The organism is Mycobacterium sp. NGS26 (assembly GCF_059813025.1).
Window position 1 is genome coordinate 959,878 of the sequence record NZ_JCALDU010000001.1, and the last position, 221,927, is coordinate 1,181,804.

Annotated in this window: 220 protein-coding genes, 3 tRNA genes, 1 other RNA gene and 4 pseudogenes (1 of these 228 running past the window's edge); 86 read left to right on the forward strand and 142 right to left on the reverse strand. The window is 69.6% G+C overall.

From position 1 onward, the window contains the following. Positions 1-232: the end of an SLC13 family permease gene (locus AC5Y6X_RS04655; RefSeq protein WP_499984886.1), read on the forward strand. It extends 1,010 nt beyond the left edge of the window; 232 of the gene's 1,242 nt are visible here — the last part of the coding sequence; its start codon lies off the left edge, out of view; its stop codon occupies positions 230-232. Positions 233-243: 11 nt separating this feature from the next. On the opposite strand, the gene AC5Y6X_RS04660 is transcribed toward AC5Y6X_RS04655, so the two are convergent. After that, entirely contained in the window at positions 244-2,865 is a 2,622-nt protein-coding gene (locus AC5Y6X_RS04660; protein ID WP_499984887.1) for a helix-turn-helix transcriptional regulator, read from the reverse strand. Positions 2,866-3,035: 170 nt separating this feature from the next. Here AC5Y6X_RS04660 and AC5Y6X_RS04665 point away from each other — a divergent pair, with 170 nt between their 5' ends. After that, entirely contained in the window at positions 3,036-4,421 is a 1,386-nt protein-coding gene (locus tag AC5Y6X_RS04665; RefSeq protein WP_499984889.1) for an FAD-dependent oxidoreductase, read from the forward strand. A gap of 186 nt (positions 4,422-4,607) precedes the next feature. Further along, positions 4,608-5,965 (forward strand): annotated as a pseudogene (locus AC5Y6X_RS04670) (HNH endonuclease signature motif containing protein). A 60-nt stretch (positions 5,966-6,025) separates the two neighbouring features. On the opposite strand, the gene AC5Y6X_RS04675 reads toward AC5Y6X_RS04670, so the two are convergent. The 6 genes from AC5Y6X_RS04675 to carD are packed head-to-tail and all read right to left on the reverse strand — an operon-like array spanning position 6,026 to position 11,003. Beyond that, complete coding sequence (locus AC5Y6X_RS04675; RefSeq protein ID WP_499984890.1) at positions 6,026-6,961, reverse strand: glycerophosphodiester phosphodiesterase; 936 nt, start codon at positions 6,959-6,961, stop codon at positions 6,026-6,028. Then, on the reverse strand, positions 6,962-7,891 hold the full coding sequence (gene rlmB / locus AC5Y6X_RS04680; protein ID WP_499984891.1) for a 23S rRNA (guanosine(2251)-2'-O)-methyltransferase RlmB: 930 nt from the start codon (positions 7,889-7,891) through the stop codon (positions 6,962-6,964). Further along, positions 7,892-9,298: a cysteine--tRNA ligase gene (gene cysS / locus AC5Y6X_RS04685; RefSeq protein WP_499984893.1), complete on the reverse strand. Its 1,407-nt coding sequence runs from the start codon at positions 9,296-9,298 to the stop codon at positions 7,892-7,894. Positions 9,299-9,338: 40 nt separating this feature from the next. Continuing rightward, positions 9,339-9,824, reverse strand: coding sequence for a 2-C-methyl-D-erythritol 2,4-cyclodiphosphate synthase (gene ispF / locus AC5Y6X_RS04690; RefSeq protein ID WP_499984894.1), 486 nt, complete (start codon positions 9,822-9,824; stop codon positions 9,339-9,341). After that, entirely contained in the window at positions 9,821-10,498 is a 678-nt protein-coding gene (gene ispD, locus AC5Y6X_RS04695) for a 2-C-methyl-D-erythritol 4-phosphate cytidylyltransferase (protein WP_499984895.1), read from the reverse strand. The genes ispF and ispD overlap by 4 nt, the downstream gene beginning before the upstream one ends. Before the next feature lie 16 nt (positions 10,499-10,514). After that, entirely contained in the window at positions 10,515-11,003 is a 489-nt protein-coding gene (carD, locus tag AC5Y6X_RS04700) for an RNA polymerase-binding transcription factor CarD (protein WP_003419482.1), read from the reverse strand. A 291-nt stretch (positions 11,004-11,294) separates the two neighbouring features. On the opposite strand from carD, the gene AC5Y6X_RS04705 reads away from it, so the two are divergent. Genes AC5Y6X_RS04705 through disA form a run of 3 tightly spaced genes read left to right on the forward strand, consistent with a single transcriptional unit; the run spans position 11,295 to position 14,403 of the window. Next, positions 11,295-11,825, forward strand: a complete 531-nt coding sequence (locus AC5Y6X_RS04705; protein WP_499984896.1) for a copper chaperone PCu(A)C domain-containing protein — start codon at positions 11,295-11,297, stop codon at positions 11,823-11,825. Positions 11,826-11,874: 49 nt separating this feature from the next. Beyond that, a complete protein-coding gene (gene radA / locus AC5Y6X_RS04710) occupies positions 11,875-13,266 on the forward strand; it encodes a DNA repair protein RadA (protein WP_499984898.1) in 1,392 nt (463 codons plus the stop codon). A gap of 54 nt (positions 13,267-13,320) precedes the next feature. After that, on the forward strand, positions 13,321-14,403 hold the full coding sequence (gene disA, locus AC5Y6X_RS04715; RefSeq protein ID WP_499984899.1) for a DNA integrity scanning diadenylate cyclase DisA: 1,083 nt from the start codon (positions 13,321-13,323) through the stop codon (positions 14,401-14,403). Between the two features lie 7 nt (positions 14,404-14,410). Here disA and AC5Y6X_RS04720 read toward each other — a convergent pair whose 3' ends face one another. From AC5Y6X_RS04720 to AC5Y6X_RS04730, 3 genes are all read right to left on the reverse strand, one after another. After that, positions 14,411-15,208: a hypothetical protein gene (locus AC5Y6X_RS04720; RefSeq protein WP_499984901.1), complete on the reverse strand. Its 798-nt coding sequence runs from the start codon at positions 15,206-15,208 to the stop codon at positions 14,411-14,413. A 107-nt stretch (positions 15,209-15,315) separates the two neighbouring features. Beyond that, positions 15,316-16,113 carry a hypothetical protein gene (locus AC5Y6X_RS04725; RefSeq protein WP_499984902.1) on the reverse strand — a complete coding sequence of 266 codons (798 nt, stop codon included), beginning with the start codon at positions 16,111-16,113 and terminating at the stop codon, positions 15,316-15,318. 68 nt (positions 16,114-16,181) lie between these two features. Next, a complete protein-coding gene (locus AC5Y6X_RS04730) occupies positions 16,182-16,799 on the reverse strand; it encodes a carbonic anhydrase (protein WP_499984903.1) in 618 nt (205 codons plus the stop codon). On the opposite strand from AC5Y6X_RS04730, the gene AC5Y6X_RS04735 reads away from it, so the two are divergent. Next, positions 16,798-17,709 carry an iron-sulfur binding domain-containing protein gene (locus AC5Y6X_RS04735; protein WP_499984905.1) on the forward strand — a complete coding sequence of 304 codons (912 nt, stop codon included), beginning with the start codon at positions 16,798-16,800 and terminating at the stop codon, positions 17,707-17,709. The two genes, AC5Y6X_RS04730 and AC5Y6X_RS04735, sit on opposite strands and share 2 nt — an antisense overlap. 9 nt (positions 17,710-17,718) lie before the next feature. Here AC5Y6X_RS04735 and AC5Y6X_RS04740 read toward each other — a convergent pair whose 3' ends face one another. From AC5Y6X_RS04740 to AC5Y6X_RS04775, 8 genes are all read right to left on the reverse strand, one after another. Then, positions 17,719-19,146 (reverse strand): hydrogenase large subunit, encoded by a 1,428-nt coding sequence (locus AC5Y6X_RS04740; RefSeq protein ID WP_499985247.1) that lies wholly within the window; start codon positions 19,144-19,146, stop codon positions 17,719-17,721. 47 nt (positions 19,147-19,193) lie between these two features. Further along, positions 19,194-20,663 carry a proton-conducting transporter transmembrane domain-containing protein gene (locus AC5Y6X_RS04745; protein ID WP_499984906.1) on the reverse strand — a complete coding sequence of 490 codons (1,470 nt, stop codon included), beginning with the start codon at positions 20,661-20,663 and terminating at the stop codon, positions 19,194-19,196. Next, entirely contained in the window at positions 20,663-21,325 is a 663-nt protein-coding gene (locus AC5Y6X_RS04750; protein ID WP_324679368.1) for a hypothetical protein, read from the reverse strand. Before AC5Y6X_RS04750 ends, AC5Y6X_RS04745 begins: the two co-directional genes overlap by 1 nt. Then, complete coding sequence (locus AC5Y6X_RS04755; protein ID WP_324679752.1) at positions 21,322-22,272, reverse strand: respiratory chain complex I subunit 1 family protein; 951 nt, start codon at positions 22,270-22,272, stop codon at positions 21,322-21,324. The genes AC5Y6X_RS04750 and AC5Y6X_RS04755 overlap by 4 nt, the downstream gene beginning before the upstream one ends. Positions 22,273-22,277: 5 nt before the next feature. Further along, positions 22,278-24,182, reverse strand: coding sequence for a proton-conducting transporter transmembrane domain-containing protein (locus AC5Y6X_RS04760; RefSeq protein WP_324679755.1), 1,905 nt, complete (start codon positions 24,180-24,182; stop codon positions 22,278-22,280). A 38-nt stretch (positions 24,183-24,220) separates the two neighbouring features. Beyond that, positions 24,221-24,700, reverse strand: coding sequence for an NADH-quinone oxidoreductase subunit B family protein (locus AC5Y6X_RS04765; RefSeq protein WP_324679370.1), 480 nt, complete (start codon positions 24,698-24,700; stop codon positions 24,221-24,223). A gap of 5 nt (positions 24,701-24,705) precedes the next feature. Beyond that, complete coding sequence (locus AC5Y6X_RS04770; RefSeq protein ID WP_324679371.1) at positions 24,706-25,041, reverse strand: lsr2/espR transcriptional regulator; 336 nt, start codon at positions 25,039-25,041, stop codon at positions 24,706-24,708. Positions 25,042-25,137: 96 nt separating this feature from the next. Further along, entirely contained in the window at positions 25,138-25,902 is a 765-nt protein-coding gene (locus AC5Y6X_RS04775) for an alpha/beta fold hydrolase (RefSeq protein ID WP_324679373.1), read from the reverse strand. Between the two features lie 21 nt (positions 25,903-25,923). Between AC5Y6X_RS04775 and mhuD the strand changes: the two genes are divergently transcribed. Next, positions 25,924-26,241 carry a mycobilin-forming heme oxygenase MhuD gene (gene mhuD, locus AC5Y6X_RS04780; RefSeq protein ID WP_076064116.1) on the forward strand — a complete coding sequence of 106 codons (318 nt, stop codon included), beginning with the start codon at positions 25,924-25,926 and terminating at the stop codon, positions 26,239-26,241. After that, on the forward strand, positions 26,204-27,571 hold the full coding sequence (locus AC5Y6X_RS04785) for a serine hydrolase (protein WP_499984909.1): 1,368 nt from the start codon (positions 26,204-26,206) through the stop codon (positions 27,569-27,571). The genes mhuD and AC5Y6X_RS04785 overlap by 38 nt, the downstream gene beginning before the upstream one ends. On the opposite strand, the gene AC5Y6X_RS04790 is transcribed toward AC5Y6X_RS04785, so the two are convergent. From AC5Y6X_RS04790 to AC5Y6X_RS04880, 19 genes and pseudogenes are all read right to left on the reverse strand, one after another. Then, positions 27,572-28,117, reverse strand: a complete 546-nt coding sequence (locus tag AC5Y6X_RS04790) for a histidine phosphatase family protein (RefSeq protein ID WP_499984911.1) — start codon at positions 28,115-28,117, stop codon at positions 27,572-27,574. Then, positions 28,114-28,899, reverse strand: a complete 786-nt coding sequence (locus tag AC5Y6X_RS04795) for a CbtA family protein (protein ID WP_324679379.1) — start codon at positions 28,897-28,899, stop codon at positions 28,114-28,116. Before AC5Y6X_RS04795 ends, AC5Y6X_RS04790 begins: the two co-directional genes overlap by 4 nt. 4 nt (positions 28,900-28,903) lie before the next feature. Then, positions 28,904-29,119 (reverse strand): CbtB domain-containing protein, encoded by a 216-nt coding sequence (locus tag AC5Y6X_RS04800; RefSeq protein ID WP_324679757.1) that lies wholly within the window; start codon positions 29,117-29,119, stop codon positions 28,904-28,906. 150 nt (positions 29,120-29,269) lie between these two features. Then, positions 29,270-29,650: a YbjQ family protein gene (locus AC5Y6X_RS04805; protein WP_324679381.1), complete on the reverse strand. Its 381-nt coding sequence runs from the start codon at positions 29,648-29,650 to the stop codon at positions 29,270-29,272. A 76-nt stretch (positions 29,651-29,726) separates the two neighbouring features. Then, positions 29,727-32,261 (reverse strand): ATP-dependent protease ATP-binding subunit ClpC, encoded by a 2,535-nt coding sequence (clpC1, locus tag AC5Y6X_RS04810; protein ID WP_324679383.1) that lies wholly within the window; start codon positions 32,259-32,261, stop codon positions 29,727-29,729. 312 nt (positions 32,262-32,573) lie between these two features. Further along, positions 32,574-32,909 carry a histone-like nucleoid-structuring protein Lsr2 gene (gene lsr2, locus AC5Y6X_RS04815; RefSeq protein WP_324679759.1) on the reverse strand — a complete coding sequence of 112 codons (336 nt, stop codon included), beginning with the start codon at positions 32,907-32,909 and terminating at the stop codon, positions 32,574-32,576. Between the two features lie 120 nt (positions 32,910-33,029). After that, the gene (gene lysS, locus AC5Y6X_RS04820; RefSeq protein ID WP_324679385.1) at positions 33,030-34,526 is read right to left on the reverse strand and encodes a lysine--tRNA ligase; all 1,497 of its coding nucleotides are present in this window, start codon (positions 34,524-34,526) and stop codon (positions 33,030-33,032) included. Positions 34,527-34,561: 35 nt separating this feature from the next. Beyond that, positions 34,562-35,386: a type III pantothenate kinase gene (locus tag AC5Y6X_RS04825; protein WP_324679388.1), complete on the reverse strand. Its 825-nt coding sequence runs from the start codon at positions 35,384-35,386 to the stop codon at positions 34,562-34,564. A gap of 2 nt (positions 35,387-35,388) precedes the next feature. Then, positions 35,389-35,808: an aspartate 1-decarboxylase gene (gene panD, locus AC5Y6X_RS04830; protein WP_324679390.1), complete on the reverse strand. Its 420-nt coding sequence runs from the start codon at positions 35,806-35,808 to the stop codon at positions 35,389-35,391. Then, positions 35,808-36,725 carry a pantoate--beta-alanine ligase gene (gene panC, locus AC5Y6X_RS04835; protein ID WP_324679391.1) on the reverse strand — a complete coding sequence of 306 codons (918 nt, stop codon included), beginning with the start codon at positions 36,723-36,725 and terminating at the stop codon, positions 35,808-35,810. Before panC ends, panD begins: the two co-directional genes overlap by 1 nt. Then, positions 36,722-37,633 (reverse strand): Rossmann-like and DUF2520 domain-containing protein, encoded by a 912-nt coding sequence (locus AC5Y6X_RS04840; protein WP_499984913.1) that lies wholly within the window; start codon positions 37,631-37,633, stop codon positions 36,722-36,724. The genes panC and AC5Y6X_RS04840 overlap by 4 nt, the downstream gene beginning before the upstream one ends. A 110-nt stretch (positions 37,634-37,743) precedes the next feature. After that, on the reverse strand, positions 37,744-39,108 hold the full coding sequence (locus AC5Y6X_RS04845; protein WP_499984915.1) for a DUF6779 domain-containing protein: 1,365 nt from the start codon (positions 39,106-39,108) through the stop codon (positions 37,744-37,746). Between the two features lie 65 nt (positions 39,109-39,173). Then, the gene (locus AC5Y6X_RS04850; RefSeq protein WP_499984916.1) at positions 39,174-39,659 is read right to left on the reverse strand and encodes a DUF3180 domain-containing protein; all 486 of its coding nucleotides are present in this window, start codon (positions 39,657-39,659) and stop codon (positions 39,174-39,176) included. Further along, positions 39,659-40,207, reverse strand: a complete 549-nt coding sequence (gene folK, locus AC5Y6X_RS04855) for a 2-amino-4-hydroxy-6-hydroxymethyldihydropteridine diphosphokinase (protein ID WP_499984917.1) — start codon at positions 40,205-40,207, stop codon at positions 39,659-39,661. Before folK ends, AC5Y6X_RS04850 begins: the two co-directional genes overlap by 1 nt. Continuing rightward, positions 40,204-40,554 carry a dihydroneopterin aldolase gene (folB, locus tag AC5Y6X_RS04860; RefSeq protein WP_499985250.1) on the reverse strand — a complete coding sequence of 117 codons (351 nt, stop codon included), beginning with the start codon at positions 40,552-40,554 and terminating at the stop codon, positions 40,204-40,206. Before folB ends, folK begins: the two co-directional genes overlap by 4 nt. Before the next feature lie 24 nt (positions 40,555-40,578). Next, positions 40,579-41,419: pseudogene (folP, locus tag AC5Y6X_RS04865) on the reverse strand (dihydropteroate synthase); the annotation flags it as partial. After that, on the reverse strand, positions 41,416-42,036 hold the full coding sequence (gene folE, locus AC5Y6X_RS04870; RefSeq protein ID WP_324679404.1) for a GTP cyclohydrolase I FolE: 621 nt from the start codon (positions 42,034-42,036) through the stop codon (positions 41,416-41,418). The pseudogene folP and the gene folE, both read right to left, overlap by 4 nt. A gap of 15 nt (positions 42,037-42,051) precedes the next feature. Further along, entirely contained in the window at positions 42,052-44,397 is a 2,346-nt protein-coding gene (gene ftsH / locus AC5Y6X_RS04875; protein ID WP_499984919.1) for an ATP-dependent zinc metalloprotease FtsH, read from the reverse strand. A gap of 204 nt (positions 44,398-44,601) precedes the next feature. Beyond that, positions 44,602-45,015, reverse strand: coding sequence for a VOC family protein (locus AC5Y6X_RS04880; RefSeq protein WP_324679408.1), 414 nt, complete (start codon positions 45,013-45,015; stop codon positions 44,602-44,604). An 80-nt stretch (positions 45,016-45,095) separates the two neighbouring features. Here AC5Y6X_RS04880 and AC5Y6X_RS04885 point away from each other — a divergent pair, with 80 nt between their 5' ends. The 3 genes from AC5Y6X_RS04885 to AC5Y6X_RS04895 are packed head-to-tail and all read left to right on the forward strand — an operon-like array spanning position 45,096 to position 48,264. Next, on the forward strand, positions 45,096-46,064 hold the full coding sequence (locus AC5Y6X_RS04885) for an alpha/beta fold hydrolase (protein WP_499984921.1): 969 nt from the start codon (positions 45,096-45,098) through the stop codon (positions 46,062-46,064). Next, the gene (locus tag AC5Y6X_RS04890) at positions 46,061-47,254 is read left to right on the forward strand and encodes an LLM class flavin-dependent oxidoreductase (RefSeq protein WP_324679412.1); all 1,194 of its coding nucleotides are present in this window, start codon (positions 46,061-46,063) and stop codon (positions 47,252-47,254) included. Before AC5Y6X_RS04885 ends, AC5Y6X_RS04890 begins: the two co-directional genes overlap by 4 nt. After that, a complete protein-coding gene (locus AC5Y6X_RS04895) occupies positions 47,254-48,264 on the forward strand; it encodes a zinc-binding dehydrogenase (RefSeq protein ID WP_499984923.1) in 1,011 nt (336 codons plus the stop codon). Before AC5Y6X_RS04890 ends, AC5Y6X_RS04895 begins: the two co-directional genes overlap by 1 nt. Positions 48,265-48,269: 5 nt before the next feature. Here the strand turns inward: AC5Y6X_RS04895 and AC5Y6X_RS04900 are convergent, their stop codons facing one another. Both AC5Y6X_RS04900 and AC5Y6X_RS04905 read right to left on the reverse strand, forming a co-directional pair. Continuing rightward, positions 48,270-49,448 (reverse strand): PPE family protein, encoded by a 1,179-nt coding sequence (locus tag AC5Y6X_RS04900; RefSeq protein ID WP_499984925.1) that lies wholly within the window; start codon positions 49,446-49,448, stop codon positions 48,270-48,272. Between the two features lie 13 nt (positions 49,449-49,461). Next, positions 49,462-49,761, reverse strand: coding sequence for a PE family protein (locus AC5Y6X_RS04905; RefSeq protein ID WP_499984926.1), 300 nt, complete (start codon positions 49,759-49,761; stop codon positions 49,462-49,464). 283 nt (positions 49,762-50,044) lie between these two features. Between AC5Y6X_RS04905 and AC5Y6X_RS04910 the strand changes: the two genes are divergently transcribed. Then, complete coding sequence (locus tag AC5Y6X_RS04910) at positions 50,045-50,779, forward strand: SIMPL domain-containing protein (protein WP_499984928.1); 735 nt, start codon at positions 50,045-50,047, stop codon at positions 50,777-50,779. A gap of 4 nt (positions 50,780-50,783) precedes the next feature. Here the strand turns inward: AC5Y6X_RS04910 and hpt are convergent, their stop codons facing one another. The 4 genes from hpt to dacB are packed head-to-tail and all read right to left on the reverse strand — an operon-like array spanning position 50,784 to position 54,803. After that, positions 50,784-51,392, reverse strand: coding sequence for a hypoxanthine phosphoribosyltransferase (gene hpt, locus AC5Y6X_RS04915; protein WP_324679423.1), 609 nt, complete (start codon positions 51,390-51,392; stop codon positions 50,784-50,786). Between the two features lie 44 nt (positions 51,393-51,436). After that, positions 51,437-52,396, reverse strand: coding sequence for a tRNA lysidine(34) synthetase TilS (gene tilS / locus AC5Y6X_RS04920; protein WP_499984930.1), 960 nt, complete (start codon positions 52,394-52,396; stop codon positions 51,437-51,439). Beyond that, positions 52,375-53,421 carry a zinc-dependent metalloprotease gene (locus tag AC5Y6X_RS04925; protein WP_499984931.1) on the reverse strand — a complete coding sequence of 349 codons (1,047 nt, stop codon included), beginning with the start codon at positions 53,419-53,421 and terminating at the stop codon, positions 52,375-52,377. Before AC5Y6X_RS04925 ends, tilS begins: the two co-directional genes overlap by 22 nt. Continuing rightward, positions 53,418-54,803 carry a D-alanyl-D-alanine carboxypeptidase/D-alanyl-D-alanine endopeptidase gene (dacB, locus tag AC5Y6X_RS04930; RefSeq protein ID WP_324679429.1) on the reverse strand — a complete coding sequence of 462 codons (1,386 nt, stop codon included), beginning with the start codon at positions 54,801-54,803 and terminating at the stop codon, positions 53,418-53,420. Before dacB ends, AC5Y6X_RS04925 begins: the two co-directional genes overlap by 4 nt. 105 nt (positions 54,804-54,908) lie before the next feature. Between dacB and AC5Y6X_RS04935 the strand changes: the two genes are divergently transcribed. Both AC5Y6X_RS04935 and AC5Y6X_RS04940 read left to right on the forward strand, forming a co-directional pair. After that, positions 54,909-55,397, forward strand: a complete 489-nt coding sequence (locus tag AC5Y6X_RS04935; protein WP_499984934.1) for an inorganic diphosphatase — start codon at positions 54,909-54,911, stop codon at positions 55,395-55,397. Positions 55,398-55,454: 57 nt separating this feature from the next. Beyond that, positions 55,455-56,147 (forward strand): hypothetical protein, encoded by a 693-nt coding sequence (locus AC5Y6X_RS04940; protein WP_499984936.1) that lies wholly within the window; start codon positions 55,455-55,457, stop codon positions 56,145-56,147. Positions 56,148-56,176: 29 nt separating this feature from the next. On the opposite strand, the gene AC5Y6X_RS04945 is transcribed toward AC5Y6X_RS04940, so the two are convergent. Continuing rightward, positions 56,177-57,250 carry a DUF475 domain-containing protein gene (locus tag AC5Y6X_RS04945; protein WP_499984938.1) on the reverse strand — a complete coding sequence of 358 codons (1,074 nt, stop codon included), beginning with the start codon at positions 57,248-57,250 and terminating at the stop codon, positions 56,177-56,179. A gap of 91 nt (positions 57,251-57,341) precedes the next feature. Here AC5Y6X_RS04945 and AC5Y6X_RS04950 point away from each other — a divergent pair, with 91 nt between their 5' ends. Genes AC5Y6X_RS04950 through AC5Y6X_RS04960 form a run of 3 tightly spaced genes read left to right on the forward strand, consistent with a single transcriptional unit; the run spans position 57,342 to position 59,697 of the window. Beyond that, complete coding sequence (locus AC5Y6X_RS04950) at positions 57,342-58,616, forward strand: polysaccharide biosynthesis protein (RefSeq protein ID WP_499984940.1); 1,275 nt, start codon at positions 57,342-57,344, stop codon at positions 58,614-58,616. A 24-nt stretch (positions 58,617-58,640) separates the two neighbouring features. Then, positions 58,641-59,342: a polyprenyl-phospho-N-acetylgalactosaminyl synthase PpgS gene (ppgS, locus tag AC5Y6X_RS04955; RefSeq protein ID WP_499984942.1), complete on the forward strand. Its 702-nt coding sequence runs from the start codon at positions 58,641-58,643 to the stop codon at positions 59,340-59,342. 13 nt (positions 59,343-59,355) lie between these two features. Beyond that, positions 59,356-59,697 carry a DUF2304 domain-containing protein gene (locus AC5Y6X_RS04960; RefSeq protein ID WP_324679440.1) on the forward strand — a complete coding sequence of 114 codons (342 nt, stop codon included), beginning with the start codon at positions 59,356-59,358 and terminating at the stop codon, positions 59,695-59,697. 4 nt (positions 59,698-59,701) lie between these two features. Here the strand turns inward: AC5Y6X_RS04960 and AC5Y6X_RS04965 are convergent, their stop codons facing one another. Continuing rightward, positions 59,702-60,646: an NAD-dependent epimerase/dehydratase family protein gene (locus AC5Y6X_RS04965; RefSeq protein ID WP_499984945.1), complete on the reverse strand. Its 945-nt coding sequence runs from the start codon at positions 60,644-60,646 to the stop codon at positions 59,702-59,704. Here AC5Y6X_RS04965 and AC5Y6X_RS04970 point away from each other — a divergent pair. Further along, a complete protein-coding gene (locus AC5Y6X_RS04970; RefSeq protein WP_499984947.1) occupies positions 60,612-62,423 on the forward strand; it encodes a hypothetical protein in 1,812 nt (603 codons plus the stop codon). The two genes, AC5Y6X_RS04965 and AC5Y6X_RS04970, sit on opposite strands and share 35 nt — an antisense overlap. Positions 62,424-62,937: 514 nt before the next feature. Next, positions 62,938-63,312 (forward strand): DUF732 domain-containing protein, encoded by a 375-nt coding sequence (locus tag AC5Y6X_RS04975; protein ID WP_499984949.1) that lies wholly within the window; start codon positions 62,938-62,940, stop codon positions 63,310-63,312. 4 nt (positions 63,313-63,316) lie between these two features. Here the strand turns inward: AC5Y6X_RS04975 and AC5Y6X_RS04980 are convergent. Together AC5Y6X_RS04980 and AC5Y6X_RS04985 are read right to left on the reverse strand one after the other, a co-directional pair. Then, positions 63,317-63,389: transfer RNA gene (locus AC5Y6X_RS04980), tRNA-Thr, on the reverse strand. Positions 63,390-63,450: 61 nt separating this feature from the next. Further along, positions 63,451-64,668, reverse strand: a complete 1,218-nt coding sequence (locus AC5Y6X_RS04985; RefSeq protein ID WP_499984951.1) for a DNA polymerase III subunit delta' — start codon at positions 64,666-64,668, stop codon at positions 63,451-63,453. A gap of 80 nt (positions 64,669-64,748) precedes the next feature. Here AC5Y6X_RS04985 and AC5Y6X_RS04990 point away from each other — a divergent pair, with 80 nt between their 5' ends. Next, positions 64,749-66,437 (forward strand): adenylate/guanylate cyclase domain-containing protein, encoded by a 1,689-nt coding sequence (locus AC5Y6X_RS04990; protein ID WP_324679447.1) that lies wholly within the window; start codon positions 64,749-64,751, stop codon positions 66,435-66,437. Between the two features lie 23 nt (positions 66,438-66,460). Here the strand turns inward: AC5Y6X_RS04990 and topA are convergent, their stop codons facing one another. The 3 genes from topA to cspA form a co-directional block, all read right to left on the reverse strand. Beyond that, positions 66,461-69,256: a type I DNA topoisomerase gene (gene topA / locus AC5Y6X_RS04995; RefSeq protein ID WP_499984953.1), complete on the reverse strand. Its 2,796-nt coding sequence runs from the start codon at positions 69,254-69,256 to the stop codon at positions 66,461-66,463. 193 nt (positions 69,257-69,449) lie between these two features. Further along, positions 69,450-70,049 carry a hypothetical protein gene (locus AC5Y6X_RS05000; protein ID WP_499984955.1) on the reverse strand — a complete coding sequence of 200 codons (600 nt, stop codon included), beginning with the start codon at positions 70,047-70,049 and terminating at the stop codon, positions 69,450-69,452. Positions 70,050-70,210: 161 nt separating this feature from the next. Beyond that, positions 70,211-70,414, reverse strand: a complete 204-nt coding sequence (cspA, locus tag AC5Y6X_RS05005) for a cold shock protein CspA (RefSeq protein WP_036363014.1) — start codon at positions 70,412-70,414, stop codon at positions 70,211-70,213. A 249-nt stretch (positions 70,415-70,663) separates the two neighbouring features. Between cspA and AC5Y6X_RS05010 the strand changes: the two genes are divergently transcribed. After that, positions 70,664-72,985, forward strand: coding sequence for a DEAD/DEAH box helicase (locus AC5Y6X_RS05010; RefSeq protein ID WP_499984957.1), 2,322 nt, complete (start codon positions 70,664-70,666; stop codon positions 72,983-72,985). Between the two features lie 278 nt (positions 72,986-73,263). After that, positions 73,264-74,286: a PAS domain-containing protein gene (locus AC5Y6X_RS05015; protein ID WP_499984958.1), complete on the forward strand. Its 1,023-nt coding sequence runs from the start codon at positions 73,264-73,266 to the stop codon at positions 74,284-74,286. Here AC5Y6X_RS05015 and AC5Y6X_RS05020 read toward each other — a convergent pair. The 7 genes from AC5Y6X_RS05020 to ssd form a co-directional block, all read right to left on the reverse strand. Beyond that, positions 74,283-74,576 (reverse strand): Rv3654c family TadE-like protein, encoded by a 294-nt coding sequence (locus tag AC5Y6X_RS05020; protein WP_499984959.1) that lies wholly within the window; start codon positions 74,574-74,576, stop codon positions 74,283-74,285. The genes AC5Y6X_RS05015 and AC5Y6X_RS05020 overlap by 4 nt on opposite strands. A gap of 34 nt (positions 74,577-74,610) precedes the next feature. Next, the gene (locus AC5Y6X_RS05025) at positions 74,611-74,898 is read right to left on the reverse strand and encodes a TadE family type IV pilus minor pilin (RefSeq protein ID WP_499984961.1); all 288 of its coding nucleotides are present in this window, start codon (positions 74,896-74,898) and stop codon (positions 74,611-74,613) included. Positions 74,899-74,933: 35 nt separating this feature from the next. Further along, positions 74,934-75,125 (reverse strand): DUF4244 domain-containing protein, encoded by a 192-nt coding sequence (locus AC5Y6X_RS05030; protein ID WP_324679765.1) that lies wholly within the window; start codon positions 75,123-75,125, stop codon positions 74,934-74,936. A gap of 39 nt (positions 75,126-75,164) precedes the next feature. Beyond that, a complete protein-coding gene (locus AC5Y6X_RS05035; RefSeq protein ID WP_324679461.1) occupies positions 75,165-75,755 on the reverse strand; it encodes a type II secretion system F family protein in 591 nt (196 codons plus the stop codon). Then, entirely contained in the window at positions 75,752-76,555 is an 804-nt protein-coding gene (locus AC5Y6X_RS05040; RefSeq protein WP_324679463.1) for a type II secretion system F family protein, read from the reverse strand. Before AC5Y6X_RS05040 ends, AC5Y6X_RS05035 begins: the two co-directional genes overlap by 4 nt. 149 nt (positions 76,556-76,704) lie before the next feature. Further along, positions 76,705-77,868 (reverse strand): TadA family conjugal transfer-associated ATPase, encoded by a 1,164-nt coding sequence (locus AC5Y6X_RS05045; protein ID WP_324679465.1) that lies wholly within the window; start codon positions 77,866-77,868, stop codon positions 76,705-76,707. Next, positions 77,865-78,911, reverse strand: a complete 1,047-nt coding sequence (gene ssd / locus AC5Y6X_RS05050; RefSeq protein WP_324679767.1) for a septum site-determining protein Ssd — start codon at positions 78,909-78,911, stop codon at positions 77,865-77,867. The genes AC5Y6X_RS05045 and ssd overlap by 4 nt, the downstream gene beginning before the upstream one ends. Positions 78,912-79,405: 494 nt before the next feature. On the opposite strand from ssd, the gene AC5Y6X_RS05055 reads away from it, so the two are divergent. Beyond that, positions 79,406-80,263 (forward strand): HAD-IB family hydrolase, encoded by an 858-nt coding sequence (locus tag AC5Y6X_RS05055; RefSeq protein WP_420715926.1) that lies wholly within the window; start codon positions 79,406-79,408, stop codon positions 80,261-80,263. A gap of 491 nt (positions 80,264-80,754) precedes the next feature. Here AC5Y6X_RS05055 and AC5Y6X_RS05060 read toward each other — a convergent pair whose 3' ends face one another. The 6 genes from AC5Y6X_RS05060 to AC5Y6X_RS05085 form a co-directional block, all read right to left on the reverse strand. Continuing rightward, positions 80,755-81,519 (reverse strand): oxidoreductase, encoded by a 765-nt coding sequence (locus AC5Y6X_RS05060; RefSeq protein WP_324679467.1) that lies wholly within the window; start codon positions 81,517-81,519, stop codon positions 80,755-80,757. An 11-nt stretch (positions 81,520-81,530) separates the two neighbouring features. Further along, on the reverse strand, positions 81,531-83,153 hold the full coding sequence (locus AC5Y6X_RS05065; RefSeq protein WP_324679469.1) for a dipeptide ABC transporter ATP-binding protein: 1,623 nt from the start codon (positions 83,151-83,153) through the stop codon (positions 81,531-81,533). Further along, positions 83,150-84,025 (reverse strand): ABC transporter permease, encoded by an 876-nt coding sequence (locus AC5Y6X_RS05070; protein ID WP_324679471.1) that lies wholly within the window; start codon positions 84,023-84,025, stop codon positions 83,150-83,152. Before AC5Y6X_RS05070 ends, AC5Y6X_RS05065 begins: the two co-directional genes overlap by 4 nt. After that, complete coding sequence (locus AC5Y6X_RS05075) at positions 84,018-84,944, reverse strand: ABC transporter permease (RefSeq protein ID WP_324679473.1); 927 nt, start codon at positions 84,942-84,944, stop codon at positions 84,018-84,020. The genes AC5Y6X_RS05070 and AC5Y6X_RS05075 overlap by 8 nt, the downstream gene beginning before the upstream one ends. Before the next feature lies 1 nt (position 84,945). Next, entirely contained in the window at positions 84,946-86,580 is a 1,635-nt protein-coding gene (locus tag AC5Y6X_RS05080) for a peptide ABC transporter substrate-binding protein (protein ID WP_324679475.1), read from the reverse strand. 221 nt (positions 86,581-86,801) lie between these two features. Then, a complete protein-coding gene (locus tag AC5Y6X_RS05085; protein WP_324679771.1) occupies positions 86,802-87,269 on the reverse strand; it encodes a DUF4232 domain-containing protein in 468 nt (155 codons plus the stop codon). Positions 87,270-87,435: 166 nt separating this feature from the next. On the opposite strand from AC5Y6X_RS05085, the gene acs reads away from it, so the two are divergent. Continuing rightward, positions 87,436-89,388, forward strand: a complete 1,953-nt coding sequence (gene acs, locus AC5Y6X_RS05090; RefSeq protein ID WP_324679477.1) for an acetate--CoA ligase — start codon at positions 87,436-87,438, stop codon at positions 89,386-89,388. Positions 89,389-89,404: 16 nt separating this feature from the next. Here the strand turns inward: acs and AC5Y6X_RS05095 are convergent, their stop codons facing one another. After that, complete coding sequence (locus AC5Y6X_RS05095; RefSeq protein WP_324679479.1) at positions 89,405-90,100, reverse strand: chymotrypsin family serine protease; 696 nt, start codon at positions 90,098-90,100, stop codon at positions 89,405-89,407. A 201-nt stretch (positions 90,101-90,301) separates the two neighbouring features. On the opposite strand from AC5Y6X_RS05095, the gene AC5Y6X_RS05100 reads away from it, so the two are divergent. Both AC5Y6X_RS05100 and AC5Y6X_RS05105 read left to right on the forward strand, forming a co-directional pair. Continuing rightward, a complete protein-coding gene (locus tag AC5Y6X_RS05100) occupies positions 90,302-90,811 on the forward strand; it encodes a phage holin family protein (protein WP_324679481.1) in 510 nt (169 codons plus the stop codon). Beyond that, entirely contained in the window at positions 90,812-91,777 is a 966-nt protein-coding gene (locus AC5Y6X_RS05105; RefSeq protein WP_324679483.1) for an alpha/beta fold hydrolase, read from the forward strand. Here the strand turns inward: AC5Y6X_RS05105 and marP are convergent. Genes marP through nth form a run of 4 tightly spaced genes read right to left on the reverse strand, consistent with a single transcriptional unit; the run spans position 91,770 to position 95,097 of the window. After that, a complete protein-coding gene (gene marP, locus AC5Y6X_RS05110; protein WP_324679773.1) occupies positions 91,770-92,963 on the reverse strand; it encodes an acid resistance serine protease MarP in 1,194 nt (397 codons plus the stop codon). The two genes, AC5Y6X_RS05105 and marP, sit on opposite strands and share 8 nt — an antisense overlap. Before the next feature lie 11 nt (positions 92,964-92,974). Continuing rightward, positions 92,975-93,727 (reverse strand): NUDIX hydrolase, encoded by a 753-nt coding sequence (locus AC5Y6X_RS05115; protein ID WP_324679775.1) that lies wholly within the window; start codon positions 93,725-93,727, stop codon positions 92,975-92,977. A gap of 37 nt (positions 93,728-93,764) precedes the next feature. Next, on the reverse strand, positions 93,765-94,400 hold the full coding sequence (locus tag AC5Y6X_RS05120) for a TlpA family protein disulfide reductase (RefSeq protein ID WP_324679484.1): 636 nt from the start codon (positions 94,398-94,400) through the stop codon (positions 93,765-93,767). Between the two features lie 16 nt (positions 94,401-94,416). Continuing rightward, positions 94,417-95,097: an endonuclease III gene (gene nth / locus AC5Y6X_RS05125; protein WP_324679486.1), complete on the reverse strand. Its 681-nt coding sequence runs from the start codon at positions 95,095-95,097 to the stop codon at positions 94,417-94,419. A 161-nt stretch (positions 95,098-95,258) separates the two neighbouring features. Here nth and AC5Y6X_RS05130 point away from each other — a divergent pair, with 161 nt between their 5' ends. Continuing rightward, positions 95,259-95,666: a hypothetical protein gene (locus AC5Y6X_RS05130; protein WP_324679488.1), complete on the forward strand. Its 408-nt coding sequence runs from the start codon at positions 95,259-95,261 to the stop codon at positions 95,664-95,666. 98 nt (positions 95,667-95,764) lie between these two features. Beyond that, positions 95,765-96,439: a cAMP-activated global transcriptional regulator CRP gene (gene crp / locus AC5Y6X_RS05135; RefSeq protein ID WP_036465140.1), complete on the forward strand. Its 675-nt coding sequence runs from the start codon at positions 95,765-95,767 to the stop codon at positions 96,437-96,439. A 70-nt stretch (positions 96,440-96,509) separates the two neighbouring features. Here crp and AC5Y6X_RS05140 read toward each other — a convergent pair whose 3' ends face one another. From AC5Y6X_RS05140 to sp36, 3 genes are read right to left on the reverse strand one after another with little or no spacing between them, the layout of a single operon-like run. Continuing rightward, entirely contained in the window at positions 96,510-97,304 is a 795-nt protein-coding gene (locus AC5Y6X_RS05140; protein WP_324679498.1) for an MBL fold metallo-hydrolase, read from the reverse strand. Positions 97,305-97,309: 5 nt separating this feature from the next. Further along, positions 97,310-97,765: a RidA family protein gene (locus AC5Y6X_RS05145; RefSeq protein WP_324679500.1), complete on the reverse strand. Its 456-nt coding sequence runs from the start codon at positions 97,763-97,765 to the stop codon at positions 97,310-97,312. A 14-nt stretch (positions 97,766-97,779) separates the two neighbouring features. Beyond that, positions 97,780-97,941, reverse strand: coding sequence for a Sp36 family protein (gene sp36 / locus AC5Y6X_RS05150; RefSeq protein WP_142272602.1), 162 nt, complete (start codon positions 97,939-97,941; stop codon positions 97,780-97,782). A gap of 74 nt (positions 97,942-98,015) precedes the next feature. Between sp36 and bagA the strand changes: the two genes are divergently transcribed. Both bagA and bagB read left to right on the forward strand, forming a co-directional pair. After that, complete coding sequence (gene bagA / locus AC5Y6X_RS05155) at positions 98,016-99,038, forward strand: ATPase BagA (RefSeq protein ID WP_324679503.1); 1,023 nt, start codon at positions 98,016-98,018, stop codon at positions 99,036-99,038. Beyond that, positions 99,035-100,186 (forward strand): ATPase BagB, encoded by a 1,152-nt coding sequence (gene bagB, locus AC5Y6X_RS05160; RefSeq protein ID WP_324679505.1) that lies wholly within the window; start codon positions 99,035-99,037, stop codon positions 100,184-100,186. Before bagA ends, bagB begins: the two co-directional genes overlap by 4 nt. Positions 100,187-100,401: 215 nt before the next feature. Here the strand turns inward: bagB and AC5Y6X_RS05165 are convergent, their stop codons facing one another. Then, positions 100,402-100,752 (reverse strand): WhiB family transcriptional regulator, encoded by a 351-nt coding sequence (locus tag AC5Y6X_RS05165; RefSeq protein ID WP_324679506.1) that lies wholly within the window; start codon positions 100,750-100,752, stop codon positions 100,402-100,404. A 362-nt stretch (positions 100,753-101,114) separates the two neighbouring features. Between AC5Y6X_RS05165 and ponA2 the strand changes: the two genes are divergently transcribed. From ponA2 to AC5Y6X_RS05185, 4 genes are all read left to right on the forward strand, one after another. Then, on the forward strand, positions 101,115-103,547 hold the full coding sequence (gene ponA2 / locus AC5Y6X_RS05170) for a transglycosylase/D,D-transpeptidase PonA2 (protein WP_324679508.1): 2,433 nt from the start codon (positions 101,115-101,117) through the stop codon (positions 103,545-103,547). Positions 103,548-103,617: 70 nt separating this feature from the next. Beyond that, positions 103,618-104,577 carry a metallophosphoesterase gene (locus AC5Y6X_RS05175; protein ID WP_324679510.1) on the forward strand — a complete coding sequence of 320 codons (960 nt, stop codon included), beginning with the start codon at positions 103,618-103,620 and terminating at the stop codon, positions 104,575-104,577. After that, positions 104,574-105,680 (forward strand): L-cysteine desulfhydrase Cds1, encoded by a 1,107-nt coding sequence (gene cds1 / locus AC5Y6X_RS05180; RefSeq protein ID WP_324679512.1) that lies wholly within the window; start codon positions 104,574-104,576, stop codon positions 105,678-105,680. The genes AC5Y6X_RS05175 and cds1 overlap by 4 nt, the downstream gene beginning before the upstream one ends. A gap of 55 nt (positions 105,681-105,735) precedes the next feature. Beyond that, positions 105,736-105,809, forward strand: a tRNA-Pro gene (locus AC5Y6X_RS05185). Between the two features lie 28 nt (positions 105,810-105,837). Here AC5Y6X_RS05185 and AC5Y6X_RS05190 read toward each other — a convergent pair. From AC5Y6X_RS05190 to AC5Y6X_RS05200, 3 genes are all read right to left on the reverse strand, one after another. Continuing rightward, a complete protein-coding gene (locus AC5Y6X_RS05190; protein ID WP_324679514.1) occupies positions 105,838-106,440 on the reverse strand; it encodes a restriction endonuclease in 603 nt (200 codons plus the stop codon). A gap of 66 nt (positions 106,441-106,506) precedes the next feature. After that, positions 106,507-106,884 (reverse strand): thiol-disulfide oxidoreductase DCC family protein, encoded by a 378-nt coding sequence (locus tag AC5Y6X_RS05195; protein ID WP_324679516.1) that lies wholly within the window; start codon positions 106,882-106,884, stop codon positions 106,507-106,509. A gap of 42 nt (positions 106,885-106,926) precedes the next feature. Then, the gene (locus AC5Y6X_RS05200) at positions 106,927-107,229 is read right to left on the reverse strand and encodes a DUF4193 domain-containing protein (protein ID WP_324679518.1); all 303 of its coding nucleotides are present in this window, start codon (positions 107,227-107,229) and stop codon (positions 106,927-106,929) included. 366 nt (positions 107,230-107,595) lie between these two features. Between AC5Y6X_RS05200 and AC5Y6X_RS05205 the strand changes: the two genes are divergently transcribed. Further along, complete coding sequence (locus tag AC5Y6X_RS05205) at positions 107,596-108,291, forward strand: HAD family hydrolase (protein ID WP_324679520.1); 696 nt, start codon at positions 107,596-107,598, stop codon at positions 108,289-108,291. A gap of 6 nt (positions 108,292-108,297) precedes the next feature. Here AC5Y6X_RS05205 and AC5Y6X_RS05210 read toward each other — a convergent pair whose 3' ends face one another. After that, on the reverse strand, positions 108,298-108,798 hold the full coding sequence (locus AC5Y6X_RS05210; protein ID WP_324679522.1) for a DUF6328 family protein: 501 nt from the start codon (positions 108,796-108,798) through the stop codon (positions 108,298-108,300). 136 nt (positions 108,799-108,934) lie between these two features. On the opposite strand from AC5Y6X_RS05210, the gene AC5Y6X_RS05215 reads away from it, so the two are divergent. Genes AC5Y6X_RS05215 through AC5Y6X_RS05225 form a run of 3 tightly spaced genes read left to right on the forward strand, consistent with a single transcriptional unit; the run spans position 108,935 to position 111,832 of the window. Then, positions 108,935-109,495, forward strand: a complete 561-nt coding sequence (locus AC5Y6X_RS05215; protein ID WP_324679524.1) for a hypothetical protein — start codon at positions 108,935-108,937, stop codon at positions 109,493-109,495. A 10-nt stretch (positions 109,496-109,505) separates the two neighbouring features. Further along, entirely contained in the window at positions 109,506-110,822 is a 1,317-nt protein-coding gene (locus tag AC5Y6X_RS05220) for a Dyp-type peroxidase (protein ID WP_324679526.1), read from the forward strand. Beyond that, positions 110,819-111,832 (forward strand): hypothetical protein, encoded by a 1,014-nt coding sequence (locus AC5Y6X_RS05225; protein WP_324679528.1) that lies wholly within the window; start codon positions 110,819-110,821, stop codon positions 111,830-111,832. Before AC5Y6X_RS05220 ends, AC5Y6X_RS05225 begins: the two co-directional genes overlap by 4 nt. Before the next feature lie 45 nt (positions 111,833-111,877). Here AC5Y6X_RS05225 and AC5Y6X_RS05230 read toward each other — a convergent pair whose 3' ends face one another. Further along, complete coding sequence (locus AC5Y6X_RS05230; RefSeq protein WP_324679529.1) at positions 111,878-112,240, reverse strand: STAS domain-containing protein; 363 nt, start codon at positions 112,238-112,240, stop codon at positions 111,878-111,880. Positions 112,241-112,404: 164 nt separating this feature from the next. Between AC5Y6X_RS05230 and AC5Y6X_RS05235 the strand changes: the two genes are divergently transcribed. The 6 genes from AC5Y6X_RS05235 to AC5Y6X_RS05260 are packed head-to-tail and all read left to right on the forward strand — an operon-like array spanning position 112,405 to position 118,017. Further along, a complete protein-coding gene (locus AC5Y6X_RS05235) occupies positions 112,405-113,307 on the forward strand; it encodes an STAS domain-containing protein (protein ID WP_324679531.1) in 903 nt (300 codons plus the stop codon). Between the two features lie 21 nt (positions 113,308-113,328). Beyond that, the gene (locus AC5Y6X_RS05240; RefSeq protein ID WP_324679533.1) at positions 113,329-113,703 is read left to right on the forward strand and encodes an STAS domain-containing protein; all 375 of its coding nucleotides are present in this window, start codon (positions 113,329-113,331) and stop codon (positions 113,701-113,703) included. Then, on the forward strand, positions 113,693-114,103 hold the full coding sequence (locus AC5Y6X_RS05245) for an anti-sigma regulatory factor (protein ID WP_324679778.1): 411 nt from the start codon (positions 113,693-113,695) through the stop codon (positions 114,101-114,103). Before AC5Y6X_RS05240 ends, AC5Y6X_RS05245 begins: the two co-directional genes overlap by 11 nt. Continuing rightward, the gene (locus AC5Y6X_RS05250; RefSeq protein ID WP_324679534.1) at positions 114,096-114,722 is read left to right on the forward strand and encodes a SpoIIE family protein phosphatase; all 627 of its coding nucleotides are present in this window, start codon (positions 114,096-114,098) and stop codon (positions 114,720-114,722) included. Before AC5Y6X_RS05245 ends, AC5Y6X_RS05250 begins: the two co-directional genes overlap by 8 nt. Continuing rightward, positions 114,719-116,950, forward strand: a complete 2,232-nt coding sequence (locus AC5Y6X_RS05255; RefSeq protein ID WP_324679536.1) for a SpoIIE family protein phosphatase — start codon at positions 114,719-114,721, stop codon at positions 116,948-116,950. Before AC5Y6X_RS05250 ends, AC5Y6X_RS05255 begins: the two co-directional genes overlap by 4 nt. Positions 116,951-116,997: 47 nt before the next feature. Beyond that, on the forward strand, positions 116,998-118,017 hold the full coding sequence (locus tag AC5Y6X_RS05260) for an iron-containing redox enzyme family protein (protein WP_499984970.1): 1,020 nt from the start codon (positions 116,998-117,000) through the stop codon (positions 118,015-118,017). Positions 118,018-118,023: 6 nt separating this feature from the next. Here AC5Y6X_RS05260 and AC5Y6X_RS05265 read toward each other — a convergent pair whose 3' ends face one another. The 5 genes from AC5Y6X_RS05265 to AC5Y6X_RS05285 all read right to left on the reverse strand — a co-directional run bounded on the left by AC5Y6X_RS05265 (position 118,024) and on the right by AC5Y6X_RS05285 (position 121,093). Next, a complete protein-coding gene (locus AC5Y6X_RS05265; RefSeq protein WP_324679540.1) occupies positions 118,024-118,209 on the reverse strand; it encodes a CDGSH iron-sulfur domain-containing protein in 186 nt (61 codons plus the stop codon). Beyond that, positions 118,206-118,916 carry a HemK2/MTQ2 family protein methyltransferase gene (locus AC5Y6X_RS05270; protein WP_324679542.1) on the reverse strand — a complete coding sequence of 237 codons (711 nt, stop codon included), beginning with the start codon at positions 118,914-118,916 and terminating at the stop codon, positions 118,206-118,208. The genes AC5Y6X_RS05265 and AC5Y6X_RS05270 overlap by 4 nt, the downstream gene beginning before the upstream one ends. A gap of 13 nt (positions 118,917-118,929) precedes the next feature. After that, positions 118,930-119,487: a type 1 glutamine amidotransferase domain-containing protein gene (locus AC5Y6X_RS05275; RefSeq protein WP_324679544.1), complete on the reverse strand. Its 558-nt coding sequence runs from the start codon at positions 119,485-119,487 to the stop codon at positions 118,930-118,932. Positions 119,488-119,584: 97 nt separating this feature from the next. Then, positions 119,585-120,571 carry an LLM class F420-dependent oxidoreductase gene (locus tag AC5Y6X_RS05280; protein WP_324679546.1) on the reverse strand — a complete coding sequence of 329 codons (987 nt, stop codon included), beginning with the start codon at positions 120,569-120,571 and terminating at the stop codon, positions 119,585-119,587. A gap of 57 nt (positions 120,572-120,628) precedes the next feature. After that, positions 120,629-121,093: a GatB/YqeY domain-containing protein gene (locus AC5Y6X_RS05285; RefSeq protein ID WP_324679547.1), complete on the reverse strand. Its 465-nt coding sequence runs from the start codon at positions 121,091-121,093 to the stop codon at positions 120,629-120,631. A 33-nt stretch (positions 121,094-121,126) separates the two neighbouring features. Here AC5Y6X_RS05285 and AC5Y6X_RS05290 point away from each other — a divergent pair, with 33 nt between their 5' ends. From AC5Y6X_RS05290 to AC5Y6X_RS05310, 5 genes are read left to right on the forward strand one after another with little or no spacing between them, the layout of a single operon-like run. Then, positions 121,127-122,398 (forward strand): DUF7847 domain-containing protein, encoded by a 1,272-nt coding sequence (locus AC5Y6X_RS05290; RefSeq protein WP_420715935.1) that lies wholly within the window; start codon positions 121,127-121,129, stop codon positions 122,396-122,398. A 24-nt stretch (positions 122,399-122,422) separates the two neighbouring features. Then, the gene (locus tag AC5Y6X_RS05295) at positions 122,423-123,076 is read left to right on the forward strand and encodes a DUF4129 domain-containing protein (RefSeq protein ID WP_324679552.1); all 654 of its coding nucleotides are present in this window, start codon (positions 122,423-122,425) and stop codon (positions 123,074-123,076) included. Then, positions 123,058-124,206: a DUF4350 domain-containing protein gene (locus tag AC5Y6X_RS05300; RefSeq protein WP_499984973.1), complete on the forward strand. Its 1,149-nt coding sequence runs from the start codon at positions 123,058-123,060 to the stop codon at positions 124,204-124,206. Before AC5Y6X_RS05295 ends, AC5Y6X_RS05300 begins: the two co-directional genes overlap by 19 nt. Further along, positions 124,203-125,192, forward strand: a complete 990-nt coding sequence (locus AC5Y6X_RS05305) for an AAA family ATPase (protein ID WP_324679556.1) — start codon at positions 124,203-124,205, stop codon at positions 125,190-125,192. The genes AC5Y6X_RS05300 and AC5Y6X_RS05305 overlap by 4 nt, the downstream gene beginning before the upstream one ends. Then, positions 125,192-126,514: a DUF58 domain-containing protein gene (locus AC5Y6X_RS05310; RefSeq protein ID WP_499984974.1), complete on the forward strand. Its 1,323-nt coding sequence runs from the start codon at positions 125,192-125,194 to the stop codon at positions 126,512-126,514. The genes AC5Y6X_RS05305 and AC5Y6X_RS05310 overlap by 1 nt, the downstream gene beginning before the upstream one ends. Positions 126,515-126,527: 13 nt before the next feature. Here AC5Y6X_RS05310 and AC5Y6X_RS05315 read toward each other — a convergent pair whose 3' ends face one another. Continuing rightward, entirely contained in the window at positions 126,528-127,520 is a 993-nt protein-coding gene (locus AC5Y6X_RS05315; RefSeq protein ID WP_499984976.1) for a stage II sporulation protein M, read from the reverse strand. Between the two features lie 38 nt (positions 127,521-127,558). On the opposite strand from AC5Y6X_RS05315, the gene AC5Y6X_RS05320 reads away from it, so the two are divergent. Continuing rightward, positions 127,559-128,392 (forward strand): RDD family protein, encoded by an 834-nt coding sequence (locus AC5Y6X_RS05320; RefSeq protein ID WP_499984978.1) that lies wholly within the window; start codon positions 127,559-127,561, stop codon positions 128,390-128,392. On the opposite strand, the gene AC5Y6X_RS05325 is transcribed toward AC5Y6X_RS05320, so the two are convergent. After that, positions 128,389-128,778, reverse strand: coding sequence for a hypothetical protein (locus AC5Y6X_RS05325; protein ID WP_499984980.1), 390 nt, complete (start codon positions 128,776-128,778; stop codon positions 128,389-128,391). The genes AC5Y6X_RS05320 and AC5Y6X_RS05325 overlap by 4 nt on opposite strands. A 153-nt stretch (positions 128,779-128,931) precedes the next feature. Between AC5Y6X_RS05325 and AC5Y6X_RS05330 the strand changes: the two genes are divergently transcribed. Next, positions 128,932-129,624, forward strand: a complete 693-nt coding sequence (locus tag AC5Y6X_RS05330) for a PadR family transcriptional regulator (protein ID WP_499984982.1) — start codon at positions 128,932-128,934, stop codon at positions 129,622-129,624. A 75-nt stretch (positions 129,625-129,699) separates the two neighbouring features. Here the strand turns inward: AC5Y6X_RS05330 and glpK are convergent, their stop codons facing one another. Continuing rightward, positions 129,700-131,247, reverse strand: a complete 1,548-nt coding sequence (gene glpK, locus AC5Y6X_RS05335) for a glycerol kinase GlpK (RefSeq protein ID WP_499984983.1) — start codon at positions 131,245-131,247, stop codon at positions 129,700-129,702. 65 nt (positions 131,248-131,312) lie between these two features. Between glpK and AC5Y6X_RS05340 the strand changes: the two genes are divergently transcribed. Both AC5Y6X_RS05340 and AC5Y6X_RS05345 read left to right on the forward strand, forming a co-directional pair. Further along, positions 131,313-132,785, forward strand: coding sequence for a glutamate-cysteine ligase family protein (locus AC5Y6X_RS05340; RefSeq protein ID WP_499984985.1), 1,473 nt, complete (start codon positions 131,313-131,315; stop codon positions 132,783-132,785). 20 nt (positions 132,786-132,805) lie between these two features. Next, on the forward strand, positions 132,806-133,489 hold the full coding sequence (locus AC5Y6X_RS05345) for a class I SAM-dependent methyltransferase (RefSeq protein ID WP_499984987.1): 684 nt from the start codon (positions 132,806-132,808) through the stop codon (positions 133,487-133,489). 3 nt (positions 133,490-133,492) lie between these two features. Here AC5Y6X_RS05345 and egtE read toward each other — a convergent pair whose 3' ends face one another. The 13 genes from egtE to AC5Y6X_RS05410 all read right to left on the reverse strand — a co-directional run bounded on the left by egtE (position 133,493) and on the right by AC5Y6X_RS05410 (position 145,666). Next, positions 133,493-134,629, reverse strand: a complete 1,137-nt coding sequence (gene egtE, locus AC5Y6X_RS05350; protein ID WP_499984988.1) for an ergothioneine biosynthesis PLP-dependent enzyme EgtE — start codon at positions 134,627-134,629, stop codon at positions 133,493-133,495. Next, on the reverse strand, positions 134,626-135,591 hold the full coding sequence (gene egtD, locus AC5Y6X_RS05355; RefSeq protein ID WP_499984989.1) for an L-histidine N(alpha)-methyltransferase: 966 nt from the start codon (positions 135,589-135,591) through the stop codon (positions 134,626-134,628). Before egtD ends, egtE begins: the two co-directional genes overlap by 4 nt. After that, entirely contained in the window at positions 135,588-136,292 is a 705-nt protein-coding gene (gene egtC, locus AC5Y6X_RS05360; RefSeq protein ID WP_499984991.1) for an ergothioneine biosynthesis protein EgtC, read from the reverse strand. Before egtC ends, egtD begins: the two co-directional genes overlap by 4 nt. Further along, positions 136,292-137,584 (reverse strand): ergothioneine biosynthesis protein EgtB, encoded by a 1,293-nt coding sequence (gene egtB / locus AC5Y6X_RS05365; RefSeq protein ID WP_499984992.1) that lies wholly within the window; start codon positions 137,582-137,584, stop codon positions 136,292-136,294. Before egtB ends, egtC begins: the two co-directional genes overlap by 1 nt. After that, positions 137,581-138,843 (reverse strand): ergothioneine biosynthesis glutamate--cysteine ligase EgtA, encoded by a 1,263-nt coding sequence (gene egtA, locus AC5Y6X_RS05370; RefSeq protein WP_499984993.1) that lies wholly within the window; start codon positions 138,841-138,843, stop codon positions 137,581-137,583. The genes egtB and egtA overlap by 4 nt, the downstream gene beginning before the upstream one ends. 113 nt (positions 138,844-138,956) lie before the next feature. After that, entirely contained in the window at positions 138,957-139,616 is a 660-nt protein-coding gene (locus AC5Y6X_RS05375; protein WP_499984995.1) for a sensor domain-containing protein, read from the reverse strand. A 19-nt stretch (positions 139,617-139,635) separates the two neighbouring features. Beyond that, a complete protein-coding gene (locus AC5Y6X_RS05380) occupies positions 139,636-140,064 on the reverse strand; it encodes an organic hydroperoxide resistance protein (protein WP_499984996.1) in 429 nt (142 codons plus the stop codon). 58 nt (positions 140,065-140,122) lie between these two features. Beyond that, positions 140,123-140,590, reverse strand: coding sequence for a hypothetical protein (locus AC5Y6X_RS05385; protein ID WP_499984998.1), 468 nt, complete (start codon positions 140,588-140,590; stop codon positions 140,123-140,125). 104 nt (positions 140,591-140,694) lie between these two features. After that, positions 140,695-141,069 carry a hypothetical protein gene (locus AC5Y6X_RS05390; RefSeq protein ID WP_499984999.1) on the reverse strand — a complete coding sequence of 125 codons (375 nt, stop codon included), beginning with the start codon at positions 141,067-141,069 and terminating at the stop codon, positions 140,695-140,697. A 94-nt stretch (positions 141,070-141,163) separates the two neighbouring features. Beyond that, positions 141,164-142,120 (reverse strand): carbon-nitrogen hydrolase family protein, encoded by a 957-nt coding sequence (locus AC5Y6X_RS05395; protein ID WP_499985000.1) that lies wholly within the window; start codon positions 142,118-142,120, stop codon positions 141,164-141,166. Between the two features lie 89 nt (positions 142,121-142,209). Next, positions 142,210-143,304, reverse strand: a complete 1,095-nt coding sequence (locus tag AC5Y6X_RS05400; RefSeq protein ID WP_499985253.1) for a DUF4185 domain-containing protein — start codon at positions 143,302-143,304, stop codon at positions 142,210-142,212. Positions 143,305-143,365: 61 nt separating this feature from the next. After that, positions 143,366-144,400: an aspartate-semialdehyde dehydrogenase gene (locus AC5Y6X_RS05405; RefSeq protein ID WP_499985002.1), complete on the reverse strand. Its 1,035-nt coding sequence runs from the start codon at positions 144,398-144,400 to the stop codon at positions 143,366-143,368. Further along, the gene (locus AC5Y6X_RS05410) at positions 144,401-145,666 is read right to left on the reverse strand and encodes an aspartate kinase (protein WP_499985003.1); all 1,266 of its coding nucleotides are present in this window, start codon (positions 145,664-145,666) and stop codon (positions 144,401-144,403) included. 105 nt (positions 145,667-145,771) lie between these two features. Between AC5Y6X_RS05410 and AC5Y6X_RS05415 the strand changes: the two genes are divergently transcribed. Next, complete coding sequence (locus tag AC5Y6X_RS05415; RefSeq protein WP_499985004.1) at positions 145,772-146,938, forward strand: DUF4185 domain-containing protein; 1,167 nt, start codon at positions 145,772-145,774, stop codon at positions 146,936-146,938. A 200-nt stretch (positions 146,939-147,138) separates the two neighbouring features. Beyond that, positions 147,139-148,962, forward strand: coding sequence for a 2-isopropylmalate synthase (gene leuA / locus AC5Y6X_RS05420; protein WP_499985005.1), 1,824 nt, complete (start codon positions 147,139-147,141; stop codon positions 148,960-148,962). A 6-nt stretch (positions 148,963-148,968) separates the two neighbouring features. Here leuA and AC5Y6X_RS05425 read toward each other — a convergent pair whose 3' ends face one another. Next, positions 148,969-149,970, reverse strand: a complete 1,002-nt coding sequence (locus AC5Y6X_RS05425) for a DEDDh family exonuclease (protein ID WP_499985007.1) — start codon at positions 149,968-149,970, stop codon at positions 148,969-148,971. Between the two features lie 76 nt (positions 149,971-150,046). Between AC5Y6X_RS05425 and AC5Y6X_RS05430 the strand changes: the two genes are divergently transcribed. From AC5Y6X_RS05430 to AC5Y6X_RS05440, 3 genes are read left to right on the forward strand one after another with little or no spacing between them, the layout of a single operon-like run. After that, positions 150,047-151,285, forward strand: coding sequence for a Mur ligase family protein (locus AC5Y6X_RS05430; RefSeq protein WP_499985009.1), 1,239 nt, complete (start codon positions 150,047-150,049; stop codon positions 151,283-151,285). Further along, positions 151,278-151,985, forward strand: a complete 708-nt coding sequence (locus AC5Y6X_RS05435) for a type 1 glutamine amidotransferase (RefSeq protein WP_499985010.1) — start codon at positions 151,278-151,280, stop codon at positions 151,983-151,985. Before AC5Y6X_RS05430 ends, AC5Y6X_RS05435 begins: the two co-directional genes overlap by 8 nt. Before the next feature lie 29 nt (positions 151,986-152,014). Next, positions 152,015-153,325, forward strand: coding sequence for an MFS transporter (locus AC5Y6X_RS05440; RefSeq protein ID WP_499985254.1), 1,311 nt, complete (start codon positions 152,015-152,017; stop codon positions 153,323-153,325). A 17-nt stretch (positions 153,326-153,342) separates the two neighbouring features. Here AC5Y6X_RS05440 and recR read toward each other — a convergent pair whose 3' ends face one another. Continuing rightward, positions 153,343-153,954 carry a recombination mediator RecR gene (gene recR, locus AC5Y6X_RS05445; RefSeq protein WP_499985012.1) on the reverse strand — a complete coding sequence of 204 codons (612 nt, stop codon included), beginning with the start codon at positions 153,952-153,954 and terminating at the stop codon, positions 153,343-153,345. Positions 153,955-153,967: 13 nt separating this feature from the next. Continuing rightward, positions 153,968-154,321 (reverse strand): YbaB/EbfC family nucleoid-associated protein, encoded by a 354-nt coding sequence (locus AC5Y6X_RS05450; protein ID WP_499985013.1) that lies wholly within the window; start codon positions 154,319-154,321, stop codon positions 153,968-153,970. A 98-nt stretch (positions 154,322-154,419) separates the two neighbouring features. On the opposite strand from AC5Y6X_RS05450, the gene AC5Y6X_RS05455 reads away from it, so the two are divergent. Next, positions 154,420-155,193 carry an Rv3717 family N-acetylmuramoyl-L-alanine amidase gene (locus tag AC5Y6X_RS05455; RefSeq protein WP_499985015.1) on the forward strand — a complete coding sequence of 258 codons (774 nt, stop codon included), beginning with the start codon at positions 154,420-154,422 and terminating at the stop codon, positions 155,191-155,193. Here the strand turns inward: AC5Y6X_RS05455 and AC5Y6X_RS05460 are convergent. Continuing rightward, on the reverse strand, positions 155,190-155,627 hold the full coding sequence (locus AC5Y6X_RS05460) for an SRPBCC family protein (protein WP_499985255.1): 438 nt from the start codon (positions 155,625-155,627) through the stop codon (positions 155,190-155,192). The genes AC5Y6X_RS05455 and AC5Y6X_RS05460 overlap by 4 nt on opposite strands. 126 nt (positions 155,628-155,753) lie before the next feature. On the opposite strand from AC5Y6X_RS05460, the gene AC5Y6X_RS05465 reads away from it, so the two are divergent. Together AC5Y6X_RS05465 and AC5Y6X_RS05470 are read left to right on the forward strand one after the other, a co-directional pair. Next, positions 155,754-157,100 carry an FAD-binding oxidoreductase gene (locus AC5Y6X_RS05465; protein ID WP_499985017.1) on the forward strand — a complete coding sequence of 449 codons (1,347 nt, stop codon included), beginning with the start codon at positions 155,754-155,756 and terminating at the stop codon, positions 157,098-157,100. After that, positions 157,097-158,410 (forward strand): class I SAM-dependent methyltransferase, encoded by a 1,314-nt coding sequence (locus tag AC5Y6X_RS05470; RefSeq protein WP_499985018.1) that lies wholly within the window; start codon positions 157,097-157,099, stop codon positions 158,408-158,410. The genes AC5Y6X_RS05465 and AC5Y6X_RS05470 overlap by 4 nt, the downstream gene beginning before the upstream one ends. On the opposite strand, the gene AC5Y6X_RS05475 is transcribed toward AC5Y6X_RS05470, so the two are convergent. From AC5Y6X_RS05475 to ffs, 3 genes are all read right to left on the reverse strand, one after another. Further along, on the reverse strand, positions 158,407-160,170 hold the full coding sequence (locus AC5Y6X_RS05475) for a DNA polymerase III subunits gamma/tau (RefSeq protein WP_499985020.1): 1,764 nt from the start codon (positions 160,168-160,170) through the stop codon (positions 158,407-158,409). The two genes, AC5Y6X_RS05470 and AC5Y6X_RS05475, sit on opposite strands and share 4 nt — an antisense overlap. 99 nt (positions 160,171-160,269) lie before the next feature. Next, complete coding sequence (locus AC5Y6X_RS05480; RefSeq protein ID WP_499985022.1) at positions 160,270-161,562, reverse strand: aspartate aminotransferase type Ic; 1,293 nt, start codon at positions 161,560-161,562, stop codon at positions 160,270-160,272. A gap of 56 nt (positions 161,563-161,618) precedes the next feature. Beyond that, positions 161,619-161,713: signal recognition particle sRNA small type (gene ffs / locus AC5Y6X_RS05485), an RNA gene on the reverse strand. Positions 161,714-161,778: 65 nt separating this feature from the next. Here ffs and AC5Y6X_RS05490 point away from each other — a divergent pair. Both AC5Y6X_RS05490 and lucA read left to right on the forward strand, forming a co-directional pair. Next, a tRNA-Ser gene (locus AC5Y6X_RS05490) sits at positions 161,779-161,864 on the forward strand. 93 nt (positions 161,865-161,957) lie between these two features. Continuing rightward, positions 161,958-162,788 (forward strand): lipid uptake coordinator LucA, encoded by an 831-nt coding sequence (gene lucA, locus AC5Y6X_RS05495; RefSeq protein WP_499985023.1) that lies wholly within the window; start codon positions 161,958-161,960, stop codon positions 162,786-162,788. A gap of 7 nt (positions 162,789-162,795) precedes the next feature. Here lucA and AC5Y6X_RS05500 read toward each other — a convergent pair whose 3' ends face one another. After that, on the reverse strand, positions 162,796-163,539 hold the full coding sequence (locus AC5Y6X_RS05500; RefSeq protein WP_499985025.1) for an enoyl-CoA hydratase/isomerase family protein: 744 nt from the start codon (positions 163,537-163,539) through the stop codon (positions 162,796-162,798). Next, a complete protein-coding gene (locus AC5Y6X_RS05505) occupies positions 163,536-163,916 on the reverse strand; it encodes a hypothetical protein (protein ID WP_499985026.1) in 381 nt (126 codons plus the stop codon). The genes AC5Y6X_RS05500 and AC5Y6X_RS05505 overlap by 4 nt, the downstream gene beginning before the upstream one ends. A gap of 139 nt (positions 163,917-164,055) precedes the next feature. Between AC5Y6X_RS05505 and AC5Y6X_RS05510 the strand changes: the two genes are divergently transcribed. The 3 genes from AC5Y6X_RS05510 (at position 164,056) to AC5Y6X_RS05520 (ending at position 167,719) form a co-directional block, all read left to right on the forward strand. After that, on the forward strand, positions 164,056-164,538 hold the full coding sequence (locus AC5Y6X_RS05510; RefSeq protein ID WP_499985027.1) for a lipoprotein LpqH: 483 nt from the start codon (positions 164,056-164,058) through the stop codon (positions 164,536-164,538). 83 nt (positions 164,539-164,621) lie between these two features. Beyond that, entirely contained in the window at positions 164,622-166,358 is a 1,737-nt protein-coding gene (locus AC5Y6X_RS05515; RefSeq protein ID WP_499985029.1) for a hypothetical protein, read from the forward strand. Continuing rightward, complete coding sequence (locus AC5Y6X_RS05520) at positions 166,355-167,719, forward strand: CHAT domain-containing protein (protein WP_499985030.1); 1,365 nt, start codon at positions 166,355-166,357, stop codon at positions 167,717-167,719. The genes AC5Y6X_RS05515 and AC5Y6X_RS05520 overlap by 4 nt, the downstream gene beginning before the upstream one ends. On the opposite strand, the gene AC5Y6X_RS05525 is transcribed toward AC5Y6X_RS05520, so the two are convergent. After that, on the reverse strand, positions 167,674-167,964 hold the full coding sequence (locus AC5Y6X_RS05525) for a hypothetical protein (protein WP_324679785.1): 291 nt from the start codon (positions 167,962-167,964) through the stop codon (positions 167,674-167,676). The two genes, AC5Y6X_RS05520 and AC5Y6X_RS05525, sit on opposite strands and share 46 nt — an antisense overlap. 227 nt (positions 167,965-168,191) lie before the next feature. On the opposite strand from AC5Y6X_RS05525, the gene AC5Y6X_RS05530 reads away from it, so the two are divergent. From AC5Y6X_RS05530 to AC5Y6X_RS05540, 3 genes are read left to right on the forward strand one after another with little or no spacing between them, the layout of a single operon-like run. Beyond that, positions 168,192-169,514, forward strand: a complete 1,323-nt coding sequence (locus AC5Y6X_RS05530) for a hypothetical protein (protein ID WP_499985031.1) — start codon at positions 168,192-168,194, stop codon at positions 169,512-169,514. Continuing rightward, positions 169,511-170,665, forward strand: a complete 1,155-nt coding sequence (locus AC5Y6X_RS05535; RefSeq protein WP_499985033.1) for a hypothetical protein — start codon at positions 169,511-169,513, stop codon at positions 170,663-170,665. The genes AC5Y6X_RS05530 and AC5Y6X_RS05535 overlap by 4 nt, the downstream gene beginning before the upstream one ends. A gap of 30 nt (positions 170,666-170,695) precedes the next feature. Beyond that, a complete protein-coding gene (locus AC5Y6X_RS05540; protein WP_499985035.1) occupies positions 170,696-171,751 on the forward strand; it encodes an NAD(P)H-dependent amine dehydrogenase family protein in 1,056 nt (351 codons plus the stop codon). Here the strand turns inward: AC5Y6X_RS05540 and lipL are convergent. Continuing rightward, positions 171,748-173,040, reverse strand: a complete 1,293-nt coding sequence (gene lipL / locus AC5Y6X_RS05545) for an esterase/beta-lactamase LipL (RefSeq protein ID WP_499985037.1) — start codon at positions 173,038-173,040, stop codon at positions 171,748-171,750. The genes AC5Y6X_RS05540 and lipL overlap by 4 nt on opposite strands. Before the next feature lie 88 nt (positions 173,041-173,128). After that, the gene (locus AC5Y6X_RS05550) at positions 173,129-173,281 is read right to left on the reverse strand and encodes a hypothetical protein (RefSeq protein WP_499985271.1); all 153 of its coding nucleotides are present in this window, start codon (positions 173,279-173,281) and stop codon (positions 173,129-173,131) included. A 122-nt stretch (positions 173,282-173,403) separates the two neighbouring features. On the opposite strand from AC5Y6X_RS05550, the gene AC5Y6X_RS05555 reads away from it, so the two are divergent. From AC5Y6X_RS05555 to AC5Y6X_RS05565, 3 genes are all read left to right on the forward strand, one after another. Beyond that, a complete protein-coding gene (locus AC5Y6X_RS05555) occupies positions 173,404-174,117 on the forward strand; it encodes a cutinase family protein (protein WP_499985257.1) in 714 nt (237 codons plus the stop codon). Positions 174,118-174,161: 44 nt separating this feature from the next. Beyond that, complete coding sequence (locus tag AC5Y6X_RS05560; protein WP_499985039.1) at positions 174,162-175,133, forward strand: SDR family NAD(P)-dependent oxidoreductase; 972 nt, start codon at positions 174,162-174,164, stop codon at positions 175,131-175,133. A gap of 89 nt (positions 175,134-175,222) precedes the next feature. Further along, positions 175,223-176,392 (forward strand): zinc-binding dehydrogenase, encoded by a 1,170-nt coding sequence (locus AC5Y6X_RS05565; RefSeq protein WP_499985040.1) that lies wholly within the window; start codon positions 175,223-175,225, stop codon positions 176,390-176,392. 76 nt (positions 176,393-176,468) lie between these two features. On the opposite strand, the gene AC5Y6X_RS05570 is transcribed toward AC5Y6X_RS05565, so the two are convergent. After that, positions 176,469-177,914 carry an aldehyde dehydrogenase gene (locus AC5Y6X_RS05570; protein ID WP_499985041.1) on the reverse strand — a complete coding sequence of 482 codons (1,446 nt, stop codon included), beginning with the start codon at positions 177,912-177,914 and terminating at the stop codon, positions 176,469-176,471. 10 nt (positions 177,915-177,924) lie between these two features. After that, positions 177,925-178,635, reverse strand: a complete 711-nt coding sequence (locus AC5Y6X_RS05575; protein ID WP_499985043.1) for an SDR family NAD(P)-dependent oxidoreductase — start codon at positions 178,633-178,635, stop codon at positions 177,925-177,927. Positions 178,636-178,801: 166 nt separating this feature from the next. Here AC5Y6X_RS05575 and AC5Y6X_RS05580 point away from each other — a divergent pair, with 166 nt between their 5' ends. Next, the gene (locus AC5Y6X_RS05580) at positions 178,802-179,410 is read left to right on the forward strand and encodes a TetR/AcrR family transcriptional regulator (protein WP_499985045.1); all 609 of its coding nucleotides are present in this window, start codon (positions 178,802-178,804) and stop codon (positions 179,408-179,410) included. 46 nt (positions 179,411-179,456) lie between these two features. Here the strand turns inward: AC5Y6X_RS05580 and AC5Y6X_RS05585 are convergent, their stop codons facing one another. The 4 genes and pseudogenes from AC5Y6X_RS05585 to AC5Y6X_RS05600 form a co-directional block, all read right to left on the reverse strand. After that, positions 179,457-180,659: a cytochrome P450 gene (locus tag AC5Y6X_RS05585; protein WP_499985047.1), complete on the reverse strand. Its 1,203-nt coding sequence runs from the start codon at positions 180,657-180,659 to the stop codon at positions 179,457-179,459. Between the two features lie 10 nt (positions 180,660-180,669). Beyond that, on the reverse strand, positions 180,670-181,503 hold the full coding sequence (locus AC5Y6X_RS05590; RefSeq protein WP_499985049.1) for a mycofactocin-coupled SDR family oxidoreductase: 834 nt from the start codon (positions 181,501-181,503) through the stop codon (positions 180,670-180,672). A 101-nt stretch (positions 181,504-181,604) separates the two neighbouring features. Then, entirely contained in the window at positions 181,605-183,533 is a 1,929-nt protein-coding gene (locus AC5Y6X_RS05595; RefSeq protein ID WP_499985258.1) for a helix-turn-helix transcriptional regulator, read from the reverse strand. A 390-nt stretch (positions 183,534-183,923) separates the two neighbouring features. Next, positions 183,924-184,931: pseudogene (locus AC5Y6X_RS05600) on the reverse strand (ATP-binding protein); the annotation flags it as partial. Positions 184,932-185,074: 143 nt separating this feature from the next. Between AC5Y6X_RS05600 and AC5Y6X_RS05605 the strand changes: the two are divergent. Beyond that, entirely contained in the window at positions 185,075-185,881 is an 807-nt protein-coding gene (locus AC5Y6X_RS05605) for a rhomboid-like protein (protein WP_499985051.1), read from the forward strand. A gap of 30 nt (positions 185,882-185,911) precedes the next feature. Here the strand turns inward: AC5Y6X_RS05605 and AC5Y6X_RS05610 are convergent, their stop codons facing one another. Both AC5Y6X_RS05610 and AC5Y6X_RS05615 read right to left on the reverse strand, forming a co-directional pair. Further along, positions 185,912-187,288 carry a sensor histidine kinase gene (locus tag AC5Y6X_RS05610; RefSeq protein WP_499985260.1) on the reverse strand — a complete coding sequence of 459 codons (1,377 nt, stop codon included), beginning with the start codon at positions 187,286-187,288 and terminating at the stop codon, positions 185,912-185,914. A 65-nt stretch (positions 187,289-187,353) separates the two neighbouring features. Then, the gene (locus tag AC5Y6X_RS05615) at positions 187,354-188,091 is read right to left on the reverse strand and encodes a response regulator transcription factor (RefSeq protein ID WP_499985053.1); all 738 of its coding nucleotides are present in this window, start codon (positions 188,089-188,091) and stop codon (positions 187,354-187,356) included. A gap of 569 nt (positions 188,092-188,660) precedes the next feature. On the opposite strand from AC5Y6X_RS05615, the gene AC5Y6X_RS05620 reads away from it, so the two are divergent. Then, positions 188,661-188,828 carry a hypothetical protein gene (locus tag AC5Y6X_RS05620; RefSeq protein ID WP_499985054.1) on the forward strand — a complete coding sequence of 56 codons (168 nt, stop codon included), beginning with the start codon at positions 188,661-188,663 and terminating at the stop codon, positions 188,826-188,828. A 44-nt stretch (positions 188,829-188,872) separates the two neighbouring features. On the opposite strand, the gene AC5Y6X_RS05625 is transcribed toward AC5Y6X_RS05620, so the two are convergent. Further along, entirely contained in the window at positions 188,873-190,018 is a 1,146-nt protein-coding gene (locus AC5Y6X_RS05625; protein WP_499985056.1) for a glycosyltransferase, read from the reverse strand. 124 nt (positions 190,019-190,142) lie between these two features. Between AC5Y6X_RS05625 and AC5Y6X_RS05630 the strand changes: the two genes are divergently transcribed. Next, positions 190,143-190,928, forward strand: a complete 786-nt coding sequence (locus AC5Y6X_RS05630; protein WP_499985057.1) for a class I SAM-dependent methyltransferase — start codon at positions 190,143-190,145, stop codon at positions 190,926-190,928. 20 nt (positions 190,929-190,948) lie between these two features. Here AC5Y6X_RS05630 and AC5Y6X_RS05635 read toward each other — a convergent pair whose 3' ends face one another. After that, positions 190,949-191,305 (reverse strand): hypothetical protein, encoded by a 357-nt coding sequence (locus AC5Y6X_RS05635; RefSeq protein ID WP_499985059.1) that lies wholly within the window; start codon positions 191,303-191,305, stop codon positions 190,949-190,951. Beyond that, a complete protein-coding gene (ligD, locus tag AC5Y6X_RS05640) occupies positions 191,305-192,336 on the reverse strand; it encodes a non-homologous end-joining DNA ligase (protein WP_499985060.1) in 1,032 nt (343 codons plus the stop codon). Before ligD ends, AC5Y6X_RS05635 begins: the two co-directional genes overlap by 1 nt. 37 nt (positions 192,337-192,373) lie before the next feature. Between ligD and AC5Y6X_RS05645 the strand changes: the two genes are divergently transcribed. Continuing rightward, a complete protein-coding gene (locus tag AC5Y6X_RS05645) occupies positions 192,374-193,438 on the forward strand; it encodes an ATP-dependent DNA ligase (protein WP_499985061.1) in 1,065 nt (354 codons plus the stop codon). A gap of 1 nt (position 193,439) precedes the next feature. Here the strand turns inward: AC5Y6X_RS05645 and AC5Y6X_RS05650 are convergent, their stop codons facing one another. Genes AC5Y6X_RS05650 through AC5Y6X_RS05665 form a run of 4 tightly spaced genes read right to left on the reverse strand, consistent with a single transcriptional unit; the run spans position 193,440 to position 197,516 of the window. Beyond that, positions 193,440-194,717, reverse strand: a complete 1,278-nt coding sequence (locus tag AC5Y6X_RS05650) for a cytochrome P450 (RefSeq protein WP_499985063.1) — start codon at positions 194,715-194,717, stop codon at positions 193,440-193,442. A gap of 31 nt (positions 194,718-194,748) precedes the next feature. Continuing rightward, positions 194,749-195,654, reverse strand: coding sequence for a haloalkane dehalogenase (locus AC5Y6X_RS05655; protein ID WP_499985064.1), 906 nt, complete (start codon positions 195,652-195,654; stop codon positions 194,749-194,751). A 1-nt stretch (position 195,655) separates the two neighbouring features. Then, a complete protein-coding gene (locus AC5Y6X_RS05660) occupies positions 195,656-196,153 on the reverse strand; it encodes an NUDIX hydrolase (protein ID WP_499985066.1) in 498 nt (165 codons plus the stop codon). 7 nt (positions 196,154-196,160) lie between these two features. Next, on the reverse strand, positions 196,161-197,516 hold the full coding sequence (locus AC5Y6X_RS05665) for a WS/DGAT/MGAT family O-acyltransferase (protein WP_499985068.1): 1,356 nt from the start codon (positions 197,514-197,516) through the stop codon (positions 196,161-196,163). A gap of 209 nt (positions 197,517-197,725) precedes the next feature. Here AC5Y6X_RS05665 and AC5Y6X_RS05670 point away from each other — a divergent pair, with 209 nt between their 5' ends. Both AC5Y6X_RS05670 and AC5Y6X_RS05675 read left to right on the forward strand, forming a co-directional pair. Beyond that, positions 197,726-198,502 carry a lysophospholipid acyltransferase family protein gene (locus AC5Y6X_RS05670; RefSeq protein WP_499985261.1) on the forward strand — a complete coding sequence of 259 codons (777 nt, stop codon included), beginning with the start codon at positions 197,726-197,728 and terminating at the stop codon, positions 198,500-198,502. A gap of 5 nt (positions 198,503-198,507) precedes the next feature. After that, a pseudogene (locus tag AC5Y6X_RS05675) lies at positions 198,508-198,826 on the forward strand (adenosine-specific kinase). A gap of 16 nt (positions 198,827-198,842) precedes the next feature. On the opposite strand, the gene AC5Y6X_RS05680 reads toward AC5Y6X_RS05675, so the two are convergent. Then, on the reverse strand, positions 198,843-199,700 hold the full coding sequence (locus AC5Y6X_RS05680) for an SDR family NAD(P)-dependent oxidoreductase (protein WP_499985069.1): 858 nt from the start codon (positions 199,698-199,700) through the stop codon (positions 198,843-198,845). An 88-nt stretch (positions 199,701-199,788) separates the two neighbouring features. Here AC5Y6X_RS05680 and AC5Y6X_RS05685 point away from each other — a divergent pair, with 88 nt between their 5' ends. From AC5Y6X_RS05685 to AC5Y6X_RS05695, 3 genes are read left to right on the forward strand one after another with little or no spacing between them, the layout of a single operon-like run. Next, the gene (locus tag AC5Y6X_RS05685) at positions 199,789-200,862 is read left to right on the forward strand and encodes an NAD(P)H-dependent amine dehydrogenase family protein (protein WP_499985071.1); all 1,074 of its coding nucleotides are present in this window, start codon (positions 199,789-199,791) and stop codon (positions 200,860-200,862) included. Beyond that, positions 200,859-201,632 (forward strand): SDR family NAD(P)-dependent oxidoreductase, encoded by a 774-nt coding sequence (locus tag AC5Y6X_RS05690; RefSeq protein WP_499985073.1) that lies wholly within the window; start codon positions 200,859-200,861, stop codon positions 201,630-201,632. Before AC5Y6X_RS05685 ends, AC5Y6X_RS05690 begins: the two co-directional genes overlap by 4 nt. Then, a complete protein-coding gene (locus tag AC5Y6X_RS05695) occupies positions 201,629-202,225 on the forward strand; it encodes a TetR/AcrR family transcriptional regulator (protein WP_499985075.1) in 597 nt (198 codons plus the stop codon). Before AC5Y6X_RS05690 ends, AC5Y6X_RS05695 begins: the two co-directional genes overlap by 4 nt. Before the next feature lie 5 nt (positions 202,226-202,230). Here AC5Y6X_RS05695 and AC5Y6X_RS05700 read toward each other — a convergent pair whose 3' ends face one another. The 15 genes from AC5Y6X_RS05700 to AC5Y6X_RS05770 form a co-directional block, all read right to left on the reverse strand. After that, the gene (locus AC5Y6X_RS05700; protein WP_499985076.1) at positions 202,231-203,076 is read right to left on the reverse strand and encodes a TauD/TfdA dioxygenase family protein; all 846 of its coding nucleotides are present in this window, start codon (positions 203,074-203,076) and stop codon (positions 202,231-202,233) included. Positions 203,077-203,100: 24 nt separating this feature from the next. Then, positions 203,101-203,436 (reverse strand): hypothetical protein, encoded by a 336-nt coding sequence (locus AC5Y6X_RS05705; RefSeq protein ID WP_499985078.1) that lies wholly within the window; start codon positions 203,434-203,436, stop codon positions 203,101-203,103. 2 nt (positions 203,437-203,438) lie between these two features. Beyond that, complete coding sequence (locus tag AC5Y6X_RS05710) at positions 203,439-204,707, reverse strand: aromatic ring-hydroxylating oxygenase subunit alpha (RefSeq protein WP_499985080.1); 1,269 nt, start codon at positions 204,705-204,707, stop codon at positions 203,439-203,441. Positions 204,708-204,729: 22 nt separating this feature from the next. Continuing rightward, complete coding sequence (locus AC5Y6X_RS05715; protein ID WP_499985081.1) at positions 204,730-205,473, reverse strand: SDR family NAD(P)-dependent oxidoreductase; 744 nt, start codon at positions 205,471-205,473, stop codon at positions 204,730-204,732. Beyond that, on the reverse strand, positions 205,470-205,916 hold the full coding sequence (locus tag AC5Y6X_RS05720) for a MarR family winged helix-turn-helix transcriptional regulator (RefSeq protein ID WP_499985083.1): 447 nt from the start codon (positions 205,914-205,916) through the stop codon (positions 205,470-205,472). The genes AC5Y6X_RS05715 and AC5Y6X_RS05720 overlap by 4 nt, the downstream gene beginning before the upstream one ends. Positions 205,917-205,931: 15 nt before the next feature. Continuing rightward, positions 205,932-207,179, reverse strand: a complete 1,248-nt coding sequence (locus AC5Y6X_RS05725; RefSeq protein ID WP_499985084.1) for a metal-dependent hydrolase family protein — start codon at positions 207,177-207,179, stop codon at positions 205,932-205,934. Then, positions 207,176-207,505 carry a hypothetical protein gene (locus AC5Y6X_RS05730; RefSeq protein WP_499985085.1) on the reverse strand — a complete coding sequence of 110 codons (330 nt, stop codon included), beginning with the start codon at positions 207,503-207,505 and terminating at the stop codon, positions 207,176-207,178. Before AC5Y6X_RS05730 ends, AC5Y6X_RS05725 begins: the two co-directional genes overlap by 4 nt. Before the next feature lie 8 nt (positions 207,506-207,513). Further along, positions 207,514-208,782: an aromatic ring-hydroxylating oxygenase subunit alpha gene (locus AC5Y6X_RS05735; RefSeq protein WP_499985087.1), complete on the reverse strand. Its 1,269-nt coding sequence runs from the start codon at positions 208,780-208,782 to the stop codon at positions 207,514-207,516. A 103-nt stretch (positions 208,783-208,885) separates the two neighbouring features. Next, complete coding sequence (locus tag AC5Y6X_RS05740) at positions 208,886-212,179, reverse strand: LuxR C-terminal-related transcriptional regulator (protein WP_499985089.1); 3,294 nt, start codon at positions 212,177-212,179, stop codon at positions 208,886-208,888. 376 nt (positions 212,180-212,555) lie between these two features. Further along, complete coding sequence (locus AC5Y6X_RS05745; protein WP_499985091.1) at positions 212,556-213,503, reverse strand: LLM class flavin-dependent oxidoreductase; 948 nt, start codon at positions 213,501-213,503, stop codon at positions 212,556-212,558. Continuing rightward, complete coding sequence (locus tag AC5Y6X_RS05750; protein WP_499985093.1) at positions 213,504-213,971, reverse strand: VOC family protein; 468 nt, start codon at positions 213,969-213,971, stop codon at positions 213,504-213,506. Positions 213,972-213,990: 19 nt separating this feature from the next. Next, entirely contained in the window at positions 213,991-214,740 is a 750-nt protein-coding gene (locus AC5Y6X_RS05755; protein ID WP_499985095.1) for an SDR family NAD(P)-dependent oxidoreductase, read from the reverse strand. Beyond that, positions 214,737-215,975, reverse strand: a complete 1,239-nt coding sequence (locus AC5Y6X_RS05760) for an MBL fold metallo-hydrolase (RefSeq protein ID WP_499985096.1) — start codon at positions 215,973-215,975, stop codon at positions 214,737-214,739. The genes AC5Y6X_RS05755 and AC5Y6X_RS05760 overlap by 4 nt, the downstream gene beginning before the upstream one ends. A gap of 14 nt (positions 215,976-215,989) precedes the next feature. Next, positions 215,990-217,282, reverse strand: coding sequence for a sulfotransferase family protein (locus AC5Y6X_RS05765; RefSeq protein ID WP_499985098.1), 1,293 nt, complete (start codon positions 217,280-217,282; stop codon positions 215,990-215,992). Between the two features lie 24 nt (positions 217,283-217,306). Continuing rightward, on the reverse strand, positions 217,307-217,693 hold the full coding sequence (locus AC5Y6X_RS05770; RefSeq protein WP_324679682.1) for a DUF2237 family protein: 387 nt from the start codon (positions 217,691-217,693) through the stop codon (positions 217,307-217,309). 146 nt (positions 217,694-217,839) lie between these two features. On the opposite strand from AC5Y6X_RS05770, the gene AC5Y6X_RS05775 reads away from it, so the two are divergent. Further along, positions 217,840-218,304 carry a TM2 domain-containing protein gene (locus AC5Y6X_RS05775; RefSeq protein ID WP_499985100.1) on the forward strand — a complete coding sequence of 155 codons (465 nt, stop codon included), beginning with the start codon at positions 217,840-217,842 and terminating at the stop codon, positions 218,302-218,304. 121 nt (positions 218,305-218,425) lie between these two features. Continuing rightward, positions 218,426-219,580: a glycoside hydrolase 5 family protein gene (locus tag AC5Y6X_RS05780; RefSeq protein WP_324679687.1), complete on the forward strand. Its 1,155-nt coding sequence runs from the start codon at positions 218,426-218,428 to the stop codon at positions 219,578-219,580. On the opposite strand, the gene AC5Y6X_RS05785 is transcribed toward AC5Y6X_RS05780, so the two are convergent. Then, positions 219,577-221,043 (reverse strand): serine hydrolase domain-containing protein, encoded by a 1,467-nt coding sequence (locus AC5Y6X_RS05785; protein WP_499985263.1) that lies wholly within the window; start codon positions 221,041-221,043, stop codon positions 219,577-219,579. The two genes, AC5Y6X_RS05780 and AC5Y6X_RS05785, sit on opposite strands and share 4 nt — an antisense overlap. Positions 221,044-221,197: 154 nt before the next feature. On the opposite strand from AC5Y6X_RS05785, the gene AC5Y6X_RS05790 reads away from it, so the two are divergent. Further along, a complete protein-coding gene (locus AC5Y6X_RS05790; RefSeq protein WP_499985102.1) occupies positions 221,198-221,818 on the forward strand; it encodes a M15 family metallopeptidase in 621 nt (206 codons plus the stop codon). The last annotated feature ends 109 nt before the right edge of the window (positions 221,819-221,927 follow it).

Sequence of the window (221,927 nt, forward strand, 5' to 3'; positions counted from 1 at the left end):
CGCCCCCGGCGGCCCGGTGGCCATCCTGGCGGTGTTGATCGGGGTCAACATCGGACCCAACCTGACCTACGTCGGATCACTGTCGAACCTGTTGTGGCGCAGGGTATTACGACTGCACGGCGTCGAGGCCGGCGTCGGCGAGTACACCCGGCTGGGACTGTGCACCGTCCCCACCGCCCTGGTGGTGGCGGTGGTTGCCCTGTGGGCGTCGGCGCGGCTGCTGGGCGTTTAGGCGCACGGGCCTTACCCGACTTGCCCCGGCCCCGATCGGATGATCGACGCCAGTTCGCCGCGCGACTGGGCGCCCACCCGCTGGCAGGCCCGGTACACGTGGCCCTCCACGGTGCGCACCGACATCACCAGCTTCTCGGCGATCTCGCGGTTGGACAGGCCCGCCACCACGAGTTCGACGACGTCGCGCTGGCGACCCAACAACTTCAGCCCCGCCGGGGTCCGCAGCGCCGGCGTGCACAAACCACCGCAGTCGTCGGCCAGTTCCCTGGCCAGCGCGGCGGCATACAGTCCACGCTTGTGTCGCTGGCCTCCGGTGAACGCGACGGACGCCTGCGCCGCCGCGTCGGCGGCCGCGGCGCGATCGCCGATGCGCCGGTACGCGGCGGAGGCCGCCAGCAGCCCCTCGCCGTCGCCGGCCAGCAGGGCCTCCGCATGCGCGGCAACGGCATCGGCCAGCGGCAGCGACAACGCGTCGGCCAGCTCCCGCGCCCGCGCCGCCTGCGAGGCATCGCCCCATTGCGCCGCGGCCTGAAGGCAGGCCAGCTCGTAGGTGGGCTGGCCGCGGTCGCGGGCGATCAGGGCCGCCGGTAGCGCGCTTGCCACCGCCTCGCTCAAGCGGCCGCTCGCCGCCATCGCCCACCCGTCGGCCAGCGACAAGGCGGTCTGCATGAACAGAAATTCGGCCGGCACACATGACCTGGCCTCGGCCACCGCATCATTGGCCTCGGCGGGCTGCCCGAGCTTTGCGTGCGCCTCGGCCAGCGCGAAGTAGCTCGCCGGGCGCAAACCCGTAGTGATGGAGTGCATTTGAACCCCGGCAAGAGCTTCGTGCACCAGCCGGGCCGCTTCGGCGGCCGCGCCGCGAACCAGGTTGGCGTTCCCCAGCAGGAGGGCCAGGTTCGCGTAGGCGAGGCCGGGGATGTCGCGGGACGAGTCGGCCAGTTGCTCCGCGGTCCTGACGAATTCGTCGATACGCCCGGTCAACCGGCAGGCGCGGCCGTACACGGCGCCGAACCAGAACCGCATGTGGGACGCCTGAAAGGATGTCGTCGCGCGCCGCAGCGCCTGCTCGGCCACGCCAGCGAGGTCATCGACCTGCCCCAGCGCGCCCATGGCCATGATCAACGCGAGCGAGGCCATCATCGCGTGGAAGTCCGGCAGGTCAACCGAATCCAATGCGGCCCGGGCCTTTTCGGCCGCCGGTTCGCAGCGTGCGAGCACCGCGTCCACGCAGGCCTGCACCGCCAACCGCTCCGCCACCTGCGTCGGGGTCTCTCCGGCCGCGGCAAGCCCGTCGAGGATCGCCGACGCCTCCCGGGTTTTGCCGAGCATCCACACCAGGTTGGCCGCCCGCACGGTGGCCCAGTGGTGGCCGTCGGGCAGGTCGGCTTCGGCCATGTCGCGCAGCGCCGCCTCGGCCTGCTCGCCGCGCCCGAGCAACACCAGGTTCATCGCCCGCACACCGGCCGCCCCGGGCGCCCCGGATTGCGCGGCGGCGGTGGCGAAGCGGTCGGCCAGGTCCAGATCGAGCAGCGTCATGGCGTGGCGCGCCGATTCGAGATACAGCTCGGGGTCGGGATCGAGGTCGGACTCGAGGCGGAGCAACGCCCGACGCACGGTGGCCTGCATGTCGGCGTCGCCGTCTTGGGCCAGCCGCGTCGCCAACCTGCCCCTGATCGTCGCCAGATGCAACTCGCCGGCGCTCGCGCGGCGAAGCTCACCGAACAGCGGGTGAGCCAGCCGGGCCATCAACCCGCCGCGGGTGCGTTCGACGCTCACCAGGCCCAGTCTCTCGGCGGCAGTCAGATCGCAGCGCGGCACCAAGTCGCACAGCACCTCGACGGCCAGCGGCTCGCATTGCGACAGCATGTCGACCACCGTCGCCACCGGCGGGTCGAGCCGACCCATCTGACGCCCCACCGTGTCGGACAGGCTCGCCGAGACCGCGACGTCGCCGTCCCACATCCACACGCCGGCCGATTGCCGCATCCGCCCCGCCGCAACCTGATCGGCCAGCAACTGCCGAAGGAACAGCGTGTTCCCGCCGGTCAACTTCCGGAACCGGGCCGCGGTGCGGGCGTCGACCTGACCGCCCAGCGTCGTCTCGATCACCTCGCGAGTCGCCGCGGCGGAAAGCGGTTCGAGGTCGAGGCGAACCAGCAGCCCGTCCTTCCACAACGCCGTCACCGCATCGGGCGCCTCGCTACCGGTGCGCACCGTGACCAACAGCCGCGCCCCGCCCGACTGCGCCAGCTCGTGCACGACAAGGGCGGACAACCCGTCGAGCAGGTGGGCGTCGTCGATCCCCACCACGACCCGGGCCCTGCGTTGTCGCGCTACGAACGAGTTGATGACGCGCCGCACATTGGTCAGCGGGTCCGACATCGCCTCGCCCAGCAAGCCGATGAACGCCCCCAGCGGCAAACCACGCGCCGATTCCGTACCGACGATCCATTGGGTGCGCTCGCCCGAGGCTTCGGCGCACCGCAACGCTTCGCGGGCCAACCATGTCTTGCCCACTCCCGCGGCTCCGGCGATCACCACGCCGGAGTGGTTGCCAGCCCTGTTGAGGGCGCGGCGAATGGTCTCCAATTCAGCCTTGCGCCCGGTCAGCGGCTCAGCGCCGATCACGCGGCGACTATAACCGTGCGCCCGCGTCCAGCGGGTGGATTTGTCGACGTTTCGCTGCGGCGGTGTGTAGTCCGCCCGACAAAGTGACGTACCCGACTACCCTATCGACGCCCACCGTGCCGCGTGAGCATGGCTTTTGTCAGCTAACAACTCGGCGCAGGCGGTGGGCTATGGCGAAGGTCGGCAATCACGCGGTGGTATTGGGAGCGAGCATGGCCGGGCTGTTGGCCGCGCGGTCGCTGAGCGAGTTCTTCGACGCGGTGACGGTGGTGGAGCGCGACCCGCTGCCCGACTCTGGCGCAGCCCGCCGGGGTGTGCCGCAGGGCCGGCACCTCCATGGCCTGCTGGCCCGCGGCGCACAGGTGCTCGAGGAGCTGTTCCCCGGCATCCTCGATCAGATGGTCCTCGACGGTGCGCACTACATGGACGGCAGTGATCTGTCGCGGCTGCACTACGAAATCGGCGGCCACCTGATGGTGCGCGACGGCAGCGCCACCTCGGTCACGGCTTATCTCGCGACCCGGCCCTTCCTCGAGGAACACGTCCGCGCGCGCCTGCGCACCATCCCCAACGTCACGCTGCTCGACGAGCACGACATCGTGGAGTTGACCGCGACGCCCGACAACCACCGCGTCACCGGCGCACGAGTAGTCAACCGGCGCAACGGCGATCACGCCACGCTGAGCGCCGACTTGGTGGTCGACGCCACCGGGCGCGCCGCCCGCACCCCGACATGGCTGAACGGCCTGGGCTACGACCGCCCGCGCGAGGATCACGTCGCGGTGCGCCTGACCTACACAAGCCAGTTGCTGCGCATGGCGCCGGACGCGCTGCACGAACTGGGTTTCGTCGTCGGAGTCGTGCCGGGCCGCCCGCACGGGCTGGGCATTCTCCATTGCGAGAACGACCTCTGGATGTTCACCGTGTTCGGCGTAGCGGGTCACGAGCCACCCCTTGGCCTTTCGGCCATGTGCGAGTTCGTCGAGGGATATGCACCTGCGCGGATGCTGGCCGCGGTGCGGGCTGCCGAACCCGTCGGAGAACCCACGCGGCACCGTCAGCCGTCCAGTCAGTGGCGCCGCTACGACAAGATGCGGCGATTCCCGGAGGGCCTGCTGGTCGTCGGCGACGCGATCTGCAGCTTCGACCCGATCTACGGCCAGGGGATGACGGTGGCCGCGCTGGAAGCGCTGGCGCTGCGCGACTGTTTATTTTGGGGCACAAGGGGTTTGGCGCGGCACTTCTTCCGCGCCGCGGCGGTACCGATCCGCCAGGCGTGGGAGCTGTCGGCCAATCCCGATCTCTGCCTACCCGAAATCGACGGCACACCACCACTGCTCACCCGGCTGCTCAACGTGTACGTCGATCGGGTGCTCACCGCGGCCGAATATGACGCCGCGGCAGCCGAGCAATTCTTCCGAGTGACCTCATTGGTCGACCCCGCTACCCGGCTGCTTCGCCCGGGCATGGTTTGGCGCGCCGCCCGCGCCAACCACCGCAGGCGCCGGCATGAGCCCGACCACGTTCGCGTCCTGACCGAAAGCATGCCTCGCTAGCCTTGCGATCGAGCGGTTAGCGGCCGCGCGAGCGGATGACGGCTTGGCTGTACGCGACATCTGGCTCCTGCGGTTGCGGATCGGCGCATTCGGGTTCCCTGCCCGCCGGTGATCCCTTGTGTCACTTTGTTTTCTCGGGTCACATTTCGGGGGTTCTTGTCGGTGGCCCTTCGTAGAGTCTCCGGTATGGGTACGCGTGAGGAGATCGTCGAAGGTTTCGACGCCCTCGACGCCGCCACGGATGGGTTGTGCGCGTTGACGTTTGACGCGCTCACCACCCCCGAGCGCTTACGGGCCCTGGAACGCTTGGAAACGGTGACGCGACGGTTGCGGGCGCCGCAGCATGCGTTGATCAACCAGATCGGTGAGCAGGCTAGCGCCGCGGAGTTGGGCGGCAGCCTGCGCGGCGCGCTCGCGGACCGGCTGCACATCACCCGTGGGGAGGCCGGCCGACGCATCGAGGACGCCGACGACCTCGGCCAGCGCCGCGCCCTATCCGGGGAGCCGTTGGCGCCGCGGTTGTCGGCGACGGCGGCCGCCCAACGCGACGGCCTGATCGGTGACGGCCATGTGAAGGTGATTCGGGATTTCCTGGCGCATTTGCCCGACGCGGTGGACCTCTGGACCCGCCAGACCGCGGAAAGCGTGTTGGCCCGCCAGGCGTGTGCACAGCGACCCGACGAGCTTGCCCGCATCGCCCAGCAGTTGCTGGACTGGCTGCACCCCGACGGGGACTTCAGCGACGCCCAGCGCGCCCGTAAACGCGGCATCACCCTGGGCAGACAAGAACATGACGGCATGTCCCGGCTCAGCGGGCAGATCACCCCGGAATTGCGGGCGCTGATCGAGCCCCTACTGGCCAAACTCGCCGCGCCGGGAGCCTGCAATCCCGAGGACGAGACGCCGTGTGTTGATGAGGCGCCCGATGAGGAGGCGGTACGCCGCGACACCCGCACCCCCGCCCAGAGAAACCATGACGCCTTCGTGGCCGGGCTGCGCGCGCTGCTGGCCTGCGGAAAACTAGGTAAGCATCACGGGTTGCCGGTGTCAGTGGTGGCCATGACCACCCTCCAGGAGTTGGAGGCCGCCGCGGGCAGGGCGCTCACCGCCGGCGGCAGCCTGCTGCCGATGTCGGACGTGATCCGCATGACCCAGCATGCGCACCACTATTTGGCCATTTTCGACGACGGCAAGCCGCTGGCGCTGTACCACGCCAAGCGGTTGGCATCCGGGGCGCAGTGGATCATGTTGTGCGCCAAGGACGGTGGCTGCACCCGGCCGGGTTGTGATGCCCCGGCCTACCACAGCCAAGTCCACCACGTGTCCGGGTTCCAATCCACACGGCGCACCGACATCGACGACCTCACCCTCGCCTGTGGACCGGACAACAGACTGGTCGAGAAGGGCTGGACCACCCGCATCAACGCCAAAGGCGAACCGAATGGATACCCCCGCCGCATCTGGATCACGGGCGGCCCAGAACGAACTACTACCACCGACCCGACAAGCTGCTACGGGACGGCGACGACGACGAACCCGAATGACACCGCTACAGCAAACACAGTGTGGCACAGGACCTTATCGTTCTCGCGACCAAGCACCGATTAGCTTCGGTGGTACGACGGGGGCAGCGGCGTGCCGAGTCCGGCCAGCACGTCGCGCAGCAGCGTGGGGAAGTCGGTGATGAGGCCGTCGACGCCGTAGCCGATCTGCGCGCGCATGGCGTAGGCGTCGTTGACCGTCCAGGGAATGACCTTGAGCCCCAACGCATGCGCGCGATCGACATACGGTTTGCCCGAGACGAGCCCATATCGCGGCGACACCGCATTGGCACCCACCATCAAGGCGCCGACCATCGGGTCGCCGGAATCCGGCGGCCACGTCTCCCCGTTGTACAGCGCCACCAAGGGAATCGACGGCTCGGCCCGGCGCACCATCGGCAAGGTGCGCCAGTCGAAGCTCTGAATCTCCACGCGGTCGACCTTGCCCGCGGCCCGGACCGCGGCCAGTATCACGTCGACGAATTCCTGCGGCTCCGCCGAGGCGCCCGGGTGATCGGCCTCGACCTTGGTTTCGATGTTGTAGCGCACGTCGGCGCGATACGAGTCGGCGAGCGCGAAAACCTCCGGCAGCGTCGCTATCCTGTTGCCCCGCACGACTTCCGCATCGGGAAACTCGTCGAGCCGGCGGCCGCAGTCCAGCGTGCGGATCTGCACCAGGGTGAGCTCGTGCACCAGCCTGCCGACGTAGGGATAGGCCGGGTCACCGGCGAAGGCGGGCGCGGTGTCCGAGCACTTCTCGGCCTCGATCGTCGGGTCGTGCCACACCAGGGGCTGGCCGTCCTTGGTGATGGCGATGTCGAGTTCCAAAGTGCTGACGCCCAATTCGAGCGATTTGGCGAAGGCCCGCAGCGATTCCTCCGTCGTCTCGCCGCGCCCGCCGCGGTGCGCCTGCAGGTCGAACTCGGATCCTTGCGCAGAAGCCGGCCCGGCCAGAAGCACCGCCAGCGCCAGCAGCACAGCGATTAGCCGGGCGCTCACCTAATGCCGCCGCTGGCGGGCGATTTCGGCGAGCACCACCCCGGCGGCCACCGAAGCGTTCAGCGATTCGGTCGGACCGGCCATCGGGATGGACACCACCTCGTCGCAGTTCTGCCGCACCAGCCGCGACAGGCCCTTGCCCTCCGATCCGACGACCACCACCATCGGGTCGGTGCCGTCCAGCTCGTCGAGCGCGGTGTCGCCGCCGGCGTCCAACCCGACGACGCGCAACCCGCTGTCTGCCCAACCCTTTAGCGCCCTGGTGAGATTGGTCGCTCGCGCCACCGGGATGCGGGCGGCCGCACCCGCGCTGGTGCGCCAGGCCACCGCCGTCACCGACGCCGAGCGTCGCTGCGGTATCAGCACCCCGTGACCGCCGAAGGCCGCCACCGAACGAACGATCGCCCCCAAGTTGCGGGGGTCGGAGATGTTGTCCAGCGCGACCAGCAGCGCCGGTGGGCTATCGAGAGCGGCCGCGAGCAGGTCGTCGGGGTGGGCGTAGCGGTACGGCGGCACCTGCAACGCGATGCCCTGGTGCAGGTGGTTGGCGGTCATCCGGTCCAGGTCGGTGCGCGGCACCTCGAGGATCGCGATGCCCAAATCGGCCGCCCGCGCTACGGATTCGGTGAGCCGCTCGTCGGCCTCGGTCCCGAGCGCGACGTACAGGGCGGTCGCCGGCACACCGGCGCGCAGGCATTCCAGCACCGGGTTACGGCCCAGCACCGTTTCGGTTTCGTCGCCCCGTTTGGCCGTTCGCCGCGGCTGCGACTGGGCGCGCTTCGCGGCCGGATGATGGGGGCGCATGTGCGCGGGCGGTGTGGGACCGCGCCCCTCCAGCGCGCGGCGCCGCCGGCCGCCCGAGCCCACGGTGGGGCCCTTCTTGGTGCCGGGTTTGCGTACCGCCCCCCGGCGCCGCGAGTTACCGGCCATCTACTTGCCGTCTCCGCCCAACGTCCACTGCGGCCCGTCGGCGGTGTCGGTGACCTCGATGCCGGCCTTCTTGAGGCGGTCCCGGATCTGGTCGGCCAGCGCCCAGTTGCGCTGCTCGCGCGCCTTCTCCCGGTTTTCCAGCTCGGCCTCCACCAGCACGCCGACGGCCGCGAGCGCCGCCGACGTCTCGTCGCGCGACTCCCAGCGCTCGTCGAGCGGGTCGCAGCCCAGGATGCCCATCATGGCCCGGATCGAGCCGGCGTGCTTCAGCGCGCCCTCGTGGTCGCCGGCGTCGAGCGCCCGGTTGCCCTCCGCGCGGGCGTGATGCACCTCGGCCAGCGCGACCGGGACCGCCAGGTCGTCGTCGAGCGCCGCGGCGAACCGCGGTGTCCATTCGCCGGGCACCACCGCGCCGGCCCGAATGCGGACGCGGTGCAGGAAATCCTCAACGCCGACATAGGCTTTCACCGCATCCTGCAGCGCGGTCTCGGAGAACTCCAGCATCGACCGGTAATGCGCGCTGCCCAGGTAGTAGCGCAGCTCGGCGGGCCGCACCCGCTGCAACATCGCCGGGATGGACAACACATTGCCCAGCGACTTGCTCATCTTCTCCCCGCCCATCGTCACCCAGCCGTTGTGCAGCCAGTAGCGGGCGAACGCATCGCCGGCGGCACGGCTCTGCGCGATTTCGTTCTCGTGGTGCGGGAACACCAAATCCATTCCACCGCAATGGATGTCGAACTCGGGACCCAGGTACTCGTGGGCCATCGCGACGCACTCGGTGTGCCAGCCGGGCCGCCCGCGCCCCCACGGCGTGGGCCACGACGGCTCGCCGGGCTTGGCGCCCTTCCACAGCGTGAAGTCGCGCTGGTCGCGCTTGCCGCTGGCCACTCCCTCGCCCTGGTGCACGTCGTCGATCTTGTGCCCGGACAGCTGGCCGTACTCCGGGTAGCTGAGCACGTCGAAGTAGACGTCGCCGTTGCCCGTATACGCGTGGCCCTTTTCGATCAGGCGCTCGATCAACTCGACCATCTGCGTGATGTGCCCGGTCGCGCGGGGTTCCGCCGACGGCGGCAGCACGTCCAGGGCGTCATAGGCCGCGCTGAAGGCCCGCTCGTAGGTGGCCGCCCACTCCCACCACGGCCGGCACGCCGACGCGGCCTTGGTGAGGATCTTGTCGTCGATATCGGTCACGTTGCGGATGAACGCGACGTCGTAGCCGCGCGCGATCAGCCAGCGACGCAAGATGTCGAAGGCCACCCCGCTGCGGACATGGCCGATGTGCGGCAGCCCCTGCACCGTGGCGCCGCACAGGTAGATGGAGACGTGCCCCGGGCGCAGCGGAACGAAGTCACGCACGGCTCCAGCCGCGGTGTCGTGTAGCCGCATGCGGGCGCTATCGGTCACGACGTGCCAGCTTACCTGCTGGTTCCGATTTCCCCGGCCGTCAGGGCGCGTGCCCGGCGGGCACCAACAGCGCCGTGGCGATCGCGGCCAGACCCTCGCCGCGCCCGGTCAGGCCCAGCCCGTCGGTGGTCGTCCCCGACACCGACACCGGGGCCCGCAGCAGACCCGACAGCACCTCCTGCGCCTCGGCGCGGCGCGGCCCGATTTTCGGCCGGTTGCCGATCACCTGCACCGCGGCGTTGCCGACCCGGTAGCCCTCGCTGGCGAGCAGATCGACGACGTGGCGCAGCATGTCGGCGCCGCTGACGCCTTGCCAGCGCGGATCGTCGACGCCGAACACCGCGCCGATATCGCCCAGCCCCGCGGCCGACAGCACGGCGTCGCACAGCGCGTGGACCCCGACGTCGCCGTCGGAATGCCCCGCGCAGCCGTCGGCGCCGTCGAACAGCAGCCCGACGAGCCAGCACGGCCGGCCGGGTTCGATCGGGTGCACGTCGGCGCCCACACCGACCCGCGGCTCGCTCACCGGCGCACAATCGCTTGGGCCAGCACCAGATCCAGCTGGGTGGTGATCTTGAACGCCAGCGGGTCGCCGTCGACCACCTGGACCTGGCCGCCGACGTGCTCGACGAGCGACGCGTCGTCGGTGAAATCGGCGGCGCCGGCCCGCTCGTAGGCCCGCAGCAGCAGTTCGGTGGCAAATCCCTGCGGCGTCTGCACCGCCCGCAGGCCGGCGCGCTCCGGCGTGCCCAGCACCACCCCGTTGGCATCCACGGCCTTGATGGTGTCAGACAGCGGCAGCGCGGGCACGACGGCGCGGTGCCCGGCCCGCAGCGCGTCGACCACCCGCACGATCAGCCCCGGCGGCGTCAGCGCCCGGGCGGCGTCGTGCACCAGCACGAACTCCGCGGTCGCGGGCAGCGCCGACAGGGCCAGGCGCACGGATTCGGTGCGGTCGGCTCCCCCGGCGACGACGGTGGCCCGCCCGCCCAGCGCCCGCTCGGCCTGGTCGATGCGGTCGGTGGGGACGGCGACCACCACGCCGCCGACGACGCCGGACTCCAGCAGGCCGCCGACGGCGCGTTCCAGCAGGGTGCGCCCGTCGAGCTCACAGAATGCTTTCGGGATCCCCGCAGCCAGTCGCTCGCCCGACCCCGCCGCCGGGACTACCGCTACTACGCCGCCCGCCGCCCCGACCACCAGAGCCTCTGGGGTTTCAGGAAGCGGCGGCCAGAACCTCGTCGAGGATGGTCTCCGCCTTGGCGTCGTCGGTGCTTTCGGCCAGCGCCAACTCACCGACCAGAATCTGCCGCGCCTTGGCCAGCATGCGCTTCTCCCCGGCGGACAGTCCGCGCTCCTGGTCGCGACGCCATAGGTCGCGCACGACCTCGGCCACCTTGTTGACGTCGCCGGAGGCGAGCTTTTCCAGGTTGGCCTTGTAGCGGCGCGACCAGTTGGTGGGCTCTTCGGTGTGCGGAGCGCGCAGTACCTGGAAAACCTTGTCGAGGCCTTCCTGGCCGACGACGTCACGGACACCGACGTATTCAGCGTTTTCGGCGGGTACTCGAACGGTCAGGTCGCCCTGCGCCACTTTCAAGACGAGATACTCTTTTTGTTCCCCTTTGATGGTGCGGGTTTCGATCGCCTCGACTAACGCAGCACCGTGGTGTGGATAGACAACGGTGTCGCCGACCTTGAAGATCATCTGATTCGAGCCCCTTTCGTTACTTCAGTCTAACACGGCGGCCCGACGCGTGCGGAACAACGTTGCAGGTCAGGGGCACAACACGTGCACATTAGGGGTTGACAGGCGGAGCGGAACATGCAAGGCAACAGAGTACCAATGCCCTCATCCGACCTGTACGGCGGCCCCATCCGGACCCTGCCGCGCAGGTCTGGTGCCCTGCGCTACCGTCGCGAGGGCCTTCCTACTACTGTGCATAGTTGCACGATCGGACGGCCGTCAGACGGCGCGAGGCCCAGCAGGAGGCAATGAGTGAACCGCTTGAAGACCAGCCTCCCGATCCTGCCCGTGCTCGCCCTGATCGCCGCCGTGCTCACCGGTTGCGGCGCCGGCCAGATCTCGCAGATGGCCACCCAGGAGCCCGCCGTCAACGGCAACAAGGTCACGATCAACAACGTGGCGCTGCGCGATGTCCGCATGCAGGCCGTGCAGACCGGCGACTACCTTCAGCCGGGCCGAACGGTGGACCTGGTGCTGGTCGCCGTCAACCAGTCGCCGGACGTTCCCGACAGGCTGGTGAGCGTCACCAGTGACATCGGGACGGTGACGATCAACGGGGACGCGCGCCTGCCCGCCGGCGGGATGCTGTTCATCGGCACGCCCGAAGGCGCGAAGGTGGCGCCGGGGCCCATCGGCTCCAACACCGCGGCCAAGGCGACCGTCAACCTGGCCAAGCCGATCACCAACGGCCTCACCTACAACTTCACCTTCGACTTCGAGAAGGCCGGGAAGGCCAGCGTGATGGTGCCGATCTCGGCCGGGCTGGGGCCACAGGCCGGCTGAGCTGTCCGCGGCACCGGGACTTGTCGGACCGGCCCGATACCGTCACGGAGTGGCACACGCACGCTCGCAATACCGCTGCTCGGAATGCCGTCATGTCACCCCCAAGTGGGTGGGCCGCTGCCTGGAGTGCGGCACCTGGGGCACCGTCGACGAGGTGGCCGTGCTGAGCTCGGTCGGCGGCAACGCCCGCCGGCGGGCCCCGGCTTCGCGGGCCGTTCCCATCTCTTCCATCGCGCCCAACGTCAGCGAGCACCGGTCGACGGGCGTGGACGAACTCGACCGGGTGCTCGGCGGCGGTGTGGTGCCCGGCTCGGTGACGCTGCTGGCGGGCGACCCGGGCGTGGGCAAGTCGACGCTGCTGCTCAAGGTCGCCCACCGCTGGGCGCAGTCGGGCAGGCGCGCGCTGTACATCTCCGGTGAGGAGTCCGCCGGTCAGATCCGGCTGCGCGCCGACCGGACCGGCTGCGGCGGCGACGAGCTCTACCTGGCCGCCGAATCCGACCTGCACGCCGTGCTCGACCACATCGCGACGGTCGGGCCCGCGCTGGTCATCGTCGACTCGGTGCAGACCATGTCCACCACCGAGGCCGACGGCGTCGCCGGCGGGGTCACGCAGGTGCGGGCGGTCACCGCCCGGCTGACCGCCGCCGCGAAGGCCAGCGACGTCGCGCTGATCCTCGTCGGCCACGTCACCAAGGACGGGGCCATCGCCGGACCGCGCTCGCTGGAACATCTCGTCGACGTGGTGCTGCATTTCGAGGGCGACCGCAACGGCGCGCTGCGAATGGTCCGCGGCATCAAGAACCGGTTCGGCGCGGCCGACGAGGTCGGGTGTTTCCTGTTGCACGACAACGGCATTGAAGGCGTGGCCGATCCGTCGAACCTCTTTCTGGATCAACGGCACACGCCGGTGCCCGGCACCGCGATCACGGTCACCCTGGACGGCAAGCGACCGCTCATCGGCGAGGTTCAGGCGCTGCTGGCGACACCGTCGAGCGGCTCGCCGCGCCGCGCCGTCAGCGGCATCGACCACGCCAGGTCCGCGATGATCGGCGCGGTGCTGGAAAAGCACGGCAGGCTCTCCATCGCCGTCAACGACGTCTACCTGTCCACCGTGGGCGGCATGCGGCTGACCGACCCGTCGTCCGACCTGGCCGTCGCGATGGCGCTGGCCTCGGCGTACGCGAACCTGCCGCTGCCCACGACGGCGGTGATGATCGGCGAGGTGGGCCTGGCGGGCGACCTGCGCCGCGTCAGCGGCATGGAACGACGGCTGAGCGAAGCCGTGCGCCAGGGGTTCAACATCGCGCTGATCCCGGACGGCGACGACCCGCGGCGAGAGATCGTGCCGAGCGGGATGCGCGCGCTGCGCGCGCCGACCATCGTCGCGGCGCTGGAGCACATGATCGACATCGCCGATCACCACGCCAGCACCCCCTGAGGGCGGCGGCGGCCGGGCGCTTCCCTTTTGCGCGCCAACGGCGCGTGGCAGAGAATGCACGCTGTGACCCGTCCCACGCTGCGCGAGACCATCGCCCGCCTGGCGCCCGGCACCGGGCTGCGCGACGGCCTGGAGCGCATCCTGCGCGGGCGCACCGGCGCGCTGATCGTGCTGGGCAACGACGAGAACGTCGAGGCCATCTGCGACGGCGGATTCGCGCTCGACGTGCGGTACGCCCCGACCCGGTTGCGCGAGCTGGCCAAGATGGACGGCGCCGTCGTGCTGTCCACCGACGGCAGCCGCATCGTGCGGGCCAACGTGCAGTTGGTCCCCGACCCGTCCATTCCCACCGACGAATCGGGAACCCGCCACCGCTCCGCCGAGCGGGCCGCGATCCAGACCGGCCACCCGGTTATCTCGGTCAGCCACTCGATGAACATCGTCACCGTCTACGTCGGCGGGGAGCGGCACGTGGTGGCGGACTCGGCGACCATCCTGTCGCGGGCCAATCAGGCCATCGCGACCCTGGAGCGGTACAAGATGCGGCTCGACGAGGTCAGCCGGCAGCTCTCGCGAGCCGAGATCGAGGACTTCGTCACGCTGCGCGACGTGATGACGGTGGTGCAGCGGCTGGAGCTGGTCCGGCGCATCGGGCTGGCGATCGACTACGACTGCGTCGAACTCGGCACCGACGGGCGCCAGCTGCGGCTGCAGCTCGAGGAGTTGCTCGGCGGCAACGACATCGCGCGGGAGCTGATCGTGCGCGACTATCACGCCAGCCCCGAACCGCTGTCCGAATCGCAGATGACCGCCACCCTGGAAGAGCTGGACGCCCTGTCGGACACCGAGCTGCTCGACTTCACTTCGCTGGCAAAGGTTTTCGGCTACCCGACGACCGCGGAGGCGCAGGACTCGGCGTTGAGCCCGCGTGGCTACCGCGCGATGGCCGGCATCCCGCGGCTGCAGTTCGCCCACGTGGATCTGCTGGTCAGGTCGTTCGGGACGCTGCAGGGCCTGCTGGCGGCCAGCGCCAACGACCTGCAGTCGGTCGACGGCATCGGCGCCATGTGGGCCCGCCACGTGCGGGAAGGGCTCTCACAGCTGGCGGAGTCGACGATCGCCGACCCGCTGAGCTGACTGCGAGCTACCCCGTCGGGGCCGGCGGCGCCTCGGGCGGCGGGGCGAGCGCCGGCTGACCCGGCGCGGGCGCCGGACCGGGCGGCGGTGGCGGCTGATTCAGGATGAACGGAACCGGCTGCGAGCGCAGGTTGCCCAGCTGCACGACGAGGTTGTAGGTGCCCGGCCCGATCGCGGGCCGCGGCAGCGGGCAATGCGGCGCCGACCCCATCCCGGTCCAGGTGACCGCCGTCGTCACCTGTTCGCCCGGGGTGAAGGCCTTGACCAGGGTCTCGTTGGAGGGAGCGCAGTCCAGGTTGGACCACAGCCGCTTGTTGTCCAGCGAGTAGACGTAGGCGGCCAGCACCGCGGCGCCGACGTCACGCTTGCAGGTCACCAGCCCGATGTTGGTGACGACCATGGTGAATTTCGGCTGGTCGCCGATGAAGTACTGGGGCGCGTTGGTCAGGCCCTTGACGGCCAGGGTCGAGTCGGGGCAGTCGTCGCCCTCCTTGAGCACCGGCGGCGGCTGCACGGCCGCGGTGGGGGTGGCGGTCTCCGGGTTTTGTCCCTGCGCCGGCGGCACCGGGGCCGGCGCCTCCTGCCCGGCGGGCGGGGGCGCCTGGGGTGCGGGCGCCGCCGGCTTGGCCTGCGCGGAGTTGGCCTTGTCGGCGTTGGCGGGTTTGGCGCCCGCGTTGTTGCTCATGAAGGCGATGACCGTGGCGACCACGATCCCGACCACTACTACCGCGATACCGAGGGCCAGGCCCCGGCGCCGCCAGTAGATCTCGGTCGGTAGCGGGCCACGCGGTTCCAGATCCAGCACATTCACACCGTAGGGCCAGGTCACGTGGTTTTGCCCGACCCGGCCCGGCGTGTCGCGATGTTAGCTGGCCAACCGGCGTGTGAGAGACCGCCCGGGGCGACGGACAGCTACGGCACCGGAACACCGTGGCCAGGCGCGTCGTGATAGACCTCGACGATCCACTCGTCGGCGTGTTCCAGGGCGTCAATCCGGACGGACCGCCGTGCGGCGGCGTCGAGCAGTGCCCGCAGCCCGGGCTGCTCGGCGGCGAGCTCTGCGGCGGCGCGTTCGGACGGGACGCCTTCGTAGGCGGCCTGATCCAGCTTCGCCGTCAAAAACGTCACCCAACGCTGTTCCAGCGACAGCAGCAGGCCTTCCGCACCGCCGAACAGCCGTCCCACGTCGGGCAGGCTGCAGCCGTAATCCAGTGCCGCGTCGGGATCCTCGGAGGCCCGGTCGATCAACTCGGCGATGACGGCCATCCGCTGATGTTGCTGTGACCACGCCGGGTCGGCGACGGCAGCAGGCTTGCGCGGTCGCGGCGGCGCTACCGTGGCCGTACCTGTTCCGGTCGCGCTGCCGTAGACCTTGATGATCCACTCGTCGTCTCGCTCCTGAGACCGGACGCGATCCGACCGCCGTGCGGCGGCGTCGAGCAGTGCCCGCAGCCCGGGCTGCTCGGCGGCGAGCTCAGCGGCGGCGCGTTCGGACGGGACGCCTTCGTAGGCGGCCTGATCCAGCTTCGCCGTCAAAAACGTCACCCAACGCTGCTCCAGCGACAGCAGCAGGCCTTCCGCACCGCCGAACAGCCGTCCCACGTCGGGCAGGCTGCAGCCGTAATCCAGTGCCGCGTCGGGATCCTCGGAGGCCCGGTCGATCAACTCGGCCATCAGGACCATCCGCTCGTGCAATTGTATCCATGTCATATAAACCACGATACGAGCCTCTGGCAGGTTCGTCATCGCAGCTTGGGCACCAGAATCAGCTCTGCGGCTCACTCCCCGATGTCGCCCACGTGGTCGACCAAAGCGGCCTTCCCGTCGGCGAGGTGATAGGTGACGCCCGCGATGGCCAGCGTGCCGGCGGCCACCCGCTCCGCGATCGCCGAGGAACGCGCCATGAGCTGCGCCAGCGTCTCGCTGACGTGCCGCTCCTCGAACTCGTCGACGCGGGTCAGGCCGTCGCGGCGGCCCATCAGGATCGACGGCGCGACCCGCTCCACCAGGTCGCGCACCCAACCCGCCGGTATCGCGCCGTCCTCGATCGCCGCCAACGCCGCCTTGACGGCGCCGCAGCTGTCGTGGCCGAGGATGACGATGAGCGGCACGTCGAGCACCGTCACCGCGAACTCGATGGAGCCCAGCACCGCCGAGTCGATGACCTGCCCGGCGGTGCGAACCACGAACATGTCGCCCAGACCCTGGTCGAAGATCAGCTCGGCGGCGACCCGGCTGTCCGCGCAGCCGAACACAACCGCGGTGGGCTTCTGGCCCGCGGCCAGGTTGGCCCGATGCTCGACGCTCTGGCTGGGATGCTGCGGCTTACCGGCGACGAACCGCTCGTTACCCTCTTTGAGTGCTTTCCACGCGGTTACCGGGCTGGTGTTGGGCATGCCACACATCATGCCGCAGCCGCGCATGAACGGCAGGCCACTCATATCGGTTACCGATCTTCTCGATTGGTACGACCGGTCGCGCCGCGACCTGCCGTGGCGGGAGCCGGATGTGAGCGCGTGGCAGATCCTGGTCAGCGAGTTCATGCTGCAGCAGACGCCGGTGGCGCGGGTGCTGCCCGTCTGGCAGGACTGGGTGCGGCGCTGGCCCACCCCGTCGGCCACCGCGGCGACCAGCGCCGCCGACGTGCTGCGCGCCTGGGGCAAGCTGGGCTATCCGCGGCGGGCCAAGCGCCTGCACGAGTGCGCCACCGTCATCGCCCGTGAGCACGGCGACGTGGTGCCCGACGACGTCGAGACGCTGCTGGGGTTACCGGGAGTGGGCGGCTACACCGCGCGGGCCGTGGCCTGCTTCGCCTACCGCAAGCCGGTGCCGGTGGTCGACACCAACGTGCGACGGGTGGTGGCGCGGGCCGTGCACGGCCTGGCCGACGCCGGTGCGCCGTCCGCGGCGCGCGACCACGCCGACGTCGCCGCGTTGTTGCCGGACGACGAACGGGCGCCGCGGTTTTCGGTGGCCCTGATGGAACTGGGCGCGATCGTGTGCACCGCGCGGGCTCCGCGATGCGGGCTGTGCCCGGTCAGCGAGTGCGCCTGGCGGCGCGCCGGCTTTCCGCCGGCGCACGGGCCGGCCCGGCGCGCGCAGACCTACGCCGGGACCGACCGGCAGGTCCGCGGGAGGCTGCTGGATGTGTTGCGCGACAACACATCCCCGGTCACCCGCGCCGACCTGGACGTGGCGTGGCTGACCGATACCGCGCAGCGAGACCGCGCCCTGTATTCGTTGCTCGCCGACGGCCTGGTCACCCAGACCGCCGACGGCAGGTTCGCCCTGGCCGGCGAAGGGTAGCCGCGCCGATTAAAGATCGTTGCCGGCGTACGACTGGTTGAAGCTCTTGTTGACCAATGGGAAGTCGGGGACGATGGTGTCGGCCATCGCGACGGGCAGCGCAGGCCAGTTGAACCAGGATGGGTCGACGATCTTCGCGCGCGTGATCCGGTTGGCGGCGTCGATCTCGACGCGATGGACGACGGTGCCGCGCCATCCCTCGACGATGCCGACACCACTGCACGACGCATGCAGTGCGGGTATGTCTTCAGCGTATTCGATTGGGCCGGTGTGTGATTCGATCAGGTGGCATGCCAACGCGGTGGACGCGGCGAACTCGTCGCGCCGCACGGTGTAGCGGGCCAGCACGTCCCCCTCGACTGCGCCGACCTCGGTTACGGGAAGCGCGGTGGTGGGGTGCTGCAGCCGGGCGTCGGTGCGCAGGCCGCTCGCCCGCGCCACATAGCCCAGGCAGCCGAGGGCGTGGGCATCTTCCTTGTCCAGCACCGCCGTGCCGGCGAACCTGTCGTACACCAGGGAGTTGCGAAGGGTCAGTTCGGCGATCTCGGCGACGTCGTCCGCAATGGACCGCAGCTCGGTGGCCTCGGGCAGCGCCCGCAGCGCGACCGAGCCGGGCCGGATGGCGCCACGCAGCAGCCGGTGTCCGGTGACATTCGCGTTGAGTCGCAGCAGTTGTTCGCGGACCCGTTGGGCGTGCGCATTGGCGAGGGCGAACCCGGCATCGTTGGCCAGCGCGCCCAGGTCCGCGACGTGGTTGTAAAGGCGTTCGAGTTCGACGAGCAGTGCGCGCAGCCGGTGTGCCTCGTCGGGAAGTCGAATCCCGAGCGCGTCTTCTATTGCGAGGCTGTGGGCGAGCGCGTGCGCAGCGGAGGTGTCGCCGCTGACGCGTTCGGCCAGGTCGACCGCGCCTCCTGCCGGCCGGCCCTCGAAGAGCTTTTCCACGCCGCGGTGGACGAACCACAGCCGGGCCTTGAGGCGCAGCACGGTTTCGCCGGCGACCGAGAAGCGGAAATGGCCGGGCTCGATCAACCCCGCGTGGACCGGACCTACCGGGATCTCGTACACCCCGGGCCCCTCGACGGTGAGGAACGGGAAGTGGCCGCTGCCATCAAGTTTGGGCGCAGGTGGGGCTGTGCGCCGCATGGGATACCATTCCTCGGGCCAATGGGCATGCCGCACCAGCCGGCGCGCCTTGGGATGCCCGACGGGTCGGATCCCGTACAGGTCCGCCATCTCGCGCTCGAAGCGACTGGCCGGGAACGAAAGATATGCCAGTGAACGCACGGCTGGATCAGCCGCGGGCACAACGCATTCGAGTTCGACGCGGCGATCGGGGTCGCCCGCGAGGAACAGGTAGATCACGCGGTATGCATCGTCGTCGTCGTGAGCGGCCACCAGTCCCAGGTGAAAGCCATTGCCCAGCAGGTCTTCCGCCATCTCGGCCAGCGAATCCTGAGACAGCCTGTGCCGCAACCGGTCACGGTTCACGGCGATGCACCGACGCTACTGGCCGCGGCGGTGAACAGGCCGGTGAGCGGACCCGCCGTCACGCCGAGGGCGATCGACACGGCAACACCGGCGACCAAGGCCGCCGCCACCGTCAGCGGCACCGTGATCTCTGGTGTGTCAACGGGGCTGGCGCCCAACAGGATGCGGCCCCAGTTGCGCGCCAGCGCGGCGAAGGCGATCGCGACCAACAGAAGGCCAACCCCGATGGCCCAGGTGAGCCGGGCGTCGACCAGCGAGCGGACGATGGCCAACTCGCTGGCGAACATCGCGAACGGTGGCAGCCCGAGTAGCACTATCACACCGACGGCCAGCGACACACCGATAACGCGGGAGCGCCGCAGCACGGCGCTGATGTCGGCGATCGCGGTGGAGCGGTGCGCCGCCTGCAACTGACCACTCGCCAGGAACAAGACCGTCTTGCCGATCCCGTGGGCCAGGACGTGGAGCAGTAGCGCGGCGACGGCCAGCGTGGTTCCGGCGGCCGCGGCGATCGCGATCAGGCCCATGTTCTCCATGGAGGAGTACGCGAGCATGCGTTTGATGTCGGGTGTCACCGCCAGCATCAGCGCCGCGACCACCAGCGTCGCCAACCCGATGACCAGCAGCCAAGACCGCATGAAGGTGGGCCCGGCGGCCGCGTCGATGATCGGCTTGATGCGCACCAGGACCGAGAATGCCACCGCCAGGAGCACCCCGCTCATCAGCGCCGAAACCGGTGCCGGGGCCTGGCTGTGGGCGTCGGCCAACCACGTGTGGAACGGAAACAGCCCGACCTTCGCGCCGTAGCCGATCAGCAGCAATCCGCCTGCCAGCCGGGCGATGTCGGGTTGCAGCCCTCCTGCGTGCGCCGCCAGCACGTCGAGGTTCAGCGCGGCAGCGGCCGGCGCGCCGGCGTGCTCGGCGGCGTAGTAGAGCAGCACCGTGCCAAGGAAGGCGATCGCGATGCCGACGGAGCAGATCACGACGTATTTCCAGGTCGCTTCGAGCGCGCCACGGGTGCGGCGGTGTCCGACCAGGAAGGCGGTGATCACCGTGGTGGCTTCGACGGCGATCCAGATGACGCCGATGTTGTTGGCGCACACCGCGACAACCATCGCGGCCAGGAATGCCGCGGTCAGCGCACCGTAGACCCGGGCGCCGCGCATGTCGGTTTCGCCGTGCACAAGTTCGGCGTCGATGTAGCCGATGCTGGCCCAGGTGGCCAGTGCGGCAACGATTCCGATGACGATGAGCATCGTGACGGTGAGCGCGTCGACCCGCAGCAGCCCGCCCAACGCGAACCTCGTCCCCGATCCGACGCGGAAGCGGAGCACCACGCCGCACCCGAGCACCGCCACCGCCGACAAGACCACCAGGGTCGCCGTCGCCCTGCGCCATCCGGCGACCAGTATGGCGATCGACGCGCCGACGGGCGCGAGGATCGCGGTGAGCAGCAGGCCGGTCATCAGTCGTGCAGCTCCCGTAACGCGTCCAGGTCGGCGCCCCCGAAGGTGCGCGACAGCCGGCCGGTCAGGACGCCGATCACGATGACGGCGAACAGCACGTCCAGCGAGGCGCCGAGTTCGACGATCAGCGGCACCCCGGCGGTGAGCAAGAATGCGGTGGCGGCGATTCCGTTGTCCAGCATGAGAAATCCCGCGGCCTGCGACACCGCGTGACGCCGCGTGACCATGACGAGCAACGCGATGAGCACCGCGGCGGTGGCCGCCGGGACGGCGGTGGTCGTCGCCCCGGGCTGCAGATTCACCAGGGGCCGGGTTGCCGCGAAGGCCGCCAGGGTCAGGGCGGCGGTGATGAGCAGCGAAGTGGCGGTGTTGACCAGGGGAGTGGCTTCGCGGTGCGATTGCGGCCCGGACCCGACCGCGCGGGCGAGCAGCCGCGGCAGCACCGCCGCGCGCAACACCAGCACGGCGACGCCGACACCGATGAGCGCGGCGTCGCCGTCGTACACACCGCGCAGCACGGGGATGGCCGTCAGGGCGACGCCCTGCCATGCCAGCAGCCGGACGATGGCAGCCAGGTTCCGGCGCCACACGATCAGCACCGCGGCCAGGAGCAGCCCGCCGGCGGCGAGGTCGACCAGTACCGAAAAGGCGTTGTACGTCATGCCGGCACCGCGAAGAAGTTGGCCGCGACGACCGCGAGCAGCGCCAGCAGAAACGATCCGGCCAGCAGTTCGGGAACCCGGAACAGCCGCAGCTTGGCGACGAACACCTCGACGGTCGCCAGCAGTCCGGCCAGCATGGCGACCTTCGCCGCCACCGCCGCCACGCCGACGACGAGGTCCAGCGCGCTGGGCCGCCCGCCGGCGATCCCCCACGGCGCGAACAGGTTTGCCAACAGCGCCAGTAGCACCGTCAGCCTCATCCCGGCCGCCCATTCGACCAATGCCAGCCGCGGACCGGCGTATTCGAGAACCATCGCCTCGTGGACCATCGTCAGCTCGAGATGGGTGGAAGGGTTGTCCACGGGTAGCCGCCCGGTTTCGGCGACGATCACGATCACCAGCGCGGCGCACGCCAGCACCGTCGCCAGCGACACCACCTGCCCGGGATGAGCGACGGTGTGCGCCACCAGGGCACCGAGGTTGGCCGACCCGGCCGGCATCGACACCGCGAACACCGCCAGCAAAATGGTGGGTTCGACCAGCGCGGCGATGGTGATCTCGCGGCTGGCGCCCATGCCGCCGAACGAGGTGCCCGTGTCGATGCCGGCCAGGGTCAGAGCGACGGTGCCCAGGAACAGCAGGCCGACGACGGCGAACAAGTCGGCGCTGTCATCTAGCGGCGATCCGGTCGCGACCAGCGGTGCGATCGCGGCGATCAGCAACGTCGAACCGGCGACGACGGTGGGTGCGGCCGTGAACACCACCGTCGTGCCACGCGGCGTGATCTTTTGTTTGCCAAGCTGTTTGACGAGGTCGCGCCACGGCTGCAGGACTCCACCACCCACCCGGCCCTCCCAGCGTGCGCGCACCTGGCGGGTAAGGCCCACCACCAACGGCGCCCCGGCCATCACGCCGGCGATTTGCGCCGCGCCCGCGACGTAGGACAGGAAGGTCATCGGGCGACCACCAACACGGTCAGAACGCCGAGCGCACCATAGGCCAGGTAGAGGTGCACGCTGCCGGTGTGAGCCCGCCGGACCAACCCCGCCGCATCCGAGATCGCCCGAAGCACCGGCGTGTAGAAGCGCTCCTCGATCGCGTCCGCGATCCTGGTGCGGTAGGTGATCTTGTCGGCCAGATACCGCGACTCGGAGGTGTGGGTGACTTCGATGTCGGTGTCGGGACGCAGGACATCGTCGAAGACCCGTTGCAGCGGCTCCGCGAACGACGTGGCCGTGTATTGCATGCGTGCAGTGAGATCCTCTGCGCCGCAAGCCCATAACGGCGCCGTCACGGGCGCCGGGCGCAGCCTGCGGCGCCATCTCGCCAGCACGGCGACGGTCAGGGCGGCCACCGCAACGCCGGCAGCGATCACGCCCGGTGCGATCGACCCCTGCAGGCCCGGCAACCGCACCAAGGCGCCGAGGTCGGTGAATTCCACTGTGCGCGCTGCGGGTAACGCGGCGACCGCCCGACGCAGCGCGGGTGCGACGACCGAGGGCGCCACGGCCAGCACCATGCACGCGGCCGCCGCCGTTGCCATGCCGGCCAGCATGCTGCCCGGCGCCTCGCGAGCCCGGGCGGCCTGCTCGGATCGCGGCCGCGCCAGGAATCCGATCCCGAACGCCTTGACCATCGCCGCCACGCCCAGACCCGTGGTGAGCGCGACCGCGCCCACCGCCAGCGGCGTGGTCAGCGCCAGGGCCGCGACATGTTCCGGGGCCGTGTGGATCAGTGACTGGATCAGCAGCCACTCGCTGACGAACCCGGCGCCCAGCGGCAGCCCGCACGCGCCGAGCGCCGCCACCCCGAACAGGGTGGTGGTCGCCGGCATCCGGGGGGCCAAGCCGCCCAACCGGTCGAGGTCACGCAGCCCCGTTGCGGCCAGCACCGAACCCGCCGCCAGGAATCCGAGGCTTTTGAAGGCCGCGTGCGCGATCAGGTGCAGCATCGCCGCGACCGCGGCGATTGTTGCCGGCGCGTGCGCACCGGAGGCCGCGAACAGGGTCGCTGCTCCCAACGCCAGCACGATCAGCCCCATGTTCTCCGTCGTCGAATAGGCAAGCAGCCGTTTGAGATCCGTGGCCACCGACGCCTGCACCACGCCATAGAGCGCCGACACCGCGCCGGCGGCCATCAAGGCGAGCCCCCACCACCGCGGACCCGGGCCGAGCAGCTGCAGGTCGATCCGGCATATGCCATAGACGCCGAGGTTGACCATCGCAGCGCTCATCAGCGCCGACACCGGGCTGGGCGCCTCGGGGTGGGCGCGCGGCAACCAGGCGTGCAGCGGCACCAGCCCGGCCTTCGATCCGAACCCGGCAACCGTCAACAGGAACACCGCGGTGCGTGCGCCCTGCGGTATCCGGTGCAGGTCGGCAAGGCGGTCGGTGCCACCTGCCGTCGACAACACCATCAGCCCGACCAGGATCGCGACGAACCCCAACTGGGTCATCACCGCGTACACCAACGCGGCGGAACGAACCTGCGGTCGAGTGTGCTCGGCCAGCACCAACACCAACGACGCGAGGGCCATCAACTCCCACGCGAGCAGGAAGGTGGTGACCGAGGCAGCGGCCGGCACCAGCAGCATCGCCGCGACGAACAACGGCAACACCGCCAGTGCCACCCGACTTAGATGACCGCGCCGGGCGTACCCGATCGCGTAGAGCCCGACCCCGACCGCGACGGCGCCCGTCAGGGCCATGAAGAATCCGCCCAGCGGGTCGAGGCCCAGCTGCACCCCCGACAGGGGAAGCAACCATCCGATGCGCACCGTGCGTGCAGAGCCGAACATGCCCAGCGCCCCCGCCCATACGCCGGCCCCACCGAGCAGCGACGTCAGCGCGCCGGGCAGTGCGGGTCCGAAGTCCTTGCGGGCCACCGATTCCGCGGTCACTTGCCCGTCACCGATCTGAGAGCCTCGATGATCTGGCTCGGCGTCGGGGGGCAGCCCGGGATCTCCACGTCGACGGGAACCACGTCACCCACCGGGCCGACCACGCCGTAGGCGTCCTGGAACGCCCCTCCGTTCAGGGCGCAGTCGCCGCACGCGATCACCCGCCGGGGCCGCGGGGTGGCGTCGACGGTGGTGCGCAACGGGCCGGCCATGTTGTGTGTCACGACGCCGGTCACCAGCAGCGCGTCCGCGTGGCGGGGGGAGGCCACCAGCCGCGCGCCGAACCGTTCGGCGTCATACACCGGCCCGAACGCGCCCGCGATCTCGACCTCGCACCCATTGCACGAACCCGCGTCAACGTGGCGGACCTGAAGCGAACCACGCACTCCGGCAGGCGGTTTCACTGTCTGCCGGGGTGCAGGCCCCGCCCGTTCGGTGATCCGACCAACACCGAAGGCTTTACGAAACCAGCCCATCAACGCTACTGCCCGCTGCCGGCGCGCAGATCCTCCAACACCGCCACGCGGTCACTCAACACCCCGGTGAGCACCTTGCGCGCAACCACGAGCAGTTCGGCGATGTCCCGTGAGGCGATCGAGTAGACCATCGTGTTGCCGTCTCGCTGCGCGTCGACCACGCCGGCCCGGCGTAGCACGCCCAGCTGTTGGGACAGGTTCGACGATTCGAGTCCGACCTCGGGCAACAGTTCGGCCACCGACTTGTTCCCGGTGACGAGCAGCTCGAGGATCCTGATCCGCGCCGGATGCCCCAGCGTCTTGAAGAATTCCGCCTTGACCTTGTACAGCGGTTCCGACACGAGGGCTCCTGAAGACTACAAACTTTCTATATTCGAACGATTGAAGAATTTATCAGATAGTCTTTCCCGGCGCGCGCCGAGCGACCCGGCGCGGGGTCAGGAGGCGAGCCCGGCGAGGAATGACTCGACAGCCTGGCGGTAGACCTCGGGCGCCTCGTCGTGGACCAGGTGACCCGCCTGCGGGACCGCCAAATATGTTGTCGGAGAATCGGTCTGGGTCATCGCGCGCATCTGGCCCGGCGGGGTGACCGAGTCGCCGGCCTCGATCAGCAGCGCCGGCGCCTGCACGGCCTGCCACTGCGCCCAGTAGTCCCGGGTGCCCCACTCGGCGGCGATCTCGATCCAGCGCGAGGTGTGGCCGTGCAACCGCCAGCCGGAGGGGGTGCGATCGAAGGCGTCCAGGAAGTACTGCCCGGCGATCGGCCCGAATTCGTCGAATACCTGCTGCGCGGAGGCGAATTCGACCGGAAGCGCATGCAGCCAGGGCTCCCACGGGCCGGTGGTGCGGCCGCGGAAGTCCGGGGCCATGTCCTCGACCACCAACGCCGACACCAGATCGGGCCGCTCGGCGGCCAGACACCACGAGTGCAGGGCGCCCATCGAGTGCCCGACCAGCCGGGCCGGTTCCCCCAGGTCGCTCACCGCGTCGGTGAGGTCGGCCACGAACCGTTCGGTGCTGATCGGGTGCGGGTCCGGCACGTCGCGGCCGCGGTGCCACGGCGCGTCGTAGGTGTACACGGTGCCCAACCGGGTCAGCCACGGCAGCTGCCGCGACCAGGTGCTGCCCCGGCCCATCAGGCCGTGCACCAACACCAACGGCGCCCCCTCGCCGCCGTGGCAGGTCAACAGATCGCCGGGCATACGACGCGGTAGCCTAGCGGAATGCCAGTGGTGAAGATCAACGCAATCGAGGTGCCCGCCGACGCTGGCCCCGAGCTGGAGAAGCGGTTCGCCCACCGCGCGCACGCGGTGGAGAACCAGCCCGGTTTCCTCGGCTTTCAGCTGCTGCGGCCGGTCAAGGGTGAGGACCGCTACTTCGTGGTGACACACTGGGAGTCCGATGAAGCATTCCAGGCGTGGGCGAAGGGGCCTGCCATCGAGGCCCATGCCGGTCACCGGGCCAACCCGGTGGCGACCGGCGCGACGCTGCTGGAATTCGAGGTTGTGCTGGACGTTGCAGCCAACGACAAGACCGGCTAGCAAGCAGCGCCGGGTGGCCGCGCTCAGCGCCGCCGCAGCACTCGTGGTGACCATGGCGCCCGGTTGCGCACCCTCACCTTCCCCGCAGGCGAATGCGGCGAACCCGGGGCGACAGATCGACACCCGCACTCCTCCCGGTATCCGGGCACAGCAGACGTTGGACATGCTGAACTCCGACTGGCCCATCGGCCCGGTCGGTGTGCGCACCCTGGCCGCACCCGACAAGGTCGAGTCGGTGGAAACGACGATGGAGGGGTTGTGGTGGGACCGCCCCTTCACCCTCGGCGGGGTGGACATCGGCGCCAGCGTGGCCACACTGCACCTCGTCTCCTCCTACGGTGCGCGGCAGGAGATCCGGATCCACACCGACGACGACGGGCGAGTCGACCGGTTCGACCTCGACACACCACCGCCGACGATCAGCTCGTGGCGCGACGTCGACGCCGTGCTGGCCAAGACCGGTGCCCGCTACTCCTACCAGGTGGCCAAGGTCGACAACGGTCGCTGCGATCCGGTGCAGGGCACCAACACCGGCGAATCCCTGCCGCTGGCATCGATTTTCAAGCTGTATGTGCTGCACGCCCTGGCGGGTGCGGTGAAGAGCGGCGCGGTGTCCTGGGATGACCAGTTGACGGTCACCGAGAAGAGCAGGGCCGTCGGCTCCTCGGGCCTGGAACTGCCTGCCGGAGCGCATGTTTCGGTTCGCACGGCCGCCGAGAAGATGATTGCCACCAGCGACAACATGGCCACCGACCTGCTGATCGAGCGGATGGGCACGCACGCGATCGAGGAAGCGCTCGCCACGGCCGGCCACCACGACCCGGCGAGCATGACGCCGTTCCCCACGATGTACGAGCTGTTCTCGGTCGGCTGGGGCCGACCCGATCTGCGCGACCAGTGGAAGCGGGGCTCCCAGCAAGTGCGGGCCCGGCTGTTGGCGCAGGCGAATTCCACTCCGTATCAACCCGATCCGGTCCGCGCCCACACCCCGGCCTCCAGCTACGGCGCGGAGTGGTACGGCAACGCCGAGGACATCTGCCGCGTCCATGCGGCGCTGCAGGCCGACGCCGTCGGCGCGGCCGCCCCGGTGCGACAGATCCTTTCCGCCGTGTCGGGCATCCAGCTGGACCGCAACGTCTGGCCGTACATCGGCGCGAAGGCCGGCGGCCTGCCGGGCGACCTGACGTTCAGCTGGTACGCCGTCGACAAGACGCAGCAGCCGTGGGTGGTCAGCTTCCAGTTGAACTGGCCGCGCGATCACGGTCCGACCGCGACCGGGTGGATGTTGCAGCTCGCCAAGCAGGTCTTCGCGCTGATCGCACCGCAGTAACTAGAGCCGCAGCGTCCAGCGCCCGTCCCGGAAGTTCATCGCGGTGCGGCTGAGCGGCGCAATGTCGATGCGCCAGAACGACTTCGGCGGGGCGTCGAGGGTCAGCAGGACGACCGCCCGGATCACCGCGGGATGCGTCACCGCGACCGTGCGCGACGCCTCGCCGGTCAGCGAGCCCAGCCACCCGTCCACCCGTTCGATCAGGCCGGCTACCGAGTCGCCGCCGTGCGGGGCTTCGGCGGGTTCGGTCAGCCACGCCTGCAGATCAGCGGGATCGATGTCGGCGAGCGCCTGCCCGCGCCACCGTCCGCAGTCGAGGTCGGCCAGCCGCGGCTCCGTCGCGGCCTCCAGGCCCAGCAACTGCGCGGTCTGGCGGGCCCGCCGCTCGGGCGCGGTGAGCTGCCGAACGTCGCCGCGGACCTCGAGTGCGGCAACGGTTTCCACCAGGCGGCGGCCGGTGTCGTTGAGCGGCTCGTCGGCGGGAAAACGCCCGGCCGTCATCGCGTCGGTCATCGCGTGCGACACCAGCGTCAGCCGGACGGTCACGCCGCGGTGCTCGATGACGGCTCGGCCCGCTCCCCCAGCAGCCGCCCCGCCAGCGTCGCGAACACCACGCCGATGGTCGCCCACAGCACCAGCTGCGTGCCCAGGGAAACCAGCCTGAACTCGTAGAGATCGTCGGCGGGAAAGCCCGGATAGACGATCGCGCCGGACGCGTCACGCAGGGGCGCCGGCGTCTCGTCCACCGTCGGCAGCAACACCAGCACCACCGCGATCGCCGCCAGGTAGGCCCCGGCCGCCAGCAGCCAGCCGTTGGGTGTGCCCAGCCGGGCGGCGAGCCGGCGGGCCAGCCACACCCCGGCGATCGCCACCAGCACCGACGCGCCCACCATCACCAGATACCAGCCGGTGCGGCCCCCGATCGTGTCCGCCTGCCCGACGGCCGGCGGGTTGGGGGGGTACTTCAGGAACGGCACCAGGTACACCGCGCCGAAGGCGGCCGTCGCAAGCAGCACCGAAAGCGCCTGCGGCCCAATGCTTCTCACGCGTGTGGCGACGACGCAGAACAGCGCGGCGAACAACGCGCCCATCGCGACGCCGAAAATCAGCACACCGAAACCCAACCCGGCGTTCGCCTGCACCCCACGGGTGAACAGCTCCGCGCCGTGCTCGTGCACGCCGTGCGCGTTCTCGGCGTCGGCCCGGCCCTCCTCGAAGGCGATCGCACGGCCGATGACGGGCTCGGCGCACAGGCGGGCGAACGCGAACGCCACCACCGCGGCGACCGCGCCGGCCACCAGACCGCGCGCGATCAGACGCTTCTCCACGGGGTCAGTGGCAGGGGAAGCCGAGCAGATGCCGGGCGTCGTGCAGGAATTCGTGCACGTGGGAATCGCTGCCGAACAGCGACACCGCGCCCTGATCGATACCGACGAAGTAGAGCGCCAGCAGCGCCAGGAAGACGGTTCCCGCCAGCCAGAGCGCCGCGCTCGCCGCCGACAGATCGATCGAGCGGGTGCGGGGGCCGGTCAGCTGGGGATTGGACATGGACACCTTGGACACCATCGGGCTCCTTCCGGGGATAACGCGTCCCCGCTGGTGATGACGGGCTACGGGTCTGACTTTGGACAGTGGCGCGACCGCTCTGGAGTTTCACCAGATTCCGTTACCCATCAGGACAGGGGTCAGTGTAGACCGTCACTGCTGCGGCGGCGCGACCCCGTAGCCGAGTTGATTGGCCGTGTACTTCGCCGCATCGGTGACGGGCACCGCCTGGACCGCCGTGCCGTAGGCGCAGATCTCGGTCCACACGTCGCCGATCTCGGTGGTGTCGAACCGCATCGCGACGATCGCGTTGCCGCCGCGATTGCGCGCCTCGGCGATCAGCCGGCCCATCGCCTCGTTGCGGCTCTCGGCCAGATTCTTCGTCATCCCGGCCAGCTCGCCGCCGAACATCGACTTCAACCCGGCGCCGAATTGGGAGAACGCGTTTCGGGAGCGAACTGTCAGCCCGAAGACCTCGCCGCACACCCGCTGGATCTCCCAGCCCGGAAGGTCGTTGGTGGTGACGATCAGCACGGCGGGCCCTTCCCTCGAGCAAACGAAAACGGGCGGCTAGTCCCGTCAGAGAGTAGCCGCCCGTTTCCTGCGATCGCTACTGCGTCTCGGGCGCGCTGTGCGCCCCGGCCTTCGCCAGATCCGGCTCGGCCGGCGGCTTGCGGGTTCCGGTGAACGTGAACGTCGCGTCCTCGCCGGGGCCCTCGCCGTCCCAGTTGTCCACATCGACCGTGACGACCTGACCGGGACCGACCTCCTCGAAGAGGATCTTCTCGGACAGCTGGTCCTCGATCTCGCGCTGGATGGTGCGCCGCAGCGGGCGAGCACCCAGCACCGGGTCGAAGCCGCGCTTGGCCAGCAATGCCTTGGCCTTGTCGGTCAGCTCCAGGGCCATGTCCTTGCTCTTGAGCTGCCCGGCGACCCTGGTGATCATCAGGTCCACCATCCGGATGATCTCCTCGCGGGTCAGCTGGTGGAACACGATGATGTCGTCGATGCGGTTCAGGAACTCCGGGCGGAAGTGCTTCTTGAGCTCGTCGTTGACCTTCTGCTTCATCCGCTCGTAGTCGTTCTCCCCGCCGCCCTGGGTGAAGCCCAGGCCCACCGGCTTGGAGATGTCGGAGGTGCCGAGGTTGGACGTGAAGATCAGCACGGTGTTCTTGAAGTCCACCGTGCGGCCCTGCCCGTCGGTGAGCCGACCGTCCTCGAGGACCTGCAACAGGCTGTTGTAGATCTCCTGGTGCGCCTTCTCGATCTCGTCGAACAGCACCACGGAGAACGGCTTGCGGCGCACCTTCTCGGTGAGCTGGCCGCCCTCCTCGTAGCCGACGTACCCCGGCGGGGCGCCGAACAGCCGCGACGCGGTGAACCGGTCGTGGAACTCGCCCATGTCGATCTGGATGAGCGCGTCGTCGTCGCCGAACAGGAAGTTGGCCAGCGCCTTGGACAGCTCGGTCTTACCGACGCCGGACGGGCCGGCGAAGATGAACGAGCCCGACGGGCGCTTCGGGTCCTTCAGCCCGGCGCGGGTGCGGCGGATGGCCTTGGACACGGCCTTGACCGCATCCTCCTGCCCGATGATCCGCTTGTGGATCTCGTCCTCCATGCGCAGCAGCCGCGTGGTCTCGGCCTCGGTGAGCTTGAACACCGGGATGCCGGTCCAGTTGCCCAGCACCTCGGCGATCTGCTCGTCGTCGACCTCGGCGACGACGTCGAGATCACCTGAGCGCCACTGCTTTTCGCGCTCGGCACGCTGCGCGACGAGCGTCTTCTCGCGGTCGCGCAGGCTGGCCGCCTTCTCGAAGTCCTGGGCGTCGATCGCCGATTCCTTCTCGCGGCGGGCCTCGGCGATCTTCTCGTCGAACTCGCGCAGGTCCGGCGGCGCCGTCATCCGGCGGATGCGCATGCGCGCCCCGGCCTCGTCGATCAGGTCGATCGCCTTGTCCGGCAGGAACCGGTCGTTGATGTAGCGGTCGGCCAGCGTCGCCGCGGCCACCATCGCGCTGTCGGTGATGGACACCCGGTGGTGGGCCTCGTAGCGGTCGCGCAGACCCTTGAGGATCTCGATGGTGTGCTCCACCGTCGGCTCACCCACCTGCACCGGCTGGAACCGGCGCTCCAGCGCGGCGTCCTTCTCGATGTACTTGCGGTACTCGTCGAGCGTGGTGGCGCCGATCGTCTGCAGCTCGCCGCGGGCCAGCTTCGGTTTGAGGATGCTCGCCGCGTCGATCGCGCCCTCGGCGGCGCCCGCCCCGACCAGCGTGTGCAGCTCGTCGATGAACAGGATGATGTCGCCGCGGGTGTTGATCTCCTTGAGCACCTTCTTCAGGCGCTCCTCGAAGTCACCGCGGTACCTCGACCCCGCGACCAGCGACCCCAGGTCCAGCGTGTAGAGCTGCTTGTCCTTCAGCGTCTCGGGAACCTCGCCGTGCACGATGGCCTGCGCCAGGCCCTCGACGACGGCGGTCTTGCCGACGCCGGGCTCCCCGATCAGCACCGGGTTGTTCTTGGTGCGCCGGGACAGCACCTGCATCACCCGCTCGATCTCCTTCTCGCGGCCGATGACGGGGTCCAGCTTGCCCTCCATCGCGGCGGCCGTCAGGTTGCGGCCGAACTGGTCGAGGACCAGCGAGGTGGACGGGCTCCCGGATTCGCCGCCGCGGCCACCGGTGCCGGCCTCGGCCGCCTCCTTGCCCTGGTAGCCGCTCAGCAGCTGGATCACCTGCTGACGGACCCGGGTCAGCTCGGCGCCGAGCTTGACCAGGACCTGGGCGGCCACGCCCTCGCCCTCACGGATCAGGCCCAGCAAAATGTGCTCGGTGCCGATGTAGTTGTGGCCGAGCTGCAGCGCCTCGCGCAGGCTCAGCTCCAGGACCTTCTTGGCGCGCGGGGTGAACGGGATGTGCCCGGACGGCGCCTGCTGGCCCTGGCCGATGATCTCCTCGACCTGGCTGCGGACGCCCTCCAGCGAGATTCCCAGCGATTCCAGCGACTTCGCCGCGACGCCCTCGCCTTCGTGGATCAAACCCAACAGGATGTGCTCGGTGCCGATGTAGTTGTGGTTGAGCATCCGGGCCTCTTCTTGCGCCAGGACGACGACCCTGCGGGCACGGTCGGTAAATCTTTCGAACATCGGGTTACCTGCTCTCCCTCACCATCGGTACAGCTGCGTTTCCGGCCAGTGGGGCCGGACTCGCGTACCTGCCATCCACTGTAATGGTCGGCCTTCGGGGTTCCTAACCTTGCGGTTCCTTGTCCTTGGGGGTCGTTGGGGACTCGTTCGGCCGATCCGGGCGGTCTTCTCGCCGCCAACACGGCGGTCACTGAGAAAACGCGGCGCGCCATCGATTCGTTTCCCCATTCGCCGCCGATCGTTTCGCCGCCAGCGAAAGACAAAGAACCGGCGCCCGGGGCCGTCGCGGCCCGGGCGCCGGCCAGGATGTCTCTAGGTCGCCGCGTGGAAGGCGTCGATGACGTCGGCCGGGATGCGGCCCCGGGTGGACACGTTGTGCCCGTTTCGGCGGGCCCACTCGCGGATCGCCGCGCTCTGCTCGCGGTCCATCGCGCCGCGGCCGCGCCCGGAGCCTCGGCCGCGGCGTCGGCCACCGACCCGACGGCCGGCCGCTATCCACTGCTTCAGATCGTTGCGAAGTTTTGTCGCATTCTTGGAAGAAAGGTCAATCTCATACGTCACCCCGTCAAGCCCGAATTCGACGGTTTCGTCGGCCGCGCCCGAACCGTCGAAATCGTCGACCAAGGTGACGGTCACTTTCTTCGCCATCAGATTACCCTCGCATTTCTTCCTGAGCAGTTGCTTTGCAGATTGGATAGGCTCCCCGGCCACCAATCTGCCATAGAAACGCAGCATACTCAATCCGGAAGCACGCCGCACAGTTGAACTTCAGTGCGGGCGAACAATCGGGAACAAAACTGTGTCCCTAATTGACAGCCCGGTCAAAGTCATCAGCAACCGATCGATACCCATTCCGGTTCCGGTGCACGGCGGCATCCCGTACTCGAGGGCGGCCAGGAAATCTTCGTCGAGCACCATCGCCTCGTCGTCGCCGGCGGCCGCGGCGCGAGCCTGTTCGGCGAAGCGCTCGCGCTGCACCACCGGGTCGTTCAATTCGGAATACCCGGTCGCCAGTTCGACGCCGCCCAAGTAGAGGTCCCACTTCTCGGTGACGCCGGGAATGCTGCGGTGCTGACGCGTCAAAGGCGTTGTCTCGACCGGGAAATCCTTGACGAACGTGGGCGCGGTCAGGGTGCTTCCCACCGCGTGCTCCCACAGCTCCTCGACCAGCTTGCCGTGCCCGTAGCCACGATTGGCGGGGATCTCGATGCCAAGCCGGTCCGCGATGGCGCTCAGCCGCTCGACGGTCGTCTCGGGCGTGATCTCCTCGCCGAGTGCCGCCGACAGCGACGGATACATTTGTATCGACGCCCATTCTCCGTCTATGTCGTAGACGCCACCGTCAGGCAACGGTAGTTGTCGGGTGCCGATCGCCTCGTCGGCCACCTCTTGAATAAGCTCGCGGGTGACTACTGCCGAATCGTCATACGTTCCGTAGGTCTGATAGGTCTCCAACATGGAGAATTCCGGAGAATGCGTGGAATCGGACCCTTCGTTTCGGAACACGCGATTTAGTTCGAAAACCTTGTCGAATCCACCGACGATGCAGCGCTTGAGGAACAGTTCCGGCGCGATCCGCAGGTACAGATCGATGTCAAGAGCATTGGAATGCGTGACGAACGGCCGGGCCGCCGCCCCACCCGCCAGCGTCTGCAACATAGGCGTTTCGACTTCGAGAAACCCGCGCCGCTCCAATGCACCGCGTATTGCGCGGACGACGGCGATGCGCTGCCGGGCCACCGAGCGAGCCTGCGGGCGGACGATCAGATCGACGTAGCGCTGCCGCACCCGGGCCTCTTCGCTCATCTCCTTGTGCGCGACGGGCAGCGGCCGCAGCGACTTGGACGTCATCCGCCAGGAGTCGGCCAGGACGGACAGTTCGCCGCGCCGCGAGCTGATCACGTTGCCGTGCACGTAGACGATGTCGCCGAGGTCGACGTCGGCCTTCCAGGCGTCCAGCGCCTCCCGGCCCACCTTGTCCAGGCTGATCATCACCTGCAGGCTGGTGCCGTCGCCGTCCTGCAGTGTCGCGAAGCACAATTTGCCCGAGTTGCGCGCGAAGATGACTCGGCCGGCGACGCCGACGACGTCGTCGGTCGCGGTGTCGACCGGCAGGTCGGGGTGGGCGGCGCGAACCTGGGCCAGAGTGTGGGTGCGCTCGATGGCAACCGGGTAGGGCTCGCGGCCCTCGGCCAGTAGGCGAGCGCGCTTGTCCCGGCGAATCCGGAACTGCTCGGGAAGGTCTGCTGCGTCGGCAGAGTTCACGACGTGCCAGCTTAGTGACACGGCTTGGCGCGAGGTCAGCGCGCCGTCTTGAGCCGGCCGCGCTGGGCGTCCCGGTTGCGCTCGAAGACCAGTCGCAGGCCGTTCAGGGTCAGGTGCTCGTCGTGGTGGGTGACGGTGCGCAGCTGGGGCAGCAGCAGCGGCGCGGTGTGTCCGGTCGCCACCACGACGACGTCGTCGCCCAGGTCGTCGGAGAAGCCGTCCACGTCCTCGCGGATGCGCTGGACCAGGCCGTCGACGAGCCCGGCGAAGCCGAACACCGCGCCGGCCTGCATGCATTCCACGGTGTTCTTGCCGACCACCGACCGGGGCCGCGCCAGCTCGACCCGGCGCAGGGCGGCCGACCGGGCCGCGGCGGCGTCGGAGGAAACCTGCACCCCGGGCGCGATCGCGCCGCCGAGGAACTCGCCCTTGGCCGACACCACGTCCACGCAGATCGACGATCCGAAGTCCACGACGATGGCGGCCTTGCCGAACTTGTGAAAGGCCGCCAGGCAGTTGACGATCCGGTCGGCGCCGACCTCCTTGGGATTGTCGACCAGCAGCGGGATGCCGGTGCGCACCCCCGGCTCGATCAGCACGTGCGGCACCGACGGCCAGTACTGGTCGAGCATGATCCGCACCTCGTGCAGCACCGACGGGACGGTGGACAGGGCGACGGCCCCGGTGAGCCGCTCGGAATCCTCGCCGATCAGGCCGTCGATGGTCAGCGCCAACTCGTCCGCGGTGATCTCGGATTCGGTGCGAATGCGCCACTGCTGCACGACCTTTGCGTGCTCCTTGGAGCCGGACAGCAGCCCGACGACGGTGTGCGTGTTGCGGACGTCGATGGCCAGCAGCACGGTTATCGCGCACCCATCCGGGGGTCGAGCAACTCGGCCGCGTCATCGGGCACGAAGGCCGGATCGTGCCCCAGGTCGATCGGCCTGTTGTCGGCGTCGACGAAGACGATCCGCGGCCGGTAGGCGCGGGCCTCGGCGTCCTCCATCGTCCCGTAGGCGATCAGGATCACCAGATCTCCGGGGTGCACCAGATGCGCTGCGGCCCCGTTGATTCCGATCACCCCGGAGCCGCGCTCGCCGGTGATGGCGTAGGTGACCAGCCGGGCGCCGTTGTCGATGTCGACGATGGTCACCTGTTCGCCCTCGAGCAGGTCGGCGGCGTCCATCAGGTCGGCGTCGATGGTCACCGAGCCGACGTAGTGCAGGTCGGCCTGCGTGACGGTGGCGCGGTGAATCTTCGATTTCAGCATCGTCCGCAACATCAGTTCCTCCAATGTGATTGGGCGAGTTCGTCCGGCCCGTTGGTGCCGGCGAGGTTTGCGACTTCGATCGCGATGTTGTCCAGCAGTCGGGTGCCGCCCAGCCGGGCGGCGATCAGCAGGCGCCCGGGCCGGCCGGCCTGCGGCGGTCCCAGCTCCGCGTCGCGCAGCTCCAGGTAGTCGACCTCGATCGCGGGCGCGGCATCGAGCACCGAGCGGGCCGCGTCCAGCGCCGCCCGGGCGCCGGCCGGCGCGGCGTGCGCGGCGGCCACCAACGCCGCCGACAGCGTCGCGGCCAGTTCGCGCTGTACCGGGCCCAGGTAGCGGTTGCGCGACGACATCGCCAGCCCGTCGGCCTCGCGCACCGTCGGCACCCCGACCACCGTGACGTCGAGGTTCAGGTCGGCGACCAGCTGCCGGATCAGCACCAGCTGCTGGTAGTCCTTCTCGCCGAAGAACACCCGATCGGGCCGCACGATCTGCAGCAGCTTGCACACGACGGTCAGCACACCGGTGAAATGCGTTGGCCGCGAGGCGCCCTCGAGTTCGGCGGCCAGCGGCCCGGGCTGCACGGTGGTGCGCAGGCCGTCGGGATACATCGCCGCGGCGGTCGGCGCGAACACGATCTCGACGCCCTCGCCGCGCAGCAGCGCTAGGTCGTCGTCGAGGGTGCGCGGGTAGGCGTCGAGGTCTTCGCCGGCGCCGAACTGCAGCGGGTTGACGAAGATCGACACCACCACCACCGAGCCGGGCACCCGCTTGGCGGCGCGCACCAGGGCGAGGTGCCCGTCGTGCAGCGCGCCCATGGTGGGCACCAGCAGCACCCGGCGGCCGGTGTGGCGCAGCGCGCGGCTGACCTCGGTGACGTCGCGCGGCGCCGAGTACAGGTTGAGTTCGCCCGCCGCGAAGGCCGATTTCATGCTGTCAGCACCTCGACGACGGCGTCGGGGGCGTGGGCGCGCTGGGCGGTGCGCAGGGCGTTGACCCGATACGCCTGGGCCAGCTCGGGGTCCACCCGATCCAGTGCGGCCAGGTGCTCGGCGACGGCGGCCGCGTCGCCGCGCGCGACCGGCCCGGTGAGCGCGGCCTGGCCGCGTTGCAGGGTGTTCTCCAGCGCCGCCCGGGCCAGCGGGCCGACGATGCGTTCGGCGATGCCGCCCGGCTGGTCGTCGACAGTTTGTTGGCCGAGCAGTTCGCTGCCGCGCAGCGCGGCCCGCAGCGCGTCGAGCGCGTCGGCGAGCACCGCCACGATGTGGTTGCCCGCGTGGGCCAGCGCGGCGTGGTACAGGACGCGGGCGTCCTCGCGCACGCAGAACGGCTCACCGCCCATCTCCAGGACCAGCGACTGCGCGATCGCATACCCGACGTCGTCGGCCGCGGTGAGCCCGAAGCAGGTGTCCGGCAGCCGGGAGATGTCCTCGTCGGAGCCGGTGAACGTCATCGCCGGGTGGATCGCCAGCGGTATGCAGCCGTCGCCGGCCAGCGGCGCGAGAATGCCGACCCCGTTGGCGCCGGAGGTGTGCGCCACGATCGTGCCGGGCCGCACCGCCGAGGTGGCCGCCAGGCCGGACACCAGGCCGGCCAGTTCGCTGTCCGGGACCGCGAGCAGCAGCAGCTCGGCGCCGGCCGCCACGTCCTGCGGCGCGACCACCGGGGTGTCGGGCAGCCGGCGCTGCGCCAGCTGCCGCGATGCGTGGGAAATGGCGCTGCACGCCACCACGACGTGGTCAGCGCGCTCCAGCGCGACGCCCAGCGCGGTGCCCACCCGGCCGGCCGAGATGATCCCCACCTTGAGCCTGGCCGGGCGCAAACCGTCGAACTGCACCATCGCAGACGACCTCACTGATTTCTGTCGTTCCAGTCCCAGGCGGGTACCGGACGGTCATTAAGACTGTAGTCGATCGGTCAGGCCGCACCCAATGTGACGATGCCCTCAGCTCAGCCTTCCCGACGGCGCCGACGGCCCCCGCCGGACGGCTCGACCTGCAGCCGCGCCAGCAGGTCGGCCACCGACTGACCACCCGATGGGCCCTCACCCGCGCCGTCGGGCGCCTCGGCGCCACGGTGCCGGGGCGCGTGCTCGGGCGGCGGCGGCGGTGCCATCTGCGGTGCCGTGTGCGGGGGTGGTGGCGGTGGCGTTGCCTGCGGCTCGGCGGCGGGCGGCGGCGGTGTTGCCTGCGGCTCGCTGGGCGCCGCGAAGCTCCCGTAGTCGCGGTACTCCGCCGAGTGCCGCGACCCCGCCCGGCGACCGGGCTCGTCGTACGGCCGGGACGGCTCGGGCTCGATGTGTGCGCCGTCCAGGGGCTCGTCCGGGGTGGAATGCCGGGCGCGCCGACCGCCGCCCGGCGCCGCCCACGGGCTGGGCGTTTCGCCGCCGGCCCAGCTGCTGCCCGGCGTTCCCGGCGGCAGCCACAGCCCCTCGGCGCCGACCGGCTGCCAATCCTGCGCCTGCGGCTGGGATTGCGGTTGCGGTTCCGGTTGCGGAGGCGGCGCGGGCGGTGGCTCGGCCGGCTGCGGTGGCGGCCACTGAAACTGCTCGAACCGCGGCTCGGGCTCGGGCGGCGGCGCCATGTAGGGGGCCTCCTGCGAGACCTGGTACGGCGCCTCCGGCGGGACGGCGTAGTGGCCCCGGCGGCGTTCCCGCGGGGGCGGCGGCTGCCGGGGCGGCAACAGCGGCTCCTCGGGCACGTCGATGATCGCCTGTTCGTCGGTGCGCGGGCTCTCGGCGCCGCCGAGCGAGTCGTCCAGATGCGCCGACGTGACCCGATCGCTGGACACCCAGTCGGCGCTCTCGCCGGTTCGCTCCCAGTCGCTGTAGGCGCGGGCGCGCGGCGCCTCGGTCTCGAGGTTCTCCAGCGCCGGGCGGTGTTGGAGGTCGGTGTCGAACAGGATCTCCAGGCTCGTCCGCAGCGCGGCCAGTTCGGCGCGCAGCGCGGCCACGTCGTCGGCGGCCTGCGCGCGCAGCTCCGACGCCAGCTCGCGGCGCAGCTGGGACTCCACGGTGAGCTCGTACTCGCGGCGGGCCGAAATCTCCCGGTCCAGCTGCAGGTCGTACACCAGCTTCAGGTCACGCACCCGGGACTGATCGGCATCGCTTTGCCGGCGGTAGAGCACCGACACGAATGCGCCGGCGACTGCGGCCCACAGCGCCAGGATCACAGCGAGCTTGAGGAGCTCCACCCGGTTGGTGAACACCAACGCGGAACTGGCCCCCATCGCGAGGACCAGCAACGCCGTCAAGAGCACCCACCCCGGCCTGCGGCCGCCGCGCCGGACCCGGGCGCCGCGGGACAGAACGGTCATGGCCTGACTGTACCTGTGCGAGGTCACTCCGCGTGTCGCCCGAGTCCGGCGATTCTCACCCGCGTTTACTGGGGCGAGCTTTCCGCCCCCTCGCCGTGATCGGTCGAATCCGGCGGAGATTTGCAGCAATGCTGCAGCCACAGCGCGGCCACCACCAGCGCCAGGGCGCTGACGGCCGCGACCACCGTGCCGGTGGTGTCCTCGGCGGCGGCCTTCAGCCATGACCGGCGCGGCAGGAAGTACACCAGCAGCCCCACCCACCAGCCCAGCATCAACGCCCCCACCCACGCCGACGCCTTGGCCACCACCACGCTGCGGGCGACGGCCAGCGGATGCAGCCACCCGGGCCCGTCGCCGATCTCGCCGTCGGCGATCTTGCCCCGCACGTGGCGCGCCCACAGCGCCTCGGCGATGGCGACCGCCAGCAGCGACAGCCCGGTCCACACCGTGATCGGCGGGAACCACCGGTACAGCTGGATCACCAGGAGGTAGCCCAGCACCGCAGCGCCCACCACCGCGGCCGTCAGGTCACGTTTCCTGGTGGGCCCCATCAGCGGCGCGATTCCCGGTTCGCGGCGGACTTTCCGGCCTCGAGCGTCAGCGGCGACAACCGGACGCTGTCCCGGTCGGCCGGTTCCAGCTCGGCCAGCAGCCGGGCCACCGGCCGCGCCCCGCCGGCGACGGTGAGCCGGGCATCGGGGTCGACGGCCAGCCACGGCACCAGCACGAAGGCCCGCAGGTGGGCCAGCGGGTGCGGCAGCGTCAGGTTGGGCTCGCGGGCGATCAGCTCGCGGCCGTCGTCGTAGCAGGCGATCAGGTCGACGTCGAGCGTGCGCGGCCCCCAACGCTCGCCGCGCACCCGGCCCGCCGCCCGCTCGAAGTCCTGCGCCCGCCGCAGCCAGCCCTGCCCGTCGCGGCCGGGGTCGTCGGCCATCACCACCGCGTTGAGGAAGGGCGTCTGCTCGACGCCGCCCCAGGGGGCGGTCTCGTACACCGGGGAGACGGCGAGCACCGCGTCGCCGAGCCCGTCGACGACGGACTGCAGCCGCGCCAGCCGGTCGCCCAGGTTGGAGCCGATGGACAGCACGACGCGGGTCATAGCGTCCCCCCCGCCGGAACCACCGAGCCGCGGCCGCCGCGCCGCGACCGCCGGACCACCACCGCGACGTCGGCGAAGTCCCGCGGGATCGGCGCCTGCGGCTTGTGCACCACCACCTCGACGGCGTGCACGCGTTCGTCGTCCATTATCTTCTCGGCGATCTCGCCACCGACGGCCTCGATGAGGTTGCGCGGCGGGCCGGCCACCACGTCGGCGGCGAGGTCGGCCAGCGCGGCGTAGTCGTAGGTGTCGGCCAGCTCGTCGCTCGTCGCGGCGGCGGCCAGGTCGATCCACACCGTGATGTCGACGACGAAGTCCTGGCCGTTGGCGCGCTCGTGTTCCAGCACCCCGTGCCGGCCGCGAACCGTCAAGCCGCGCAACTCGATTCGATCAGCCATGCGTCCACGCCTCGACGACTTTGACGGCGTCGACCGAGGCCCGCACGTCGTGCACGCGCACACCCCAGGCCCCATGCAGGGCGGCCAGCGCCGAGATCACCGCGGTCGCCGTCTCGCGCCCGTCGGGCGGGCGGAGCGTCCCGTCGGGGCCGGCCAGCAACGTGCCCAGGAACCGCTTGCGCGAGGCGCCCAGAAGCACCGGCACGCCGGTCGCGACCAACTGCGGCAGTGCGCGCAGCAGCGCCCAATTGTGTTGCGCCGTCTTGGCGAATCCCAGCCCGGGATCGATCACCAGCTTCGCGGGGTCGACGCCGGCGGCCACCGCGGCGTCGACGCCGGCGAGCAACTCGGAGCGCACCTCGGCCACCACGTCGCCGTACTGCGGGACCCGATGCGGCCGGTCCGACGACACCGACCGCCAGTGCATCAAAACCCACGGCACCCCGGCCTCGGCCAGCAGCGGCGCCATCGCGGCGTCGGCGCGCCCGCCGGAGACGTCGTTGACCATCCGCGCGCCGGCCTGCAGCGCCGCCCGCGCGACGTCGGCGTGCATGGTGTCGATGCTCACCGTGACACCTTGTGCCGCAAGCTGTTTGACGACAGGAACCACCCGCGACGCCTCGACCCGGGAGTCGATCCGGGCGGCGCCGGGCCGGGTCGACTCGCCCCCGACGTCGACGATGCTCGCGCCCTCGGCCACCAGCGCCAGGCCGTGCGCGACGGCGCTGTCCGCATCGAGGTACCGCCCGCCATCCGAGAACGAATCGTCGGTGACGTTCAGAACCCCCATAACCTGCACAGGCGCCGGGCTCACTTACGCAGGATCAGGTCGAGCGCCTCGGCTCGAGAAGCGGCATTGGTCTTGAACAGGCCGCGCACCGCCGACGTCGTGGTGACGGCGCCGGGCTTGCGGACGCCGCGCATCGCCATGCACAGGTGCTCGGCCTCGACGACGACGATCACCCCGGACGGGTCGAGCTGCCGGACCAACGCGTCGGCGATCTGGCTGGTGAGCCGTTCCTGCACCTGCGGCCGCTTGGCGTACAGGTCGACCATGCGGGCGATCTTCGACAGCCCGGTCACCCTGCCGTCCTTGCCGGGGATGTAGCCGACGTGGGCCACGCCGTGAAACGACACCAGGTGATGCTCGCAGGTGGAGTACATCGGGATCTCCTTGACGATCACCAGCTCGTCGTGGTCCTCGTCGAACATCGTGTTCAGCACGCTGTCGGGGTCGGTGTAGAGACCGGAGAACATCTCCTTGTAGGCGCGCGCGACGCGGGCCGGGGTGTCCCGCAGGCCATCTCGCTCGGGGTCCTCGCCGATCGCGTACAGCAGCTCGCGGATGGCGGCCTCCGCGCGCGACTGGTCGAACACCCGTATGCGACTGGTGGCGGCGCGGGAATCCGGCCCCAAATGCGGCAAGGCCATCGAATCCTCCGTTCGTCAGCCGTGGGCCGGCGGGTTGGACGGGCTCACATCCTCGTCCGGCTGGTCGGGGGTCTTCTGGGCGTCCGGGGTGGGTTGACCCGGCGGCGAATACGGCGGATACGGCGGGTAGGGCTGATGACCCTGGCCCGGGTAGCTCGGCGCCGGCTGCGGCCAGTAGGGCTGCTGCGGCGGCGCGGGCGGATACCAGTAGCCCTGCTGTTGCTGCGGCGGCGGCCATCCCGGCGCGTGCCAGCCGGCCGGGGCGCCGTAGTCCGGCCGGGTGGGGCCGTGCGGCGCGCCCTGACGATCTCCCTGACCGCCGTGAGAACCATTGGGGCCGTGGGCGTTTCGGTCGGCCTCGGCGCGCGCGGCCTCGGCGGCCTCGCTGGCCCGCGCGATGGCCGCCTTGAAGGCCGGCTCGGCGACCGGCGGGGGCCAGGGCTCGCCGCGCTCGATGGCCAGTTCGCCCGGCGTCTTGATCGGCGGCTTGTCCGACGGGATCCGGCCGCCGAAGTCGTCGAACATGGTGAGCCGGGGCCGCTTTTCGACGCCGGCGAAGATCGCCTCCAGCTCGGCCCGGTGCAGGGTTTCCTTTTCCAGCAGCTCGCCGGCCAACGTGTCGAGGATGTCGCGGTACTCGGTGAGGATCTCCCACGCCTCGGTGTGCGCCGCCTCGATCAGCTTGCGGACCTCGTCGTCGATGTCGCGGGCGACCTCGTGCGAGTAGTCGGCCTGGGTTCCCATGGTGCGGCCCAGGAATGGGTCGCCGTGTTCGGTGCCGTACTTGACCGCACCCAGCTTGGAGCTCATGCCGAACTCGGTGACCATCGCGCGGGCGACCTTGGTGGCCTGCTCGATGTCCGACACCGCGCCCGTCGTCGGCTCGCGGAACACCAGCTCCTCGGCGGCGCGCCCGCCCATCGCGAACACCAGCTGCGCGATCATCTCCGAGCGGGTCCGCAGGCTCTTGTCCTCCTCGGGCACCGCGACCGCGTGCCCGCCGGTGCGGCCGCGGGCCAGGATCGTCACCTTGTAGACCGGGTCGATGTCCGGCATCGCCCAGGCTGCAAGGGTGTGCCCGCCCTCGTGGTAGGCGGTGATCTTCTTCTCCTGCTCGCTGATGATCCGGCCCTTGCGGCGCGGCCCGCCGATCACCCGGTCCACCGCCTCCTCGAGCGCCGGGCCGGTGATCACGGTGCCGTTCTCGCGCGCGGTCAGCAGCGCCGCCTCGTTGATGACGTTGGCCAGGTCGGCGCCGGTCATGCCGACGGTGCGCTTGGCCAGCCCGTCCAGGTCGGCGTCGTCGGCGATCGGCTTGCCCCTGGAATGCACCCGCAGGACGGCCCGTCGCCCGGCCAGGTCGGGGTTGGTCACCGGGATCTGGCGGTCGAAGCGGCCCGGCCGCAGCAGCGCCGGGTCGAGGATGTCGGGCCGGTTGGTGGCGGCGATCAGGATGACGCCGGCGCGGTCGCCGAACCCGTCCATCTCGACCAGCAACTGGTTCAGCGTCTGCTCGCGCTCGTCGTGGCCGCCGCCGAGCCCGGCGCCACGCTGGCGGCCCACCGCGTCGATCTCGTCGACGAAGATGATGCACGGGCTGTTCTGCTTGGCCTGCTCGAACAGGTCCCTGACGCGGGAGGCGCCGACGCCGACGAACATCTCGACGAAGTCGGAACCGGAGATGGTGAAGAACGGCACGCCGGCCTCGCCCGCCACCGCGCGGGCCAGCAGCGTCTTGCCGGTTCCCGGCGGGCCGTAGAGCAGCACGCCCTTGGGGATCTTGGCGCCCAGCGCCTGGTAGCGGCTGGGGTTCTGCAGGAAGTCCTTGATCTCGTAGAGCTCCTCGACCGCCTCGTCGACGCCGGCGACGTCGGCGAAGGTGGTCTTGGGCATGTCCTTCGAGAGCTGCTTGGCGCGCGATTTGCCGAACCCGAAGCCCATCCGGGCGCCGCCCTGCATGCGCGAGAACATGACGAACAGGCCCACCAGCAACAGCAGCGGCAGCACGTAGACCAGCAGCTCGCCCAGGATGCTGCCCTCGTTGACGACGGTGCTGACCTTGGCGTTCTTGGCGCTGAGCGCCTTGAACAGGTCGACGGCGTAGCCGCTGGGGTACTTGGTGATGACCTTGTCGGAGTTCTCGGTGTCGTTGTTGCCCTTCTTCAGGGTCAACCGCAGCTGCTGCTCGCGGTCATCGATCTGCGCGCTCTTGACGTTGTCGCCGTTGATCTGTGCCATCGCCACCGAGGTGTCGACGGGCTTGTACCCGCGGGTGTCGTCGCTGAAATAGAAGAACGACCAGCCGAGCAGCACCACGACGGCCATCGCCGTCACGGTGCGAATCACGTTTTTCCGGTTCATCGATCATCGGCCTTGCGGCCAAGTCCTTCCTTCCACGCAGCTGGAAAAGTCCAGGCTACCGCTAGTGGGGATCGCCAGCGCCGGTGGAGCCGGGGCGCGGCTGTCCCCGCTATGGCAACGACCGGGGGTTCCCGCGGTTCACTCTGCGCTCACGCAGACGAAGTGCGAGTGGAGCCCGCCGTCAGCGCAGACTCAACGCGGCGATCACTCGTAGTAGCGGGCCTCGACGACGTTGCCGTCCGGGTCGCGAAAGTAATAGCCCTGCGGCGCCCAGCCCCGGGCTCCGTAGGTGCGCTTCAGCCGCGCGCCGGTGTCCACGCCCTCGGCCTGCAAACGCCGGTCCAGGGCGTCGTATTCGGACTTCGACAGCGCCAGGCAGACGTGATTGACCGGGTGGCCCGCGCTGCCCTCGACCCCGGTGAGCGACTCGGTGGCACCGGCGCCGTCGATCGGCGACAGGTCGATGATCGAGTCCTCGCACACCCGCACACTCGGGAACGGCGCCTCCCCGGCCTCGAACTCCGCAAACCGAACCGGCGCGAGCCCGACCACCCTGGTGTAGAAGTCCATCGCCGCGCGCGGGTCCCTCGTCCACAGGACTACGTGGTCCAATCGCATGCCCAAATTATGGTGCGCCCGCAACGGCCCGTAACGAAGAAGCTCTTCTCAGCCCACCGGCGTTGTGCTTTGGTGAGACCGTGCCCTTATCAACCGAACGGTTAGTGGATACCAATGGTGTGCGGTTGCGGGTGGTCGAGGCGGGGGACCGCGGCGCGCCCGTCGTCGTCCTGGCCCACGGGTTTCCCGAATTGGCCTACTCGTGGCGGCACCAGATCCCGGCGCTCGCCGAGGCCGGCTACCACGTGCTGGCGCCGGATCAGCGCGGTTACGGCGGCTCGTCGCGTCCGGATCCGGTGGAGGCCTACGACATCCACGAGTTGACCGCGGACATCGTCGGGCTCCTCGACGACGTCGGCGCCGAACGCGCGGTCTGGGTGGGCCACGACTGGGGCGCCGCGGTGGTGTGGAACGCGCCGCTGCTGCATCCCGACCGGGTCGCCGCCGTCGCCGCACTCAGCGTCCCGGCGCTGCCCCGCTCGCACGTGGCGCCGACGAGGGCGTGGCGCAAGACATTCGGCGAGCACTTCTTCTACATCCTGTATTTCCAGGAACCGGGCGTCGCCGACGCCGAACTCAATGCCGACCCCGCGCGGGTGATCCGGCGCATGATGGGCGGCCTGCGGACATCCGATGACAAGGCCGCGGCGCTGCGGATGGCGGCCCCCGGTCCGGAGGGCTTCATCGACCGCCTGCCCGAACCCGACGGGCTGCCGGACTGGATAACCCAGGACGAGCTCGACCACTACATCGGCGAGTTCGCCCGCACCGGATTCACCGGCGGGCTGAACTGGTATCGCAATTTCGACCGCAACTGGGAGACCACCCCGCAACTCGCCGGCGCGAAAATCCCGGTGCCGTGCCTGTTCATCGGCGGGACGGCCGATCCCGTGCTGTCCTTCACCCGGGCCGACCGCGCGTCCGAGGTGATCTCCGGGCCCTACCGCCAGGTGATGCTCGACGGCGCCGGACACTGGCTGCAACAAGAACGACCCGACGAGGTGAACGCCGCCCTGTTCGACTTCCTCAACGGATTGGAGCTGCGATGAACGCCCCCCTGCGTTTCGGCGTCTTTATCACCCCCTTTCATCCGATCGGCCAATCCCCAACGGTGGCATTGGAATACGACATGGAGCGCGTCGTGGCGCTCGACCGCCTTGGCTTCGACGAGGCGTGGTTCGGCGAGCACCACTCCGGCGGTTACGAGCTGATCGCCTGCCCGGAGGTGTTCATCGCGGCGGCCGCGGAGCGGACCAAGCACATCCGGCTGGGCACCGGCGTGGTCTCGCTGCCCTATCACCATCCGCTGATGGTGGCCGACCGCTGGGTGCTGCTGGACCACCTGACCCGCGGAAGGGTGATGTTCGGCACCGGCCCGGGCGCGCTGCCGTCCGACGCCTACATGATGGGTATCGACCCGATCGAGCAGCGCCCGATGATGCAGGAGTCCCTCGAGGCGATCCTCGCGCTGTTCCGCGCCGCGCCCGACGAGCGAATCGACCGTCACACCGACTGGTTCACGCTGCGCGACGCCCAGCTGCACATCCGCCCGTACACCTGGCCGTATCCGGAGATCGCCACGGCCGCAATGATTTCGCCGTCCGGGCCGCGGCTGGCCGGCACCCTGGGCACGTCGCTGCTGTCGCTGTCGATGTCGGTGCCGGGCGGGTACGCCGCGCTGGAGAACACCTGGGACGTCGTGCGCGAACAGGCCGACAAGGTCGGCCGGGACGAGCCGGACCGGGCCAATTGGCGGGTGCTGAGCATCATGCACCTCGCGGACAGCCGCGACCAGGCGATCGACGACTGCACCTACGGGCTGCAGGATTTCGCCAACTATTTCGGCGCGGCCGGGTTCGTTCCGCTGGCCAACGCCGTCGACGGCGCGCAGACACCGCACGAGTTCGTCGAAGACTATGCGGCCAAGGGCAATTGCTGCATCGGCACGCCCGACGACGCGATCGCGCACATCGAGGACCTGCTCGAACGGTCGGGCGGCTTCGGGACGCTGCTCATGCTCGGTCACGACTGGGCGTCGCCCGAGGCCACCTACCACTGCTATGACCTGATGGCCCGCAAGGTGATTCCCCACTTCAAGGGACAGCTGCAGGCCTCGCGGTCGTCGCACGAGTGGGCCAAGGGCCACCGCGACCAGTTGATCGGCCGCGCCGGCGAGGCCGTGGTGAAGGCGATCACCGAGCACGTCGACGAGCACAAGCTGGAAAGCGAGAAAAGCTGATGCGTGCCTCGGTGTTGCGCGACGGCCGGATGGTCTACCGCGACGACGTCCCCGACCCGGTTCCCGAATCCGGCCAGGTGCTGGTCGCGGTCCGATCGTGCGGAATCTGCGGCTCCGACCTGCATTTCGCGGCGCACGGCTCCGAGGTGATGGCGCTGACCGACAGGATGGGCGGCGGCGGTCCGATGAGCCTCGACCTGGCCCGCGACATCTTCATGGGTCACGAATTCAGCGCCGAGGTGCTCGAGGCCGGGCCGGACACCGACACGCACCCACCGGGAACCCTGGTGACGTCGATCCCGGTGTTGCTGTCCGCCAAGGGCGTCGAGCCGATCGTCTACAGCAACAGCACGATCGGCGGCTACGCCGAGCGGATGCTGCTGTCGGCCCCGCTGCTGATGCCGATCCCCAACGGCCTGGATTTCAAGCATGCGGCGCTGACCGAACCGATGGCGGTGGGGCTGCACGCCGTCAACAAGTCCAACATCGCACAAGGGGAGACCGCCCTGGTGCTCGGTTGCGGCCCGATCGGCATCGCGATCATCGCCGCCCTGAAGGCACGCGGCGTCGAAACCATTGTGGCATCGGACTTTTCGCCGAAGCGCCGCGAGCTGGCCACCGCGATGGGCGCGCATCAGACGCTGGACGCCGCCCAGGGTTCGCCGTTCGACAGCGTCAAACCCGCGGTGGTGTTCGAGGCGGTCGGGGTGCCGGGAATCATCGACGACGTGCTGTTGCGGGCGCGCCCGGGCACCCGGCTGGTCGTCGCCGGGGTGTGCATGCAGCCCGACACCGTGCACCCCTTCTTCGCGATCGCCAAGGAGATCAACGTCCAGTTCTGCCTCGCCTACACCCCCGAGGAATTCGCCGATTCGCTGCGGGCGCTGGCCGAGGGCGACATCGACGTCACCCCGCTGATCACCGGCGAGGTGGGCCTGGACGGCGTCGGCGCGGCCTTCGACGACCTCGCCGACCCCGAGCGGCACTGCAAGATCCTGGTCACCCCGTAGCTTCGTCAACCCCCGACGGGCGGCTGCGCCATGACGGTCGGCTTGAATCCGTAACGGGGAGGCGGAAAGTGGGCCAGGCCCCGCCCACCCCCGGCGCCCGCCACCGGGACGCCACCCATCGCGTTGGTGGCGGGTTGGGCGGCCGCGGCGGCCCCGAGGCCGTTGAGCGTCACGGCTGGGCTTGCCGCGGGGGCCGCGCCGGCCCACGACGCCGGAACCGACAACCCGCCGACGGACGCCGCCCTGCCGACCGTCCCGGCCGCTCCAGCGCCCGCCGCCCCTGCGGCACCGGAAACGGCGCGCGGCAACGCCTCGACGGCCTTGGCGGCGCCCTCGGCCGCCTTCGCGGCCTGCGGCATCATCCCCTGGGCGAGGCCCTGGATGTCCTTGAACGTGGTGGTGAACAGCCGGGTGGGCGAGACGAGCCGGATGAACGCGTCGAACGGCGTGCTGCCATCCAAGGTTGCCGAACCGGTCAGGCCCTCCAGCACGTCGCCGAGGAACCCGTCCACGACGATGCCGTCGCCTAGATTCGGCGAGTTCGTCAACCCGGCCAGACCCAGCAGCGCGGCCGGAATCGCCTGCGGCCCCTGCGTGCCTGCCGAGCCGCCGGCCGCCTGGGCCACCGCGGCGGCCTGGCCGGCCAGCCCGGCCGGGTTGGTGATCGGCGCCGCCGGGGTGAACGGCGGCAGCGCCGACGCCGCGGCCGACGCGCCGGCATAGCCGTACATCGCGGCCGCATCCTGGGCCCACATCTCGGCGTAGTGCGCCTCGGTGGCCGCGATCGCCGCGGTGTTCTGGCCGAGGAAGTTCGTCGCGAGCAACGCCGTCAACAGCGCCCGGTTGGCCGCGATCTCCGGCGGCGGCACCGTCGCCGCGAACGCCGCCTCGTAGGCGCCGACGGCCATGGCGGCCTGGCCGGCGGCCCGTTCGGCCTGGCCGGCGGTGCCGCTCAGCCATGCCACGTGGGGCGCGGCCGCGGCCACCATGGACGCCGCGGCCGGACCGCGCCACGGCCCGTCCGTCAGGCCGGTGAGCAGCGACCCGTAGGCCGACGCGGTGGTTCGCAGCTCGGCGGCCAGCCCGTCCCAGGCCGCCGCGGCGGCCAGCAGCGGCCCCGGGCCGGGACCCGAATACATCAGCGCCGAGTTGATCTCCGGCGGCAACTGCGCGAAATCCAGCATCGCGGCCGCTCGCTCAGACGACCGCGCCGGCGTTGGCGGCCTCGGTGGCCGCATACGAACCGGAGCTGAGGCCCAGCGCGGCCGCCAACTGCTCGCGGACGGCCGCCGCCTGGGCGCTGATCTCCTGGTAACTCCGTGCGTGCGAGGCGAACTGCGCGGCGGTCAGCATCGACACCACGTCGGCGGCGGCGGGGACCACCCCGATCGTGGGCGCCGCCGCGGCCGCGTTTCCGGCGACCACCGCGGCGTTGATGGCGTTCAGCTCCGCGGCGGCCGCGGCCAGCATCTCGGGTTGCGCGAGCACAAAAGACATGGCTTCTCCTCAAAAGCATTTCGGTTCAACAGCTTTCACTTGATTCGATACGTTAGGACAGGCCTAGCGGGAAATGCGGCCGCCGCAATGCCTATTCATTACGGGGTAGAAAACTGTTCATTCACCTGGGCGAATATGCTGCGACAATTTGGTGGTGGCATGAAATTTGTTGGAAACCAATATGTTTAGAGTTGGATATGAATTTCGGGGTTATCGCCACGATCCGCGCTATGCTTTGCCGGTTGTCGCCCATCGTCGCCCCGGAGCGATTAGGGTGCCACTCATGTCGATCGCAAGAAGCGCCCCGAAATTTGTTCGCCGGTCGATCGCCGTGGCCGCCGCCGGATTGGCCGTCGCCGCGCTGTCGGCGTGCGATGAGCACAGCGCCGCGCCCGCACCGGGCGCAAATCCACGTCAGGTGACCGTTGTGGGATCGGGCCAGGTTCAAGGCGTCCCGGACACCCTGACCGCCGGGGTCGGCATCGAGTTCACCGCGCCCGACGTCACCACCGCGATGAACCAGACCAACGACCGTCAGCAGGCGGTCATCAACGCGCTCGTCGGCGCCGGCGTCGACCGCAAGGACATCAGCACCACCGAGGTCACCCTGGAGCCCCAATACAGCGGTGGCAGCGCGACCATCACCGGCTACCGCGCCACCAACGCGATCCGGGTCAAGATCCACCCGACCGACGCCGCGTCACGGCTGCTGGCCCTGATCGTGAACACCGGCGGCGACGCCACCCGGATCAGCTCGGTCAGTTACTCCATCGCCGACGACTCGCAGCTGGTAAAGGATGCTCGCGCAAGGGCTTTCAACGACGCCAAGAACCGCGCCGACCAGTACGCCCAGCTGTCCGGGCTCCGGCTGGGCAGGGTGCTGTCCATCTCCGAAGCGACCGGCGGCACACCCGGGGGACCGCCGCCGGCGCCGCCGCGCAGCATGGCCGCCGTCCCGCTGGAGCCGGGCCAGCAGACGGTCAGCTTCTCGGTGACCGCGGCGTGGGAACTCGACTGAGGCCCTACTGGTAGACGCGGGGATCCAGCGTCCCGATGTACGACAGGTCGCGGTAGCGCTCGTCGTAGTCCAGGCCGTAGCCCACCACGAACTCGTTGGGAATGTCGAAGCCGACGTAGGCGATGTCGACGTTGGCGTGCATCGCGTCGGGCTTGCGCAGCAGCGTGCACACGCGGAGCGAGCGCGGATGCCGGGTGCTCAGGTTGCGCGACAGCCAGGACAGGGTCAGGCCCGAGTCGACGACGTCCTCGACGATCAGCACGTCGCGATCGTTGATGTCGCGGTCCAGGTCCTTGAGGATCCGCACCACGCCCGACGACGACGTCGAGGTGCCGTAGGAGCTGACGGCCATGAATTCGAACTGCGTCGGCACCGGGATCACGCGGGCCAGATCGGTGACGAAGATCACGGCGCCCTTGAGCACGGTGATCAACAGCAGATCCTGCCCGGTCTCGGCGACGACGTCGCGGTAGTCGTTGCCGATCTGCTCCCCGAGCTCGAGGGTGCGGGCCTGAATCTGCTCCCGGGTGAGCAGCACGGACTTGATGTCCCCCGGGTACAGGTCGACCGGCTGCGCGGGGGTGATCGCCGAGGAGATCTGGGCCACGCCCACAGCGTGCCACGCCGGCGGGCGAACAACCAACGCAAGCCCCCGTTTTACACAGGCTCGCGGCGCAACGTCAGGACGCCGTCGTGCCGTCCCGCGAACAACCGCTCACCGCGCGACGGGGACCCGACCGCCACCCCGCCCTGCCCCCGCCAGGCGGTGACGAGGGCGTCCACGCCGCGGATCTGCTTGTCCGTGAGCCCCGTTGCGCCGCCGGCCAGCAGCCAGCCCCGGATCACCCGGCGGCGAACCGGGTCCGGCAGCGCGGCCAGCGCCGCGGCCTGCAGCCCGGCGCCCACCCTCACCCCGGGCAGCGCCTGCGCGGCAAGGGCATCGATCAGGTCGGTGTCCGCGCGCAGCGCCGTCGCGGTGCGGGCCAGCGCCTCGGCCACCCCGCCGCCCAGCACGTCCTCCAGCAGCGGCAGCACCTCCACGCGCAGCCGGGTCCGGGTGAAGCGCCGGTCGCTGTTGTGCGGATCCTGCCACGCGGTCAGGCCCAGCTCCGCGCAGGCGGCGTGCGTCACGGCGCGCCGCACCCCCAGCAGCGGCCGGCACCACGGCGGATCGTAGGGACGCATGCCGGCGATCGAGCGCGGCCCCGATCCGCGGCCAAGGCCCAGCAGCACCGTCTCGGCCTGGTCGTCGAGCGTGTGGGCCAACAGCACCGGCCCCTCGCGGTAGGCGGCCAGCGCGGCGTAACGGGCGGCGCGCGCCGCCGCCTCGGGACCGCCGTCGTTGCCCACGCGCACGCAAATCACCTGTGCGTCAACGCATCCCAGCGAAACCGCCTGCGCCCGCGCGGTTTCGGCGACGGCGGCCGAATCGGGCTGCAGGCCGTGGTCCACCACCAGCGCGGTGGTGGGCCGCAGCCGGGCCGCGACGGCGGTCAGCGCCAGTGAGTCCGGACCGCCGGACAGCGCCACGCCCCATTCGTCCCCGGTGACCGGATGGGTCTTGGCGAACGCCTCGACGGCAGCGCGCAGCTGCCCTACAGCACCCTGTCGATCCATCGCTGGGGATCTTCGACTTCGGCGGGCAGCGGCAGCGTGTCGGGGCCCGACCAGACGGCGTTGAACCGGTCCATTCCCACCGCTCCCACCACATGGTCGACGAACGCCTTGCCGCGCGCGTACTGGCTGAGTTTGGCGTCGATGCCCAGCAGGGCGCGCAGCAGCCGCTGCAACGGCGGTTGCCTGCGACGGCGACGCTCGTCGAACCGGCGGCGGATGGTGGCCACCGACGGCACCACCATCGGTCCGACGGCGTCCATGACGTGTTCGGCGTGGCCCTCCAGCAGGGTGCCGAGCACCAGCAGCTGGTCCAGGGCCTGGCGCTGCGCCTCGGACTGGACGGCGCGCACCAGGCCGAGGATGCCCGACGAGTTCGGGTCGGGATCCCCGGCGGCCCGGTTGCGGACGAAGTCGGCGAGCCGGCCGGCCACCTGCCCGATGTCCTCGCCGGGGTCCCGGGTCAGCAGCGCCAGCGCCCGCGTCATGTATTCGGCCAGCCACGGGTTGGCGGTGAACTGCACCCGGTGGGTCACCTCGTGCAGGCACACCCACAGCCGGAAGTCGGAGGGCTCGACCTGCAGCTGGCGCTCGACGGCGATGACGTTCGGGTACACCAGCAGCAGGCCGCCCTGCTTGGCGGCCGCGAACGGGTCGTACTGGCCGAGGATCCCGGACGACACGAACGCCAGCACCGCGCCCGTCTGCGCCCCGGTGATCCGGCCGGTGAGAAACCCCCGCGGCTGCTCGCTCCCGTTCGTCATCACCCGCATCGACTCGGCCGCCGCCCGCACCCACTCCGGGCGGTCGACGATGCGCGCCGCCGGCACCACGCCGTCGGTGACCAGGCCGGTGACGTCGCGCACCGGCGGTTCGGCTTTGGCGGCCGCGCCGGTGAGCTCGTCGATCGCCTGGCGGCGGGTGTATTCGCTGGACGGCGGGCCCGGCCGGGCCAGCCGGACGCCCACGGTGGCGGCGAACCGCCAGTCGACGGCGGTCCCGAGCGTCAACTCAGACGGTGGGCTCATGCGCACCCGCAGGTCCACAGCTTGCCGGCCAGCGCGTCCATCACGTTGCGGCCGTTGGGGCCGGCGTTGTTGGACAGGAACGCGAAGGTGAGCACCCGGCCGCTGCGGTCGGTGAGCACCCCGGCCAGGGCGTTGATGGCGGTCAGCGAGCCGGTCTTGGCCCGCAGCCAGCCGGCCGGGCCCTGGTTGGTGGCCGTGTCGAGGAAGCGGTCGGCCAGCGTGCCGCTGCCGCCGGCGATGGGAAGCAGGTCCAGCAGCGCCCGCAGCGCCGGCTGGTCCGGGCCCGCGGCCGCCTGCACGGTGCCGTCGAGCGTCTTGGCGGTCAACCGGTCGTCGACCGAAAGCCCGCTGGCGTCCATCAGGGCGGCGCCGGTGGTGTCGATGTGGGCGGTGCTCAACCGGTTGGTGATCGCGTCGACCGCGCCGGCGAAGCTGCGCGGCCGATTGATCGCGGCCGCCACCTCGCGGCCGATGCATTCGGCCAGCACGTTGTCGGAGTGGTCCATCATCAACGACAGCCGCTCGATCAGCGGCGCGGACTGCACCACGGCCAGCTGCCGCGCCCCGGACGGCGCCGAGCCCGTCGTCACCGCGCCGGGATCCAGGCCGAGGGCCTTGGCCAGCTCCCGCCCGGCGTCCAGCGCCGGGGTCCGCGATCGCCGGGAATTGACCGTGCTGGGCTGGATGCGCCCGGCGTCGATCATCACCGACTCGATGGGCGCGATGTCACCGTTGTCGACGTCCGCGGGATCCCAGCCCTGCGCCATCGTCGGTCCGGTGAACGCCGAGTTGTCCACCTGCACGGCCGTCGGCGTCACGCCGCTGCGACGGACCTGCTCGACGAGGTCGGCGATGCGCGGCGAGCCGCGGTACCAGGTGGGGACGTCCGGCGGCGCCGCCGACAGCGTCGGGTCCCCGGCGCCCACCAGCACGATGGGTCCCTGCGCGTTCGGGCCGCCGGCGACCACCCGGGTGCTGATCCGGGCCTGACGATCCAGCGTCAGCAGCGCCGCGGCGGCCGTGAGGATCTTGTTGGTCGACGCCGGCACCAGCGGCACGTCGTCGGCCACCTGCCACAGCTCCTTGCCGGTCATGGCATCGGTGATGCGGCCGCCCAGCCTGCCCAGGTTGGGGTCGGCCGCGACCGGCGCCAGCGCCGCCGCCACCCCGGGGGGGCTGGGCGTTTCGGCGGTGTCGCTGACCGGGACCATTCCCGGCTTGACGATCGGCGGCCGCGGGGGCGGCACGGGCACCCGGGCGCCGCTGCTGCCGTGCCCACCCGTGGTGAAGAACGTCGCCGCCGCCACCACGGCGGCAACGAACGCCAGCACGGCCAACCCAACGAGCACGGGGGTGGATTTCCGCCAGCGAGTAGGACCCATCACTCTCCTGACTGTCTGGTCCCATTCTGCCGAATCGGCCGCAATCCGCTCGACTAGGGTGGATCCGCAACGCACTGACCTACCCAGACGCAAGGAGCCGAGACGGTGCAATTCGACGTGATCATCGAGATCCCGAAGGGCCAGCGCAACAAGTACGAGGTCGACCACGAGACGGGCCGGGTGCGTCTGGACCGCTACCTCTACACGTCGATGGCCTACCCGACCGATTACGGCTTCATCGAGGACACCCTCGGCGAGGACGGCGACCCGCTGGACGCGATGGTGCTGCTGCCGGAGCCGCTGTTCCCGGGCGTGACGGTGGAGGCGCGTCCGGTCGGAATGTTCCAGATGACCGACGAGGCCGGCGGCGACGACAAGGTGCTGTGCGTTCCGGCCGGCGACCACCGGTGGGATCAGATCCAGGACATCGGGGACGTTCCGTCCTTCGAACTGGACGTGATCAAGCACTTCTTCTCGCAGTACAAGGCGCTCGAGCCGGGCAAGTTCGTCAAGACGGCCAACTGGGTCGGCCGCGCCGAGGCGGAGGCCGAGGTGCAGCGCTCGGTGGAGCGGTTCAAGGCCTCCGATCACTAAGGGGCACCGAGGCGCACCGAACCGCACGGCGCCCGTTCGCGGTGGCATCCTGGCCATGTGACGCCGGTTCTGCATTTCGCCGCGAACTTCTGGTGGCTGGTCTTCCCGCTGGGCGGCGCGATCGGCGGGGGCCTGCGGGCGATCGCCGCCGCCAGCGAGCGCCGCGCCGATCGCCGGCTGGAGCGGTACCGGCTCAAGCAGCAGGCCAAGATCGCGGCGGCCGAGGCGTCCGGCCGGTCACGCAACAACGCGGAAAGCTACCGCCGCGAGCTCGCCAAAGTCATTGCGGCACATGACCGTACCGACGCGCGGTGGCTGGAATACGAGGTCGACGTCGCCAAACTTCTCGACTTCCCGATGATGACCGACATGCGGGCCCCGCTGACGATCGCGTTCCACAAGGCCAAGCGGCGCGCGGACCTGCTGCGGCCGGAACGGCCCGAGGACCTGGTCGGCGATCGGGACGCGCAGCTGGAATACCGCGACGCGGTGCACGAGTACATCAGCGCGTTCGAGATCGCCGAGGCCGAGGCGATCCGCCGCCGCCGCAGCGACTTCTCCGAGGACGAACAGCAACGGCTGGCGCGCGCCCAGCACCTGCTGGACCTGGCGCAGGACGAGGGTGCCACGCGTGAGGAGCGGCAGAACGCCTACGCGCGGGCGAGCAAGGAGCTCGACGGCCTGATCGTGCTGCCGGCCCCGGCGCGGGCCGCCATCGAGAGCCGGGTCGCCGGGCAGATCGAGGCCTGATCGCTCAGCCGCTTCTGCCGATCAGGCGTTCAGGCCCTGGCGGCGCGCCGGTTGCGCAGCATGCTCCACCCCAGGGCCGCGCCGATGAAGACCACGCCCACCGACGCGGTGAAGACCTCGGGGATCTGAAAGCGCGGCTCGATGGAAAACAGCATGATCACGGCCAGCGCGCCGATCGCCCAGTGCGCGCCGTGTTCCAGGTAGACGTAGCGGTCCAGCGTCTCCTGGTGGACCAGGTAGATGGTGATGGACCGGACGAACATCGAGCCCACCACCCCGAGGCCGAGCGCGATCACGATCGGGTCCGACGTGATGGCGAACGCGCCGGTGACGCCGTCGAAGGAGAACGCCGCGTCGAGCACCTCCAGGTACAGGAACAGCATCAGCCCGGCCCTGCCGGTCGCCGTGCCCGGCGCGGTGTCGATGGCGTCGATGCGCGACGGCCGGAACGCCCGGCTCAAACCGTTGACGACGAGATAGGTGACCAGGCCCAGCAGCCCGGCCGTCAGCACCGTCGCGCGCTCGTCGGCGGAGTGGGTCAGCAGCGTGCCGACGAGGACCAGCGCGACGCCGGTCACCACCACCGACACCTGCCCGAGCCGCCCGATGCGGGCGAACGGGACCTCGATCCACTTGAGCCACTTGATGTCTCGATCGTGAAAGACGAAATCCAGAAACAGCATCAGCAGGAACGTCCCACCGAAGGCCGCGATCTGCGGGTGGGCCGAGATGATCAGCTTCTCGTAGCTGGGCGAGCCGTCGGGAAACTCCAGCGCGCCGTGCGGCGGCGGATGAAGCGCCAGCTCCATCGCCCGCACCGGGTCGATGCGCGCGGTCGCCCAGACGATGAGCAGCGGGAAGACCAGGCGCATGCCGAAGACGGCGATCAGGATGCCCAGCGTCAGGAACATCTGCCGCCAAAACGAGCTCATCCGCTTGAGGACCGCGGCGTTGATGATCGCGTTGTCGAACGACAGCGACACCTCGAGCATCGCCAGGACCAGCAACAGGAACAGCGCGTTCGGCCCGCCGTGCGCGTACCCGAGCGCAAGGGCCGCCGCGGTCAGCAACACCGAGAAGCCGAAGATGCGAAAGGCGGCCATGGGTCCTTCCTGACAGGCGCCCACCTTAGCGAAGCGCAACGCCGCCGCCGCCCGGCGGCATCGACGCACTTACTATTTTCAGATTGTGGCGATGCCCGAGGTCGGCGGTACCCAAGCCTCCACCGGGGCCGGACCGATCGCGCGTGGCAGCGTGGCCCGGGTCGGCGCCGCCACCGTGGTGACCGCGTTGTGCGGCTACGCGGTGGTCTACCTGGCCGCTCGTGACCTGGCTCCGAGCGGTTTCTCGGTCTTCGGGGTGTTCTGGGGGGCGTTCGGGCTGGTGTCCGGCGCCACCAGCGGCCTGCTGCAGGAGACCACCCGGGAGATCCGCTCGACGCGCTACGTCGACGTGCTGCCCGGTGACGGCGGGGCGCGCATCCATCCGGTGCGCGTCGCCGCGCTGGTCGGGCTGGGGGCCGCCGTCGTGATCGCGGGCAGCTCGCCGCTGTGGGGTGGTCGCGTGTTCGTCGAGGCGCGCTGGTTGTCGGTGCTGCTGCTGAGCGTCGGGCTGGCCTGTTTCTGCCTGCACGCCACCCTGCTGGGCATGCTGGCCGGCACCGACCAGTGGACCCACTACGGGGCGCTGATGGTGACCGACGCGGTCATCCGGGTCGCGGTCGCCGCGGCGGCGTTCGTGGTCGGGTGGGGGCTGCGCGGATTCCTGTGGGCCACCGTCGCCGGCGCGGTGGCGTGGCTGATCATGCTGGTGGCGTCGCCCGCCGCGCGCGCGACGGCGCGCATGATGACGCCCGGCAGCACCGCGACGTTCCTGCGGGGCGCCGCCCATTCGATCACCGCGGCCGGCGCCAGCGCGATCCTGGTGATGGGTTTCCCGGTGCTGCTGAAGCTGACCTCGAATCAGCTTGGGGCGCAAGGCGGAGTGATCATCCTGGCGGTGACGCTGACCCGGGCGCCGCTGCTGGTGCCGCTGACCGCGATGCAGGGCAACCTCATCGCCCATTTCGTCGACGAGCGCACCGACCGGCTGCGGGCGCTGGTGGCGCCGGCGGCGATCGTCGGGGGCATCGGCGCGGTCGGGGTGCTGGCCGCGGGTGTCGTGGGCCCGTGGCTGCTGCGGGTGGCGTTCGGGCCGCAGTACGACGCCGGCGGCGCGCTGCTGGCGTGGCTGACCGGGGCCGCCGTGGCGATCGCGATGCTCACGCTCACCGGCGCGGCCACCGTGGCCGCGGCGCTGCATCGGGCGTACTCGCTGGGCTGGGTCGGCGCGACGGTGGCGGCGGGACTGCTGCTGGCGTTGCCGCTGCCGCTTCAGACCCGCACCGTGGTCGGCCTGCTGTGTGGCCCGCTGGTGGGAATCGGCGTCCATCTGGTGGCGCTGGGGCGCGCCGGGCGCTCAACCGGCTGATCCTGGCTAGCCTGGTGAGCCTAGATGGTTACTGAAAAGCATTACCCCGGCGTCTGGATCGTCATCCCCGCCTTCAACGAGGCCGCCGTCATCGGTGAGGTGATAGCCGATGTGCGCTCGGTCTTCGACCACGTCGTGTGCGTGGACGACGGCAGCACCGACGGCACCGGCGAGATCGCGCGGCGGGCGGGGGCGCATCTGGTACGCCATCCGATCAACCTGGGGCAGGGGGCGGCCATCCAGACCGGCGTCGAGTACGCGCGCAAGCAGCCCGGCGCACGGGTTTTCGCCACGTTCGACGCCGACGGCCAGCATCGCGTCAAGGATGTGGCGGCGATGGTCGAGCGGCTGTGCGCCGGCGACGTCGACGTCGTCATCGGGACGCGGTTCGCCGCGCCGCACGGCAGCCGGCCGCCGCTCGTCAAGCGGATCGTGCTGCGCACCGCGGCGCGGCTGAGCCGACGCGGTCGCCGCCTCGGCCTGACCGACACCAACAACGGGCTGCGGGTGTTCAACAAGAAGGTGGCCGACGGGCTGAACCTCACCATGAGCGGCATGAGCCATGCCAACGAGTTCGTCATGCTGATCGCCGAAAACCATTGGCGCGTGGCCGAAGTGCCGGTCGAGGTGCTCTACACCGAATACTCGAAGTCGAAGGGGCAGCCGCTGCTCAACGGCGTCAACATCATCTTCGACGGGTTGTTGCGGGGCAGGATTCCGAGATGAAAGGGACCGAACGATGAACTGGATTCAGGTGCTGCTGATCTCCTCGATCGTCGCGCTGCTGGTCTACCTGCTGCGGTCGCGGCGCAACGCGCGATCCCGGGCGTGGGTCAAGGTCGGCTACATCCTGTTCGTGCTCGGCGGCATCTACGCGGTGCTGCGGCCCGACGACACCACCGTGGTCGCGCACTGGTTCGGGGTGCGCCGCGGCACCGACCTGATGCTCTACGCGCTGATCATGGCCTTCAGCTTCACCACGCTGAGCACCTACATGCGGTTCAAGGATTTGGAGTTGCGCTATGCGCGGCTGGCCCGGGCAATGGCGCTGCAGGGGGCGCAGGCACCCGAGGAGGGTTAGCCGGCTAGCCCGTGTGCGCGTGCCGGAAGTAGTCGACCGTGCGACGGATGCCGTCGTCCAGCCGCACCCGCGGGCGCCAGCCCAAAACCCTTTCGGCCAAACCGATGTCGAGGCAGGACCGCCTCAGGTCGCCCAGGCGATCCGGGACGAACTCCGGGTCGTCGGGCCCCCCGACGGCGGCGGCCACCGCCGAATGCAGTTGGCGGTCCGAGGTTTCGATGCCGGTGCCGATGTTGAAGCGCTGCCCGCCGCCCGCGTCGCCGGCGGCCTTGACGAAGGCGTCCACCACGTCGTCGACGAACACGTAGTCGCGGGTCTTGCCGCCGTCGCCGAACACCCTGGTGGGCTTGCCCGACAGCAGCGCCTGCGCGAAGATCGCCACCACGCCCGCCTCGCCGTGCGGGTCCTGCCGCGGGCCGTAGACGTTGGCGGGCGCGATGTGCGAGCAATCCAGGCCGTAGAGATGGCGAAAGGTGTTCAGGTAGATCTCCCCGGCCACCTTGCCCGCGGCGTAGGGCGACGCCGGATCGGTGGGCACCGTCTCGCGGGTGGGGTACTGCGTCGGGGTGCCGTAGATGGATCCCCCCGACGAGGTGTGCACGATCTTGCGCACCCCGCTGCGCCGTGCCGCCTCGGCCAGCCGCACCGTGCCGACGACGTTGACCGAGCAGTCGAACTGCGGGTCGGCCACCGAGTGCCGCACGTCGATCTGCGCCGCCAGGTGGAACACCACCTCGGGCCGGTGCTCGTCGAGGATGGCGTTCAGGTCGGCGGTCACGATGTCCGCCTCGACGAACTGGTGCGACGGGTTGTCGGCGAGGTGCTCGAGGTTGGTCGCGCGGCCGGTGGCGAAGTTGTCCAGCCCCACCACCGCGTGGCCGTCGGCCAGCAGACGGTCGACTAGCGTCGAGCCGATGAATCCGGCTGCCCCGGTAACCAGTGCGCGCACCGGCCCACCATACATATGGGTGGCGGCGGCCGCGCTGATCGCGGTGCAGCTGGCGGTCCGCGGCGTGCTGGCGTTCGGCGGCTACTTCTATTGGGACGACCTGATTCTCGTCGGGAAGGCGGGCACCCACAATCTGCTGTCGCCGTCGTACCTGTTCGACGATCACGACGGCCACGTCATGCCGGCCGCCTTCCTGCTCGGCGGCGCGATCACCCGGCTGGCGCCGCTGGACTGGACGTGGCCGGCGATCAGCCTGGTGGTGCTGCAGCTGCTGGCGTCGCTGGCCCTGTTGCGCGCGCTGTACGTCATCCTCGGCCCGCGCCGGGTGCTGCTGATCCCGCTGACCTTCGCGCTGTTCACGCCGCTGGGCCTGCCCGGGTTCGCGTGGTGGGCGGCGGCGCTGAACTCGCTGCCGATGCTGGCGGCGCTGGCCTGGGTGTGCGCCGACGCGATCCTGCTGGTCCGCACCGGCAGCCCGCGCTACGCGGTGACCGGCGCGCTGGTCTACCTCGGCGGGCTGCTGTTCTTCGAGAAGTCCGCGGTGATCCCGTTCGTGGCGTTCGCGGTGGCCGCCCTGCTGTGCCATGTGCGGGGCGATCCGGCGGCGGTGCGCACGGTGTGGCGGGCCGGGCTGCGGTTGTGGGTTCCGTCGCTGATCCTGACCCTCGGCTGGGTCGCGCTGTATCTGGCGGTGGTCAACCAGCGCCGCTGGAGTTCCGACCTCGCGATGACGGGGGACCTGCTGTCCCGATCGGTCACGCACGGAATCGTGCCGGGGCTGGCCGGCGGGCCGTGGCACTGGGACCGCTGGGCCCCGGCCTCGCCGTGGGCCACGCCGCCGCCGCTGGTGATGGCGCTGGGCTGGCTGGTGCTGGCCGGGCTGCTCGCGGTGTCGCTGCTGCGCAAGCAGCGCGTCGGGCCGGTGTGGTTGACCGCCGCGGGTTACGCCGTCGCCTGCCAGATACCGATCTACCTGATGCGGTCGTCGCGGCAGACCGCGCTGGAGCTCGCCCAGACCCTGCGGTACCTGCCGGATCTCGTCGTCGTGCTGGCGCTGCTGGCCGCGGTCGCATTGTGCGCCCCGAACCGGACCGGGCGCGCGCCGCGGTGGCTGGACGCGTCGCGGCCGCGCGCGGTCGCGGTGACGAGTTTGGCGGGGCTGTTCGTGACCAGCAGCCTGTACTCGACGGCGACGTTTCTGACCAGCTGGCGCGACAACCCCGCCCAGCCGTACCTGCAAAACGCCCGGGCCGGCCTGGCCGCCGCGCGCGCGGCCTCCGACGCGCCGCTGCTGGACCAGGAGGTCGATCCGCTGGTGCTGCAACGCGTCGCCGCGCCGGAGAACCTGGCCAGCCACATGTTCGCGCTGTTGCGCGACCGGCCCGAATTCGCCTCGGCGACAACGCAATTGCGCATGCTGGACAGCTCGGGCCGGCTGATCGGCGCGCGGGTGACCTGGGTGCGGACCATCGTGGTCGGGCCGATGCCGCGGTGCGGCTATTTCGCGCAGCCCGACCGGCCGGCGCGCCTGATCCTCGACGGGCCGCTGCTGCCCGCCGACTGGACGGTCGAGCTGAACTACCTGGCCAACAGCGACGGGTCGATGACGCTGTCGCTCACGCAGGGGCCCGACGTCAAGGTTCCGGTGCATCCGGGGCTCAACCGCGTCTTCGCCCGGCTGCCGGGCGCCGGCGACGCGATCACCGTGCGCGCCAACACCACCGCGCTCTCGCTGTGCATCGCGTCGGGACCGGTGGGTTTCGTCGCGCCGGCATGAGAGTCATGTTGTGCCGCAATAACTTACAGCGTTCTTGGCTCACGGTGCGAGCTGGACATGGCCCCGCGGGGGCGGCGGGGAAGGCGGCGGAGGCTGCGGTGGGGGTGCCTCGGGTTGCGGCGCGGGTGCCTCGGGTTGCGGCGCGGGTGCCTCGGGTTGTGGCGCGGGTGCCGCCGGCTGTCGCGGGGACAGCGGCTGTTGTGCGCGAGGTGGCGGTGCCGCGACCGGCGGCGCGATCTGCTCTACCGTCGGCGCCGGGATCTGTGGATCAGGCGTAATCTCCCCCACCGGGGCAGGCCCGGTCGCATTGAATGTCGTTGGTAGCGGCCGCAAATCGTTCGCCGCGCCATGAGCCCACGCAGCGGCGCCTATCAGGGCGGTGATCACCGCATACGTGCATGCCCGTCGCGCCGCGGCCCGAAAGTCCAGTGGTGATGCACGCCCACAAGCAGTTACGATCTCCATCATTGCAGGCGCCAGACGCCGCCACTGTTAAAGAAATGGAAATCCTGCCGTGCGCACCGGGAGCATCCGCCTCGCAGCCGCTCTGCTCGGTGGCTCGGCGGCGCTGACGGCCGCAATTGTTTGCGCTGGTGGGGCAGGCGCCGACACTCAGCAGGATCAGTTCCTGGCGAGGCTGCAACAACTGCAGATTCCCGCCATCGACAACGTGCCGGGGCTCGTCTACCACGCCCATGAAATTTGTGGCCAGCTCGACAGCGGCACCCCGGCCGACGCCGTGGTGACAGATGTGATGAACAAGGCGTATGACGACAATCCGTCCTTACGCGCTTTGGCCGCGCGCGCTAGAAGGACCGCGGTCAGATTCGTCACCGCGTCGGTGGACGTTTACTGCCCCAGCCATCAAGGCGAGCTTCCGCTCTCGTAATCGGAGCCACCTAACGGAATCGAACCGTTGACCTGCTCATTACGAGTGAGCCGCTCTACCGACTGAGCTAAGGTGGCGTGCCCTGACGGGCGGCACGAGTCTACGGCAGGCGGGCGGGCGCACCCAACTCGCGAGAAATCAATCGCGCAGCTCCTGGCCGATGGTGGCGACCATGGCGTCGACGGCGAACTTGGGTTTGACGTTGACCGCCAGCGCCTCACGGCATTCCAGCACGGCCTCGATGCAACGCAGCAGCCGCTCGGGCGCGGCGTGGGCGGCCAGCGCGGCCACCCGCTCGGCCATGTCGGGATGGTTGGCCGGCACGGCGCCGGCCTGTCCCCGCAGGGCCGAGACCACCAGCGCGTCGCGGAAATAGGTCGCCAGGTCGATCAGCGCCCGGTCCAGCGCATCGCGGGACGCCCGGGTCTGCCGCGACTTCTGCCGCCGCTCGAGATCCTTGAGCGCCCCGGTGGCCCCGCGCATCGTCGACGCGGTGCCCTTGCCCGAGCCGCCGGCCCCCAACGCGGTCCGCAGCTCCTCGGTCTCGGCCTCGGCGCGATCGGCGGTCAGCACGACGGCCTCGGTTTCGGCCGCGGCCACCAGCTCCTCGGCGGCCTCGTAGGCCCGCGACGGGTTCACGGCGTCGCGCACCAGGCCGAGCGCCCGCTCCCGTCGCTGCCGGGCCTCGGGATCGGTGGCCAGCCGCCGCGCCCGTCCCACGTGGCCGCCGCTGACCGCCGCCGCCCAGTTCGCCGTGTCGGGGTCCAGGCCGTCGCGCTCGACCAGCACCCGCGCGATCGCCTCGGTCGACGGCGTCACCAGCGCGACGTGCCGGCACCGGGACCGCAGCGTGACCGCGATGTCCTCGGGATCCACCGACGGCGCGCACAGCAGGAACACCGTCGACGGCGGCGGCTCCTCGACGACCTTCAGCAGCGCGTTCGCCGCGCCCTCGGTCAGCCGGTCGGCGTCCTCGATGATGACGATCTGCCGGTGGCCGGTGGTGGGGCGGCGCGACGCGATCTGCACGATGGCGCGCATCTCGTCCACGCCGATGGACAGGCCCTCGGGGATCACCCGCCGCACGTCGGCGTGGGTGCCGGCCATCGTCGTCGTGCAAGCCCGGCAGGCGCCGCAACCGGGCTCACCATCGGAGGTGCACTGCAGCGCGGCGGCGAAACACAGCGCCGCGACCGACCGCCCCGAACCCGGTGGCCCGGTGATCAGCCACGCGTGTGTCATAGTCCCGTCGTCGGAGCGGCTGTGGTCCAGCTCACCGCGCGCGGCCCGGGCGGCGGCGAGCAGCGCTGCCTCCACCGCTTCCTGGCCCACCAGCCGCGCAAATACCCCGGACATCACTGGCAACAGTAACGACACCGGCCGACGGAGACCGATCGGCGACCATACCGCGACAATTCCGTTATCTTTCGCGGCGTTTGGCCAGGACCGGCCGACTTGCCGGGCGGCTTTTAGGTTTCCAACAAGTCCGTGCCGACCGATACGGTGGTTTCGTGGCAACCGCGGCAGCACTGCCCGGGCGGATCAGCGCGTTCGTCCGGTGGGTGGTGCGCACCCCGTGGCCGCTGTTCGCGTTGAGCATGTTGCAGGCCGACATCATCGGGTCGCTGTTCGTGTTGGGCTTCCTGCGGTATGGCCTGCCGCCGCAGGATCGCGTTCAACTGCAGGACCTGCCGCCGGTCAACCTGGCGATCTTCGCGAGCACGTTGGTGGTGTTGTTCCTCGTCGGTGTCGTGGTCAACCTGCGGCTGCTGATGCCGGTCTTCCGCTGGCAGCGCCGCGACAACATGCTCGCCGAGGCCGATCCGGCCGCCACCGAGCTGGCCCGCAGCCGTGCGCTGCGCATGCCCTACTACCGCACGCTGAGCACGATCGTTTATTGGTGCATCGGCAGCGTGGTGTTCATCGTCGCCAGCTGGTCGGTGGCCCGCTACGCCGCGCCCGTGGTGGCGGTCGCGACGGCGCTGGGCGCGGCGGCCACCGCGATCATCGGCTACCTGCAGTCCGAGCGGGTGCTGCGGCCGGTGGCCGTCGCCGCCCTGCGCAGCGGGGTGCCGGAGAACGTCAAGGCCCCCGGCGTCATCCTGCGGCAGATCCTGACGTGGATGCTGTCCACCGCGGTGCCGCTGCTGGCGATCGTCCTCGCCGTGGTGGCCGACAAGGTCTCGCTGCTGCACGCCGCGCCGGAGAGCCTGTTCAACCCGATCCTGTTGCTGGCGCTGGCGGCGCTGGGCGTCGGCCTGGTCAGCACCCTGCTGGTGGCGATGTCGATCGCCGACCCGCTGCGCCAGCTCCGCTGGGCGCTGAGCGAGGTGCAGCGCGGCAACTACAACGCGCACATGCAGATCTACGACGCCAGCGAATTGGGCCTGCTGCAGGCCGGTTTCAACGACATGGTGCGCGACCTGTCCGAGCGGCAGCGGCTGCGCGACCTGTTCGGCCGCTACGTCGGCGAGGACGTGGCCCGCCGGGCCCTGGAGCGCGGCACCGAGCTGGGCGGGCAGGAGCGCGACGTCGCGGTGCTGTTCGTGGACCTGGTCGGCTCCACCCAGCTGGCCGCAACGCGCCCGCCCGCCGAGGTGGTCCACCTGCTCAACGAGTTCTTCCGGGTGGTGGTGGACACCGTCGGTCGGCACGGCGGGTTCGTCAACAAGTTCCAGGGCGACGCCGCGCTGGCGATCTTCGGCGCGCCGATCGAGCACCCCGACGCGTCCGGCGGCGCGCTGGCGGCCGCCCGCGAGCTGCACGACGAACTCCTCCCGGTGATCGGTTCCGCGGAGTTCGGCATCGGGGTGTCGGCCGGCCGCGCGATCGCCGGCCACATCGGCGCGCAGGCCCGTTTCGAGTACACGGTGATCGGCGACCCGGTCAACGAGGCCGCCCGGCTCACCGAGCTGGCCAAGCTCGAGGCCGGGCACGTGCTGGCGTCGGCGATCGCGGTCAGCGGCGCCCTGGACGCCGAGGCCCTGTGCTGGGACGTCGGCGAGGTCGTCGAGCTGCGCGGCCGCGCCGCGCCGACTCAGCTGGCCCGGCCGCAGCAGCTGGCCGCGCCGGCGGAGGAGACCCCCCAGCGCGCGGCCGAAGAGGTGTCCAGCGAAATCATGTGAGCCGCCCGGCTAGCTCCGCCGGGCTAGCTGCGCCGGGCGGCCTTGCGGCCCGGCGACTTTCGTGCCCGCGACGTTTTTCTGGCGGGCCGCTTGGCCGGGCCCCGGGCCCGCCGGTCGGCCAGCAGCTCGGCCGCGCGCTCGTCGGTGATCGACATGACGTCGTCGCCCTTGCGCAGGCTGGCGTTGGTCTCGCCGTCGGTGACGTAGGGCCCGAATCGGCCGTCCTTGACCACCATTGGCTTGCCCGACGCGGGGTCGGTCCCCAGCTCGCGCAGCGGCGGCGCCGAAGCGCTTTGCCGCCCGGAGCGTTTCGGCTCGGAGTAGATCTTCAGCGCCTCGTCCAGCGTGATGCTGAACAGCTGCTCCTCGCTCGTCAGCGACCGGGAATCGCTGCCGCGCTTCAGGTATGGGCCATAGCGCCCGTTCTGTGCGGTGATCTCCTCGCCCGTCTCGGGGTCCACGCCGACGACGCGGGGCAGCGACAGCAGCTTCAGCGCGTCCTCCAGCGTGACCGTCTGCAGGTCCATGCTGCGCAGCAGCGAACCCGTCCGGGGTTTGGGCCCGGCGACCTTCTTGCCCTTCTTCGGCGCCTCGCCGTTCGCGTCGGCGGCGGGCTCCGGCTGCGGCAGGATCTCGGTCACGTACGGCCCGTAGCGGCCGTCCTTGGCGACGATCTCGTGGCCGGTTTCCGGGTCCATCCCCAGCACGCGCCCCTCCTGCGGGGTGGCGAACAGCTCCTCGGCGACCTCCAGCGTCAGCTCGTCGGGCGTCAACGAGTCGCTCAGGTTGGCCCGCTGCGGAGTGGGCTCGCCGTCGTCGCCGGTTATCGTGCGCTCCAGGTAGGGCCCGTTCTTTCCGACCCGGACGTAGACCGGGCGGCCCTGCGCGTCGTCAAACAGCTTGATGGAGTTGACTTCTCGAGCGTCGATGCCTTCCAGGTTGACGCCGACGAGCTTCTTGAGGCCACCGGAGCGGGCTATCGACTCCGGCACGCCGTGGTCGCCGCCGAAGTAGAAGTGGTTCAGCCAGGTGGTGCGCTGCTCGTTGCCGTTGGCGATCTCGTCGAGCTCGTCCTCCATCGCCGCGGTGAAGCCGTAGTCGACGAGCCGGCCGAAGTGTTGCTCCAGCAGGCCGGTGACGGCGAACGCAACCCACGACGGCACCAGGGCGCTGCCCTTCTTGTGCACATAGCCGCGGTCCTGGATGGTCTTGATGATCGACGAGTACGTCGACGGGCGGCCGATGCCCAGCTCCTCGAGCGCCTTGACCAGCGACGCCTCGGTGTAGCGCGCCGGTGGGTTGGTGGCGTGGCCGTCGGGGGTGAGCTCCAGGGCGTCCAGCCGCTGCCCCTCGGTGAGGTGCGGCAGCCGCCGCTCGGCGTCGTCGGCCTCGCCGCCGGCCAGCTCGTCCACGGTTTCCACGTAGGCCTTGAGGAAGCCGGCGAAGGTGATGGTGCGCCCGGTCGCGGAGAAGGTGACGTCCCGTTCCCCGGAGCGGCCCGCGATGCGCAGGCTCAGCGTGGTGCCGCGCGCGTCGGCCATCTGCGAGGCCACCGTGCGCTGCCAGATCAGCTCGTAGAGCCGGAAGTCGTCGCCGTTGAGTTCGCGGCGCACCGCGTCGGGGGTGGCGAACGTCTCCCCGGCGGGCCGGATCCCCTCGTGCGCCTCCTGCGCGTTCTTCACCTTGCGGGTGTATTGGCGCGGCGACGGGGAGACGTACTCCTCGCCGTAGAGCTGGCGGGCCTGGGTGCGTGCCGCGTTGATCGCCGACTCCGACAGCGTCGTCGAGTCGGTGCGCATATAAGTGATGTAGCCGTTTTCGTAGAGCCGCTGGGCGATGCTCATCGTGCGCTCCGCGGAGAACCGCAACTTGCGGCCGGCCTCCTGCTGCAGCGTGGACGTCATGAACGGCGGATACGGGCGCCGCGTGTAGGGCTTTTCCTCGACCGACGCCACCGTGAGCTGTCCGCCCCGCAGCCCGGCGGCCAGCGCGGTCGCCGCGGCCTCGTCCAGCACGGTGACCTCGTCGGCCTTGCGCAGCTGGCCCAGCGAGTCGAAGTCGCGGCCGGTGGCCACGCGCTGGCCGTCGACGCTCGTCAGCCGGGCGATGAAGGTGGGCGGCTGGGCCTGCGGGTCGGACACGCTGGCGTCCAGCTTGGCGATGACGTCCCAGTACGCAGCGCTGCGGAACGCCATCCGGTCGCGCTCGCGCTGGACGATGATGCGGGTGGCCACCGACTGGACCCGGCCCGCCGACAGCTTGGGCGCGACCTTCTTCCACAGCACGGGGCTGACCTCGTAGCCGTACAGCCGGTCCAGGATGCGGCGGGTCTCCTGCGCGTCGACCAGGTCGGTGTCCAGGTCGCGGGGGTTTTCGGCGGCCTCCAGGATGGCCGGCTCGGTGATCTCGTGGAACACCATCCGCTTGACCGGGATGCGGGGCTTGAGGGTTTCCAGCAGGTGCCAGGCGATGGCCTCGCCCTCGCGGTCGCCATCCGTGGCCAGATAGAGCTCGTCGACGTCCTTGAGCAGGCCCTTCAGCTCGGAGACGGTGCTCTTCTTCTCCGGGCTGATGATGTAGAGCGGTTCGAAGTCGGCGTCGACGTTGACCCCGAGCCGCGCCCACGGCTCGGACTTGTACTTGGCGGGGACGTCGGCGGCGGCCCGGGGCAGGTCGCGGATGTGGCCGCGCGAGGACTCCACGATGTACCTGGAGCCCAGGTAGCCGGCCAGCTTGCGCGCCTTGGTCGGCGACTCGACGATGACGAGTCGCCGGCGGCTGCCATTGCCGCTGGTGCCGTGGTCTTCTGCCTCAGCCAACTCCGCTTACGCTCCATCTCTTGTCCCGGCCTCATTCGAGACCGCCCTGCAGGAAGAATGACAGGCGAGCTTCCGAAATTCCGGGGAAATTCAGATACGCCAGCGTTCCTTGGCCTTCGGGCACCTGACAATTTCGCACCCTTGGGTGGGCCGATGCAAACCGACTCCCCGATAGGCGGGCCGAATCAAACGGCTAAACCCGGGGCCACTGCGACAACGCCTCGGCGTCGTCGGGGGGTTCCCCCACGTTTTCTACCAGCCGCGACAGCCGGCGGCGGCCGCTGATCCGCAGCGCGGGCCGGCCGCGGCGGGTGCCGATCAGGGTGGGTGCGATCCCGACCCGCATCAACGCCGACGCGAGCGGCGAATGCGTGTCCGGCGCGTGCGGATCGAGGCCGAGCAGATAGTGGTCGCCCTCCGGCGAGCCGGCCGCCAGGGTCCATGCCCGCAGCTCGCGCGGTCCGGGCAGCCAGCGCGGCGGCACCGTCTTGACCGCGCCCCGCGTCCAATCGGCGGCCATGGACGTCAACGAGGGGTTGACGGACGTGCGCACCAGCGGGGTGTCCTCGTCGGTGCGGCCGATCTCGGGGACCAGGCCCGCCTCCCGGATCATCTCGGCCAGCGCCGTGGCGCGCCAGAGCCGATCCACGACCACCGAGAGCCGCGCGCCCTGGACGCCGCCGTGGGAGGGGGCGCCGACCATCACGATCTGGCCGGAGGCTGCCAGCACCCCGGAGAGATCGGCGACCGCGGGCGGCACCGACTCCGCTGTGAAGAAGGAAAGCTGGCTCACGCCAACGACAGTAGGCCAGGTCGCCGGTCCACGGGTTGAGGTTGACGGTGCGCCGGGCATGTGGCCGGCGGCCGGGCGGACAACGAAAACCCCCCGCGTGGCCCGCTAAGCGGGACTTACGGGGGGTTCCGTGGAGAATCTGCTCTCTTATCTATACCGATCTATACCGAGCGGACTCCGGTGGCCTGGGGGCCCTTAGGGCTGTGGCCGATCTCGAACTCGACCTTCTGGTTTTCTTCAAGGGTGCGGAAGCCCGTTCCCTGGATCTCCGTGTAGTGGACAAAAACATCTGCGGAACCATCTTCGGGCGCAATGAACCCGAAGCCCTTTTCCGCGTTGAACCACTTCACAGTTCCCTGTGGCATCTCTCGATCTTTCCTTTTCTTCTGGGTGCGGTGCACCGCCCTTCGGTGCCCCGGGCCTGGTAACGACCGCCATACCTAGCTCAGTCGCCGGAACTTCACCCGACCGATTAACCTCGCAGGAACCGCGGCCGCAACGTCGATCCTGCGAAAGTTTGACACAAGCACAGAAGCTGCGACCGCAATCAGTCAACCATGTTCGTCGCGTCGGCGACAGACTTGTGTCGCGTAGCGATCCTCGGAGGGCATGACGTGGCGAGTTTCGGCGCCGAGCTGCTGGCCGCGGCGCTGGCCGGCACCGCGGCGGGCGAGCGCCCGCTGCGGCACGTCGCGGAGCTGCCCGCGCGGGGCGGAAAGGCGCGCGACTGGCCGGAGTGGGCCGAGCCCGACGTGGTGCGCGCGTTCGCCGAGCGCGGCGTCGATTCCCCCTGGTCACACCAGGTGCGCGCCGCGGAACTGGCCCACTCCGGGCGTCACGTGGTGGTCAGCACCGGCACGGCGTCGGGCAAGTCGCTGGCCTATCAGCTTCCCGTCCTCAACGCGCTGGCGACCGACCCGCGGGCCCGGGTGCTCTACCTGTCGCCGACCAAGGCGCTGGGCCACGACCAGTTGCGCGCCGCGCACGCCCTGACCGCGGCCATCCCGCGGCTGCGCGACGTTGGTTTTGCGGTCGCCCCCACCGCCTACGACGGCGACAGCCCCGCCGAGGTGCGCCGCTTCGCCCGCGAGCGGTCGCGGTGGCTGTTCTCCAACCCCGACATGATCCACCTGTCGATATTGCGCAACCACGCCCGCTGGGCCGTCCTGCTGCGCGGCCTTCGCTTCGTCGTCGTCGACGAATGTCACTATTACCGCGGTGTTTTCGGCTCGAACGTGGCCATGGTGCTGCGCCGGCTGCTGCGGCTGTGCGAGCGCTACTCGTCGGCGCCGACCGTGGTCTTCGCCAGCGCGACGACGGACTCGCCGGGGGCGACGGCCGCCGAGCTCATCGGCCGTCCCGTCGAGGAGGTGACCGAGGACGGTTCGCCCCAGGGGGCGCGCACGGTGGCGCTGTGGGAGCCCGCGCTGCGCGCCGACCTGACCGGAGAGAACGGCGCGCCGGTGCGCCGCTCCGCCGGGGCCGAGGCCGCCCGCGTGATGGCCGACCTGATCGCCGAGGGCGCCCAGACCCTGACGTTCGTGCGGTCGCGCCGCGCCGCGGAGCTGACGGCGCTGGGCGCCCGGGGGCGACTGGACGACATCGCCCCGGAACTGTCCCCCACCGTGGCGTCGTATCGGGCCGGTTACCTCGCCGAGGACCGCAACGCGCTGGAGCGCGCCCTGGCCGAGGGCCGGCTGCGGGGCCTGGCCACCACCAACGCGTTGGAGCTGGGCGTCGACATCGCCGGTCTGGACGCGGTGGTGCTCGCCGGTTTTCCCGGGACGGTGGCCTCGTTCTGGCAGCAGGCCGGCCGGTCGGGCCGGCGCGGCCAGGGTGCGCTGGTGGTGTTGATCGCCCGCGACGATCCGCTGGACACCTACCTGGTCCACAACCCGGCCGCGCTGCTGGACAAGCCGGTCGAGCGCGTGGTGATCGATCCGGCCAATCCCTACATTGTCGGGCCCCAACTCCTTTGTGCGGCAACCGAACTGCCGCTCGACGACGCCGAGGTCTCCGATTTCGGCGCCACCGAGGTGGCCGAGGGCCTGGTCGACGACGGGCTGCTGCGCCGGCGCAACGGCAAGTACTTCCCGGTGCCCGGGCTGGAACCCCATGGCGCGGTGGACATCCGGGGCTCCGCGGGTGGGCAGATCGTGATCGTGGAGGCCGACACGGGGCGGCTGCTGGGCAGCGTCGGGGTGGGCCAGGCGCCGGCTTCGGTGCACCCGGGGGCGGTGTACCTGCACCAGGGCGACAGCTTCGTCGTCGACTCGCTGGACACCGAGGACGGCATCGCGTTCGTGCACGCCGAGGACCCCGGCTATGCGACGTTCGCGCGCGAACTCACCGACATCGTCGTCACCGGCGGCGGGGAGCGGCTCGACTTCGGTTGTGTCGCTTTGGGTTTGGTGCCGGTCAGGGTCACCCACCGGGTCGTGGGTTACCTGCGCCGCCGGCTTTCCGGGGAGGTCATCGACTTCGTCGAGCTGGACATGCCGGAGCACACGCTGGAGACCGTCGCGGCGATGTACACCATCACGCCGGATGCCTTGGATCGCAACGGTATCGACGCGCCGCGGATTCCCGGATCGTTGCACGCGGCCGAGCATGCGGCGATCGGGCTGCTGCCCCTGGTGGCCAGCTGCGACCGCGGCGACATCGGCGGCATGTCCACGGCGGTCGGCCCCGATCCGCTCGGGCTGCCCAGCGTGTTCGTCTATGACGGATATCCGGGCGGGGCGGGATTCGCCGAACGCGGCTTCCGCCGGGCCAGGACGTGGCTGGGCGCTACCGCCGCCGCGATCGAGGCGTGTGAGTGCGCGGCGGGATGCCCGTCATGCGTGCAGTCCCCCAAGTGCGGCAACGGCAACGACCCGCTGGACAAGGCGGGTGCCGTCCAGGTGCTGCGCCTAGTGCTGGCGGAATTGGCCTGAGCGTCACGCTGGGCGATCCGCGGACGGGCGACCGACCCCTCAAAACGGTCGACCTCCACGGATGGCATCCTGACGGCCGCGCCGAGGGCACATTTCCTTCTTGCTGAAGAAATGCCTACCGCCATTACACAGCGCAGCGCATGCCTGGACATCGTTTTCGCCCAATCCCGACTGGGCGAGCGCAGGTGAAGCTACCAAGGCCGCGGTCGGATTTGCAAACTCGCCGTCCCGCGGCTCGGCCCCCGCTGGACCCTGCGCACCGCCGTAAACTTGGGCGCATGGCCCACGACTGGTTGCTCGTGGAGACGCTGGGGGACGAACCCGCCGTGGTGGCGCAGGGGCGGCAACTCAAAAACCTCGTCCCGATCACGACGTTCCTGCGTCGCAGCCCCGCCCTCGCCGCGGTTCGAACGGCGATAACGGAGTCGGTGCAGACCGGTCAGAGCCTCACCAGCATCACCCCCAAGGCCGATCGGATCATCCGCACGGAACCGGTGCTGATGTCCGATGGCCGCGTCCACGGTGTGCACGTGTGGACCGGTCCCGCCGACATCGAGCCGCCCGAGCGGCCGACCCCGGGTCCGCTGAAGTGGGACCTGACCCTCGGCGTGGCGACCGACACCAGGGAGTCGTTGGCCAACAGCGGCAAGAACCCCGACGTCGAGGTCACCTTAGGCAGGGCCTTCGCCGAAGACCTCCCGTCGCGGGAACTCAACCCTAACGAAACCAAGGTGCTTGCCATGGCGGTGCGGGCGCAGCCGGGTCAGACGCTGTGCAGCACATGGGATCTCACCGATTGGCGGGGCGATCCCATTCGGATAGGTTTCGTGGTGCGCACCGCTTTGGAGCCGGGTTCGGGCGGTCGTGAGCATCTGGTCGCGCGGTCGATGAACTGGCGCGCCGAACTCAAGGGCCCGGTGATGTCCATGAGTGACCTGGCGCAGCGGATCCTCAACGGGCTGGCGCAGGCCGGGGTCCACCGCGCGCTCGTCGACCCGCACAACTGGACGCTGCTGAAGTGGCTCGACGAGCCCTGCACCTTCTACGACTGGCGGGGCGACAACACTGACAGGCCCAAGGTTCATCCCGACGATCAACCCGTGATGTCCGCCATGACCAAGGAATTCGCCGCGGGCCCGACCAGCCGCGTGCTGCGGATGCGGGGTCAGGACGTCGATTGGGTGCCGGTGCACGTCACCGTCAACCGGGTGGAGCTCGAGCCCGATACCTTCGCCGGGCTGGTTTCACTGCGGCTGCCCTCCGACGAGGAACTCGCCGCCGCCGGGCTGCCCGGGGCCTAACCGTCCGACACCGGCCCGGCCCGCGCGGCCGCCCGCGCCGTGCCGGCGATGGCGATCACCCGCACGGTGACGACGACGTCGAGGTCGTCGGCCTCGCATTGCACACCGTCGACCCGCATTTCGCGGGCCACCGCCGTCGCCCGCGCGCAGGCGGCCGAAACCCCCGACGGCAACCGCGCCGCGGCGGCCAGCGCCGCGAGATCGGCCGCGGCCTGCGCGCGGTGACGGGCCACCACCGCCGCGCCGACGTATGCGCCGGCGCCCGCGACACACAGCAGCACCGCCACCATCGCGGCCGCGAGGATGGTGGCCGAGCCGCGGTCGTCACCGCGGCTCGGCCACCGCGACGGCCTGGGCGGCGATGTCCAGGCCGGGCAGCAGCTTCGAGTGAGCGACGACCGTGGCGACCAGAAAATCGCCGTCTCGCCGCACCTGGACCCGCGAGGCGGCCGGCGCGATGCGCCGGGCGGTGTCGACCGCCGTGCGGTCGTCACCGCGCGCGGCCAGCCGCGCCGCCTCGCGGGCCGCGTCGACACAGCGCACCTGCATCGAAACGGCGGAGACGCCCGCCAGGCACAACACCAGCACCGCGACCAGCGAGGCGATCGCCAAGGCCGCCTCGACGGTGCTCGCACCGGCACACCCGGCTAGACCTTGGTGCTGAGCGCCCGGCCGATGATCTTGGTCAGCGCCGACACGATGGAATCGCCGGTGACGACGGTGTACAGGATCGCACCGAACGCGGCCGCCGCGATCGTCCCGATGGCGTACTCCACCGTCGACATGCCCGACTCGTCGGTCGCCAGGACCGCCATGCGCGCCGCCAGCACGCGAAACATGTTGACCACCAATGCATCCTCTCTTCTGCGTTACCCGTTTCACAGCAGGCCCGATTGCAAGACGTCAGCGGCCAGCCCGGCCACCACCGGGACGATGCCGAGGCACACGAACGCCGGCAGGAAGCACAGGCCGAGCGGTCCCGCGATCAGCACCCCGGCCCGCTCGGCGGCGGCGGTGGCCGCGTGCCCGGCGTCCTGCCGACACTGATCGGCCAGGTCTTCGACGCCGTCGGCCAGGGCGGCGCCGGAGGACGCGGAACGGCGCGCCAGCCGCAGCAGCGCATCGGCCTGCGCGTCGACCTCGCCGGCCGGCACGCCCGGCGGGATCGACCACGCCACAAGGGGATCGGCGCCCAGCACCAGCAGGTCGGCGGCCCGGCGCAACACGCGGGCCAGTTTCGGCGGGGCGGATGCGGCGGTGGCCGCCGCGGCGGTCGACACCGCCATGCCCGCCGCGAGGCAGGCGGCCAGCACGTCGAGGCTGGACGCGACGGCCAGCGGGTCCGGCCCGCGCTGCGGGCCCGGGCGCGCGCGATGTGCGCGCGCCCGCGTCCCGGCCCGCGCCCGCACCACCGACGGGCCCGGGCCGATGCACAGCGCCAGGGCGAGCAGCACCGCCGCGGCGCTCACGCCGCGACCCGGCCGATGATCCGGTCCGACCACAGCAGCCCGACGCAGGCCGCCGTCACCCCGACCACCAGCAGCCATCCGCCCGTCCGCCCGCCCAGCAGGAAGTCGAGCGGGCGCGCCCCGATCAGCTGGCCGAGCAGCACGCCCAGCAGCGGCAGTCCCGCCAGGATGGCGGCGGTGGCCCGCGCCCCGGCCAGGCCCGATGCCACCCGCGCCGAGAACCGTTGCCGCTCGGCGATATCGCGCTGCGCCGTCCGCATCAGGGTGGCTATCGCCAGCCCGTGGTCGGCGGCCAGTTGCCAGCACACCGCGAGCCGGTCCCAGTGGGTGGGCAGGGCCGACGATCGCGCCGCCGCGCGCAGGCCCGCCGCGACGTCGGCGCCCAGCCTGGCCCGCGCCGCCACCGCGCGCAGCGAATCGGCGACGGCGCCGCAGGTCTCGTCGGCGGCCACGCAAAACGCATGCACCGGATGGGAGCCGACCCGCAGCTCGCCGACCAGCACGTCGAGGGCGGCCTCGATCGTGCGGCCCTCGTCCATTGCCCGCCGCGTGCGGCGGTGGCGGCGGTAGCGCACGGTCGCGGTCGCGCCGGCCACCGCGATGGCCAGGACCGTCGTGGGCGGCAGCAGGACGGCGGCGGCGACGGCGCCGGCGCACGCGGTCGCGATGCCGGCCCCACCCGTGGCGACCCTGACCCGGTGGCGGGGTGGCGCCGCGGGGCCGAGCCGGCACCGCGGCGATGCCGGAAACACCAAGAGCGCCAGCGACATCGGCAGCGCGGCCGCCATCGGGCTATTCATTCGCGCCGCTCCTCCTCATCGCTTCGCTCTGCATCGTCGCCGGCGCGTCATTCGCGCCGCTCCTCCTCATCGCTTCGCTCTGCATCGTCGCCGGCGCGTCATTCGCGCCGCTCCTCCTCATCGCTTCGCTCTGCATCGTCGCCGGCGCGTCATTCCGGCATCCGGTCGCGCAGCATGCGGTGCAGATCCTCGGCGTCGTCGGTCATTCCCCGGTCCGCGTGCCACACCGTGACCGCGTGGACCCGGCCGTCGCAGTGGCGCAGCGTGGCGATCTCGGCGAGCCGGCGCCGGCCGGCACGATCCCGCGCGACGTGCAGCAGCACCTGGACCGCCGCGGCGAGCTGGCTGTGCAGCGCGGCCCGGTCCAGGCCGCCGAGCGCGCCCAGCGCCTCCAGCCGGGCGGGAACCTCGCCCGGGTTGTTGGCGTGTACGGTGCCCGCGCCGCCGTCGTGGCCGGTGTTCAGCGCGGCCAGCAGGTCCACCACCTCGGCGCCCCTGACTTCGCCTACCACGATGCGGTCGGGCCGCATCCGCAGCGCCTGCCGGACGAGTTGGCGCACCGGAACCTCGCCCACCCCTTCGACGTTGGCGCACCGCGCGACCAGCTTCACCAGGTGCGGATGGCGGGGCGCCAGCTCGGCGGCGTCCTCGACGCACACGATCCGCTCGGTGGGCGCCACGGCGCTCAGCATCGCCGCCAGGAGGGTCGTCTTTCCCGCGCCCGTTCCCCCGCACACCAGGAACGCCAGCCTGGCGGCGATGATGTCGGCCACCAGCGCGGCGGCCCGGGGCGCGATCGCGCCCGCCGCGGCCAGCGCCGCCAAATCCTGTGTGGCCGGGCGCAATACCCGCAGCGACAAGCAGGTGCCCCCGGCGGCCACCGGCGGCAGCACCGCATGCAGCCGCACCGCGAACCCGCCGGCGCCGATGCCGGTCAGCTGCCCGTCCACCCAGGGCTGCGCGTCGTCGAGGCGGCGTCCCGCTGCCAGCGCCAGCCGCTGCGCCAGCCGCCGCACCGCCGCCTCGTCGGCAAACCGAATCTCGCTGCGCCGCAGACCGTTTCCGTCGTCGACCCAGACCGCGTCGGGCGCAGTGACCAAGACGTCGGTCGTGCCGTCCGCGCACAGCAGCGGCTCGAGGATGCCGACACCGGTCAGCTCGGTCTGCAGCACGCGCAGATTGGCGAGGACCTCGGTGTCGCCAAGCACCCCGTTCGACTCGGCCCGTATCGCGGCGGCCACCACGTTGGGCCGCAGCGGGGCAGACTCGGCCGCCAGCCGTTCGCGCACCCGCTCGATCAGCGAGCCGCTCACGCCGCCCTGCCCTGCCGGCCCGAGCCCGCGCGGGGCAACACCTCGAGCACCCGGCCCGCGGCGGCCGCCAGCGCGGATCGCCGCCCCAGGCGCAGCCCACCGCGCTCCACCTGCTCGGCGAGTTGGGGCTGCGCCCGCACGGCCGCCAGCAGCGGCAGGGCGGCGATGTCGGCCACCTCGGCCGCCCGCAATCCGCCCGGCGACGGCCCCCGCACGACCAACCCGACGTTGGGATTGATGCCGGCCAGCACCGGCGCCATCGCCGCGGTCGCCGCGCAGGCCCGCACATCACAGGGGCTGACCACGACGACGAGGTCGGCGGCGTCGAGCGCGGCGTGGGCGGCGTCGGTGAGGCGGCGGGGAAGGTCGCAGACCACGGTGACACCCCCGCGGCGACCGGCGTCGACGACGGCGTCCACCGGCGCGGCGGTCAGCTCGCAGGCGCGCCGGGTCCCGGACAGGATGCTGATCCCCCGATGCCGCGGCAGGGCGTCGCGCACCGCCGGCCAGTTGAGCCGTCCACCCTGCAGCGCCAGATCCGGCCACCGCAGCCCCGGCGTCGTCTCGCCGCCCACCAGCAAATCGATGCCGCCGCCCCACGGGTCGAGGTCGACCAACAGCGCGTCGCCCGCGACCCGCGCCAGGGCGACGGCCAGCAAAGACGCTCCAGCGCCGCCGCAGCCGCCGATGACGGCCACGACGTCGCCGCGCGGACCGTCGTCGCGCGCCGATTCGGCGGCCTCGGCGAGCTCGCGGATCAATTCGTCTTCCTGCCCGGGCACCCTCAGCACGTGCTGGGCGCCGACGGAGATGGCCGCCGTCCACGTCGCCGGCGTGGGTTCGCCGGCGGTCAACACGCTGACGTGAGCGCGCCGCGGTAGCGCCGCCTTCCGGCACCGGTCGGCCGCCGCCGCGTCGAGCACCACGGCCGCGGCCGCCGACCACGTTTTCCTGCTCACGGCGGAAGCGCCGACATGGACCACCCGAACACCGACGGCGGCGGCCACCCGGTCGAGTTCGTCGCGCAGCTGAGCGTCCTCCAGCGCCGCCAGCACGCCCGCGGGACCCGGCGTCGCAACGCGGGAATTCGTAGTCACCCATCCACCCTGCGGGGCCGTGACCTTGGCACACCAGTGCCAAACACGGATTTGTGGAGAGAGACGCGAGTGTGCACAAAGGCGTCGTCCGCGGCGCGCTCAGCTTACGGATCGCGCGATCCCCGCAACGCGCACAACGGCGCGCCGAGCGCCGCGAGACCACCGAAACTTGCCCCAGAAAAGGGACGACCCCCGCCAGGGGGGGAGGAGGCGAGGGTCGTCGTGTATCAGCCCCGGGGGGTCGGGCTGATACACCCTCGGCTCAGGCCGAGTACTGCTTACTATACACATGACAGTACTAATCAGCGCAATAGCTTGTTTCACCGAAAAAAACACCGTGAGCCGCAAAAACACCGGCGGTCCCGCCCGCCACACCGCTGCCGGGCGGCGATTCGGGTGCGAGCACGCAGCCCGTCGGAGCCCCGACATATGCTAGGTCGGTGACCGTCTTCGGCCCGGCCGCGCACCAGCAAACTCCTTCGCAAACGGGGGCAACGATCCCTCCGCACGCACGCACGGCGGCCTTCTTCGACCTCGACAAGACGATCATCGCCAAGTCCAGCACCTTGGCGTTCAGCAAACCGTTCTTCGCCCAGGGTCTGCTCAACCGTCGCGCCGTGCTCAAGTCCAGCTACGCCCAGTTCATCTTTCTGCTCTCCGGTGCCGATCATGACCAGATGGACCGGATGCGCGCCCACATGACCAATATGTGCACCGGCTGGGACGTGGCACAGGTCAAGTCGATCGTCAACGAAACGCTGCACGACATCGTGACCCCCCTGGTGTTCGCGGAGGCCGCGGACCTGATCGCCGCCCACAAGCTGTGCGGTCGCGACGTGGTGGTGGTCTCGGCGTCCGGCGAAGAAATCGTGGCGCCGATCGCCCGGGCGCTGGGCGCCACCCACGCGATGGCGACCCGCATGGTCGTCGAGGACGGCAGGTACACCGGCGAGGTGGCGTTCTACTGCTACGGCGAGGGCAAGGTGCAGGCGATCCGCGAGCTGGCGGCCCGCGAGGGCTACCCGCTGGAACACTGCTACGCCTACTCCGACTCCATCACCGACCTGCCGATGCTCGAGGTCGTCGGTCACCCGAGCGTGGTCAACCCCGACCGCGCGCTGCGGCGAGAAGCCGCCGAGCGCGGCTGGCCGGTGCTGGCGTTTTCCCGGCCGGTGTCCCTGCGGGACCGGATCCCGGCGCCGTCGGGCGCCGCGATCGCAACCACCGCCGCGGTGGGTATCAGTGCGCTGGCGGCCGGCGCAGTTACCTACTCGTTGTTGCGCCGTTTCGCCTTCTAGCCCCGGGCCGGCCGGGCCGCGATGCACGTCGGCGGTCCGCCAGCAAACTAATTGACCACGCAATCCGCGACCGCTTCGCAACGTTCACAGAATTGGGCCTTGCTGTGCTAAGGCTCCAGTAGTACAAATGGAAACACGGAAGCCCGGTGAGGCCTAGGTCGAGCCGGAAGAGAAGGTTCGATCTCCCGATCCGGGCGCCCAGCACGGTACCCGGCACCCACGCGGAGTCATAGCCGCGATAATGGCAGAAGTGTTGCGGGCCTGCGTAATTGCGAAAAGTGGACGGTTTCGACGGCCCTTTGGGTGGGGCTGCAGCCGGAAGCGTCGCAAGATCGCCGAGGCCAACCCACGCAGCCCAGAGATGCACGCTTGGTAACCGAGTTCCGTGCTAGCGGGCGGTGGACCGAATTTTTCGGGACGCCGCCCGCTCTACATTTTTCCGAACGAATTTTCGGTGCCGTTCCGGGTCCCGCTGGCTACCGACCCGTGCGCTAGCGGTCCGGCAGCGATTCGGCGATCGACAACGCCTCCTGCGCGCCCGCCCGCAGCGCCCGGCAACACAGCACCAACCAGGCGCCCACCCCGTCCGGCGTGCCGCCGGCGAATCCGCGCGCGGCTTCGCGATAGTCGGCGGGGTGGCGCATCCAGCTCACCTCGGGCACACCGAGCCCGTGCGGATCCAGCCCGCTGGCGATGGTCACCAGCCGCGACACCGCACGCGCCACCACGCCGTCCGCGCTCCCAAAAGGCTTCAGCGTCAGCAACTCCCCGTGTGCGACCGCGGCAACCACCGGCGCCGGCGCCCGGGTGCGACTGGTCACCAGGTCCGCGAGCAATTCCAGCCGCGGTCCGACCTCGCCGTCGGCCCGCGGGCGGCCCAACCGATCGTCGTCGACCAGGTCGGCGGCGGCCAGCATGTGCAGCCGGGCCAGCGCCTGCAGCGGCGCCCGCTGCCAGACGCCGACCAGCGCGCCCCCGCCACCCTCCAGCGCCTGGGCCACCCGCAGCGCCCCGGCGAACACCGGGTCGCCGGCCGCCGGGTTTTCCGGCGCGGCCAAATCCTCCAGCCGCACGGGCCCGCCGTCGAGCACCGACGAGGCGCGCGCCGCGCGCAACGCCGCCTCGGCGGCCGTCACCGGCCAGCGCCGCAGGTTCGCCCGGTGCCGGTGGGCCCGGCCCAGCGCCTCGCGGGCCCGGTCGCTCGCCTCGGCGACGCCGGGCAGCTCCAGCAGCGGGGCCAGCGGGTCAGCCGTCACAGGTTGCCAACCTATCGGGGCGGCGCCGGCGCGCGGGGGATGGCGTCCAGCAACTGGCGGGTGTAGTCGTGACCGGGCCGGGTGAACAGCTGCTCGGTCGGGGCCATTTCCACCACCCGGCCCGCCTTCATCACCAGCACGTCGTCGGCGATCTGGCGGATCACGGCCAGGTCGTGGCTGATGAACAGGTAGGCCAGGCCCAGCTCGGCCTGCAGGTCGGCCAGCAGCTCGAGTATCTGAGCCTGCACCAGGACGTCGAGCGCCGACACCGCCTCGTCGCACACCAGTACCTCGGGCCGCAGCGCCAGCGCCCGCGCGATCGCGACGCGTTGCCGCTGCCCGCCGGACAGCTCGCGGGGCAGCCGCCCCAGCACCGACGACGGCAGGGCCACGTGGTCGATGAGCTCGCGGACCGCCCGCCGCCGCTGGCCGCGGTCGCCCACCCGGTGGATCCGCAGCGGCTCCTCGATGGTGCGAAACACCGAATACATGGGATCGAGGCTGCTGTAGGGGTTCTGGAACACCGGCTGCACCCGCCGGCGAAAGGCCATCGCCTCGTCGCGGTCCAGGGTGGCGTCGATCGGTGTGCCGTCGAAAACCACCGAGCCCGACGTGGGTTGCAGCAGGCCGAGCGCCATGCGCGCCACCGTCGATTTCCCCGAGCCCGACTCGCCGACGATCGCCAGGGTGCTGGCCCGGCGCAGCCGGAACGACACGGCGTCGACGGCGCGGAATTCGGCCCACCGCCAGGGTGCGCCGCGCGACTCCCGGTAGACCTTGGTCAGCTCGGACGCGACCAGGATGTCGTCTCCGTCCGGGTGCTGCGGTCGCGGGCTTCGGGGGCCGCGGGCGGCGAGCGACGGGGCCGCGGCCACCAGCCGCCGGGTGTACTCGTGCCGCGGCTCGCGCAGGATCGACTGTGCGGCACCGGATTCCACCACCGCGCCGCGATGGACGACGACGACGGTCTCGGCGCGTTCGGCGGCCATCGCCAGGTCGTGGGTGATCAGCAGCAGCGCGGTGCCCAGCTCGTCGGTCAGCCGCTGCAGATGGTCGAGCACCTGCCGCTGCACGGTCACGTCCAGGGCCGAGGTCGGCTCGTCGGCGATGAGCAGCTGCGGCCGGCCCGCCAAACCGATGGCGATCAGCGCGCGCTGACACATGCCGCCGGAGAGCTGGTGCGGGTAGCGGCCGGCCTGCTTTGCCGGGTCCGGCATCCCCGCCTCGGCGAGCAGCTCCATCGCGCGCCGCCGCGCACCGCGTCCGTTCGCGTTGGCGCGCAACGCCTCCCGGATCTGGAAGCCCACCTTCCACACCGGGTTGAGGTTGGTCATCGGGTCCTGGGGCACGTATCCGATTGCGCGCCCGCGCAGCGAGCGGAGCGCGCGGCGATCGGCGGCGGTGATGTCGTGCCCGTCGAACACGATGCGCCCGGCCGTGATTCGCCCACCGGGCGGCAGCAGGCCGAGGACGGCGGCGGCCGTGGTGGACTTCCCCGACCCCGATTCGCCCACCACCGCGACGGTCTGCCCGCGCTGCACCGTCAGGTCGACGCCGCAGACGACGGGATGGTCGCCGAACGTGACCGCCAGGCCCTCGACCGTCAACAGCGGCGATCGCTCGGTGCCGCTCATGCGCGCACCGCCCGCGAGGCCGGATCCAGGGCGTCGCGCAGCGCGTCGCCCATCATCATGAAGGCCAGCACCGTAATCGCCAGTGCGCCGGCGGGATAGAACAGTATCGGCGAGCCCGACCGCAGCCGGCTCTGCGCCAGGTTGATGTCGCCGCCCCAGGAGATCACCGAGGTCGGCAAGCCGACGCCGAGGTAGGACAGCGAGGCCTCGGTGACGATGAACACGCCGAAGGCCAGGGTGGCCACCGCGAAGACGGGACCCAACGCGTTGGGCAGCGCGTGCCGAACCAGGATCTGGAAATCGCTGAGCCCCAGGGCTTTCGCCGCGAGAACGTAGTCGCTGGCGCGCGCCTGCAGCACCGCGCTGCGGGCGATCCTGGCCACCTGCGGCCAGCCGAACACGGCCAGGATGACGATCACCGTCCACACCCGGCGGTGGTGCAGGACGCCCATCAGCACGATGGCGGCCAGCAGCAGGGGCAACCCGAAGAAGATGTCGCTGACCCGGGACACCACCGCGTCGATCCAGCCGCCGTAGAAGCCGGCCAGCGCGCCCAGCGCGCCGCCGACGAGGAACACCAGCAGGGTCGCCCCCAGCCCCACCATCACCGAAGCCCGCGCCCCGTAAACCGTGCGCGCGTAGATGTCGTGGCCCTGCAGGTCGGTGCCGAACCAGTGCGCGCCCGACGGCGGCAACAGGCTCCGGCTGGGATCGGCATAGGTGGGATCGATTCCGGTGAACCACTCGGGGAATGCCGCGACGACGACGATGAACACGATCAGCGTGGCCGCGACGACGAACTTCGGGCGCCGGCGCAGCTTGCGCCACGTGTCGCGCCAGAAGCCGTGGTGGACTGGAATATGTTCAGCCATAACGGATCCGGGGGTCGAGGGCGGCGTACAGCAAGTCCACCACCAGGTTGGTTATCAGATAGACCAGCACCAGCACCGTGACGATGGACACCACCGTCGGCGCCTCCTGCCGGGTGACGGCCTGGAACAGCACGCCGCCGACGCCGTGGATGTTGAAGATGCCCTCGGTCACGACGGCCCCGCCCATCAGCGAGCCCAGGTCGGCGCCGAGAAAGGTCACCACCGGGATCAGCGAGTTGCGCAGGATGTGCACCGTCACCACCCGCGGTCGCGACAGCCCCTTGGCGGTGGCGGTGCGCACGTAGTCGGCGTGCGCGTTGGCGGCCACCGCGGACCGGGTCAGGCGCACCACATACGCGAACGACACCGAGCCCAGCACGATCCCGGGCAGTAGCAGCCGCGCGAAGGTGGCCCGTTCGCCCACCGTCACGGGCGCGATGCCCAGCCGGACGCCGAACACGAACTGCGCCAGGAAGCCCAGAACGAATATGGGGATCGCCACGATCACCAGCCCGGCGAGCAGCACCGAGGCGTCGAAGATCCCGCCCTGGCGCAGGCCGGCGATGACGCCGAACCCGATCCCCAGCACCGCCTCCACCGCCACCGCGATCAGGGCCAGCCTGACGGTGATCGGAAACGCGTGCGCCAGAACGGCACTCACCGGCAGCCCCGAAAACGAGCGGCCCAGGTCGCCGTGCAGGACACCGCCCAGGTAGCGCAGGTACTGCACAATGAACGGATCGTCGAGGTGGTAACGGGCCCGCAGCGCCGCGGCCACCGCGGGAGTCAGCGGGCGGTCTCCGGCCATCGCCGCCACCGGGTCGCCGGGCAGCAGGAAGACCATGCCGTAGATCAGCAGCGTGGCGCCGATGAAGACCGGCACCATGATGCCGATTCGGCGCGCGATGTACCAGCCCATCTCAGCCCTTCACGATGTTCTCGTAGTCGGGCATGCCGTTCCAGGTGACCCCGACGCTCTTCACCTCCATCGACCAGCCGACCACGCTGACGTTGTCCCACAGTGGGACAACTGGCATGTCGTGGAACAGGATTCGCTGCGCGTCGTTGGTCAGGGCGTTGGACTGCGGCAGGGTGGCCGCGGCCTCGGCGGTCGCCAGCGCCGCGTCGAAGTCGCGGTTGGAGTAGCCGACGTCGTTGGACCCGGCCCCGGTGGCGAACAGCGGCCCGAGGAACTCGATCATCGACGGGTAGTCGCCCTGCCAGGCGGCGCGGAACGCGGTCCCGATGGTGTGATTGGTGATCTTGGTGCGGAACCCGGCGAACGTGGGCTGCGGCGCGCCGACCGCGTCGATGCCGAGGACATTCTTGATGCTGTTGGCCACCGCGTCCACCCATTCCTGGTTTCCGGCGTCGGCGTTGTAGGCGATGACGTACTGCCCGCTCCACTGCGAGATGGCGTTGGCCTGTGCCCAAAGCTGCCGCGCGCGAACGGGATCGAAGTTCAGCACGTCGTTGCCCGGCAGGTTCGCGTCGAAACCCGGCAACGACCTTGCGGTGAAGTCGCGCGACGGAATGCGGGTGCCCATGAAGATCTGCTGACAGATGTGCTCACGGTCGACGGCGGCCGACAGCGCAAGCCGGCGCAGCCGGCCCTCCTCGCCGCCGAAATGCGGCAACCGCAGCGGGGTGTCGAGACTGTGCTTGACCGCGACGGGGCCGCTGGTGAAGTTGTTGCCCAGGTCGCGCTTGTAGACCGGCAGCGCGCTCGGCGGAATCGTGTCCAGGACATCGAGATTGCCCGACAGCAGGTCGGCGTAGGCGGTATCCAGGTTGGCGTAGAAGTCGAACCGCAGCCCCTTGTTGCGGGGCTTGCGGTTGCCGTGATAGTCGGGGTTGGGCCGCAGGTCGATCTTGACGTCGTGCTCCCACGCCGGCCCGTCCGGGCTGTCGGCGAGCTTGTACGGGCCGTTGCCGATGGGGTTGCGCCCGAACGCCGTCATGTCGCGAAACGCGACATCGGGCAGCGGATAAAAGGCGCTGTGGCCCAGCCGCAGGGTGAAGTCGATGGTCGGCGCCTTCAGTCGCACGGTGAACTCGAGATCACCGACCACTTGCAGCCCGGACATGGTGGTGCGCCCCGTTTTCGGGGCCGGCTTGTTGTCGCCGGTCATGCCCGAGACCTCGTCGAACCCGTCGATCGGGCTGAAAAAGCTTTGCTGCAGTTGAGCATTGGTGCTCAGCGCTCCGTAGTTCCACGCGTCGACGAACGAGTGGGCCGTCACCGCCGAGCCGTCGGTGAACTTCCATCCCGGCTTGAGGACGATGCGGTAGTTGACGTTGTCGGTGGTGTCGATCGACTGGGCAACCTCGTTCGAGGGGTGTCCGGCGGCGTCATAGGACACCAGGCCGGCGAAGAGCCGGTCGATGATCCTGCCGCCGTTGCTGTCGTTGGTGCTGGTCGGGATTAACGGGTAGGGCGGTTCCCCACCGTTCACCACTACCAGATCGGGGCTCAGCACGCCGCCGCCGCACCCGGCCACGGACGCGACCAGCAGCACCGCGGCCACCAACGCGGCCATCGCGGGTCGACGCATGACCGCGACCCCTGTCGACCGCGGCATCTGTCGCCTCGCGTGAAACGCGAGTTCGGGCTGGGTATTCGACAGCGCTGATCCCCTTGCAATCGGATTGGTCACTGGTCATCGACCTGCGGGAACGTTCGCGTGCCTACCCGCAGACCAGTCGCACGCTGAGGGGTCACGACACGATAGTGCGCCCGCGACCGATACGTCAAAGCGGGGGAAGGCTTTTCAAGCTATTGACTCGCGGTGACGGGATGCACCTGCAGCGCGCAGGCGTCGATAGTGGCCGGGACGGTGACCACCTGGACGATGCCGGGCGGGCTGACGGCGAGGTCGGTGTAGGTGGGACATTGGTTGCCGCCCGCGTCGATGGCGGTGCCCTCCAGGATCGCCTGCGCCTGCTGCGACAGCGACAGCGTGACGGTCGGCGGCACGTCGACGCCGGCCGGCAACCCGCCCATGTATCCGCGGGGCGTGGGCTCGGCGTGGACCGGCGGCCCACCGGTGCCGGAGTCGACGACGGGGTAGCCGGTGAGCGTGCACGGCTCCCCGCCGCCGGCGAGGGTGAATAGCAGCGTCACCGCGCGGTGGCCCACGGCGCCCTGCGTCGGGGACGCGCTCACGGCGACCTGGTCTGACCAGCAGGGCGTGGGCTCGTCGGATATCTCTTCCGGTGCCGCCCACGCGGGTGGCGCCAGCAGCGCGGCGGCCACGCAGCCAGCGGCCACGCAGCTGGCTGCAGGTCCCGGCACACCGGTGATTATGCGCCACCCGGCCCGCGGCGGGGCCGGTTCGGAGCGCGCCGGTCCAACTCGCCGGGCTAGGCTCGACAACGGTTGACGAGCCGAAATCATAGGAGACAAGCCAGTGACCGCCACCCACACCGAAGGGCCCTCCTCCTATCCGCCGCCGGCGGAGTTCGCCGAACAGGCCAACGCCCGTGAGGACCTGTACCGGGAGGCCGAGCGGGACCGGCTGGCCTTCTGGGCCAAGCAGGCCGACCGGCTGACCTGGGCGACGCCCTTCACCGAGGTGCTGGACTGGTCGGAGGCGCCGTTCGCCAAGTGGTTCGTCGGCGGCAAGCTCAACGTCGCCTACAACTGCGTGGACCGCCACGTCGAGGCCGGCCACGGCGACCGCGTCGCCATCCACTGGGTCGGCGAGCCCGTCGACGACAGCCGCAGCCTGACCTACTCCGACCTGCAGACCGAGGTGTGCAAGGCCGCCAACGCGTTGACCGGGCTGGGCCTGGTGGCCGGCGACCGGGTCGCCATCTACATGCCGATGATCCCCGAGGCCGTGATCGCGATGCTGGCCTGCGCGCGCCTGGGCATCATGCACAGCGTGGTGTTTGGCGGTTTCACCGCCAAGGCGCTGCAAGCCCGGATCTCCGACGCGCAGGCCAAGCTGCTGATCACCTGCGACGGGCAGTTCCGCCGCGGCAAGCCCGCGCCGCTCAAGGACGCGGCCGACGAGGCCGTCGGGCAGCCCGACAGCCCCGTCGAGAAGGTTCTGGTGGTGCGGCGCACCGGAATTGACGTGCCCTGGAACGACGAGCGCGACGTGTGGTGGCACGACGTCGTCGACTCCGCGTCGCCCGAACACACCGCCGAGCCGTTCGACTCCGAGCAGCCGCTGTTCCTGCTGTACACCTCGGGCACCACGGGCCAGCCCAAGGGCATCGTGCACACCAGCGGCGGGTATCTGACCCAGTGCTGCTACACGCACTACTACGTCTTCGACGTCAAGCCCGAAAGCGACGTGTTCTGGTGCACCGCCGACATCGGCTGGGTCACCGGACACACCTACGGCGTCTACGGTCCGCTGTCCAACGGCGTCACCGAGGTTCTCTACGAGGGCACCCCCGCCAGCCCGGACCAGCACCGGCATTTCCAGATCATCGAAAAGTACGGCGTGACAATCTATTACACGGCTCCCACGCTCATCCGGACGTTCATGAAGTGGGGCCGTGAGATCCCCGACGCCCACGACCTGTCCAGCCTGCGGCTGCTGGGATCGGTCGGCGAACCGATCAACCCGGAGGCCTGGCGCTGGTATCGCGAGGTGTTCGGCGCCGATCGCATACCGGTCGTGGACACCTGGTGGCAGACGGAGACGGGCGCGGCGATGATCTCGCCGCTGCCGGGAATCGCTGCGGCCAAACCCGGTTCGGCGATGAGGCCGCTGCCGGGGATCTCGGCCAAGATCGTCGACGACCACGGCCAGGACTTGACACCGGTCGTCCACACGGAGGAACACATCACCGGCTACCTGGTCCTGGACCAGCCGTGGCCCGCCATGCTGCGCGGCATCTGGGGCGATCCGGAACGCTACGTCGAGACCTACTGGTCCAGGTTCGCCGAGCGGGGCTGGTACTTCGCCGGCGACAGCGCCTATTTCGACCGCGACGGCGCCATCTGGGTGGTGGGCCGCATCGACGACGTGATGAACGTGTCGGGGCACCGGCTGTCCACCGCCGAGGTGGAGTCGGCCCTGGTGGGCCACTCCGGGGTGGCCGAGGCGGCGGTGGTCGGGGTCACCGACGACACCACCGGCCAGGCGATCTGCGCGTTCGTGGTGTTGTGCGACAGTGACGACGCGCACCACGGCACGCTCGGCGAGCTGCGCGCCCAGGTCGCGCAGGAGATCTCGCCGATCGCCAAGCCGCGCGAGATCCATGTGGTGCCGGAGCTGCCGAAGACCCGCAGCGGCAAGATTATGCGCCGGCTGCTGCGCGACGTCGCCGAGAACCGCGAGCTGGGCGACACGTCGACGCTGCTCGACCCCAACGTGTTCGACGCGATCAGGGCGGCCCAATAGACCAGAGCCCGGTAGGTCAGGCCGGCACCGGGACGAATCCCGCGCCCGGCCGGTGCCGGTTGTTGATGTCGGCCAGGACGGCGTTGAACGACATCACGATGGCCGGGGTGTGCAGCGGGATGTACTTGATGATGCAGGTCGGCAGGTTGTCGCTGAACGCGCCGTGGATCATCCCGACCAGCAGGTTGTCGACGGTCACCGGCGCCCCGGAGTCGCCCGGCCGGCCGCACACCTGCATCACGATGGTGCCGGGAGTCTGGCCCATCCCCCAGGTGACGCCGCACGAGTTTCCCGTCGTGCGGCCCTGTTTGCACGCGACCTGGCCGAAGGACGGGTCCGGGCCGATCCCGTTGATCGCAAACCCGTTGTACACGGCCACCGGCGCCACCTTGGCCGGATCGAATTTGATCACCGCGTAATCCAGGTTGTCGTTGCCGGAGACCATCGTCCCCAGCGTGCCCCGGCCCTCGGCGGCCTCGGCGGCGACCACCGCGCCGGGCCCACCGCAGTGCGCGGAGGTGAAGCCGATCAGCTCGCCGGCCGCGTCGGTGCCGATGGTGGTCAGCGTGCACATCGTGTCCCCGTTGACCACGATGCCCGCACCGCCGCCCAACGGGACCCTGTCGTCGGCGCTCGCGGGCCGGGCAGGCAAACCCGGCAGGGCCACCAGAACGGCCACCATCGCGGCCACGAAGCACCGTGCCGTCCGCAATCGAAACTCCCGTCAGCCGATCGCAACGTCGGCTGCGTAAGTCTAGTGGATCGCCGGGCCCGCGCCGGTGCTGCGCGAATAGCTGTCGCCGTCAATTAGCCGGCCCGGTCGGCGGGCGGTCGCCGTCGTCGGCTGGCCTCGTCTGCCACCGCGGCGCATGGCAACATAAGCCGCGACGACAGCGAACCGAGAGGACCGTCTGTGAGCAACGATCGCAAGAACGGTGTGCCCAGCACGCTGACCACGATTCCGCTGGCCGACCCGCACGCCAGGCCCGCCGAGCCGTCGATCGGCGACCTGATCAAGGACGCCACAACGCAGATGTCCACGCTGGTGCGCGCGGAGGTCGAACTGGCCCGCGCCGAGATCACCCGCGACGTCAAGAAGGGATTGACCGGCAGCGTCTACTTCATCGCCGCGCTGGTGGTGTTGTTCTACTCCACGTTCTTTTTCTTCTTCTTCCTCGCCGAGCTGCTCGACGACTGGCTGTGGCGCTGGGTGGCCTTCCTGATCGTGTTCGCCATCATGGTCGTCGTCGGCGCGGCGCTGGCCCTGCTCGGTTTCCTCAAGGTGCGCAGGATCCGTGGGCCGCGGGAGACCATCGAATCGGTCAAGGAGACGCGCACCGCGCTGACCCCCGGCCACGACAAGTCCGCGCCGGCCAAGCTCACCGGGCCGGAGGGCAGCCCGGCCGATACCTCGGGCTGGTAAATGCCGGCACCCGATCCGTCGGTGACCCGCATCGACGGGCCGTGGCGTCATTTGGACGTGCACGCCAACGGCATCCGCTTCCACGTCGTGGAGGCGCTGCCGGCGAACTCGGACATGGCCGCGCCGGCCTCGGCGCGGCCGCTGGTGATGCTGCTGCACGGCTTCGGTTCGTTCTGGTGGTCCTGGCGCCACCAGTTGCGCGGCCTGTCCGGCGCCCGGGTGGTCGCGGTCGACCTGCGCGGCTACGGCGGAAGCGACAAACCGCCGCGCGGCTACGACGGCTGGACGCTGGCCGGCGACACGGCGGGACTCATTCGCGCGCTTGGGCATTCGTCGGCGACGCTGGTCGGTCACGCCGACGGCGGCCTGGCCTGCTGGACCACCGCCCTGCTGCACTCGCGGCTGGTGCGCGCCATCGCGCTGATCAGCTCGCCGCATCCGGGCGCGTTGCGGCGATCCACCCTGACGCGCCGCGACCAGGGCCACGCGCTGCTGCAGACCCTGCTGCGCTACCAGCTGCCCGTCTGGCCCGAGCGGCTGCTGACCCGGGACGACGGGGCGGAGATCGAGCGACTGGTCCGCAGCCGCAGCAGCGCCAAATGGGTTGCGTCCGAAGACTTCTCGCAAACCATTGGTTATCTGAGGACGGCCATCCAGATTCCCGGGGCCGCGCACTGCGCGTTGGAGTATCAGCGCTGGGCGGTGCGCAGCCAGCTGCGCGGCGAGGGCCGGCGATTCATGAGGTCGATGGCCCGACAACTCGGGATGCCGCTGCTACACCTGCGCGGCGACGCCGATCCGTACGTGCTGGCCGACCCCGTCGACCGCAGCCGGCGCTACGCGCCGCAGGGACGCTACGTATCCATAAGCGGCGCAGGGCATTTCAGTCACGAAGAGGCGCCCGAGGAGGTCAACCGGCATCTGATGAGGTTTCTCGAGCAGGTGCACGGGCCCCGGGTCAGCTGACGCAGGAGCCGGTGCCGACCTGGCTGGTGTCGCCGATCCGGGACAGCTGACCGCGCACCTCGTCGGCGGTCAGGACAAAGCCGGTGTCGGGGTCGTCGACGGCCGCGCCGAACACCACGCCGAGCACGTGACCGTCGAGGTCGATCAGGGGGCCACCCGAATTCCCTTGCTCCACATTGGCTCTGATGGTGTACACGTCGCGGGTGACCGGTTTGGGGTCGCGGTAGATGTCGGGGCCGCTGAGTTTGATGTTCTCGCGAATCCTGGCCGGGGTGGCGGTGAAGTTGCCGCCGCCGGGATAGCCCATCACCACCACGTTGGCGCCGGTCTTCGCCTCGGTCTCGGCGAACGCCAGCGGTGGCGGCGGCAGGTTGGGGACGGACAGGATCGCGATGTCGACCGACGGATCGTAGGACACCACGGTGGCGTCCAGCGGGTTACCGCTCGCGTACACCTGCACGCTGCTGGACCCGGCCACCACGTGTGCGTTCGTCATCACCCGATCGGGCGATATCACGAATCCGCTGCCCTCCAACACCTTTTGGCAGCTGGGCGCCAGGCTGCGCACCTTGACCACGCTCGGCGCCGTCGCCAGCACCACCGGGTTGTTGGCCAGCGCCGGGTCCGGCGACGCGACCGGAATCACCGGGGTGCGGCTGAACGGCTCCAGCACCGCGGGCAGCCCGGAGGTGTTCAGCAGCGCCGAGAGCCGCTTTGGCACCGTCTTGAGCCAGGGCGGGGCGACCTCGTTGACCTTGGCGAGCACCCGCGAACCCCGCACCGCGGCGGCCAGCTCGGGCTGGTCCTTGGACTGGGTCAGCGGCGTCGCCAGCAGCCAGGCCGCCGTCAGCACCACCACGAGCTGCACCCCCACCCCGATGACCGAGTCGACGGATCGGATTGCGCGGCTGCGGATCGCGCCGCGAACGGCCCGCCCCAGCACCACCCCGGCGACCTCGCCGACGACCACCAGCGCGAGGATCAAGAACAGCGCGGTGAACAGTTTCGCGCGGGGGGCGGCGATGTGGCTGACAATGTGCGGCGCGAGCAGCACGCCCGCGATGGCACCGAGCAGCACACCGACGAACGACAGCAGCGAGCCCAGCGCGCCCGAACGCCAGCCCGAGATGGCCGCGATGAAGGCGACCGCCAGCACCGCGATGTCCAGCCACTGCGAGGGCGTCATCGAATTCAAATTCATCGCGAGGCGCCCTCCTCGCCGACCAGGATCATCGCCTCGTCCAGCTCGCGGATGTCGGTGGTGTCCCAGGGCCGGGCCCAGCCGGCGACGTCGAGCACCGCGGAGATCACCTGGCCAGTGAAGCCCCACACCAGCATCTGGTTCAACAGAAACGCCGGGCCGGCCCACCGGCGGCCGAGGGTGCCGCGATAGACCATCAGCCGGTTCTCCGGATTGATGAAGGCGCGCACCGGAACCCGCGACACGATCGCCGTCTCGGTGTGGTCGACGACGGACACCGGGCCGGGATCCGGCGAGTAGGCCAGCACCGGGACGACGTGGTACCGCGACGGCGCGATGAACGTCCGCTCCAACGTGGCCAGCGGATGCAGCCTGCCGACGTCGATCCCGGTCTCTTCGCGCGCCTCGCGCAGGGCCGTGGCCACCGGGCCGTCGTCGGTGGGATCCGCTGCGCCACCGGGGAATGCGGCCTGGCCGGCGTGGTGCCGCAGCGTCGAGGCCCGCACTGTCAGCAGCAGATCGGCGTCGTCGGGGACGCCGCCGCCGGGCGGGCCGGAATCCGGGCCGGAGAACAGCACCAGGACAGCGGCCTCGCGGCCGCGGCCGTGCAGCGATGCCACCGAAGACGCGGCCTTGGCAGCGGTCACCATCGCCAGCACGTCGGCCGGCAGCCGGTGCCGGTACGCCTCGGGGATCTCGTGGACGTTGTCGACCAGCGGGCGCAACCAGGATGGGCAGGTGTCGGGCATCAGCGGAAGCGCAGAATTCACCGGCGCCTCCTTGCCCTCATCCCGCGTCGTTTCCGACCGCAGCCGCGATCTCATCGGCACTCGCGAACGCGCGCGGCAGCGTCTGCGCAACGCTACCGTCCGACCGCAGCACTACAGTCGCGGGCATCACATTTACCACCCGCAGCGCCGCGGCCACCCGGCGTCGACCGTCCTGCAGGGTCGGCAGCCGAACGCCCAGCTCCGCCAGCCGCAGCAGCGCGGCGGTCTCGTTCTCGTCCTGATGCACGGTCACCACCGTCACGCCGGCCCCGGCGCGCCGCTGATATTCGGCCATCGCGGGCAGTTCGGCCGCGCACGGCGCGCACCAATACGCCCACAGGTTGAGCACGACCCGGCGTCCGGCCAGCGCCCGGGCCACGTCGACGGCCGAGCCGTCGGCGGCGCATTCCACCGTCACGCCGCGCAGCGCCGCCGGGCCCGGGCCGCCGCCCGCGGCGGGACAGGGCGGCAGGGCGGCGCGGCCCCGGGGTCCCGCCAGCGCGGCGGCCGTGTCGGCGTCGCGATGCTCCCTCGCGGCCGGCGGGCCGCCGGATTCGGTCGTGGGGGACCCGTCGCGCAGCTGGGCCAGCAGCGCCACCACCAGCGCCACCACCACCGCCAGGATCGCGATGGTCCAACGGGTGCGGGTCACCGGCGCCGGCCCCGTTTTACAGCCCGGCCAGCGCCAGCAGATGCTCGGTTTCCGGGCCCTGCACCAGGGGCGCGGCGAGCAGCGGTTCGGTGGGGCCGAGGCCGAAGGAGGGGCAGTCCTTGGCGAGGATGCACACCCCGCACGCCGGTTTGCGGGAGTGACACACCCGCCGGCCGTGGAAGATCACCCGATGGCTCAGCATGGTCCACTGGCTGCGCGGGATCAGCTCGCCGACCGCGTGCTCGATCTTGACCGGGTCCTTTTCGGTCGTCCAGCGCCACCTGCCGACCAGCCGCGCGAAGTGGGTGTCGACGGTGATGCCCGGGATGCCGAACGCGTTTCCCAGGATCACGTTGGCGGTTTTGCGACCCACGCCGGGCAGCGTCACCAGCTCGGCCAGGGTCGAGGGCACCTCGCCGTCGAACCGTTCCACCAACGCCTGCCCGAGGCCGATCAGCGACGACGCCTTGTTGCGGAAGAAGCCGGTGGGGCGGATGAGGTTCTCCAGTTCGGCGCGGTCGGCCTGCGCATAGTCCAGCGCGGTGCGGTACCGCTTGAACAACGCCGGCGTCGTCAGGTTCACCCGCTTGTCGGTGCTTTGCGCCGAGAGGATGGTGGCCACCGTCAACTCCAGCGGGGACGTGAAGTCCAGTTCGCAGTGCGCGTTCGGAAACGCTTGCGCCAGTGCGCGATTCATCCGGCGAGCCCGTCGCACCAACCCCGTTCGGGTTTCGTCAGACCAGCGGCGGGCGACGACGGCGCCGGATGCGGGCTGCGTTGACTTCGAACGCCCCGACGGCTTGGCCACTGTCACCTACGACAGAGTACTGATTTCGTGATCTCGCTGAGACCTTGGACATGTTTACTCTCCTTGTGTCGTGGTTGCTGGTGGCCTGCGTTCCAGGGCTATTGATGCTGGTGACGCTCGGTTTGGGGCGGCTGGAGGACGAGGTCGCCCAGCGCACGGTCACGACGTCGGACGTCGACGAATTCCTCGAGTACGCGGAGGCCGTGGACGTGCACACGCTGGCCCGCGAAGGCATGCCGGAGGCGCTGGACTATCTGCACCGCCGCCAGGCCCTGCAACTCGCCCAATCTCCCTCTGCGGCATCGCACGTCGGACGGCATCGCGCCGAGACGATCCATGGCAGGGAGCTCCAAAACGCCGGCGAGGCCCGGCTGCCGACACGAATACCGACACAAATACGGACCCATTCGCGCGTCAATCCGCAATTTGGGGGGACTAGACACATCAATCGTGTGTAGCGTTGGCACGTTGGACACATGGGCCGACCTCTAGACTCGTCACACGGGCATGCGGTTGGCCTGCCCATATCACATCGTTGGAAAGCTGAAGAGGCAACGTGGACGAGATCCTGGCAAGGGCAGGAATCTTCCAAGGGGTTGAGCCCGGCGCAGTCACCGCACTGACCAAGCAGCTGCAGCCCGTCGACTTCCCCCGTGGACACACGGTTTTCGCGGAGGGGGAGCCCGGCGACCGGCTGTACATCATCGTTTCGGGGAAGGTCAAGATCGGGCGCCGCTCGCCGGACGGCCGGGAGAACCTGCTGACGATCATGGGCCCCTCGGACATGTTCGGCGAGCTGTCGATCTTCGACCCGGGGCCGCGGACTTCCAGCGCGACGACGATCACCGAGGTGCGCGCGGTGTCGATGGACCGCGACGCGCTGCGGGCCTGGATCGCCGATCGCCCCGAGATCGCCGAGCAGCTATTGCGGGTGCTCGCCCGGCGGCTGCGCCGCACCAACAACAACCTGGCCGACCTGATCTTCACCGACGTGCCCGGCCGGGTGGCCAAGCAGCTGCTGCAGCTGGCCCAGCGTTTCGGCACCCAGGAGGGTGGCGCGATGCGCGTCACGCATGACCTGACGCAGGAGGAGATCGCCCAGCTGGTCGGCGCCTCGCGGGAAACGGTGAACAAGGCCCTGGCCGATTTCGCCCACCGCGGCTGGATCCGGCTGGAGGGCAAGAGCGTGCTGATCTCGGACTCCGAGCGGCTGGCCCGCCGCGCCCGGTAAATTTCCTCGCCGAACAGACACAAAAGCACCCCAATCGGGGCTGAATCAGGGGCTTTTCCGTCTGCTCGCGCTACCGAGTCCGCAGATAGTCCAGTTGCGCCTGGACGGACCATTCGGCCGCGTCCCAGAGCTTCTCGTCGACGTCGACGTAGACGTACTCGACGATCTCGCGCGTCGTGGCTTCCTCGCCCAGGTCCCACAGCGCGGCGCGGACCTGCTCCAGACGTTCGTGGCGGTGCATCAGGTAGCCGTAGGCGACGGCCTCCAGGTCGGCCAGATTCGGCCCGTGTCCCGGCAACACCGCACGCCGGCCCAGGCCGCGCAGCCGCCGCAGTGACTCCAAATAATCGGCCAGGCTGCCGTCCTCCTTGTCGATGACGGTGGTGCCGCGGCCCAACACGGTGTCCGCCGTCAGCACGGCATCGTCGAGCAGGAACGACACCGAATCGGCGGTGTGGCCGGGCGTCGCCATAACGGTGATCTTCAGGCCGGCCGCGTCGATCACCTCGCCGTCGGTCAGCTCACCACCGAGGCCGCGCAGGAACCCGCTGCCCGCCGACCGCACCGTCGCCCCGGTCCGCTCGACCAGCTTGTCGATGCCGTCGGTGTGGTCGCCGTGCCGATGGCTGATCAGCACCAGCGCGACGCGGCCCAGCGCGGCGATCCGGTCGATGTGCTCGTCGTCGTCGGGCCCGGGGTCGACGATCACCAGCTCGTCGCTGCGCGGTCCGCGCAGCACCCAGGTGTTCGTGCCGTCCAGCGTCAGCAGGCCGGGGTTGTCGGCCAGCAGGACCGAGGCCGTGTCGGTGACCGCCCGCAACCTGCCGTATGCGGGATGGTTCAGCGACTCGGCAACCCCGGTCACGGCCGTCAGCCGACCTCCACGATCAGCTCGACCTCCACCGGCGCACCCAGCGGTAGCTCGGCGACGCCGACCGCCGAGCGCGCGTGGGCGCCCTTGTCGCCGAACACCTCGGCGAGCAGTTCCGAGGCGCCGTTGATCACGCCGGGCTGCCCGTGGAAATCCGGGGCGGACGCGACGAACCCGACGACCTTGACCACCCGGGTGACCGCGTCGATGCCGACCAGCGAGTCCACAGCCGCCAGCGCGTTGAGCGCGCAGATGCGCGCCATCGCCCTGCCCTCGTCGGGGCTGATCTCCGCGCCGACCTTGCCCTCGCGCGCCAGCTTTCCGTCCTCCATCGGCAGCTGGCCCGCGGTGTAGACCAGGTTGCCGGTGCGCACGGCCGGGACATAGGAGGCCAGCGGCGCCACCACTTCGGGAAGCCTGACGCCGAGCTCGCCCAGCCGAACCGATGCGTTCATGAACGCAATGCCCCTTACTTGGGACGCTTCAGGTACGCGACGTGCTGTTCACCCGTGGGCCCCGGCAGCACCGCCACCAACTCCCAGCCGTCGGCGCCCCACTGGTCGAGGATCTGTTTGGTGGCGTGCGTGAGCAGCGGAACCGTCACGTACTCCCATGCTGTCGGTTGGCTCATGACGCGAGCTTATCGGTCGGGCATCGACGGCTCCGGGCAGCCCGAGCGCCGTGCGGCCGTCGGGCTAGCATGCGATGGTGGCAACCACTCCTAGCGGCCGCCCCGCCGTCGGCTGGCCCGCGCGCCTGTCGAAGGTCCGCCTGCATTTCGTGACCGGCAAGGGCGGCACGGGCAAGTCGACGATCGCGGCTGCGCTGGCGCTGACCCTAGCGGCCGGGGGCCGAAAGGTCCTCCTCGTGGAAGTCGAAGGGCGCCAAGGGATTGCGCAACTCTTCGACGTCCCGCCCCTGCCCTATCAGGAGCTCAAGATCGCGAGCGCCGAGCGCGGCGGCCAGGTCAACGCCCTGGCCATCGACATCGAGGCCGCGTTCCTGGAATACCTCGACATGTTCTACAACCTGGGCATCGCGGGCCGCGCGATGCGGCGCATCGGCGCGATCGAGTTCGCGACGACGATCGCGCCTGGGCTGCGCGACGTGCTGCTCACCGGCAAGATCAAGGAGGCGGTCGTCCGCGTCGACCAGAACCGGCTCCCGGTCTATGACGCCGTCGTCGTCGACGCGCCACCCACCGGACGCATCGCGCGTTTCCTCGACGTCACCAAGGCGCTGTCGGATTTGGCCAAGGGGGGGCCCGTGCACTCGCAGAGCGAGGGCGTGGTCCAGCTGCTGCACTCCGACCTAACCGCCATCCACCTGGTCACCCTGCTGGAGGCGCTGCCGGTGCAGGAGACCATGGAGGCCATCGACGAGCTCGCGGAGATGAAGCTGCCGATCGGCAGCGTGATCGTCAATCGCAACATCCCGTCCTACCTCGAGCCTCGCGATCTGGCGAAGGCCGCCGAGGGTGATGTCGACGCGGACTCGGTGCGAGCCGGGCTTCAGATGGCCGGAATCCAGCTCGACGACGCCGATTTCGCCGGGTTGCTGACCGAAACCATTCAGCATGCGACACGAATCGCGGCGCGGGCCGAGACCGCGCAACAGCTCGATGCGCTGCATGTGCCCCGGCTGGAGCTGCCGACGATCTCCGACGGCGTCGACCTGGGCAGCCTGTATGAGCTTTCGGAATCGCTTGCGCAACAGGGGGTCCGATGAGCGTCACGCCGAAAACCCTTGACATGGCCGCGATACTGGCCGATACCGCCAACCGGGTGGTGGTGTGCTGTGGGGCCGGTGGCGTCGGCAAGACCACCACCGCGGCCGCGATGGCCTTGCGTGCGGCCGAATATGGCCGCACCGTATGCGTTTTGACGATCGACCCGGCCAAGCGGCTGGCGCAGGCGTTGGGGGTCGACGACCTGGGCAACACCCCGCAGCGGGTTCCGTTGGCCCCCGAAGTCAGCGGTGAGCTGCACGCGATGATGCTCGACATGCGCCGCACGTTCGACGAGATGGTGGTCCAATACTCCGGACCCGATCGGGCACAGGCGATTCTGGACAACCAGTTCTACCAGACGGTCGCCACGTCGCTCGCCGGGACGCAGGAGTACATGGCGATGGAGAAACTCGGTCAGCTGCTGAGCCAGGACCGCTGGGATCTGGTCGTGGTCGACACCCCGCCGTCGCGCAACGCGCTGGACTTCTTGGACGCGCCGAAGCGATTGGGCAGCTTCATGGACAGCCGGTTGTGGCGACTGCTGCTGGCGCCCGGCCGGGGCATCGGGCGGCTGGTGACCGGGGCGATGAGCCTGGCGATGAGGGCGTTGTCGACCGTGCTCGGTTCGCAGATGCTGGCCGACGCGGCGGCGTTCGTGCAGTCGCTGGACGCCACCTTCGGCGGTTTCCGCGAGAAGGCGGATCGCACGTATGCGCTGCTGAAGCGGCGTGGCACGCAGTTCGTCGTGGTGTCCGCGGCCGAGCCCGACGCGCTGCGGGAGGCGTCCTTCTTCGTCGACCGGCTGTCCCAGGATGGGATGCCGCTGGCGGGGCTGGTCTTGAACCGCACCCACCCGATGCTTTGCGCCCTGCCGGCCGAACGCGCGATCGACGGGCACGAGACGCTTGTGGCGGCGGCGGACTCCGAGGCCGCCTCGCTGGCCGCGGCCGTCCTGCAGATCCATGCCGACCGGGCCCAGACCGCCAAGCGCGAGATCCGGTTGCTGTCCCGGTTCACCGGCGCCAACCCGCATGTGCCGGTGATCGGGGTCCCGTCGCTGCCGTTCGACGTCTCGGACCTGGAGGCGCTGCGCGCGCTCGCCGATCAGATCACCGCGGCCGGCGACGGTCGCGCGGCCGCCGGATAGGCGCCGGCCGGCTCGCCCCGCTTATTTGACACAAGCCAGTAGTTGCTGCCCAATTTCGCTCGGGCACAAGCCAGTTGCTATTAGACACGCATCAGTAAGTGGCCCGGCCCGATTTAGGCTGTAACACGACCGTAATGACGAACGACACGCCCGAGGCCGCGGCCGCCGCGTGGCGGCCCGAGGGGCTCAATGGCCTATAATGCGCTGCCCGAGGGTCAGCTGACGCCGCGGTTTCTGCGCTTGTCGAAGAAGTCCGACCAGGACACGACCTCGGGGTGTTGCTTGAGCAGCGCCCGGCGCTGACGCTCGGTCATGCCGCCCCACACCCCGAACTCGACCTTGTTGTCCAACGCGTCGGCTCCGCACTCCTGCATCACCGGGCAGTGGCGGCAGATCACAGCGGCCTTGCGCTGGGCGGCGCCGCGAACGAACAGTTCGTCCGGGTCGGTCGTCCGACACAGCGCCTTGGACACCCACGCGATCCGCTCTTCCGCATCGACGCTGCGTAATACCCCCTGTGCGGCCGCAATGTTCGTCCTACGCGGGGCCGGTCGTGAAACTGACACGAGCTTTCCCTTCCTCCCGGTCGCAATCCGCGACCGCCTCCCTCGGGTGCAGACCCCTTGCTGCGATCTACGCCACACTGTGAGTTTCGGTGTTACCTGTAGCTCACCGTGTGTCTAAGTTAGGTGGTCAGGTGCCAATTGCGCAACAGTCCGATAACACTTTTTTGGGACGGGCGTGCCGTCTCGTCCGAAATCATAGGTCCGCACGTAGCATCGCGTACCCACTTTGGGCGTCCAATCTTTGACGTGAGCGCAAATATTTTCTGGGCAGCGCGATCAAGTTCGCTGGTCACAGGCCCCTTCAGAGTGTGTTGAAGATCACCCGCCAGGAGGGCCGATTAGGGGCCGCTACCCTAGTACGCATGCCAGAGCGCGCCCCGGTGGCACTCACGATTCTCAAGCTTGCTGGGTGCTGTTTGTTAGCCGGCGTCGTCGCGACCGCGCTGATGTTCCCCTTCGCGGGCGGGGTCGGGCTGATGTCCAACCGGGCGTCCGAGGTGGTCGCCAACGGCTCGGCCCAGCTTCTCGAGGGTCAGGTGCCCGCCGTGTCGACAATGGTCGACGCGAAGGGCAACGTGATCGCGTGGCTGTACTCGCAGCGCCGTTTCGAGGTGCCCGGCGACAAGATCGCCAACACCATGAAGCTGGCGATCGTCTCGATCGAGGACAAGCGGTTTGCCGACCACAACGGGGTGGACTGGAAGGGCACGCTGACCGGGCTGGCCGGCTATGCGCGCGGCGACGTGGACACCCGCGGCGGCTCGACGATCGAGCAGCAGTACATCAAGAACTACCAGCTGCTGGTGACCGCCCAAACCGACGCCGAAAAGCGCGCCGCGGTCGAGACCACCCCGGCGCGCAAGCTGCGCGAAATCCGGATGGCCCTCACGCTGGACAAGACGTTCACCAAGCCCGAGATCCTTACCCGTTACCTCAACCTCGTCTCGTTCGGCAACAACTCGTTCGGCGTGCAGGACGCGGCGCAGACCTACTTCGGCATCAACGCGTCGGACCTGAACTGGCAGCAGGCGGCGCTGCTGGCGGGCATGGTGCAGTCCACCAGCACGCTGAACCCGTACACCAACCCGGACGGCGCGCTGGCCCGGCGGAACCTGGTGCTGGACACCATGATCGAGAACATCCCGCAGGAGGCCGACGCCCTGCGCGCCGCCAAGGCGCAGCCGCTGGGCATATTGCCGCAGCCCAACGAGCTGCCCCGGGGCTGCATCGCGGCCGGCGACCGGGCGTTCTTCTGCGACTACGTCCAGGAGTATCTGTCCCGCGCCGGGATCAGCAAGGAACAGATCGCCAGGGGCGGCTACCTGATCCGCACGACGCTGAACCCGGACGTGCAGATCCCGGTCAAGGCGGCCATCGACAAGTTCGCCAGCCCGACGCTGCCGGGCATCTCGAGCGTGATGAGCGTGATCGCCCCGGGCAAGACCTCCCACCACGTGATGGCGATGGCCAGCAACCGCACCTACGGCCTGAACCTCGACGCCGGCGAGACGATGCGGCCCCAGCCGTTCTCGCTGGTCGGCGACGGCGCCGGGTCGGTGTTCAAGATCTTCACGACGGCCGCCGCGCTGGACATGGGCATGGGCATCAACGCCACGCTCGAGGCGCCGGCCCGATTCCAGGCCAAGGGCATGGGCAGCGGCGGGGCCAAGGGGTGTCCCAAGGACACCTGGTGCGTGGTCAACGCCGGCAACTACCGCGGCTCGATGAACGTGACCGACGCGCTCGCCACCTCCCCCAACACCGCGTTCGCCAAGCTGATCCAGCAGGTCGGGGTGACGCGGACGGTGGACATGGCGATCAAGCTGGGCCTGCGCTCCTACGCCGACCCCGGCACCGCCCGCGACTACAACCCCGACAGCAACGAGAGCCTGGCCGACTTCGTCAAGCGGCAGAACATCGGCTCGTTCACCCTCGGCCCGATCGAGGTGAACGCCCTGGAGCTGTCCAACGTCGCGGCGACGCTGGCCTCGGGCGGCGTCTGGTGCCCGCCGAACCCGATCGACAAGCTGATCGACCGCAACGGCAACGAGGTCGCCGTCACCACCGAACCCTGCGATCAGGTGGTGCCCGAGGGCCTGGCGAACACCATGGCCAACGCGATGAGCAAGGACGCGGTGGGCAGTGGCACGGCCGCCGGTTCGGCGGCCGCCGCGGGCTGGAACCTGCCGATGTCCGGCAAGACCGGCACCACCGAGGCCCACCGCTCGTCCGGCTTCGTCGGCTTCACCAGCCATTACGCGGCTGCAAATTACATCTACGATGACTCGACCACGCCGACGGACCTGTGCTCTAATCCGCTCCGCCACTGCGGCGAGGGCGACCTGTACGGCGGTAACGAGCCGGCCCGCACCTGGTTCACCGCGATGAAGCCGATCGCCGACAGCTTCGGCGAGGTGAAGCTGCCGCCCACCGACCCCCGCTACGTCGACGGGGCACCCGGGTCGCGGGTGCCCAGCGTCGCCGGGTTGGACATCGACGCGGCGCGCCAGCGGATCAAGGAGGCGGGCTTCCAGGTAGCCGACCAGAACAACTTCGTCAACAGCAGCGCCAAGCAGGGCGAGGTCGTCGGGACAACCCCGAGCGGCGCAACGATTCCAGGGTCGATCATCACGATCCAGGTCAGCAACGGCATCCCGCCGGCCCCGCCCCCGCCGCCGGAGGGCGCGCCGCCGCCGGTGGGATCGCAGGTGGTCGAGATTCCGGGGCTGCCGCCAATCACCATCCCGTTGCTGGCGCCACCGCCGCCGGCGCCGCCCGGGCAGCCGCCCCCGTAGTCGATATTCGGTCGACCTTGTCGCGCAGCGGATACGGTCTGGGTCCGCGAGCCGCAGTATCCTGCCTTGCATGGCTGATGTTCTGCGCGCCCTGACACGCACCGGCGCCGTCGCGCTCGGATCCACCGTCGCCGGCGTCGGTTACGCCGCGATCGTCGAGCGCAACGCGTTCGTCCTCCGCGAGATCACCATGCCCGTGTTGTCGCCCGGCTCCACACCGCTGCGCGTGCTGCACATCAGCGATCTCCACATGCTTCCCAACCAGCGCCGCAAGCAGGCCTGGCTGCGCGAGCTGGCCAGCTGGGAGCCCGACCTGGTGGTCAACACCGGCGACAACCTGGCGCACCCCAAGGCGGTGCCCGCGGTGGTGCAGACCCTGGGCGACCTGCTGTCACGTCCGGGCGTCTTCGTCTTCGGCAGCAACGACTACTTCGGGCCGCGACTGAAGAACCCGCTGAACTACGTGACCAACCCGTCGCACCGGGTGCGGGGTGAGCCGCTGCCCTGGCAGGATCTGCGGGCGGCGTTCACCGAGCGCGGCTGGCTGGACCTCACCCACACCCGCCGTGAGTTCGAGGTGGCCGGCCTGCACATCGCCGCGGCCGGGGTGGACGACCCGCACATCGACCGGGACCGCTACGACACGATCGCGGGCCCGGCCAGTCCGGTGGCCAACCTGCGGCTGGGCCTGACCCATTCCCCCGAGCCGCGCGTGCTGGATCGTTTCGCCGCCGACGGCTATCAGCTGGTGATGGCCGGACATACCCACGGCGGCCAGGTGTGCCTGCCGTTCTACGGCGCCGTGGTGACCAACTGCGGGCTGGATCGGTCCCGGGCCAAGGGGCCGTCGCGCTGGGGCGCCAACATGCAGTTGCACGTCTCGGCCGGGATAGGCACTTCGCCGTACGCGCCGGTGCGGTTCTGCTGCAGGCCCGAGGCGACGCTGCTGACGCTGATCGCCACCCCGATGGGCGGCCGGGATTCCAGCAGCGACCTGGGCCGTTCGCAGCCGGCAGTCTCGGTGCGTTGAGCCAACGGACCCGGATCGCGGTCCGCAGCCAGTCACGCAGCTGGACGGACAACGCGATCCGGCTGATCGAGGCCGACGCCCGCCGCAGCGCCGACACCCACCTGCTGCGGTACCCGCTGCCCTCGGCATGGAGCGCGGACGTCGACATCGCCCTGTATCTCAAGGACGAGACGACTCACATCACCGGCAGCCTCAAGCACCGGTTGGCGCGCTCGCTGTTCCTGTATGCACTGTGCAACGGCTGGATCGGCGAGGGCACCACGGTGGTCGAGGCGTCGTCGGGCTCGACGGCGGTGTCGGAGGCCTACTTCGCGGCGCTGCTGGGCCTGCCGTTCGTCGCGGTGATGCCGGCCGCCACCAGCTCCGCCAAGGTCGCCCTGATCGAATCACAAGGCGGCCGTTGCCATTTCGTGCAGAACTCCGGCGAGGTTTACGCCGAGGCGCAGCGCGTCGCCGACGAGACCGGCGGGCACTACCTGGATCAGTTCACCAACGCCGAGCGCGCCACCGACTGGCGTGGCAACAACAACATCGCCGAGTCGATCTACGAGCAGATGCGCGACGAGGAGTATCCCGTCCCGGAGTGGATCGTGGTGGGCGCGGGCACCGGCGGGACCAGCGCGACGATCGGCCGCTACATCCGCTACCGGCGCCACGCGACCCGGTTGTGCGTCGTCGACCCGGAGAACTCGGCGTTCTTTCCCGCCTACGCCGAGGGCCGGTACGACATCGTGATGTCCGCGTCGTCGCGCATCGAGGGGATCGGCCGGCCGCGCGTCGAGCCGTCGTTTCTGCCCGGCGTCGTCGATCGCATGGTCTCCGTGCCCGACGCGGCGTCGATCGCCGCGGCCCGCCACGTCAGCGCCGTGCTGGGACGGCGGGTGGGACCGTCGACGGGCACCAACCTGTGGGGCGCCTTCGGCGTGCTCGCGGAGATGGTCGCCGAGGGCCGCAGCGGGTCGGTGGTCACGCTGCTGGCCGACAGCGGCGACCGTTATGCCGACACGTATTTCAGCGACGACTGGGTCCGTGCGCAGGGACTCGATCCGACCGGCCCCGCGGCGGCGCTGGTCGAATTCGAGCGCTCCTGCCGATGGAACTGACCTGCGCGGTTTGGCGAGCCGATGCGACGGTGCGATAGGCTGTCGTGGCTTCAAGCGGGGTGTGGCGCAGCTTGGTAGCGCGCTTCGTTCGGGACGAAGAGGCCGTGGGTTCAAATCCCGCCACCCCGACTCATTGCAAGGCGGCCAACGCCTCCGCCTACGCTTCCAGCTCCGGAATCAATCGGCGCTCGGCGCGTTCGGCCGCGCCCGCCCAGATGCGCAACTGCTCCCGCCCGACGAGCCGGCAGCGATGCGTGGTGGCCAGCTGGCGGGCCGCCTTGGTAAACGTTTGATTTGTCACCACGACCGCTTGATTGCAGCCGTGATGCCGCGCGCCGGACACCACCTGCTGGACCGCGGCGACGCCGACGGCCCGTGCCAGCCTCTTGCATTGGACCGCCATGCAGGTGCCGTCCTTTCTGGCGATGAGATCCACCCCGTAGTCACCACTGCCGGCGGTGGGAGTGACCCGCCAGCCCCGGGTACGAAGTTGTGCCGCAACGAATTCCTCGAACTCGAGGCCCGACATTCGGTCGACGTCCACCATCCCCGACGCCGCGCGCTTGAGGTCGCGCCTTCGCTGTAATCCGGCTCGGAAGCGGTCCCGTCGAGCCGAGAGCCACAGGAGGACGAGCACCGCCACGACCAGACCGCCCAGCCCGGCGCAGAATCCGGCCGCCACGCTGCCGGTGGCCTTTTGCGTGAAATACCAAGGGAGAGCTAGCCCGATCGGCAGGAGCGTTCCGAGTAGCTTCTCCATGGCCTCAAGCTAATCGGTGGCTACGACAATTCGGCGCAAGCGGCGGCGCGCCGCGCGCTCAAGGATCTACCCGCACCGTTCGGGCTCGGCCTCGCACAGCGGCGTCGCGCCGGGGAAGCGATAGCGGTGTGCCGCCACCCAGCGATAGATGACTTCTTGCAGCGCGCCGACTCCGGGAATTCGGTAGATCCACAACGGCAGCGGCGTGCCGAGCGCGGCGGAAAGGGCCGCGTTCATTGCGTGCGCGCCGGCGAAGACCGCGCCGGACGAGTCCAGCCACCACGCCGACTCCGTCAACCGGTCGCCGGCACCGACCCGCTCGGCCACCGCCGGGTCCTGCCACGGTTCGATGCGCAGCCGGCCCGTTCGGTTCCAGCGAGCCAGTAAGTTGACCGCGCGGGTGCACACCCCACATCGGCCGTCGAACGCCAAAGTGCCGTCCATATCCCCGAGTCTAAGCCCGCGCGGCCACGGCCCGCGGCGGCGTCACGCGCAGTCGGCGCAGATCGGCAGGCCCGAACTCGAGGTGCGCAGCCGGCTGCGGTGCTGCACCAAAAAGCAGCTCGAGCAGGTGAACTCGTCGGCGCGTTGCGGAATCACGGTCACCGAGAGCTCTTCACCGGACAGGTCCGCGCCGGGCAGCTCGAAGAAGGGCACCTCGTTGGGGTCGTCGTCCACGAGTGTCGTGGACGGGCCCGGCAGGGTGGGGGCGAGCTCGCGTAGAGCCGTCCGATCCTGGGGGTCGACGTCGGACACGCGGCGTGCGTCGTAATCGCTTGCGGTTGCCATGGGGTGCTCCTTCCTGCGGAGGGCCGGGTTGACGCACTTGCCTGTACTCACCCGTGGCTCAGGCGATACCCCGTTCAGGAGCCGTTCACACCCGACGAACCGAAGAAATTGCGCGCGCGACAATTGGCACCCCCGGCCCGCCATTGCCGCAGCTCGGCCGGGCGGACCCGGCGATGGGTGTACACCAGCCAGCCGGTGCCCGCCGCGGCGCACGTTGCCTGCCAACGGCTTTCGTGGTGGCACACGGTGGCGTCGGCCGTCGCCGGACGGCCGCCCCGGAATCCGCTGACAGGCCTACCCGCTCCGGCGGCCGTGAAACCGCCCACGGCCCGTGTCGGCGGGGCGGAACGCGGGTATGCCGCACCGATGACACCCGCCCGGCCCCCCGCGGTTCTGTTCGACGTGGACGGAACCCTCGTCGATTCCAACTACCTGCACGTCTACGCCTGGCAGCGGGCATTCGACAGCGAGGGCATAGCGGTCGCGGCCTGGCAGATCCACCGCTGCATCGGCATGGACGGCTCGCGGCTGGTGCGCAGCCTGTCCGACACCCCGACCGGGGAAGCCCCGCCCGACGTGCAAGACCGGATCAGCGAGGCACACAGCCGGTTCTACCGCGAAACGGCGCCCCTGCTCGCACCGTTGCCCGGCGCGCAGGCGCTGCTGCGCCGGGTCGCGGGGCTCGGGCTCCAAGTGGTGCTGGCCAGTTCGGCGCCCGACGACGAGCTCGAGATGCTACGCAAGGCGCTCGGCTGCGACGACGTCATCGCCGAGACGACGTCGTCACGCGACGTGGACACCGCCAAACCCGAACCGGGCATCGTGCAGGTTGCGCTCGATCGGGCCGGCGTGAACCCCGACCGGGCCGTGTTCGTCGGGGACGCCGTGTGGGACGCCCACGCCGCGGCGGGCGCGGGGTTGGCGTGCATCGGGATGCGCAGCGGCGGCATCGCCGACGCGGAACTGCAGGCCGCCGGGGCCGCGCCGATCTTCGCGGACCCGCAGGATCTCCTCGACCATCTGGAATCCACCCGCATCGCGGAGCTGGCGGCCCGCCGCTGATATCGGCTACCTCTCGCGGGTACGCAGCAGCAGCGGCAACACCCACCAGAAAAGCGCGAACATGACGAGCGCGCACGCCCCCGCAACGAAGCCCACATCGCGACCGGACACCGCGGCGAAAATGATGACGGTCACCCCGGTCAGCGCGGCGCCCAGCAGCGCCAGCCCGGCGTAGGCGCAGCGGTGCGCCGCCGACACCAACACCCGCAAGCGATGCCGCCTGAACAGCATCCGGTGCATGGCGACCGGGGAGATGAGCAACAGGGTCGAGGCCACCGAGAACCCCACCGTCGCCAGATACACCATCCGCATGGGCTCGCCGAGCACGTCAAAGCGCTGCTGAAAAGGCAGCGTGAGCAGAAATCCGGTGAGCAGCTGCACCCCGGTCTGCACCACCCGCAACTCCTGCAGCAGGCTGTTCCAATTGCGGTCGAGCCGTTGGATTTCGGTCTCGCCGCGTTCCCGGCGATCCCAGCGCTGGTCGTCCTCCGGGTGATCGACGTCCATGGCCGTGATCATCGCACCGCTCGCCGCGTTTGGGGAGCGCCCCGCTCGCGCGTCCGGGTAAAAGACGGCCCGGGAGCCAGACTCGCGTAGTAGCGTCCCGCCCAGCGGGGGGCGAATCGAGGAGACGGGAGAGGCGATGCCGCCGATCGAGCACGAGTGGACCAAGCCCGCGGCGATGGCCATCCCCGCGGAGGGTTACTTCGAGCTGCAGCGCGGCAGATACGGGCCCGTCTTCCCGAGAACCCCCGCCTGCTACGGGTTCTCGATCATCGCGAAGGTCAAGCCGGGGCGCGAGGAGGCGATCCGCGAGTACGGCAGGGTGATCCAGGCGGCAATCGAGGCGCAGCCGGACCTACTGGCCCCGCTGCGGCTGCATTACCTGCGCTGGGTTCTGTTCGACGTCGGCTTCGGACTGCATTTCCAATACCAGGGGATTTTCGACACCGACTTCGACAAGTACACCGAAGACGCGATCAAGCTGTTTTCGCAGTCGGGCGTCACCACGGTGTTCACCAACCTGGAAGGCTTCCCCGAGGACTGGCAGACCAACCCGGAGGCATTCATCAAGTTCGTGCGCGAGCACCAATTCCCCAGCTTCCTGGAGTACGGGGAGTATCCCTATGTCACGGCCGACGAGATCAAGAAGGCGCTTCGCCTCAAGGCCGCGTTCTCCGACATGCTCGACCAGATGCAGTAGATGCTCGCGCATGCTTGAGTTGGACAACATCCAGCACATCCTGGTGACGCGCACCCCGGCGATGACGGGGCGCTACGAATTCCTGTCGTTCGACAACCCGGCGGGAGGGCGAGCCTGGCTGGGCGAGCTGGTGGACAAGGCCCAATCGGCGGCCGACGTGCGCAGGACGATGGACAGCAGCGACCGCTGGGTCACGCTGGCGTTCACCTGGAATGGCCTGCGGGCGTTGGGCGTTCCCGAGGACTCGCTCGCCACGTTCCCGGACGAATTCCGTGAGGGCATGGCCGCGCGCGCGGACATCCTGGGCGACACCGGTGCGAACCACCCCGACAACTGGGGCGGCGGGTTGGCCGGCGACGACCTGCACGCGATCGCGATCCTGTTCGCCCGCAACGATGCCGAGCACCGCCGCTGCACGACGGTTCACGATGATCTGGTCGCACGCTGTCCCGGGGTGCGGGTGCTGTCCTACCTCGACCTGAACGCGACGCCACCGTTCGACTACGCCCACGATCACTTCGGGTTCCGGGACCGATTGTCCCAACCGGTGATCGAGGGCAGCGGCGAAGAGCCGACACCGGGTTCCGGCGGGGCGCTGAAGCCCGGCGAATTCATCCTCGGCTACCCCGACGAGGAAGGCAACATACCGAATCTTCCTCAACCCGAGGAATTGTCGCGCAACGGCAGCTACATGGCCTACCGGCGGCTGCGGGAGCACGTCGGGCTGTTCCGCGACTACCTGAAGGAACAGGCCGACACGCCGGACGGGCAGGACCTCCTTGCCGCGAAACTGATGGGCCGGTGGCGAAGCGGTGCACCGCTGGTCCTCGCACCCGAGCACGACGACCCCGAGCTCGGCGCGGATCCCATGCGTAACAACGACTTCAACTACAAGGAACCGGACCCGTTCGGGTACGCGGTGCCGCTGGGTTCCCACATCCGCCGGCTGAACCCGCGCGACACGACGGTCAACATGAACCGGCGCCGGATGATCCGCCGCGGCGCGACGTACGGCGAGGCGCTTCCCGAGGGCGCCGACGACGACGGCGCGGACCGCGGCATCGCCGCGTTCATCATCTGCGCCAGCCTGGTGCGCCAATTCGAGTTCGCGCAAAACGTGTGGATCAACGACCGCAACTTTCACGAGCTGGGCAACGAGCGCGATCCGATCTGCGGAACACAGGACGGCACACTCGAATACAAGATTCCCAAGCGCCCGATCCGCAAGGTCCTCAAGGGATTGCCGGCGTTCACCACGCTCACCGGCGGCGCGTACTTCTTCCTTCCCGGTATCAACGGCCTCAAGTACCTTGCGAGGACACCATGAGCGCACCCGCGCGCACCTACAACCAGGCGCACCTTCCCCGTCAGCACACGCCAGGCCGCCGGCGTATCAGCATCTACTGGACGTGGAGCTATCCGTGGGAGGCCCAACGCGATCCCGCCGCGATGGACAACCGGTTCTCCACCATGACGGAGGTCCGCCGGGTGGCCTGGCCGAACTACGAGACGCCGGAGTGGGACGAGGCGCACTTTCTGCAGGGCATCGCCGGGACCCTGGAGTTGTTCCACCGCTCGACACTGCATTTCCAGGAACTCGCCGGCGAGGTGACCGGTCACCCGGTCGCGGTCTTCCAGCGGATCGACCAGGCGGGATACCAGCTGCCGATCGACGAGCGGGTGCTGGCCGACGCCGACACCCTCATGGTTTTCGGGCTGGATCACGTTCTCGGACAAGAAGAGTCGCGACCGGAGGAGGCCGAAGCGATTCGGGCGTGGCTGCAGCGCGAAGGCACCTGCCTGCTGATGGCCCCGCACCACGACGTGGGCTTCACCCACGACCCCGAGCAGCGCCAGGTCGAGTACCTACACCACGGCGACCCGCTGGTGCCGCGCCAGCAGCGCTTCAGCCAATACACCCGGTCGCTGATGAAGGCCCTCGACGTTCCCGTCTACAACAGGTGGGGGCTAAGGCCCGCCGTTGTCCCAGGCGGCAATGAGATCGCTCCGCTGACCGCGTTCGCCGATCTTGACGCGCCCGGACTTCTCGACGGCGTAACCACTTTCAACTTCCACCCGCACCTGCCGCACTACGAGCTCACGGCGCCGGAAAGCGACACGCTGCGGGTGCTCGGCCGGCAACGAATCGATCCCACCCGGCCCCATCCGTTCACCGAGGCGGGCAACACCGAGTTCAACGCGCTCATCTGGATGCCGCCCGCCGGCCGGCGCGCCGGCGACATCGTGCTGGTCGACTCCACGAATTTCACGACGCTTTTCGGGGGCACCGAGAGCCTGGCCCGCTTCTGGCGCAATGTCGCCCTGATGTCGCCCTGATGAGGTGACGCGGCCCCGGCGAGCCGGACTCGACGAGACCGAACGTCAGCCGTTGACTTCCCGTACCGCGGTCAACGCGTCGTCGAGGGTCGGGTACAGCGGGAAGGTCTTGTCCAAACCGGTCAGGTGGATCGGCCGCCTGGTCGCCGGACCCCGCGCGACCACCCCGAACTCGACGGACTTGCCCAGCTTCTCGTAGGTGGCCGCGAGGATCTTCAGCCCCACCGAGCCGAGGAACTCCACCGCGGAAAGATCGATGACCAGTGCCGTCGGGCCGTCCGCGACTACCGCGCCGATGGCTTGTTCCAGGGCCGGGGCGGTGACCAGGTCGATTTCACCGCTCACGCTGACCACGGACACCCCATCGTGGTCCGCAACCAACGTGGTAATCGAATCAGGAGCTGACAATGGCGATCCTTTGTCCCGGGCCTTAAGTGCCTTAAGTGTGGTGCAAGCCTAACCTGCTTTGCGAACTGCGAGAAAGAAGAAGACCTCAACACCTGCCCCGCGACGATCCAGGCTAGTCTCCCCATAGAACGTGCGCACTGCGACGCGGCACATGGGGAGGTCAGATGTCAGACTTGCCGTCGGATTTCAGCAGTACCAGCACCGCCGCACAGACGGTCAGCATCTCCAGCGAGGGCCTGCTACCGCAGCTAGTGCAGCATTTGCGGCAGAACCGGACGGTTTTGCGTGAGGAATGGGCGCGCAGGATCACCGAGGCGCAGTTGCTCACCGCCATGACCCCCGAAGAGCTGTTCTCCGAAGCCACCGCCGTCTACGACAACTACGTCGAGGTGCTCGAGACCGGTAGCGTCGAGGCGCTGCAGGCCTATGCGCGCGACCTGTCGGAACGCATCATCCCCCGGGGCGTGGAGACCGACGAGGTGCTCGGCATCGTCTTGCTGCTGCGCGACGTGCTGGCCCGCTCCCTGTTCGAGAAGTACCAGACAGACTTCGAGATGCTCAACCGCGTGCTGGACGCCTACGAGCCGGCGGCCAACCGCATCGCCAACACCGTGGGCGTGTCCTTCGTGCAGGAGCGCGAGCGCATCATTCGCCAGCAGCAGGAGGCGATCCGCGAGCTGTCGACCCCGGTGCTGCAGGTGCGCGAGCAGCTGCTGATTCTGCCGATCATCGGCGTGCTGGACAGCCAGCGCGCCCGTCAGGTCACCGAACAGCTGCTGCGGGCCATCCGCGCCAACCGCGCGAAGGTCGTCGTCATCGACATCACCGGTGTGCCCACCATCGACTCCACGGTGGCGAACCACCTGGTGCAGACCGTCGACGCGTCGGGGCTGATGGGCGCGAGCGTCATCATCACCGGCCTGTCCTCCGAGATCGCCCTGACGCTGGTGACGATCGGGCTGGACCTGTCGAAGATGAACGCCGTCGGCGACCTGCAGGGCGGTATCGAAGAGGCCGAACGCCTGCTGGGCTACGAAGTCACACGCACCGGCGACACCACCGGGTAGACCCAATCAGCAGAGTTCCCGATGCCAGTCCCCATCCTGAAACAGGGCGCGATTCTGATCGCGACGGTGCAGGCCGCACTCACCGACTCCGAGACCGAACGGCTCCGGTACGACCTGATGGAGCGGGTCAGCCGGTTCCGCGCGCAGGGCATCATCGTCGATGTCACCGCCATCGACGTGATGGATTCGTTCGCCGCCCGGTCGCTGCGGACGATCGCGCACATGACGCGACTGCGCGGTGCGGACACCGTGATCGTGGGTTTGCAGCCAGAGGTGGCCTTCGCCATGGTCCAACTGGGTCTGGCGTTCGATGACATGAACACGGCCCTGGACCTCGAAGAGGGCCTTGCCCTGCTGAGTCGCAAATCGACGATCGGGCGCGATGGTGGAGGCTGACATCGTCGTCGACATCGATAACCCCGACGACATCGTCGAAGCCCGCAAAGCCGGCCACCAGCTCGCACTCGACCTCGGATTCTCGCTGACCGACGTCACCATGATCGCGACCGCGATCTCCGAGATCGCGCGAAACATCACCAGCTATGCAGGTCGCGGTGCGGTGCGGGTCGCGGTCGAGGACCGGGAGGGCCGCAAGGCCCTGGTGGTGCGCGCCGAGGACGACGGGCCCGGCATCGCCGACATCGAGCGCGCCATGGAGGACGGATACTCCACCGGCCGCGGGTTGGGCATGGGCCTGCCCGGGGCCCGCCGCCTGATGGATCGGTTGATCGTGGAATCCGCGCGCGGCCGCGGGACGGTCATCGAAATGTGGAAATGGGTTCCCGGCCGTGCATGAACACGGCCGGCTGGGGCCAATGGAATGGGCAAGGGCGGGCCGCCCGGTGCCCGGCGAGTACACGTCCGGCGACCGCGGCCTAGCGATCGACATCGACGGTGCTGCCGCCCTGTTCGGGGTGCTGGACGGACTCGGCCACGGCCCCGCCGCCGCCGCCGCGGCGCTGCGCGCCGTCGACGCGCTCACGCACGCCCGCAACGAGCGGGTCGAGGTTTTGGTCCAGCTGTGCCACCGCGTGTTGGCCGGCACCAGAGGAGCCGCGATGACCCTGGCGCGGGTCGATTTTGCGGCCGGCACGCTGACGTGGACCGGGGTTGGCAACGTCACGGCCAACCTGCTGGCCAAGGATGCGGCCGGCGTCCACGTCCGCTCCAGCGCGCGGCTGGCCGCGGGCATCGTCGGCTACCGCATCCCGGAAATCAGGCCCGCGCAAGTGATTCCGCTGCGCGCCGGCGACCTGCTCGTCATCGCGACCGACGGCATCACCGAGGAGCACTTGGACCACCTCGACTTCGCGGGCACGGCCACAGCGATCGCCGAGGAGATCTTGGGCAAGTACGCCAAGGAATCCGATGATGCGATGGTGCTCGCCGCGCGCCACCGGGGAGCAACCACATGACCAACGCAAACCTTGACGACTTTCACGCCCAGTACGTCACCGCGCTGCGGGCCTACCTGGACACCCGCGACGAGGACAGCCTGGCCGTCGCCCACGAGCTGGGCCGCCGGGCCCTGGAAGAGCAGATCAGCATGCTCGACATCATCGAGCACCACGTCGAGCTGGTCCTCGAACTCGCGAAGGACATCCGGGTTGACGGGCCGGTCGCGCTGGATTTCTTGCTGCAGACGCTGGCCCCGCTCGACGTCGCAACCCGCGGATTCCTCGACGGCACCAAGCGCTACGCCGAACAACGCGCCCGCGCCGAGGGGCTCGCCGACCGCGACAAATTCCGCACCGCACTGGTGAATTCGCTGCAGGAGGGGTTCTTCGTCGCCGATCACGAGGGCGCGGTGATCGAGATCAACCACGCGTTCGCCGACATCCTGGGCTACCCCGCCGAAGGTTTGCCGTATCGCTGGCCCCATCCGTGGCTGGTCGACAAGAAGACGGCGCGTCAACAAATCGAAAAAGTGATGAGCAGCGGCAGCGCCGAGTACGAGACACCGATTCGGCATCGAGACGGCCGCCTCGCCTGGGTGGCGGTGAGCATCAACGCCGTCAAGGAAACCGGCAGCGACCGGGACGTTTTCGTGGGCACCATCCGGGACATCACCGCAGAGCGCGCGTTCGCGGCGCGGGAAAGCGCGGTGCTGCGCCTGGCCACGGCCGTGGCCGTGGCCAAGAGCGTGGCCGAGCTGCTGGCCATCACGCTCGACGAGTGCCGGACGTCGATCGACATCCAACGCGTGGTCGCCGTGTCGTGGCCGAACGGCGACGGGGAGCCGACCGTCCAGATCGCCGGGGAGTCCGGCGAGTCGTCGTGGCGCGACCTTGATCCGTGGCTGCGCAGCACGTTTCAGGATGCGCGTCACCAGCTGCCGCTGACCGCCAAGACGGTCGACCGGCCGGACACCCCCGGGAAGGCGCAGGGGCTGGTCGCGGTGCTGTCCGGTGCGGGCGACGTCGCGTTGTGGCTGGAGCTGGGCTCCCCCCGCTGGATCAGCGCCGAGGATCGGCTGCTGGTGACGGTGCTCATCGGCCATCTCAGCCTGGCCATCCAGCATGTCCGCCAGTTCGAGAGCGCCCGCGAGACGTCGCTAACCCTGCAGCGCGCGATGCTGCCGCCGGTGAAGCCGCCGCCGGGGTTTGCCGTGCGCTACGAACCCGCCGTCCCGCCGCTCGAGATCGGCGGCGATTGGTATGACGTGCTGCCGCTGGGCGATCACCGCATCGGCATCGTCGTCGGCGACTGCGTGGGCCGCGGCTTGCCCGCCGCGGCGATCATGGGCCAGCTGCGCAGCTCGGCGCGGGCGCTGTTGATCAACGGCGCCCAGCCGGCGCTGCTGCTCGAGCAACTCGACTCGGCGGCGTCGCTCATTCCGAACGCCTACTGCACAACGGTTTTCGTGGCCGTCCTGGACACCGAATCCGGTCTGCTGCAGTACAGCAACGCCGGCCACATGCCGGCCGTGGTCGCCGGGGCCGGGTCCGGTTCCGAGCCCGAGAAGGCCGTACTGACCGACGCCACCTCGGTGCCGCTGGCCGTCCGCCGGGACGAGCCCCGCCCACAGGCGTCGACGGTGCTGCCGTCGGGCTCGACGCTGATGCTGTTCACCGACGGCCTGGTCGAGCGCAAGCACGAGTCGATCGACGACGGAATCGCCCGCGCCGCAGACGTTTTGGTCGAGACGATGACGCTGCCGCTGGATGCCGTCGCGGATGCGATGCTGCGCGAACTGGCCCCGGCGGCCGGATATGACGACGACGTCGCGATGGTGATCTACCGGCACGGTGGGGCACCGTTGCGCATCGAAAGCATCGCCACCGCAGACCAATTGGTCGATATCCGGCATCGGCTGGGCGGCTGGCTGCGGGGCGCCGACGTGCCGGAGGAGTTAGCCGCCGACATCGTGCTGGTGATCAACGAGGCGTGCACCAACTGCGTCGAGCACGCGTACCGCGGACATCCCGTCGGGTCGATGCTGCTCGAGGCCAAGGCCACCGACGGCGAGATCCGGGCGCGAGTCACCGACACCGGTTCCTGGAAGAAACCGGCCGCCGACCCGGGCAACAGCGGGCGGGGCCTGGTGCTGATGAGGGCCCTGAGCAACGCGATGGAAATCGACACTTCCCCAACCGGAACGACGGTCGACATCAGCTTCCGTCTGCACCCGGCGGGGGTTTGACGGCGGCGCACCGTTTGCCCCGTCCCGATCGTGGTATCCACACAGGCGTGACCCGCGCATCGATCACCGTCGAACCCGCCCTCCCGGCGGCCCATGGGCCGTTGTCGATGGCGGTGCGCCGCACGTTGACGGGACCGCCGTCGAACGACCACCTCGCCCGCATCGGCACATCCGTGCGCGATTCCGATCCCTACGGCCTGGACCTGCAGCTGGCCCTGTGCATGTGCTACGAGCTGCATTACCGCGGGTTTGCCGGCGTGGATCCCACCTGGGAGTGGAATCCCCCCCTCCTGCACCTGCGCGCCGAACTCGAGCGGGCCTTCCTGGCGGGGGTGCGCCGCGACGTCGGACCGATCGACCCCGGCCGCACGGCGGCGGAGGAAATGGACGCGATCTCCGTCGAGCCCATCGACGGGACCGGCCCGTCGTATCACCTGCGCGACAGCGGGACCTGGCAGCAGATGCGCGAATACTTCGTGCACAGGTCGCTGTATCACCTCAAGGAGGGCGACCCGCACGCGTGGGCGATCCCGCGGCTGATGGGCGGCGCCAAGGCGGCGTTCGTGGCGGTCGAATTTGACGAGTACGGCGCCGGCCGGGGTCCGCGGCTGCATCAGCAGCTCTTCGCGGACCTGCTGGTTGCCGCCGATCTGGATCCGACCTATCTGGGCTACCTTGACGCCGTCGGTGCCGAAGCGCTCGCGGTGGTGAACCTGATGTCGCTGTTCGGGTTGCACCGCCGATTGCGTGGCGCCGCGATCGGGCATTTCGCGGCGACGGAGATCACCTCGCCGCCCGGCTCCCGGCGGATGGTCCAGGCGCTGGAACGGATGGACGCGCCGCCACAGTGCATCGCCTTCTACCGCGAGCACGTCGTGGCCGACGCGGTGCACGAACAGGTGGTGCGCCTCGACGTCGTCGGCGACCTCGTCGCCCGCGAACCGAGACTGGACCCCGACGTCGTCTTCGGCATGCGCGCGCACGCCGTGGTCGAAAATCGGTTGGCGGACAACATCATGGCGCGCTGGAAGCGGGACGAGGCGTCGCTGCGGCGACCGCTCGATTAGCATCGATTAGCCGCGCCGGCATCTCCGGTGGCTGGTGTCGCACAACGGGTACTCCCTGCTGCGCCCGCAGGCACAGATCGCCACCATGAACCGGTCGGATTCGACGACGCGGCCGTCGGGCGTCTCGATGCGCACCGGCCCGGAGACCAGCACCGGGCCTTTCGGCACCACTTGCACCCGGGTGGCGGTCATGGCTTGTCCGCCCGGATGACCACCAGCTCCTCGTGCCGGCAGCCGCGCCGCAACCGGCCCGTCTCCTCCAGCCAGGCCGCCCGCGCCGACAGCACCGGTCCGAATGGAATCCACTGGGAGGCAATGACTTCGGCCTCCAGCCCGGTTGCCCGCAGCGAGTCCAGCGACTGGCCGACACCGGCCAGTGCCGAGTGGACGAGCAGCAGGGATCCGCCGCGGCACAACAGGTTTGACGCCGACTCGCACAGCGGATCCAGCACCAGCCGCCCGTCGAGGCCGGCGTTCCATGCCCACGACGGCCCGGCGCTCGGCGAGATCGCCGCGGTGTCGTCGTCGGGCGGTGCCGGCACATAGGGCGGATTGGACACCACCACCTCGAAGGGCTCGCAGCTCAGCGCCCCGATCCAGGAGCCCTCGCGGACGTCGATCTCCACCCCCGCGACGGCCGCGTTGCCCCGGGAGCTGCGCACCGCGCGCGGGCAGATGTCGAAGGCGGTGACGCTGGCACAACCCATTTCGGCCGCCGCTATCGCGACGAAGCCGCTGCCGGCACACAGGTCGAGCACCCGCCGGCGCGGGATCAGCCCGCTGCGGTGCATCGTGTCGACGAGCAGCCGGGAGTCCTCTTGCGGCGGGTACACGTCATCCGGCCGGCCGGTCTCGGCGACGAGCAACTCCGGCCGCAGATCCGGATAGGTGGCGGTCAACGCTGCGCCCGATTCACGCGTGCGCCGAGGTTCTGGCGAGCTGTTCGACCACCGTCGAGCAGAACGCGGGCAGGTCGGCGGGCGACCGGCTCGTTATCAGGTTTTCGTCGACCACGACCTCTTCGTCCACCACGTGAGCACCCGCATTGCGAAGGTCGGTGCGAATGCTCGGATACGACGTGAGTGTTCGCCCGACCGCCACCCCGGCCTCCACCAGGGTCCACGGACCGTGACAGATCGCGCCGACCGGCCTTCCCGAGTTGACGAAGTCCCGCACAAACGACACCGCCGAGCGGTCCAGGCGCAACTTGTCGGGATTCACCGTGCCGCCGGGCAGCACCAGGCCGTCGAACTCGTCGACCGAAACATCCGAGACAGCCCGGTCCACGGGGAAGGTTCCCGCGGGCTCCAGGTCGTGGTTACGCGCCTGAATATCACCGGGTTTCAGGGACAGCAGCTGCACCTCCGCGCCCGCCTCCTCGAGCGCGGCGCGCGGCTGCTCGAGTTCCACCTTCTCCACCCCGTCGGCCGCCAGGATGGCAATTCTCTTGCCCTGCAATTCGTTTGACATCATGTATCCCTTCGTGCTCACGCGGAGCCGTCACGCGTCCCGCCCCGCGTCCGCGTTGGCATCCGAATACCCTTGCCGAAGCGCACCAAACTTGCGCTCAGCTCGAGGCGGCCCGCAGCGCCTCGAGCAACGGTTCCGCCGCTTCCTTCAGAAACAGCTCCTGCGTGTCGCCGCCGATCTGGACCAGCGCCACGTCGGTGAACCCCGCCTCCCAGTACGGGCGGACGGCGTCCACGATCGCGTCCAGGTCGGGTCCGCAGGGAATGCTCTCGGCGACGTCGTCGGGGCGCACGAATTGGGTGGCGCCGGCGAAGCCGGCCGGCGTCGGCAGGTCGGCGTTGACCGCCCAGCCGCCGGCGAACCACCGGAATTGGTCGTGGGCGCGTTCGATCGCCACGTCGCGGTCGGGATCCCAGCTCACCGGTAGCTGCCCCACCACCCGACCGCCCTCGGCGCCGTTGGCGGCCTGACGCGCGGCGTGCCACGCACCCACCAGGTCCGCATCGGGTTGCACCGCGACCAGGTGGTCGGCGAGCTTGGCGAATTTCTCGACGCCGTTGGCGCCGCTGGCCGCCACCCCGATTTGGACCGGCACCTCGGGCACATCCCACAGCCGCGCGGAGTCCACCTGGAAGTACTCGCCGCGCCAGTTCACCAGCCGGCCGCCGAACAGCTCACGGATGATTTTGATGGCCTCGCGCAGCATGTCCTGCCTGCGCTCGACGGTCGGCCAGGCCTTGCCGACGACGTGTTCGTTGAGGTTCTCGCCGCTGCCCAACCCCAGGGTGAACCGCCCGTCGGCAAGGATCTGCACGGTGGCCGCCTGCTGCGCGACGATCGCCGGGTGATACCGCATGGTCGGGCAGGTCACGTAGCTGTACAGGTCCACCCGGTGGGTGGCGTGCGCCACCGCGCCCAGCACCGCCCACGCATTCGGTGCGTGCCCCTGAGACATCAGCCACGGCGAGAAGTGGTCGCTGCAGACCTCGAAGTCGAAGCCGCGTTCTTCGGCCGAAAGCGCATACCGCACAAGGTCTTTGGGCCCGCTCTGCTCGGTCATCAAGGTATAGCCGAACTTGGTCATATCCGACCTGTACCCCGGCGCGCCGGGCGCAAACCGCCTCAGGGCGTCACGACGCGGCTATAGGCGCTCCTTGACCGCCGCCGACAGCCGCGCGCCGTCGGCCTTCCCGGCCGCGATCTTGGTGGCGGCCTTCATCACCAGCCCCATCTGCTTCATGCCCGGGCGCTCCCCGATGTCCTCGGCGACCTGCGCGATCGCGGTGTCGGCGACGTCTGCCAACTCCGCCTCGGTGAGCGGTGTGGGCAGGTACTCGTCGATGATCCGCGCCTCGGCGTGCTCGTTCGCGGCGAGCTCGCCCCGGCCGTTCTGGGTGTAGATCTCGGCTGCCTCGGCCCGCTTGCGGGACTCCCTGGCCAGCACCTTGATGATTTCGTCGTCGGAGAGCTCCCTGGCCTGCTTGCCGGACACTTCCTCGGTCTGGATCGCGGCCAGCAGCATGCGCAGGGTCGCGGTCCGCAACTTGTCCTGGGTCTTCATCGCCTGGGTGAGGTCGGCCCGGAGCCGGGATTTCAGTTCCGCCATGCCTGAGACGCTACGCGGGCGTCGCGAGCAGAGATTGAGAAATGCCCCGACCGCCGACAGGATGGAGGCCATGACCCACGACGGGCCCGGTTTCAAAGGCCACCGGACACGGTGAGCACGCTGCCACCCGGCTATCCGGCCGGCCCGCCGCCGGCTTACGGACCCCCGCCTTACGGCCCGCCACCCGCATACGGCCCCCCGCCGGCTTACGGCCCACCGCCCGCTTACGGCCCGCCGCCCGGCTACGGCCCCCCGCCCGGTTACGGTCCCCCACCTTATGGCCCCCCGCCCGGCTACGGCCCGCCGCCGGGATTCGGGCCGCCACCCACCCCGGCGGCGCTCAAGCCCGGGATCATCCCGCTGCGTCCGCTGTCGCTGAGCGACATCTTCAACGGCGCGGTCGGCTACATCCGCACCAACCCGAAGGCCACGCTGGGACTGACCACGCTGGTGGTCGTGGCCATGCAGATCATCACGCGGATCGCCTTCTTCGGGCCGCTGGCCGCCTACGGCCGGCTCACCACCGACCGGCCGGACGAGCTGACGTGGGGGGTCATGGGGGCGTGGGGGGCGTCGATGTCGGCCAGCCTCCTGGTCACCTGGCTGGGCAGCATGATGCTGTCCGGAATGCTCACCGTCATCGTCGGGCGGGCGGTGTTCGGTTCGACGATCACCATCGGCGAAACCTGGCGCAAGATTCGCGGCCGGCTGCTTCCCCTGCTCGGGCTGGCCTTGCTGGAAGCCGCGGTGGTGGTGGTCCTGGCCGGGTTGGTCGCGGTGATACTCGCGCTGCTGGCGGCGATCGGCAACGGCGCGCTGGCCGTCCTGCTGGGCTTCCCGCTGGGGCTCGCGATGATCGCGGTGCTGGTGTTCCTCTACACGGTGGTGCTGTTCGCACCCGTGCTGATCGTGCTCGAGAGGCTGCCGGTCATCGAGGCGCTGACCAGGTCCTTCGCGCTGGTTCGCGGCGGCTTCTGGCGGGTGCTGGGAATCCGGACGCTGACGTTCATCGTGGCATCCGTCGTCGCCAACGCGATGGCGGTGCCGTTCAGCATCGTCGGCCAGGTCATCCTGTCCGGAAACCCGTCGGTTTCGGCGCTGCTCATCGGCACCTCGGTCGCATCCGTCGGGGCGGCGATCGGCGAGATCGTCACCGCGCCCTTCAACGCCGGAGTGATCGTGCTGCTCTACACCGACCGCCGAATGCGCGCCGAGGCATTCGATCTGGTGCTGCAGACCGGCGCCGCCGGCGGGCCCTACGCTGCCGCGTCCACCGACAACCTGTGGCTGACCCGGCCCGCGTAGGCCGAGCGAGGACGAGCTGAGACAGTGCCTTCCATCGACATCGACCGCGATGGCGCCCACCTGGCCGCACAGACCGAGCTCGGCAAGCCGATCTATTCGAAGGCTTCTGCGGCACAACAACTCATCGACTGGCTCAACGAACAGATCTACCGGCTGCTGCAAAAGACCTCGGCGGTCCCGGGGGGATTGTTCACCACCACGGTGCTGCTGATCCTGCTTGCAATCGCGGTGATAGTCGCCGTCCATGTCGCGCGGCGCACCATGCGCACCCGCCGGGGCGGTGACCACCTGCTGTTCGAAGCCGCACAGCTCACCGCCGCCCAGCATCGCGCGACCGCGGAAGGCTATGCGGCGGAAGGTAATTGGGCCGCGGCGATCCGACACCGGTTGCGCGCCGTCGCACGCCAGCTCGAGGAGACCGGCGTGCTCAACCCTGCCCCCGGCCGCACCGCCAACGAGCTGGCGCACGACGCCGCCGCGGCGTTGCCTCATCTCGAAGGCGAATTGTGGGAGGCGGCAACGGCTTTCAACGACGTCACCTATGGTGAGCGGCCCGGAACTGCAGCCGCCTACCAGATGATCGCGGACCTCGACGACCACCTGCGGTCCAGACCACCGGCCGCCGCACCGACGTCGGGCCCGCACGTCGCCGTCGAATCATGGGCGAGGGTCCGGTGACGGCGACGATCCCGACGCGACCGGCGGCGCGGTGGCGCACATGGGCCTGGGTGGCGCTCGCCCTGGTCGTGCTCGCCGCGATCGCCGCGATCGGCGCCTACCTGACCGAACCGCGACCCGGCGCCCCGATGGATCCCGCCTCGACCGAGCCCGACGGTGCCCACGCCCTGGTGGCGCTGCTGCGCGACGGCGGCGTCGACGTCATCGTCGCCAACGGCATCGCCGACGTCGAGCGGGCGGCACGCCCCAACACGCTCATCCTGGTGGCACAGAGTCAGTACCTGGCCGACGACACCCTGCTGGACCGGCTGGCGAAGGCCCCCGGCGATCTCCTGCTGGTGGAGCCCACGGCGCGAACCCGCGAGGCACTCATGCCAGGGGTGACCATCGAGCCCTCCAGCGACTTCGACAGCAACCCGAATTGCTCGCTGCGCGAGGCCACCCGGGCCGGGTCGGTGCGGTTCGGCCCGAGCGTCAGCTACAAGGCCAAAGACGGCCGGACCATGACGCGCTGCTACGACGGGATACTGATCCGGTTCCGGGACCACGCCCGGACAGTGACGGCCGTCGGCAGCACCGATTTCATGACCAACGGCGGCCTGTTGCACGCGGGCAACGCCGCGTTGGCGATGAACCTCGCCGGTGACCGGCCCCGCCTCATCTGGTACGCGCCGCATCGCGTCGAGGGCGAAACATCCTCGCCCGCATCGATTTCCGACCTGATCCCGGAGAATGCGATCTGGGTCGTCTGGCAGCTCTGCCTGGTGGTGCTGCTGGTTGCGCTGTGGAAGGGGCGCCGGCCGGGTCCGCTGGTCGCCGAGGAGCTGCCCGTCGTGGTGCGGGCGTCGGAAACGGTGGAGGGGCGCGGCCGGCTCTACCGGTCCCGGCGCGCCCGCGATCGCGCCGCCCAGGCGTTGCGCACCGCCACGCTGCAGCGCCTACTGCCGCGCCTCGGCCTCGGCGCGGGCACGCCGCCGCCGGCGGTGGTGGCGACCGTTGCCCAGCGCAGCGGGGCAGACGCGGGCTTCGTTTCCTATCACCTGTTCGGCCCGCCGCCGGCCACCGACGACGACTTGCTACAACTCGCCCGAGCGCTCGACGAAATCGAAAGGCAGGTCACACACTCGTGACACAACCGTCCCCGCCGCACACCCCCGTCTCAGACCCGGCCGCCGAATCCGCGCGAAATGCGTTGCTGGCGTTGCGCGGTGAGCTCGCCAAGGCCGTCGTCGGACAGGAAGGGGTCGTCAGCGGCCTGGTCATCGCGCTGCTGTGCCGCGGTCACGTGCTGCTGGAAGGCGTTCCGGGAGTGGCGAAGACGCTGCTGGTCCGGGCGTTGGCCGCGGCGTTGCAGCTGGAGTTCAAGCGCGTGCAGTTCACCCCCGACCTGATGCCCGGCGACGTCACCGGATCGTTGGTGTACGACTCGCGCACCGCCGCGTTCGCGTTCCGGCCCGGCCCGGTGTTCACCAATCTCCTGCTGGCCGACGAGATCAACCGCACCCCGCCCAAGACCCAGGCCGCGCTGCTCGAGGCGATGGAGGAGCGTCAGGTCAGCGTGGAGGGCGAGGCCAAGCCGCTGCCCGACCCCTTCATCGTCGCCGCGACACAGAACCCGATCGAATACGAGGGCACCTACCAGCTGCCCGAGGCGCAACTGGACCGCTTCCTGCTCAAGCTGAATGTCGCACTGCCGCAACGCGATTCCGAGATCGTCATTCTCGGGAGGCACGCGCACGGCTTCGACCCCCGCGACCTGTCCGCGATCAAGCCGGTGGCTGGGCCCGGGGAATTGGCGGCCGGCCGGCAAGCCGTCGCGCAGGTGCTGGTCGCCGACGAGGTGCTCGGCTACATCGTCGACATCGTCGGCGCCACCCGTTCCTCCCCTGCGTTGCAGCTGGGTGTGTCGACACGCGGGGCGACGGCGGTGCTGGCCACCGCCCGATCCTGGGCATGGCTGTCCGGCCGCAACTACGTCACGCCCGACGACGTGAAGGCCATGGCCCGCCCGACGCTGCGGCACCGGGTGATGCTTCGCCCCGAAGCGGAGCTCGAGGGCGCCACACCCGACGGCGTGCTCGACGGAATCCTGGCCTCGGTTCCGGTGCCCCGATAGTGATCCTGACCGGGCGCACCGGCCTGGCGGCGCTGATTCTCGTCCTTCCGATCGCGCTGTCGCCCTGGCCGGCAAGGGCTTTCGTGGCGCTACTGGTGGCGCTGGCGGTGGTGGTCGCCATCGATGTCGGGCTGGCGGGCAGCACCCGTGGGCTGCGCTACACCCGGTCGCCGGACTGCTCCGCCCGGCTGGGCCAGCGGGTCGATGCCGACCTGGAGATCTTCAACGACGGCCGCCGCCGCTTCCGCGGCCAGATCCGCGACGCCTGGCCGCCCAGCGCGCGCGCCGAACCGCGCAGTCACGCCGTCACCATCGCAGCCGGCCAGAGCCGGCGTGTCCGCAGCGTGCTGCGGCCGGTTCGCCGCGGCGATCAGCGCGCGGCCGTCGTCACCGCCCGGTCGATCGGGCCGCTGGGGTTCGCCGGACGGCAGCGCTCCCGGCCGGTGTCGGGCCAGGTGCGGGTGCTGCCGCCCTTCCTGTCGCGCAAGCACCTGCCGTCGCGGCTCGCCAAGCTGCGGGAGATCGACGGGCTGCTGCCCACGCTGATCCGGGGGCAGGGAACCGAATTCGACTCGCTGCGCGAGTATGTCGTCGGCGACGACGTCCGCTCCATCGACTGGCGCGCCACCGCGCGCCGCGCCGACGTGATGGTTCGCACCTGGCGGCCCGAGCGCGACCGGCGGGTGGTGATCGTGCTCGACACCGGGCGCATGGCGGCCGGCCGCGTCGGCGTCGACCCGACCGCCGCGGACCCCGCGGGATGGCCCCGGCTGGACTGGTCGATGGACGCCGCCCTGCTGCTGGCCGCGCTGGCATCGCGGGCCGGCGACCACGTCGACTTTCTGGCGCACGACCGGGTGAGCCGGGCCGCCGTGTTCGGGGCGTCGCGCACCGAGCTGCTCGCCCAGCTGGTCGACGCGATGGCCTCGCTGCAGCCGACCCTCGTCGAATCCGATTGGCGCGCAATGATTGCCGCCATCCTGCGGCGTACCCGGCGGCGGTCGCTGGTGGTGCTGCTGACCGACCTCAACGCGACCGCACTGGACGAGGGGCTGCTGCCGATCCTGCCGCAGTTGTCGTCCCGGCATCATGTGATGATCGCCGCGGTCGCCGATCCGCGCGTCGACCAGATGGCCGCCGGGCGTTCCGATCCCGCTGCGGTGTACGACGCGGCGGCCGCCGAGCGATCCCGCAACGACCGCCGGGCCATCGCGTCGCGGCTGCGCCACGGCGGGGTGGAGGTCGTCGACGCCGTCCCCACGGAACTGGCGCCCGCGATCGCCGACCACTACCTGGCGATGAAAGCGACCGGGCGGCTTTGACTTTCGCTGCCGGCTACCGGGTGGGGACGACGTCGGGCGCGTCGTCGACGTCGCCCGTCTCCCCGGCCCTCGCGGCGCGACGGCCGAAGTGGACGATGTAGGACAGGAACGCCACCTCGGCGACGACGCCGATGCCGACGCGAACGAACGTCGGCAACGGCGCCGGCGTCACCAGCGCCTCGAGCAACCCGGACACCAGCAGCACACCGACCAGGCCGACGGCGACGGACACCACCGCGCGGCCCTGTTCGGCGAGCACCTGCCCACGCGGCCGGTCGCCGGGCGATATCACCGACCACCCCAGCCGCATGCCCACCGCCCCGGCCAGGAATACCGCCGTCAGCTCCAGCAGCCCGTGCGGAGCCAGCAGACCCAGCAAGATTCCGCCCTTGCCGGCGTGGAACATCAGTCCGGCGATCATGCCCAGGTTGGCGGCGTTCTCGAACAACACGATCGGGATCGGCAGCCCCAGCAGCACCGACAGCGCGATGCACTGCGCCGAGACCCACGCGTTGTTCACCCAGACCTGCAGCGCGAAGGCCGCGGCCGGGTGCTCGCTGTAGTAGGAGGCGACGTCGTGGTTGACCAATTGATCGATGTCCGTTGGGGTTCCGAGCGCCGATTGCACCTCCGGATTGCCGGCCACCCAGAACGCGATGACCAGCGCGACGCCGAAAAACGCCGCCGCCGTGCCCAACCACCATCGCCAGGAGCGGTAGGCCACCACGGGAAACGACACCGTCCAGAACCGGACGAACGCACTGCTCAGCGGCGCGTGGGCGCCCGTCACCGCGGAGCGGGTGCGCGCTATCAAGCTCGACAGCCGGCCGATCATCAGCGAATCGGACGATGCCGATCGCAGCATCGACAGATGGGTGGACACGCGCTGGTACAGCTCGACGAGTTCGTCGACCTCCGCGCCGGTCAGCGACCGGCGGCGCCTGACCAGCTGGTCCAGTCGATCCCAGGTGCCGCGATGGGTCAGCACGAATGCGTCGACGTCCACCCTGAGCAGCCTAATCGCAGCCTGTACCGTTCGGTGTTATGTCGGAGGTGGTGACCGGGGACGCGGTGGTGCTCGACGTGCAGATCGCCCAGTTGCCGGTGCGCGCCGTGGGAGCACTGATCGACATCACGGTGATGTTCGTCTTCTACCTGCTCGGGCTGATGCTATGGGCCGCCACCCTGACCCAGTTCGACAGCGCGCTGAGCGGCGCCGTCCTGGTCATCTTCACCGTGCTGGTGATGATCGGGTATCCGCTGGCGTTCGAAACCGCCACGCGGGGACGGTCGGTGGGCAAGATCGTGATGGGCCTGCGCGTGGTGTCCGACGACGGCGGCCCAGAACGCTTCCGGCAGGTGCTGTTTCGCGCGCTGGCCTCCGTGGTGGAGATCTGGATGTTCCTGGGCAGCCCCGCCGTCATCTGCAGCATGCTATCGCCGAAGGCCAAACGCATCGGCGACATCTTCGCCGGCACGGTCGTGGTGAGCGAACGCGGGCCGCGACAGGGGCCGCCGCCGGCCATGCCGCCGTCGTTGGCCTGGTGGGCGGCGTCGCTTCAGCTGTCGGGGCTGTCGCCCGGCCAGGCCGAGGTTGCGCGCCAATTCCTTTCCCGCGCACCACAACTCGACCGGCAGTTACGCCAGCAGATGGCCTACCGGTTCGCTGGCGACGTGGTGTCCCGAATCGCCCCGCCGCCGCCGCCCGGCGCCCCGCCGGAACTGGTGCTGGCCGCGGTCCTCGCCGAACGGCACCGCCGCGAGCTGGCGCGACTCCGTCCCGCCACGCCGCCGCCGCCGATGGGACCCTGGCCGCCCGCCGGGCCCGCCCCCGGCTGGCCGCAACCGCAGGACGGCGGCTTCTCGCCGCCCCGCTAGCTGGAGACGGCGATCGCCATCAGGGCGACGTCGATGATCAGCAACGCCCACCCGGCCAGCGGAACCGCGATCCCGCCGCGGTGCTTGGCGGTGAAGAACGAGACGACGATGACGAGAAAGGCCACCACGGGCGCGCCGTAGAACGCGACGCCGAAATCGATGCCCCCGCGGCCCAGGTTCGGGCAATTGTGACCGCTGCAGCCGTCGGTGCTCATCACGGCGCCCAGCGCGAAGAGCATCACGAGCGCGGCCGCCGGCACCGTGGACAGCGCCAACCCCCAGTTGATCCACGGCCAGACGTGGCGTCTGCGGCCCGGGCCCTGCGCAGTTCCGGTCGCGCCGCGGGTCCCGCTCTCGAACGTCACGTTGGGGTTATTTGCGTTCATCCCTCAGGTGCTACCCGTCGGCATTCAGGTGCAAACTGCCCCGTCATGGCGGATTTGGGGCTCATACGGTTGCATCGCGTTAGTTCGCGATATATCGTGATGCTTCGAAGCGCGCGCCCCTGCGCGCCCCATGAGACGTAAGGACTACGAACAATGACGAATCCCTTCATTCCGCCCGATGGTCCATTCGGCGGCCAGCCCGGCCTCGGGTTCGGCTTCGGCCCCGACCCCGCCCAGCGGCGTGCCCTGCATGACGCCAGGCGCCAGGCGCGACGGGAGTTCCGCGAACATGTCCGTGCACAGGCCCGTGAACACGCCCGCGACCAGGCCTTCGGGCCGGGTTTCGGACCGGGCTTCGGCCCGGGCTTCGGCTTCGGCCCGGGTGGTTGGCGTCGCGGCGGTCCCGGTCGCGGCCGGCGCGGCGACGTGCGGGCGGCCATCCTGGTGCTGCTGGCCGAGCGGCCGATGCACGGCTACGAGATGATCCAGCAGATCGCCGAGCGCAGTAACGGAATCTGGCAGCCGAGCCCCGGCTCGGTCTACCCGACGCTGCAGCTACTGGCCGACGAAGACTTGATCACCGCGGCCGAAACCGAGGGCAGCAAAAAGCTTTTCGAGCTGACCGAGCAGGGACGTGCGGCGGCCGAGAAGGTCGAGACGCCGCCGTGGGACGAGATCGCCAAGGGCGCCGACCCGGGCCACGTCAACCTGCGGACCGCCATGGGCCAGCTGTTCGGCGCCGTCGCGCAATCCGCGCACACCGCCAGCTCCGAGCAGCAGCAGCGCATCGTCGAGATCGTCAACAATGCGCGGCGCGAGATCTACGGCATCCTCGGCGAGGACTGACCCTCGTTTCCCCGCGAGCGCGCCCAAAATGCCGGCCGAACCGGCGTGTCGCTGTACATATGGGCGCGCTCGCGGCTACGAGACGTCGACCCAATCGAGGGTTCGCTGCACGGCCTTACGCCAGCCCGCATACCCGGCGGCGCGCTGCTCGTCGCTCCACGCCGGCGTCCACCGCTTGTCCTCCCGCCAGTTGGCCCGCAGGTCGGACGGATCCGCCCAGAACCCGACGGCCAGGCCCGCGGCGTAGGCGGCGCCGAGCGCGGTCGTCTCGGCGACCACCGGCCGCACCACGTCCACACCGAGCACATCGGCCTGAATCTGCATGCACAGCTCGTTGCGGGTGATGCCACCGTCGACCTTCAAAACCTCAAGGTGCACACCGGAATCCGCTCTCATCGCGTCGACCACATCGCGGCTCTGGTAGCAGATCGCCTCCAGCGTCGCGCGGGCCAGGTGCGCGTTCGTGTTGAACCGGGACAGCCCCACGATCGCGCCGCGCGCATCGGATCGCCAGTACGGGGCGAACAGGCCGGAAAACGCCGGCACGAAATAGACCCCGCCGTTGTCGGGAACCTGCCGGGCCAAGGACTCGCTCTGGGCCGCGCCGCTGATGATGCCCAGCTGATCGCGCAGCCACTGCACGGCCGATCCGGTCACCGCGATCGAACCCTCGAGCGCGTAAACGGGTTTGGCGTTGCCGAACTGGTAGCACACCGTGGTCAGCAGGCCGTTTTTCGACCGGACGATCGTCTCGCCGGTGTTCAGCAGCAGGAAATTGCCGGTGCCGTAGGTGTTTTTGGCCTCGCCCGCGGCCAGGCACACCTGACCGACCATCGCCGCGTGCTGGTCACCGAGGACCCCCGTGATCGGCACCTCGCCCCCGACGGGCCCCGTCTCGGTGGTCACACCGTACGGCTGCGGCGACGACGACGGCGCGATCGCCGGCAGCATCCGCCGGGGAATGGAGAAGAAGGACAACAGCTCGTCGTCCCAGTCCAGCGTCTCCAGGTCCATCAGCATGGTGCGGCTGGCGTTGGTGACGTCGGTGACGTGCACACCGCCGCGCGGGCCGCCGGTCAGGTTCCACAGCACCCAGGTGTCGGCGGTGCCGAAGAGCGCGTCACCGCGCTCGGCGGCCTCGCGCACCCCGTCGACGTTCTCCAGGATCCACTGCAGCTTCCCGCCGGAGAAGTAGGTCGCCGGCGGCAGGCCCGCCCGGGACCGGATGACGTCACCGCGGCCGTCGCGGTCCAGTGCCGACGCGATCCGGTCGGTGCGGGTGTCCTGCCAGACGATCGCGTTGTAGTACGGCCGCCCGGTGCGCCGGTTCCACACCAGCGTGGTCTCGCGCTGGTTCGTGATTCCCAGGGCCGCAATGTCTTCCGGTGCGAGGTTGGCGCGGTTGAGCACCGATGTCAGCACCGACGACGTGCGCTCCCAGATCTCGACCGGGTCGTGCTCGACCCAGCCGGCGCGCGGCAGGATCTGCTCGTGCTCGAGCTGGTGACGGGCGACCTCGGCCCCGGCGTGGTCGAAGACCATGCAACGGGTGCTGGTGGTGCCCTGGTCTATGGCGGCGACGAAGTCGGCCAACTGCTCTCCTTCAACGTTCTGTCCTGTCATCGTCCATGATGGTCTACCGCCCGTCGCGCTTGCGTTACCGCCGGTAAACCTGTTCCATCGGCTTTGTGGGCGAAGAGGTCAAGCGCACCGCCTATGACCGCGCACAGCGCAGTGAATACCGGCGCAAGGTGCAGCTGTGTGTGGACGTATTCGAGACGATGCTCACGCGGTCGCACTTCGAGTCCGAGCGGCCGCTCACCGGCATGGAGATCGAATGCAACCTCGTCGATGCCGACTACCAGCCCGCCATGTCGAATCGATATGTGCTGGACGCCATCGCCGACCCGGCCTATCAATCCGAATTGGGCGCCTACAACATCGAATTCAACGTGCCGCCCCGGCCGCTGCCCGGACATACCGCCCTGGATCTGGAGGCCGAGGTGCGGGCCAGCCTGAACGACGCGGAGACCAAGGCCAGTTCCGGCGGCGCCCACATCGTGATGATCGGCATCCTGCCGACGCTGATGCCCGAACACCTCGAGCACGGCTGGATGAGCGAGTCGAGCCGCTACGCCGCGCTCAACGAGTCGATCTTCAGCGCGCGCGGCGAGGACATCCAGATCGACATCGCCGGCCCGGAGCCGTTGAGCTGGCGGACCACCACCATCGCGCCCGAATCCGCTTGCACCAGCACGCAATTGCACCTGCAACTCGCCCCGGCGGAGTTCGCCGCCAACTGGAACGCCGCACAGGTGCTGGCCGGTCCGCAGCTGGCCCTGGGCGCGAATTCGCCCTACTTCTTCGGCCACGAGCTGTGGGCGGAGACCCGGATCGAAGTGTTCACGCAATCCACCGACACCCGGCCCGAGGAGCTGACCTCTCAGGGGGTGCGGCCGCGCGTGTGGTTCGGCGAACGGTGGATCACCTCGATCCTCGACCTGTTCAAGGAGAACATCCGCTACTTCCCAGCCCTGCTGCCCGAGTTGTCCGACGAGGATCCGGTCGCCGAGCTGGCCGCCGGACGCATTCCCGCGCTGCACGAATTGCGCCTGCACAACGGAACCGTGTACCGGTGGAACCGGCCGGTGTACGACGTCGTCGACGGGCGCCCGCACGTGCGCCTGGAGAATCGCGTGCTGCCGGCCGGTCCGACCGTCGTCGACATGCTGGCGAATTCGGCCTTCTACTACGGCATGCTGCGCAGCCTGTCCGAGGCCGACGACCCGCTGTGGAGCAGGATGAGTTTCACTGCGGCACAAAGCAATTTCGTCGCGGCGGCCCGGCACGGTATTCAGGCGCGGTTGCGGTGGCCGGGCCTGGGCCAGGTGGCGGCCCGGGAATTGGTGTTGCGCACGCTGCTCCCGATCGCCGACGACGGACTGCGCCGCTGGGGCGTCGACGCCGAGGTCCGCGATCGGTTCCTGAGCGTGATCGAGGGCCGCGCGACGACCGGCCGCAACGGCGCGAGCTGGCAGGTATCCACGGTGCAGGCGCTGCAGGACGGCGGGATGACGCGGCCGGCGGCGCTGGCCGAGATGCTGCGCCGGTACTGCGAGCACATGCACGCCAACGAGCCGGTGCACACCTGGCCGATGTAGGCGCGGGTACGTTGGGGACCATGTCGCCCGAAATCATGGACTGGGACAGCGCATACCGCGAGCAGGGCGCTTTCGAGGGTCCGCCGCCGTGGAACATCGGTGAGCCGCAGCCGGAGCTGGCGGCGCTGATGGATGCCGGCAAATTCCGCAGCGACGTGCTGGACGCCGGGTGCGGGTACGCCGAGCTGTCGCTGGCGCTGGCCGAGCGGGGCTACACCGTGGTCGGCATCGATATCACGCCCACCGCCGTCGCGGCGGCCACCAGGGCGGCCGAGGAACGCGGCCTGAGCACGGCCAGCTTCGTGCAGGCCGACATCACGTCGTTCACCGGTTACGACGACCGGTTCGCCACCGTGGTCGACAGCACGCTGTTTCACTCGCTGCCGGTCGAGGGCCGCGACGGCTACCTGCGCTCGATACACCGCGCCGCGGCCCCGGGCGCCGGCTATTTCGTGCTGGTGTTCGCCAAGGGCGCGTTCCCCGCCGAGATGGAAACGAAGCCCAACGAGGTCGACGAGGACGAGTTGCGCGCCGCGGTGAGCAAGTACTGGGAGATCGACGAGATTCGGCCCGCCCACATCCACGCCAACATTCCGACGAATCTTCCCGCCGACGCGCCGTTCGAGTTTCCGCCACACGAGCGCGACGAGAAGGGCCGGATGAAGTTTCCCGCCTACCTGCTCACGGCGCACAAGGCCGGCTAGGCCTCAAGCAGACAAGGCCGCCGTCGCCGCGGCCAGCGCCTCGGCGAACATCGCCAGGTCCTCGGCCGTCGTGTCCGCGTGCGGCGAGATCCGCAGCAGCGGCCCGGACAGTTCCAGGGGTGCGCGCCCGACCCCGACGTAGGTGGTCAGGATGCGCCGTTCGGCGAGCAGCCATGCGCGCACGGCCTGCGGGTCGGCGCCGTCGACCGGCACCAAAGTGGTGATGGCGCTGGGCTCTTCGACCTCTTCGATAACCGCCCATCCGGCCACAGAAGCCAGCGCGGTGCGGCTGGTCGCGCCCAACTCGGCCAGGCGCGCCCGCACCGCATCGGGCCCGCACGCCAGATGTTCGCCCAGCGCCACCGAAAACCCAACTCGCGCAGCCACATTCGCCTCACCGAATTCGAGCTGCTGCGCCACCGGCGCGCCCGCGGCCCACTCCGGCGCGGCCAGCCTCGGGTGCAACCGCTCCATCAGGTCGGGGCGCACGGCCAGCGCCCCCACCCCGCGGGGCCCGGCGATCCACTTGCGCGACGAGGAATACGTGGCGTCGGCACCCACCGCGCAGTCCACCTGACCGAGCGCCTGCGCGGCATCCACGACCAGCGGCAGGCCCAATTCGGCGCAGAGTTTCGCGACCATCGCCGTCGGCTGCACGACACCGCTGTGGCTGGCCACCGTGGTCAGGTGCACGAAATCGGGCGGGTCGGCCTCGAGGGCGAGCGCCGCGTCGTCGAGCGCCACCCGTCCGTCCTCGAGGGTCGGCAGTAGCCGGCGCTCGAACCCGTGGATCTCCATCAGCGCCAGGTTGGGACCGTATTCGCCGGGCAGGCAGGCCACCGTGCGGCGGTCGGCCGGCCAGCCGCCCAGCAGAAGATCCAGCGCGTTCAAGGAGCCGGTGGTGTACACAACCTGGGCGTCGGGCATCCCACTCAGCGCGGCGAACGCGGCGCGCCCAGCATCGAGCACGGGCGCGGCGGCCTCGGCGGCGACATACCCGCCGACTTCGGCCTCGTGGCGCGCGTGCCGGGCGGTCGCGTCGATCACCGCGAAACTCTGGCGCGAACACGCCGCGCTGTCCAGGTGCAGCCCGGCCGCCGGCGGGCGGGCCTCCCGCCATCGGACGGCCAGCTCGCTCACTTGACCGCTAGCGACAGCCCGAAGTCGCCCGCATCGTCGGTCCACCAACCGATGCGGCGCAGTCCCGCGCCGACCAACTCGGCGTTCACGCCCTCCGGGTGGAACTTGCACGACACCTCGGTCAGCATCTCCTCGCCGGCCGCGAAGTCGACGGTCAGCCCGAGCGCGCCGACGCGCACCCGCTGCCGGCGATCGGCCCGCAACCACATCTCGATGCGTTCCTCGCCCGCGTTCCAGCGGGCCACGTGCTGGTAGGCGTCGACGTCGAAGTCGGCGCCGAGTTCCCGGTTGATCACGGCCAGCACATTGCGATTGAACGCCGCCGTCACCCCGGCGGCGTCGTCGTAGGCGCGCACCAGCCGGCCGGTGTCCTTGACCAGGTCGGTGCCCAGCAGCAGGCTGTCGCCGGGCCGCATCACGCCGGACAGGGTCGCGAGAAAATCCGCGCGCGGCCCCGGTGTGAGGTTGCCGATCGTCGACCCGAGGAAGGCGAACAGGCGCCGGCCCCCGCCGGGGATCTCGGTCAGGTGCTCCTCGAAATCGCCGCAGACGGCCTTGATCTCGACGCCCTCGTACTCGCTCTGGATGGCGGTCGCCGCGGTGGACAGGATGCCGGCGTCGACGTCGAACGGCACGAACCTGCGCAGCGACCCGCGGTTGTGCAGGGCGTCCAGCAGCATCCGGGTCTTCTCCGACGTGCCGCTGCCCAGTTCGACCAAGGTGTCGGCCTCGCTGGCCGCCGCGATCTCGGCGGACCGGGCGCGCAGGATCTCGGCCTCGGCACGCGTGGGGTAGTACTCGGGCAGCCGGGTGATCCGGTCGAACAGCTCACTGCCGACCGAATCGTAAAACCACTTGGGCGGCAACGACTTCGGTGTGCTGCGCAGGCCCTCGGACACGTCGTGGCGCAGTGCCCGATGCGCCGAGTCGGCGGCGAGGTGATTGTCCAGCGACAGCGTCATCGAGGTCCTCTCGGCGAGTGGTCCAGCGGGGTCGTCGTGACACCCTGCGCGGTGACCTCGACCAGGTGGCGATCCGGGACGTCCTCCCAGTCGGGGTCGTCGTCGTACGGCTCGCTGGCCAGTACCACGCCGTCGGGGCGACGCAGGATGGACAGCGTGTCGCCCCAGGCCGTGGCGAGCAGCCGAGACCCGTTGGCGGCCAATATGTTCAGCCGGGCGATGGGGTCGGCCGTCCCGATCTCGACGATGGTGTCGCCCAGCGCGTCGAGTCCGCGCTCGAAAATCACGGCCGCGAGTATCGCGCTGTCGCAGACGGATTCGGCCGACGACGTCGCCGGCAGCACGGCGCGGTCGACCACGCCGTTGTGCGACAACAGCCAGCGGCCGTCGGTGAACGGCGCGGCCGCGCTGACCTCGATGGGCATGCCGACCGTCGCCGAGCGCACCGCGGCCACCACGCAGTGGCTGCGCAGCGCCGGCGCCACCGACTCGAACGAGGTGTCCCCCCACAGCGGCGCGGCGCTGCGCCAGCGCCGCGGCGTGTCGCCGTCGAAGAACCCGACGCCCCAGCCGTCGGCGTTCATCAGGCCGTGCTTTTGCCGGCGCGGCGCATAGGACTGCACCCGCAGCCCGTACGGCGGGTCCAGCACCAGCGAGGAGACCGCGACGTCGGCGCCGAGCCAGCCGAGGTGGCGGCACATCAGGCGCCCTCCTCGACGGACCAGGCCAACCGGACCCCGCAGAAGATCTGGCGGCGAAACGGGTGATCCCAGTTGCGGAAACTGGGCCGCAGGATGGACGGCTCCACCGCCCACGATCCGCCCCGCAGCACCCGGTAGTCACGAAAGAAGAACGGCTGGGAGTACCGCTCGTAGATCATCGGGACGAACCCCGGCCAGGGCCGCAGCGGCGAGGTGGTCCACTCCCAGACGTCGCCGAGCATCTGCTCGACCCCGTAGGCCGAGGCGCCGGCGGGGTAGGCGCCGACGGGCGCCGGGCGCAGCGCCGCGCCGCCCAGGTTGGCGAGCGCATCCGACGGGTCCTGCTCCCCCCACGGGTAGCGGCGCCTGCCGCCCGTCGCGGGATCCCACGCGCAGGCCTTCTCCCATTCCGTCTCGGTGGGCAACCGCGCGCCGGCCCACGCCGCGTAGGCCTCGGCCTCGAAAAAGCTGACGTGCTGCACCGGTTCGTCGTCGGGAATCTCCTCGACGCGGCCGAACCGGGTACGCGTTCGCCCGTCGGCGCTCCAGAATTGCGGCGTGGTCAGGCCGGCGCGCCGGCGGTGCTGCCAGCCGCGCGCCGACCACCAGCGCGACCTGTGGTAGCCGCCGTCGTCGACGAAGTGTCGCCACTCGCCGTTGGTGACCGGGACCCGGCCGATCCGGAACGCCGGCACGTCGACGACGTGAGCGGGGCGTTCGTTGTCCAGCGAGTAGGCTTCGGCGGCGGCGTCCACGCCCTGCACGAACGGGCCGCCGGGCACCAGCACCGACGTCCCGGCCACGCCCGGACGGCCCGCGGGCAGGGCGGGCCCGTCGAGCAGCAGCGGCGCGCCGGTGCGCAGGTTCAGGGCCTGCAGCATGGTTTCGTCGTGCTGGTTTTCGTGGCTGACCACCATCGCGTACGTGAAGGACGCGTCGGGGTCGTCGGGCAGGGCATCCAACGCGTCCAGCGCGACGGATCGCACTGTGCGGCAATAGGATCGGGCCCGCTCCGGGGACAGCAGCGGCAGGTCGGCGCGGCTGGCGCGGGAGTGTTCGAACGCGTCGTAGAGGCCCTCCACCGCGGGGGGCAGCAGCCCGGGCCGGCGCGGGTCGCCGCCGCGCAACAGCCACAGCTCCTCCTGCTGGCCGATGTGCGCCAGGTCCCACACCAGTGGGCTCATCAACGGGTCGTACTGGCGACACAGCTCGGCGTCGTCGAAGTCGGTCAGGCGCAGCGTCCGGGTCCGCGCCCGTTCCAGATCGTCGGCAAGCCGTTCCCGGGGAGTCACGGCCCCCCTCGCGCCAAGTGCGCGACCGTGGCGGCGATGCCGTGCTCGATCACGCGGTCGGAGAACTCGTCGCCGGGACATCGGCCCCGCTCGACGCAGTCGGTCAACCGCTGCATCGCGTCGGTCAGCTCGGCGGGCGCCTGCTCGGCGGCGGCGGCCACGCACCGATTGGCCGCCTCGTACAGCCGCCGATCGCGCAGACCGGCCTGGGCCGCGGCGTCCCACGCGGTGGCGACCGGTTCGACGGCCTCGGCGGCGACGCCGGCGGCGACCGGGTGGTCGAGCAGGGTCACCAATGTGAACACCACGGCGGGCCAGAAGGCGTCGGGCACGCTGTCGAGGTAGCGGATTTCCAGCCACCGCCTCGGGCGTACCGGCGGGAACAGGGTGGTCAGGTGGTATTCCAGGTCGGCGATCGTGGGACGGCGATCGCCGAGCAGCACCCGGCCGTCCACCCAGTCGGCGAACGGCACCCAGTGCGTGACGGCCACCGCGTCGGGGCTGTGCACCAGCATCACCGGCGCCTTCAGGGCGTACCGCGCCCAGTCGGTGCCGGGGTCGTCGCCGCTGACACCCAGGATGGGCCCGCAGCGGGCCGAGTCCATCTGGCCCCACACGCGCTGCCGGGACGAGACCCAGCCGGTGAACTCGCCGCCCAGCATCGGTGAATTCGCCGCGATCGCGATCATCGTCGGCCCCAGGGCATGCGCGAGCCGGACCCGCGCCGCCCAGCCGTCCTGCGGCCCGGCGTCCACATTGACCTGAATCGAAGCGGTGGACGTCATCATCGCGGCGCCCGCCTCCCCGGATTCGCTGGCGGCGAAGAACTGTTCCATCGCGCGGTAACGCGCGCCGGGATTGATGCGCTTGGGCGGCCGCAGCGGATCCGCCCCGAGGAACACCAGGCCCAGCCCGGCGTCGGCGAAGGCCGACCGCAGCACGGCCTGGTCCCGATTCATGGCGTCGATGGCCGCCAGCGCGCCGTCGGTGGGCGGCCCGGACAGTTCGACGGCGCCGCCCGGCTCCACGGTGACGACGCTGCCGCCCGGCAGGGCCGGCAACGGATCGAGCACGTCGCTGATCTCCGTCCAGCTCGGCCGCCGGTGGGGATCGGCCGGGTCATGGCAGTGCCCCTCCACCTCCAGGCCGACGCATCCCAGCGGAGCGTCCACCAGGCAGCCGTCGGCGATGTATTGCGCCGCGGCCGTCGAGCTGGCCATCTCGGCCTCGAGCGCGGCGGAAGCGGCGGCGGACGTCATATCACGATCCCTCCGCGCCCGGCCACATCACCGAGCGCAACGTTGCGCAGCTATCGCGGCGATAGCCACCGTCTCTTCATCTTCCAGATCGCCCCGACATATTCCCGGCCCGTTTACTGACCCAGCGCGTTCTGCATGGCCCCGGCCAGCACGTTGACGGCGGGTCCGGCGTTGCCAGACTGGCAGACCTTGGCCTGCAGCAACACGTTTTCGCGCAGCCGGGTTTGATCGAAGCAGCGACGATCGGTGCCCGCTTCCTGCTTGGTCCAGTTGGCATCGGTACCGGTGGCCGGCCCGCCGTCGAACGACCACACCTGGGTGGAACCGTTTTCCAGATGCATCGCGGTGGTCTGCCCCGAGCAACCCACCGTTCGATCCACCACCCGATGGAACGCCCGCGCCGCGGCGTCGTTGTTGGCGAACACCCCGACCGCCTGCCTGACGAGGTGGGTCTGGTCGTTGGCCGACGTCTGCGTGGTGGCGCCGTTGAACGATGCCAGGTCGGGATCGTTGTACACCTCGGGCAACCCGATGTCGGCCCAGTTGTTGCATTCGGCGACGTCGACCCAGAAGCCCTGGAACGGCTGGGTGAACACCGACTCCCAGCCCATCGGCCCGCCGACGATGTTGCCGACCGATCCCTTGCCCTGGACCGCGTAGGACACCACTCCCGGCTCCGAGGGGTGGGCGCTCGCGACCGGGATCGCCAACGCGCCGCCGACGGATGAGCCGACGGTCACGCCGATGGTCGCCACCGCGGCACAGATCCGCATTGCTGGATCCAATGCCGGTCTAGACCTTGGCGGAGACGCCGACGTCGACGTTGCCGCGGGTGGCCTTGGAGTACGGGCAGACGTGATGTGCCTGCTCCATCAGGTCGTCGGCGACGCTTTGTTCGACGCCCGGCAGGTAGCCGACGATCTTGCCGGTCAGCCCGAATCCGCCCTCGGAGTCCTTGCCGAAGCCGATCTCGACGCTGACGTTGGTGGCGTCATCGAGCGTGACCTTCGACTTGCCGGCCACCAGGCGCAGCGCGCCCAGGAAGCAGGCCGCGTACCCGGCGGCGAACAACTGCTCGGGGTTGGTGCCCTCGCCGCTGCCGCCCATCGCCTTCGGCGGCCGGGTCTCCAGGTCGATGCGGCCATCGTCTGACTTCACGTGGCCGTCGCGACCGCCGCCGGTCGCGGTGGATTCCGTGGTGTAAACGACTTCAATGGTCATGGGTCTCGATCATGCCAGGACCGCTGCCCGGCGGCGAACGTCGCGGGGGTGACCCCGCCTAGGGGCGCGGGGTGCCCGGCGCGTTCGGGACCGGCGCGGGCGCGCTCGTCGTCGGCGACTCGGCGGGACCACCCGGGCCGCCGGGCGGCATCATCCCCGGGCCCCCGGGTGGCATCACTCCCGGGCCCCCGGGTGGCATCATTCCCGGGCCCCCGGGTGGCATCATTCCGGGGCCGCCGGGTGCATATCCCCACGGTCCGCCCCACGGCCCACCCCGGCCGCCGGGGCCACCGGGGCCGAACATCATGCCGTGATGGTGGTGACGGCAGTGGTAGTCGTACCCGACGACCGTGACGCCGGCGAAAAACACTGTGGCGAGGATGAACACGATCCCGGCGACGATCACCACCCACGCGGCGGCCACAAAGACCTTCGGGGGCTTGACCCGCTCGTGGGCCGGCGGTGCCGGCGGCGGCACGGCGGCGGGGGGAGGCGGTTGCGTCGTCGGTTCAGGTGTTTCGCTCATGCCTCGATACTTGCAAACGTTGCTGTGAATTGCTCGTGCCAAGAAGGGTGGCCCCCGCGCTCGAGCGAGCGCGGGGCCACACGCTGTCGGTTAGGAACTTCCCCCTACGGCGTCCGCGACGGGGCGACGGACGACGGGATCTGGCTCGGGCCCGGCGCGCCGGGGGTCGCGGCCGCCGGTCCACCCGGAGCACCCGGAGCGTTCGCGCCCGGCCCGCCACCCGGACCACCGGGACCGAATCGATGCATCATCGCGTGGTGCTTGTGGTGGTGGTGATGGTGGTGGCCGCCGCCGCGGTGGCCGAGGGCCATCCCGGTGAAGAAGATGACCGAGACGACGAACACGATCCCGGCGACGATGGCGACCCACGCCGCGGCGATGAAGACCCGGGGGGTCTTGTATGGCGCGGGTGGTGTCGCGGGCGCCGGTGCAGTTGCGGTTGAGGTCCGCACAGTCGGGTTTTCAGATGTTTCACTCATGAGACAAATGATGCGGGGGTAAACAATGGTTCCCGCTATGCGTCAGTTAAGCACCAGCTATGAGCTGAAACGCCGCCTCAGCTGGCGAAACCGCTCACACCCCGGCGTATCGTCCCGGATTGATTTCGCGCGCCACATGCCGGCGGTAGTACCGCCTGCCGTGCAGCCGCTGGTAGTGCCACGTGGCGGTCGGCAGGAGCCCACGGCGATGCAGCCAAAAGCCCTTCGGCGGTTGCGCTTTCGGTGTCCGACGGCCGACGACGACATCGGCGACGACGACGCCGGCGCCCTCGTCGGCGGCGCGCGACCCGAGGACCGCGCCGTCGGCGGCGACGATCATCGTTCCGCCCTCGAATCGGCCGCTGTAATCGATTGGCAGCCAAGGCATCCGGCATCGCAGGGCACCGGCGTGCGCGGCGTGGAGCACCGGCGCGCCGACATATCCGGCGAAGGACGCGGCGGCCCGCCACGCGGTTGCGGCGTTGCGGCTTTCCATCCGGCGGAAGACGGCCGACGGGTGCCAGCACGGAACCGACCACCAGCCCGACCCCGTCATGGCCAGGTCGATGCGCCCGCGGAGCCGGTGCACCGTCTGCGTGCGCATGAGCTCCCAGCACACGGCGGCGCCCACGGTGAGCTCGCCCGCGGAGATCACGCCGTCGTCGTGGCCGCCGATGTAGAACGCGTTTTCCCACATGGTCGGCAGGTCCTTGTCGTGGCGGCCCGCCACGCCCTCGGCGGTCACCAGCAGGTAGGCGTTGCGCACGTGCCCGTCGTCGTCCCTGGCCAACAACGACCCGCCGATCATGGCGCCGTGGCGGCGAGCCAGGCTCACCAGCAGTTCGGTGGCGTGGCCATCGGGCGGCAGCGCGGCGTGGGCGAGTTCCGGCAGAAAGCCGATGCCGGTGGTGAAGAACTCCGGCAGGGCGATCACGGTCGCGCCGGCGGCCGCGGCCTCATCGACCAGGGTTTCGACGGCGGCGAGGTTGGCGTCGACGTCGGCGGGGACGGCGTCCAACTGGACGGCGGCAGCACGCAGGCTTGTATCCATACGTCGATGCTCACCCGCGGGCGACATGGCAGCAAGGACAATGCCCGGACGATTCGCGCCATCAGGCGACCCCCAGCCGCCCATACCGGCTAATCCGGCTTGAACGGGTTGACCGCGAACTGGATGACCCGGTACGGCGCGGCCACCCGCGCGCGGGTGTCCCACTGGCTGACGAAGATACGCAGCTCGTCAAGCGTGGAACCGGGCGAGATGTACCCGCCGTACGGCTGCGCCAGCCGGTTGTCGTACGGCGGCGGCAGGCTTTCCGCCGGCTCCGGCCACTCGTCGTGCTGCACCACCGTCGTCACCGGCGCGGTGCCCAGCGACGTCGGGTCGTTGGCGACGCGGACCTCCATGTTGCCGTTGCCGGAGTTGAAATATGACAGCACCGCCTTGCCGTCGATCTCGCGGATGCACATCTCGCCCACCTGGTCGGGCCATAGCGGCGTCGGCGGCTTGTTCCAGCCGCCATCGGCAGCCCAGCCCTGCCACCGGGACCGGTCGGTGAACGCCTGCGGCGTGGCCCGATACAGAAACACGGGATCCCTGCGGGTGAAGCTGTTGGCGACGATGTACACCCAGCCGCTCGGCGAATCGGGGGTCGGGACCGGGTCGTAGTACCCGCTGATCTGCGTTTGCACGCCGTTCTGATACGACGCCACGCGCCGCGACCCGGGGACCGTCTGCCAGCCGGCGCGCGCCGGCTCGGCCGCCACCAACCGCGAGTTCAGCGGCTCGAGGTCGCGCGTCGTCGTCACCAACAGGTAGTTGCGCCGGTTGATCTCCACCACCCCGGCGGGCAGCTGCGAATCCCCCGGCGGCGTCGGATCGGCCAGAAGCGGCCTGTTGATTCCGGTGACGCCGGTGTAGCGGACCCCGGCGGGATCGTCGACGGACGCGGTGTCGACGTGCAGCGCGACCGGCGAATACCAGCCGCCGAACCCGACGCCCTGACCGGCGAAGCTGTCGCCGCAGACCTGCAAAAGCTCGGTGGGGAACGCGACGAAGTCGCACAGGTCGGTGGCGCCGATACCGTAGTCGCGGGTGGGGGTTCCGGTGCCCGCCGTCGGGCCGATGCGTATCACCTGACCCGGTGCCAGCGGCTGCAGCACGGGCTCGGGCTGTGGTGCCGGCGGATCGGCGTGTGCAATCGAAAGCGACTGCGGCGCAAGCAAACAGACCATCGACGCGACCAACAGCGAGCACCGCGTGCCGCCGCGAGTATGGGCGGAGCTCACCCGCGGATCATAGTTCGGCGGCGAGCAGCTCGGCGATCTGAATGGTGTTCAGCGCGGCACCCTTGCGCAGATTGTCGCCCGAGACGAACAGCGCCAGGCCCCGTCCCTCCGGCACGCCGGGGTCCCGCCGGATCCGGCCGACCAGTGACTCGTCGACACCGGCCGCGGCCAGCGGCGTCGGCACATCAACCACCTTGACACCCGGTGCGCCGTCCAGTAGCTCACGCGCCCGCTCCGGCGAAAACGGCCGCGCGAACTCGGCGTTGATCGACAGCGAGTGCCCCGTGAACACCGGAACCCGCACGCAGGTCCCGCTGACCAAAAGTTCCGGAATTCCCAGGATCTTTCGGCTCTCGTGGCGCAGCTTCTGGTCCTCGTCGGTCTCGCCGGATCCGTCGTCCACCAGCGACCCGGCCAGCGGCACCACGTTGAACGCGATCGGCGCTACGTAGGTCTTGGGCGCGGGGAACTCGAGCGCGCCGCCGTCGTGCACCAGCCGCTCGGCGTCGCCGACGACCGCGCGCGCCTGCGTCGCAAGCTCCTCGACACCGGCCAGGCCGCTACCCGACACCGCCTGATAGCTCGAGACCACCAGGCGCACCAGCTGCGCCTCGTCGTGCAGCACCTTGAGCACCGGCATCGCGGCCATCGTGGTGCAGTTCGGGTTGGCGATGATGCCCTTGGGCCGGCGATGCGCGTCCCTGTCGAAGTTCACCTCCGACACCACCAGCGGCACGTCGGGGTCCTTGCGCCACGCCGACGAGTTGTCGATCACCGTGACCCCGGCGGCGGCGAAGCGCGGCGCCTGCACCAGCGACATCGTCTTGCCGGCGGAGAACAGCGCGATGTCCAGGCCGCTCGGGTCCGCGGTGGCGGCGTCCTCGACCTCGATCTCCTGCCCGCGGAACGGCAGCTTGCGGCCCTGCGAGCGGGACGACGCGAAGAACCGCACGGACGTCGCGGGAAAGTCGCGCTCGTCGAGCAGCCTGCGCATCACCTGGCCCACCTGCCCGGTGGCCCCCACAACCCCGATCGCGACCATCTATCTACCCGTTCCCGCATACACCGTCGCCGACTCCTCGCCGCCGAGCCCGAACGCCTCGTGCAACGCGACGACGGCCTTGTCCAATTCGGTGTCCCGGCACAGCACCGAGATGCGGATCTCGGAGGTGGAGATCAGCTCGATGTTGACGCCCACGGCGGCCAGCGTCTCGCAGAACGTCGCCGTCACGCCGGGATGGCTGCGCATGCCCGCCCCGATCAGCGACACCTTGCCGATGTGGTCGTCGTACAGCAGCTGGCTGAAGCCGATCTCGTCCTTGAGGGCGTCCAGCTTGGCCACCGCCGTCGGCCCGCTGTCGCGGGAGCAGGTGAAGGTGATGTCGGTCTTGCCGTCCTCGATCTTGGAGACGTTCTGCAGCACCATGTCGATGTTCACCTCGGCGTCGGCGACGGCCCGGAACACCCGCGCCGCGTAGCCGGGGATGTCGGGTATGCCGACGACGGTCACCTTGGCCTCGCTGCGGTCGTGCGCGACTCCGGTCAGGATGGGGTCTTCCATGGCTATATCCTTGATCGATCCGACGACGACGGTGCCCTGATTGTCCGAATACGACGACCGGACGTGCACCGGAATGTTGTAGCGGCGGGCGTATTCGACGCAGCGCAGCATCAAGACCTTGGCGCCGCAGGCCGCCAGTTCGAGCATCTCCTCGAACGTCACCGTGTCGAGCTTGCGGGCGTTGTGCACGATCCGGGGGTCGGCGCTGAAGATGCCGTCGACGTCGGTGTAGATCTCGCAGACGTCGGCGCGCAGCGCCGCGGCCAACGCGACCGCCGTGGTGTCCGAACCGCCGCGGCCCAGCGTGGTCACGTCCCGGGTGTCCTGGCTGACGCCCTGGAAACCGGCGACCAGCACGATCCGGCCCTCGTCGAGCGCGGTCCGCAGCCGTCCCGGCGTCACCTCGAGGATTTTCGCGTTGCCGTGGGTGCCGGTGGTGATGACGCCGGCCTGCGAGCCGGTGAACGACCGGGCGTGCGCGCCGAGCGATTCGATGGCCATGGCCACCAGCGCGTTGGAGATGCGTTCCCCGGCCGTGAGCAGCATGTCGAGCTCGCGCGGCGGCGGGACCGGGCACACCTGCTGAGCCAGGTCGAGCAGGTCGTCGGTGGTGTCGCCCATGGCCGAGACCACCACGACGACGTCATTGCCCTGCCTTTTGGTCTCGACGATGCGTTCGGCGACGCGACGGATCCGGTCGGCGTCGGCCACCGAGGATCCGCCGTACTTTTGCACGACGAGCGCCACTGATGTTCTTTCGGGTGGGGAGTTTAGGTCGACAACAGAATACGTGCGACGAGCAGGCGCCGACGAGCCAATAGGCGCGCGTGCGATTCAACGCCGGGAGGAACCATGCACAGCGGTGATGCGGCGGCATTGCGCACCCAGGTGCTGCGCAGGCTGCGCTCCGGGGAAAAGGTCGCCGCGATCGCCGCCGACACCGGGGTCAGCCGCTCGACGGTCTATCGGTGGAGACGCGAAAGCGAGCGTGCCGCAGCACCCGCCGTGGGCTACCTGGGCGACATCACCGGCCCGGGCATCACCGACAAATGGGGGGTGACCGGCACCGACCTGGGCGTCTGTGCGGTGGCGCCCGACGGCAAGCTGATATCGGTGTTCGGGGACACCTTCTCCGGTCCCACCGTCGGCGTGGGGCACTGGCGCTCCCCGGTCGCCCTGATCGGCCGCGGAGACGCAAACAGCCGGATCCGATATGAGCGCGCGGGCGGCGCGGACCCCGACTATGCGCGCCAGTTGTGGAGCTATGTCCACGACGGGCCGCCCTGGAAGCGGGGCGGGATCAGCACCGTGATTCCCTCAGATGTGCTGGTCATCGGCCAGACGATGTACCTGCATGCCGTCGTCAACCGCGGCTTCGGCAATGTGATCTGGACCGGGATCTGGGTCTCCGCCGACAACGGCGTCAGCTGGCGGGAGATGGGCGCCAAAGCGAGGACTCCCGCGTCGTTGCACAACGGCCACGCGCAACTGTGGTCGTGGGACTACAACCCCGATGACGGTTGGGTGTACGTCGTCTCCACCGGGTTTCAGCGCGACAAGGGCGTCATCCTGCGACGCGTGCGTCCGGCCGACATCGGCGACGTGACCAAGTACTCGGGCTGGGGCAGGGATCGACGGGCGTGGGGCAACGCGCCCACCCCCATCACGCCTCCGGCCGAAACCTGGGGAGAGCTGACGTTGCGCCGGCTGGACACCGGCAGGTGGATCCTGGGCGGCTTCTTGTCGTCGGGGTATGCCCTCGGCTACCGCACGATCGACTCGCCGACCGCCGACCTGTACGAAGCCGAGGTCCAGACGCCGGTGATCGGGACGACGTGGGAGTCCCAAGACCTGACGAGGAACCGAGTCGCGCAACTCTACGGCGGATACGTTCTTCCGGGCTCACGGCTGGATGTCCCGGGCGGCGTGGGGCTGGCGGTGTCCCAGTGGAATACCACAACGGGGTGGCCGTACCGGGCGATGCAGTTCAGGGTCACACTCCGCGACACGCGCGGGTAGAGCTTTTGACTGTGATATGGGAGTCAACGCCTCCGTCGACCGTCGTTTTGGCACCAGGCCCGAGCGCGGTAGAGTTCAGGGCGTGCAGCGGGTGCTCCTCCTCGGACGCCGCGACGGGGTCTGATCCAGACCGGCTTCCCGTCGCGGGTGTTCGCGATGCGCCGGTCTGAGGTTCCTTCTGACACCCCGGAGCAATCACCGTGACAAGTTTTTCCCAGCCTTCCGGCCCCGACGCGTACACCGAGTCGTTCGGGGCGCGCACCGTCGTCAAGCCCGCCGGGCCGCCGGCGCCCGGCCAGCCCGCGTGGAATCCGCAGCGGGGCTCGTCGATGCCGATCAACCGGTACCGGCCCTTCTTCGAGGAAGTCGAGCCCATCCGGCTCGCGGACCGCAGCTGGCCGGACCGCGTCATCGCTCATGCGCCGCTGTGGTGCGCGGTGGACCTGCGCGACGGCAACCAGGCGCTGATCGACCCGATGAGCCCGGCCCGCAAGCGCCGCATGTTCGACCTGCTGGTGCGCATGGGCTACAAGGAGATCGAGGTCGGGTTCCCGTCGGCCAGCCAGACCGACTTCGACTTCGTCCGCGAGATCATCACCACCGGCGCCATTCCCGACGACGTCACCATCCAGGTGCTGACCCAGTGCCGGCCGGAGCTGATCGAGCGCACGTTCGAGGCGTGCGAGGGCGCCAAGCGGGCCATCGTGCACTTCTACAACTCGACGTCAATCCTGCAGCGCCGCGTGGTCTTTCGCGCCGACCGGGCCGCGGTGCAGGCCATCGCGACCGACGGCGCGCGCAAGTGTGTCGAGCTGGCCGCCAAGTACCCGGGCACGCAGTGGCGGTTCGAGTATTCGCCCGAGTCCTACACCGGGACCGAGCTGGAGTACGCCAAAGAGGTGTGCGACGCCGTCGGCGAAATCATAAGGCCCACACCGGAAAACCCGATCATCTTCAATCTGCCCGCCACCGTCGAGATGGCGACGCCCAACGTCTACGCCGACTCGATCGAGTGGATGAGCCGCAACCTGGCCAACCGGGAGTCGGTCATCCTGAGCCTGCATCCGCACAACGACCGCGGAACCGCCGTCGCCGCAGCCGAATTGGGCTATCAGGCCGGCGCGGACCGGATCGAGGGCTGCCTGTTCGGCAACGGGGAGCGCACCGGCAACGTGTGCCTGGTGACGCTGGGGCTGAACCTGTTCTCCCGCGGAGTCGACCCGCAGATCGACTTCTCCAACATCGACGAGATCCGCCGCACGGTCGAGTACTGCAACCAGCTGCCGGTGCACGAGCGCCACCCCTACGGCGGAGACCTGGTCTACACCGCGTTCTCCGGCAGCCACCAGGACGCCATCAACAAGGGCCTGGACCAGATGAAGATCGACGCGGACGCCGCCGACACCGACGTCGAGGACATGCTGTGGCAGGTGCCGTACCTGCCGATCGACCCCAAGGACGTCGGGCGCACCTACGAGGCGGTGATCCGGGTCAACTCGCAGTCCGGCAAGGGCGGGGTGGCCTACATCATGAAGGCCGACCACGGCCTGGCCCTGCCGCGGCGGCTGCAGATCGAGTTCTCTCAGGTGATCCAGAAGATCGCCGACGGCGAGGGCGGCGAGATCTCGCCCAAGGAGATGTGGGACGCGTTCTCCGAGGAGTACCTCGCCCCGGTGCGCCCGCTGGAGCGGATGACGCAACGCGTGGAGGCGGCCGAGGAGGACGGCGGCGCCACCACGATCGCGGCGACGGTGAAGGTCAACGGCGTCGAGACCGAGATCGGCGGCACCGGCAACGGCCCGCTGGCCGCGTTCGTCCACGCGCTGGGCGGCGTGGGCTTCGACGTCGCGGTCCTGGACTACTCCGAGCACGCGATGAGCGCCGGCGACGACGCCCAGGCCGCCGCCTACGTCGAGGCGTCGGTGAACGGCCGCACGGTGTGGGGCGTCGGCATCGCGCCGTCGATCACCACCGCGTCGCTGCGCGCCGTGGTGTCGGCGGTCAACCGGGCCTCCCGGAATTAGGGCCGATCAGAACAGCGCCAGCTGTTCGTCGACGGTGGTGACGTCGACGAATTCCTCCATGCTGGTGCCGCCGATGACGGCGCGAACGGAGTCCATGAACTGCGCGTCGGACACCACCGGCACGCCCAGCTTCTGCGCCAGATAGCCCTTGCCCTGCTCGGGGGCGGACTCGTTGCACACCACCAGCGAGGTCTCCAGGTCGACGGTGTCGCTGTAGGCCAGCCCGGCGTGCAGGATCCGCTCGACGAGTTCCTCGTGGGTGCGGCGCACCTCGGCGGCCAGCGCCACCCGCATGCCCTGCACCAACGGCCTGCCCGGGGCGTACGGCCCCGGGTTGAGATACGGACAGGGCATCCGGGAGGCCAGCACCTTCAGCGGCCGCAGCTCATCGTGGGTCACCCGGCCGTTGGGCCACCGGCGCCGGGTCACCGGATGCACCGGCAGCCAGATGTCGCGTTCGCGCGCCCGGTCCAGCGCCGACGCCAGCACCCCGGTCAGCACCAACGCGTCGTCGAAGGCGTCGTGCGGCCGTTCCTGCCGCACGCCCCAGTGCGCCGCGAGCGTCTCCAGCCGCAGGTTGTCGATGCCCAGGTCCAGCCGACGGGCCAGCTCGACGGTGCACATGACGGTGTCGACGGGGAGTTCGGCCTCGGCGAGCTCCGCCTCGGCGGCCAGGAACGCGTAGTCGAAGGCGACGTTGTGGGCCACCAGCGTGCGGCCGCGCAGCACCTCGATCACGTCGCCGACGATGTCCCCGAACTGCGGCTGGTCCTCCAGCATCGCGGCGGTCAGGCCGTGCACGTGGGTGGGACCCGGGTCCACCCCCGGGTTGAGCAGGCTGACGACGGATTGCTCGACGTTGCCGTCGGCGTCGAGGCCCAGCGCGGCGAGGCTGATGATGCGCGCCTGACCTGGGCGAAAGCCCGATGTCTCGACGTCGATGACGGCCCAACCCCCGTCCGGCTCGGTTGCCGGGCGCCCCCAAGAAATCGGCTGCACCCCGTTCATAGCCTGAGGATGGCACGCCGGGCCGACATCACCCGGTCGCTGCGCGTCGTGTCGGCACGAAACATAAACTCTCCGGGTGGTAACGACCCGGGCACGTCTGGCGCTCGCCGCGGGGGCGGGCGCGCGGTGGGCCTCGCGGGTCACCGGGCGCGGGGCGGGCTCGATGATCGGCGGCCTGGTCGCCATGACGCTGGACCGGTCGATCCTGCGGCAGCTCGGCGCCGGGCGGCGCACCGTCATCGTCACCGGCACCAACGGCAAGTCCACCACCACCCGGATGACCGCGGCCGCCCTGCGGACCCTGGGCCCGGACGCATCGGTGGCGACCAACACCGAGGGCGCCAACATGGACGCGGGCCTGGTCGCCGCGCTGGCCGCCGACCGCGACGCCGGGCTGGCCGCGCTGGAGGTCGACGAGATGCACGTGCCGCACGTCGCCGATGCGGTGGAGCCCAGCGTCATCGTCCTGCTCAACCTGTCCCGCGACCAGCTGGACCGGGTCGGCGAGATCAACGTGATCGAGCGCACGCTGCGCACCGGCCTGGCCCGGCACCCCGCCGCGGTCGTGGTCGCCAACTGCGACGACGTGCTGATGACCTCGGCCGCCTACGACAGCCCGAACGTGGTGTGGGTGGCCGCGGGCGGCGCGTGGGCGAACGACTCGGTCAGCTGCCCGCGCAGCGGCGAGGTGATCGTCCGCGACAAGGGGCACTGGTACTCGACGGGCGCGGATTTCAAGCGGCCCACCCCGCAGTGGTGGTTCGATGGCGAAAAGCTTTACGGCCCAGACGGTTTGGCCCTGCCGATGCGGCTGACGCTGCCCGGCGCGGTGAATCGCGGCAACGCCGCGCAGGCCGTCGCCGCGGCCGTCGCGCTGGGCGCCGACCCCGCCAGGGCCGTCGCGGCCGTCTCGGCGGTCGACGAGGTGGCCGGGCGCTACCGGAGCGTGCGCGTCGGCGCGCACCAGGCGCGGCTGCTGCTGGCCAAGAACCCGGCCGGCTGGCAGGAGGCGCTGTCGATGGTCGACAAGCACGCCGCCGGCGTGGTCATCGCGGTCAACGGGCAGGTGCCCGACGGCGAGGACCTGTCGTGGCTGTGGGACGTGCGCTTCGAGCACTTCGAGGAGACGCCCGTGGTGGCCGCCGGCGAGCGGGGCACCGACCTGGCGGTGCGCCTGGGGTACGCGGGTGTCGAGCACACCCTCGTGCACGACACGATGGCGGCCATCGCGTCGTGTCCGCCCGGGCGAGTGGAGGTCGTCGCCAACTACACCGCGTTCCTTCAGCTGCAGCGGGCGTTGGCGCGTCATGGCTGAGTCGACAGTGCGGATAGGGCTGGTGCTGCCCGACGTGATGGGCACCTACGGCGACGGCGGCAACGCCGTGGTGCTGCGCCAGCGGCTGCGGCTGCGCGGCATCGACGCCGAGATCGTCGAGATCACGCTGGCCGACCCGGTGCCGGAGTCGCTGGACCTGTACACCCTGGGCGGGGCGGAGGACTACGCGCAGCGCCTGGCCACCCGGCACCTCCAGCGGTACCCGGGCCTGCAGCGCGCGGCGGACCGCGGTGCGCCCGTGCTCGCGATCTGCGCGGCCATCCAGGTGCTCGGGCATTGGTACGAGACGTCGGCCGGGGAACGGGTCGACGGCGTGGGCATGCTGGACCTGACCACCGCGCCGCAGGACAGGCGCACCATCGGCGAGCTGGTGACCAAGCCGTTGCCGGCCGGCCTGACCCAGCGCCTCACCGGCTTCGAAAACCACCGTGGCGGAACCGTTTTGGGGCCGGCGGCCGCGCCGCTGGGCGCGGTGGTCAGGGGCGCGGGCAACCGGGCCGGCGACGGGTTCGACGGCGCGGTGCAGGGCAGCGTGATCGCGACCTACATGCACGGACCCTGCCTGGCCCGCAACCCGGAGCTGGCCGACCTGCTGCTGAGCAAGGTGGTGGGCGAGCTGGCGCCGCTGCAGCTACCCGAGGTGGAGCTGTTGCGCCGCGAGCGGTTAGCGGCTCGTTGAGCGTCCGACGCCTGACCGCCGACTCGGCGCTGCGCCGCGACACCGCGGGCACCGCCATCGGCAACTTCATGGAGTGGTACGACTTCGGCTCCTACGGCTACATCGCGACCACCATCGCGCAGGTGTTTTATCCGGGCAACAGCGTCAACGCGGTGCACCTCATCGCCACGTTCAGCACGCTGGCGGCGGCATACGTGGTGCGGCCGCTCGGCGGGTTCGTCCTCGGACCGCTAGGTGACCGCATCGGGCGCAAGCGGATCTTGGTGATCACGATCCTGCTGATGGCGGTCGGCACCACCATGAGCGGTTCACTGCCCGGCTACAGCACCATCGGCGTCTGGGCGCCGATCCTGCTTCTGGTGGCCCGGATCTTTCAGGGCTTGTCGACCGGCGGCGAATTCGTCGGTGCGATGACCTATCTGGTCGAGCGGGCCCCGACCCACAAACGCGGCATGATGGTCGGATTCCTGCCCTTGGGCAACCTGGTCGGGTTCGTGCTCGCCGGGTTGCTGGTGACCGCGCTGCAGGCCTGGCTGCCGAGCCACGACATGCTGGCCTGGGGCTGGCGGATTCCGCTGTTGCTGGGAGCGCCGTTCGGCGTGCTCGCCCTGTATCTGCGGCTGCGGATCGACGAGTCGCCGGCCTACGAGCGGGTGATCCTCGGCGCCGATGAGCCGGTCTACCGCGGCTGGCAGCAGTTTCGGCACACGGTGGTGGAGCAGCGGAAGCCGATGGTGATCTGCGCGGCGCTCGTGGTGACCTCCCAGACCCCCGATTTCATGCTCACCGGATACCTGCCGACCTATCTCAAAGTGGTTGTGCGCGTTGGTAACACGGCCGCACTGGTGATGATCGTGGCGACGTTGGCGATCCTGATGGCCGCGGTGGTGTTCGTCGCCGCGTTGTCCGACCGCATCGGCGTCAAACCCATCATGTGGACGGGCTGCGGACTGCTCGTCGCGGCATCGGTCCCGGCCTTCCTGCTGATGGGCTCCGGCGCTGTCCTGCCGTTGGTCTTCGTCGGTGTGCTGCTGATCGGGCTGATGGAACTGTGTTTCGACAGCACCACGCCGTCGGCGCTGCCGGCACTGTTCCCGACCCGGGTGCGCAACGGGGCGCTGGCCATCGCGTACAACATCGCGCTGTCGACCGTCGGCGGAACCACGCCGCTGATCGCTCAAGCGCTGATATCGGCCACACACAACACCATGGTGCCGGCCTACATGCTGATCTTCGCCGGCCTGGTGGGCACGGTCACCCTTCGATTCATGCCGGAAGTCGCCGGCAGGCCGCTGCCGGGGTCGGTCGAAAGCGAGGCCGGCGAACTGGCCGGCGCATGACGGGCTGCGGGACCGCGTTACACCATGGCGCGGCGGCCGGTCAGCGCGCGGCCCAGCGTCAGCTCGTCGGCGAACTCCAGGTCGCCGCCCATCGGCAGCCCGGACGCGATCCGCGTCACGGTCAGGCCGGGGATGTCGCGCAGCATCCGCACCAGGTAGGTGGCGGTCGCCTCGCCCTCGGTGTTGGGGTCGGTCGCGATGATCACCTCGGTGATGTCGACGTCGTCGACCCGCTCGCCGATGCGGCTCAGCAGCTCGCGGATCCGCAGCTGGTCGGGCCCGACCCCGGACAGCGGGTCGAGCGCACCGCCCAAAACGTGATAACGGCCGCGGAATTCGCGGGTGCGCTCGACGGCCTGGATGTCCTTCGGCTCCTCGACCACGCACACCTGCGAGCCGTCCCGGCGGGGGTCGGCGCAGATCCGGCACCGCTCGTCGTCGGAGACGTTGCCGCACACCGCGCAGAACCGCACGCCGTCGCGGACCTTCGCCAGCACGGCGGTCAACCGGTCGATATCCGCGGGCTCGACGGACAGCAGGTGGAAGGCGATGCGCTGAGCGCTCTTGGGTCCGATGCCCGGCAGCCTGCCGAGCTCGTCGATCAAATCCTGGACGGGTCCCTCGAACATGACGGTGGAGGCGTCAGAGCCCCGGCATTTGAGTCGGTGGCGCCGGCGGCTGGCCCGGCGGGCCGCCCATGCCACCGGCCAGCGACCCGAGCTGCTCCTGCGCCATCTGGGTGACCTGCTTGGAGGCGTCGGCCATGGCGCCGACGATCAAGTCCTGCAGGGTCTCGATGTCCTCGGGGTCGACGACCTTGGGGTCGATCTTCACGGCGACCACCTCGCCGCTGCCCTTCACGACCACCTCGACCAGGCCGCCACCGGCGTGACCGTGCACCTCGGAGTTCGCGAGCCGCTGCTGGGCCTCCATCAGCTTTTGCTGCATCTGCTGCGCCTGGGCGAGCAGGGCCGACATGTCGCCTCCGGGTTGCATGACAATCCCCTCGCATCTCGGTCTCGAGTTGGTCTCGCCTGTGGATACCGGGCGATTCGAGACACCCAGCGTAGACCGGGCGGCGTTACCTTTGCGCCGTGGACCTACGAGTGAGCAGGCGTGTCGGGATCAAAGTGGTGGTCGGTGCGCTGGTCGCCGCGTCGACGGCGGTCATGCCGACCGCGACCCCGGCCGCATGGGGAGTCCCCTCCAACATCGCGGGCATGGTCGTGTTCATCGACCCCGGCCACAACGGCTCCAACGACGCGTCCATCTCGCGTCAAGTGCCCACCGGCCGCGGCGGCACCAAGGACTGCCAGGCCAGCGGGACGTCGACCAACACCGGCTACCAGGAGCACACATTCACCTGGGACACCGCGCTGCGGGTCCGCGCCGCGTTGAGCGCGCTGGGTGTGCGGACCGCGATGTCGCGCGGCAACGACACCGGGCTGGGCCCGTGTGTGGACGCCCGCGCCAACATGGCCAACGCGATGCACCCCAACGCGGTGCTGAGCATCCACGCCGACGGCGGCCCGCCGTCCGGCCGCGGGTTCCACGTCAACTATTCGGCGCCGCCGCTCAACCAGGTGCAGGCCGGGCCGTCGGTGCAGTACGCCCGGATCATGCGCGACCAGTTGCAGGCGTCGGGCATCCCGCCCGCCAACTACATCGGCCAGGACGGGCTGTACGGGCGTTCGGACCTGGCCGGCCTGAACCTGGCGCAGTACCCGTCGATCCTGGTCGAGTGCGGCAACATGAAGAACCCCGCGGATTCGGCGCTGATGGAGTCGCCCGAGGGCCGGCAGAAGTACGCCGACGCGATGGTGCGCGGTGTCGCCGGCTTCCTGGCCACGCAGGGCCAGGCGCGCTAGCTTTCCAGCTCCTTCTTCAGGTTGGCCAGCACCTCGCCCTGGATCCTCTTCAGACCCAAAGGCGCAAAGGTCTTTTCGAAGAAACCCTTGACGCCGCCGGCGCCGGTCCAGCTGGTCTTCATGGTGACGCTGGACCCGGGGCCCGCGGGAGCCACCGTCCAGTTGGTGACCATGGACGAGTTCGCGTCCTTCTCGATGACGGTGTGGCCGGCGACGTCGACGTCGACCTGCACGTCGCGCACGCGTGACTTGGTGGCCTGCAGCTTCCACTTGGCAACCGTGCCGGCGCCCTGGCCGCCCGCCACCACCTGGTACTCGCTGTATTGCGGGGACAGGATTTTCGGGCGAACCGTCTGATAGTCCGCCACTGCGGCGAGCGTGGCCGCCGGCTCGGCGTTGATCAAGATCGTGCTGGCCGCGCTGACCTGGGCCATCAGCCGCAATTCCTCCTCGTGATGCCGCCCGAGCGGGTGCACGGGCTATGTCCGAAGACTAGGGTATATGTGGTGCCAAGCCCTGGATCTGCACTCTCGGCTCACACGTCGGGCGTTGATCGGTTGATGGCGAGTTATCGATCCATCCCCGCAACGGCCGCGGTCCGGCTCGCCAAGCCGACCTCAAACCTGTTCCGCGCCCGCACCAAACGCGATGCGCCCGGCCTGGACACGTCGGGACTGACCCAGGTGCTCAGCGTCGATCCGGACGCCCGCACCGCCGACGTCGCCGGCATGTGCACATACGAGGACCTGGTCGACGCCACCCTGCCCTACGGCCTGTCGCCGCTGGTGGTGCCGCAGCTGAAGACCATCACGCTCGGCGGGGCGGTCAGCGGCCTGGGCATCGAGTCGGCGTCGTTTCGCAACGGCCTGCCCCACGAATCGGTGCTGGAGATGGACATCCTCACCGGCGCCGGCGAATTGGTCACCGCATCCCGCAGCCAGCACTCCGAGCTGTTCCGCGCGTTTCCCAATTCCTATGGGACGCTGGGGTATTCAACCCGGCTCCGGATCGAGCTGGAGCCCGTGGCGCCGTTCGTGGCGCTCCGTCACATCCGGTTCCGCTCGCTGCCGGACATGGTCGCGGCGATGGAACGCATCGTCGACACCGGCGGACAGGGCGGCACCCCCGTCGACTACCTCGACGGGGTGGTGTTCGGCGCCGACGAGAGCTACCTGTGCGTCGGCCGGCGCACCGCCACGCCCGGACCGGTCAGCGACTACACCGGCAAGGACATCTACTACCGCTCGATCCAGCACGACGCCGCCGGCGTCGAGGCCACCAAGGACGACCGGCTGACGATCCACGACTACTTCTGGCGCTGGGACACCGACTGGTTTTGGTGCTCACGCGCGTTCGGCGCGCAGAACCCCCGGCTGCGGCGCTGGTGGCCGCGCCGCTACCGGCGCAGCAGCGTCTACTCCCGGCTCGTGGCCCTCGACCGGCGCTTCGGCATCTCCGACCGCATCGAGGCGCGAAGTATTCGCTCGCCGGGCCGGCCCCCGCGCGAACGGGTGGTGCAGGACGTCGAAATTCCCATCGAACGCGTCGTCGACTTCCTGGAGTGGTTTGGCGACCACGTGCCCATCACGCCGATCTGGTTGTGCCCGTTGCGGCTTCGCGATCATGAGGGGTGGCCACTGTATCCGATGCGGCCCGACCACACCTACGTCAACGTCGGGTTCTGGTCCTCGGTGCCGGCCGGCGACACCCCGGGCGCCACAAACCGCGCCATCGAGGCCAAGGTGAGCGAGCTCGACGGGCACAAATCGCTGTACTCCGACTCCTTTTACACCCGCGAGGAGTTTGACGAGCTCTACGGCGGGGAGGCCTATAACACTGTCAAGAAAACCTACGATCCCGATTCGCGTCTCCTCGACCTGTATGCAAAGGCGGTGCAACGGCGATGACAACCACCAAAGAGCCCGAACGCCCCACCAAGTCGGGCAAGCTGAGCATGGCCGAGATCCTGGAGGTCTTCACGGCCACCGGCGGCCAGCCGCTGAAGTTCACCGCGTACGACGGCAGCACCGCCGGAAGCGACGACGCGGAGCTCGGCCTGGACCTGCGGTCGTCCCGCGGCGCCACGTACCTGGCCACGGCCCCCGGCGAGCTCGGTCTCGCCCGGGCGTACGTGTCGGGTGACCTGCAGGCCCACGGCGTTCACCCCGGCGACCCGTACCCGCTGCTCAAATCGCTGACCGACCGGGTCAAATTCAAGCGGCCGTCGGCGCGGGTGATGGCCAACGTCGTCCGCTCGATCGGCGTCGAACACCTGTTGCCGGTCGCCCCGCCCCCGGAGGAGGCGCCGCCCCGCTGGCGCCGCGTCGCCGCCGGCGTGCTGCACAGCAAGACCCGCGACGCCGAGGCGATCCACCACCACTACGACGTCTCCAACACGTTCTACGAGTGGGTGCTCGGCCCGTCGATGACCTACACCTGCGCGGTCTACCCGGACGCCGACGCCACACTGGAAGAGGCCCAGGAGAACAAGTACCGGCTGATCTTCGAGAAGCTGCGGCTGCGCCCGGGCGACCGGCTGCTCGACGTCGGCTGCGGCTGGGGCGGCATGGTGCGCTACGCCGCGCGCCGCGGTGTCCGCGCGATCGGCGCCACACTGTCGGCCGAGCAGGCGAAGTGGGCACGAGACGCGATCGAGGCCGACGGGCTGACCGACCTTGCCGAGGTGCGGCACTCCGACTACCGCGACGTGCGGGAGGCGGGATTCGACGCCGTTTCCTCCATCGGGCTGACCGAGCACATCGGCGTCAAGAACTACCCCGCCTACTTCGGCTTCCTGAAGTCGAAGCTGCGCACCGGCGGGCTGCTGCTCAACCACTGCATCACCCGCCACGACAACAAGTCGACCCCCTTCGCCGGCGGGTTCACCGACCGCTACGTGTTCCCGGACGGCGAGCTGACCGGCTCGGGCCGGATCGTCACCGACATCCAGGACGCCGGTTTCGAGGTACTGCACGAGGAGAACTTCCGCCACCACTACGCGATGACGCTGCGCGACTGGTGCCGCAACCTGGTCGAGCACTGGGACGACGCCGTTGCCGAGGTCGGGTTGCCCACCGCGAAGGTGTGGGGCCTGTACATGGCGGCGTCGCGGGTGGCCTTCGAGCGCAACAACCTTCAGCTGCATCACGTGCTGGCGGCCAACGTCGACGAGTGGGGCGACGACGACCTGCCGCTGCGCCCGTGGTGGCGCCCCTAGCCGTTGTCTATCCGGCGCGCACCCAGCTCGCTTTGCAGCAGCTCGAGCGCGACCTCCTCGGGGTCGCGACGCGGCGCCGACGGGTCGCCGCGGCCGGCCTCGGCGAGCATGTGTTCCTCGTCCTCGCGCTCTTCGCGCTGAGCCGAATCCGGGGCGGGATCTTCCGGCTCGGGGATCGGCGGGCTCGCCGCGGCGGGCGGGTCGCCGGTCTCGCATCGCACCCGCCAGCTGACCCCGAACTCGTCCTTGAGCGCCTCGGTGATGACGTCGGCGTTGCGCTGTTCGGACAACCGCTTGGCCAGCGGCGCCGACGCATGGGTCAGCACGAGCGTGTCGTTGTCGACGGCCAGGACCGTGGCGCCCGACAGCATCACCTCGGTGGTGCGGCTGCGCTGGCGCACCTTGTCGCGCACCGTCGACCATCTCCTGCGCACCGCGGCCGCGCTGAGTTCGCCTGGGGCAGAGGATGATTCGGGGGCCGGCTCGGCGGCCGCCACGGGCGCCGGTTCCGGCGCGGGCCTGGGCTTGGGCGCCGTCGCCCGCTTCGGCGGCGGCTCCGCCCTGGGCTTCGGCGCTGCGGCCGGCTCGGCCGCGGCGGGAATCGACATGTCCAGCCGGGTCTCGATCCGCTCGATGCGCTGCAGCAGCGCCGACTCCGCGTCGCTGGCCGAGGGCAGCAGCAGCCGCGCGCAGACCACCTCGAGCAGCAGGCGTGGCGCCGTCGCACCGCGCATCTCCCCCAGCCCGGCCTGCACCACCTCGGCGTAGCGCGTCAGCGCCGCCGGCCCGATCCGCGCCGCCTGGTCCCGCATCCGGTCCAGCACGTCCTCCGGCGCGTCCACCACGCCGCGGGTCGCCGCGTCCGGAACCGCTTGCAGCACAATGAGATCGCGGAATCGCTCCAGCAGGTCGGTGGCGAAGCGGCGCGGGTCGTGGCCGGCGTCGATCACCGATTCCACCGCGCCGAACAACGCCGCGGCATCGGAAGCGGCCAGGGCATCGACGGCGTCGTCGATCAGCGCGACGTCGGTGGCGCCCAGCAGGCCCAGCGCCCGCTGATAGGTCACGTGGTCGCCCTCGGCGCCGGCCAGCAACTGGTCCAGCACCGAGAGGGTGTCGCGGGGCGAACCGCCGCCGGCGCGAATCAACAGCGGATACACCGCGTCGTCGACGACGACGCCCTCCTGCTCACAGATCCGCCCGACCAGCGCCCGCATGGTCTTCGGCGGCAACAGCCGGAACGGGTAGTGATGGGTGCGCGACCGGATCGTCGGCAGCACCTTCTCCGGTTCGGTGGTGGCGAAGATGAAGATGAGGTGCTCGGGGGGCTCCTCGACGATCTTGAGCAGCGCGTTGAACCCCGCCGTGGTGACCATGTGCGCCTCGTCGACGATGAACACCCGGTAGCGCGACTGCGCGGGGGCGTAGAACGCGCGGTCCCGCAGCTCGCGGGTGTCGTCCACGCCGCCGTGGCTGGCGGCGTCGAGCTCCACCACGTCGATGCTGCCGGGCGCGTTAGGGGCCAGCGCCACGCAGGACTCGCAAGCCCCGCACGGGGTGGCCGTCGGCCCCTGCGCGCAGTTCAGCGACCGGGCCAGGATGCGCGCCGACGACGTCTTGCCGCAGCCGCGCGGCCCGGAGAACAAGTAGGCATGGTTGATCCGGCCGGCCTGCAGGGCGATGGACAGCGGTTCGGTGACGTGCTCCTGCCCCACCACCTCGGCGAAGGTCGCCGGTCGGTACTTGCGGTAGAGGGCCACGCTCAGCAGGCTACCGGCGCGCGGTGACGGTGGCCCGACGGGCGTTCACTCTGCGCTGAGGGCGCAAGCTACTCGCACTTCTGCGCCACCAGCGCAGACTCAAACCCGAACGTCACCCGCCGGCGACGCCAGACGCTCGGAGGCCGCCAGCAGCGCGCAGGTGGCCAGCCCGTCGACGGCGTTGTGCAGGTCCGGCAGCGACGGGAAGGTCGGCGCGATCCGGATGTTCTTGTCCTCCGGGTCTTTCCGGTACGGGAAGGACGCGCCCGCCTCGGTGACCGCGATTCCGGCGTCCTTGGCCAGGGCGACGGTCCGCCGCGCGGTGCCGGGCAGCACGTCGAGGCTGATGAAGTAGCCGCCCTTGGGTTCGGTCCACGAGGCGATCTTGGAATCGCCCAGCCGCTGCTCCAGGATCTCGAGCGCCAGCGCGAACTTCGGCGCCAGAATCTGCTGATGGCGCAGCATCTGCAGGCGCACCCCGTCGGCGTCGCCGAAGAAGAGCAGGTGCCGCAGCTGGTTGACCTTGTCCGGGCCGATCGACTTCTTGCCCGCGTACTGCAGGTACCAGGCGATGTTGCCCAGCGATCCGCCCAGGAAGCTGACACCGGCGCCGGCGAACGTGATCTTCGACGTGGACGCGAAGACGTAGGGCCGGTTGGGGTTGCCGGCCTTGGCGGCCAGCCCGAGCACGTCGACCTGACGGACGAAGTCCAGCGTCAGCGTGTGCACCGCATACGCGTTGTCCCAGAACAGCCGGAAGTCGGGTGCGGCCGTGCGCATCTGGACCAGCCGGCGCACCGTCTCCCACGAGTAGGTGACGCCGGTCGGGTTGGCGAACACCGGCACCGCCCACATCCCCTTGATCGCGGGGTCGACGGCGACCAGCTCCTCGATCAGGTCCACGTCGGGGCCGTCGGCGAGGATCGGGATCGGGATCATCTCGATGCCCATGGTCTCGGTGATGGCGAAGTGCCGGTCGTAGCCGGGGACCGGGCACAGGAACTTGACGACGGGCTCCTTTATCCAGGGCCGCGGCGAGTCCACCCCGCCGTACAGCATCGAGAAGGCCACGAGGTCGTGCATCAGCTCCAGGCTGGAGTTGTTGCCGGCGATCAGGTTCTGCACCGGGATGCCGAGCAGCTCCCCGAAGATGGCCCGCAATTCCGGCAGGCCGTGCAGGCCGCCGTAGTTGCGGGTGTCGGTGCCCTCGCCGTCGCGGTAATCGTCTCCGGGCAGGCTCAGCAGCCGGTTGGACAGGTCGAGTTGCTCCGGGGAGGGTTTGCCGCGGGTGAGATCCAGGGCCAGCTTCTTGGCCCGCAGCTCCGCGTAGTCCTGCTGGTTACGGGCGTGCAGGGCCGCCAGCTCGTCGGGGCTGAGGGAATCGAAGGCCACCAGGAGCCCTTTCGCTGATCGCTCGCCGTGGAGTTCGGGGTCATGCAGGCCCCGCACATAGGGGACCCCGCGCACCCGACAGAGCCCATTGACCCTTGCTGCCTTCCGGCCCTGGGGGAGTTCACAGGATAGACGCCGCGCGGGGTCCATGGCGAGTGTAATACCTGGCCCGGAACGAGCGTCGGGGACCGCAGCGGGCTCGGTTACCATGGCCACGGAGGATTCGCCTAGTGGCCTATGGCGCTCGCCTGGAACGCGGGTTGGGTTAACAGCCCTCGCGGGTTCAAATCCCGCATCCTCCGCAAGTGGTCCGCGACGCGGCCGAACAGGGTGTCGTTTGGAATCGGTTTGGCCTGCCTTTAGGCTGACGTGGGCTTACCGGCATGAGGAGGCGTATGGGGCGCAAGGTCGCCATACCGTGGCACTTGTTGTTTTCGCTCGGTGGAGGCGCCCTCTACTTCTTCTGCGTGCTGCCCCGCTGGTACGAGCTGATGGGCGACATGTCGCGCGGACTGGGGATGGCGGGCCGGATCGCGTCGGGCGCGCTGATCGGGTTGGCCGCCCTCCCCGTGGTGTTCACCCTGTTGCGCACCCGCAAGCCCGAGCTCGGCACCCCGCAGCTGGCGCTGTCGATGCGGGTCTGGTCGATCGTGGCCCACGTGCTGGCGGGCGTGCTGATCATCGGCACCGCGATCAGCGAGATCTGGCTCAGCCTGGACGCGGCCGGACAGTATCTGTTCGGCATCTACGGCGCCGCCGCCGCGATCGCCGTGCTCGGATTCTTTGCGTTCTACCTGTCGTTCGTCGCCGAGTTGCCGCCGCCACCGCCGAAACCGATCAAGGCGAAGAAGCCCAAGAAGCGCCGCGGCAAGAAGGACGAGGAGGCCGACCAGGCCGACGAGGAAACCGAAGAAACCGAAGAAACCGACGAGTCCGAGGCCGCCGAGGAAACCGAAGTAGCCGAAGAAGCCGAAGAAGGCGAGACGGTCGAGGCGGTCGAGGCGGAAGCGGCGACCGAAGAGGCGCCGACGCGGCAAGCCACCGAGACCGAGGCCGAGGCCGAGACCACCGAATCCACCCAATCCCCTGAATCGACCGAATCCATCGAATCGGCCGAAGCCGCCGACGAGCCCGCGGGCGGGTTGCGCAACCGCCGCCCGACCGGGAAGGGCACCCACCGCATGCGCCGCAGGCGCACCCGGGGCGGCGTCGCGGTCGACGAATAGCCGACGATCAGTCGCGGCGCCGAAGGCGCTCGAGCGAGTCGGCGATGCGCCGCCGGGTCTCCTCGGCGCCCCACAGCTCGCGGACCTCGCGGTCGATAGCGCCGGCCTGGCCGATCCGCGCCAGGGCGGGCGCCCTCAGCTGGGCCTTGGTATGGCGATAGGCGTCGACGGAGATCTCGCCCAGATCCGCCGCCTCCGCCACGGCCGCCCCGACGAGATCCTCGGCGACGACGCGGTGGGCGAGCCCGCGGGCGACGGCGTCGTCCCCCCGATACAGGCGGCCGCCGAGCAGCACTTCCTCGGCGTGGTCCCCGCACGCGTGACGCACCACCTCCAGCGCAGCGGCGGGAAACGGCACCCCGACGCGGACCTCGGACGCCCCGATCTGGGCGTCGGGGCCGGCCAGGCGACGGTCGCAGGCGCAGGCCAGCACGCACCCGCCCGCGATGGCGGCACCGTTGACGGCCGCCACCGTCGGCCCGGGGTAGCCGAACAACGCGACGAACGCGTCGGCCAGGGCGGGAATCAACCGATCGGTGTATTCGGCGCCGCCCTGCAGCACGCGGTTGAGGTCGACCCCGGCGCAGAACACCCGGCCCGCGCCGGTGACGACGAGCGCGCCGGCGCCCGAACCCTGCAACTCGCGGACGGCGGCAGTCAGCTCTTCCAGCAGCTCGACGTCGAGGGCGTTGACCCGCCCCGATGACAGGGCCAACACCCGCACCGTCCCGACGGTCTGGATCTCGATCACTGCGGCCGGTCGGCGATGACGACGGGAATGTCGGTGTTCTCGTCGGTGTGATAGCTCGCGCAGACGCGGTGGTAGCCGTCGGCGATCTGCAGCGGGGCACCGGTTGCGAAGTCGCCGCGGACCAGCAGGATGGGCGAAAGCGGTTCGCCCTTCTTGATCTTGGCGAGATCGGAGGCGACGTGGGGGTTGTCGACCGGTAGCAGGCGCAGCCGGGCGGCCCGCAGAATGTCCTTGGCCTTCTTGCGCACAACTTCCCCGGCCTGCAGTCGCCGGCTCAGCTCCTCGACGCTGTGCGCGTCGGCGAGCAACGCAAGGTAGTCGGCTGCGGCCGGAAAGTCATGGGCCTCAGGCTTTTCCAGCCATTTCACCTTCGGCATCGCCCGCCTCCCTTCGTGGGGCCATGTCGACGCAGCCTACCGGTCGCGCCGGAAAATTGGGATCGGTAGCGACCGGGGCGTTCTGTACTCGCTCTCATGACGACGCCAACGGGGCGGCGCATGAAGGAAGGAACACTCAGTGAAACGTCTTCTCGCGGCAGCGATTGGAAGCCTTGGCGTCGCGTCGGCGCTGGTGGCCTGCTCGAGCGGCGGCCACACGGCCAGCCCGGGCTCGAGTGCGGCGCCCAGCGCGGCCACCGGGACCAGCGCACAGGTGAAGGTCGGCGGCACCGACCTCGCGGGGCTGAATCCCGCCTCGGTGACCTGCGTCAGGACCGGCGGCAAGATCAACATCGGCACCGGGTCCACCGGCGGCGCCCAGCAGGCGCTGGCGGTCGTGATGACCGACGAGTCCACGCCGAAGGTGGAGTCGTTGGCCCTCGTCGTCGACGGCAACGCGTTGTCGGTCAGCAACGGCATGGGCGCCAAGGTCGGATCGGCCAACGTGGCGGTGGACGGCAAGACCTACACCATCACGGGCCAGGCGCAGGGTGCCGATTTGAAGAACCCGATGGCCGGAATGGTCACCAAGGACTTCAACATCAAGGTGACCTGCGGTTGAGGGGTCTAACTCCGGGCGGCGGGCGCGCTTCACTCCGCGTCCGCCGCTCCGGGGTTTGGACCACCAGGACTTATGATGCAGCCGTGTCGATTCCCGGCGAATTGCAGCGTGCCCGCCGGCTGGCGTTCGCCGCCGACGAGGTCGCGGCTCGGGATCTGCTGCTGTCGCTGATGCCCCGCATCGAGCGGGAAGACCGCGACGATCTCGCGCTGGAGGCGTTCGCGCAGCTGGGCGAGATATACCTGGCGCGCGGCTCGAATGATGGTGTGCGGGAATCGATTCGGCGCATCCGCGACTGCCTGTCCGTCTATTCCGCGGTCGCTGCCGGCACCATGCCGGAGGCCGCCGCACGGGTGCGCATGTCCGGCGCCGAGGTGGCGCACCTGGTCTGCCGACACTCGCGGCGGGCCCAATTCCTGCGAACCGGCCTCGCCGCGGCGCTCGGCGATCACGAAGGCGCCGCGAAGGAGCTTGCGGCGTTGGGCGACACGAGCTCCGACGCGGCTTTCGCCGACCTGGCCGACGAGCACGCCTACCTGCTGACCTACGCGCAAATCCTGTGCGCGACCGCGCTGTGCGACGACGACCTGCATGTCCGGTCGGTTCCGCTGTGGGAGCCGGTGCTCGCTGCCATCGCGGATCCGGGGCACCTGAGCGGCGACGGCCTGCTCGCAGACCATCTCCGGGTGGAGGCGGCCATCGGATACGGCAGGTTCTGCGTCGAAACCGGAAGGCTGTCCGAGGCCGAGCCGTGGCTGCGTCGCGCAGGCGCCCGGGCGCAGGCACGCGGGTGGGAATTGGCCGCGGCCAGAACGCAATTGGAGCTGGCCGCGTCCTGCTGGTCGGCCGCCGACCACGCCAGCACCGAGCAACTGGTCTCCGAGGCCCAGCCCGTCATCGCGCGATACGCCCGGGCGCACGACCTGGCCCGGTGCTGGGTCTATCTGGGGCTGACGCGATTGGCGTCGGGCGCGTTGGAGGCGGCCGACGAATGCTGGGGCCACGCCGAGCGACACCTGCGCGAACTCGGCAAGCCGCTGCCCCTGCACCGTATTCTGTTGCAGCGCAGCTGGATATCGATCTTCTGGGGCCGCTTCGCGGATGCGGTCGAGTCGATCGCCCAGGCCCGCGAGCTGCTCGACTCGTCCCCGCGCAGCAGTTGGCTGCAGTACGCGCAGCTCGACAATCACCTCGGAACCGTCTGGCGCGCCGACGCGCTGACCGACCTCGGCTTCGACAGCTCGGGCGATCCCGACGAGACGCTGCAGGAAACCGAGGCGCGGCAGGCCGAGGGGCTCGGCATCCTGCGCGGCGAGGTGGGCACCCCGGAATACTGGCGCGCGATGACCAAGCTGGAACAGGCCGCGGAGCTCAAGGTCCCGGCCGCGTTGGCGGTCGACTCGGTGCGGTATTCGATCGCCGACGCCGATGCGAGGTCGCGCTGGGCAACCAACGTCTCGGCGCCGATCCTGGCCAGCGCCTTCGCCGTCGCCTGGGAGTGGGAGAACACCGAACTGATCAGCGAGCTGGTCGAATACCACAGCGCGCGTGGGACTTTCGCCGCCGAACCGGAGGCACCCAAAGTCGGCGAATGGTCGGCCGCGTCCACCTCGCCGGTGCTGATCGACGCCGGCGAGGCGCTGGCCGCCTCCGGCCCGGAAGCCGGAGGCGGCGGTTCGCTGACGCGGCTTGGCCCGTTGCCGCCGCTGCGGATGCAGCCGGACGCTCCCCCGATCTTGAGCCACTATCGCGAGCTGGCGTTGCAGCGGTACGGCCGCGAGGTCACCGCCGACGAACCCGCCTGGTCGACCTGGCCATGAGTGATCCGGACCGGCCGACTCTGGTCCTGCGATTCGCCGACCTCGGGATCGTCACCTACGCCAGCTTGCGGATAGTCGGGCAACCGTCCAGGACCGTCAACTGGGTGGTGGAGGAGCCGATCCTGCTCGCGGCCCTGCAGGAGCTGGCCGCCGCGCTGCCGGAGCCGCACGGCCCGGAGAGCCGTCGTGACGCCATCGAGCGTGCGCTGACGAGCGGCCCCTTCGCGACGCCACAGGACGAACTGACGCTGGCCTACATCCTGGGTGTGCTGCTGATCGCCGAGCCCGGGTGGCGGCTGCTGGCCGAATGCGTGGCGACGCCGCGCGCCGTGCTGTTCGTCTCGCCCAGCGCGCGCCTGGCCCGCGTCCCGTGGGGCCTGCTGGCGGTGCCGAAATCCGGGCCCAGCAAGGAAGAACTCGTCCGCGCCCGCCAGGAGGCCATCACCGCCAGCGGCCGGGCGGCCGCCAAAATCCCTTGGCAGCTCGCCGATGTCGGCGAGCACACCGACGGGCACCGGCTGATGGAGTTGGTCGACGTGCTGCTCGCGGTGCCGCAGAACATCGTGCACTCGCCGCGGTCACCGGACGGGTGGGCCGCCCGTCGAGACGGTCCGCCGGCGCTGGTCCTCGACCCTAGGGTGCCGGGTCAGCGCCCGGACTCCGCGCTCGGATCGGTGCTCGGCAGGCCGTCGGCCGACACGCCGTTGGCGCGGCACTACGCCGCGCTGATGCAACGCCGCGCGGTGCTGCCGAACGTCGACGCGGCGGTGGAGCTGTTCCGCCGCCAGGACGCCGACCGCGGGTGGCTCGCCGAGTTGCTGGCACAGGCGCCGAGCAGGCTGATGTACGTCGGCCACGCGAGTTCGCCGGACGGCCACTCCGGTCAGGCCGGCCGGGCCGATCGGGCCGCGCTGCATTTGGCCTGTGCGGCGGGCATTCCCGGCGCCGGCGACGCGATCGGGGAGCACCGTCCGCTGACCGCAGCGGATCTGATGGCCCTGCGGCTGCCGATGCCGCCCCGGGTCGCCCTGCTGGCGTGCGCCTCCGGCGGTGACTATCGATTCGACGAGGCGACGGGCCTGGTGGCGGCCATGGTCCTGGGCGGCGCGCAGCTGGTGACCGCCACGCTGTGGTCGCTGCCCACCACGGCGGCCTACCGGCAATTCGCCGCCGACGGCACCGCGGATCCCATGTCCGGCACCGTCATCGCCGTCGACGAGGCGCACGAGGCCATCGACGCGGGGTGCGCGGTGAATCGGTGGCAGCGCGAGCAGATGCGGCGCTGGCGCGACGGTGCCGCCACCGCCAGCCCGCTCTACTGGGGCGCGCTCGTCAGCTTCGCCGTCGACGGCGCGCGCTGACAGTGGACGGCCAGGACGTCGTCGGGCAGCGAAAGCTCTTCGCGGGCAGCGGGATCGAACGCCACCAGAACGACGAGGCCCGGGTGCAGCGCCCAGACGTCGCCCTCGCAACGGGCCAGTTTGCCGATGAACGTCTCGCCGGAGACCGCCACCACCTCGACGAACACCTGGCGCTCGTTGTCCGTCGCACACACCGTGCCGACCCCGACGATGCGTTCATGAGCGGTCTGAGCCCGCGCGACCATCAGGCCGCCGATGACCGCCAAAGCCAGTGCGACAGCCCCGATGCCGGCCATCGTGACCCACGGGTGGCTAAAGGTGATATAGACAACGGCGGTTGCGATAAGCGCGATTTCGGCGCCCGCCAGCAGCATCGTCGGATTCTTCATGTGACCAGCCTCTCGGTGCCGCCCGGCTACCGAACCCAACTTTTTCGCTGCCGCTCTCTGCCGAAAGCCCCTATCCTGTCCTGATGAGCGCGGACTCGCAGGTGGCGGACGTCGCAGTCGGCCTGCCCCGCCGGTCGGTGATCGAGCGGGCGTGGCGCGCGATCGGTCCCGGCGTGGAGGTGCTCAGCAGCGACGACGGCGGCCCGTTGAGCCGGACGGTCAAACGGATCCTGGACCCGTTGGTGCTGCGCCTGCGATCGAACCCGCAGTATTCGGCCCCCGTCGTCGACGCCGACACGGCCGCGGCGATCCATGAGCTGATCGTCGGCAACGCTCACCAATTGCGTTCCGCCGCAGCATGGTTCGACACCCTGAAGCTCGAGCGCCGCAGGCAGCGGATCCGCACCGGCAACGCCCAGGAGCTGTACTTTCCGGTGTGCTTCGAGCTCGCGGTGACGAAAGGCCCACCGGCGCCGCAGGATCGCGAGACGGCGGCCGCGATACTCGGCGAAATCCACCTCGGCCGGGACCGCACCGCGATCGAGGTGCTGCACCAGTACGTGGCGAGCCCCGAAGTCGTCGCCGCACTGACCGAGCAGCTCGAACGGAGCTGGCGTGACGTGCGGGCGTCCGAAACAGCGACGGCGGCCGGCCACTTCCTGGCCGAGCTCAGCACCGCGCTCGGCCGCGCCGACGGCCACAGCGCCAAAGCGGCCCGCCAGCGAGCCTGGTCGGCCCTCATCGCCGATCCGGCGCCGTACAACCTGGGCGCCCTGGCCCGCACCGAGACGGCCGAGCTACCCTGGTCGATCATCGAGCTTGGCCTGAGTTCGGTTGCACCGCAACGGAAACCACAAGTCTTTACCGGGTCCGACAGCGATCGCCCGCTGGACCGAAGCGTGGTGGACCGGGTGCGCGCGACGTTGCGGCGCGCCCTGGACCGCGACGCGCTGCCCGACATCCCGCTGCTGTGCGAAGAGGAAGTCGACCGCGCCTGCGCGCCGTGGGGGTTGCTGTCCGAGGACAAGCAGGCCACGTTGGTGGCCGGCATCGAGGTCGCGGTCGACCTGGCGCCCCTGGACCCGTCCGTGATGAGCCACTACGGGCTGGCGGCCCAGATTCAGGCCCGGCTGCGCAAAGAGGCGTACGTCTTGCACGCCAGGCGCTATCTCGCCGAGGGCGGGCCGATTCATCCGCGCCAGCAGCAGGTCGTCGACGACCTCGCCGCCTACGCGCAGCCGTATCTGAGTCGGCTCTGGGCGCGGCTGCACGGGCGCGACGTGTGGCAGGAGCCCTGCGACGACGTCGACGACGTGCGGTCGCTGCTGGAGGGCGTCGCGCGGTCGGTGAGCCTCGACCACCGGCAACGCATCAAGGCGATGCTGGAATTGCAGGTGGCCGGATGAGATTGGTTGCCGACGCCGGTCTTTGGCGAATCGGCCCCGCCGCCGCACCGACCCCGCTGACCGCGGTGCTGGAAGTCAGTGGCGCGGTGCTGTCCTGGACGGTCGACGATCCCGCCGGCGCCGCGTCGGCCCAGATCACCTTCACAGACCCGGCCCGCGCCGACTGGCTGTGGCGCATCCTCGGCGAGTCCGGGCACGTCGCGCTGGCCTCCGCGTTGGACGCCGCCGACGCGGCCGGCCCACCGCATGAGCTCACCGGCGTCGACATCGTGCCCGGATCGATGGACCCGCTGCGCAGGCTGGCCATCGGGCATTGGCTGCGGCGCTGGTGGCCCGCCAGCCGGAACGACGGCATCGCCGGCCTGGACCGCGCGCTGCTGGACGTCGAGGTCGCGCTGCTGACCGTCGGGGCGCAGGGCTTCTTCACCGACGACACGCTGGATTCGGAGGTGGCGCAGCTGCTCGCGCCGCACGCCCCGGCCCTGGCCGCGCACGTGACGACCGGCGACCCGCGGATCATCGACCTGGTGCGAGCGGGCGCCGGGCTCGCCGACGAAGCCGGCATCGACGGCGCCGGGTGGCCGAAACTGCATGCCGCCCTTGATGATTCGGGTGCCGCCCGGACGGCGGCACCGGCCGAGCCGAGCGGGCGTCGTGACGATTACGCGCTGGCCGCCGGCGCCGACGCGGGACTCGGCGGCAAGGCGGCGATCGCCAGGGGCGTCGCCTCCGTCAACTGGAGCGCGGTTCCCCCCGGAATCTTCGACGCCGGTGAGGACACCGTCGACTGGATCATCGAGGCCGACGAGACGGCGGCGGTCGCCGTCGTCCAAGCGGCGGTCATCGGGCCCGACCCGGCCACCGGCATCGGGGTGCGGCTGAGGTCGGGAGCCGTCGGCGGCGCCGGCGTGCTGCACGCCGGCGGCCGCGCCACCCTCGCCCTGACCGACTCGCAGCGACCGATGACCGAATCGGCGGCCTGGGACCACGATTGGTCCGCCACCTCGGTGCTCGTCGGCGCCGAGCTGTCCGGCGGGACCGAGACGCGCGAAACCCGTGACCGGGTCCGTCGCTGGGTGCGGGCGCGGCTGGACTCCCCGGGTGACGACGCGTTCCTGGCCGAGATCCTGGCTTCCGAATCCGCCTATTAAAGATCCGGCTCGATTCCCTATGCTGAGCGAGTGCCAAACACCTATCGAGTCGTTCAATGGAACACCGGAAACGTCGGCAAGAGCTCGCTGAAATCCATCGCCGACAACCCCACGCTTGAATTGGTGGGGTGTTATGCCTGGTCGGCCGAGAAGGTCGGCCGCGACGCCGGCGAGCTGGTCGGCATCGCGCCGCTGGGGATCGCGGCCACCAACGACGTCGACGCGCTGCTGGCCCTTAAGCCGGACTGCGCGGTCTACAACCCGATGTGGTTCGACGTCGACGAGCTGGTCCGCATCCTGTCGGCCGGGGTCAACGTCGTCACGACGGCGTCCTTCATCACCGGGCGCAACCTCGGCGACGGCCGGGACCGGCTGCTGGAGGCCTGCGAGAAGGGCGGCGCCACGCTCTTCGGGTCCGGCGTCAGCCCGGGCTTCGCCGAACTGCTGGCGATCGTGTCGGCGATGGTGTGCAACAGGATCGACAAGGTCACCGTCAACGAGGCCGCCGACACCACGTTCTACGACTCGCCCGACACCGAGAAGCCGGTCGGTTTCGGCCAGCCGATCGACCACCCCGAGCTGTCGCAGATGGCCGCCAAGGGAACCGCGATTTTCGGCGAGGCGGTCCAGCTGGTGGGCGACGCGCTCGGCGTCGAGCTCGACGAGGTGCGATGCGTGGCCGAATTCGCGCAGACCACCGCCGACCTCGAAATGGCGTCCTGGACCATCCCCGCCGGATGCGTCGCGGGGGTCTACATCAGCTGGCAGGGCATCGTCGGCGGCAACACCGTGATCGACCTCAACGTCCGGTGGCGCAAGGGTCAGACGCTCGAGCCGGACTGGAAGATCGAACAGGACGGCTGGGTCATCCAGATCGACGGGCAGCCGACGGTCACCACCAAGGTCGGATTTCTGCCGCCGCCGTATTTCCAGGCCGAGACGATCGCCGACTTCATGGACCTCGGACACATCATGACCGCGATGCCCGCGATCAACGCGATCCCCGCCGTCGTCGCCGCGGCGCCGGGCATCGTCACCTACACCGACCTTCCGCTGACCCTCCCGCGCGGCAACGTAAAGGTCTAAGCGCTTCCCGACGCCGCCACGTCCGAAACCGCCCGGCGCCGAGCGGGTTTGGCGTACGTCGCGCCCAGCTGCGGCACCTCGAGCGGACCCTGGTGACGCGCGGCCTCGATGGCGGAGCGCAGCGGACCGGCCAGGCCCGCGAACGATCCCATGTCGAACAGCCGTTGCGTCAGCAGCCGGTTGTGGACATAGCCGAACGAGCTGCCGGTGTCCGGGTCGGCCCATCCCAGCGTCCCGCCCAGGCCGACGTGACCAAAACCCTTGAGCAGTCCGGGAACCGGCGATTCGTGGTAGCCGAGGTGAAAAGGCATGGGCACCACCATGTTCGCGTCCGGCCACTTGATCCGCGACTGGCCCGCCAGGCCGCGCGCCAAATCCTTGGACAGGTACTTCTTGCCGTCGATGCGACCCTCGTTGGCGAGCACCGCGTACATCTTGGCCAGGCCACGCCCGGTCACCACGCCGTTGGCCGCCGGCACCTCGCCGTCCAGGAACGGGGTATCGCCCTTGACGAGCGATATGACCCCGGGGAAGTACATCGCGCCGAGGGCGCCCGAGAACGGCAGGCCGGCCACCTTCGGTGCGATGAAGCTCATCACCGGGGTGCGGAACCGGCCCTGCGGCATCAGGATCTGCGCCGCCTTGGTGGGCGAGCCGGCGGGCGGACGGCCGAGATGCACGCCGTCGGTGTTGAGCGGCCGCGCGACCTCCTGACGGAACAACTCCCGCATGCCCTTTCCGGTCACCGCCCGGGCCAGACCGGACAGCAGCCACCCATAGGTCAGCGCGTGATACGCCTGCACGCCGCGCAGGTGGTCGACGGGCGCCTCCGCGAGGCGCTGCTCCATGAGCAGGTGATCCATCAGCTCGGTTTTGGTGACGCCGCGCAGATGCGACAAACCCGACCGATGGCGCAACACATCGCGAACCGTGATCGCGCCTTTCCCGTTGGCCGCGAACTCGGGCCAGTATTCGGCGACCGGTTCGTCATACGACAGCAGCCCGCGATCGGCGAGGCGGTGGATCACCGTCGACGCCACGCCCTTGGTCCCCGAGAACACCATCGCGCCCGTATCCGCGGTCCACGGCTCCGTGCCCGCCCGGTCCGACCACCCGGTCCAGACGTCGACGACGGGTCGGCCGTCGATGTAGACGCAGAGGGCGCCCCCGCCCAGTCGCGGCCCGGGGAAGCGGTCGGCGAACAGCTTGACGACGTTCGCGAAATGCGGGTCGGCGGCGCCGGACACGCCGTGCGGCAGGCCGTCGCCGGTCAGCAGGGAGGTTGTCACCGTGCAGCGCCCCGACCAGTTGCCATCACGAGAATGAAGCTAGCAGCAGGGCACACCGCCGTTTGCCCGGCTTTGCAAAAAATGCCCCTCAGTCCGGCTGCTCCGGGCCTTCATCGGTCCCCGGCGCCTTGGGCGGTGCGTCCCCCAGGAACTTCCTCAGCCGGAGCAGCTGATTGACCACCATGCCGATGCCCAGCAGCATCAGCGTCGCCACTATCGCCACCACAATCGCGGTGCTCACGAACTCCATGGTGACAGCGCACGACAAACAACGCGGTTGAAAAGGAGGCCTTCCGGCAATCCCTACCGCAATTAGCATCGAATACCAGGCAGGGGGCCTCGATGATGCGAAGCGGTGCGGTGATGGACGTCGTGAAGTTGATCGACAAGCAGGTGCGCCGGGCCGTGGCGGCCGCCGGGGCGGCGGGAGCGCTCGCCGCTTCCGCGCTGCTCGAATCGCCCGGCCCGTCGGCGTCGGCCGACCCCTGTCCCGACGTCGAGGTCGTGTTCGCCCGCGGCACCGGCGAGCCACCCGGCGTCGGCAACTTCGGGCAGCAATTCGTCGATGCCCTGCGCGGGCGCGTCGGCGCGCGATCTTTCGGGGTGTATCCGGTCAACTACGAGGCCAGCACCGATTTCAGCAATCCCAATTTTCCGTTGACCGTGATCGCCGGGATTCGCGACGCCGGCTCTCACATCCAATCCATGGCCGCGAACTGCCCCACGACCCGCGAGGTCCTCGGCGGATACTCGCAGGGCGCGGCCGTGGCCGGCTATGCCACCTCGGCCGCCGTACCGCCGGGGGTACCCGCTGATTTGGTGCCGAAGCCGATGTCGCCGGACATCGCGAACCACGTTGCCGCGGTGACACTGTTCGGGAAACCTTCCGACCAATGGCTGGCGCAGTATGGCGCGCCGCCAATCGCCATCGGGCCGCTGTACAAGCCCAAGACCCTTGAACTGTGCGCGCAGGGCGACCCCATTTGCGGTACCGGCAACGACAACGCCGCGCACGTCATGTATGGGGTGAACGGCATGACGGACCAAGCCGCGGACTTCGCCGCCGGTCATCTCTGATACCCCGGGCGCCCGCGGGCGGGCAACCGGTGCAGAATCGCACGATGCACGTTCTGATCACGGGCGGTACCGGATTCGTGGGCGGGTGGACCGCCAAGGTCATCGCCGACGCCGGACACTCCGTCCGGTTTTTGGTGCGTAACCCCGACCGGCTGCAGACCTCGGTCGCCAAGCTGGGCGTCGACGTGTCGGACTTCGCCGTCGGGGACATCACCGACCGCGTCTCGGTGCGCGAGGCGTTGCGCGGCTGCGACGCCGTCGTGCACAGCGCCGCCCTGGTGGCAACCGACCCACGCCAGACCAACCAGATGCTGACCACGAACATGCAGGGCGCCCAGAACGTCCTCGGCCAGTCCGTCGAGCTCGGCCTGGATCCGATCATCCACGTGTCGAGCTTCACCGCGCTGTTTCATCCCGGCCTGGAGATGCTGACGGCGGACCTGCCGGTCGTCGGCGGGGCGGACGGATACGGGACGTCCAAGGCGCAGGTCGAAATCTATGCCCGCGGCCTGCAGGACGCCGGGGCGCCGGTGAACATCACCTACCCCGGCATGGTTCTCGGCCCGCCGGTCGGCGACCAATTCGGCGAGGCCGGCGAGGGCGTCAGGGCGGCGCTGCAGATGCATGCGATCCCGGGGCGAAGCGCGGCGTGGTTGGTCGTCGACGTCCGCGACCTGGCCGCGTTGCACGCGGCGCTGCTGGAGCCGGGGCGCGGGCCGCGTCGTTACACCGCGGGCGGACATCGCGTTCCGGCCTACGAGCTGGCGACCATGCTCGGCCAAATCGCAGGCACGCCGATGGTTGCCGTCCCCATTCCGGACACCGCGCTGCGGGTGGCGGGCGCGGTGCTGGACCGGGCGGGCCGATTCCTGCCCTTCGACACCCCGTTCACCTCGGCGGGCATGCAGTACTACACCCAGATGCCGGCCTCCGACGATTCGCCGAGCGAGCGAGAACTCGGCATCACCTATCGGGATCCGGCCGAAACCGTCGCCGACACGTTCGCGGCCCTTTAGTCAGCCGCGACACTGTAACTACCGACACTCCTTCTCGGGAAATGCGTTGCCAGTTGCAGTTTCGCGATGGCGGGGCGGAGGATCGACGGATGAAGAGCGTCACCTGCACGAACACCAAGCTCGAGGTCGTCGACCTGCCGATCCCGGCGCCGGAGAAGGGCCAGTTGCTGATCGAGGTCCTGAGGTGCGGCATTTGCGGGTCCGACCTGCACGCGCGCCACCACTGCGACGAGCTCGCCGACGTGATGGCCGACTCGGGGTACGACGCGTTCATGCGATCGGATCAGCGGGTGGTGTTCGGTCACGAATTCTGCGGTGAAGTGGTCGAGTACGGCCCCGGCACGCGCAGGGCCCCGCGGCGCGGCACCCCGGTCGTCGCGCTGCCGCTGCTGCGGCGCGGCAAAGAGGTGCACGGGATCGGCTTGTCGACGATGGCGCCCGGCGCCTATGCCGAGCAGCTCCTCGTCGAGCAGTCGATGACGTTTCCCGTCCCCAACGGGCTGGCCCCCGAAATAGCCGCGCTGACCGAGCCGATGGCCGTCGGCTGGCACGCCGTCCGTCGCGGCGAGGTGGGCAAGGGCGACGTCGCGATCGTGATCGGCTGCGGGCCAATCGGTCTTGGGGTGATCTGCATGCTCAAGGCGCACGGGGTGCGCACCGTGATTGCCGCCGATTTCTCCGCGGGCCGGCGCGCGCTGGCGACCGCCTGCGGGGCCGACATCGTCGTCGATCCCGCGCAGGACTCGCCGTATAGGACGGACGCGAGCCGCAAACACCTGCAGGGCATCCTCGAGGCGTTCGACCTTGCGGTCGGCACCATCGAGAAGCTGCAGCGGCTGCGGCTGCCCTGGTGGCACGTGTGGCGCGCCGCCGAAGCGGCCGGCGCGGCAACACCCAAACACCCCGTCATCTTCGAATGTGTCGGTGTCCCAGGCATTATCGACGGCATCGTCACGAGCGCACCGTTGTTCTCGCGGGTCGTCGTGGTCGGCGTCTGCATGGGCTCGGACCACATCCGGCCGGCGATGGCGATCAACAAAGAGATCGACCTCCGGTTCGTGCTGGGCTACACCCCGCTCGAGTTCCGCGACACGCTGCACATGCTCGCCGACGGCAAGGTCAACGTCGCGCCGCTGATCACCGGGACGGTCGGCCTGCCCGGTGTCGCGGCCGCGTTCGACGCCCTCGGTGATCCCGAGGCCCACGCGAAGATCCTGATCGACCCCAAGAGCGACGCCGCGAGCCCACAGCCGGCGTAGGCCGCCGCCGTCGCGAGACTGTAACTACCGACGCCGGCTCTCGAGAAATGCGTTGCCAGTTACAGTCTCGCGGCGCTTAGGTAGCGGCCGAAATCGATTGGCTGACAGTGTAACTGTCGATTCCCTCGGTTCCGAGCTCGCGGCCGTAGCCGCTGTTCTTGACACCGCCGAACGGCGCCGCCGGGTCCATGATGTAGCCCTCGTTGATACCGAAGGTGCCGGACCGCACCCGCGCCGCGACGCCGTAGCCGCGGTCGACGTCGGCGGTGAACACGGCCCCGGCCAGCCCGTACTCGGAGTCGTTGGCGATCCGTATCGCCTCGTCCTCGTCGCGGTAGGGGATGACGGTCAGCACCGGGCCGAAGATCTCCTCGCGCGCTATCCGCATGTCGTTGTTCGCGTCGCTGAACAGCGTCGGCCGTACGTACCAACCGGTGTCCAGGCCGTCGGGCATGTCGGCGCCGCCGGTCACCAGGCGCGCGCCCTCGCTCTTGCCCGATTCGATGTAGCCGCGGACCCGCTCCTGCTGGCGCCGCGCCACCAGCGGACCGAGCTGGGTGTTGGGATCCGCCGGGTCGCCCACCGTCATCGCCTCCATCCCGGCCGCCAACGCGTCGACGAACTCGTCCTTGCGCGCCTCGGGCACCAGGATGCGGCTGAGCGCGTTGCACACCTGGCCGCTGTTGGCGAGGCTGGCCATCTGGATCGCGGGCGCGACGGCTGCGTGGTCGGCGTCGTCGAGCACGATGGCCGCCGACTTGCCGCCCAGTTCGAGGCTCACCTGCTTCGGCCCCCGGGCGCAGGCGAGGGCGACCTGTCGGCCCGCCGCCGTGGATCCGGTGAACGACACCTTGTCGACACCCGGGTGCCCGACCAGCTGTTCGCCGACCTCGCGACCCCCGGGCACCACGTTCAGCACGCCGGGCGGCAGGTCGGCCGCCGCGACCAGCTCGGCGAGCAGCTGCGCGTCGAGCACCGACTCGGGTGCGGGCTTGAGCACCACCGCACAGCCGGCCAACAGCGCCGGCACCACCTTGCACACGGTGAGAAACTGCGGCATGTTCCACGGCACCACGGCGGCGACGACGCCCACCGGGTGTTTGACGATCCGAATGTCCTTGCCGTACAGCCCCGTTCGTTCCTGCTGCCACTCGTAGGTTGCGGCCAGGCCGCAGAACGCCGAGATCATCGCGAGGGGCAGGCGGACCTGCGCCCGTTTGGCGAAGCTGATGGGAGCGCCGATCTCGGCGCAGATCAGCTCGGCCATGTCGGCGCGCCGTTCCTGGTAGATGCCGGCCAGCCGGGCCAGCGCGTCGATCCGCTCGGCGGGTTGCAGGCGTGGCCACGGCCCGCCGTCGAAGGCCGCCCGCGCCGCCTCGACGGCCCGGTCCACGTCCACGGGTCCCGCGCACGCCGCGTGGCCGATGACGGCCTCGGTGTGCGGGGAGATCACGGAGATGACGGCATCGGAATCCGGCGCGACCCACTTGCCGTCGATGAAAAGCTCGCCCCTGTCGTACATTTGGTCCCTCTCAGGTGTTACGACCGCCGTTGACGCCGAGGATCTGGCCGGTGATGTACCCGGCCTCCTCGGAGACGAAGAACGCGCACGCGGCCGCGATGTCCTCGGGCTTGCCCACCCGGCGCACCGGCGTGCGGTTGATGTGATCCTCGATCGTTCCGCCGAGCAGGTGCCGGCTCTCGGCGCTGCGCAGCATCGGGGTGTCGATGAACCCCGGCGGCACCGCGTTGACCGTAATGCCGCTCGGCCCGTATTCGAGGGCAAGCGACTTGGTCAGGCCGTTCACCGCGGACTTCGCCGCCACGTAGTGGGCCATGAACGGCTGTCCGGAGTGCGTGCTCGACGACGAGATGTTGACGACGCGCCCCCAGCCGGCCTCGACCATGTCGGGCAGCACCGCCTGGATGGTGTGGAAGACGCCGTTCAGGTTGACGTCGATCACCCTGGACCATTCCTGAAAGGACATGCCCAAGAACTTCTTGAAGCCCTCCACGCCGGCGGCGTTGACCAGCACCAGGATTGGGCCGAGTTCGTCGCGGATCGCCGATACCGCGGCGTCCACCTGCGCACGGTCGGTGACGTCGGCGACGTGACCGGACCCGTCGTCGGTGGGCGACAGGTCGATGACGGCCACGCGGAATCCGTCGCTGCGCAACCGTTCGGCGACGGCCCGGCCGATGCCCGACGCACCACCGGTCACCACCGCTGTCTTCGCGCTCAAGCCGCCCCTCCCAGTTTGCTGAGCGATCGCTCAGGCTTCACATGCCTATCACCAGGCGTGCGTGTCGGTCAAGCGTGGGCGCGCGCGCGTTCCTTGACCCGCCGTGACCTGGAATGCAAGCATGACGGATACGCGATTTGGGCAATCGCTCAATGAAAGTAGGTCCATGACCGCACCACAACGCCGCAATGCGCGGGACTCCACCACTCGCGACATGCTGATCGCCGCGACGAGCCGGATCATGATCGAGGAGGGTTACGCCGCGGCCACGTCGCGCCGGGTGGCGGCCGAAGCCGGTGTCAAACCGGCGTTGGTGCACTACTACTTCCCCACGATGGACGAGTTGTACCTGGACGTGTTCCGGCGCGGCGCCGCCGCCTACCTCGAGCGGCAAAAGGAGGCGTTGGCCTCCGACCGGCCGTTGCACGCGCTGTGGGACACCCTGATCGGGCCCAAGGACACCCGGCTGTTGCTGGAATTCATGGGTCTTGCCAACCATCGCAAGGAGATCAGGGCCGAGATTGCGGCGTGGCAGGAGCGCTGGCGTGAAATGCAGATCACCGCACTGAACTTCGTCGTCCGCGAACATGGCCTTGACGCAACGGAATTCCCGCCCGCGGGCATCGCGGTGGTCATCGCGTCGATCGGCCGCATGCTCATATTGGAGAAGGCGCTCGGCACTTCCGGGGGTCACGACGAGGCCGTCGCACTGGTCCACCGCTTCCTGGACCGATTCGAGATGCCGAGCCCCGCGAGCAGACGCAAAAGCACCTGAATTCGGCACGAATTGGGTGCTTTTGCGTCTGCTCGGCGCCGTCAGGTCAGGGCAGCACCAGCCGCAGCCGCTCCCACCCCCGGACGGTGGACGTCGGCGCCAATTGCGCCGACTCGTAGTCGATGTCCCACTCCGGCCAGCGGTTGAGGATCTCGTCGAGTGCCACGCGGCCCTCCAGCCGCGCCAGGTTGGCCCCGAGGCAGTAGTGCACGCCCTTGCCGAAGGTGATGTGCGAGATGTTGTCCCGGTGGATGTCGAACGTGTCCGGATCGGTGTAGCGGCGGGGGTCGCGATTGGCGGCGCCGAAGAGCAGCAGCATCGCGCTGCCGGCCGGAACCGTCCTGCCGTACAGCTCGAAATCCTGTGCCATCCAACGGGCGACGTGGGGGCCGGTGGGCTCGAACCGTAGCGTCTCGTCGACGGTGCGGTTCAGCAGCGACCGGTCCGTGTAGATCTCGCGCCGCTGGTCCGGGTGCTCGGCGAGCACCTTGGCCAGCCAGCCGATCAGCCGGCCCGTCGTCTCGTTACCGGCACCGGCCACCACCTGGGTGTAGTGCAGGACCTCCTTGCGGGTCAGCTTGCGGTGCACGCCCTGCTCGTCCTCGAACTCGACGTTGAGCAGCTGCGTCATCAGGTCGTCGGACGGGTTCTTGGATCGCCATTCGACGTAGTCGGCGTAGATCCGGCCGTCGGCGATGGAGTCGGCGTTCGCGACCCGCAGCGGTGCCCCCGGCTTGGTCCGGAGGTTGGCGTCGTTGGCGTCACGCACCGAGATCTGTTCGGACTCAGGGATTCCCAGCAGCATGCCGATCACCCGCATCGGCATCATCGAAGCGAGCTCGGCGATGATGTCGAATCCCGAGGATCCGACGAGCGGGTCCAGGCACCGCACGCAGTACGCGCGGATCTGGTCCTCGATTTCCGCCATCCGGCGCGGGGTGAAGACCCGCGACATCAGGCCGCGCAGCCTCGTGTGTTCGGGCGGGTCCTGGAACATCATCACGCCGCCGGGCATGTCGAACTTCGACTGGATCAACTCGAGGATGTCGCTGCGCCGGTTGGAGAATACCTCCCAATTCGCCAGTGCCCGTTCCACATCGGAATGCCTTGATATCGCCCAGAAGTCGTAGCGCTCGTTGTAGTACAGCGGCGCCTCCTCGCGCAGCCGGGCGTAGGTCGGGTACGGGTCGGCGATGATCCCGACGTCGTAGGGGTCGTAGTAGACGTCGGTGTCGTTGGCAACGGTCATCGATGCGTCCTCACTTCAGGCAGCTGCCGGCGTCCACCGGCAGCGCTACTCCGGTGATGTAGCGGGCCTCGTCGGAGGCCAGGAACAGCACGGCGTTGGTGATGTCCTCGGGGGTCACCCAGGGGATGGGCAGGTAGTGGAAGCTCTGGCACACCGGCGCGAGGTCGTCGGGGCCCGGGTTTTCCAGTTCGGGCCGAAAGGCCCGGTAGGTGGCCTCGTTCATCAGCAGCGGCGAGTTCGTGTGCGTCGGGAGGACGGCATTGACCCTGATCATGTGCTGGCCCAATTCGACGGCGAACGAACGCATCAGGCCGATCACGCCGTGCTTGGCCGCCACGTAGTGACCCATCTGCGCGTAGGCCTTGAGACCGGCCACCGACGAGGTCAACACGATCGAGCCGCCGCACTTCCCCGCCAGGATGTGGGGAACCCCGGCCTTCACCGTCTTCCACACGCCGCTGAGGTTGACGTCGATCATCTCCTGCCACAGTGCCTCGTCGGTTTTGTGCAGCTTTCCCGCCGTCGTGCCGATGCCGGCGTTCGCCACGATGACGTCGAGGCGCCCAAGCTGTTCGACACCGCCGTCGACGGCGGCGCGCAGCGCGTCGAAGTCGCGAACGTCGACCTCGGCCGTGACGACGCGGCCCCCGGCGTCCTTGACCATGCCCGCGGTCGTGTCCAGGTCGTCGCGCGTCGCGCCGGGTGCCGGCGATGCCTCGAACCCCCGGCAGATGTCGACGGCGATGATGTCGGCGCCCTCCTGGGCCAGCCGCACCGCGTGGCTTCTGCCCTGCCCGCGGGCCGCGCCCGTCACGAATGCGACCTTGCCTTCCATGCGGCCCATGGCAACCTCCCACCCGCCGTTTTTGGGCGATCGCCCAAATTTGTGCGCAGGGCCATGTCTAGCAGCATCACGACGAGCTCGTCAAGGGGCCGGCACGGTCCTCAGCCGTGACGCGCCGCCTCCTGCGCCAGCTGCACGCGGGAGCTCAGGCCGAGCTTCGTGTAGACGTGGGTGAGGTGCGATTGCACCGTGCGCGGCGACACGAAAAGCCGGGTGGCGATGTCGTTGTTGCCGAGCCCTTCACTGACCAGCCGCACGACGTCTAGCTCGGTGGGGGTCAGCGAGGCCCAGCCGGTGGCCGGCCGCTTGCGTTCGCCGCGGCCGCGCTTTGCGTAGGCGACGGCCTCCTCGGTGGACAGCGCGGCCCCCTCGGCCCATGCCGACTCGAAGTCGGCCTGGCCCATGGCATTTCGCAGCGCCCCCACCGAGGCTTCGTACCCGGCGTCGTGAACCTTCAACCGCACCACGCCCATCCGCTGCCAGATGGCCGCTGCCGCTCCGAACAACCGGGCGGCTTCGCGGTGACCGCCAGCCTCGCCGGCCAGCGTCGCGAGGCTCTCAAGGGCGTCAGGGATACCCAGATATGTGAAGCTGTCTGGGACGCTGGCCAACGCGTCGTAGGCGTCACGCTCGGCCTGCTCCGAGTGACCCTGTGCGATTGCTACGCGGGCGCGCGTGCTCAGCGCCACTGCCAGCAAGACCCAGCCCGTCGCCGTCGCCACCGCGTCGTCAACCCAACGTCGGGCCGCAATCAGGTCTCCGCTCGCCAGCGCGACCCACGCGTTGATGTGGCGCAGATGCGTCGCAAAGCCCGGCACTAAGTTCGCGTGCTCCCAGGCCGCCGCGCTCGCCACACGCGCCGTCTCAACGTCCGCGGCTGCCAGGGCCGCTACTGCCAACGCCTGGTAACCGAGACCCGCGAGAACCCCGCCGAGCTCAGAGGCGGACTCTATGCTCGCCTCGGCCGCGGCCCGAGCCGCACCCGTATCGCCCTGCCACGCCAGGGCGACAGCCTGGTGCGCGAGGTTACCTGCCTCAAGGAGCCCATCGTGGGCGGCCTTGGCCTCGTTGGCCACCGCGCGGAACTGTGCGAGTGCTCCGGCCACATCGCCCTGGTACATGCGCGCCAAACCCATGCACATGCGGCAGTGCCGCGAGTTGAACCCGTCGCCGATCGCCTCGGCGAGGTCGTGTCCTTCCTCGGCGGCCACGCGAGCGGCCATCGGGTCACCCGCGGCGATCGCCGCGTTCGCCTGCCAGGCCAGGATCTGGCTGAGCCGCCACTTGTCGTCGGACTCGCGGGCGAGTCCGATCGCCTCGGCGAAGTGCGCCCCGGCCAGTTCGGCGTTGTAGGCGGCGGTAAAGCCACAGGCGGTCAGCGCCCTGGCCAGCACGGGCGGGTCGTCGATGTCACGGGCGAGCGCCAGGGCCTGCTGCGCCCGATTCACGCCGTCGGCGGCGCCCAACATCATGGCAAGTACGGCCTGGTCGGCCAGCGCCCGGGCGCGCACCGCGGCCGCCACCCCGTAGTCACAGGCGACCTCGTCGGTGAGGACGGTGTCAAACCAGGTCAGTCCTTCTCTGAGCCTGCCCCGGGCGACCCACAGCGGCTGCAGCGACGACGCCAACGACAACGCCAGCTCAACGTCGGAGTTCTCGCCGCTCCACCCGAACGCGGCCCGCAGGTTGTCGATTTCCGTTTCGGCCTGATCGAGACGCTGCTCGTAATCACTGCCCGCCGGCGCGTCGACCGCGGCCGCCAGCGACGTGTAGTAGTCGCGGTGCCGGGACCGCACGGCGTCGGCCTCGCCGGACTCGCCCAGCCTTTCCAGCGCGTACTGGCGCACCGTCTCCAGCAGCCGATACCGGGTTCGGGCGGGGCTGTCGTCGGCCACCACCAGCGACTTGTCCACCAGCAGTGTGAGCTGATCCAGCACCTGGTAGCGCTCCACGTCACCGCCGCCGGCGACCGCCTGGGCCGCGTCGAGGTCGAAACCGCCCAGGAAGACCGCCAGCCGGCGGAACAGCACCCGCTCCGGCTCGGTCAACAGCGCGTGCGACCAGTCCACCGACGCGCGCAGGGTCTGCTGGCGGCGCACCGCGGTGCGCGAACCCCCGGTCAGCAGCCGGAACCGGTCGTGCAGGCTGTCGACGATCTCGGTCAGCGACAACGCACGCACCCGCGCCGCGGCGAGCTCGATCGCCAGCGGCAAGCCATCGAGGCGTGTGCAGATCTCCGCCACGGCCGCGGCATTGTCGTCGGTGACGACGAAATCCGGCCGGGCGTGCCGGGCCCGGTCGGCAAACAACTCGATGGCCTCGTCGGTCAGCGACAGTGACGGCATCCGCCAGCCCACCTCACCGGCCACCCCGATCGCCTCGCGGCTGGTCGCCAGGAACGTCACCTTCTCGGCGGCGCCGAGGAGGGCGACGACCAGCGATGCGCTCGCGTCCAGCAGGTGCTCGCAGTTGTCCAACACCACCAGCATGTAACGGTCGGCGACGAACCGGCTGAGCGTGTCCAGCGTGGAACGGCCCGGTTGGTCGGGCAGCCCGAGCGAGCGGGCCACCGCGATCGGCACGACGTCGGGATCGGTGATCGGCGCCAGGTCCACGTACCAGACCCCGTCGGCGAATTCGCCGGCCAACCGCGACGCGATCTCGACCGCCAGCCGGGTCTTGCCCACCCCGCCGGCTCCCGTCAGGGTCACCAACCGGTTGCCGGCCAGCAGCTCCCGCACCTGGGCCAGCTCGGCGTCACGGCCGACGAAGCTGGTCAATTGGACCGGAAGGCGCTGGGAGACAGCGGCTTTGGGCACACGAAGCGGTGGGAACTCGTTGACCAGGTCGGGATGGCACAACTGCACCACCCGCTCGGGCCGAGGCAGATCACGAAGCTGGTGGGTTCCGAGGTCCGTCACCCATGCCCCGGCCGGAAGCCGATCGACCACCATTTGTTCGGCCGCGCCGGACAGCAGCGTTTGGCCCCCGTGCCCCAGGTCGCGCAGCCGCGCCGTCCGGTTGATCGTCGGGCCGGCGTAGTTGCCCTCGTCGCGCAGCTGGATTTCGCCGGTGTGCACACCGATCCGCAACCTTATCGGCGCCAGCGGCGCGCGCTGCAACTCCAGGGCGGCGGCCACCGCGTCTGACGCCCGGGCGAATGCGGCCACAAAGCTGTCGCCCTCACCCTGTTCGACCGGGCGCACACCACCATGCGCCGCGATGACGTCGGACACGACGTTGTTGAAGCGGGCGAGCGCCTCGGCCATCTCATCCGGCTGGGTCTCCCACAGCCGCGTCGAGCCCTCGACATCGGCCAGCAGCAACGTCACCGTGCCCGTCGGCAAAAGCCCGCTCACGTCAAGTTCGCTCCACTCCACCAGCGGCGCGTCCGCACGTGGATCAATCTCGCTCATGCTAGCCAGCATGCGATGGCGGGGTGCAGCAAAACATCGGCGAAAACGCGCAGATTTGCGCGCGAGCGGTCTGAAACCGTGAAGATTAATCACACGCGTGTGAAAGCTTCGTTAAGAACGCGCCCGATCCGGTGGCACACCCGCATCGTTGTTGTATGGCGCTCCTCGAACTGCGTCCGACGCGGTGGTCCCTCGCGCGCACGGCCGCGCGATTGCGTGTCACGGTGGCGTACGCGGCGTTGCTGATCGGGGTCTCGCTGACGCTGACGATGCTGGGTCCGCATGCGCGCGATGCCGCGGTGAGCCGGATGAGCACCAACTTGCACAACCTGCGGCACGGCCACATGGGCACCTTGGTCGGCAGCGCGTTCGTCGACGACAGCGGCGCCGTCTATGCCTGGCTGCCGGGCCTGGTGTGCCTGCTTGCGCTGGGCGAATTGTTATGGTGCAGCAGGGATTTGGTCGTTGCATTCGCCGTCGGTCACATCGGTGCGACGCTGATGGTCGCGGCGGGGCTGGCAGCCGCGCTGAAGGCGGGATGGCTGCCGACGTCGGTTGCGCGGGCCAGCGACGTGGGCGTCAGTTACGGCGCGGTGTGCGTGCTGGGCGCGCTGACGGCATCGATACCGTCGCGCTGGCGGGCGGTCTGGATCGGTTGGTGGCTTGGCGTGGCGGTGATCGCGGCCCTGGGAGCCGACTTCACCGCGTTCGGTCACATCCTGGCGCTGCTGCTGGGCATCCGGCTTTCGTTTCAGCTGCCGTCAACGGCGCACTGGACGCCCCTGCGAGTGGCTTTGCTCTCGGTCAGCGTGGCGTTCGGCTATTTCGTGCTGTCGGGGTCGTTGCCGGCCGCACCCGTCGCGGGCCTGGCGGGTGCGCTCGTGGGGCTCCTCGCGACGCCGGTCGCGAAGGTGCGTCAAGCCGCGCGTCGGCGAACCCAGGTTCATGGCGGGTATCGGTAGCAGGATCAAGGTTGAGCTGAAGACGAGGCATTACTGCGGCAGCGGCAAGGTGAGCCGGAAGCGCGCTCCCGGATCGTTGGGCACACAGGCGAGCTCTCCGTGGTGAGCACGGGCCAGCGCCCGGGCGATTGGCAGGCCGAGCCCGGCGCCACCGTGGTCGCGGTCGCGGGCGGCATCGAGACGGACGAGCCGGTCAAAGATTCGCTCACGATCGGAGTCTGGGATCCCGAGGCCCGAGTCGGTGACGGTTAATTCGGCGGAATGGTTGGCGTGGCGCACGTCGATCACGATGTGCCCGCCGGGTGGGGTGTGGCGGCGGGCGTTATCAACGAGATTCGACAGGATCTGGGCAACCCTGGTGTGGTCGGCGCGGGCGGGCAGGGTCGGCTCACCGGTGCGGGTGATGGTGATGTCCGGAGAGAGCATGGCCGCTCGCTCGCATTCGGCGTCGGCGATCTCGACGAGGTCGATATCGGAGAGGTTCAATGTCACACCGGAATCGATGCGGCTCAGGTCGAGCATGTCGGAGACCAATCGACCGGCCCGGCGGGACTCGGCCAAAAGCAATGCCGCGCGGCGGTATTGGGCTTTCGCGCGCACGCCTTCACCATCCTGGGCGGCGGCCCCCAGCAGTTGCTCGGCGGCGGCGCCGATACCGGCGATGGGGGTACGCAGTTCGTGGGCGGCGTCGGCGAGGAATTGGCGGGCACGTTGTTCGGAGGCCTCCAACGCGTCGAGCATTCCGTCGAAAGCCGCTGCCGCGCGGCCTAATTCGGTGTCACCACGGTCGGGCCGTAGTCGCTGACCACGGTCGCCGGTGGTGATCGATCGCGCGAGGGAGGTGAGCCGATCAAGAGGCCGCAGAGCGGTGCGGGTAACGGCGGTGACCAGGAGACCGGCCACCAGCAGCGTGATGAGGCCCCCGGCCACCAAGACCTCGCGGAGCCGCCGGATCAACGCGGTGGTTTGGGTGGTGTCGGCGACCAGGATCACCCGCCCTCCGGACTTCAGCGGGTGCACCACAACGGTGGCGGTGGCGTCCGGTGGCGCGCCCGGCGGTGGCGGTGGGGGCCAGCCCGGCGGTGGCGCCGGCCAGCCCGGCGGTGGTACCGGCCAGCCCGGTGGTGGTCCCGGCGGCGGCACCGTGGGCCCGCTGATCGTGTCGGGCCGGATGGCGGGGTCACCGTGAGTGGTTCCGTCCGCGGCGACGAGCAGTGCGCGGATCCCACCTCCCTCGAGCTGTGCCACCAGCCGATCGGGCGGGACGTTGGCAGCGGCAAGCGCGTCGGCGCGGGTCGCGGTGGCCATCAGTCGATCGTGCAGATCGCGGCGGGTCTGCACGCCCAGCAGAACATCGATGGTGATGCCCAGCACCAACAAAAGGACGCTGAGCACACCGAGGACCATCAGCGCCACCCGCCTGCGCAGCGAGGGTGTTCTGGTATGCGGCAATGCCGGAGCGGGTTGCTCGTTCACTGCCGGATCGGTTGCAGTCGGTAGCCGATGCCACGCACGGTCTGCAGGATGCGGGGCCCGTGGGCCTCTAGTTTGCGGCGCAACCCGCTGATGTGGACATGCACCAGGTTGGCGTCGTAGGCGTCATAGCCCCAGATGGCGTTCAGGATCTGCCCGGTACTCACGATGCGGCCGCGCTGCTCGACCAGGAAACCGAGCAGCCGCAGTTCGGTGGCGGTCAGATCCAGCGGTGATCCCGCGCGCGCGGCGACCGAGGCGTCGAGGTCCAACGTCAGGTCGCCGCATTGAACAACGGCGGGTAACCGGCCGCGGCGCCGCAGCACAGCGCCGACCCGCGAGATCAGCTCGGCCAATTCGAAGGGTTTGACCACGTAATCGTCGGCCCCGCCGTCGAGCCCACGCAGCCGGTCGGGCAGCCCGTCGCGGGCGGTGAGTAACACGATTCCGGTCTGGCCCCAGTCGCGGATGACATCAATCAGCTCGAACCCGTCGCGCCCGGGCATCATCACATCCAGCACCACCAGGTCGGGGCGAAACCCCTCCAAAACGTCTTCCAGCCCGGCACCGTCCGGCCGGGCGGCGGTGAGGTACCCGGCGTCCGTCAACGCCTCGCCGACCATTTCGCGGATCGTCTCGGAGTCCTCGACGACCAGCACCCGCGCCGCGGCGCCCGTGCGGGCCTCGTGTTTCCCCGCGCGCCGCGGCGGTCGGTGGGATTCGTAACGGTCGCGCATTCCTTCATTCTCGGCCGCTTCCTGAAACCAACCTGAAGAAACCCGGCCGCGACGCGATGTCTTCAGGTTGGTTTCAGATTCGCTTCCTAGCTTCGCCGGCATCGCAACGTTTCACACAACTTGGAGGGGCCATGGCCGACGACCAACCATTACACAGCACACCCGAGAAGCCGACGGGCTCGACACCATCCGTCTTGCGACGACATCCCGTCGGCGTCGCGGTCGGCGCCGGCGTGGCGGGCCTGGCCGTGGGCGCGATCGTGACCGCGCTGTTGCTTCCGATGCCCTGGGGACCCCCGCCCGGGCCCTTCGGCATGCCGCCACCGCCGCCACCACCGGGATGGGCGGTTCCACCGGGTTGGGGTCCGCCACCGCCGCCCGGGCCGGCCTTCGCTCCGCCCCCGCCAGCGGGCCGCCCGCAACTCCCGGAACCCGGTGCGTCCCAGCCTCCAGTCGGCCCGACAAACAGATAGGAGAAAGAACTATGAAGATCAAACAGGTAATCGCCGGTTCGCTACTCGCAGGCGTCTTAGGCATCAGCGCGGCGGGCTTCGGCATAGCCGTCGCGAGTGCCGATCCCCCGCCGCCACCGCCGCCACCCGGACAGCCCGGACCGCCGCCGCCGCTCGGGCCGGGTGGTCCCGGTGGACCGTTTGCGCCACCGCCGCATGGCCCGGTGGGACCGCCGCCGCCTGGAGCGCCGCATCCGCCGGGCTTCTGAGTTCGGCGTGCGGTAGACGGGATGGCCGCCTCAATCGCATTGATTGGGGCGGCATTTCGATCAGCGACCGCGGCGGGCGGCGTCTTCCAGGAGATCGGCGGCGGCGGCAGCGCTTTCGGCGGGTGTGGTCATTAGGGCGGCGACCTCACGGGTTCGAGTGGCGCAGCGCGGAGTGAGGATGGACCGCAGATCCGCGACCAGCGCCTTCTGGGTGGTTTCGAAGAATGGCCGCCCCGCGCCGATTTCCAGTTGGGTGACCGCGGCCGCCCACATCGGCTGATCGACCGAGACCCAGAGGATCAACGTAGGCTTTCCGGCCCGGATGCCGGCGAACGTGGTGCCGGGGCCCCCGTGGTGGACGACCGCGCGGCAAGCGGGAAAGATGGCCGAGTGATTCACCGAGCCCACAATCTTCACGTGGTCGAAAGTTGGGACATCGGTGAAATCGCTTGCGCCACTGCAGATCAGCGCCCGTTCGCCCAACTGCGCGCAAGCCGCGGCGATGATCGCGACCAGTTCGGCGGGAGACGCGACTCGCACGCTGCCGAAGCCGAAGTAGATCGGCGGCGTTCCCGCGGCGGTCCACGAGGCGACCTCGTCGTCGGCATCCACCGGCAATTGCAGCGTCAGCCCGCCAACGAAGGGCCGTCGGAGGTCGTGCTTCGACCATTCGGCCGCCAGCCCGGGAAAGAACAGCTCGTCGTAGGCCTGGATCTCCAGCCATTGCGGTGTCGACGGTGCCGTCTTCTCCTGCAGGCCCAGTGTCCGGCGGTGGGCGTCTTCGGCCTCTTTGGTGATATTCCAATCCGCGATGCTGGGCTCTATCGGGTAGAAGTGCAGCGTAGCGAGCGGAATGTCGTAGTACTCCCCAACATTGGCGGCCAGCCCCTGTTGGCTTGGGTCCGCCAACAGCAGGTCGGCACCGTCCGCCAGCGACGTCAGCGCCGTGGCGACCTCCGGCCAGAACTGGGTGACGTCCCGCACGATTTCCCACATCACGCTGATGGGGTTCGGCATCATCGGGAATTTGCGGACCAAATTCTCGCCGTGGGGAACCGCAGTAAGCCCCACCGACTCGACAAAGCCAAGGTAGCTGGGCGGGACCCCCAGGCAGACTTCATGACCTCGGCGCTGCAGCTCTCGACCGACGGCTGCGTACGGCTCGACATCGCCTCGGCTTCCCAAGGTTGCCAGCGCAAATTTCATCGCGGCAAATGTAGCGCAATATGGCTTCGCCGGTAGCCGTTAACCTTCCAGCTACCAATCCTTCACTCTCGAAGCCGGTTTGAGGTTCCGAGCGTGCCGTTGGCGCGGGCTGTACCCTTCCAGCATGCTCGCGGGGCCAAACGGTTTGCCGACGCTTGAGACTGCCGCACAATACGCGCGCGGGTGCGCCGAAATCCCCGGCTTCTTTTACCTGGCGGACTTCATGCTGTTCGACCTCATCCTGGCCCACCAGCTCGACAGCGGAGTCGCCGGGCAAATGCTGGAGATCGGGGTCTTCCGGGGCAAATCAGCCATATTGATGGGCTGCGGCCTGCGCCCCGACGAGCGCCTCATCGCGTGCGATCTGTTCGACAGGGTGATGGCGCACGAAGACATCACCGCCGAGCACCGGGAAACCTATGCCGGCCTGGATGTTGCGGAGTTCTACCGGTATTGGGATCGTTATCACAGCCGCCAACAACTCGACGTCAGGATCTGCGACTCGGCGCAGTTGACCGAGCTACCGCCCGTGCGCTTCACCCACATCGACGGCTGCCACAACTATCACTGCGTCAGGGGCGACATCAAGCTGGCGGTCGAGCACACCGGCCCGCGGGGCGTGATCAGCCTGGACGATTACCGGATGACGGAAACACCGGGCGTCGCGGCGGCGATCGCCGAAGCGGTCGCCGCCGGCGAGCTGTTCCCGTTCTGCGCGTCGGACATGAAGCTGTATGCCGCCACGAACCGCGATGATCAAGCGCATTGGGTCGGCGTCTTGAAAGCGATCCCGGGAATAGGTGTGCACCGGTTGCCGGACTACGAGGTGGTGACGGTGGCCGTACAGGTGAGCCAGCCGATCGTGTTCGCGAATCTGCTGTTTTGCACGCGCCGCACGGAATTTCCCTGACGCGGCAGCTCTAGTTCGTTTCAGCCGCGGGCGCTTTGTGTCCTCCGGCGCGTGTCGGGGCAGTCCGTGCGCGGACAGGCGGGGTCGCGCCCGCGCTCCTCGTTTCGGGTTTCCTCGTGGTGGACCGCCGCCACCAGAGCCGCGCAGGCGAGAAGCACCAGTGGCACGAACACGAGTGGGTACGTGGCCACCGCGGCGAAGACGATGAGCGTGCCCGGCACCACCAACGCCAAAGCGGCCGTCGGATGCCGATTGCTTAGGCCGGCGATCCTCGCCATCGTCGTGACCGCCGCCGCGGCCCACCGTCGTCGATCCGGCCAACCAACGTATGACCAGCGGGCTTTGACGCCGCAACCCGCGCAGGTGTACCCGATCATCAATTGTTCCTCTTCAAGTCCGTATCCCGGCTCGGCTGAACGCGTTTCGGTTCGCCAGGCATCTTGGGGTAGTTCGGCGGGTACGGCATGTCGCCGAGCCCGCGCCGCTCGTCGGCTGCGGCCATCTCCAGCAGCGGCGCGATGGACTGGGCAACCGAATCCATTGCGGCCCAAGGGTCGTCACGCCCATTCACCAGATCGGGCACCGTCGCCATGGTGTAGTCGTCGGGCTCGGCGACCGCCAGCTCGTCCCACGTCAGCGGCATCGACACGGTCGCGATGGGGGTGGGCCGCACCGAATACGCCGACGCCATGGTGCGGTCCCGGGCGTTCTGGTTGAAGTCGATGAAGATGCGCTTGCCGCGCTCCTCCTTCCACCACGAGGTGGTGACCGCGTCCGGCGCGCGGCGCTCGACCTCGCGGGCCAGCGCGATGCCCGCCCGTCGCACCTGGACGAAGTCCCACTCGGTGGCGATCCGCAGGAACACGTGCACCCCGCGGCCCCCGGACGTCTTGGCATATCCGACCAGACCGAGTTCGTCGAGCAGCGGACGCAGCACGTCGACCGCCACCGTGCGCGCCTGTTCGAACGCGACGCCGGGCTGCGGGTCCAGGTCGACGCGCAGCTCGTCGGGGTGCTCGGTGTCCGGGCAGCGCACCTGCCACGGGTGCAGCGTGACGGTGCCCATCTGCGCGGCCCACACGATCGCCGCGGCGTGGGTCACCTTCAGCGCGTCGGCGGTTCGTCCCGACGGGAATGTCACCCGGCAGGTCTCGAGGTAGTCGGGATGATGCTGCGGCACCCGCTTCTGATAGATCTCCTCGCCGTCGATGCCCTCCGGGAAGCGCTGCAGGTGGGTGGGCCGGTCGCGCAGCGCGTCCAGCATCGGCCCGCCCGCGACGGCCAGGTAGTACTCGACGAGCCGCCGCTTGGTGCCGTTCGACCCGAGCCTGGGGAAGTAGATCCTGTCCGGATTGGTCAGCCGAACCGCGATGCCGTCGACGTCGAGCTCTTCTGCTGGGGCGGCCACACCAAGATTCCAGCACGCCGCGGGCCACAATGTCCTAATGGACTTGCCCGTGCTGCCGCCGGTCTCGCCGATGCTGGCCAAATCGGTGCCGTCGATCCCGCCGGACGCATCGTACGAGCCGAAGTGGGATGGGTTCAGGTCCATCTGCTTCCGCGACCACGACGAGGTCGAGCTGGGCAGCCGAAACGAGCGGCCGATGACCCGCTATTTCCCCGAGCTGGTCGCGGCGGTGCGGGCCGAGCTGCCGGGGCGCTGCGTGATCGACGGCGAGATCGTCATCGCCACCGACCACGGCCTGGACTTCGAGGCGCTGCAGCAGCGGATCCATCCGGCCGATTCGCGGGTGCGGATGCTCGCCGAGAAGACGCCGGCCGCCTTCATCGCGTTCGACCTGCTCGCGCTGGGCGACGACGACTACACGCAGCGGCCGTTCAGCGAGCGGCGCGCCGCCCTCGTCGACGCCCTGGCCGATTCCGGGCCGTCGTTTCACGTCACGCCGGCCACCACCGACCTGCGCACCGCGCGGCAGTGGTTCGAGGAGTTCGAGGGGGCCGGCCTCGACGGCGTCGTCGCCAAGCCGCTGACCATCACCTACCAGCCGGACAAGCGCGTCATGTTCAAGGTCAAGCACGAGCGGACGGCCGACTGCGTGGTCGCCGGGTATCGGGTCCACAAATCCGGCGGCGACGCGATCGGGTCGCTGCTGCTCGGGCTCTACCAGGACGACGGCCAGCTGGCGTCGGTCGGGGTGATCGGCGCCTTCCCGATGGCCGAGCGACGACGGCTGTTCACCGAGCTGCAGCCGCTGGTCACCAGCTTCGACGACCACCCGTGGAACTGGGCGGCCCACGAGGCCGGCGAGCGCACGCCGCGCAAGAACGAGTTCTCCCGGTGGAACGCCGGCAAGGATCTGTCGTTCGTGCCGCTGCGGCCCGAGCGGGTCGTCGAGGTGCGCTACGACCACATGGAAGGGCGGCGGTTCCGTCACACCGCGCAGTTCAACCGGTGGCGCCCCGACCGCGATCCCCGCTCGTGCACCTACGAACAGCTCGAGCAGCCCGTCACGTTCAGCCTGGGCGACATCCTGCCGGGCCTGGGCTGAATCAGACCGCCACGGTCAGGCTCGACAACCCGCGCAGCGTGATGTTCGTCTTGTACTGCGGCTCGCTGTCCAGCCGCGCGTTCGGGAACCGCGCCGTCACCGCCGATAGCGCCGCGCCGGCCTCCAGCCGCGCCAGCGGCGCGCCCAGACAATAATGCGCCCCGCGGCCAAATCCCAAGTGCCGCAACGTCGTCCGATCCGGGTCGAAAGCATCCGGTCGGTCGTACTCGGCGGGATCCCGGTGGGCCGCGGCCAGCAGCAGCATCATCACGTCGCGGGCCGGCACGTCGATTCCCCCAATTGTCATGTCCTGCGCGGCAATCCGGGCGACCAGCTGCACCGGCGGGTCGAAGCGCAGGGTCTCCTCGATCACAGCGGGGGCACGAGCGGCGTCGGCGCCCAGCGCCGCCCACTGCGACGGCTGGCGCAGCATCGCCAGGATGGCGTTCCCGATCAGGTTCACCGTGGTCTCGTGACCGGCCACCAGCAGCAGCACGCAGGTCGAGATGATCTCGTCCTCGGTCAGCTGATCGCCGGACTCCTCGACCGCGACCAGCCCCGACATCAGGTCGTCGCCGGGCCGCGATCGGCGCCGCTCGACCAGCCCGCGCAGGTATTCGCGCAGCCACATGCCGGCCTGCAACCGCTCCTGCAGACCGTCCGACGGCGCGCCGGTCACGGTGACGAACGGGTCCAACGCCTGCGCCAGCAGCGCCGACGCCCGGCTGAACTTCGGCTCGTCCTCCAGCGGGACGCCGAGCAGCCGGCAGATGACCGCGACGGGCAGCGGGTAGGCGAAGTCCTCGACGACGTCGAACCGGCCCCGCTCGGCGATCCCGTCGAGCAATCCGTCCACCAGCGCGCGGATGTCGGGCTGCAGCGCGTTGACCACCTTCGGCGCGAACGCCTTGCTGACCAGCTTGCGCAGCCGGGTGTGATCGGGCGGGTCGAGGAACAGGAATCCCGGCGGAATCGACTGGGGCGGCTCGACGCCGGCCTCGATCAGCGCCTGGCTCTGCGCCTCGATCCGCTGCTCCCCGATCACCGACTTCGCGCGGTCACTGCTCGACGACGGGTGCCGCAGCACCTCGTCGCAATCGCGGTACGTCGCGAAGACGACCATGTTGGCGTTGGGCACCACCACCGGTCCGTGGTCCCGAATCCGGGCGCACAGCCCGTACGGGTCAGCGCGATTGGCCGGATCCAGCAGCTGCACCAGCAACTTCTGCGGGTCGGCTTTCACGGCGGGCTCGGCGGGCTGCGGGGGCGCGGTCGTCATCCCTACATTCTGCCCGCTGCCACAGAAAGCCCTAGCGGCGCAGGAATTCGACGATGTGGTTGGCCAGCTCTTCGCCGGCGTCCTCCTGCAGGAAGTGTCCGGCGTCGCGAATCAGCGGGTGGTCGATGCCCTGCGCGCCGCGCATCGCGTGCCGGAAGATCTCGCCCATCGGCCCGGTGATCGGGTCGCTGTCGCTGAAGGCGACCAGCATCGGGGTCGGGCTCACCGACAGCTTCGCCCACGCCGCCTTGTTGGCCGCCGACGCGGGATCGTCCGGCGACGTCGGCACCAGGCCGGGCATGGCGCGCGGTCCCGCGCAGTATTCGTCGTCGGGGAACGGCGCGTCGTAGGCCGCGCGCACGTCGTCGCTCATCGGCCGGCGACAACCGCCCTGGACGAACGCGCCGATGTCCAGTTTCGGGGCCGTCGTGATGGCCTCCCGGAAGCGCCACCAGACCTCGGCCATCGGCTGCTCGCCGTTGGGCAGTCCGGTGTTGGCGACGACCAGGCGCGCGAACCGTTCGGGATGCTCTGCGGCCAGCCGCAACCCGATCAGGCCGCCCCAATCCTGGCCTACCAGGGTCACGTTGTGCAGGTCGAGCACATCGAAGGCCAGCGCGCGCATCCACTCGACGTGGCGGGCGTAGCTGTGGTCTGCGCGGCGGGTCGGCTTGTCCGAACGGCCGAACCCCACCAGATCGGGGCAGACGACGCGATGCCCGGCGCCGGCGAGGATCGGAATCATCTTGCGGTACAGGTACGACCACGAGGGTTCCCCGTGCAACATCAGGACGGGGTCGGCGCTGTCCGGGCCGTCTTCCACCCAGGCGACCCGGAGCGCACCGCCGTCGTCGTCCGGTATGTCGCAATACCTTGGGGCGTAGGGGAATTCGGGCAGATTGTCGAACCGTTCGCCGGGGGTGCGCAGTGTCTGCATTTCAATTCCCTTCGGGTAGGCCGGCCAACGCCGGCTGGGCCATCAATCGATCGAGAAACTCCCGCTGCCCCTTGAGCAGCTTGGTGCGTGCCCGCGCCACCGGGAACCAGCCGACCCGGTCGACCTCGGGAAACTCCCGCAACCTGCCCGAGCCCTTCGGCCACTCGAGTTCGAAGGTGTTGCTGCGCGTGTCGGTGACGTCGAGATCGCCCTGCACGCCGAAAACCGTAACCACCTTGCCGCCGGGCTGTTTCAGCTGGCCGAGGTCGATGCGCGGCCCGGGCGGCGCCGTCAGCCCGAGCTCTTCGGAGAACTCCCGCAGCGCGGCCGCCCAGGGGTCTTCGCCCTCGCTGTACTCGCCCTTCGGAATCGACCAGGCCCCGTCGTCCTTGCGGGCCCAAAACGGGCCACCCGGATGCACGATGAGGACTTCGACGACGCCCGCGCGAACCCGGTACAACAGCACACCGGCGCTGAGTTTGGGCCCATGTGTTTTCAAGGACTACTCAGACTCCGACGGCGCGTTCCAGGTCTTTGAGCGACGACTCCAGGTGCGCCAGCAGGTGCTGCAGGTGCGGCACGCTGCGCCGGCATCCGACCAAGCCGAAGTCGAGGTTGTCGGCGTTGCTGACCAGGGTGATGTTCAGCGCCTGGCCGTCCAGGATCGCCGACAACGGGTAGCTGCCGTCCAGCCGGGCGCCGCCGTAGTACATCTGCTCGTTGGGTCCCGGCACGTTCGAGATGACCAGGTTGAACGGCGGCGACGTCGACGACACCCAACCCGGAACCGCCGCCAGGGCCAGCGAACCCATGTTCATCGCGGACAGCGCCAGCGCCTGCATCCGCGGCAGCTGGGAGAACACCTTCTTGTTGTTGCGCATCGACTCGCTGACGGTCGCGAGCCGCTTGGCGGGATCCTCGGCGTCGGTGGCCAGGTTGCACAGGATGGCCCCGACGAGGTTGCCGCCGGCGTCGGCCTCGTCCGGCTTGCGCAGGCTCACCGGAACCATCGCGAGCAGCGGCGTGTCCGGCAGCGCGTTCTGCTCCAGCAGGTAGTAGCGCAGCGCCCCGGAGCACATCGTCAGGACGACGTCGTTGAGGGTGGCGCCCGCGGCCTTCTTGACGTTCCTGATGCGCTCCAACGACCACGACTGCGCCGCGCACCGCCGGGCGCCGCCGATCTTGACGTTCAGCATGGTGCGCGGGGCCCCGAACGGCAGCGTCAGCTGCTGCTCGAACAGCGCGGCGCGCGCCAGCGACACCGTCGAAGGAGCCAGTGCCGCAACGGATCCCGCCGTCTTGACCAGCGAGCTCAGGCGGGAGGTGGGGCTGGACTTGCGTTGCGGTTTGGGCAGGCTCCAGATCGCCCGGATCTCGTCGTCGTCGGGATCGTTCGACAACGCGCGCTGCATCAGCTTCATCGCCGAAACACCATCGATGAGCGCGTGATGCATCTTGCTGTACATGGCGAACCGGCCGTCGGTCAGCCCCTCCACCACGTACAGCTCCCACAGCGGGCGGTGCCGGTCGAGGAGGCCGGTGTGCAGTCTGGAGGTCAGCTCCAGCAGTTCGCGGACCCGGCCCGGCGACGCGAGCGCCGAGCGCCGCACGTGGTAGTCGACGTCGACCTCGTCGTCGTAGGCCCAGGCCATGGGGGCTATCCCACCCATGATCGTGGCGGGGTGCTTCCGGAATGTGGGCTGGAATTCGTCGTTGGCAATCAGGGCGTCGGTGAACTCCCGGACGAACTCCGGGCCGGCGCCCTCCGGCGGCTCGAACAACGACAAGCCACCGACGTGCATGGGGTGCTCACGGGATTCGCCCAGCAGAAACACCGAGTCGGTGGGCATCATCAGTTCCATCCACCAATTAGACCCCGAACCGGGTGTGAAGCAAGGGCTGTAGGAAATTGGCTCCCGGCCTTCGCGGCCACTGCGCGTCGCCCGAGGCCTTTAGTCCCCGCACCCGGGGGATTGCGGCCCTGCCGAGACGCCCGTCGCCGCGGGAGCATGACAGCACGCGCGAACGGCGGAGGGAAGAGGTGACCGGCAACGAAACCGCCCATCCGGAGATGGCCAAGTGGGACCCCACGTTCACGGAGCTTTTGATCAACGCGGTGACGCCCGTGATCAACCGATGGTTCCGGCCGGAGGTCCGGGGCCTGGAGACCTTTCCGTCGACCGGCGGCGTTCTGGTGGTGTCCAACCATTCCGGCGGGGTGCTGACGCCCGATTGGAACGTGCTGGCGCCGGCTTTGTACGGCAAGTTCGGCTATGACCGCCCGCTGTACACCCTTGCCCACTACGGCGTGTTCTTCACACCCTTCCGGGCAGCGCTGAGCCGCCTCGGCGTCATTCATGCCAACCAGGAAAACGCCGCGCAGGCGTTGCGTTCGGACGCGGTCGTGCTGGTTTTTCCGGGCGGCGACTACGACGCATTCCGGCCGACGCGCAAGCAGAACGTCATCGACTTCGACGGTCGCACCGGATACGTCCGGACGGCCCTGCAGACGGGCGTGCCGATCGTGCCTGCGGTGTCGATCGGTGGCCAGGAAACTCAGCTCTTCCTCACCCGCGGCGATTGGCTGGCAAGGCGATTGGGGCTCAAGCGCATGCGGCTGGAGATTCTGCCGGTGACCATCGGTTTGCCCTTCGGGCTCACCGTGTTTTTCCCGGCCAATATGCCGCTGCCGGCCAAGGTTGTCTATCAGCTGCTGGAGCCGATCGACATCGCGGCCCGGTTCGGCAAGGACCCCGACGTCGCCGAGGTCGACGCCCACGTGCGCTCCGTCATGCAAACCGCCCTGGACGAGCTGGGGCGCCAGCGCCGCTTTCCCGTTCTGGGGTGATCGTGATGACAACGCCGCTGTCCTGGGATGTGGTGCCGGTTGACAAGCCCGACGATGTCAACGTGGTGATCGGCCAGGCATAGTTTCGTCATCTTCCTGCGGGAGGGATTTCCGCTCAACGTCCTCAACCCGGTGAAGGCGGTGCCCGAGGTCTGTGGAATCTACTGCGCCACAGCAAATCCGGTCGAGGTCGTCGTCGCGGTGACTTCGCGCGGTCGCGGGATCGTGGGCGTCGTCGACGGGCAGACGCCGGTCGGGGTGGAGACGGATCGCGACGTGGCCGAGCGGCGTGAGCTGTTGCGCGCCATCGGTTACAAGCTGTGAGGTTGTGGTCCGCCGTTTACAGCAGATCGGTGATGGTCTTCAGGCCTGCGTCGTAGAGCACGCCGGGCAGCATGCCGCCGTCGTGCTCGATGGTCGTGCCGTTGACGAAGTCCGCTTGCCCGCTCGCGAGGAAGACACAGACGCGGCCCACCTCCGCGGGTTCGCCCGCGCGGCGCAATGGGACGGCGGCGAAATATCTTTCGCCGGTGGGGTCGTCCTTGGGCAGCACGAACGATCGGAAGTTCTCGGTCATGGTCGGGCCCAGCGCGACGCAGTTGACTCGCACCTTCGGTCCCCACTCCTCGGCCAGCGACCGCGTCAGGTGGTTGAGCCCACTCTTGGCCGCACCGTAGGAGACCAGGGTGGGTGATCCCGCCGGGTGTCCGGCGCCGCTGGAGATGTTGATAACGCAGCCGGTGCCGTCCTGGGTGGCCATCTGCCGGTACACGCGAATGGCGAACCAGAGCGGGCTGATGAGGTTCATCTGGACCGCATAGGCGTGAAACAGCGCGGTGCGCTCGAAGTCGTCGTTGCTGGGCGGAGCGCCCTGAATGCGTTGGACGAGTTCGGGAATGCTCTCCACGTGCGGCGCCGGGACGGTACCGCCGGCGTTGTTGACCAGGATGTCGATGCGGCCGTGCTTCGCAGCGACCTCGGCGACGAACGAGTCGATCGAGCGGTAATCGCCCTGATCGCACACCTTTTGCGAGGCACGGGCCGCCCAGTCGGGCTCGATGCCGGGGATGGCCGGCAACGGCGAGCGCGAACAGCCGACGACGGTGGCTCCGGCGCGCAGCAGTTCGTGGGCGATCCCGACGCCCACGCCGCGGCTGGTTCCCGTGACGATCGCGACCTTGCCGTCCAGGACGCCCATCGACCAACCTTCCCTGTTGACAGTCACTGTCAGATAGTCATACCGTGCCATCTCGTCGGTGGGATGTAAAGGTTGCGGGAGGTCGGTCATGAGCAAGCGTCGTGTGATCCAGTGGGCGACGGGAGGCGTCGGCAAGGCGGCGATCGAATGCGTCGTGAATCATCCGGAGCTCGAGTTGGTCGGCTGCTGGGTGCACAGCGCGGAGAAGAACGGCGTCGACGTCGGGCGGATCGTCGGAGCCGACGACCTCGGCGTCACCGCCACCTCCAGCGCCGACGAGATTCTGGCCCTCGACGCCGACTGCGTCGTGTACAGCCCGTTGATCCCCAACGACGAAGAGGTCATCGCCATCTTGCGATCCGGCAAGAACGTGGTGACCCCCGTCGGGTGGGTCTATCCCGACCTGAGCAACCCACACCACAAGGCGATCGCCGATGCCGCGGTCGAGGCTGGTGTCACCCTGCACGGCTCGGGAATTCATCCCGGCGGCATCACCGAGCGCTTCCCGCTGATGCTGTCCTCGCTGTCGTCGGCGGTCACCCACGTGCGCGCCGAGGAATTCTCCGACATCCGCACCTACAACGCCCCGGACGTCGTGCGCCACATCATGGGGTTTGGCGGGACCCCCGAGGAGGCCGTGCAAGGGCCCATGGCCACCCTGCTCGAATCGGGCTTCAAGATGTCGGTGCGAATGATCGCCGACCACATGGGGTTTCGCATCGATCCCAACATCAGGACCATCCAGGATATCGCCGTGGCGACCTCCGACATCGACTACGACCCGTTCCCGATCACCGCGGGGACCGTGGCCGCGCGCCGATTCCGCTGGCAGGCGCTGGTCGACGGCGAACCGGTCATCACGGCGGCGGTCAACTGGCTGATGGGTGAGGCCAACCTGGAGCCGGCGTGGAATTTCGGCGGGCTCGGCGAGCGTTTCGAGGTCGAGATCACCGGCGACCCAACGGTGAATTTGACCTTCAAGGGTCTGCAGCCGCCGTCCATCGCCGAAGGCCTGCAGCGAAACCCCGGTGTGGTCGCCACGGCCAACCACTGCGTCAACGCCATTCCCGACGTCTGTGCGGCCGGTCCCGGCATCAAGACCTACCTCGACCTGCCGCTGTTCGCCGGGCGCCCGGCGCCCAAACTTGCCACGCCGCAATGACATACACGCATCCCGAGTCGATGCGCGGCCACGTCGCGATCGTCACCGGCGCCGCCCAGGGCGTGGGCAAGGGCATCGCCGCCGCGCTGCTCGAGCGCGGCGCGGCGGTCTTGCTGGTCGACATCCTCGCCGACGCCCTGAGCGCGACGACCGACGAGCTCCAGGCGGCGGGCCGGGCCGAGAAGTTGGTCGCCGACCTGCGCGACCCGGACAGCGCGAAGCGGATCGTGGCGACCGCGGTCGAGGCCTTCGGCGCGGTGCACGGCCTGGTCAACAACGCCATCGCCACCAACGAGCCCAAGGCGTTCGTCGACATCACCACCGAGGACCTGGCGCTCGGCTACGACGTCGGGCCGCGCGCGACGTTCCTGCTCATGCAGGCCGCGCACCCGGTGATGGTCGCGGCCGGCGGCGGGTCGATCGTCAACCTCGGCTCGGGCACGGGCACCGGCGGCGAGCCCAGGTGGGGCGGATACGCCGCCGCCAAGGAGGGCATCCGCGGGCTGTCGAAGGTCGCCGCCCTGGAGTGGGGGCGCGACAACATCCGCGTCAACGTCATCTGCCCGTTCGCCGAGTCCGACGGCGTCAAACTGTGGAAGCAGCACGCCCCCGACGATTACGCGAAGGCGGTGCGACGGGTCCCGATGAAGCGCATCGGCGACGTGCGCACCGACGTGGGCGCGCTGGTGGCGTTCCTGCTGAGCACCGACGCGACGTTCATCACCGGGCAGACCATTCATGTCGACGGCGGGATCGGATGCTTCCGATGACAACGGAGTCGTTGCGGGATCGGCAGCGCGCGCAGGTCCGGGCGGAAATCCGGCGGGCCGCGTTCCGGCTTTTCATCGAGCGCGGATACGACGCGGTCACGACGGAGGAAATCGCCACCGCCGCGGGCGTTTCGCCGCGCACGTTCTTCCGGCACGTGCCGACCAAGGAGGACCTGCTGCTCGCTCCCGTTCGGCACGGCGGCGCCGCGATAGTCAACCTGCTCGAACAGCGGCCGGCCAGGGAGTCACCGGACGTCGCGCTGACCAACGCCATCGTCGCGCGCATCCGGTCGTTCGACCGGGCCGACATCGAGGAGTGGCGCGAGGCGCTGCTGGTCGCGCCTGGCCTGCTCGGCAAGGCGACCATCCACACGCCCGCCGAAAAGGAACGCGCGGCCAAGCTGATCGGCCAGCGCATGGGCGTGGATCCCGGCAACGACATGCGGCCCGGCCTCCTGGTCCAACTCGCCTTTGCCGCAGCCGATTTCGCCTTCCAGCAATGGGTGCGGCAATCCGGCAGGCGCGTGCCGCTGGATCGCTGCGTCACCGAAGCCCTGGCCGCGGTCAGGTCCCCGCACTGGAAGCGCCGTTAGCCGATCTACTGGATCGGTTCGTCGCCGAGGACGGTGGTGCGCAGCATTTCGCGGGAAGAGTCGGCGTCGTACGGGGTCGCGCGATGCAGGACTCCGCGGTTGTCCCAGATGACCATGTCGCCGACCGACCAGGCGTGGCTGTAGACGTTTTCTGGCACGGTGGCGCGCTCGAGGAGCTCGGCCAACAGGGCGCGGCCCGGGTCGAGGTCCATGCCGACCACGTAGTCGGCCGAGGCGCCCAGCACCAGCGACCTGCGGCCGCTGCGGTGCGTCCACACCAGGGGATGCTCGTGGGTGCGCCGGGATCGCCAGCGCGCCAATTGTTCTGGCGCGGGGTCGGGGGTGACGCGCCGCTGCGAGGCCTCCAGGGAATGCACCACTCGCAGCGTGCCGAAGTGTTCCTTTTCTTCGTCGCTCAGCGCGTCGTACGCGGCGTAGGTGTTCGCGAATTCGGTTTCCCCACCCCTTTCGGCGACCTGCACGGCCGAAAGGACGGTGGCTTTCTGCGGATAGTCGTTCCCGATCGGCGTGCACCCGTCGATGTGCCAGTCGAACGTGGCCTTCAGGTAGGCCGCCGACGAGTTTTTCGATGTGTCCAGGGTGATCGGGTAGATGCCGGGGACGGGGTGGTGACCGTCGGAGGAGTGATCGACCTCGCCGAGGCGGCGGCAGAAGGCGACCTGGGTCTCGGGGTCGAGCCACAGGCCGCGGAAGACCAGTACCCCGTTGTCCTCCAACGCATTCAGGATGGCCTCGCCAATCTGGTCGTCGGTTCCAAGGTGGCTCGCGTCCAGCCCGGTGACTTCGGCACCGACCGAATCGCCGAGCTTGGTGATGGTGAGCAGACTCATGATCAGCCCCTCCTTCTGCCGGTATCAGGGAAACGGTTCGCCGGTCCGGATCATCACCGCGTCGGCGGCGTCGGTCGGGACGGTCTGGTGCATGATCTCCACGGACATGGCGACCATCACGAGCGAATAGATCAGGTGCAGCAGGTTGAGCACGTCGTCGGGGAGGTCGTCGAGCGGGAACTTGTCGCAGTAGTCGATGGCCTCTTCGAGCCGCGGGAAGAACGCGTCGTAGAACTCGCGCATTTCGGGCATGGTGCTGGCCATCCGCGCGTTCCAGCGTTCTGTTTCGGTGGCCAGGCACCAGGTCCGGGCGTAAGGTTCCAGCTCGGCGAAAGCGCTGGGCAGCAAGGCGTCCGGCATGGTCACACCCCCGCCGCCGCCGGCGCGTTTTCGCGCCGGTATGCCTCGACCCAGTCGACGACCACCTTGTGCAGGTGGCGCACCAGAATCTCCTGGTCGCTCAGCGGGAACTCGTCGACGACGCCGTACTCCAGCGCGGCTTGCGTGCCACCGAGCATGCCGGCGTCCTGCAGCGCGAATTCCTTGAGCACCACCGCGGCGACCTCGTGCTCAATGCGTTCCCGCACCGTGCGCGCCGGGTGGAAGTAGGTGTAGGCCTCGAACCGGTGCGTGTTGTGGGAGGTGGGCCAGTACCGGTAGAGCAGATACCAGCCGCCGTAGATCAACACCTCGGTGTTGGGGAAGATCTGGAAGTTGCTGATTCCCCACGGCTCGATGCCACCGGGATTGAGGCCGGCCGGCAGCTCGCCGATGTCGGGGGTGCGCCACGGACCGACCAGCCCGCTCCTGGTAGCCCGCTCGATCGGGTACATGAACTCCGGCGGCAGCAGCCAGCGCCGCCGGCCCGCCGTCGACACCACCCGATGGGGGCCGTCGAGTTGGAAGTGCCCGCAGGTGAATCCGGCGTTCGGGTCGCGCACCGCCGAGGGCACCTGCTGTGGGTGCAGCGAGGGCACGTGGTAGTACTCCTGGAACGCGTCGGCGAAGATCTTCCAGTTGCTGTTGTTGTGCGCGACCCACTCGTAACGCTCGGTCAGTTTTCCGAACGGGTAGTCGTCCAGGCCGGTGATCATGGGGCCGAGGAACTCGCGCAGGCTCTGACGTGGTTCGTCGTCGAAGTTGATGAAAATGAAGCCGTTCCAGACATCGCAGTGCACCGGTCTCAGTCCGTAGTCGGCCGTGTCGAGGTCGAAGAACTCCGACTCCTGCTGTACGAAGTTCAGCGCCCCGTCGAGGCCGTAGCGCCAACCGTGATACTTGCAGGTGAACTGTCGGCAGGTCCCGCGGGTCTCCTGGTCGGGAAAGTCGTTCCACACCAGCTTGTTTCCACGGTGGCGGCAGACGTTATAGAACGCGCGGATGCGCTCGTCGCGGCCCTTGACGAGGATGATTGACGTGCGCGCGACCTCGATCTCCTTGGTGAGGTAGCTGCCGACGCGGGGCAGCTCCTCGACCCGCGCCACGTTGAGCCACGCCCGCTTGAACACCGCCCCGCGTTCGAGTTCGTAGAACTCCTTGGATGTGGAGTCGGCGAATGAGATGGGACCCGTCCCCAGCTCGGGGTAGTGCTCCGTCCAGGAACCCTCCGGGGGCCTTCCCGTGCGTGTCATCGTGAACCTCCCTGTGTCACTGTCACATCACCGCCCCACCGTTGACGCCGAGCACCTGGCCGGTGATGAAGCCGGCCTCGTCCGAGCAGAGAAACCCGACCGCGGCGGCGATGTCGGCTCCGGTGCCCAGGTGGCCCAGCGGGATGTTGCGGGCGATCTCTTCGTTCGACTTCACGTAGCCTGCCTCCTGGGCGCGGTGCTGCATCGGGGTCTCGATGCCGGACGGCGGGATGTTGTTGACGGTGATGCCGTGTTCGGCGTACTCACGCGCCAGCGACTTGGTGAGCGTGATGACCGCGCCCTTGGACGCCGCGTAGTGGGCGGCGAACGGCGATCCACGCTGGGCGCTGGACGACGAAATCATCACGATCCGGCCCCATTTCGCGGCCACCATGTCCGGCAGGGCGACCTGGCAGCAATGAAAGGTGCCGGTCAGGTTGACATCGATGATCCTGTTCCAGGACTCGACGGTGATATCGGCGAACGGGGAGAACCCGAACATCCCCGCGCTGGTCACCAGGACCGAGACCGGGCCCAGCTCGCTGCGGATCTTCGCGAATGCCTGCTCGACCGCGGTCCGGTCGGTGACGTCGGCGCCGACGCCGATGGCGGTGCCGCCACTCGCGCGGAGATCTTCGGTAACACGTTGGGCCGCTCGCTCGTTCACGTCGAGGACGCCGACCTTCAGGCCGCGCCGGCCCAGCTCGTGGCAGGTCGCCTCGCCCATGCCCGAGGCACCGCCGGTCACCACCGCTACCCGGCTCATTCGTGATCCTTGAACAACTCGTGGCCGGTGCCCTTTTCGACCACTCGACTCAGCAATTCGCGCAGGGTCTCCTGCTCGTCGGCACTGAGCACGCCGAACACCTTCTCGTGCGCGGCCACGGCGTCGGTCAGCACGGTGGCCACGACGTTGCGCCCCTCGTCGGTGAGATAGGCCTGCAGGATGCGCTTGTGCTGGGGATCCTGCTTTCGCTCCACGAGACCGCGGCGTTCCAGCGAGGTGAGGGCCAGCTGGACGCCCTGGGGAGTGATCAGCAGGCGCCTTGCGAGCTCGGCGCCCGACAGGCCCGGTTCGTTCGAAAGCTGGCGCAGCACACCGATCTGGGCCGTGCTGACGCCGTGGGTGCTGATCGCGTCGTTCACACTGGTCAGCGAGAAGTAGAAGGCCTGCTTGAGCAGCCACAGGATGTTTTCGGTGAGTTCCATGCCCGTCTCCTTGCCTCAACCCGCCGGCATCTTGTGGATGTGGCCGTCTTTCATGACAAACGACACCTGTTGTGTCGCGGCGATGTCGCGGGAGGGATCCCCGGACACGGCGATGATGTCAGCGAGGTGGCCGGGCGCCAACCGGCCCAGCTCGTGGTCGGCCTCGATGAGTTCGGCGGCCACGACCGTGGCGGCGCGGATCGCCTGCATCGGGGTCATGCCGCGTGCCACCAGCGCCTCCAATTCCTTGGCGTTCTGGCCGTGCGGGATCGCCGGCGCGTCGGTGCCACAGGCGATGCGCACACCGGCGGCAATCGCCTTGGGCAGCATCGCCTTTGCACGGGGGAACACCTCCTGCGCCTTCTTGCGCAGTTCCGGCGCGATCCGGTCGACGGCCATCGCCTCGGTCAGGTAGGTGGTGGACACCAGGAAGGTGCCGTGGTCGACCATCATCTGAATCGTCTCGTCGGTGGCGAGGAAGCCGTGTTCGATGCAGTCGATTCCGGCCCGGATGCACGCTTGGATCGCGGTGTCCCCGATGGCATGAGCGGCCACGCGGACGCCGGCGCGATGGGCCTCGTCGGCGATCGCGGCGAACTCCGCGTCCGAATACTGCTGGGCGCCCGGCGCGGTGCTGTGCGACATGACCCCGCCCGACGCCGACACTTTGATCAGCTTGGCGCCGTGCCGAATCTGGTAGCGAACGCACGCGATAACGTCGGGAACGCCGTTGGCGATGCCCTCCGCGACGGTCAGCGGCATGATGCCGGGAGCCAGGCGCTGGAACACCGTCGGGTCGAGGTGGCCGCCGTACGGGGTGACCGCATGCCCCGCGGGATAGATGCGGGGACCGGGATGCCAGCCCTGGTCGATGGCCCGCTGCAGCGCGACGTCGAGCAGGTAGCCGCCCGTCTTGACCATCAGCCCCAGGTTGCGCACGGTGGTGAATCCGGCGTCCAGCGTCGTGCGCGCGTTGACCGCGCCGCGCAGTGTGCGATACGCCGGATCGTCCTGGACGCCGTGCATCGGGGAGGGTAGTCCCTCGGGACCGCCCGGGCCGCCGATGAGCAGGTTGAGCTCCATGTCCATCAGGCCCGGCAGCAGCGTGACGTCGCCGAGATCGACGACATTCGCCGAATCCGGCCGTGGCCCTTCGGGATTGACCGCGGTGATGCGCTGCCCGTCGACCACGACCACTGCGGGCGAGCGGACCTGGCCCGCGTCGACGTCGGCCCAGCGGGCCGCGCGCAGGACGGTGATCACGGGACGGGCTCGGACACGCAGTCCAACGTGGAGGCACCGGAATCGGGAACGCGGGGCTGCTTCCAGCATTCCACCGGAAACGACACCATGATCATCGAATACAGCAGGTGCATCAGGTTGAGGACGTCCTCGGGCAGGTCGTCGAGGGGGAACTTGTCGCAGTAGGCGAGGGCCTCCTCGGCGCGCGGCGTGATCGCGTCGTAGAAGGCCTTCATCTCGGCCATCGTGCTGGTCAGCCTCTTGGCGTAGCGCTCGGGTTCGGTGGGCAGGCACCACTCGGCGAATGGTTCGAGGTCGGCGAATTCGGTTGGTAGCACTGGGGACATCGATCGCGTCACACCCCCGCCGTGGTCGTGCGCCGGTAGTCGTCGATCCAGGCCGCAGTCTCCTTGTGCAGGTGGCGCAGCAGGATCTCTTGGTCGTTGAGCATGAACTTGTCGATCACGCGGGATTCGACCATGCTCTGGGTCGCCTCCAGCGTGTTGGCGTCCTGCAGGCCGTATTCCTTGAACGACACGGCCGCGAGTTCCTGCGCGACGCGCTCGCGCGGGGTGCGCGGCTGCGGGAAATACAGCGTGCCCTCGAAGATGTGGCTGTTGTACGACGTCGGCCAATAGTGGTAGGTCAGGTACCAGCCCTGGCTCCAGATGAGGATGACGAAGTTGGGGAACAGCTGGAACGAATCCAGGCCCCACGGATCACATTTCGCGGGGTTCAGGCCCGCCGGCATCTCCCCCAGCTCCGGCTTTTGCCACGGCCCGAACAGGCCGCTCTGGCAGATGTCCTCGATCGGCTTGCGCATCTCCGGCGCCATCTCCCAGGCGCGCACACCCGACGTGCTGACCAGCCGGTGGGGGCCGTCCAGCCGGTAGTGCGGCGCCTCGAATCCAGCCTCCGCGGCCGCTTTCGAGTAGGCCGACGGCGACTGGTTCGCGTGCAGCACCGGCGCGTGATAGAACTCCTGGAACGCGTCCATGTACAGCTTCCAGTTCGCCTTAACCTCCGAGCGGTAGCACCACCGGGAGGTCATCTCGCCGAACGGGTAGCCCTCCAAACCGGTCACCATCGGACCAAGGAACTCGCGCAACGACTGCTCGGGCTTCTTCGCGAAGTTGACGAAGACGAAGCCTTCCCAGACTTCGCAGTGCACCGGCACCAGCCCGTAGCGGCTCTTGTCGAGGTCGAAGAACTCCTCCTCCTGCTGGACGAACGTCAGGTTGCCGTCCAGGTCGTAGCGCCAGCCGTGGTACTTGCAGGTGAACTGGCGGCACACGCCGCTGGTCTCTTCCAGGGGCATGTCGTTCCACACCAGTTTGTTGCCGCGATGACGACAGACGTTGTGGTACGCCTTGATCGCGCCGGCCGCCGTGCGCACCAGGATGATCGAGGTGTTGGCGACCTTGAGCTCCTTGGTGAAGTAGCTGCCCTTGCGCGGAAGCTGTTCGACCCGACCGACATTCAGCCAGGCGCGCTTGAAGATCGCCTCGCGCTCCAGGTCGTAGATCTCCGGGTTGATGGAGTCCTCGTAGGACACCGGCCCGGTGCCCAGCTCCGGATAGTGCTGCGTCCAGCTGCCCTCCGCCGGCTTGGGGAATCGAGCCATGACCCCTCCCGTCCGTTCCGATCTCCCGCGGACCCACTCCGTCGGGCCGACGGTATCGCCTGATCCGCCGAATCGCAAGTAGTTGATACTCGCGGTTCGTCGGTCAGCCGCGGCGGGCCGCCTCTCGAACCAGCTGAACACGCGAGCTGAGGCCGAGCTTGGTGTAGACGTGAGTGAGATGGGCTTGCACGGTCTTGGGTGAGACGAACAGCCGCGTGGCGATGTCCTTGTTGGCCAGCCCGTCGCACACCAGTCGGACGACGTCGCGCTCGGCCGGTGTGAGCGCCTCCCAGCCACTGCTCGGGCGCTTGCGTTCGCCGCGACCGCGCTGTGCGTAGGCGATCGCCTCTTCGGTGGACAACGCCGTGCCCTCCGTCCACGCGGCCGCAAACACCTGCTCGCCCAAGGTATCCCGCAACGCAGTGATCGAGGACTCATAACCGGCTTGGTGGATTTTGAATCGCACGATGCCCGTGCGCATTCGGAAGGCCTCGGCGGCGCCGAAAAGGCGTGCGGCTTGCCGGCCGTCGACGTCTCCGGCGAGATCGGCAAGGCGCTCGAGGATGTCGGCGAGGTGTAGGTACACCCCACCGCTGACTGCGCAGGCGAGCGCATCATGGGCGTGACGTTCCGCTTCTGCTCGGTCGCCTTCCGCCACCGCGACCCGAGCGCGGGCCAGCAGAGCCGCCACCAGGTGCCATCCCGACGCCACCGCGATGGCTTCGTCGGCCCAACCGCGCGCCAGCGCGAGATCGCCCTCTACCCGCGCCACCTCGACGGCGTTGAAGGGGCGTTGCGCCACGGCCATCTGGGGTTGGACCACGCTCAGGAGTTGCCAGGCTCGCTCGCTCGCGACACGGGCGACGCCGACGTCGCCCGTGGCCAGCGCTGCGGCCGCCGCGGCCACATGACTCAACCCCTGGAAGTACTCGTCGAGACCCGATGCGGCCTCGAGCGCGATGTCGCTCGCGGCGCGCGCCCCATCAACGTCGCCCTGGTACGCCAGCGCGACACCCAGGCCCATCACGGCGAGTGGTTTGGGAAACTCGTCGTGATCCGCTTCGCACTCGGCGGCCACGTCCCGGAATCCCGCAACGGCCCCGTTTACATCGCCCTCCATCAGCTGGGCAAACGCGAGGCATAGCCGGCACATTCGCGAGTTGGGCCGGTCGCCGATCGCGTCGGCGAGATCGCGTCCTTCCTCACCGGCCGCGCGGGTCGCGATCGGATCGCCCACATTGACCCCCGCATTGGCCTGCCAGGCCAGGATCTGGCTCAGGCTCCATCGGTCGTCCAATGTCCGGGCGAGAATGCTTGCCTCCGAGAAGTACGCTCGTGCCGCCTCGGCGTCGTAGGTGGTGCCCGCGATGAAGCCGCAGGCGGTCAGCGTGCGCGCCAGCAGGGCGGGCTCGTCGAGTTCGCGGGCGATCGCCAAGGCACGCTCGGCCCGATCCATCGTGGCGCCGACCCACATGTTCAACACTGCCGTGTCGGCGAGGGCGCGCGCACGCACCGCGGCCGGCACGTCAAGGCTGTTCAAATCGCCCTGGCCGACAACGGTGTCGAACCACGCTCGACCTTCCAACATGCGTCCCCGCGTCATCCAGAGGGGTTGCAGCGACGACGCCAGCGACAGCGCCCGCCCGGCATTCGACGTCTCCAGGTTCCACCCCAGCGCGCTGCGCAGATTGTCCATCTCGACTTCGACCTGATTGAGGCGCTCCCCATAGTCGGTGCGCGCCGGCGCGTCGAGCGGTGCCGCGATTGACGTGTAGTAGTCGCAATGCCGGGACCGGACCGCGTCGGCCTCGTCGGACTCGCCGAGCTTCTCCAGCGCGTATTGGCGCACGGTCTCCAGCAGCCGGTATCGCGTACTGCCGCCGGTGTTTTCGGCGACCACCAGCGACTTGTCGACGAGCAGGGTGAGCTGGTCCAGCACCTGGTAGCGCTCCACCCCGTCGGCCCCGGCGACGGCCTGGCCGGCGTCGAGGTCGAAGCCGCCGAGGAATACCGCCAGCCGGCGGAACAGGATGCGTTCGGTGTCGGTGAGCAGCGCGTGCGACCAATCCACCGAGGCACGCAGGGTTTGCTGGCGGCGCACCGCGATGCGTGAGCCGCCGGTCAGCAGACGGAAGCGGTCGTGCAAGCTGTCGACGATCTCCGTCAGCGACAACGTGCGCACCCGCGCCGCCGCGAGTTCGATCGCCAGCGGCATCCCGTCGAGGCGCCGGCAGATCTCGGTTACCGCGTCGACGTTGTCGTCGTCAATGGCGAAGTCGGCGCGAGCCAACCGGGCACGATCGGCGAACAACTCGATGGCGTCGTCGGACAGCGACAACGAGGGCACCTGCCAGGCCGCTTCGCCCGTCACGCCGAGCGGCTCGCGGCTGGTGGCGAGCACCGTCAGGCTCGGTGCGGCGCCGAGCAGGGCGCCGACCAACGAGGCGGACGAATCGAGCAGATGTTCGCAGTTGTCCAGCACCAGCAGCATGTGGCGATCGCGAAGGTGCCGCTGCAGCGTGTCGATGGTCGAGCTGCCGGGCTGGTCCGGCAGCCCCAACGCGCGCGCCGCCGTGACCGGCACGACATCGGGATGGGTGATCGGCGCGAGGTCGACGTAGCAGATTCCGTCGCCGAATTCCCCGGCCAGGTCCGAGGCGACCTGCACGGCCAGGCGCGTCTTGCCCGCCCCGCCGGCTCCGGTGAGGGTAACCAGGCGGTTACCCGCCAGGGCTTCGCGTAGGCCTTTGATTTCCGTTTGGCGCCCAACGAAACTCGTCAGCTGGACCGGAAGATTATGAGCGGCAAGGGCATTCGGTGTGCGCAGCGGCGGGAATTCGTTGCGCAGGTCCGGGTGACACAGCTGCACCACCCGCTCGGGCCGGGGTAAATCTCGCAGCGGGTGGGTGCCCAAGTCGGTCAGCGACACATCGGGCGGAAGCTGATCGACCACCAGTAGCTCGGTCGCGCCCGACAACACCGTTTGCCCGCCATGGGCCAGATCCCGAAGCCGGGCCGTGCGGTTGATCGTCGGGCCGATGTAGTTGCCCGCCCCGCTGTCACTGCGAAGTTTCACCTCGCCGGTGTGAATCCCGATGCGCAACCGGATCGGGGCCAGCGGTGCCCGCTGCAAGTCCAGCGCGCAGGCGAGCGCGTCGGAGGCGCGAGCAAAAGCGATCACGAAGCTGTCGCCCTCGCCCTGCTCGAGCGGGCGGACTCCGTCATGGGCGGTGACGACTTCCGACAGCGCCTGGTCCAGCCGCGCCACAGCAACGGTCATCTCGTCCGGCTGGGTCTCCCACAGCCGCGTGGAGCCCTCGACGTCTGCCAGCAGCAACGTCACGGTTCCAGTCGGAAGCTCGCTCACGGCCAGGTCGCTCCAGTCGGTTTCGCTCATGCTAGCCAGCATGGGGCGACTCAGAGCGGAGAACATCAGCAAAATTGCTTATAGTTCTCGGCCGGCCTTACCTCCCTGGGTGTCAGACCGCTGAGACGTTAGGCATCTCCCCGGGTGGCGCGGCCTCAACCGCCGCCGGGCGCGAGTCCGGTGCCGCCGCCACCGTAGGGCAACTGCGGAGCGGGCGGCGGTGGGGCCTCCGGAACGGGCCTGGACGACGTGGGCACGGTCGGAGCCGTCGGGGTGGTGGTTGCCAAGGTGCCGGCGCCTCCGCCGCAGCCGACCGCCAACGCGAGCATGGCTGTTCCACCGAACAGTGCGAATGTCGATTTCACGGACTTCATCAGCTGCCCGTACCCCGTATGCGCGCGCTCAATCAGCCGAGCGCGGGCAGGACCACATCGGTGAGGAGCTGAACCGACTTCCACGCCTCGTCGACGGGCATCCCGCCCACCAGCGGGTGCATCACCAGCGGCCCGTAGTCGTCGGAGCCGCGGACCTCGGCGACAAGCTGCTCGGGGGTCAGGAACCGGTAGCGTCCCGACGCCTTGACCTCCTCGAGCGTCCGGACTCCGGGCAGGTGCATGAGGGAACGCTGATCGCTCGACCATTCACCGTAAGTGACTGCCTCCCAAAGGATGTGCTCACCGAGTTCCGCCCATGCCCGGTCCGGATCCTCGTGCAGGTAGATCATTCCGCGATTGATGGGCCCGGGCATGAGGACGAAAGGCGTGATGCCGACGTCGGAGCACAGCTCGCGATAGAAGGCGGCGATGTCGGGCAGGTGGTCCGCCAGGCTCAGCGGCAGCCGGAAGCGCGCCGCTCGCCGCGCGGTGGCGCGCGATCCCCCGCCGACGTAGAGCGGTGGATGCGGCCGCGTCCAGGATCCCGTGTCCGACCAGACTGAGAGCATCCGCTCGATCAGGTTGTCCATCAGTTGGCCGCGCTGGCTGAAATCGACTGCAAGTGAGTCATATTCGACGGTTCGATATCCCAAACCCACCGTGGTGTGCAGCCGCCCGCGGCTCATGTTGTCGACCAGTGCGATGTCCTCGGCCAGCCGGACCGGATTCCACAGCGGCCCGAGCGCGCAGTCCACGCTGGCGATCAGCGTCGTCGTCCGCGCCAGGAACATCGCCGCCGCCATGATCGGGTTGCAGCTCCACCCGTGCCCGGTCGCGTGGTGCTCGTCGACGCTCACCGTGGTGATTCCCCGCGTCTCCCCCCACTGCGCCAGCTCGAGTGCGGCACGGATCAGTTCGCTCTGCGTGCGTGGCTCTCCTTGTGGCGAGGCGAAATTGAACCGGAGTACCGTCAGTAGCATCTACGACGCCGCCGACTGCAGGAACGCGGGAAAGTCGGGAAACAGTGCGCGGTCGACGATTTCGATGCGGGTGCCAAAGGCGTCGACGTAGTAGGCGAACAGCGCCAGGCCCGGGGGAGACACGTCGGCGGTGGCTTCGAAGCTGAAGCCGTTGGCCTCCAGCACTCGCGCGGCGTCGGTGAGGTCGTCGGTGAAGTAGCCGAGGTGGTGCACCGCGTTGCGGGGCGCGGCGGTCCACGGGCTGTCGGAGACCTCTTGGATGAGTTCGACGTGCGGGCCCTGGATGGAGTACACGAACGTCGAGGTGAGTTCGCGGGTTCCGGTCGCGGTGCGCAACGGCAGCGTATAGGTCAGCGGGTTGATCCACCGGTAACCGGCCAGCGCGGTGAGCCGGTCCATCGCGGCGTCGAGGTCGGGCACGACGATGCCGGTGTGGTAGAAGTCCTCGGGCCGAAGTGCGGGTGCCATGTTCTTGTCCTTTGCGATCTCAGATGCAGTCCGACGCGCCGTCGACGACGAAAACTGCGCCGCTGGTGTAGCTGCTCTGCTCGGTGCACAGGAAGGCGATCGTGGGCGCGATCTCGGCTACGGACCCGAAGCGGCGCAACGGAATATGGCCCAGTTCGGATTCCACGATGTCGGGTGCGACGTGCATGGGCGCGGTCATCGGCGTGTCGATGGTGCCCGGCGCCACCGCGTTCACCCGGATTCCCTTGGGCGCCCATTTGACGGCGAGATTCCTGGTGACGGTGACCATCCCGGCCTTTGCGGCGCCGTAGCCGGGCACCAGGGGAACCGCTCGCAGCGCGGACATCGACACCAGGTTCACCACGCTGGCGCCTCCCGCGGTCGTCGACGCCCGTAACGCGCGGTAGAGCCCGACCGTGAGCCGGTACGGTCCGGTGAGGTTGAGTCCCACCGACGCCTCGAAGCCGTCCGGCTTCGATTCGTCCAGGCCGCCAGGGAAATTCGCGCCGGCGTTGTTGACCAGAACGTCGAGTCGCTCGAAGCCCGCGGCCAGCGCGTCCACCGAGTCGCGATCGGTGATCTGCAGCCGGCGATAGGTCATGCCGGACAGGTCCGCGTCGTAGTCGGCGGCCGCCGCTTTGGTTCCGGTGATGGTGACCTCGGCCCCGGCGTCCCGGAACAGCGCCGCGGTGGCGTGCCCGATCCCGCTGGTGCCGCCGGTGATCAGCGCGGTGGTCCCGGTGAAGTCGAAGCCGACGCGCGCCGTCATGAGTTCCTCGCTATTTGTTCGGAGAGCCAGGCTCTTTCCCAGAAGTTGGTGCTGTCGGACAGCAGGCCTTCGTGCGCCTCCCGTAGCACCGCCCGCGCCGCCGGATCATCCGGCGAGACGAGCTCGGCGAGGTGGATGGCGTGCAGGGGGCGGCCGTTGGCGAGGTGTTCCCTCGCCCGCACCACGAGCGCGTCGGCGCCGGCCAGTTCGACCACGTCGGCGCCGACGGCGTCGAACCCGACCGGGTAGAGCTCGGTGGTCGACCGGTGGTGAAACCAGCCGGAGTAGTTCTCCCAGATGGCCCGCACATCCCAGGCGACCTTGCCATACCCTTGTCCCACTTCGTATTCCGCGGGCAACGTGATCTCACGCATCAGGGTCTGGACATCCTTGCCGGCGTTCATGCCGGCGACGGTCTGGTCGTGGACGTACTGGACGGCGTCGCGCAGCCGGGTGAGCTCGGTGTCGATGAGCTCGGCGCCGGCGATCGGCCCGAAGTGACCGGTCACCAGGAGTTCGGGCCGCAGCTCGCGTACCCGCTCGATCGAGGCGATCGTGGTGAGCGCGTCACGGTAGCGGTCGCCGCGGATGGTGACGAGGTTGGGGATGTGCCCGAAGAGCGGGCCGAAGGTGTTTCCGCACAGGCATATTCGCTCGTCGGGCAACCACACGACCAGCGAGTCGGTGGTCTCGCCGCCGGGCACCGCGATCAGCTCCAGCCGCCGCCCGCCAACGACGAGGGTCAGGGTGTCCTCGAAGTCGAGGTCGACGGTGGGGACGCTCTGGCCGGGCAGGTGCTTGGTCCCGAGGCGACGCTGAATCGCTCGTATGCCCGCAGCGAGGGTGTCCTTGAAGGCGAACGCGCTGCGGCTGGCCCGGTAGGGGATGAGGCGCTCGTTGTCGTCCCGCCATGCCCTCCAATTGGCCTGCGCGACAACCGTTGTGTCGGGGTCGCGGACGCTGTCCAGCCCGCCGACGTGGTCCACGTGGCCCTGCGTGAAGATGATGTAGCGCACCGGCGAGGCGTCGACGGCGTCGAAGTTGGCGCGGTGCACCGGGCCCTCGAAGCCCATCCCGGTGTTGACGATCACCCGACCGTCGTCGGTGGTCAGCAGGTAGGCGTTCGACAGGCCCGGCGAACACCACAGCCCCGGGGCGATCCGTTCGGCTTTCTCGGCGGACGCCGGGCGCATCGCGTCGGCGCCCGGCCTGCTGCGATAGACCGGTTCGAACATCGCTGTTGACTCCTTCATTCGGGGCGAACGTCGAAACGCTCGAAGTAGAAGTCGAACCGCCCGCGCAGTTCGTCCGGCGAGATGCCGAAGTGCCGTTGCAGGTCGTAGCGGATACGGCCGTGCTTTCCGCGCGGATTGCCGTCCAGGTACTGCCGGAACCGGCCGCGCACGTCCGGTGTCAGTTCCACCCCGCCGCGCCGGTAAAGCTCGTCGAGCAGCGGCATTTCGTTGCCGTCGAGGTGGTGGAAGCCGATGTCGATGCTGCGATCGGCGGGCACCAGGTCGCGGTCGCGCACGCACGCGCCGAGCAGCCGGTGCACGCGGTCGCTCCAGTAGTCCAGCAGCCAGGCCGGGTCGATGTTGGTTCGGCGCAGCCGATCGGAGTAGGCCATCATGGTGATCGCCGATTGGATCACGGCGACGGGATCGCGGTGCGTGAAGGCCACCGTCGCGTCGGGAAAGGTGGCCATCAGCGGGCCGAGCTGCTCGCAGTGTTGCGGGCTCTTGAGGAGCCAGGTCCGCGGGCCGCGCAGGAATGTCAACGCCTGCAACACCTTTTTCAGGTACGCGTAGTGCCGGGTCTGGTCGAGCGTCAGGTAGTAGTCGCGCCAATCGGGCACGCGCGCATGCCATTCCAGGACGTAGGCGGCCAGGTCGAGGTCGAGGAGCTCGACCTCTTCCTCGATCGCCTCGGGGAACCGGTCGTGCATGGCGGCCACCACCGGCGCGCTGACCATGAGCGCGTCGTGTTCGGCCTTGGCGCGCGCGTAGCGCGGGTCGACTCCGGAGATGTCGGGACCCTCGCCACGCGCGGGTATCGGCTCCTGACTTTCCCAGTACGGCAGCGCGCGCCGGCGTGGGTCGGCGGCGATGAGATTGACCAGGTGGGTGGTGCCGGAGCGTGGCATCCCGACGACGATGAACGGCTTTTCGATCGGGATCGTCTCGATCTCGGGATAGCGCTTGAGGAGCTCGGTCAACGACAACCGGTTACGCAGCAGGCGAACGACTCGTTGCCGCAGGGTGGACCGGCTGAGCTCGCGCAGCCCGTCGTCGGCCTCGATCGCGGCCACGTGGGCGCGCAGGCGCTCACCGAAGCCGTCGGTGTCGTCCAGGTCGGCCCCTGCCTGCAGGCCCGCCCGGTCGACGGCCTCCGCGAGCATCTCGTCGATGTCGAACTCGACGTGCCTGGCCTCGGTGAACTCCAGAATCTGGCGCTGCACATCGGTCAGCTTGGGCGCCGTCAGGTCGTCGAAGCCGATGTCGGCGATGTCGGCGATGTCGGGGTCCGTCGAATTCTCGTTCAACGCGTCGAAGCGTAAACGAGGGCTCTACAAGTTAGCCAGGTCGTCGGGAACGTCGACTTTGTGTTCCTGCAGCGTCTCGAGCGGCACCACCTCCAGGGTGCGCTCGTGCGTCGATGCCAACACCACCGGGGCGGCGCAGCCATCGTGGTGAGCCCGAAGCCAGTTCAGGGCGGTGACGCACCAGCGATCGCCCGGTAGGAGGCCGGGGAACCGGTACTCGGGCACCGGCGTCAACAGGTCATTGCCGATGGAGCGCTGGTGCTCCAGAAATTCGGCAGTCATCACGGCACAGATAGTGTGCCGGCCCAGGTCTTCGGGCCCGGACGAGCAGCAACCGTCGCGATAGTAACCGGTCAGTGGGTCGGAACCGCACGGTTCCAGCGGCCCGCCCAAGACGTTGCAATCAGGCACGTGTTTAGTATTGCCCTCCCCGGCGCGAGTTTGAAGGGAGTTCTCGATCCGCGTCCGCAACGTTTGGCGCCGACGCCGCCGGCCGCGGATCTCGGTTCCCTTATACAGTGGGCCGGATCCCCCGACGGCAGGAGTTGACTCGACCGATGGCGACGCCGAACCCACCCGAAAACGAGCCGCCCCGGGGGTGGCAGCCGCCCGGCTACGGACCACACCAGCATCCCCAATTTCCCCCGCCCCCCGGATATCCGCCGCCCTACCCCGGCTATCCGTCCTACCCCGGCTATCCGTCGTACCCCGGCTATCCGGGGAACGCGGCCGATCCCCAAGCGCCGTTTGGCCGCGATCCGGTCACGGGCGTACCGCTGTCCGACAAGTCCAGCACGACGGCGGGGCTGCTCCAGCTGTTCTTGGGCGTGTTCGGAATCGGCCGCTTTTATATCGATTCGACCCAGATCGCAATCGCCCAGCTATGTTTGGGCCTCTTCGGATTCGTCTTCTGCTGGTTGGGGCTTCCCATACTGCTGGGTTCGGTCATCTGGGCGATCGTCGACGCGATCATGATGTTCACCGGCGGCGTCACCGACAACTACGGCCGCAAGTTGCGCTAGCTGGTTCGCCGGCGCGCCGAACACCGCTTGATGACAAGGAAATAACGATTCTCAGCAAAAGTTACCGCGACGCGCTAAGTAAATACCGGGTCCGGGGGTCCCGGGAACTTATCGTCAATTCGTGTACCGCCGTACGGTGTTGAAGCTTCCGCTGATGCTGGCGGCGGGCAGCGTACTGGCGCACTCGCCCCGCGCCTCCGCGGAGCCGATACCGCGGTCTTCGGGCGAGATAACCCGGTGGTCGGCCGACCGGGCCAACCGTTGGTATGAGGCGCAGGGCTGGCTCGTCGGCGCGAACTTCATCACCTCGAACGCCATCAACCAGCTCGAGATGTTTCAGCCCGCCACCTACGATGCTCGTCGCATCGACACCGAGCTGGGCTGGGCCAGGTCGGCCGGCCTCAACAGCGTGCGGGTCTTCCTCCACGATCAGCTCTGGGCCCAGGATGCCCGGGGCTTCGTCATGCGTCTCGCGCAGTTCGTCAACATCGCGGCGCGCCACCGCATCAAGCCGCTGTTCGTGTTGTTCGACTCGTGCTGGGATCCGTTACCCAGGCTGGGCCCGCAACGCGCGCCGAGGCCCGGCGTGCACAACTCGGGCTGGGTACAAAGCCCGGGCGCCGAGCGTATTGGCGATCCCGCCTACACCCGCGTGCTACGCGACTACGTCACCGGGGTGCTGACTCAATTTCGTAATGATGACCGCGTTTTGGGCTGGGACCTGTGGAACGAGCCCGACAACCCCGCGAAGGTGTACAGCAAGGTCGAGAGGAAAGACAAGCTCGACCGGGTCGCGGAGCTGCTTCCCCAGGTGTTCCTGTGGGCACGCTCCGTCGAGCCGAGTCAACCGCTGACGAGCGGCGTGTGGCGCGGTGACTGGGGCGAGCCGGCGGGCCGCAGCCCGATCAGCGCGATGCAGCTGGACAACGCCGACGTGATCACGTTCCACTCCTACGCCGAACCTGGGGGCTTCGAGTCCCGGATCGCCGAGCTCGCCCCGCTGGGGCGGCCGATCATCTGCACCGAGTACATGGCGCGGCCGCAGGGCAGCACCGTCGAGTCGATCCTGCCCGTGGCCAAGCGCCACAACGTCGGCGCCTTCAACTGGGGCCTGGTCGCCGGAAAGACCCAGACCTACTTCCCGTGGGACTCATGGGATCACCCGTACACGGCGCCGCCGAAGGTCTGGTTCCACGACCTCGTGCTGCCCGACGGACGGCCGTATCGGGACAGCGAAATTCAGGCGTTCCGGGGACTGACCGGAGCGCAAGGCTAGCGCTGCCCAACGGGTTTCGAACCGTACAGGCCCAAGGCCCGCGCCGCCGCGGTGGCCACCTCACCTCGCAGATTCGTGATCGGCGGGCTGCCCCGCAGCAGTATCGAGTTCGAGAGCAGGACCACATAGGTATCCGAGCCCGGGTCGATCCAGAGCGTGGTTCCGGTGAAGCCGGTGTTGCCGAAGCTCCCGACGGGAAAGATCCTGCCGCGCGGCCTGGAAAACGCCGTGTCGATGTCCCAGCCAAAGCCAAACAGGTTCTGTCCCTTGATCGCCGGATAGTTCGGGCTGGCCGCTCTTCGAGCGGCGTCGTTCGCCGCTTCCAGTTGCCGGGCGGTGTGCCCGGGCTGCTCGGGGGTGGTCATCAACTCCACGGTCGCCTGCTGCAGCGGAAAGTCGCTGCGACGGTTGGCAAGTCGATCGAGCAGGGCCTGCGCGTAGACGCCGACATCGTGCGCCGTCGAGAACACACCGGCGTTCCCGGCCACGCCGCCCATGCGGCGCGCGGTTGGGTCATGCACGGTGCCGCGAAGCAGGTGGCCGTAGTCCGGGTTCTTGCCCGGATCGGCCCGGTTCTCCTCGTCGATCGCCGTCGGTGCGACGCGCGGCAAAACGCTTGTGCTCCATGTACCTTCGGGGCAGGTGGCCGGCCCGTCGGACGCGGGAGCCCACGCGATCGCGGCTCCCCTGATCGCGTGCGGGCCGCAGGCCTTGTCGGGCGGAAGGTAACGGGTGTCTTCGAGACCGAGTGGCGCGAACACGTTCTGCTGCACGTAGCCGTCTTCCGGCTCGCCGGTGAGCTTTTCGATGAGCGCGCCAAGCAGGATGTAGTTGATGTCGGAGTAGCGGAAGGCCTCACCGGGGCCCGACTGCAGCGGCGTGGTGAGCGCACGATGGATGCCCTCCGCTTTGTCGGCCCCGCCCAGCCCCCACGGGTCGGCCAGGCTCACGTCGATCCCCTCGCCCGACGTGTTCGTGAGCAACATGCGAACCGTCACCTTGGCGCGCTGGGGATCGTTCGCCGTGTTGAAGTCGGGCAGGTACTGCTGAACGGGATCGTCGAACGCGACCTTGCCCTGCTCGTAGAGCTGCATGATCGCGACGGCCGTGGCGAGGCATTTCGTCAGCGACGCCATGTCGAAGATCGTGTCCTCGGTCATCGGCTCCGCCGGTGCGGGCGATCCGTCCAGCCCCTGCTCGCCGGCAATCTTGCGGGAGCCGTAAGCCTGGTGGAAGACGATCTTTCCGCCGTGCCCGATGACGACGACGGCGCCGGGCAGCTCGTTCGCCGCGATCGCGTCGTCGATCAGCTTGGAGACCGCTGCGAAGTCTTGTGTGGGAGGCGGATCTGGCCGCGGCGGCTTTCGGGTTGATGGCGCTGGCGGCGTTACCCGGGTTACCTGCGCGCCGTCGCTGACCGACCTGTACGTCATATGGTCGCGCGAGGAAGGCACCACGAGCATCAGCACGAGGGTTCCGACGGCAACGGCCGTCCGCACCGCTGGCTTACCGGGCACATCGCCAGGGTAGGTCGACCGCTTAACCTGATTGCAGCGGTCCGGTCACCATGGAGCGAGCGATGAGGACTCATCCCAATTGACGTCCTGTAGGCGTCGGATGGCCGTGCTGGCGGCCGGTGTGTTGCTGGCTGTGGGAGCCGCCGCGCCCCCACCCGCCCGCGCCGGTAGCACGGTTCAGCCGGTCACCACCGCGGATTTGGGTGCGAGCTGGCGGCCCGGCTGCCCGGTGGACCCGGCGCGCCTTCGGCGAGTTGGCGTCGACCACATCGGTTTCGACGGCCACACCCACCGCGGCGAACTGGTGGTGCACGAAGACCTGGTGCCGGAGGTCGTCGCGATCTTCGAACAGCTTTATCGACTGGGCTTCCCCATCGACAAGATCCGCCCGGCCGACTCTTATCCGGCCGCCGACGACGAGCTGTCCATGGAGGACGACAACACGTCGGCGTTCAACTGCCGGGGCATTCCGGGCAGCGGCCGATGGTCGCAACACGCCTACGGCCGCGCCATCGACCTCAATCCGCTCCTCAACCCGTGCCGCTGCGCCGGCGGCGTGGTGCAACCGCAGAACGCGGCGCCCTACCTCGACCGTGCTCGCACCGACCCTGGCCTCTTGCACGACGGCGACCCGGCCGTCCGCGTCTTCACCGACCGGGGCTGGCGGTGGGGCGGTTACTGGACGGCGCCCGTCGACTACCAGCACTTCGAGCGACCCTGATCCGGGTTCGCCCGCGCCGTCAGAGATGTTGCTGCCCGCAGATCTGCTGATCAGAGCTGTCCGCTGAGTGTGAGACCCGGCTGGGCTCAGAGTGTTGTGTACGGTCAGC

Excerpts from the sequence above, each read along its gene's own strand:
- AC5Y6X_RS04665 (WP_499984889.1), top strand. The coding sequence starts at position 3,036 with ATGGCGAAGGTCGGCAATCACGCGGTGGTATTGGGAGCGAGCATGGCC.
- rlmB (WP_499984891.1), bottom strand. The coding sequence starts at position 7,891 with ATGGCCGGTAACTCGCGGCGCCGGGGGGCGGTACGCAAACCCGGCACC.
- carD (WP_003419482.1), bottom strand. The coding sequence starts at position 11,003 with ATGATCTTCAAGGTCGGCGACACCGTTGTCTATCCACACCACGGTGCT.
- disA (WP_499984899.1), top strand. The coding sequence starts at position 13,321 with ATGCACGCTGTGACCCGTCCCACGCTGCGCGAGACCATCGCCCGCCTG.
- AC5Y6X_RS04725 (WP_499984902.1), bottom strand. The coding sequence starts at position 16,113 with ATGACATGGATACAATTGCACGAGCGGATGGTCCTGATGGCCGAGTTG.
- AC5Y6X_RS04735 (WP_499984905.1), top strand. The coding sequence starts at position 16,798 with ATGCCACACATCATGCCGCAGCCGCGCATGAACGGCAGGCCACTCATA.
- AC5Y6X_RS04730 (WP_499984903.1), bottom strand. The coding sequence starts at position 16,799 with ATGCCCAACACCAGCCCGGTAACCGCGTGGAAAGCACTCAAAGAGGGT.
- AC5Y6X_RS04740 (WP_499985247.1), bottom strand. The coding sequence starts at position 19,146 with ATGGCGGAAGACCTGCTGGGCAATGGCTTTCACCTGGGACTGGTGGCC.
- AC5Y6X_RS04745 (WP_499984906.1), bottom strand. The coding sequence starts at position 20,663 with ATGACCGGCCTGCTGCTCACCGCGATCCTCGCGCCCGTCGGCGCGTCG.
- AC5Y6X_RS04750 (WP_324679368.1), bottom strand. The coding sequence starts at position 21,325 with ATGACGTACAACGCCTTTTCGGTACTGGTCGACCTCGCCGCCGGCGGG.
- AC5Y6X_RS04765 (WP_324679370.1), bottom strand. The coding sequence starts at position 24,700 with ATGGGCTGGTTTCGTAAAGCCTTCGGTGTTGGTCGGATCACCGAACGG.
- AC5Y6X_RS04775 (WP_324679373.1), bottom strand. The coding sequence starts at position 25,902 with ATGCCCGGCGATCTGTTGACCTGCCACGGCGGCGAGGGGGCGCCGTTG.
- mhuD (WP_076064116.1), top strand. The coding sequence starts at position 25,924 with ATGCCAGTGGTGAAGATCAACGCAATCGAGGTGCCCGCCGACGCTGGC.
- AC5Y6X_RS04800 (WP_324679757.1), bottom strand. The coding sequence starts at position 29,119 with ATGTCCAATCCCCAGCTGACCGGCCCCCGCACCCGCTCGATCGATCTG.
- clpC1 (WP_324679383.1), bottom strand. The coding sequence starts at position 32,261 with ATGTTCGAAAGATTTACCGACCGTGCCCGCAGGGTCGTCGTCCTGGCG.
- lsr2 (WP_324679759.1), bottom strand. The coding sequence starts at position 32,909 with ATGGCGAAGAAAGTGACCGTCACCTTGGTCGACGATTTCGACGGTTCG.
- panD (WP_324679390.1), bottom strand. The coding sequence starts at position 35,808 with ATGTTGCGGACGATGCTGAAATCGAAGATTCACCGCGCCACCGTCACG.
- panC (WP_324679391.1), bottom strand. The coding sequence starts at position 36,725 with ATGAAATCGGCCTTCGCGGCGGGCGAACTCAACCTGTACTCGGCGCCG.
- AC5Y6X_RS04840 (WP_499984913.1), bottom strand. The coding sequence starts at position 37,633 with ATGGTGCAGTTCGACGGTTTGCGCCCGGCCAGGCTCAAGGTGGGGATC.
- AC5Y6X_RS04845 (WP_499984915.1), bottom strand. The coding sequence starts at position 39,108 with ATGACCGTTCTGTCCCGCGGCGCCCGGGTCCGGCGCGGCGGCCGCAGG.
- AC5Y6X_RS04850 (WP_499984916.1), bottom strand. The coding sequence starts at position 39,659 with ATGGGGCCCACCAGGAAACGTGACCTGACGGCCGCGGTGGTGGGCGCT.
- folK (WP_499984917.1), bottom strand. The coding sequence starts at position 40,207 with ATGACCCGCGTCGTGCTGTCCATCGGCTCCAACCTGGGCGACCGGCTG.
- folE (WP_324679404.1), bottom strand. The coding sequence starts at position 42,036 with ATGGCCTTGCCGCATTTGGGGCCGGATTCCCGCGCCGCCACCAGTCGC.
- ftsH (WP_499984919.1), bottom strand. The coding sequence starts at position 44,397 with ATGAACCGGAAAAACGTGATTCGCACCGTGACGGCGATGGCCGTCGTG.
- AC5Y6X_RS04880 (WP_324679408.1), bottom strand. The coding sequence starts at position 45,015 with ATGCGATTGGACCACGTAGTCCTGTGGACGAGGGACCCGCGCGCGGCG.
- AC5Y6X_RS04890 (WP_324679412.1), top strand. The coding sequence starts at position 46,061 with ATGAACGCCCCCCTGCGTTTCGGCGTCTTTATCACCCCCTTTCATCCG.
- AC5Y6X_RS04895 (WP_499984923.1), top strand. The coding sequence starts at position 47,254 with ATGCGTGCCTCGGTGTTGCGCGACGGCCGGATGGTCTACCGCGACGAC.
- AC5Y6X_RS04900 (WP_499984925.1), bottom strand. The coding sequence starts at position 49,448 with ATGCTGGATTTCGCGCAGTTGCCGCCGGAGATCAACTCGGCGCTGATG.
- AC5Y6X_RS04905 (WP_499984926.1), bottom strand. The coding sequence starts at position 49,761 with ATGTCTTTTGTGCTCGCGCAACCCGAGATGCTGGCCGCGGCCGCCGCG.
- AC5Y6X_RS04910 (WP_499984928.1), top strand. The coding sequence starts at position 50,045 with ATGTCGATCGCAAGAAGCGCCCCGAAATTTGTTCGCCGGTCGATCGCC.
- tilS (WP_499984930.1), bottom strand. The coding sequence starts at position 52,396 with ATGGATCGACAGGGTGCTGTAGGGCAGCTGCGCGCTGCCGTCGAGGCG.
- AC5Y6X_RS04925 (WP_499984931.1), bottom strand. The coding sequence starts at position 53,421 with ATGAGCCCACCGTCTGAGTTGACGCTCGGGACCGCCGTCGACTGGCGG.
- dacB (WP_324679429.1), bottom strand. The coding sequence starts at position 54,803 with ATGGGTCCTACTCGCTGGCGGAAATCCACCCCCGTGCTCGTTGGGTTG.
- AC5Y6X_RS04945 (WP_499984938.1), bottom strand. The coding sequence starts at position 57,250 with ATGGCCGCCTTTCGCATCTTCGGCTTCTCGGTGTTGCTGACCGCGGCG.
- AC5Y6X_RS04950 (WP_499984940.1), top strand. The coding sequence starts at position 57,342 with ATGCCCGAGGTCGGCGGTACCCAAGCCTCCACCGGGGCCGGACCGATC.
- ppgS (WP_499984942.1), top strand. The coding sequence starts at position 58,641 with ATGGTTACTGAAAAGCATTACCCCGGCGTCTGGATCGTCATCCCCGCC.
- AC5Y6X_RS04960 (WP_324679440.1), top strand. The coding sequence starts at position 59,356 with ATGAACTGGATTCAGGTGCTGCTGATCTCCTCGATCGTCGCGCTGCTG.
- AC5Y6X_RS04970 (WP_499984947.1), top strand. The coding sequence starts at position 60,612 with ATGAATCCGGCTGCCCCGGTAACCAGTGCGCGCACCGGCCCACCATAC.
- AC5Y6X_RS04985 (WP_499984951.1), bottom strand. The coding sequence starts at position 64,668 with ATGTCCGGGGTATTTGCGCGGCTGGTGGGCCAGGAAGCGGTGGAGGCA.
- cspA (WP_036363014.1), bottom strand. The coding sequence starts at position 70,414 with ATGCCACAGGGAACTGTGAAGTGGTTCAACGCGGAAAAGGGCTTCGGG.
- AC5Y6X_RS05015 (WP_499984958.1), top strand. The coding sequence starts at position 73,264 with ATGGCCCACGACTGGTTGCTCGTGGAGACGCTGGGGGACGAACCCGCC.
- AC5Y6X_RS05020 (WP_499984959.1), bottom strand. The coding sequence starts at position 74,576 with ATGGTGGCGGTGCTGCTGTGTGTCGCGGGCGCCGGCGCATACGTCGGC.
- AC5Y6X_RS05030 (WP_324679765.1), bottom strand. The coding sequence starts at position 75,125 with ATGTTTCGCGTGCTGGCGGCGCGCATGGCGGTCCTGGCGACCGACGAG.
- AC5Y6X_RS05040 (WP_324679463.1), bottom strand. The coding sequence starts at position 76,555 with ATGAATAGCCCGATGGCGGCCGCGCTGCCGATGTCGCTGGCGCTCTTG.
- AC5Y6X_RS05065 (WP_324679469.1), bottom strand. The coding sequence starts at position 83,153 with ATGAGCGGCACCGAGCGATCGCCGCTGTTGACGGTCGAGGGCCTGGCG.
- AC5Y6X_RS05070 (WP_324679471.1), bottom strand. The coding sequence starts at position 84,025 with ATGGCTGAACATATTCCAGTCCACCACGGCTTCTGGCGCGACACGTGG.
- AC5Y6X_RS05075 (WP_324679473.1), bottom strand. The coding sequence starts at position 84,944 with ATGGGCTGGTACATCGCGCGCCGAATCGGCATCATGGTGCCGGTCTTC.
- AC5Y6X_RS05080 (WP_324679475.1), bottom strand. The coding sequence starts at position 86,580 with ATGCGTCGACCCGCGATGGCCGCGTTGGTGGCCGCGGTGCTGCTGGTC.
- AC5Y6X_RS05105 (WP_324679483.1), top strand. The coding sequence starts at position 90,812 with ATGCCGGCACCCGATCCGTCGGTGACCCGCATCGACGGGCCGTGGCGT.
- marP (WP_324679773.1), bottom strand. The coding sequence starts at position 92,963 with ATGACGCCCTCGCAGTGGCTGGACATCGCGGTGCTGGCGGTCGCCTTC.
- AC5Y6X_RS05115 (WP_324679775.1), bottom strand. The coding sequence starts at position 93,727 with ATGCCCGACACCTGCCCATCCTGGTTGCGCCCGCTGGTCGACAACGTC.
- nth (WP_324679486.1), bottom strand. The coding sequence starts at position 95,097 with ATGAATCGCGCACTGGCGCAAGCGTTTCCGAACGCGCACTGCGAACTG.
- AC5Y6X_RS05130 (WP_324679488.1), top strand. The coding sequence starts at position 95,259 with ATGTTTACTCTCCTTGTGTCGTGGTTGCTGGTGGCCTGCGTTCCAGGG.
- AC5Y6X_RS05145 (WP_324679500.1), bottom strand. The coding sequence starts at position 97,765 with ATGAACGCATCGGTTCGGCTGGGCGAGCTCGGCGTCAGGCTTCCCGAA.
- sp36 (WP_142272602.1), bottom strand. The coding sequence starts at position 97,941 with ATGAGCCAACCGACAGCATGGGAGTACGTGACGGTTCCGCTGCTCACG.
- bagA (WP_324679503.1), top strand. The coding sequence starts at position 98,016 with ATGGTGGCAACCACTCCTAGCGGCCGCCCCGCCGTCGGCTGGCCCGCG.
- bagB (WP_324679505.1), top strand. The coding sequence starts at position 99,035 with ATGAGCGTCACGCCGAAAACCCTTGACATGGCCGCGATACTGGCCGAT.
- ponA2 (WP_324679508.1), top strand. The coding sequence starts at position 101,115 with ATGCCAGAGCGCGCCCCGGTGGCACTCACGATTCTCAAGCTTGCTGGG.
- AC5Y6X_RS05175 (WP_324679510.1), top strand. The coding sequence starts at position 103,618 with ATGGCTGATGTTCTGCGCGCCCTGACACGCACCGGCGCCGTCGCGCTC.
- AC5Y6X_RS05190 (WP_324679514.1), bottom strand. The coding sequence starts at position 106,440 with ATGGAGAAGCTACTCGGAACGCTCCTGCCGATCGGGCTAGCTCTCCCT.
- AC5Y6X_RS05195 (WP_324679516.1), bottom strand. The coding sequence starts at position 106,884 with ATGGACGGCACTTTGGCGTTCGACGGCCGATGTGGGGTGTGCACCCGC.
- AC5Y6X_RS05200 (WP_324679518.1), bottom strand. The coding sequence starts at position 107,229 with ATGGCAACCGCAAGCGATTACGACGCACGCCGCGTGTCCGACGTCGAC.
- AC5Y6X_RS05205 (WP_324679520.1), top strand. The coding sequence starts at position 107,596 with ATGACACCCGCCCGGCCCCCCGCGGTTCTGTTCGACGTGGACGGAACC.
- AC5Y6X_RS05210 (WP_324679522.1), bottom strand. The coding sequence starts at position 108,798 with ATGGACGTCGATCACCCGGAGGACGACCAGCGCTGGGATCGCCGGGAA.
- AC5Y6X_RS05215 (WP_324679524.1), top strand. The coding sequence starts at position 108,935 with ATGCCGCCGATCGAGCACGAGTGGACCAAGCCCGCGGCGATGGCCATC.
- AC5Y6X_RS05220 (WP_324679526.1), top strand. The coding sequence starts at position 109,506 with ATGCTTGAGTTGGACAACATCCAGCACATCCTGGTGACGCGCACCCCG.
- AC5Y6X_RS05225 (WP_324679528.1), top strand. The coding sequence starts at position 110,819 with ATGAGCGCACCCGCGCGCACCTACAACCAGGCGCACCTTCCCCGTCAG.
- AC5Y6X_RS05235 (WP_324679531.1), top strand. The coding sequence starts at position 112,405 with ATGTCAGACTTGCCGTCGGATTTCAGCAGTACCAGCACCGCCGCACAG.
- AC5Y6X_RS05240 (WP_324679533.1), top strand. The coding sequence starts at position 113,329 with ATGCCAGTCCCCATCCTGAAACAGGGCGCGATTCTGATCGCGACGGTG.
- AC5Y6X_RS05255 (WP_324679536.1), top strand. The coding sequence starts at position 114,719 with ATGACCAACGCAAACCTTGACGACTTTCACGCCCAGTACGTCACCGCG.
- AC5Y6X_RS05265 (WP_324679540.1), bottom strand. The coding sequence starts at position 118,209 with ATGACCGCCACCCGGGTGCAAGTGGTGCCGAAAGGCCCGGTGCTGGTC.
- AC5Y6X_RS05275 (WP_324679544.1), bottom strand. The coding sequence starts at position 119,487 with ATGTCAAACGAATTGCAGGGCAAGAGAATTGCCATCCTGGCGGCCGAC.
- AC5Y6X_RS05280 (WP_324679546.1), bottom strand. The coding sequence starts at position 120,571 with ATGACCAAGTTCGGCTATACCTTGATGACCGAGCAGAGCGGGCCCAAA.
- AC5Y6X_RS05285 (WP_324679547.1), bottom strand. The coding sequence starts at position 121,093 with ATGGCGGAACTGAAATCCCGGCTCCGGGCCGACCTCACCCAGGCGATG.
- AC5Y6X_RS05300 (WP_499984973.1), top strand. The coding sequence starts at position 123,058 with ATGGGCGAGGGTCCGGTGACGGCGACGATCCCGACGCGACCGGCGGCG.
- AC5Y6X_RS05320 (WP_499984978.1), top strand. The coding sequence starts at position 127,559 with ATGTCGGAGGTGGTGACCGGGGACGCGGTGGTGCTCGACGTGCAGATC.
- AC5Y6X_RS05325 (WP_499984980.1), bottom strand. The coding sequence starts at position 128,778 with ATGAACGCAAATAACCCCAACGTGACGTTCGAGAGCGGGACCCGCGGC.
- AC5Y6X_RS05330 (WP_499984982.1), top strand. The coding sequence starts at position 128,932 with ATGACGAATCCCTTCATTCCGCCCGATGGTCCATTCGGCGGCCAGCCC.
- glpK (WP_499984983.1), bottom strand. The coding sequence starts at position 131,247 with ATGACAGGACAGAACGTTGAAGGAGAGCAGTTGGCCGACTTCGTCGCC.
- AC5Y6X_RS05345 (WP_499984987.1), top strand. The coding sequence starts at position 132,806 with ATGTCGCCCGAAATCATGGACTGGGACAGCGCATACCGCGAGCAGGGC.
- egtD (WP_499984989.1), bottom strand. The coding sequence starts at position 135,591 with ATGACGCTGTCGCTGGACAATCACCTCGCCGCCGACTCGGCGCATCGG.
- egtC (WP_499984991.1), bottom strand. The coding sequence starts at position 136,292 with ATGTGCCGCCACCTCGGCTGGCTCGGCGCCGACGTCGCGGTCTCCTCG.
- egtA (WP_499984993.1), bottom strand. The coding sequence starts at position 138,843 with ATGACGTCCGCCGCCGCTTCCGCCGCGCTCGAGGCCGAGATGGCCAGC.
- AC5Y6X_RS05375 (WP_499984995.1), bottom strand. The coding sequence starts at position 139,616 with ATGCGGATCTGTGCCGCGGTGGCGACCATCGGCGTGACCGTCGGCTCA.
- AC5Y6X_RS05380 (WP_499984996.1), bottom strand. The coding sequence starts at position 140,064 with ATGACCATTGAAGTCGTTTACACCACGGAATCCACCGCGACCGGCGGC.
- AC5Y6X_RS05385 (WP_499984998.1), bottom strand. The coding sequence starts at position 140,590 with ATGAGCGAAACACCTGAACCGACGACGCAACCGCCTCCCCCCGCCGCC.
- AC5Y6X_RS05390 (WP_499984999.1), bottom strand. The coding sequence starts at position 141,069 with ATGAGTGAAACATCTGAAAACCCGACTGTGCGGACCTCAACCGCAACT.
- AC5Y6X_RS05395 (WP_499985000.1), bottom strand. The coding sequence starts at position 142,120 with ATGGATACAAGCCTGCGTGCTGCCGCCGTCCAGTTGGACGCCGTCCCC.
- AC5Y6X_RS05400 (WP_499985253.1), bottom strand. The coding sequence starts at position 143,304 with ATGGTCTGTTTGCTTGCGCCGCAGTCGCTTTCGATTGCACACGCCGAT.
- AC5Y6X_RS05405 (WP_499985002.1), bottom strand. The coding sequence starts at position 144,400 with ATGGTCGCGATCGGGGTTGTGGGGGCCACCGGGCAGGTGGGCCAGGTG.
- AC5Y6X_RS05415 (WP_499985004.1), top strand. The coding sequence starts at position 145,772 with ATGCACAGCGGTGATGCGGCGGCATTGCGCACCCAGGTGCTGCGCAGG.
- AC5Y6X_RS05425 (WP_499985007.1), bottom strand. The coding sequence starts at position 149,970 with ATGAACGGGGTGCAGCCGATTTCTTGGGGGCGCCCGGCAACCGAGCCG.
- AC5Y6X_RS05435 (WP_499985010.1), top strand. The coding sequence starts at position 151,278 with ATGGCTGAGTCGACAGTGCGGATAGGGCTGGTGCTGCCCGACGTGATG.
- recR (WP_499985012.1), bottom strand. The coding sequence starts at position 153,954 with ATGTTCGAGGGACCCGTCCAGGATTTGATCGACGAGCTCGGCAGGCTG.
- AC5Y6X_RS05450 (WP_499985013.1), bottom strand. The coding sequence starts at position 154,321 with ATGCAACCCGGAGGCGACATGTCGGCCCTGCTCGCCCAGGCGCAGCAG.
- AC5Y6X_RS05460 (WP_499985255.1), bottom strand. The coding sequence starts at position 155,627 with ATGGCCCAGGTCAGCGCGGCCAGCACGATCTTGATCAACGCCGAGCCG.
- AC5Y6X_RS05465 (WP_499985017.1), top strand. The coding sequence starts at position 155,754 with ATGGCGAGTTATCGATCCATCCCCGCAACGGCCGCGGTCCGGCTCGCC.
- AC5Y6X_RS05470 (WP_499985018.1), top strand. The coding sequence starts at position 157,097 with ATGACAACCACCAAAGAGCCCGAACGCCCCACCAAGTCGGGCAAGCTG.
- lucA (WP_499985023.1), top strand. The coding sequence starts at position 161,958 with ATGGGGCGCAAGGTCGCCATACCGTGGCACTTGTTGTTTTCGCTCGGT.
- AC5Y6X_RS05505 (WP_499985026.1), bottom strand. The coding sequence starts at position 163,916 with ATGCCGAAGGTGAAATGGCTGGAAAAGCCTGAGGCCCATGACTTTCCG.
- AC5Y6X_RS05520 (WP_499985030.1), top strand. The coding sequence starts at position 166,355 with ATGAGTGATCCGGACCGGCCGACTCTGGTCCTGCGATTCGCCGACCTC.
- AC5Y6X_RS05525 (WP_324679785.1), bottom strand. The coding sequence starts at position 167,964 with ATGGTCGCGCGGGCTCAGACCGCTCATGAACGCATCGTCGGGGTCGGC.
- AC5Y6X_RS05530 (WP_499985031.1), top strand. The coding sequence starts at position 168,192 with ATGAGCGCGGACTCGCAGGTGGCGGACGTCGCAGTCGGCCTGCCCCGC.
- AC5Y6X_RS05535 (WP_499985033.1), top strand. The coding sequence starts at position 169,511 with ATGAGATTGGTTGCCGACGCCGGTCTTTGGCGAATCGGCCCCGCCGCC.
- AC5Y6X_RS05555 (WP_499985257.1), top strand. The coding sequence starts at position 173,404 with ATGGACGTCGTGAAGTTGATCGACAAGCAGGTGCGCCGGGCCGTGGCG.
- AC5Y6X_RS05560 (WP_499985039.1), top strand. The coding sequence starts at position 174,162 with ATGCACGTTCTGATCACGGGCGGTACCGGATTCGTGGGCGGGTGGACC.
- AC5Y6X_RS05565 (WP_499985040.1), top strand. The coding sequence starts at position 175,223 with ATGAAGAGCGTCACCTGCACGAACACCAAGCTCGAGGTCGTCGACCTG.
- AC5Y6X_RS05570 (WP_499985041.1), bottom strand. The coding sequence starts at position 177,914 with ATGTACGACAGGGGCGAGCTTTTCATCGACGGCAAGTGGGTCGCGCCG.
- AC5Y6X_RS05580 (WP_499985045.1), top strand. The coding sequence starts at position 178,802 with ATGACCGCACCACAACGCCGCAATGCGCGGGACTCCACCACTCGCGAC.
- AC5Y6X_RS05585 (WP_499985047.1), bottom strand. The coding sequence starts at position 180,659 with ATGACCGTTGCCAACGACACCGACGTCTACTACGACCCCTACGACGTC.
- AC5Y6X_RS05590 (WP_499985049.1), bottom strand. The coding sequence starts at position 181,503 with ATGGGCCGCATGGAAGGCAAGGTCGCATTCGTGACGGGCGCGGCCCGC.
- AC5Y6X_RS05605 (WP_499985051.1), top strand. The coding sequence starts at position 185,075 with ATGGCGCTCCTCGAACTGCGTCCGACGCGGTGGTCCCTCGCGCGCACG.
- AC5Y6X_RS05610 (WP_499985260.1), bottom strand. The coding sequence starts at position 187,288 with ATGGTCCTCGGTGTGCTCAGCGTCCTTTTGTTGGTGCTGGGCATCACC.
- AC5Y6X_RS05615 (WP_499985053.1), bottom strand. The coding sequence starts at position 188,091 with ATGCGCGACCGTTACGAATCCCACCGACCGCCGCGGCGCGCGGGGAAA.
- AC5Y6X_RS05625 (WP_499985056.1), bottom strand. The coding sequence starts at position 190,018 with ATGAAATTTGCGCTGGCAACCTTGGGAAGCCGAGGCGATGTCGAGCCG.
- AC5Y6X_RS05630 (WP_499985057.1), top strand. The coding sequence starts at position 190,143 with ATGCTCGCGGGGCCAAACGGTTTGCCGACGCTTGAGACTGCCGCACAA.
- AC5Y6X_RS05635 (WP_499985059.1), bottom strand. The coding sequence starts at position 191,305 with ATGATCGGGTACACCTGCGCGGGTTGCGGCGTCAAAGCCCGCTGGTCA.
- AC5Y6X_RS05645 (WP_499985061.1), top strand. The coding sequence starts at position 192,374 with ATGGACTTGCCCGTGCTGCCGCCGGTCTCGCCGATGCTGGCCAAATCG.
- AC5Y6X_RS05650 (WP_499985063.1), bottom strand. The coding sequence starts at position 194,717 with ATGACGACCGCGCCCCCGCAGCCCGCCGAGCCCGCCGTGAAAGCCGAC.
- AC5Y6X_RS05655 (WP_499985064.1), bottom strand. The coding sequence starts at position 195,654 with ATGCAGACACTGCGCACCCCCGGCGAACGGTTCGACAATCTGCCCGAA.
- AC5Y6X_RS05665 (WP_499985068.1), bottom strand. The coding sequence starts at position 197,516 with ATGGAACTGATGATGCCCACCGACTCGGTGTTTCTGCTGGGCGAATCC.
- AC5Y6X_RS05670 (WP_499985261.1), top strand. The coding sequence starts at position 197,726 with ATGGCCAAGTGGGACCCCACGTTCACGGAGCTTTTGATCAACGCGGTG.
- AC5Y6X_RS05680 (WP_499985069.1), bottom strand. The coding sequence starts at position 199,700 with ATGGGCGTCCTGGACGGCAAGGTCGCGATCGTCACGGGAACCAGCCGC.
- AC5Y6X_RS05685 (WP_499985071.1), top strand. The coding sequence starts at position 199,789 with ATGAGCAAGCGTCGTGTGATCCAGTGGGCGACGGGAGGCGTCGGCAAG.
- AC5Y6X_RS05690 (WP_499985073.1), top strand. The coding sequence starts at position 200,859 with ATGACATACACGCATCCCGAGTCGATGCGCGGCCACGTCGCGATCGTC.
- AC5Y6X_RS05695 (WP_499985075.1), top strand. The coding sequence starts at position 201,629 with ATGACAACGGAGTCGTTGCGGGATCGGCAGCGCGCGCAGGTCCGGGCG.
- AC5Y6X_RS05700 (WP_499985076.1), bottom strand. The coding sequence starts at position 203,076 with ATGAGTCTGCTCACCATCACCAAGCTCGGCGATTCGGTCGGTGCCGAA.
- AC5Y6X_RS05705 (WP_499985078.1), bottom strand. The coding sequence starts at position 203,436 with ATGCCGGACGCCTTGCTGCCCAGCGCTTTCGCCGAGCTGGAACCTTAC.
- AC5Y6X_RS05710 (WP_499985080.1), bottom strand. The coding sequence starts at position 204,707 with ATGACACGCACGGGAAGGCCCCCGGAGGGTTCCTGGACGGAGCACTAC.
- AC5Y6X_RS05715 (WP_499985081.1), bottom strand. The coding sequence starts at position 205,473 with ATGAGCCGGGTAGCGGTGGTGACCGGCGGTGCCTCGGGCATGGGCGAG.
- AC5Y6X_RS05720 (WP_499985083.1), bottom strand. The coding sequence starts at position 205,916 with ATGGAACTCACCGAAAACATCCTGTGGCTGCTCAAGCAGGCCTTCTAC.
- AC5Y6X_RS05730 (WP_499985085.1), bottom strand. The coding sequence starts at position 207,505 with ATGTCCCCAGTGCTACCAACCGAATTCGCCGACCTCGAACCATTCGCC.
- AC5Y6X_RS05735 (WP_499985087.1), bottom strand. The coding sequence starts at position 208,782 with ATGGCTCGATTCCCCAAGCCGGCGGAGGGCAGCTGGACGCAGCACTAT.
- AC5Y6X_RS05740 (WP_499985089.1), bottom strand. The coding sequence starts at position 212,179 with ATGAGCGAAACCGACTGGAGCGACCTGGCCGTGAGCGAGCTTCCGACT.
- AC5Y6X_RS05745 (WP_499985091.1), bottom strand. The coding sequence starts at position 213,503 with ATGCTACTGACGGTACTCCGGTTCAATTTCGCCTCGCCACAAGGAGAG.
- AC5Y6X_RS05750 (WP_499985093.1), bottom strand. The coding sequence starts at position 213,971 with ATGGCACCCGCACTTCGGCCCGAGGACTTCTACCACACCGGCATCGTC.
- AC5Y6X_RS05755 (WP_499985095.1), bottom strand. The coding sequence starts at position 214,740 with ATGACGGCGCGCGTCGGCTTCGACTTCACCGGGACCACCGCGCTGATC.
- AC5Y6X_RS05760 (WP_499985096.1), bottom strand. The coding sequence starts at position 215,975 with ATGTTCGAACCGGTCTATCGCAGCAGGCCGGGCGCCGACGCGATGCGC.
- AC5Y6X_RS05775 (WP_499985100.1), top strand. The coding sequence starts at position 217,840 with ATGGCGACGCCGAACCCACCCGAAAACGAGCCGCCCCGGGGGTGGCAG.
- AC5Y6X_RS05785 (WP_499985263.1), bottom strand. The coding sequence starts at position 221,043 with ATGCTCGTGGTGCCTTCCTCGCGCGACCATATGACGTACAGGTCGGTC.
- AC5Y6X_RS05790 (WP_499985102.1), top strand. The coding sequence starts at position 221,198 with ATGGCCGTGCTGGCGGCCGGTGTGTTGCTGGCTGTGGGAGCCGCCGCG.